Below are 226,090 nucleotides of genomic sequence, written 5' to 3'. Positions count from 1 at the left end.
CTATCTGATCGTCTACGCCGACCCCGGCATGCCCGAGGCCTATTCGCGCGCGCGCCAGCGCCTGCGCGACCTGCGCATGAAGCTGCGCCAGCCGGTCGACGTGCCGGTCACCAGCCCGTCGGTGCAGACCGAGGTCTACCGCGAATTCGACAAGGCCGACTATCTGACGGCGGTCGGCAAGGCCAAGGAATACATCGTGGCCGGCGACATGATGCAGGTGCAGATCGGCCAGCGGCTGACCAAGCCCTACCGCGACGCGCCGCTGTCGCTGTACCGCGCGCTGCGTTCGCTGAACCCGTCGCCGTACATGTACTTCTACAACTTCGGCGACTTCCAGATCGTCGGCGCGTCGCCGGAGATCCTGGTGCGGCAGGAAACGCGCCGCACCAGCGAACAGGGCGAGACGCGCTCGCGCCGCGTGGTGACGATCCGCCCGCTGGCCGGCACGCGGCCGCGCGGCAATACGCCGGAGCGCGACGCGCAGCTGGCCACCGAGCTGCTCAACGATCCGAAGGAGATTGCCGAGCACGTGATGCTGATCGACCTGGCACGCAACGACATCGGCCGCATCGCGGAAACCGGCTCGGTCAAGGTCACCGACCAGATGGTGATCGAGAAATACTCGCACGTGCAGCACATCGTCAGCTCGGTCGAGGGCACGCTGAAGGACGGCATCAGCAATCTGGACGTATTGCGCGCGACCTTCCCCGCCGGCACGCTGAGCGGCGCGCCGAAGGTGCGGGCCATGGAGATCATCGACGAACTCGAACCGCGCAAGCGCGGCATCTACGGCGGCGCGGTCGGCTACCTGTCGTTCGGCGGCGAGATGGACCTGGCGATCGCGATCCGCACCGGCATCGTCAAGGACGGCAATCTGTATGTGCAGGCGGCCGCCGGCATCGTGGCCGATTCGGATCCCGAGGCCGAATGGCGCGAGACCGAGGCGAAGGCGCGCGCGGTGATCCGCGCCGCCGAGCAGGTCCAGGACGGGCTGGACTCGGACTTCGCGTAAGCGCCGGCTGCAGCCCAGGGAGTCTGCCGCCCCCGCGCACGCGGGGGCCCAGCGTCTTCCCTCCGGGCTGAAAAAATGAAAAAAGATACTGGGTTCCCGCCTGCGCGGGAACGACCAGCGTTACTTCACCGCAGCAGTTTCCCGGGCCGGCGCTTGCACCGCGTGCGGCAGATGCACGTCAGCGATCGTGCCGTCGCCCTCATGGTCGACCACCGCGACCTTGGCTCGCTGCAGCGCGCGCAACTGCTGGCCGGACACATGGAAGCTGCGCGCCAGTTCATCGTCGCGCAGCGCCGGGATCGGCTTGCGCCGATCGAGGCCGGAGAAGCGGTACTGGTTATACAGCGCCCAGCTCAGCAGCACCACGCCGTTGAACAGCCCCACCACCACGTAGATCGACAGCGTGCCGGCGGTCGGCAGCAGCGCCGACCAGAACGGCACGTCGGGGCCGGCATTGGCGTGCCGCAGCACCGCCTGCAAACCGGTCACGCACAGGTAGCCGAAGCCGATCCAGGCCAGCGCGGTCAGCAGCGCGTCGATCAGCCAGCCCAGCCGCGTGCGCCTGGTGCGAACGATCATGTCATCGGGATTCATCACGACCTCATCGATTTGATGCCGCGATCCGGGCTGGTCCAACGGGCGCGGCGCCGGGTCTTGAGCATGACTTTGGGGAAGGCCATCAGCGTGGTCAGCATGCCGATCATCCAGAAGGCCAGCGGATACCAGATCGTCCAGTACATCGAGCGGCCCAGCTTGGGCTCGTAGCGGCGGTCGATCGCCACGCTGATCGCGAACTGCAGCACGCACACGACCGCCAGCACCATGCCGGTAAAGCCCGGCGGCACCAGCTTCTCGATGCGGACGTTGTCCGGCAGGTCGACGAAATGGCCGAGCGCCCACAGGATGATCGACATCGCGAAGATGAAGGCCCAGCCGGCCGACAGGCAGTACTCGGCCATCAGCGGCCACAGCCGGCGATGGCGCCAGATCCAGATCGAGCGCACGTTCTTCAGGAACACCTCGGCGCCGCCCTGCGCCCAGCGCAGGCGCTGCTTCCACAGGCCGCGCAGCGTCTCGGGCATCAGGATCCAGCACAGCGCGCGCGGTTCGTAGAAGATCGACCAGTGGTCGCGCTGCAGCTTCCAGCTGATGTCGATGTCCTCGGTGATCATGTCCAGGCTCCAGTAGCCGGCGCGATCGAGCGCGCGGCGGCGAAAGGCCGCGACCACGCCGGACACCGTGAACACCTGGCCGTAGACGCGCTGCGTGCGCTTGATCAGCCCGATGATCGACGAGAACTCGCCGACCTGGATGCGGCCGATCAGCGTCGAGCGGGTGCGGATGCGCGGGTTGCCGGTCACCGCGCCGACGCGCGGGTTGTCGACCATCGGCGCGACCAGGTAGGCGGCCGCATCGGGGTCGAGCACCGCGTCGCCGTCGATGCAGACCAGATACTCGCCGCGCGCGGCCAGCGCGCCCATGCGCAGCGCCATCGCCTTGCCCTGGTTCTGGGCCAGGTGGACGACGCGCAGCCGCTCGTGCCTGGCCGCCATCGCATCGAGCAGCGCGCCGGTGCCGTCGCGCGAGCCATCGTTGATGGCGATCACCTCGAAGTTCGGATAGCGCTGCGCCAGCGCGGCGCGCAGCGTTTCCTCGCCGTTCTTCTCCTCGTTGAAGCACGGTACCAGGATCGAGATGAAGGGCTCGCCGGCCACCTTGGGCGGCTGGCGGTCTTCGTCCCAGGACCACTTGCGTTCCCAGTGCCACCAGTAATAGATGCCACCGGCCATCCACAGTCCGGACATGAACAGCGGATAGAAGAACACGAAGGCAAGCAGCAGGTCGCCGGTCGCCAGCACGGCCATGCCGATCGGCAGGCCGAGCGCGATGCACAGGACGATCAGGGCAAAGAGACGTTCGATCATGGCGCGGGATACCAGGCGTTGGACAGCGCCGGCCGGATCACGTCGAGCCGAGGCTGGTTGTTATGGAAGTCGTCCGGGTAGTAGCCGAAGTTGCGCGCGCCGCGGCGCTGCAGGCGTTGCATCCAGCCCGCCAGCACGGCGCTGTCGACCGGCGGCGCATCGGCCTTGCGCCAGTCGCGGCTCTGCAGCTCGAACACCGTGCGGCGCAGCGCGCCCGGGCGCTTGGCCACGGTGTCGACCAGCGAGTCCAGCCACGCGTTTTCCTTGCCGGCCGGCACCTGCTCCATGTACGGCATGGCCATCGGCGCGGTCCAGTCGTAGGCGACGAGGAAGTCGTCCAGGTTCTGCGCGAACCACGCCTCGCTCTCCGGCTGCAGGATCGGCGCGGCGAAGATGTTGCGCGCGGTCTTGATCGCCGGGCCCCGAATGGCGCGCACCTTGGCGGTCAGCTCGTGCGTGAAGTCGACCAGCGCACGGCTCTTGAACCGCGTCCAGCGCTGCATCGTCTCCGGATTGGCGCGCAGCGCCTCGATCGAGTCGGGCAGCCCGGCCTTGCGATAGGCCGCCAGCGCCGGCGCGCTGGCATCCTCGAAGTCGCTCATCACGGCGTCGTCGTGGAACAGGATGCCGTCGAACACCGCATGGCGCGCCAGGTCTTCGTACAGCTCGCCGATGCGCTGGCGGGCGACCGGATCGAACGGCGACAGCCGGCGGTACTGCTTCGGATCGACGTCGATGCCGCCGGTCTTCGGATCCCACCGCGACACGCGGGCGATCGACTTGTCCAGGTCCAGCGCCAGCACCGGCATCCACGCATAGAGCTTGACGTCGGTGCGGTTCTGCAGCTGCCAGGCGACTCGGTTGAACAGGTCGGCGCGCACCGGCAGCACGCGGTTCGGGAAATACACCGACTTGACCAGGCCGCTGGCGTCCGGATCGGCAAAGGCCTGCAGGAAGACCGTGTCGATCTTCAGGTCGTAGATCCGCTGCACCAGCTTGTCCAGATTGCGGTCGACCTGGGCCGGATCGGCATCGTAGACATAGTCCAGATCGACGTGGGCAACGCGCATGTTCTGCTGCTGCTCCATCTCGACCACCGACTGCGCGAAGCCGCGCAGGCCGGGGTCGTCGCCGATCAGCAGGCGCGCGCCGGACATCATCTTGTCCACGGTCGCCAGGCCGTCTTCCAGCGTCAGCGCCATCTGGTAGCCGTTCTCGCCGATGATGCGCAGCGCCGTGCCGCTCTCGGCGCCATACGGCCAGATCCACACGCGGACCGGCTTGCCGGTGATGCGCCGGACCTTGTCGGTGATCCGCTGCACGTCGTTGCGCACGCGCTTTTCATAGGCGGCGTCGCTCTCGTAGGTGCCCGTCTTGCTGTCGTAGGCATGCACGGCGGCCACCGGCTGCGTGTTGCCCTGCGGATTGGCCAGCACGCCGTAGTGGTGGGCGTCGGTATGGGCGCCGATCTCGACCAGACCCGAGGCGGCGATCTCGCGCACCTGCTGCCAGGTCAGCATGCGGTCGCGCTCGGTCGGCGTGCCGCCGAAATCGACCGGCTTGTTCTCCGGCGTATCGAGCCACACGCCGACCGGCGCCAGCACGGCGGGCCAGCGATAGGCCTTCAGGATCGGCAGCACGCGCGTATAGAAGCTGCGGTAGCCGTCGTCGAACGTCAGTAGCACCGCGCGGTCGGGCAGCGCCGGGCCGCCGTTGCGTGCGGCCAGGATCTGGTCGACCGTGACCGGCCGGTAGCCGTTCTCGCGCAGCCAGGCCAGCTGCCCGATCAGATGGTCGGTGCGTACGCTCAGATAGGCCTGGTCCGGGTCGCGGTCCTCCACGTCGTGGTACGCCAGCACCGCGACATGGTTGCGCGGCCACGGCTGCTCGGCCTTCGCGACAGGCCGGTCGGCCGGCGGCGTGAACACCGGAATGTCCTTGGCGCAGGCGGCCAGCAGCAACGTGGCCACCGCCAGCAACAGCATCAGAAAAGCGCGATAGGGGCGCATCAAGGTTGCGTCCATGGCATGCATCCCGTTCAGAATCGGTAGGTCAGGTCGAACACGATGCGCAGTTCGCGCTCGCGCTGGCCGTCGTACGGACGGCTGGTGCCGGTGATCGTGGCGCCGACGTCGAACACGTCGTTGGTGCGGAAGCGCTGGCCATAGCCGATCATCATGATGGCGCCGGTGCCGTAGCCGCGCTGCGCATAGGCGCCCGCGCCGGCCAGGAACTGCTGTTCCCAGACGGTCTCGTAGCGGCGATGCAGCGTGTGGGTCAGCCGCACCGACGGCAGCAGGGTCAGGTCCGAACGCGGGTTGTAGTACGGCGTGTCCCGGCGCGTGTTGCGCGAGGCCCAGATGTCGACCAGCAGATCGCCCTTCAGGTGCGGCGCGGTATAGAAGCGCTGCACGCCGGCGACGCCGCCCTCGAGGCGATCGTTGCCGTCGCTGAAGCGCGACGGCGCCACCGTGAACATCCACTCGCTGCGCTCGCTGGCGCGGTAGCGCGCGAACGCCGCCAACGTATCGGCGTAGATGCCCTGCTTGAGCGCGCGCAGCGGCGTGCCGGTCGAGCGCAGCGCGCCCGAGGCGCCGACCTGCCAGCGATCGTCGATGTCGTATTGCGCCGACAGCCGGCCGCCGGCACGGCCGCCGTTGCCGCCGCCATAGTCGTGCGCCGAGACCTCGCCCTCCAGCGTCAGGTCGCGCACGCGGTACTGCACGCCGGTGCGCGCCCAGCGGTAGTCGACGCTGCCTTCCTGGAAGCGGCCGGTTGCATAGCCGATGCCGCCGAAGGCGCGCCAGTCGTAGTTAATCGGCGGGCTGTACAGCACCGCCTCGATGCCGAAATTGCCGTTGCCAACCACGGCGCTGTCGTTCGCCAGGCCCCGATAACCTTCGATGCGCAGTTCCGACTTGTTGTGGACCTGCCAGTCGCGATCGAGGCGCCGGACCGCCAGGTCTTCGGGATAGCGCGCCATCGTGTCGTTGCGCAGCATCTCGGCCTGGCGCCATTCCTGCAGGTCCAGCGCGGCATGGCCCTGCTGCACCTCGAGCGGCACGGCGCGCGGCGCCAGCGTTTCGGCCAGCTTCAGCTCGACCTCGGCCTGGCGCGGCCAGCCGCGGGCCCGATAGAGCTCGGCCAGCAGCACGCGCAGCCGCGAATTGCCCGGCGCACGGCTGACCAGATCCTCGAGCCGCTGTTGCGCGTCGACGGTGTCGTCGGCCTGACGGCGCGAACGCGCGCTGACCTCGGCGGCATCGAGCCACAGATCGTTCGGCTGCCGCGTCGGCTGGCCGCGCAGCCACCGCCAGCGCGGTTGCTCGGCGCTGGCCTGCTGCACCACCTCGCCGGCCGGCGGAAACTTCTCGGCCTCGGCATGCGCGTAGTACAGACCCGTCTGCGCTGCCAGCCGCGCCTCGGCGTCGCCGCCCGGCGGATAGGCCTCGCGGATTGCCTGCGCGTACAGCGTCTCGGCCTGTTCGGGATGACGCAGATAGAGATAGGCCGCGGCCACGTCGGACAACGCAAAGGCCGGGACCTCGACGCCCTCGGCCCGCAGGGCCTCGTATTCGTTGACTAGGTCCTGCATCCGCACGCGCGCGTGCAGCGCGGCGAGCCGGTCGATGCGGGCGCGGCGCAACTGCGCCTCGCCGCGCGGGCCGGTGCCGCGCAATTGCGGCAGCAGCTGGTCATAGCGGGCCAGCGCGCGGTCGGCGATCGCGAAGCGCTCGGCCTCGGTCCGGCTCGGCATGTCGGCCAGCCGCACCTGTTCGGCGGTCACGTCCAGTTCCAGCTCGAGCCGGTCGGCGCGCTCGAGCAGGCCGGGATGTTCGTCGGCGACGCGCAGCGCGGCCTCCGGCAGACCGGCATGCTCGAGCGCGCGCACATATTCGCGCACCACGTCCTTGCGCTGCGGCGCCAGGCCATGCGCACGGTCGGCCTCGAACAGCGCCTCGTAGGGATCGTTGGCGCGGGTATGCGCGTAGGCCAGCGCAATGCGGGCATCGGGACTGGACGGCTGCCGCTCGACCAGCGCCCTGCCCGCCGCGACGGCGTCGGCGGTGCGGCCGCTGTCGGCCAGCACCAGGATTTCGCCCAGGGCAAAGTCCTGGCGCGCCGGGAAACGCTGCCGGCCTTCGCGATAGTGCGCCAGCGACGCATCCCACTGGCGCTCGTCACGCTGGGCGCGTGCGACGGCGGCCAGCACGTCGGCGGGCAGCTGGCTGGCGTCGCTGCCAAGGCCGCGATACGTCTCGAGAACCTCGGCCGGGCGGCCGGCCCAGCCGGCGATGATCATGCGGTCGTAGGCGGCGCGGCGGTCGGCCGGCGCCTGCGCCAGCCGCTCGCGCAGCGCGGTCAGCGCCGGTTCGTAGTCGCCGGCGCGGGCGCGCTGGATCAGCGCATCGTATTGCCGGTCCGCCTGCGCCGGTGGCTGGTCGGCCTGCGCCGGTGCGGCATGGGCCGGCACCGCCAGGCACGACATCGCCGCCGCCAGCCCGACAGCCAGCTGCACCGGGGTACGCCGCCGCAACGCCCGCAGACGGCGGCTATCGGCCGGAACGCGGGCAGGAGAGCGCGAATGACGCGTCATCAAAGACTCCATTGGGACTCCGCAGCCTGTCTCGCTGTGATGGTCAAGCGCCCGCGGCGTGCATCGATGGCGCGCACGCGAGTCCGTTATCGGCTAGGGAAGGGCGGCACGAGGGCACGGAACCCGATCGGGTCTGTCCCGCCTGCGGAGATCGACGGGGGAGGACCTACGGGATCCGGCGGGCACCGAAGAACCGCGCCGGATGGCCATCGCAGAGGGGATGGCGTCGTGCAACCGCAACCGCTGCAGAAGCGCAAGATGCGGAGCCGCAAAACTTCGCAAAGTGTAGTGAAGAAGCTGAAAATCGATTGTGAACGATAGAAAACACGCCAAATTCCGCTTCCGCAGCCCCCTCCCTTGGTTGGGGATTGCGGGACGGGCCCGCGGCCGGGCGGCGCTCGCGCTCGACACCGGCATGCGAGGCAAGTTAAAGTAGCGACTTCGTTTCGGATGCGCGGTGTCCCACAAAGCGTCGCTTTCCGTGTAACCTCCGAACACACCCCGATCGACCTGATCACCCCGATCATCCAATCGTCTGACGCAGAACCACGATGACCTTCCGGGCTCCGACCGTTTCGTCGCATTCGTCCCGTTGGTGGCGCTTCCACTAGGAAGCGGCACGTCGTTGCGTTCTTGTTCGCACCTTGCCGCCGTTCCGGTTGGCAAACGTGCGGTCCGACAGCTCACCGGTGCGGCGGCTCCTAGATACCCAGGAGATCTGCCGATGCCGTCGAACCCCTCCCCCGCTTCAACCGTTTCGAATACCGCCGCGCGCCAGCCTGCGCCGGCCGCGCTTGCCGCTTCGCGTGCCCACCGCACGCGTGCTTCACGCGCCTTCCGTTTCCACCAACATCAAGCCGGGTGAATCATGCTGCTGATGATCGACAACTACGACTCGTTCACCTACAACCTGGTGCAGTACTTCGGCGAGCTGGGCGCCGACGTGCGGACCCACCGCAACGACGAGATCACGATCGAGGAAATCGAGGCGCTGGCGCCCGAGCGCATCTGCATCTCGCCCGGCCCGTGCAGCCCCGCCGAGGCCGGCATCTCGGTGGCCGTGCTCAAGCACTTCGCCGGCAAGCTGCCGATCCTGGGCGTATGCCTGGGCCATCAGGCGATCGGCGAGGCGTTCGGCGGCAAGGTGATCCGCGCCAAGCAGGTGATGCACGGCAAGGTCAGCCGCATCGAGACCACGCAACAGGGCGTGTTCGCCGGCCTGCCCAGGGCGTTCGACGTGACGCGCTATCATTCGCTGGCGATCGAGCGCGAGACGCTGCCCGACTGCCTGGAAGTCACCGCGTGGACGCCCGACGGCGAGATCATGGGCGTGCGGCACAAGCAGTTCGCGATCGAGGGTGTGCAGTTCCATCCCGAGTCGATCCTGTCCGAACACGGACACACGCTGCTGGAGAACTTCCTGAAGGTGGCGCGATGAAACGGCTCGATGCCCCGCTCGCCGCCGCCCTCGCTACCGCCCCCTCACGCGCCCCATCGAACGGATCGAACAAACCCCACGCCTGCGAGACCGCCATGCCCATCACGCCCCAGGAAGCGCTGACGCGCTGCATCGAACACCGCGAGATTTTCCACGACGAGATGCTGCATCTGATGCGGCAGATCATGCAGGCGCAGATCTCGCCGGTGATGGCCGCCGCGATCCTGACCGGGCTGCGCGTCAAGAAGGAGACCATCGGCGAAATCACCGCCGCCGCGCAGGTGATGCGCGAATTCGCCAACAAGGTCACGGTGTCCGAGCGCGAGCATTTCGTCGACATCGTCGGCACCGGCGGCGACGGCTCGCATACCTTCAATATCTCGACTGCATCGATGTTCGTCGCGGCCGCGGCCGGCGCGCGCATCGCCAAGCACGGCAACCGCGGCGTCAGCTCCAAGTCCGGCAGCGCCGATGTGCTGGAGGCGCTCGGCGTCAACATCATGCTGACGCCCGAGCAGGTCGGCCAGTGCATCGCGCAGACCGGCATCGGCTTCATGTTCGCGCCGACCCACCATCCCGCGATGAAGAACGTCGCGCCGATCCGCAAGGAAATGGGCGTCCGCACGATCTTCAACATCCTGGGCCCGCTGACCAACCCGGCCGACGCCCCCAATATCCTGATGGGCGTGTTCCACCCCGACCTGGTCGGCATCCAGGTGCGCGTGATGCAGCGCCTGGGCGCCCGTCACGCGCTGGTGGTCTACGGCAAGGACGGCATGGACGAGGTGTCGCTGGGCGCGGCCACGCTGGTGGGCGAACTGAAGGACGGCGAGGTGCGCGAATACGAGATCCACCCGGAGGACTTCGGCCTGTCGATGATCTCGAACCGCGGCCTGAAGGTGGCCGACGCCGCCGAATCGAAGGAGATGCTGCTCGAAGCGCTGTCCAACGTGCCGGGCACCCCGCGCGAGATCGTGTCGCTGAACGCCGGCACCGCGCTGTACGCGGCCAATGTCGCCTCGTCGATCGAGGACGGCATCGCCCGCGCGCGCGAGGCGATCGCCAGCGGCGCGGCGCGCGCCAAGCTCGACGAGTTCGTGCAGGCCACGCGGCAGTTCCAGTAATCAGAGGCAAGCAAGCATGTCCGACATCCTGCAGAAGATCCTGGCCGTCAAGGCCGACGAAGTCAGCGCCGCGCGCAAGCGCCGCGACCTGCCCAGCCTGCGCGCGGATGCCGAGAGCCTGCGCGGCGAGGCCGGCCTCGCGCCGCGCGGATTCGGCGCGGCGCTACGCACCAAGATCGATGGCGGCCAGGCCGGCGTGATCGCGGAGATCAAGAAGGCGTCGCCGTCCAAGGGCGTGCTGCGCGAGCATTTCGTGCCCGAAGCGATCGCCGAGAGCTACGCTGGCCATGGCGCGGCCTGCCTGTCGGTGCTGACCGACGAACACTTCTTCCAGGGCCACGCCGACTACCTGCGCCGGGCCCGCGGCGCCTGCCCGCTGCCGGCGCTGCGCAAGGACTTCATGGTGGACCTGTACCAGGTCTACGAGGCCCGGACCTGGGGCGCCGATGCGATCCTGCTGATCGTCGCCGCGCTCGATCCCGGCCTGATGGCCGAACTCGAGGCCTGCGCGCACGAGCTCGGCATGGACGTGCTGGTCGAGGTCCACGACGGCGCCGAGCTGGAAGCGGCGCTGCGGCTGAAGACGCCGCTGGTCGGCGTCAACAACCGCAATCTGCGCACCTTCGAGGTCTCGCTGCAGAACACGCTGGACCTGCTGCCGGCGATGCCGGCAGACCGGCTGGTGGTCACCGAGTCCGGCATCCTCGGACCGGACGACGTGGCGCGGATGCGCGAGGCCAACGTCCACGCCTTCCTGGTCGGCGAAGCGTTCATGCGCGCCAAGGATCCGGGCGCCGAACTGGCCCGGCTGTTCGCCTGACATCGGCCGCCCGCCGCCCGCCTCCGCACACCGACCGATCCGATGGCTCAGGAAATCGAACTGAAACTGGCCGTGCCCGATGCCGCCGCCGCGGCCGCGCTGGTGGCCTGGCTCGACGCCAACGCGCAGGCCGTCGGCGAATCGCATCTGCTCAACGTCTATTTCGACACGCCGGCCCATGAGCTGGCGGAGGCGCGCGCCGCGCTGCGGCTGCGCCGCGACGGCAAGCGCTGGCTGCAGACGCTGAAGACCGCGGGGCGCAGCGAGGCCGGGCTGGCCACGCGCAACGAATGGGAAACCGAGGTCGCCGGCGAAGCGCTGGAGCCGGCGAAGCTCGACGACGAGGCCCGCGCGCTGCTCGAGCCGCTGCTGGGCCGGTTGCGGCCCGTATTCCGCACCGATTTCGTGCGGCGGACGTGGCGGCTGCGCTGTCCGCTGATCGCCGCCGACCAGGCGCCAGGGCAAGCGCAGGCCGAAGCCGAGATCGAAGCGGCGCTGGACGCCGGCGTGATCGCCGCGGTGGCGCAGGATGGCAGCACGCTGACGTCGGCACGCGAGGCCATCGACGAACTCGAACTGGAATGGCTGTCGGGCGATCCGTCCTGCGCGGCGGCGACGCTGCGCGCGCTGGGCGAGCGGCTCGGCGCGGTGGCCGCGCTGGCGCCGTCGGACAAGAGCAAGGCCGCGCGCGGTTATGCGCTGGCCAGGCAGGCCGGCTCGCCGGCGGGAGCCGCCTGATGGGCCGCCGTCCGAGCCGATCCGCCGCGGCGGAAACGGGGCAAGCCGAATTGTTCGCCGACGTGGCGACGCCATCCGCCGCCGCGCCCGCTGCGCCCGCCGCACCCGCCCGCGCGCCGCAGCCCCAGTGGACGCCGCTGGCGGCCCAGGCCGACGCCCTGCCGCCCGCCTGGCGCGCGCTGCTGGCGCCATGCCTGGCCACGCCCGCATGGCAGCGGCTCGCCGACTTCGTCGACGGCGAGCGCGCCGCCGGCAAGCCGGTCTTCCCGCGCGACGTCTTTCACGCGCTGCATCTGACGCCGCCCGAGGCGGTCAAGGTCGTGATCCTCGGCCAGGACCCCTATCACGGCGTCGGCGTGGTCGATGGCATCGAGGTGCCGCAGGCGCATGGGCTGGCCTTCTCGGTGCCGGACGGCGTGCGGGTGCCGCCGAGCCTGCGCAATATCTTCAAGGAAATCGCCGCCGAATACGGCGACCCGGCGGTGGCGCGGCCCACGGCCTCGGGCAATCTGGAAGGCTGGGCGCGCCAGGGCGTGCTGCTGCTCAATACCGTGCTGACCGTCGAACAGGGACAAGCCGCGAGCCACGCCAGGCGTGGCTGGGAGGCGGTCACCGACTGCCTGATCGCGGCGCTGGCGGCCAGCCGCCCGCATCTGGTGTTCCTGCTGTGGGGCAGCCACGCGCAGGCCAAGAAAAACCTGCTGGCGGGCGAGCACTGCATCCTCGAGGCGCCGCACCCGTCGCCGCTGTCGGCCCATCGCGGCTTTCTCGGCTGCGGGCATTTCCGCCTCGCCAACGACTGGCTGGTCGAGCACCAGCGCGAGCCGATCGACTGGAGCGCGCACTAGGCGCGAACGGCCCAGGCGCGAACGTACCGTCGCCCCCGCGAACGCGGGGGCCCAGCGACTTTTGCGCGGTGGTGAAAGCCGCTGGGTTCCCGCCTGCGCGGGAACGACAATCAGGCGACTACGTGGTGCGCCACTCGAACAGCTCGAACTCGCCCTCTCCGGGCTCGACCTCGAGCCTTTCCACCTGCGCCGCCGGCGGGCCCTGCTCCATCCATTCGCGCAGTTGCGCCAGCCGCTCCGGCGGCCCGTACGCCATCACCTCGACCGTGCCATCGTCGCGGTTGCGTACCCAGCCGCCCAGGCCGAGCTGGATCGCCAGATCCTCGCAGGCCGCGCGATAGCCGACCCCCTGCACCTTGCCGTGCGCCACCATGTGCCAGGTTTCCATCGCCGTCCCTCCTTGCGAGTCCTTACGCCCTTGCATCCGTAGATCCGTACAAACCTAGACTAGTGCGATGACGGCGCCATGACCACCCCCGCGCGCAGGGGGCGGCCTTGCGGGGCACGCACGGCCGGCGTTCAGGCGCGCTGCCGGATCGCGCGGCCGATCGCGCCGGTGCGCAGCGCGATCTTGGCGGCGTCGGCGCGCAGCGCGCGCAGCCGGCGCTCGAGCACCGCGTTGGCGGCGCGGCCAGTCGAGCTGGCGGTACCGCCCGGTTCCGGGGCGCCGGCAGTCTGTACCAGCGTTTCGGTATGCCAGCGGTCGGCCGAATCGGCCAGCCTGGCGCGGCGTTCGGTGGCTTCGGCGAGCGCGGCATCGGCGGCCGAGTCGGCGGCCGCGGTGGCATCCGCGGTCTCCTTCGCTGGCGCGGCCCGGTTTTCGCCCGCCATCTCCGTCACCGGCTTCTGCTGCATCGCCTCGGCATGCGGATCCGCTGCTTCCTGTGCTTCCTGTGCTTCCGGTGCCTTCGGTGCCTTCGGTGCCTCCGCAGTTTCGGCGCGGTTGCCCGCCGCCGCGCTCTCACCGTCCACGGCCGCGGCAGGCTGCTCCACCGGCGCCGCCCGCCGGCGGATGAAGCCCGCGCCCCTGCCCTCGCCCCGGTCGCCCTCGACCAGCCGCTCGCTGGCTAGCCGCAGGCTGCGGCTCGCCGCCTCGGTCGCTTCCTCCACGGCGGCGCGCGCCGCCGGCAGGTCGAGCTCGTCGGCGTGCTGGCGCACCTGGATGCGCGCCGCCGCGACATGGGCCGCCACCAGATAGTTCTGCACGATGAAGCGGCTCAGGTTGTCGACCGCGCGGTGCCGGCTCCTGGGCTCGTCGAGCATCCGCTGGAACGAGCCGATCAGCGCCGACAGGCTGTCCATGAACTGCTTGCGCTCGACCCGATAGGCGAAGTCGTCCCCGGTCTTACCCAGCAGCAGGTCGCGCGTGGCGGCGATATAGCGCCGGTTGGCGTTCAGCACGTTCTCGACCAGCGCCGGAATCGCGCGGTATTCCCAGCTCGGCAGCACGAAGCTGAAGATCGACGCGATCACGCCGCCGATCACCGTATCGACCAGCCGCTCGCCGACCACCGTCGCGCCCGGCATCAGCAGGTTGATCTGCACCAGCACCTGCACGCAGGCCGCGATCGCGGTGTAGCGGTACTTGATCGTGACGAAGGTCGCGCTGGCCACCAGCGAGACGAACAGCACCGCCAGCAGCACCAGCGGTTCGTGCACCACGCGCAGGATCGCCAGCGCGATGATGCAGCCGATCAGCGTGCCGATCAGGCGGTCGTTGTAGCGCTGCTTGGTCATGCTGAAGTTCGGCTTCAGGATGACGATGATGGTCAGCAGGATCCAGTAGCTGTGCGAGGCGTACGGCAGATAGCCGGCCACCACCAGCCCCGCCGCCACCGCCATCGTGACCCGCAGCGAGAAGCGGAACACCGGCGCGCGCCAGTGCAGGTTGTCGCGCAGCACGCGCCATTCATAGCGCTGGCGCGTCAGGAACGGCGTCATGTCGGGGCCGGGCAGCACCTGGCGCGGCTCGACCGGCGTGCGCGAGGCCACGTGCAGCTGCTCGACCAGCGCGATCGCGCCCTTGATCATGTCGAGCGTCTCGCCCAGCGCCGTCATCGCGGCCGGGTCGATATGGTGGTGCCGCAGCATCGCGATCTCGTCGGCGACCGCGCGCAGCGCCTCGCGGTAATCGACCTCGGCATACGAGGGCCGGCCGCGCGTCACGTCGTAGGCGATCGCCTCGACGTCCTCGCACATCAGCCGGATCAGCCGCCGCAGCGCGTCGAGCACCGGCGTGCCGGCGAAGGTCTGGCGCAGCAGCGGATAGTCGGTATTGGTCGACAGAATGTATTCGTACAGGTCCAGCATGCGCAGATGGACCTGCACCAGCAGCCCATCATGCGGCGTGCGGTTGCCGCGCAGCACCAGGTCGCGCGCCGCCTGCTGCCGCTCCGCGACCACGATCTGCTGGCGCACCAGCGCGTTGAACTGCTCGTCGTAATCGTTGCCGGCATCGTAGAAGCCGGCCTTGATTTCGAGGTAGGCGGCCAGCTCGTACAGCGACTCGGCCAGGATCTGCTGCTTGGTGCGCCGCTCCATCAGCCAGCTGACCGCCATCGCGTAGGCCATGTACGCCGCCGCGCCGGCGCCGAACAGCAACGCGTGCTCGATTGCGCGCCGCACGACGAAGTCCTCGCTCAACGTCAGCGTCATCACGAACAGCGTCGAGAACTGCAACGGCATCGTCTTGTTGCCGTAGACAGTCATCATGCCGGCCAGGAAGGTGACCAGCACCAGCACGACCGGCAGCACGCGCGGGAATGGCGTGACCAGCGCGACGACCAGCGTCACCGCCGTGCACAGCAGCACGCTGGCCAGCATCTCGTTGAACTTGTGGTTCACCGGGCTGGGCAGGTCCATCAGGCTGGTGCACAGCGCGCCCATCGACACCACCATCGCGGTCGGCAGGTCCGCCAGCTGCAGCGCGATCAGCGTCGCGCCGATGACGCCGGTCGCCGAGCGCAGGCCGCGATAGACGTAGTGCGAGAAAACGAAGGTGCGGGGATCGTGGGCGTATTGCATGCGGGCGCGGTGGGCGGGCTACGGCGATGAGCTACGGCGGACGGCAGGGCCGCCAGCTTACTGGCCCAGCCAGCGCGCGCGCAATGGATGGCGGCCGCGCCGGCGCCGATCTTCGCCTTCTTCCAGCTGGAGCCGATATTCGGAGGCCGGCTCCGGCGCGAAGGTCACCGGCAGCACGTGCAGTTCGTCGCGGCGGAACAGGTGGCAAGGCACGCTGTCGCCGGCGCGATAGCGCGCCAGCAGCTTGTCGAGCTGCCCGGCCCCGTTCGGCGTGACGCGCAGCCCGTCCACCGCGGCCAGCAGATCGCCGGCCGACCAGCCGGCCGCCTGCGCCGCGCCGCCGTCGAGCACCTGCGTCACGCGCACCCAGCCGTTCTCGCTGGTGGTCTTGATGCCGAGCGCCGCCGCGCGCGTGGGCTTGCGCGGTTCGGCCCGGATGCCGAAGGACTTGAACAGCGCCGGCAATGGCAGCTCGCCGGTGCCCTCGGTCCAGGCCCGCAGCTGCGGGGACACGCGTACGCCGGCGACCTCGTCGATCAGCGCATGGACCTCGTCCTCGGTGACGCCGCGCTGCACCGCGCCGGGCGCGTAGAAATCGCGGCCATAGCGCCGCCACAGCATCCGCATCACGTCGTCCAGCGAGCGGCGGCCGTCGGTGCGGCTGCGAATCGTCAGGTCCAGCGCCAGGCCGATCAGCGAGCCCTTGGTGTAGTAGCTGACGATCGCATTGGGCGCGTTCTCGTCCTGGCGGTAATACTTGGTCCAGGCATCGAACGAACTGTCGGCCACGCTCTGCTTGGTGCGGCCGCTGCCGCGCAGCACGCCGTTCCAGGTCTTGGCCAGCAGCTCGACGTATTGCTGCTCGGTGATGCAGCCGCTGCGCACCAGCATCAGGTCGTCGTAATAGCTGGTGAAGCCCTCGAACAGCCACAGCAGCGGCGTATGCGTTTCGGCCTGCAGCCGGTACGGCACGAAGGCCGCCGGCTTGATCCGCTTGACGTTCCAGGTATGGAAATACTCGTGGCTGCACAGGCCGAGGAAGCCGCGGTAGCCCTCGCTGCTTTCCGGATTGCCGCGCACCGGCAGATCGCCGCGCGCGCACATCAGCGCGGTGCTGGCGCGATGTTCGAGGCCGCCATAGCCGTCGCCGGTGACCATCGTCATGAAGACATAGCGGCGATTGCTGTCGAGGAACGGCGCGCGCTCGCTGCGCGGCTCGAACAGCCGGATCTGCGCCTCGCAGATCCGCTTCAGGTCGCGGCAGACGCGCTCGATGTCCAGCTGCGGCACGCGGCCAGTGAACACCACGTCGTGCTGCGCGCCGCATGCCTTGAACGTGCCCATCGCGAACTCGCCCATCTCGACCGGATGGTCGATCAGCTCGTCGTAGTCGGCGGCGCGATAGCGGCCGAAGCCATAGCGCTTGGCACCGCCGCGGCCCGGCGCCTCCGGCAGCGCCGTGGCCACGCGCCAGTTGCGATAGGCCTCGCCCTGGGGCGGATGGATGTCGACGGTGCAGGGCCGGTCGGCCTTGCCGTCGACGCAGAGGAACACCGAGGTTCCGTTGAAGAAGCCGTGGGTGCGATCCAGATGCGCCGCGCGCACCGACAGGTCCCACGCGTAGACCTCGTACGACAGCGTCAGCGGACCTTGCGTGGGGTCGATCGGCTCGGCCTGCCAGCTGTGCTTGTCGAGCTTGGTCAGCGCAACGGGACGACGGTCTGCTCCATTGCCGGCATCGGCGCGAATCCTGACGATGTTCCGCGCGAACTCGCGAATCATGTAGCTGCCGGGAATCCACGCCGGCAGCGAGAAACGTTGGCCGGCGGGGTCGGGATCGTCCACCGTGACGGTGACCGCGAACAGATGCGCTTCGGGCTGAAGCGGGGCAATGGCGTAGTGGATCGGCTTCATGGCCACGATTGTAGCGTCACGGGCACGCGGGCCCGGGCGCTGCTTCCCGGATGGATGCCGCCTCGGCGTGGCTCCGGCGGCGGCACCGGCTTCGCGGTCAGCGATTGACGTCGACCACCACGCGTCCGCGCATGCCGCCGCCGATGATGCGCTGACCCGCTTCGATCGCGTCGGCCAGGCCGATCTCCTGCGTGATCGCCGCCAGCCGGTCCGGCTCGAGGTCCTGCGCGAGACGCGCCCACGCCTGCTCGCGCCGCGCCATCGGCGCCATCACGCTGTCGATGCCGTGCAGCGTCACGCCGCGCAGGATGAACGGCGCCACCGATCCCGGAAGATCCATGCCTTGCGCCAGCCCGCAGGCCGTCACCACGCCGCCGTAGCGCACCTGCGCGATGGCATTGACCAGCGTGTGCGAACCGACCGCATCGACCACCGCGGCCCAGCGCTCCTTCTGCAGCGGCTTGCCCGGCGCCGACAGTTCGGCGCGATCGATGATGTCGGCCGCACCGAGCGCCTTCAGGAAGTCCGCTTCGCCGGTCTTGCCGGTCGAGGCCACGACGCGATAGCCAAGCTTGCCGAGCAGCGCGATCGCCACGGTGCCGACGCCGCCCGAGGCGCCGGTCACCAGCACCTCGCCCTGCTCCGGCCGCACGCCCGAGGCCTCCAGCGCCAGCACCGACAGCATCGCGGTATAGCCGGCAGTGCCGATCGCCATCGCCTGCCGCGTCGTCAGCGACTCGGGCAGGCGCACCAACCATTCGCCCTTCAGGCGCGCGCGCTGCGCGAGGCAGCCCCAGTGCGTCTCGCCGACGCCGTAGCCGTTCAGCACCACCTTGTCGCCGGCGCGCCAACGCGGGGTCGACGACTCCAGCACGGTGCCGGCGCCATCGATGCCGGCCACCATCGGCCACTTGCGCACGACCGGACTGCGGCCCGTGATCGCCAGGCCGTCCTTGAAGTTGATCGTCGAATAATCGATCTCGACCAGCACGTCGCCGTCGGCGGGCAACTGGTCGTCCTGCAGCGTCGCGATCTCGGCGCGGGTCGACGGCTTGTCGCCGTCGGTCTGGGTCAGCAACAGCGCGCGGAAGGTCATGGTGGTGTCTCCTGGGGATGCGATCCGTTATGCGATCCGTTATGTGTTCTGTTGTGCGATCGGTTGTGAGTTCCGTTATGCGATCGTGCAGGCCCGGGGGCCACGCCGGGCCACGCGGGCCTGCCGCGCCGGACCTGCTTGGTTCCTTACTTCTTCAGGCTCGACAGCTTGCGTTCCAGCGTCGCGACGTCGGCCGCGCCCGGAATGCGCGTGCCGTCGGTGAAGAACACCGCCGGCGTGCCGGTGACATTGAGGCTGTGGCCCAGCGCCAGGTTCTCTTCCAGCGGCGTCTTGCAATTGCCGGCACCGCTCGGCGTGACCTTCGACAGCATCCAGTCGCGCCACGCCTTGGTCCGGTCGGACGCGCACCAGACCTGCCTGGCCTTGACGGTCGAGTCCGGCGACAGCACCGGATAGAGGAAGGTGTAGACCGTGATGTTGTCCATCTGCTGGAAGGTCTGCTCGATCTGCTTGCAATAGCCGCAGTTCGGATCCGAGAACACCGCGACCTGGCGGCTGCCGTCGCCCTTGCTCCATTTGATCGCCCGCGACAGCGGCAGGTCGGACCACTTGATCCGATTGATCTCGGCCAGCCGCTGCTCGGTCAGATTGGTGCCGCTGCGCGTATCGAGCAGCTCGCCATTGAGGATGTAGCGCCCGCTCGCATCGGCATAGACCAGCTGGCCGCCGATATTGACCTCGTAGAGGCCGGCGATCGGCGTCTTCTCGACGCTCTTGATCTCCGCGCGGCCGCCCAGCATCTTCTGCACATTGGTCTTGATGCGCTCCGCGGTCGGATCAGTGGCGGCCAGCGCCGGATGGGCGAAGGCGGCCGTGGCCGCAGCGAGCGTCAACGCGGCCATCGCGCGCGAGGCGCGCCGGGTCAGCACGTTGCGCAGTACGCTGAAGTGCGGCGGGTTCGGGCGGGCGGAGCGCCCGAGGGAATACGACATATTGACTCCGGGTTCTGGTTGGCTCGGATGTGGGTGGACCGGGCGGTTTGGCCGCGGATGGATTCAGTGCGCTCGGCGCGTTCGCTGCGTTGGCCGCGATGACGGGACCCGATCGATGGCGCCGGCGCTCAGCCGAGCGCCCGGCCGATCAGGAAGCGCTTGAGCAGCGCCTGGCCGCCCACCGCCCGCATGCCGGTATTGCGGACCATCCGCGCCAGCCCGCTCTGCAACGAAAACAGCCGATGCAGGCCGTCGGTGGCCGCCGTCAGCGACAGCAGGTCGGTGGCGCGCGCGCGCTCGTAGCGGCGCAGCAGACGCAGATCGCCTTCGTCGCGGAACGACTCTTTGGCGGCCATCACGCGGCCAAGTTCCGCGACGTCGCGCAAGCCGAGATTCATGCCCTGCCCGGCCAGCGGGTGCACGACGTGGGCGGCGTCGCCGACCAGCACGACATGCGGCTGCACCACGCACTCGGCATGCTGCAGCACCAGCGGGAAGGCCTGCGCCGGCGTCACGCAACGCAGCGCGCCGAACTGGCGGCCGACCGCGCCGCTGGCCGCGTCCATCGCCGCCTGCGCCAGCTGCTCCGGCGTCAGCGCGGTCAATTCGCGCGCATGGGCCTCGTCGGCCGACCACACCATCGACAGGTAATTGCCCGGCAGCGGCAGCATCGCCAGGATTTCGCAGTTGCACGACTCTTCGTCGGCAAGCAGCTTCGGCGGCGCGCCGAGGAACCACTGCCACGCGGTCGCGTGATGCGGCAGCTCGCAGGCGAAGTTCGCGACCACCCCCGACTGCCGGTAACGCCGCGTGCTGACACCGATATGGCACTGGGTACGGACCCACGAGCGGGCGCCATCGGCCCCGACCACGCAGTTGGCGCGGACCCGCGCGCCGTCTTCCAGCGTCAGCGTGACGCCCAGCTCGTCGCGCTCGAAGCCGGTGGCGGCCTGCTGATACCAATGGACCTGATGCTGGAAGCGCAGCGCGGTATCGAGCACGCGCTCGACATGGCTCGATTCGATGATCCACGCCAGCTCCGGCACCGCGGCCGCGTAGGCCGAGAAATGCAGATCGCCGGTCAGGCCGGCGTCGTCCCGCGCCGCGGTATCGTCGCCGAACACCCGCATGTCGCGCACCGGCTGCATCCGTGCCGGATCCAGCGCCTCCCAGATCCGCAGCCGGCTCAGCAGCGCCTGCGAGCTGGCCGAGAACGCGTAGACGCGGCTGTCCCACTGGCCTTCCCCGGGCACCGGCCCTGGGGTCGCGCCGTTTCCAGGCCGCGGCGCGATCAGCGCGACCTGCATGCCCTGCTGCGCCAGCAGCAAGGCGCAAGTCTTGCCGACGATGCCGCCGCCGACCACGGCAATCTGGAAATGGGAAAAAGAGGTCCGCGTGGACGCGCTGGCTCTGGTCATGGGGCGATTATAGCCAGCGGCCTTGATGGGTCACCCAGCGCTCGCCCGGCAGGCGAGCCGCCCCCCTGACGCGGGCCGCTTGGACCGGCGGGCGCCGGGACGGCCATCCGCTAGAATACCGGCTTTGCTATCGCTTACCGCCCGGAACACCATGAGCCTCAAATGCGGCATCGTCGGCCTGCCCAATGTCGGCAAGTCCACGCTGTTCAACGCCCTGACCAAGGCCGGCATCGCCGCCGAAAACTATCCGTTCTGCACCATCGAGCCCAATGTCGGCGTGGTGGAAGTGCCGGATCCGAGGCTTAAGGCCCTCGCCGAGATCGTCAAGCCCGAGCGCGTGGTGCCGGCGACGGTCGAGTTCGTCGACATCGCCGGCCTGGTGGCGGGCGCGTCCAAGGGCGAAGGCCTGGGCAACCAGTTCCTGGCCAATATCCGCGAGACCGACGCCATCACGCACGTGGTGCGCTGCTTCGAGGATCCGAACGTGATCCACGTCGCCGGCAAGGTCGATCCGCTGTCCGATATCGAAGTCATCAATACCGAGCTGGCGCTGGCGGACCTCGCCACCGTCGAAAAGGCGCTGGCCCGCTACGTCAAGCCGGCCCGCGCCGGCGACAAGGAAGCGCAGCGGCTGGTCGCCGTGCTCGAGAAGGCCCAGGCCGTGCTCGACCAGGCCAAGGCCGTGCGCACGCTGGATCTGGCGCCCGAGGAATGGGACGCGCTGCGCCCGTTCTGCCTGATCACCGCCAAGCCGACGATGTACGTGGCCAACGTGCGCGAGGACGGCTTCGAGAACAATCCGCATCTGGACGCGGTGCGCAAGTACGCCGAAACGACCAAGTCGCCGGTCGTCGCCGTCTGCGCCGCGATCGAGGCCGAAATTGCCGACCTCGAGGACGAGGACAAGGCCGTGTTCCTGGCCGACCTCGGCATGGAAGAACCGGGCCTGGACCGCGTGATCCGCGCCGGCTTCAAGCTGCTCGGCCTGCAGACCTACTTCACCGCGGGCGTCAAGGAAGTGCGCGCCTGGACCATCCACGTCGGCGACACCGCTCCGAAGGCGGCCGGCGTGATCCACACCGACTTCGAACGCGGCTTCATCCGCGCGCAAACCATCGCCTTCGAGGACTTCATCGCCTTCAAGGGCGAACAGGGCGCCAAGGAAGCGGGCAAGATGCGGGCGGAAGGAAAGGAGTATGTGGTGAAGGATGGGGATGTGATGAATTTTCTGTTCAATGTCTGATGATTTCTCTGAGCTCGAGCGTGAACGCTCGTTCGCCACAGTCACAGGCTTACATCGCCGAGATCAAGCCTGTGTTCGCACTAAGCTCTGCCGGATGAGCGAGTCCAGCACCAGGAACTACTTGATTCCAAGGTATGACGGAAAGGCGATGAGTAACATTGACATCAAGTTGATTCACCGGCTGATGGAACACTACAGACTCATGGCGCCTAGGCGCCCGTCCATATTAAATGGCGATCTGACTGCCATTCGCTCCGGCGGATGATTCGTTTTAAGCCAATCCGATTCTGGGCCTTCGCGAGTTGACGTGCGTATCGGACAGGTATTATGGGACACGATAATTATTAGCCATTGATATGGTCCCAAGTCAACGCGTCATCGGATTTGCGATCATGAAGCGCTGTATTGTCGGTATCCGCCAATCAGATGGCTTGGCCCCGGCAGGCAAGCCAGACTCTAAGCATTTGGTTTCCTTACCTCGCGTCGCTGGTGGCGCTCCTGTCGGACGACAACCGCCGTCTGCTGCGTCCAATCCATGACAAGCAACCCAAATCCCTCACGGGATTGGCTGGGTGAGTGGCCGCAAGGTGCACGAATCTGTCGTGCACCTTGCTCCTGATGGCGTGTCCCGCAAGGGCGGGTAATCGGGCTCAGCTTTCGAAAATGCCTTGGGGCAAAGCCCATGTCACCCATGTCAATTTGAAGCTGACTTTAACAAACGGGCCGCCACGCATGTTCTACTACTCGGCGAATCCCATTTGCGGCGAGATAGGCACCGCGTTATCCTGCTTGAGATCAAGCAGCGATTCCAGCCCGTGAACGTGACAAGATTTCATTGGATTTTTCGCCCCGTTGGCCACGGAAAGCTGGATTTCCCGAACTACGTCAAGATGATCAAGCAGTCCAACGAGACTGCCGAGGCGCGCTCGATAGATTGGGATGTCCGCAAAGACGATTCAACCCTGTAATTAGATGACTCCATGACCAGCCTTCAGGATCTCGGCCTCGCCTATCGCAAAGCTAAGGTTGATCTCTATTACTCATCCCATGCCTCTCTGGACGCAATTGCGAGCTATGAAGAGAACTTGCATTCGAACCTTTATTCGCTCCAGCAAAAGATCAACGGCGAGGACGAATCTTGGGTGACATTGCCCGACTTCATCGGCACCTGGACGTTGGCGACCAAGTCCGTAGAGATGGACCGCTGGGCGAAGCGCAAAAAGGACAATGGCGGTGGGCTGATCTTTTCCTCTCCCACTGAGGAATGGGAGCATGCGGTTGAAGCCTTGGCCGAGCAGGAAATACCTGAAAAGCCAACGGCGGAGTTCCGGGTCATGGCTCGATGCAGCTTGGACTTTCATGTGCTGTCCACCTTGTGGATGCTGGAAGTCGGGCAGTTCTTCGATGCAAAGTTGAGTGAGTGCGCCTACGGTAATCGGCTGCGCCGCACGCAAGATGGAAAAGGCATTAATAAGCTGTCGCTCGGCTCGTTCCAGCCTTACTTGAAACCCTTTCGCAACTGGCGCGACAACGGTATCACCGCCATGCGTAGCGCCCTGGATGCTGACAAGAAGATTGTCGCGCTGACAGCGGATGTCAGTTCTTTCTATCATGAGCTGAATCCGGGCTTTATGTTGAATCAGGCATTTGTCGCCGATGTGCTGGAACTGGAGTTGACGGAAGACCAGATCAAGCTCCATCGCCTGTTCATTCATGCCTTGCAAGCATGGGCAGCGGCAACACCGCTGAAGAAGGGCCTACCCGTGGGGCTGCCAGCATCAGCCATTGTCGCCAACATTGCACTGATCGAGCTAGATCGCTGTATCGAGCAACAGGTTGCACCAATTTATTACGGACGCTACGTCGATGACATTCTGCTGGTCATGGAGAACGGCGCAGACTTCGGTTCGACGGTGGACTTATGGGAATGGCTATTTGCTAGGTCAAACGAAATGCTGGACTGGGTGGATCAAGGCAAAAAGCAAATTGGCTTCAAGCCGAGTTACCTCAGCGAAGGTGATGGGAAGAGCCTGGTGCGTTTTGCCAACGGCAAGAACAAAGTGTTCATTCTGACGGGTGAGCCGGGAAAGACGTTGGTGGACGCGATCGCTCACCAGATTCATGAGCGTGCCAGCGAATGGCGGGCCATGCCGCGGTTGCCTCGCTCGGCCACGCATGTTGGAACCGACCTGTTGGCCGCCACACAGAGCGACGGCGAGGCCGCCGACAACTTGCGCAAGGCCGACGCCCTGACTATGCGGCGGGCTGGTTTCGCCATAAAACTGCGCGACTTCGAAGCCTATGAACGCGATTTGCTGCCCGAAGCGTGGACAGCACATCGCCGTGCCTTCTTCCGCGCATTTACTCAGCACGTGCTAGTGTTGCCGCAGTTTTTCGATCTGGCTGTCTATCTGCCGCGGGTCATTCGTTTGGCGACGGCCTGCGAAGACTTTGCCGATTTGCGTCGGATCATCGAAACGCTGCAAAGACTCTGCAAGCAGGTGCAGGAGCAGTGCGACATCAGCGTAAAAGCGTGGCCAGAGGGGCAGGGCAAGCCGGATGCAAGGGAGATGCTGGGCCGCTGGAAAGAACAGCTCTTCACAAGCATCCGGGACAGCATTACAGCCGCATTCCCACCCCGCTTGTCCAAAGCAGGCAAGCAGTCGTGGCAAACCTATATGGCCGACTGCCATCCCGTCATCGGCCCTGATTCCTGTCTGTCCTGGCCGTTATCCGCCAAAGGTTTTCAAATACAGCAGGCCCGTCTGTTTTGGTTTGACCTTGCCCATATGCCGTTGCGCTTCATCGGGCTGCCGAAGGAAATGGTGGCACAGCGCGGCATTCCTGCCAAAAAGACCGTCGTTGGTTGCGACAAAGCTGATGAGCTTCTGCCTGACGTTGTACTCGAGGGCGCTCAGACTCTCGCCCAATGGATCGGCTTCAAACATTTGCCGCAGGGGCTGCCATTCGCGACTCGGCCTTTCAACCTGCCTGAACTATTCATTCTGAATCGCCATGCCTATTCGGAAGCGGTACAGGACAGCATGCAAGCTGTGGTGCTATCTGTGCGTGGCTTCGAACTGGGCGAGAAAGCGCCTCTACTCGATAAAAATAACGTATTGCAGATACCGGACGGTGTCGCTCCTCGCAAATACGGTATTGCAGTCTCAAGTTGGCAAACAAACTTGGACAGCTGGACGGCCAGTGTGATGCGCATGTCAGACCCCGATGCCGAACGCTATGTACGTCTGTGCCGTTTGCTGGATAGCGTTATCGCCCAACCTAGGGACAGCCGCTACCTTATTCTGCCGGAGCTGGCACTGCCCGCGCACTGGTTCATCCGTATTGCCCGTAAACTGCAAGGTCGAGGCATTTCGCTGATTACCGGTATCGAATACTTGCACGCCAGCAAGTCGCTGGTTCGCAACCAAGTTTGGGCGGCGCTGTCTCACGATGGTCTGGGCTTTCCTTCGCTGATGATCTACCGCCAGGATAAGCAGCGGCCCGCGCTTCATGAAGAGCAGGAACTACAACGCTTGGCCGGGTTGAAAATGAAGCCGGATAAGGCATGGAAAACGCCGCCCATCATTCAACACGGCGACTTACGATTTACCATGCTAATTTGCAGCGAACTGACCAACATCCGCTATCGTGCCGATCTACGCGGCAAGGTCGATGCGCTGTTCGTGCCAGAATGGAATCCTGATACCGAAACCTTCAATGCACTGATTGAATCCGCCGCTCTGGACATTCATGCCTACATCATTCAATGCAATGATAGGCAATACGGCGATAGCCGCATCCGGGCCCCCTACAAGGACAGTTGGAGACGCGATGTGCTGCGGGTCAAAGGGGGCGTCACTGACTACTGCGTGATTGGCGAAATCGACGTGCAGGCCCTGCGTCAATTCCAAAGTAGCCACCGTTCACCCGGGAAACCTTTCAAGCCGGTGCCTGATGGGTTCAACGATGCGATGGACCACCAACGCAAAGTGTTGCCGACGGGCGAGAATGGATGATCTCGAGCACTTGCTCCGACATCCCATTGCAGGCGGCTGACAGAGCTAGTTACCGAAAGAAGTTAGGGAGCTGCAAAGAGCATCCTACTGATGTTGCCAATGTAGGCGCACGGCCCTTTCCCGGCTGAGCCACGTTTAACGTTGTGATCAAGTCTGATACTCCGGTCGTCCTCAACGGCTGAGTCTAGATGGGCTGACCACGGTTCCAACAGGCAGCCCTTTTTCGTTGACGACCAGCCGGTCCTTCAGCGCCGGGTTGTCCATAAAGGCATCGTCATGCGACACCACCATCAACGCTCCCCGATAGCTGCGCAACATGACCTCAAGCGCCTCGATCGATGGAAGGTCGGAGGTGATTGCTGGGTTCGTCGAGCAATAGCAGTTGCGGCGGCACTGGCACAGAGCAGTCTGTGCCAGTGCCGCCTTCAGCCGTTCCCCCGGCTCAGCGATCTGGTCGGCGCGGCAATCTCCTGTGCATCAAGACCAAGCTGCGCCAGCCGCATGCGCAAACCGCCTTCACTGGCGTTGCGGTTGACCGCCATCAGCTGCTCCAGTACCGACTGCTCGCGATGCACATTGGCCAACCGCTGATGAGATAGGCGGTCTCCGGAGCGGCGCTGCAAGCTCCAGCCAAAGGGGCGAGATGGCCGGCCATTACCTTGGGCAACGTCGATTTGCCGCAACCGTTCTGGCCGGCCACACCCACGCGCTGTTGTCCCGTCAAAATCAGGCTGATCCGGCACGCGGCTTTCGATACGAACGGTAGCTCCACAGCATCAAAGTGCCACCACGCGCCGCTGCGCCGGCTGCGTGACCGGCAGCGAAATGTAGGCTGATGGCCGCCTCGTTTTCGACTTCATGCGCGGCTTCCCGAATGCGCTCGGTGAGCTGCTCGAGTACGCCGGTCCGCTGTTGACGCGATCTGCTGGCAGAACTCTCGCTGCGCTCCTTCTGCCGGCCCAGCAGGATGTTCGCCTGATTCGCCTCCTTCCCGCACCAGTAGCCTCGTGCCTGCCTTCGCTGCTGACGCTCGCGTTCCTCGTGTAGCGCGAGTTCTTCTCGCTGACGGTCGAGCTCGCGCCGCTCGAGCTGTTGCACGGCGTTCAGGCGCTCCTACGCCTTCGCCTCGGCATAGAAGGAATGATTGCCGCCATAGCTGCGCATATTCAGCGCTGTCTAGGATCAGAAAGTCCGCGTTCGACAGCATGGCGCCAGACGTAATCCACACCGGCTTCAAACGTCACTTCGCCCGTGCCCCAGAGCTTCGAGGATTTGATTGTGTTCAAGGGCGAATATGGCGCCGAGATGGGAGGAAGATGCGGGCGAAGGGCGAAAGAGTAGTGTGATCAAGGGATAGGGAAAGCATTCCAAGTCGGTGTGGCGACCATTATTAACGCCCCGGCCTTGACCCGGGCGTTTTTTTACTAGGTTCACGACCATCTGCATGAATCCGGATGGATTTAGCGCGTCAGTCCCGAGACGACAGTATGACCCTCAAATCTGGGGCCGCTCCAGGAGCTGCGGCCCCGAAATGGGGGTAAGCACCGGGGCTGGCCCGGTTGCATATCTAAATCATCAGGCAAACCGGCCACTCATAACACCACTTACTAGTTCAAGATGGTGGGCGATTGACCAGCGTTTATTTCCAGCGAGGGTCGGAAGCGTGCCTCCCCTTGCAGCAGCCACGTACCGATTTACGCCTTCCGTCGGACCAAACGAATTTGCGGAGCGCGCAATCGCTCGGGGTATCTTTGCTATCGCTTCACGAAACTTCAGGTCATTGTCCCGGATAGCTGCCTCAATAGTATCCGAGACGAAATGCTCTACAAAGATCTCGTGTGATGCTCGGTCTACGAATGTCAAATGAATGGCTATTGCACCCGGCGGGCCACCGCCTTCGCTATAAACCCCTGGCAAAACAGTGTAATCGCCAAATCCTGCAAAACCAGCATCCGAAAAACTAAGATGTGCGTCCGAGAAGGGCTCCACTCCGGTGTACGCTGCATTGCGCGGCTGCGTCTCAAACCTATCCTCAATCTTCACACAGTTGCCCACTCCCAATGCCCTTAGCGTACTGGCCATTGGACTGCCGCCGGTCAAAAAGAACCTCCGGTCCCCGCCAAAGGCACTACTTACTGCAGCCAGGTCAACAGGAGAAATAGCTGAATTTCTGAGTACGATGCCAATGGATCGTCCCCGATATCGAAGCACGAACTCGCGAAACTCTTCAAGCGTCGACTTGGGCGATGCTAAAAACGTCGGTCTGACGACCGGGCTTGCAAAAAGTTGCGACACTTCGTCGAACCAATCGCGGGCGATGTTCCTGTTGCTTTCGAACTGCCCCAGAATCGGGTTCTCTATCAGGTAAGCGATCTGACCAGCCGGCTGTAGATGATCTCGAAAGGTGAGAATCAGACTGGCGGGATCCTCTCGAACCGGCTCTATCACGGGAGCCACGAGTTCTGCGGTGGCGAGGGGCCGTGCCACATCACGCAGCGCGAGCAGCTCGCTCCGACGGCCAAAAAAGTATGGGTAGTACACTGCCTCACTCCATCTGTGTTTAGAAAAACACAACTCTAGATCAAGGCATACGCGTTTTCCTCCCAACTTTGGGAGGGTTATTTCAATGCGTTCAATGGCAATTCCAAGTTCGTTAGCAACTCTGCTGCCCGAATTTTTGACAATGGTTCGGCAAAACCGAGCGTGCGTAGTGGCGCTGGGAGAGCCTTAACAAACGCTACTTTGGCCGGGTCTGTAGTACGCTTGCGGAGCTCCACGACCATCTCCGCGTGCGCGATGTTGTTCTCTAGCTTCCGGAATTCATTGAGGCACGCTTCCCATAAAAATCCCGGCGCGACGTTGGGAAAACCGCCAAATCTTCGGATCAGGATGTTCTGATATTCGGCACGCCGTAGGCATCGAAACATCATTTCAACATTGGTATTCGCAATGTTCGATGTCGCGGGCCGAATTTTACGTAAATGCCCACGCCTGCTGAGAACAGAAATTCCCACGTGACTGGGCACAATCTTCTCGACCGCTGCAATCCCCTGGTCATGAGTGACCACAGTTAATAGGTCAAATACGCGTCCATAGTCCGAAATTTGGGTGAGGAGACGAGAAAAACTATCGTACTCCGTCTTTATTTCGTAGACCGAAGAGGTACCATTGAGTACAACGGCATCCGCTTTCGATTCATTGACATTAAACTCTGTCAGGAATGCAGCGGTCGCAGGGCTGTGATGCCCGAAAATCGCCTTTTGCACAATGGTATTTTTATAAATATACTCACTTCGGTAGCTTGCTAGGAGCGCGGCATACGCTTGCTCGAATACACTGCGAGCAGTCGCTCTCTCGATGTCGATGTAAGCGCGGCAGTGCCTTAACGCCGACCGCAACGGTACGCCCAGTCGTCCCATGGCCAGGTCGCGATAGACCGGCCGGGAGAAGATTCGAGCAAGGAGGCGCAGAGTATCAACTGAGGCCATTCGATAATCGGTGTTTTCAGACAGATGCGAGCGACCTTAACAGGTGCGCCGCGTAAATACTAAGTTACTTGTGAACTATGCTCGGGGCATTGCGGCGTCATGATTGCGTCGCTGCACACCGATTGGCAAACATTCCGGAGAAATTGCCATGTCTTCACTTGATGCTCGTGTGAATGAGACCCCATAACGAATGAACAATTAATAATCCGACCGGGAAACTCTGTGCGGCCGGCAAATGGGATCGCTGTACAGCGATACACGTATAGCCGAACTGCATAACACGCTTAAGATCGTACGTCTTAGCCCTGTAGCGCTCTACCGTCAATTGAACAGGATAGGATGATACCCTCGTCTCTCCGCAAAGCCGTCTCATCGGGTCGTCATACGAGTGAGGCGTACCGTTCGTGAGAAGGCAGGCGCGAAGGACTCCTTGCATGTTTCCCTTTGCTAAATAACAAGCATCCGTTGCCAGACTACGCAATTCCGGTGCGCCCAGAAAGGCGCGCATTGCATACAGTACTCGCCCAGGCGTGCGGTCACGCCTACGTAACAACTATCAGCGTGCGCACATGCAATCCATCGCGCCGCTGATTGACCTGCCACAGGTCATACGCGGCCTGATGCGCCAACCACGATTCCGCGCTCTTGCCGAAGGCCATGTCAAGCCGGACCGCCATTTCGGGCGTGATGGAGGCACGACCGTTGACGATCCCGGACAGGGTTTTCCGCGATACGTCCAGAGCGGCGGCCGCTTCGGTGATGGTCAGCTTCAGAGGTTCCAGCCAGAGCTGACGCAGGATCTCGCCAGGATGCGGGGGATTGTGGAGACGCATAGCCGATGCTCGTTGGTGAGATAACAAAGAACTGAAGCGCAGGAGATTGCCTCAACACGCTGATCCACTCTTCCAGAAAGCCCCCTTCAAACCCTCACCACCACCTTCCCAAACTGCTCGTTCGACTCCAGAAACCGATGCGCCTCGACGATCTGGTCGAACGCAAAGGTCCGGGCGATGGTCGGCCGCAGTTGCCCCTCGTCGATTCCGCGCACGATGAACGCCTTTGCATCCGCCAGCCGCGCCGGATCGCCGATGGTCTCGTGCACCAGATACCCCCGCAGCGTCAGCGATTTGCTCAAGACCGTGAACAGCGGAAACGGCGTGGGCGACGGGCTCAGGCCGCCGTATTCGATCAGCATGCCGCCGCGTGACATCGCTGCCGTCAGCGGTTCGAAGATCGGGCCGCCCATCGCGTCGAGCACGACGCGCACGCCGTGCTCGCCCGCTATCTCCTTCAGCCGTGCCTCGAGGTCTTCCTCGCCCGAGGCCACGACATGCCGCGCACCGGCGTCGAGCAGGGCAGCCCGCTTCGCCGACGATCGCGTGATCGCGATGGGAATGGCGCCAACCACATTGGCAATCTGGATCGCGGCGAGGCCGACGCTGCTGGATGCCGCGGTAATCGCCACGACGTCGCCCTTGCCGAGTCCGGCGACATCGATCAACGCGCCATACGCGGTCAGGTATGGCATCCACAGCGCGGCGGCGCCTTCCCAGCTCAACGACGGCGGATGCTTGACGACGAGCGCGGCCGGCATGCGGATCCATTCGCCATAGGTCGGCCATTGCACCATCGACTTCGGCGGCACCACGCTGACCGCGTCGCCCGGTGCAAGACCGTCCACGCCCGGACCCACGGATTCGATCACGCCCGCCGCTTCCAGGCCGAGGCCGGACGGGAAAGTCGGCGTCTCGATATAGCGGCCGGTCCGCAGCAATGCCTCGGCGCGATTCAGACCGAGCGCCTTGACGCGAATCCGCACCTCGCCGGGGCCCGGCTCCGGTACTTCGGCGTGTTCGATGCGCAGGACTTCGGGGCCGCCGATTTGATGGAAACGGACGACGCGAGCGGTTTGCATGGCTGGATTCACTCCAAATTGATTGTGACGAATCCAGTATGATTTCCGGCAACAAACCGATAAATCGCCTCTCTGGCACGACCATCGAAACCGATACTTTCGAATCATGGACCGCCTGACCAGCATGGCCGTGTTCGTCAAAGCCGTCGATCTGGGCTCGTTTGCCGCCGCCGCGGACGCACTGGGCATCACGGGGCCGATGGTCGGCAAGCACGTCCGCTTCCTCGAAGAGCGCCTCGGCACGCGGCTGCTGAACCGCACCACGCGCCGACAGAGCCTGACCGACTTCGGCCGCGCCTATTACGAACGCTGCCGCCTGATCCTGGCCGAGGCCGAGGCTGCCGACGCCCTGGCGGCGGACCAGTTGGCCGAGCCGCGCGGCAAGCTGCGCGTCACGATGCCGGTTCACTTTGGCCGGCACTGCGCGATGCCGATCCTGTTGGCGCTCGCACGCCAATATCCGGCTCTGGAACTGGAACTGTCGTTCAGCGACCGGTTGATCGACCTGGCGGAAGACGGCTACGACCTCGCGATCCGCACCGGAAGCCTGCAGGACCGGGCCGACACCATCGCGCGCCGGATCGCTCGCCAGCGCATGATCGTCTGTGCCTCGCCGGCCTATCTCGATCGCCATGGCGAGCCGCAACAAATCGAAGACCTGCGCCAACACCATGCGATCGTCTATCGCCGCTCCGGACCGGTGGCGCCATGGTTGTTCCCGCGCGACGATGGGCCGCCGGTGGAATGGCATCCGGCAGGCCGGCTGCTGCTCGACGACCTCGACGCGATCGCCGACGCGGCGACCGCCGGCATGGGCGTCGCATGGCTTCCCTCCTGGCTCGTCAGTGAACGGATCCACGCCGGTGCACTGGTGCGGCTGTTCCCGGACGAGCCGGCTTTCCTGTACGACGCCTATGCACTTTGGCTGCGCACGCCGCATCTTGCGCGCAAGGTACGGCTCGCCGTCGATGCCCTCGCTGCCGGGCTGCCGAAGCGGATGGAATAGCGTTCAGCGCTCAGGCCTGTACGTCCTTCCCCGCCCGCGGAAACAGCGGCCAGGCCATCGCCGCACAGGCGCCCGCAACCAGCCACACACCGGTCCAGCCGCTGCGTTCGAGCAGTTGCGGGATCGCCGAAGGCGCAACGAAGTAAGCGACAAAGACCAGCGTATTGGCCAGCCCCAAGGCGGTACCGGCACGTTCTGCGCCGGCCTGCGTGGCCAGCTCGGTGTACGCGACCCCATGCCAGGCGGACACGGCGATGCCTGCCAGCACGACGGCGACCATCGTCAGCGCCGCAGGCACGCTGCTTCCCATCGCCGCGCACAGCGCAAGCGGCACGAAGGTCAAGGTCGCGACCATCGTGCAAAGACGCAGCCAGGCACGGCGGTTGCCACGCCGGTCGGTATGGCGGCCGCTCCAGATCCGCATCGCCATCGCGCCGACCTGCACCGCGCACAGCGTCGCGGCGATGCCCGACACGCCGACGTGGGCGGCATCGTGCAGGAACACCGAGGCGAAGCTGAGGATCGCAAATTGGGGCGCGCACAGAATGCCGATCGCTGCCGCGATGCGCCAGACGCGTACGCTGCGCAGCGGCCCCGCATCACCGTGTGCATGGCGCCGTACGGCCGCGCGCGCATCGGCATGCGGCGGCTCGTGCAGCCAGCGCCAGGTCAGCCAGACCGATGCCACGCAGAAGGCGGCGAGCACCGCGTACACCCAGCGAAAGCCCGCAGCCACCGCGAGCCATGGCAGCACCAGGGCCCCCAACCCGCCACCAAGCGGCACCGCGGTCTGGCGGATGCTCATCGCCAGGCCGCGCTCGCCCTCGGCGAACCATCGCATCACCGCGCGTCCGCTGGCGCCATTGACGCTGCCGCCCGCCAGCCCCAGCAGCGCCATGCAGGCCATCGCCATCCACAGCGGCGGCACGCGGTCCGCCGTCGGCGCCAGAAACAGCGCCATGATCGCCAGCGTCAGCGCCGTGGCGCCGAGGCCGTACAGCAGCACGCGACGGTCGCCCCAGCGGTCGGCCGCCGCGCCCCATGGCAACTCCGACAGCGCGGCGCCGACGCCCAACGCGCCGAGCAGCAAGCCGAGCCCCGCGTTATCGAGGTGGTAAGCGCTGCGCAGCCATACCGCGGTGGCCGGCAACCCGTTGGCGGCGGCGATGAAGCTGGCGTTGGCGGCCACGCCGACGCCCAGCACTTTCCAGCGATGTGAAGCGGCGAAGGTGGCAATCGGTTCGGCACCAGGGCCGGAAAGACGGGAAGGACGGGACAAGCAAGCGGATTCGGCCACAACGGCTCTCCGATCGGGCAGTTGACGGATCGCCAGTATTCCAACGACCATTCATCATGAAAATCGGAAAGTTTTGAACCGATTGTTTTGAATTTCCGGACGATTCTCATGGCACTGAATCTGGACATCGCCGCGCTGCGCAGCCTTGTCGCCGGCGTCGACCTAGGCAGCTTTGCCCGCGCGGCCGATCAGGTCGGCCGCTCGACCTCCGCCGTCAGCGCGCAGATCCACAAGCTCGAAGACATGGCGGGCACACCGCTGTTTCGCAAGGCGGGCAGGACGCTGGAACTGACCGAGGCCGGCAATCTGCTGCTCGGCTATGCACGCAGGATGGTCGCGTTGAACGACGAGGCCGCCGCGGCGGTGCGCGGTGTCGATCTGTCCGGCGGTGTGCGATTGGGACTGCAGGAAGAATTCGGCGAAGCGACGCTGCCCGAGGTGTTGGGCCGGTTTGCGCGCGCGCATCCGAAGGTGCGGGTCGAGGCGATGGTGGCGCGCAATCACGATCTGTTCGCCCGCATCCAGGCGCGCACGCTCGATCTGGCGCTGGTGTGGGGCGGTACGAATGGCGCCGCCGCGGCAAGAGCGCCGGGCGCCGATATCACGGTGGTTGGCGAACCGCAGATGTGCTGGGTCGGACCGGCCTCGCTGCCCTGGCGCCTCGATCCCGGGGAACCCGTCCCATTGGCGGTGTTCGATCGGCCCTGCCATTTCCACGACGCCGCCACCGCCGCGCTCGATCGCGCCGGCATTCCGTGGCGCGTATCGTTCACCAGTCCAAACCTCGGCGGCCTATGGGCGGCAGCGGCCGCCGGTCTCGGCCTGGTCGTGCGCACGCCTTACGGCTTGCCCGCCTCGCTGCGTCAACTTGGGCCTGCCGATGGGCTGCCGCCTCTGGGCAAGATGCCCCTGATGCTGCTGCGCGCGCCGGGCCCGGCCTCCGAGGTTTCGCAGCGGCTGGCGGACATCATGTTGGAGGCGTTGCGTCCTGTCTGAGCCGCAGACGCGTTGGTTCATCGAGGCAGTTCGGAACGACGATAGGCGATCGCCAGGCCCACGCCCCCGAGCACGGCGACCGACGCCACCACCAACCGCCACGTCACCGCCTCCCCCAACAGCAACACCCCACCGGCCGCCGCGATCACCGGCACGCTCAGCTGCACCAGTCCCGCCGTGGTCACCGTCAAACCCCGCAGCGCGACATACCAGATCGCATAGCCGAGCGCCGAGGCGATCGCGCCGGACAGCACCGCGTACAGCATGCCAGCGGCATCGTGGCTGGCCCAGGGCAGCGCGGCGAGATAGATCGGCAGGCAGCAGACCGAGGCGCGCAGGAAGTTGCCGGCGTTGGCGCGCACCGGATCGCGCGCGCCCTTGGCGCGGATCGAATAGATGCCCCACGCCGCGCCGGACGCGATCATTAGCAGCGCGCCGACCAGCGGTGGCGCGGACAGGCCGGGCAGCAGCATGCCGATCAGTCCCGCGACGGCGATCAGATACCCGGCCGTCTGCACGAGATGAGGCCGTTCGCCGAGCCACAGTCCGCGGCCGATCATGGTCACCTGCACCGCGCCGAACAGCAGCAGCGCGCCGGTGGCCGCCGATAGCTGAGCGTAGGCGTACGAGAAAAGGATCGCGTAGGCGAACAGCGCCAGCGCCGAGCGCCAGTTGCCGCTCGATGCCTCAGTCGTTAGCGTTGCCTCAGGCGCGCGCGAAGCGCCACCACGCAGTTGCACCAGCACCCCTAGCGTGATGGCGCCCGCCAACAGCCGCACGGTGGTAAAGCTCGCCGCATCGATGGTGGTGTCCCGCAGCGCCAGCCGGCACAGCAGCGAGTTGCCGGCGAAGGCGAGCATCGACAGCGCGGTGCAGCCGACCACCAGCGCGGCGGACGGCCGCGTGCTCACAGCGGATGCCCTGCCGCGTCGCGCAGCTCGACCAGCAGCGCCTGACCGTCGGCATCGACGCGAAAGACGCCGAATTGCGCGCCCTCGTATCGACGCGCGTGGCCTTCCTGGAAGAAGAAGGCGTCGGTCGAGATCTGGATCTGATCGGTACCCCAGCGCGACGGTTTCAATTGGAAGCGCAGCAAATGTTCGCCGGCGACCAGTGGTTCGCCGCGATGCAGCCGCACGAAGCTGCCCTCGCCGTGCGCATCGAGCCGGACCACCGCGGTGCGGATACGGTCGTCAGTCGTCTCCAGCGCGCGCAGGATCGGCGCGCCGATGGCGAAGTTCAGCGCCATATAGTCGCCCTGCATCAGCGAGCGCGGGTCGACCGGCGCCAGCCGCAGCAGCACCACATCGCCGCGCGCGAGCAGTCGTTCCTTGCCGATCACGCCGGCGCCCGCAACCGCGAGCGTCAGCACCCACGCAATCAGGATCCAGCGTTTCATCGGCTGCCCTCCTCTGCGATGTCGGCCGCACCGAGCGCGGACCGGGGCCGGGTCAACCACGCGCGTGCCGCCAGCACAACGATACCGGCCGCTAACAGCGTTGCCGACTTGATCGCCAGCGTCCAGTGCAGCGCGCTGTAGTACCAGATGAAACCGAGGCCGATCGTCGCAAGGCCCAGTCCGAGCCAGGTCAGGGACGCCCGCCGCAAGGCCAGCCCGGTCGCCAGCACGCCCGCCACCACGGCGGGAGCGCCGATCATCAGCGCGGCACAGAGCGCCAGCACACCGCCGACCCCGGCGCGCCGGCGGAGCGATCGTTGCAGCCGGGCCGTTTCGGCGATGCCAAAGCCGACCAGCAGCACCGCAAACAGCGCGCCCGCCAGCCAATGCGGCACGCCGCGTGCCGCCGGTTCGGTGAAGAGGGCCAATGGATGGCCGATGCCCGTCACGATCAGCGCGCCGAGCAGGCTGCAAAGCAGCAAGGCGTCCGCGGCCGGGGCGAGCCAGTGATGGCGCCCGAGCGCGGCAAGCCGTCCCTCGGTGGTCGCGAACAGCGTCGCCTTCAGCGCGGCGACCGGCGCCAGCCAGACCAGCGCCCACCCCATCGCCTGCCAGGGCGTGGACGGCCCCATCGCGACGGCGATGGTCAACGCCATCGCCACCGACACCATCGCCGCAAGCGCGCACAACAAGCGATGCAGCCGATTGGCGATCGCCGCATAGAGCAGCATCTCGCAGGCCGCGACCCCGCACCAGAACGCAGCGGTCTCCACGGCGCGGGCGCGGCCGAGCAGATCGGCGGCGGCATAAAACGCCAGCCCTTGCCCGGTCAGGCTGCTGGCCAACGCGAATTGCTCGAAGCCGGTATGGCCCCCGCGGCGCCGGTACAGCAGCGCGGCCAGTGCGATCAGCGCCAGTCCGCAGACGAGAATGGCCCCGCTGTTCTCGCGCGCGGCGACGAACACGGTGCCGAGCAGGAACAGCTGGAAGAACACCGCGCCGAGCCATCCGGCCATGCCGGTCAACAGCCGCACGGACCATGGTGCATCGGTCTCGGCGGGCGGGTGCCCTTCGACCGCGCCTTCCGCGGCCAGCGCGCGCCACAGCGCCTGCACCGCCGCTGACGGTTGCACCGTCCCGCTCCGCTGACGCGACGGCGGCCGTTCGGCGAACGCGGCGGTGGTGCTATCGGTGGAGCTGTCGGTGGACGCGTCGGCGAACGTGTCGATGGGCCCCTCCGCATGGTCGCGATGCAAACGCATCAACCACGTCGCCGACACGGCCGACAGGCCGAGTGTCAGCAGGCCGAGCAGCAGGAAGCCGCCGAATTCCGCGCCGGCCTCGAACAGCAGACGGCCGAGGCCCCCGACGATCAGCGCGATCAGCGACAGCGCAATCCCGCTCAGCACGAGCAGATCGACGTTGCGCCGCCGGAACCAGGCGCCCAGTCCCAGCACGGCGGCCAGCGCGACGATCAGCATCGCACCGTCGAAGCGGTCGCCGAACAGCGCACCGAGCCCGAGCCAGACCGCATGCGCGCAAGCCAGCGCCGCCAGCAGCCGCACGCCGCCCTGGCCTCGCACGCCAACACGCGGCGCGTGCGCCGACAGGACCAGCCATAGCGCGAGCTGCAGCAAGGCAGCGGCAAGCAGCCACAGGCCGACCAGCTTGCCGCCCTCGACGCCGAACAGCAGCGTGAACGGCAGGCCGGCGCCCAGTTCGACGCTGAAGAAGCGCAGCAGCGCGACATTGGCCAGCCCCACCACCAGCCACCAATGGGACGGCGCGTGCGCGGCCAGCGCCCACGGCACGGCCAGCAACGTCCACCAGGCGAACAGTTGCCAGGCGTCGGCGCCGGTCTGGTAGACCTGCCCGATCACCGCCAGCAACGCCCCGGTGATCATTTGCGCGGCGAACAGCGCCGCACGGCCGGCCGCGTCGCCGTCGGGCCGGCGCCAGGCGAACGCCGCCAGCGCGCTGATCAGCACCGCCAGCACGCCGAAGCGCGTGAACTTGTGCAGGGCCTGCCAGTTGAAGGCGAAGAAGACGATCACGCCGGCGCACAGCAGCGCCACGCCGAGCGCGAGCAGCGCCCGCTGCAGCCAGCGGTGCCAGTCGGCAGGCCCGGGCTCGGTATCGGTCCAAGCCTGGCGCGCTCGCGGCATCGCCAGCCGCCCCTGTGCGCACCAGTCCGCCAGCGCGCGCCGCTGTGCATGCCGGATGTTCAGACGGTGGGCTTGGCGATCGGTGGGCATGGATTGGGCAGCGCTCCGGAAAGGCGTTGGCTGCACTCTAGCAAAGCGCCGTGGCGACCGCACGATCAAAGGCGGTGCGACACGAACCAGCAAAGCACCGGGTGGTGCCGGTATGCTGTCGGCTTTTCCGGCTCGGGGACTTGGGGCTTACGGCTTAGGGCTCAGGGCTTAGGCCCGGGTTGCGGCTCGGGCTGCCGGCTCGGCCGCACCGTCCCCATCCCGTTTCGATACCTGCACGCCATGACCCTCGGCATCCTCGCCGCCCTGCACGACGAAATCGACGGCCTGATCGCCGCCATGCGCCACGACGATGCCCGCGCGACCGTGCATCGGATCGGCATGCGCGACTACTACGTGGGCGAGCTGTACGGGCAGCGCTGCGTGGTGGTGCTGGCCCGGGTCGGCAAGGTGGCCGCCGCGGCGACCACGGTGACGCTGATCCGCGAATTCGGGGTCGACGGCATCGTCTTCACCGGGCTGGCGGGCGGGATCGGCGCCGGCGTGCAGGTCGGCGATCTGGTGATCGCCGATCGGACCGTGCAGCACGACATGGACGCGCGTCCGCTGTTTCCGCGCCATCAGGTGCCGCTGCTGGGCCGGAACGAATTCCCGACCGATCCGGCGCTGACGGCCGCGCTGCGCGACGCCGCGCAAGCCTTCCTGGCGGAAGATCTGGCCACCGCCGTGCCGGCCGCCGTTCGTGCCCGTTTTGGCGTCACTGCGGACCTCACTGCGGGCGACACTGCGGGCGTCACCGCGCCACGCCTGCATCTGGGCATGATCGCCAGCGGCGACCAGTTCATCGGGGCGCCGACCACGGTGGCGGAGCTGCGGGCGCGGCTGCCCGGCCTGCTGGCGGTCGAAATGGAAGGGGCGGCGGTCGGTCAGGTCTGCCACGAATACGGCGTACCGCACGCGGTCATGCGGACCGTGTCGGATCGGGCGGACGACAGCGCCCATGTCGATTTCCCGGCGTTCCTGGCCGAGGTGGCCAGCCACTACTCGGAGGGCGTGATCCGGCGGCTGCTGGCGGCGCTGCGGTGAGGTTGGGCGCTCAGCGCCCGCGCCGCGCGAACAGCCCGCCCAGCCCGACCAGCAGCGCGGCGCCGAGGATCGCGGCGGTCCAGCCGCTCAGCTGGCCGTCGATGAACCAGCGCAGCGCCCGGCCCAGGTAGAAGCTGGCGAGCGCGCCGACGCCGCCCAGCAGCAGCGCCATCGCGACGGTCAGCACCGGGCCGCGCGGATGCATCGCCCGCGCCACCAGCCCGACCACCATGCCCACCAAGAACGTCCCCAGCATCGCCCGCTTCCGTTGTTCGACCATCGACCTGACCCGCCCGCCGCCCGTGGCGGCAGCGGCGTAACGATAACTCAAGTCACAGCGCCGGCCGACTCCCGATAGCCTCGGCCGGGCCGCGAACGCAAGGATCGCGCCCGGACGGTATAATGCAAGCCGTCCCGGCGGCGCTCGGCCCGGCCCCTGAATGGCCAGTGTGCGCGCCGCCATGCCCAGCGCAGGCAAAGCTGGCGCGAGGCCGGAACGGCCCGCCAGCCGGACAGCGAAAAGTCCCCAACCATGCAACTGCTCGCAATCGGAATCAATCACAACACGGCGCCCGTCTCGCTTCGCGAGCGGGTGGCGTTTCCGCTCGAGCAGATCAAACCGGCGCTGGGGGCGCTGCGCTCTCAGTTGGCCGGCAAGCGCGGCACCGAGGCGGCGATCCTGTCGACCTGCAACCGGACCGAGATCTATTGCGCCACCGACCTGGTGCTGTCCGGCTCCGAGGGCTTCGACCACACGCTGCGCTGGCTGTCGCAGCACCACAACATCCCCGCCGGCGAGCTGGCCCCGCATCTGTACGCGCTGCCGCAGTCCGAGGCGGTGCGCCACGCGTTCCGTGTCGCCAGCGGCCTCGATTCGATGGTGCTGGGCGAGACGCAGATCCTTGGCCAGATGAAGGATGCGGTGCGCACCGCCGGCGAGGCCGGCACGCTCGGCACCTATCTGAACCAGCTGTTCCAGCGCACCTTCGCGGTCGCCAAGGAAGTGCGCGGCCAGACCGAGATCGGCGCGCATTCGGTGTCGATGGCGGCGGCCGCGGTACGGCTGGGGCAGCGGATTTTCGAGAGCATTTCGGGCCAGCGCGTGCTGTTCATCGGCGCGGGCGAGATGATCGAGCTGTGCGCGACCCATTTCGCCGCGCAGAGCCCGCGCCAGATCGTCGTCGCCAACCGCACGGTCGAGCGCGGTGAAAAGCTGGCCGAGCAACTGGCCGCACAGGGCCTCAATACCGAGGCCATCCGCCTGTCCGACCTGGGATCGCGGCTGCACGAGTTCGACATCGTCGTCTCCAGCACCGCCAGCTCGCTGCCGATCATCGGTCTGGGCGCGGTCGAGCGTGCGGTCAAGCAGCGCAAGCACCGGCCGATCATGATGGTCGACCTCGCCGTGCCGCGCGATGTCGAGCCCGAAGTGGCGCGGCTCGACGACGTCTTCCTGTACACCGTCGACGACCTCGGCGCGATCGTGCGCGAAGGCAACGCGATGCGGCAGGCCGCGGTGGCGCAGGCCGAAGCGATCATCGAAACCCGCGTGCAGCACTTCATGCACTGGCTGGAAACGCGCAGCGTGGTGCCGGTGATCCGCGAGCTGCAGGCCAACGGCGAGGCGATGCGCCAGGCGGAGCTGGATCGCGCGCGCAAGATGCTGGCGCGCGGCGACGATCCCGAGGCCGTGCTCGAGGCGCTGTCCGGCGCGCTGACCCGCAAGTTCCTGCACGGTCCAACCCACGCGCTGAACCACACCCAGGGCGAGGACCGCGACGCGCTGCTGCGCCTGGTCCCCGGCCTGTTCCGCCACAGCAGCCACTCCGAGCGCTAGCCGCTCGCGGGCAGCGTCCGCGCTTTCGCGCCAAGGTCGTCGTCCGCATCACCGCGCCACGCCAGCGCGGCATCCGCCTGCACAGCCGCTCAGCACCAGCACGCCGCTCCAGGACGCCGCCCAAAGACGCCGCCCGAAGAACGCCAACCCGGATTCCGATGAAAGCCAGCATGCAAGCCAAGCTCGACCAACTGGCCGAGCGCCTCGACGAAGTCAACGCCCTGCTCGCGCGCGAAGACGCGACCGCGAACATGGAGCAGTACCGCAAGCTGACGCGCGAGCATGCCGAGCTGTCGCCCGTGGCCGAGCAATATGCGCATTACCGGCAGGCCCAGGACGATCTGGCCACCGCGCAGGCGCTGCTCGACGACCCCGAGATGAAGGCCTTTGCCAGCGACGAGATCGATGCCGCGCGCGCGAAGCTCGAAGAACTGGAGGCCAGCCTGCAGACGCTGCTGCTGCCGAAGGACCCCAACGACGACCGCAACCTGATCCTCGAAATCCGCGCCGGCACCGGCGGCGAGGAAAGCGCGCTGTTCGCCGGCGATCTGCTGCGCATGTACACGCGCTATGCCGAGCGGCAGCGCTGGCAAGTCGAGATCATGAGCGAGTCGCCGTCGGATCTGGGCGGCTACAAGGAAGTGATCGTGCGCATCGCCGGCGATGCCGCGTTCTCGAAGCTGAAGTTCGAATCGGGCGGCCATCGCGTGCAGCGCGTGCCGGCCACCGAGGCGCAGGGGCGCATTCACACCTCGGCCTGCACGGTCGCGGTGATGCCCGAGGCCGACGAACTCGGCGAGATCGAAATCAATCCCGGCGATCTGCGCGTCGACACCTTCCGCGCCTCGGGCGCCGGCGGCCAGCACATCAACAAGACCGATTCGGCGGTGCGGCTGACCCACCTGCCGACCGGCATCGTCGTCGAATGCCAGGACGACCGCAGCCAGCATCGCAACAAGGACAAGGCGATGAAGGTGCTCGCGGCGCGTCTGAAGGACATGCAGTTGCGCGCGGCGCAGGCGAAGGAAGCCACCACGCGGCGCAACCTGATCGGCTCGGGCGATCGCAGCGACCGCATCCGCACCTACAACTTTCCGCAGGGCCGCGTGACCGACCACCGGATCAATCTGACGCTGTACAAGATCGACATGATCATGGACGGCGACCTCGACGAACTGATCGGCGCGCTCGCGGCGGAGCACCAGGCCGACCAATTGGCTGCGCTCGGCGAAGACGCGTAAATGCCGGTGGGCATAATCGCTACGGTTGTTTTCCGCCGGCAAAATACTTGTATTTCTTGTAAATGCCTGAAACAGCCATGGTAACGACATGGTTGGTCGCTATAATCGGAAACGGCTAACCCGGCACAAATACCGGGCGGGTCTTTTCTCGAAAAACGGACAAAAGGACGAAATCATGAAGAAACTGCTTGCGTTGTTGATGGTCACCGCTGCAGTGGCTGCTTGCGGCAAGAAGGATGAAGCCCCCGCCCCGTCGAACGTCGATAGCGCGATGGCCAGCGCGGCCGAATCGGCGAAGTCGGCGGCCAGCGACGCTGCCGCGGCTGCCGAGTCCGCCGCCGACGCCGCCAAGGCCGCGGCCAGCAACGCAGCTTCGGACGTGTCCGCCGCCGCCGAGCGCGCCAAGGACGAAGCGGCCGCCGCCATGGCGAACGCCAAGGACGCCGCCAGCAACGCGGTCAACGAGACCGCCGACAAGGCCAAGGAAGCGACCAAGAACTAAGCCGTCGCCCGCGCCGTACCGAGCCCCGCCACGGCACAGTGCCGGCGGGGCTCTCGTCTTTTTGATGGCCTCGATTCCAATGAACGATTCCCCGTCCTCCGCACCGCTGCAGTCCGGCACCCTGCCGCCGCAGGCGACGCTGCGCGAGGCGCTGGGCGCGATGACCCAGGCCGGCCTGCCGGCGCTGGAAGCGCGCATGCTGCTGACCCATGTGACGGGGCTCACTCGCACGCAGCTGATCACCCGAGATACGCAGCCGCTCGACCCCGCTCAGCACGCCGCGCTCGGCGCGCTGTTCGCGCGGCGGCTGGCGGGCGAACCGATGGCGTATCTGATCGGCGAGCGCGAGTTCTACGGCCGTCCGTTCCGCGTCAGTCCCGCGGTGCTGATTCCGCGTCCGGACACCGAGATCGCGGTGCAGGCGGCGCTGGCCCGCCTGGCGAGCACGCATGCCCCGCAAGTGCTCGATCTCGGCACCGGCTCCGGCATTCTCGCGGTCACACTGGCCTGCGAACGGCCCGATGCGCGGGTCTGGGCGACGGACATCTCGCCGGCGGCGCTCGACGTTGCGCGCGCCAATGCGGCGGCGCTGGGCGCCGGCAACGTCGTCTTCCTCGAATCGGATTGGTATGCGGCGCTGCCTGCCGACGCGCGCTTCACGCTGATCGTCAGCAATCCGCCCTATATCGCCGCCGGCGATCCGCATCTGTCCAGCGGCGATCTGCGCTTCGAACCGGTCGATGCGCTGACCGACCACGGCGACGGACTGTCCGACCTCGCCACCATCGTCGCCGGCGCGGGCGCGCACCTGCAAGCGGGCGGATGGCTGCTGATGGAACATGGCTTCGACCAGGGCGAGGCCGCCCGGCAACTGCTGCGCGACGCGGGCTTTGGCGAGGTCTTCACCGAGCGCGACCTGGGCGGCAACGAACGCTGCAGCGGCGGCCGCTGGGCGGGCGGCGATGCCGATGCCGACACCGCCGGCACTGGGTCCAAGGCCTGAAGCGGCGGTCCGAATCCGGTAGAATCGACCCGATCCCGCGCGCCACCGTTCGGCTTTTTCATGCCATCGGCCGGCGCGCGTCTCCGACTCCATGGCGCGCGGTTCGCCTCAGCGCCCCTCTTCCGAAGCGAAAATCATGAGTGACGTGCAACAAAAGATCGACCAGATCGTCAAGGGCCATCCCGTCGTGCTGTTCATGAAGGGCACGGCGCAGTTTCCGATGTGCGGCTTCTCGGGCCGCGCGATCCAGATCCTGAAGGCCTGCGGCGTCGATGCGCCGATGACGGTCAACGTGCTGGAAGACGACGGCATCCGCCAGGGCATCAAGGAATACGCCAACTGGCCGACCATTCCGCAGCTCTACGTCAACGGCGAGTTCGTCGGCGGCTCGGACATCATGATGGAGATGTACCAGAGCGGCGAGCTGCAAACGCTGCTGAAGGGCTGACGTCCTGGAAACCGCGATGAGCGCCGGGCCTGCCGCCGCGCCACGGCGCGTGATCGTCGCGATCACCGGCGCCACCGGTGCCGTCTATGGCGTGCGCCTGCTGCAGGTTCTGCGCGCGGTCGCCGATGTCGAAACGCATCTGCTGATCTCGCCCGCGGGCGTGATGAACCTGCAGCACGAGCTCGACATCGGCAAGGCCGAGGCCGAGGCGCTGGCCGACGTGGTGCACAACGTGCGCGATATCGGCGCAACCATCGCCAGCGGTTCGTTCCGGGCGCACGCGATGGTGATCGCGCCGTGTTCGATGCGCACGCTTGCCGCGATCGCGCACGGCCTGTCCGACAACCTGATCACCCGCGCGGCCGACGTCACGCTGAAGGAGCGCCGCAAGCTGGTGCTGATGGTGCGCGAGACGCCGCTGAATCTGGCGCATCTGCGCAATATGACGGCCGTCACCGAAATGGGCGGCATCGTCTTTCCGCCGGTACCCGGCTTCTATCAGAAGCCCGATACCATCGCGCAGCTGGTCGACCATACGATCGGCCGCGTGCTCGACCTGATCGACGTGCCGCAGACGCTGGCGCCGAGCTGGGCCGGCCTGAACGGACAGATCTGAGCCGCTCGCATCGCGGCGTCCTGCCGGCCACGGCGGCCACCCTTGCGATTCCCCCCCTTCCGGTATCAGCGCCAGTGCCCGCGTCCATGGCCATGCCAGTGGCCGTGCCCGCCGCGGTAATAGCCTCGGTGATAGCCGCGATACGGATAGCCGTAGTAGTAAGGCCGCGGAGCGACCACCACCGGCGGCGGCGCGACATAGACGGGCGCCCCCACGCCAACCGTGACGCCGGCATCCACCGGCGCCGGGTAGACGGCGCAGCCGCTCAGGCCTGCCGCCGCCAATGCCCCCAGACCTGCCAACCACGCTTTCATTTTTTGCCCCTGTTATACGGAATGAATGACGCCGTTATACGGGGCGAGTTGGTAATACGGGGTCAGGGCCCTGTAACCTGCGTTACGGTTCCCTACAAGGCGGGCGGCCGGCCATCGCGAGGGAGGGCCGTGTTAACCCTTGCGGCGGTCGGTCTTTCCCCCTCACAGATCGAAGCGGATGCCCTGCGCCAGCGGCAGCGCGTCGCCGTAGTTGATCGTGTTGGTCGCGCGCCGCATATAGCCCTTCCACGCATCCGAGCCTGACTCGCGCCCGCCGCCGGTCGCCTTCTCTCCGCCGAAGGCGCCGCCAATCTCCGCGCCGCTGGTGCCGATATTGACGTTGGCGATGCCGCAGTCGCTGCCGGCCGACGACAGGAAGCGCTCGGCCTCGCGCAGCGACTCGGTGAAGATGCACGACGACAGGCCGTGCGCCGCTGCGTTGTTCAGCGCGATGGCCTCCTCCAGCGAGGTGTATGGCATCAGGTACAGGATCGGCGCGAAGGTCTCGGTCAGCATGGTGTCATGCTGCGTGTCGGTGACCACCAGCGCCGGCCGCATATAGCAGGCATGCGGATAGCGGTCGGCCAGCAGCCGTTCGCCGCCATGCACGGCGTTGCCCTGGGCGCGGCAGCTGGCCAGCGCATTGGCCATGTTGTCGCCGGCGGCGCGGTCGATCAGCGGGCCGACCAGCGTGCCCGCCTCGAGCGGATCGCCGACCGGCAGGCGCGCGAAGATCTGCGTCAGCTGCTCGCGCACCGTGCCAAACAGATCGGCATGGATGAAGGCGCGGCGCAGCGTGGTGCAGCGTTGTCCTGCGGTGCCCGCCGCGGCGAACGTCATCGCACGCAGCGTCAGCGGCAGGTCGGCCGACGGCGCGACGATGGCCGCGTTGTTGCCGCCGAGTTCGAGGATGCTGCGCTTGAACTGCCCGGCGCAGGCGATGCCGACCTCGCGCCCCATCCGCGTCGAACCGGTCGCGCTGACCAGCCGCACATCGGGATGGGCGACCAGCCGCTCGCCCAGTTGCCGGCCGCCGCACAGCACCGTGGCGATGCCCGCGTGCTCGGGCGCCGCGGCCTCGATCACGCGATCGAGCAGCGCCTGTACGGCCAGCGCGCATTGCGGCGTCTTTTCCGACGGCTTCCATACCACCGCGTTGCCGCAGACCAGCGCCAGCGCGGCGTTCCACGCCCACACCGCGACCGGGAAGTTGAACGCGGAGATCACGCCGCAGACGCCGAACGGATGCCAGGTCTCGCGCATCGCATGCTGGGGGCGCTCGCTGGCGATCGTCAGCCCATGCAGCTGGCGCGACAGGCCGACCGCGAAGTCGCAGATGTCGATCATCTCCTGCACCTCGCCCAGCCCTTCCTGCAGGATCTTGCCGGTCTCGAGCGAGACCAGTTCGCCCAGCGCGCCGCGGTGTTCGCGCAGCACCTCGCCGAAGCGCCGCACCACCTCGCCGCGCACCGGCGCCGGCACCAGCGCCCAGCCGCTCTGCGCGGCGTGGGCCTGGGCGATGCGGGCGTTCGCCTCGTCGGCACTGCAGGCGGCGATATGGCCGAATACCTCGCCGTCGATCGGCGATCGCGCCGGCAGCGCGCCGGGGCCGCCGGCACCGTCGCGCCAGGGAATGGGCTGGCCGATGGCGCGCCAGCAGCGCTCGAATGCGTCGGCTTTCATGCGAGGGCCTCCTGTAGCGGATGGCAGGTGTAGTGCCTGCCGAAACGATTGGCGAGGAAGGCCTCGAGCCGCATGTCCTCCTGGCGGACGAAGCCCCGTTGCGGCAACTGGCCGGCGATCACCATGTCGAGCGCGGCGCAGACGCCGGCGGCGGTGGTCAGCTGGATCGCGTTCAGGTGGCCGTGCTCGCCCTCGGCGCCGCCGATGCGGGCGGAGAACGAAGCCTGCGTCAGCGGGCCCAGCCGTCCGTCCTCGCCGGCCGTGCGCCCGGTGGCGCTGGCGAACACGACCACCACGTCCTGCTCGGTCAGCGGAATCGCGCTGTCGAAGATCTCGCGCAGCCAGTCGCGCCGTTCGCGCAGCCGCAGATCGTCGAGCAGGAGCTTGATCACCGCGCAATGGCCAGGATAGCGGATGGACTTGTAGTCGACGTGGCGCGCGCGCCCGGCCAGCGTCTCGGGCAGCGTGCCGAGGCCGCCCGAGGTATGGAACGCCTCGTACTCGATGCCGTCCAGCGCGAAGCTCTCCAGCCCCTCCAGCGCCGGCACCTCGACGCGGCGGCCGTCGACGATGGCCTCGCACGGGTTGCAGTACTCGTTGATCAGACCCTCGGTGCTCCAGGTCAGGTTGTACTTCAGCGCATTGTTCGGATAGCGCGGCAGCGCGCCGACGCGCATGCGCAGGTCCAGCAGCTGGCCGCCGCCGCGCAGGAAGCGCTGCGCCAGGTCATGGCCGACCACGCCGATGAAACCCGGCGCCAGTCCGCACTGCGGCATCAGCACCGCGTGCGCATCGTTGGCCAACCTGCGGATCGCCCGCGTCGCGGCGACATCCTCTGTCAGGTCGAAATAGTGCACGCCCATTTCAGCAGCGACGGTCGCCACCGGCACCGCGGCGTGGAACGGCAAGGCGTTGATCACCGCCGCGGCGCCTGCCAGCGCGTCGATGCAGGCCTGCCGCTCGGACGGATCGGCCACGCGGGTGGAGACGCCCGCGGGCAGCGCGTCGAGCGCGTCGCGATAGCGGTCGACCACGGTCACCGCATAGTCGCCGCTGTCCCGCAGCATGCCGGCGATGGTGCGGCCGATCTTGCCGGCACCGAGCACGGTGACGGGCACAGCCGCACCGGAACGAGCCGAAGGGAAGGAAAGGTTGTTGTTCATGACGGTCCTCCGACGCGGGGAAAGGAAGCGCGCTGGTCGCGCCGGGCATGGCTGCGCAGCAGTTGCAACGCCATGCCGTGATCGAAGTATGGTCCGCGGCGCCGTCGGATTGAACAGACAACATTGACGAAAACCCGCCATAATCGGTCGATATGACGGCATCGGCCGACGAAACGACGATACGCCGGCGCCGCACCGACTCGCGAAACCCAAACCCCGATACCTGTACCGCATGACCGATCTCGACCAGACCGACCGTCACCTGCTGTCGCTGCTGCAGGCCAATGCGCGCGACAGCGCCGCCAACCTGGCGCGCAAGCTCGGCATCGCGCGCACCACCGTGGTCGCGCGCATCGCGCGGCTGGAGCGGCTCGGCGTGATCGCCGGCTATGGCGTGCGGCTGGGCCAGCAGATGGAGGACAACGCGATCCTCGCCTTCTGCGGGCTGTCGGTGCAGCCCAAGACCGCGCCGACGGTATTGCGCGCGCTGCAGCGCTTTCCCGAGGTGGTCGAGCTCGATTCGGTCAGCGGGCCGGTCGACTACATGGCGGTGATCCGCTGCGACACGCACGCGCGTCTGGACAAGCTGCTCGACGAGATCGGCGCGCTCGACGGCGTGAACCACACCAGCACGTCGATCGTGCTGGCGCGCAAGATCGATCGGCGACGGCCGGTCGGGTAACGGTCAGCCTTTCCGCAGCCGCTTGCGCGCCCGTCTGCGCACTTTGCGCAAACGCGGCAAACTGGCGGGCTGTCCGCGGAACGCGCGAACGCGGGCACCGCAACATCGCAACATATGGCTTCAGGAGGAATTTGCCGATGAACACACCAATCCGTGTCGCCGTGGGCGGCGTGACCGGCTGGGCCGGCGGCGAACTCGCGCGCGGCGTCGCGCACGCGCAGGACATGACGCTGGTCGCGGGGCTCTCGCGCGGTGCGGCCGGCCAGACGCTGGCACAGCTGACCGGCTATGCCGACACGCCCGGCAAGGCGGTTGCCAGCATCGCCGAGCTGGCCGGCACGCCATACGACGTCTACGTCGAATACACCAAGCCGGACATCGCCAAGCACAACATCCTGCAGGCGCTGGCGCAGGGCGCCCATGTGGTGGTGGGCACCTCGGGGCTGTCGGACGAGGACTATGCGGAGATCGACGCCGCCGCGCGGGCGGCCGACCGCGGCGTGCTGGCCTGCGGCAATTTCGCCATCACCGTGGTGCTGTTGCAGAAGTTCGCCGAGATGGCCGCGCGCCATCTGGATCAGTGGGAGATCATCGACTACGCCAAGGCCGGCAAGGTCGATGTGCCATCAGGCAGCGTGCGGGAGCTGGCCTACCGGCTCGGGCAGGTCAAGGCCGCCACCCAGACGGTGCCGCTGGACCAGGTCAAGGGACCGGTCGAGACCCGCGGCGCGACGATGTCGGGCACGCAGGTCCATGCGGTGCGGCTGCCCGGCTATCAGCTCGGTGTCGAGGTGATCTTCGGCGCCGACGGCCAGCGGCTGCATCTGAAGCACGAGGCCGGCGACGGCTCCAAACCCTATGTGTCCGGCGCGCTGCTGGCGATCCGCAAGGTACATACCTTGCGCGGCGTCGTGCGGGGATTGGACAAGGTGATGGAGGGGCTGTAAGGCGCAACTACGTCGCCCCCGCGAACGCGGGGGCCCAGCGACTTCATCGGCTCACAGTCAAAGCCGCTGGGTTCCCGCCTGCGCGGGAACGACACAGGCTTACCAGCTGCCCGGCTTGCCGTCGCCCTCGCCCTTCTTCGGCTTCTGCGCCACGGCCTTCGGCGCGCTTGGCGCCGAGGCGGCGCCCGGGTTCAGTTGCTGCGTGATCGCCGCATCCTTCTGCGCCATCACCGTGCGGGCGCGCGGCAGCAACAGCTCGATGCTGCCGGTGTCGGGGTCGTCGGGAATCGAATAGACCTCGACCGTCAGCGGCGCCTGCATCCAACCGGCGTGGACGCTGTTGACGCTCTTGCCGTCCTTGTCCAGCAGCGCGACCTGCTCCTCGCGGAACGGCTTGCCGTAGCGCGCGGTCAGCGTGCGCAGCGTCGACTGTTCCGAGCGCACGCCGTCGGTCGGCACGATCAGGCCGACCAGCGCGTTGCGATCGACCACCGCCAGCGCATGCGGGCCGTCCATGAAGGCCGGGCGCTGCTTGCGGGGCACGCCCACCTGGCGCATCGCGCCATCGCCACGCACTTCCACGCAGAAGGCGGTCACATCGGTGCCGTCCGGCGTGCGCTTGTCTGCGCAGTCGGGCAGGTCGGGCATCGGATTGCCGATCTTCAGCGCGCCGAGCAGCGGCGCCAGCAGGTCGGCTTCGGGCGAGGTTGTAGCGGTAGAAGGGGCGGCGGGCGGGGCGGAGGCGGGCTTGGCGGCGTTCGCCGACGGGACGGCGGCCGCGCTGGCCGCATGGACTGCAGGCGCCGCGGCCAGCACACCGGCCGCGGTAAAACCGGCCACAGCCAGGCCGGCAAGTTGGAATCGCATTCAAACTCCTGGTTTTGGGGTCGGGCGTTGGAGCGACCGGGCCGCCCGATGTTCCGGATGTGACGCCGCCGCGAGCGATGGGCACGCTCGGATGCGTGGGGTGCCGCCGAGGCTTCACATTGTCGGCGCAGCGATAGGCAACGTGGCTAGTGTGGTGGCGGCAGGAGCGCCGGGCGGCGGCGCACAACTATACCCGCTTCGGGACATCGGTCCGGCGATGGACACTCCGGGAGGCGGCAGCCTGCGGGCGCCCTTGCCCTCTCCCCCGCCCCTCTCCCGCAAGCGGGAGAGGGGAGAACCAACCGTCGTTCAGCCGCGTCGCGGCCAGTGATTCCCTTTCACACGCGTGGGACAGGTTAGCGAACGAACCGTCGATCAGTCGCGTCGCGGCCAGTTGCTCCCCTCTCCCGCTTGCGGGAGAGGGGCTGGGGGAGAGGGCGAGCAGCGCCCGAAAACCCCAAGGCGCCCGCCCTCAATCCAGCGAAATATTCTTCGCCCGAATCACCTTGCCCCAGTGCTCGCGGTCCGCGGCGACGTAGCGGTCGATCTCCGCCTGGCTCATCGGCTGCAGCACCTGCAGGCCGAGCCCGTTGAAGGTCGCGCGGAATTGCGGGTCGCGCAGGGTCTGGTCCGCCGCGGCGCGCAGCTTCTCGACCGCCTCGGGCGGCGTCTGCGCCGGCACCGCCAGCCCGAACCAGGTCGCCGCCTGGAAGTTCGGATGGGTCTCGGCCACCGTCGGCACATTGGGCAGCACGTCGAGCCGGTTGCGGCTGGTCACCGCCAGCGCCTTCAGCTTGCCGGCCTTGATATGCGGCAGCGAGGTGCTGACCACATCGACCATCAATTGCACGTCGTTGGCGAGCAGCGCCGCCAGCGCCGGCGCGCTGCCGTTGTACGGCACATGGGTCAGCTCGATGCCGAGCTCGGTCTTCAGCATCTCGGTGGCCAGCTGCAGCGCGTTGCCCAGGCCCACCGAGCTGTAGTTCAGCTTGCCGCCCTGGCTCTTCGCGTAAGCAGCGAACTCGCGGATGTTGTTGGCCGGCACCTGAGTATTGGTCACCACCACCAGCGGCACCTCGGCGCCGATGCTGAAGATCTTGAAGTCCTTCGGCGGGTCGTAGGTGATCTTCTTGTACAGCATCGGGTTCAGCACCATGCTGCCGTTGGTCGCGAAGCCGACCGTATAGCCGTCGGCCGGCGCACGGGCAACCAGGTTGGTACCGATCATCGTGGCCGCGCCAGGCTTGTTGTCGACCACCACCGGCTGCTTCAGGACGCGGCTCATGCCCTCGGCCAACGCGCGGCCGAACTGGTCGGTCGATCCGCCGGGCGTGTAGGGCACCACCAGTTTGATCGGGTGGTCCGGATAGGCCGCGCCGGCCGCCGTCACGGCGCCAAGCATCGCTGCCAATATCGCCGCCAACATCAGCGCCAACCTCGCGCCCACCGCGGCGGTGCCTCGCAGGGCCCGCCCTGCCGTTTTCCAGCGTTGCATGGTGTCTCCTCCGTTATGTCCTGCTTCGTGGTGTGCCGCATTCCGGCCGGGGATACCGGCCGTGTTCAAACGCGCCGCGTCCGCCCCTGCCAGTATTGGTCGCGCAGACGGCGTTTGGCGAGCTTGCCGGTCTCGTCGCGCGGCAGCTGCTCGGCGATCACGATCGTGCGTGGCACCTTGAAGCCCGACAGCCGTTCGCGCAGCCACGCGATCATCTCGGTCTCGTCGAGCCGCTCGCCCGGCATCGGCTGCACCATCGCCAGCAGCCGCTCGCCGTATTCGTCGTCGGGCACGCCGAACACCACGCAATCGGCCACACCCGGATAGCGCACCAGCTGGTGCTCGATCTCGGCCGGATAGATGTTGACGCCGCCCGAGATCACCATGTCCGAGGCGCGGTCGCACAGGAACAGATAGCCGTCGGCGTCCAGATAGCCCATGTCGCCCAGCGTCACCAGGCCGTCGATATCGATCGCGCGGCGCGCCGCATCGTTGTTGCGGTAGGTGAAGTCGGGGTACGCGGGCTGGCGCACATAGATCAGGCCGACCTCGCCGGTCTCGCACGGCGTACCGTCCTCGCGCAGGATGCGCACGCTGGCCTGGTCGACCGGCCGCCCCGCGGTGCCGGGCCTGGCCAGCGCATCGGCGGGCGTGGCGACGGTGACCATGCCGGCCTCGCTCGACGCATACGTTTCGTGGATCACCGGGCCTAGCCATTCGAGCATCGCCCGCTTGACCTCGGGCGCGCACGGCGAGCCGGTCGAGGCGACGAAGCGAAGCGACGACAGGTCGTAGCGCCGGCGTACCGCGTCGGGCAGCTTCAGCAGCCGCACATACATGATCGGCACCAGGTAGACGACATCGATGCGATGCCGCTCGATCAGTGCCAGCACCTCCTCGGCGTCGAAGCGCGGCGTCAGCACCAGCCGCTCGGCCATCTGCAGCGCGTTCTGGATGAAGACGCCGGGCGCGCTGTGATACAGCGGCGCCGACATCAGCGCACGGCAGCCCGGCACGATGCCGATCGCCTGCGCCACCACCGAGCGCATCGCGGCCTGCTGCGCGTCGAGCCGGTCGAGCGGCACCGCCTGGCGCAGCACGCCCTTGGGCCGGCCGGTGGTGCCCGAGGTATAGGCCATATGGCCGCGCGGCGCGACACGCGGGCCATCGTAGGGCGCCTGGGCAGCGAGCCACGGCTCGTACGCCACTGCATCGAGCCCTGCCGGCGCGCCGACCGCGCCGGCCGCGCCGACCGCCAGCACCGGCATGCCGGCCGGCACCACCGCCTGCACCGCGGGCAGCAGGTCGGCATGGGCGATCAGCACCTTGGCACCGCTGTCCTCGAGCAGGTAGCGGACCTCGTCCGCCGTGAAATGCCAGTTGATCGGGCAGTAGTAGCAGCCGGCGGTGCGGCAGGCGTGGACGATGTCGGCGAACGGCGCGTCGTTGCGCAGCAGCACGGCGAACACATCGCCCTCCGCCACGCCGAGCGCGCGCAGGCCGCCGGCCAGCCGGCTGCCGCGCGACAGCAGTTCGTCGCCGCTGCGATGAAGATCCTGGAACCAGAGGTCCGCCGCCATTCGAGTGCTCCTTTACGCTGGGCGCCCCATGCGTGCCCGGGACATCGGCATCGGGCCACGGGCGCCATATTGACCGGTCACTGTAACGGCGGGCATCGTCATCGACAATTGCCGCCCCACGCAGCACAATGTTGAGCCCAGCGCGACAATCACCCAGGCAATCCCCGATGGACGCACCATGGACCTGAACCTGATCCAGGCCTTCGTCGATATCGTCGACGCCGGCAATCTGGCCGAGGCCGGCCGCCGGCGCGGCGTCACGCGTTCGCAGGTCAGCCGGCAGCTGCGCGAACTGGAGGCCCAGTCGGGCGCGCAATTGATGCGCCGGACCACACGCCGGCTGGAGCTGACCGAGCCCGGCCACGCGCTGTACCGCCATGGGCTGGCGATCTTGCGGGAGGTCGCGTCGGCGCAGGCCGAGATCGACAGCCTGGGCAAGACGCTGCGCGGCCATGTGCGCCTGAGCGTGCCGACCGGCCTGGGCGACAGCTTCGTCGCGCCGCTGCTGCTGGCGTTCGCCGAGCGGCATCCGGGCATTACCCTGCGCGTGTTCTTCAACAATCGCGTCAACGACCTGATCGCCGCCGAGATCGACGTGGCGCTGAAGGTCACCTCGCAGCCGCCGCTGGACCACGTGGCGCGCGATGTCTGCGCGATCGAATGGGGCCTCTATGCGGCGCCGTCCTATCTGGAACGGACTGGACCGATCCGGGTGCCGGCGGACCTCGCCGCGACCGACTTCCTGTGCCCGCCCTACTTCGCCCGCCCGTTCGAGCTGCATCTGACGCGCGGCGACCAACGCGACGCGGTGCAGCTGCTGCCGCGGCTGCAGTCCGAACACTTCCCCTTCCTGATCCGCGCGGTGCAGGCCGGCCACGGCGTCTGCCTGCTGCCGGTCTATGCCGGCTGGCAGGACGCGCACGCCGGCCGGCTGGTCAAGGTGCTGCCCGACTGGCGGCCGGAAGGGCTGGGCGACCGGCTTTATCTGATCACCACGCCGAACCCGCATCCGCCAATGGCGACGCGGGCGCTGATCGACTTCCTGCGCGAGCAGATCCCCGCCTTGCCGGTGTTCCGCGACGCGCCCGACGGTTCCGCCTGAACGGCGACCGGACCCGACCAAACCGCTCGCAGCCACCCGCGCCCCACACACTTTCAAATTGCAAGCTAGAATGCTTGCAAATTGAAAGTAAAAGCCATTTCGCGATCGACTGATTGCGTCATGGGCTATCCCAAACGGAGGAGACGTGGGCCACACCGACTTTGCCAGCATGCCCTGCCCGATCGCCCGCTCGATGGCGGTACTGGGCGAGCGCTGGGCGATCCTGCTGATGCGCGAGGCCTTCTACGGCAGCACGCGCTTCGACGACTTCCAGCGCAACCTCGGCATCGCGCCCAATATCCTCAGCGCCCGGCTGAAGACGCTGGTCGAGCACGGCATGTTCGAGCGCGTGCCGGCCGACGGCGGCGCACGCCACCACTACCACTTGACCGACAAGGGCCGGGATTTCTTCCCCGCCTTCGTCGCACTGAAGGCCTGGGCCGACCGCTGGATGACCGACCGCGGTCCGATGACGGTGCTGCTGGACCGGCGCACCGGCGACGAGATCGCCGCCCCGGCGCTGACCCGCGCCGACGGCAGCGCCGTCACGCTGGACGACCTGCGCGTCACCGCCGGCCCCGCGGCCGGCCACCACCTGCGCCGCCGCTTCGCGCCCGAAGCCGACACCGTCGAAGCCACGGAGGCAGGCGATGACCGAACTGCATGACGCCGTACGGGGCGCAGTACGGGGCGCCGCACCGGCCGCGGCCTTGTCGACTGCCGCTACCGCTGCCGCCCCCCTGCGTGAACCTGCCGCTGCCGACACCGCGGCACCCCGCGCGGTGCTGCGGGCCATCGTCAAGCTGGCCGCGCCGACCAGCCTGATCGCGCTGCTGCAGGCCGTCGCGCAATTGATCGAGACCTGGCTGGCGGCGCGCCAGGGCACCGCGGCGCTGGCCGGCTGGGCCGTCGTGCTGCCATTCGCGCTGCTTTTGCAGCAAATGTCGACCGGCGCGATGGGCGGCGGCGTGGTGTCGGCCATCGCCCGTGCGCTCGGTGCCGGCAAGCGCGAGGACGCGTCGGCGCTGGTGCTGCACGCGCTGATCATCGCCGTGCTGGCCGGCCTCGGCTTCGCGATCGCGCTGGCGGGCTTTCCGCATGCCGTGCTCGGCGCGGTGGCCGGTGCGACCGCCGCCGAGGCCGCCGCGAGCTATGCGATCTGGCTGTTCGGCGCGGGCGCGGTGCCGGCCTGGCTGGCCAACACGATGGCCTCGGTGCTGCGCGGCGGCGGCCGCCATGCGCTGGCGGCGCGCGTGCTGTGCCTGATGTGGATCGCCTTCCCGCTGCTGGCCTGGGCGCTGGCCGAACCCGGCGGGATGGGGCTGGCCGGTATCGGCGCGGCCTTCGCGCTGGTGTCGTGGGCCGCGGCACTCGGCATGGCGGTGGTCGTGCTGCGCGGCGGCGCCGGCTTCGTGCCGGTGCTGCGCGTGCGCCCGAACGCGGCGCTGTTCCAGCGCATCCTGTCGGTCGGGCTGGTCGCCTGCGGGCTTGCCGCGCTGGCCAATCTGGCGACGATCCTGGTGACCGCGCAGTTGCGCCCCTACGGCACCGCGGCCGTGGCGGCCTACGGCATCTCGGCGCGGCTCGAATTCCTGATGATCCCGCTGGCCTTCGGCGTGGGCTCGGCGCTGACCGCGCTGGTCGGCCGTGCGGTCGGCGCCGGCGACTGGGGCGGCGCGCGGCGCACCGCCTGGGTCGGCGCGCTGCTGGCGCTGGCGCTGGCCGGCGCCATCGGCATCGCCGTGGGGCTCGCGCCGGCGCGCTTTGCCAGCTGGTTCACCAGCGACGCGGAAGTCGCCGCCATCGCCGCGCGGGCGCTGTCGTGGATCGCGCCGGCCTTTGGCGGCTTCGGACTCGGCATGGCGCTGTACTTCGCGTCGATGGGCGCGGGCCGGATGCGCTGGCCGATCGCCGCCGGCCTCGCCCGGATCGGCCTGGCCGCGGGCGGCGGCTGGCTGCTGGCGCATGCCGGCGGCATGGGGCTGGACGGCCATTTCCTCGGCGTGGCGCTCGGCATCAGCGCCTATGGCGCGGTGACGGCGATCGGCGTGCGGCGCACGGTGTGGTCTGGCCGCTAGGCAGGGACGCGCATGCGCGCGCGCCGTAACCCCGGTATCGTGCGGCTTATCGTGCCGACGCGGCACGCCTGCCCGGAGCACCATGACCCCTCGCCGCTCGATCGTGACGGCCGCGCTGATCGTCGCCCTGCTGCATCTCTATATCGGCGCGCGCCTGCTGCCCGCGCTGCCGTGGCCGCTGGCGCTGAAAGCGCTGGCCGCGCTGTGGCTGGCGATCTCCACCGTGTCGATGCCGGCCGCGCTGCTGGCGCGCCGCTTCGAGCCCCCCTGGGGCGATCGACTGTCCTGGCTCGGCATGCTGGCGATGGGTCTGTTCTCGACGCTGCTGATCCTGACCGTGCTGCGCGAACTGGTGCTGATCGCCTGCGCGCTGGCCGGCTGGTATCCGCCCGGGCTGCCGGTCTGGAGCGCGGTCGCCACCGTCGCGCTGGCGCTGCTGGTCTCGCTGCTCGGCTACTGGAACGCACGGCGCGTGGCGCGCGTCGTCGATGTCGAGGTGCCGATCGACGGGCTGCCCGCCGCGCTTGACGGCTTCACGATCGCGCAGCTCAGCGACATCCACGTCGGCCCCACCATCAAGCGGCCATATCTGCAGCGCATCGTCGAACGCACCAATACGCTGGGCGCCGATGCGATCGCGCTTACCGGCGACCTGGTCGACGGCAAGGTGCCCGAACTGAGCGAACACACCGCGCCGCTCGGCTCGCTGCGCGCCCCGCATGGCGTCTACGTCGTCACCGGCAATCATGAGTACTACGCCGGCGCCCATGCGTGGATCGACGAGCTGCGGCGGCTGGGGCTGCAGGTCCTGCTGAACGAGCACGTGGCGATCGAGCGCGACGGCGCCACGCTGGTGCTGGCCGGCGTCACCGACTTCAGCGCCGGGCATTTCGATCCCGCGCATCGCAGCGATCCCATCGCGGCGCTGGCCGGCGCGCCCGCCGAGGCGGCGGTGCGCGTGCTGCTGGCCCACCAGCCGCGCAGCGCGGTGGCCGCGGCCCAGGCCGGCTTCGACCTGCAACTGTCCGGCCATACGCACGGCGGGCAGTTCCTGCCGTGGAACCTGTTCGTGCCGATGCAGCAGCCCTATGTCGCCGGACTGCATCGCCATCGGAACATGTGGGTCTATGTCAGCCGCGGCACCGGCTACTGGGGCCCGCCCAAACGTTTCGGCGCGCCGTCGGAGATCACGCGGATACGGCTGCGGCGCGCACAGGCCTAGCAGCGCCGGCCTTCGGTCTCGCCCATGAACACTGCCAGCTTCACCCACCACACGATCGCCATCCAGCAGGTCCAGCAGACCCTGCTCGGTGCGCGCCATCGCGGCGCCGACATCGCCGCGCTGCTGCGCCGCGCGGGCATCGCACCGGCGCTGCTGGACTCGCCGGTCGCGCGCGTGACGCAGGGCCAGTACGCGGCGCTTCTGTTCGCGTTGCGGCGCACGCTGCGCGACGAACTCTGGGGCCTGTGCAATCGGCCGCTGCCGCTGGGCAGCTTCGCGCAGTGCTGCCACATGATGGTCCACGCGCGCACGCTTGGCGAGGCGATGCACAGCGGCCTGCGCTACTACCGCCTGCTGATCGGCGACTTCGTGCCGCGGTTGCCGCGCCACGGCGAGATTGCGATGCTGTGCCTGTCGCCGCGCGTCGACTACGACGGGCGCCTCGCCTACGCGGCGCGCTCGTTCGCCTTTCTCGGTTACGGACTCGCCTGCTGGATGGCGGCGCGCCGCGTGCCGCTGATCGGCGTCGACCTGCCCGATTCCGAACTGGGCCCGAGCGCCGATGCCGCGCTGCTGTTCCAGGCGCCCGCGTCCTACGGCCACGACTACACCGGCTGGCGCTTCGAGGCGCGCTGGCTCGATCTGCCGGTGGTGCAGAACGAGGCCAGCCTGCGCGAATTCCTGCGGCAGGCGCCGGCCAGCCTGCTGATCAAGTACCGCGACCAGACCAGCATCACCGAACGGATCCGCCGCATCCTGCGCCGCAACCTGACCGGCGAACTGCCGACGCTCGAGGACGTCGGCGAGCAGCTGGCGATGACGCCGCAGACGCTGCGCCGCCGGCTGCGCGAGGAAGGCCAGGGCTTTCGCGGCATCAAGGACGACCTGCGCCGCGACGCGGCCATCGAATACCTCGCCCGCCCCGAGCTGACGCTGCCCGAGATCGCCAGCCTGCTGGGCTTCTCCGAGGCCAGCACCTTCCATCGCGCGTTCAAGCACTGGACCGGGGTCGCGCCCGGCCAATATCGCCAGTCGCACCTGCGCGAGCACTGAGCCAGTCTTCTCCGCACCGCCGCGCGGTCTGCGGGTTTCCCCGTAGCCAAGGCCCGCCTCGGCACCGCGCTGCGTTCGCGCCCGCCCGGGCTTGATCGATCATGCCAATGCGAATCAGCGCTTCGGCCATGTCTGCGTGCGCGCTGCCTTCCTAGACTGTCGTCACCGTGGCGAGCGGGACCATCGACCAGCGGACCAGAACAGGAGACAGACATGGCAGACACCTCGACGTCGCGCCGGCGCGCACTGTTGGCCCTGGCCGGCGGCGCGCTCGGCGCGTGGGCGCCCTGGCCCGCCGGCGCGCTGGCGAAGCCGGAGTCCTATCCCTCGCGTACGCTGACGATGATCATGCCGTTCCCGCCCGGCGGCGCCACCGACGTGCAGATGCGTGCGCTGGCGCACGCGCTGTCGAAGGAGATGGGCCAGCAGGTGGTGGTGGTCAATCAGCCCGGCGTCGCCGGCACCATGGGCCCTGCCGCGATGGCGCGCAGCGCGGCACCCGACGGCTACACGTTCTCGGTCGCCCCCGCGACGCTGTTCCGCCTGCCGCATCTGCAGAAGGTCAATTTCGATCCGCTCAGCGACTTCACCTATGTGATCTGCCTGACGGGCTACACCAACGGGCTGGTGGTGCGCGCCGACGCGCCGTGGAAAACGCTGCAGGACCTGTTCGCCGATGCGAAAGCGCGGCCCGGCCAGATCAGCTACGGCTCGACCGGCATCGGCAGCGGCGGCCACGTGGCGATGGAACGGCTCGCGCGCGCCGCCGGCGTCAAGTTCAACTTCATTCCCTTCAAGGGCATGGCCGAGGAAACCACCGCGCTGCTCGGCGGGCACCTCGACGTGATCTCCGACCCCGGCTGGGGCGCGCTGGTCGACGGCGGCAAGGCACGGCTGCTGGCCACGCTCGGCAACGCGCGGCTGCCGCGGCGCCCCAATGTGCCGACGCTGAAGGAGCTGGGCTACGACATCACGGTCAATTCGCCGGTCGGCATCGTCGCGCCCAAGGGCATGGAGCCCGCCGTTCTGAAGACGCTGCACGACGCGCTGCGCAAGGCGATGCGCGACCCCGACTATCAACGCATGCTGGCCGACTATGACCAGGTCGACATGTACATGAGCAGCGCCGAGTATCGCCAGTACGCGATCGACCAGTTCGCGCGCGAGAAGGTGTTCCTGAGCCAGATCGGCGTCAAGCTGCAATAAGGCAGGCGGCAGAGTGGGACCACGCAGCAGGCAAACAACGAGGACCAGACCATGACACGCAACGTCCATGTCGCCGGTGTCGGCATGATTCCCTTCAGCAAGCCGGGCAGGAGCGAGCCCTATCTGGTCATGGGCGAGCAGGCCGCGCGCCTGGCGCTCGACGATGCCGGCGTGCCGTACGACGCGGTGCAGCAGGCCTATGTCAGCTATGTGTACGGCGATTCGACCGCGGGCCAGGCGGCGATCTATCGCGTCGGCCTGACCGGCATCCCGGTCTTCAACCTGAACAACAACTGCTCGAGCGGATCCAGCGCGCTGTTCCTGGCGCGCCAGGCGGTGCAGAGCGGCGCGGTCGAGTGCGCGATCGCGCTGGGCTTCGAGCAGATGGTGCCGGGCGCGCTCAAGGGTGCCTACGACGATCGCCCGTCGCCGCTGGCGCGCTTCGCCGAGACCATGGGCGAGCTGCAGGGCTTCGACGCCGACGCGCCGCGTGCCGCGCAGTTCTTCGGCGGCGCGGGACGCGACTACATCCGCCAGCACGGCATCCGCCCCGACACCTTCGCGCGCATCTCGGTCAAGGCGCGCCAGCACGCTGCACGTAATCCGCTGGCGGTGTTCCGCGACACGGTGACGCTTGACGAGGTGATGGCCGCGCCGATGGTGTTCGAACCGCTGACGCGGCTGCAATGCTGCCCGCCGACCTGCGGCGCCGCGGCGGCGATCCTGTGCTCGGAGGACTTCGCGCGCCGCCACGGCCTCGACATGCGCGTGACCATCGCCGCGCAGGCGATGACCACCGATACGCCGAGCACCTTCGCGCAGCGGGACATGCGCCAGCTGGTCGGCTACGACATGAGCCGCGCCGCCGCCGCGCAGGTCTACGAGATGGCCGGCATCGGCCCCGAGGACATCGACGTGGTCGAACTGCACGACTGCTTCACCGCGAACGAGCTGATCACCTACGAGGCGCTGGGGCTGACGCCCGAGGGCACCGCCGAGAAGTTCATTGTCGAGGGCAACAACACCTATGGCGGCCGCGTGGTGACCAACCCCTCCGGCGGGCTGCTGTCGAAGGGCCATCCGCTGGGCGCCACCGGCCTCGCGCAGTGCGCCGAGCTGACCTGGCAGCTGCGCGGCCAGGCCGACCAGCGCCAGGTTGAAGGCGCGCGCCTCGCGCTGCAGCACAACCTCGGACTCGGCGGCGCCTGCGTGGTGACGCTGTATCAGGCGGCCTGACCGATGATCGATCGCCAATACATCGGGCACCGGATGGCGCCCTTCACCGTGCCGGTCGAAGCAGGCCGGCTGCGCCTGTTCGCCAAGGCCACCGGGCAGCAAGACCCCGTCTACTCCGACGAGGCCGCCGCGCACGATGCCGGCCATCCGGCGCTGCCGGTGCCGCCGACCTTCCTGTTCTGCCTCGAAATGGATGCGCCCAACCCGGCGGCGATCCGCGAGCTGCTGGGCCTGGACTATCGCCGGCTGCTGCATGGCGAGCAGCGCTTCACCTATCACGCGATGGCGTATGCCGGCGACCGGCTGACCTTCGAGCAATGCATCGAGGACATCTACGAAAAGAAGGGCGGCGCGCTCGAATTCGTCGTGCGATGCACGCGCGTCAGCAACCAGCATGGCGCGCATGTCGCCGATCTGCGCACGGTCACGGTGATGCGCCATGGATAAGGGAGCCGGACCGATGACAACGCTGCGCTACGACGCCCTGCAGGTCGGCGATGCCCTGCCCGCCTTCGAGACGGAACCGATCTCGCGGCTGACGCTGGCGCTCTATTGCGGCGCCTCGGGCGACCACAACCCGATCCACGTCGACACCGACTTCGCGCACGCCGCCGGGCAGCCCGATGTGTTCGCGCACGGCATGCTGTCGATGGCCTATCTCGGCCGGCTGCTGACCAACTGGGTCCCGCAGAGCGCGCTGCGCGACTTCGGCGTGCGCTTCGTCGCGATCACCCACGTGGGCGACCGGCTGACCTGCCGCGGCACCGTGGTCGAGAAGATCGAGACGCACGGCGAGAAGCGGGTGCGGATCGAACTGAGCACCGTGGACCCGAACGGCGAGGTCAAGGTGGCCGGCGACGCCGTGGTGGCGCTGCCCTGAAGCGCGCGACAGCGCGTACCGGACGACCACAGCACAACGAACAGCAAGGAGACGATCGGCATGAGCAAGCTGCAGGACAAGGTGGCACTGGTATCCGGCTCGGGACGCGGCATCGGCCGCGAGATCGCGCTGAAGCTCGCATCCGAAGGCGCGCGCGTGGTCGTCAACGATCTCGACGAGGCGCCGGCGCTGGAGGTGGTGGAGGCCATCCGTGCGAGCGGCGGCAAGGCGGCGGCCTGCGTCGGCAGCGTGACCGAGGTGGGCTTTGCCGACCGCTTCGTCAATACCGCGCTCGAGCAGTTCGGGGGCCTGGACATCATCGTCAACAACGCCGGCTATACCTGGGACAACGTGATCCAGAAGATGAGCGACGAGCAGTGGGAGGACATCCTGGCCGTACACCTGACCGCGCCGTTCCGCATCCTGCGCGCCGCGTCCGGCTTCATTCGCGAGGCGGCCAGGCAGGAAGCGGAGCGCGGCACGCCGGTGTTCCGCAAGGTCGTCAATATCTCGTCGACCTCGGGCGTCTACGGCAACGCCGGGCAGGCCAACTACGCCGCGGCCAAGGCCGGCATCAACGGCCTGACACGGGCGATGGCCAAGGAATGGGGCCGTTACAAGGTCAACGTCAACAGCATCGCGTTCGGCCTGATCAAGACGCGGCTGACCGAGGCCGATGCGCAGTCCGATGCCAGCATCGACATCGCCGGCCGCAGGATCAAGGTCGGCGTCAATCCGCAGATCCTGAAGAACGCCGAGGCGATGATTCCGCTGGGGCGCGGCGGCACGCCCGAGGAAGCGGCCGGCGCGGTCTACCTGTTCTGCATTCCCGAGTCCAACTACGTCAGCGGCCAGGTGCTGGTCTGCGGCGGCGGACGCCCGTAACGTTCACCGGAGCACGCCATGACGATCCAGCATGCGCCGCGTCCGTGGATGGACAGCGAACTGCAGCTGCTGCGCGATACCGCGCGGCGCTTCTTCGAGACCGAATGCGTGCCACGCCAGTGCGCGTGGGTCGAGCAGAAGCATTGCGACCGCGACATCTGGCGGCGCGCCGGCGAGGTCGGCCTGTTGTGCACGGGCATTCCCGAGGCCTACGGCGGAGGCGGCGGCACCTTCCTGCACGAGGCGGTGATTTGCGAGGAACAGCAGCGCGCGCTGGTCACCAGCTTCAGCATCAACGTGCACAGCGGCATCGTCGCCCACTATCTGCTGGCCTACGGCAGCGAGGCGCAGAAGCAGCGCTGGCTGCCGGCGATGGCGCGCGGCGAGATGGTGGCGGCGATCGGCATGACCGAGCCCGGCGCGGGCACCGACCTGCAACGGATCAAGACCACGGCGATCCTCGGCAGCGACGGCCGGCACTATCTGGTCAACGGCGCCAAGACCTTCATCACCAACGGCTGGCACGCGGACCTGATCTGCCTGGCGGTCAAGACCGATCCCGATGCGCGCGCCAGCGGCGTGTCGCTGCTGATGATCGAAACGCGCGACCTGCCTGGCTTCCAGCGCGGCCGGCTGCTCGACAAGATCGGCCAGCGCGGCCAGGACACCGTCGAGCTGTTCTTCGACGGCGTGATGGTGCCGGCCGAGAACCTGCTCGGCAACGAGGAAGGCCGCGGTTTTCGGCAGCTGATGCAGCAGTTGCCGCGCGAGCGGCTGCTGATCGCGATCGGCGCCGCGGCGACGATGCAGCGGGCGGTCGACGATACCGTCGCCTATGTCACGCAGCGCCAGGTGTTCGGCGAACCGCTGATGGCGATGCAGAACACGCGCTTCAAGCTCGCCGAGTGCCAGACCCATGCGACCATCGCGCGCAGCTTCGTCGACGACTGCATCGGCCGGCTGCAGCGCGGCGAGCTCGATGTGCCGACCGCCGCGATGGCCAAGTGGTGGAGCACGCAGACGCTGTGCCAGGTCATCGACGAATGCCTGCAGCTGCATGGCGGCTACGGCTACATGAACGAGTACCCGATCGCGCGAATGTACACCGATGCGCGCGTGGGCCGCATCTATGGCGGCGCCAACGAGGTGATGAAGGAAATCGTGGCGCGGGCGATGGAAGACTGAGGGATCGGCGCATCGGGCGATTGGTGCGCGTCGCCGCAGAGCGACCGCCGGATCAATGACAGGAGACCAGCAGGCATGACATCCGAAGCAGTGCCTTCTGCAGTATTCCCAACGAGCCAATCGGAGCAGGCGGCGTGGTTCGGCAGCTGGCCGCGGGGACTGCCGCATCGCATCCGCGTGCCGCGCGTCACGCTGTGCCACAACCTGTCGGTGCAGGCCGACCGCTATCCCGACAAGCCGGCGATCGTCTTCTACGGCCGTGCGCTAAGCTATGCCGAACTGCGCCGCCAGACCGAGGCGCTGGCCGGTCATCTGCACCGCCATGGCGGCGTGCGGGCCGGCGAGCGCGTGCTGCTGATGAGCCAGAACTGCCCGCAGTTCGTCGTCGCCTTCCATGCGATCGTCCGCTGCGGTGCGGTGGTGGTCCCGGTCAATCCGATGTGTACCGCCAACGAGCTCGACCACTATCTGCGCGACAGCGGGGCGCAGGTCGCGCTGGCGGCGCAGGAACTGCTGCCGGCGCTGCAGCCCGCGCTGGCGAGCGACCGGTTGCGCCATGTGGTGGTGCACAACTATGCCGACGCCATCGATGCCGATACCGATCTGGACCTGCCCGACTGGGTTCGCTCCCCGCGCACGGCGCTCGACGATGCGCGCCTGACGTACTGGGGCGATGCACTGGACGCCGCGCTGCCCGCGCCCGATGTGCAAGCCAGTCCGGACGATCTCTGCGTGTTGCCTTACACCTCGGGCACCACCGGCCATCCGAAGGGCTGCATGCATACCCATCGCACGCTGCTGGCCTCGACCTTCTCCGCGGTGCTCTGGCGCGGCCTGCATGCCGAAGCGGTGGTGATGGGCGTGGCGCCGCTGTTCCATCTGCTCGGCATGCAGAACGCGATGCTGATGCCGATCGCGATCGGCGCGACGGTGGTGATGCTGCCGCGCTGGGACGCCGCCACCGCGGCCCGCCTGATCGAGCGCTATCGCGTGACGACCTGGGGCGCGCCGCCAGCGATGCTGATCGACTTTTTCGCGCACCCGGAAGCGAGCGCGCGCGACCTGTCCAGCCTGACGCTGCTGAACGGCGGCGGTGCCGCGATGCCCGAGGCGGTGGCCGCGATGCTGAAGTCCCGCTTCGACCTCGGCTATATCGAAGGCTATGGCATGACCGAGACCGCCTCCTTCCTGCACTGCAATCCGCTGCATCGTCCCAAGCGCCAGTGCCTCGGCATCCCGGCCTTCGGCGTCGACTCGCGCATCGTCGACCCGGCTACGCTGGCGCCGCTGCCGCCGGGCGAAGTCGGAGAACTGGTGACCAGCGGCGAGCAGCTGATGCTCGGCTACTGGAACGACGAGGCCGCGAACCGCGAGTCCTTCTTCGAGCGCGACGGCAAACGCTTCTTTCGCACCGGCGATCTGGCCAGCGTCGACGACGAAGGCTACTTCTTCATGCGCGATCGCCTGAAGCGCATGATCAATGTCAGCGGCTACAAGGTCTGGCCCGCCGAGGTCGAGACCATGCTGTACCAGCATCCGGCGATCCACGAGGCCTGCATCGTCGCGGTGCCGGACCGGCGGCAAGGCGAGTCGGTCAAGGCGGTGGTTGTGCTCAAGCCCGGCGCGACGCTGGAAGCCGCCGAACTGATCGCATGGTGCCGCGAGCGGATGGCGGCGTACAAGACGCCGCGGGCCGTCGAGTTCCGCAGTGCGCTGCCGAAGTCAGGTACGGGCAAGGTGCTGTGGCGGGAGATCCAGCAGGAGCAATGCCGTGCCGCTGAGATGGATGCGGAGTCGGAGCTTCGCGAAACCGACCGTGCCCGTCTCGACAGGCCGCTTCAGCAAACCTGATCCGTTGAGCGCTTCGGAGGCCCCACGCGATGTACCTGACCCAGGGACTGCACCGCGCGATACAGCGCCATCCCGGCAAGACCGCGATCTGCCATGTCGAAGACGGCCAGCCGCGCACCACCGGCTTCGCTGCACTGGGTACGCGCGTCGCGCTTGCCGCCGCGGCGTTGAAGCGCCACGGCATTGGCAGCGGCGACCGCGTTGCGCTCCTCGCGCAGAACGGTGACGGGCTGATCGCGATGCTGCTGGCGTGCTGGTGGCGCGGCGCGGTGGCGTGTCCGCTGAATACGCGATGGAGCGCGCAGGAGCTGCGCCACGCGATCGGAGATTGCGGCGCGCGCCTGCTGCTGCCGGATCGGCAGCTGACTGCGATCGGGGAGGAACTCCGCGACCTGGCCACGGTGGTACCGATCGAGACCTTCCTTGCCGACGCCGAGGCCGCAGCGGGCGAGCTCGAACCGCTCGACGATACGCGCACCGGCGGCGACGCGCTGGCCGCGATCCTCTACACCGGCGGCACTACCGGCCGCGCCAAGGGCGGGATGCTGTCGCATGCGAATTTCTGGGCGGCTTCGATTGCACGCGCCGCGGAGCTGAATAACGCGCCGGACAGCGTATCGCTGCTGGTCGCGCCGCTGTTCCATGTCGCCGGGCTGGGCCGGCTGATCGGACAGCTGATCGCCGGCGGTAGCTGCGTGACGCTGCCGCAGTTTCGGGCCGACATCGTGCTGTCGGCCATCGAGACGCATCGGATTTCCGACATCATCGTGGTGCCGACCATGCTGCAGTCGCTGCTCGATCATCCCGGCTTCGACGCGGCGCGGCTGCAGAGCCTGAACCGCATCGCCTTCGGCGCCGCCCCGATGCCGCCAGACCTGCTGGCGCGCGCACTCGAGGCCTGGCCCAACGCCGAGTTCTTCCAGGCCTACGGCATGACCGAGACCGCCGCCGCGGTCTGCATCAATCCGCCGGCCAATCATCGTCCGGGTCCCGGCGCCGAACGGCACCGGCATTCGGTCGGCCGCGCCGGCCTTGGCGCCGAGATCCGCGTCATCGATCCGCAAGGCAACGAAGTGCCGCGCGGCACCGTCGGCGAGATCGTCGTGCGCGGGCCGATGGTGATGCGCGGCTACTGGAACCAGCCGGACGCCACCGCGCAAGCGCTGCGCGACGGCTGGCTGCACACCGGCGATGGCGGCTGGATGGACGAGGACGGCTATCTGTTCATTGCGGACCGGCTCAAGGACATGATCATTTCCGGCGGCGAGAACATCTACTCGGCCGAGGTCGAGACCGCGCTGCGCGGCCATCCGCGCGTCGCGCAGGCCGCGGTGATCGGCGTGCCCGATGCCCGCTGGGGCGAGCGCGTGCATGCGGTGGTGGTCGTGGAGGACCGTGCTTCGCTGGCGCCGCTGGACGACGCCGCGCTGTCGGACGAGCTGACGCAGTGGTGCCGCGAGCGGCTGGCGGGCTACAAGTGCCCGCGCAGTTTCGCCTATGTCGATGGGCTGCCGCTGTCGGCCGCCGGCAAGGTGCTGAAGAATGAATTGCGGAAGCGGTATCGCGAGAAGGCGGGGCGCGCGGGAAGCTGACTGGATTTACGCGCGAACGGTCTCGCCAGGATAACCGCCCTGCCCTCTCCCCCACCCCTCTCCCACCAGTGGGAGAGGGGAGCCGGACGCGAGCCGTGACGATGATCACGAGCGCTGCCGGTATTTCGGGGAAGCCGGACGCGAGGCGTGATGAAGTTGAAAGCGCTGCCGATCTTCGGGGAAGCCGGACGCGAGGCGTGATGAACTTGAGAGCGCTGCCGGTGTTCTCCCCTCTCCCGCGAGGCGGGAGAGGGGCCGGGGGAGAGGGAAAGCGCTATCGCTTCAACGAGCGATCGGCTTGTACCGAATACGCTTCGGCTTGGCCGCTTCCTCGCCCAGACGGCGCTTCTTGTCGGCCTCGTATTCCTGATAGTTGCCGGCGAAGAACTCGACGTGCGAGTCGCCTTCGAACGCCAGGATATGCGTCGCGATCCGGTCCAGGAACCAGCGATCGTGCGAGATCACCATCACGCAGCCGGCGAACTCCAGCAGCGCGTCTTCCAGCGCGCGCAGCGTTTCGACGTCGAGGTCGTTGGACGGCTCGTCGAGCAGCAGCACGTTGCCGCCGGCGATCAGCGTCTTGGCCAGATGCAGGCGGCCACGTTCGCCGCCCGACAGCGTGCCCACGTGCTTCTGCTGGTCCGAGCCCTTGAAGTTGAAGCGGCCGATATAGGCGCGCGACGGCGTTTCGTAGCGGCCCACCGTCAGCACGTCGGCGCCGCCGGAGATTTCCTCGAACACCGTCTTGCTGCCGTCGAGCGCATCGCGGCTCTGGTCGACATAGGCCAGCTTGACGGTCGGGCCGATCTTGATCGAGCCGCTGTCCGGCTGTTCCTTGCCGGTCAGCATGCGGAACAGCGTCGATTTACCGGCACCGTTCGGACCGATCACGCCGACGATCGCGCCCGGCGGCACCTTGAAGCTCAGGTTGTCGATCAGCAGCCGGTCGCCGTAGGCCTTCGACACGTTTTCGAACTCGATCACCTCATTGCCGAGCCGCTCGCCGACCGGAATGAAGATCTCCTGGGTTTCGTTGCGCTTCTGGTATTCCTGGCTGTTCAGTTCGTCGAAGCGCGCCAGACGCGCCTTCGACTTGGCCTGCCGGCCCTTCGGATTCTGGCGTACCCATTCCAGCTCCTTCTTCAGCGCCTTCTGCCGCGCCGATTCGCTGGACTCCTCCTGCTTCAGCCGGTTTTCCTTCTGGTCCAGCCACGAGCTGTAGTTGCCCTTCCACGGAATGCCGTGGCCGCGGTCCAGTTCCAGGATCCACTCGGCCGCGTTGTCGAGGAAGTAGCGATCGTGGGTCACGGCGACGACCGTGCCCGGGAAGCGGGTCAGGAACTGCTCGAGCCATTCGACCGATTCGGCGTCCAGGTGGTTGGTCGGCTCGTCGAGCAGCAGCATGTCGGGGCGCGACAGCAGCAGCCGGCACAGCGCGACGCGGCGCTTCTCGCCGCCGGACAGATGACCGACCTTGGCGTCCCACGGCGGCAGCCGCAGCGCGTCGGCGGCGACTTCCAGCTGCTGCTCGGCATTGTTGCCGTCGCTGGCGGCCAGGATCGCCTCGTACTTGGCCTGATCGGCGGCCAGCTGGTCGAAGTCGGCGTCCGGCTCGGCGTAGGCCGCGTAGATTTCCTCGAGCTTCTTGCGCGCCTCGAACACCTCGCCCAGGCCGCCCTCGACCGCTTCACGCACGGTCTGCTCGGGATCGAGCTGCGGCTCCTGCGACAGATAGCCGATATTCAGGTTCGGCATCGGGATCGCTTCGCCCTCGATGTCCTTGTCGACGCCGGCCATGATCTTGAGCAGGGTCGACTTGCCCGAACCATTCAGGCCCAGCACGCCGATCTTGGCACCGGGGAAAAACGACAGCGAAATATCCTTCAGGATCTGACGCTTGGGCGGAACGATCTTGCCCACGCGATTCATCGTATAGACGTACTGTGCCATGCGGCTTATCCAGTGAAATGACGGTGTTGGAGGGGATGGCGCAGTGTAGCAAACCGGGCGCGGCCGCCGCACCCGATTGGTGCGGGCGCGGTATCATCATGCCCCTCGCCTCCGGGCCAATTTCCGCTTGCCGAATACCACCATGAGCCCCAAACCCGCCCGCACGCTGACCTTCAAGTGCAAGAAGTGCAACAAGCCCGTGACGCTATACCTGCAAAAGGTCTCCGCCTGCTCGCATATCACGCCGTACCAGGGCTTCTGCAAGTGCGGCGAAATGATGCGCCACGCCACCGGCGACAAGGATGCGGTCGCGTCGTTCGTGGAGTCGAACGATATTCATTGGGCGCATCATCACCATCATCATTGATGGCACGCCACGTTCAGGACGCGATACGGGCGGAGACCTTCCGCGTCGTGGACTGAATGAATCGCCCGAGGCGATCCGCGAGATCGCGCGCGCCATGCGGCAACGAGGGCAACGTCTGCTCTACCGCCCGCGCCACGGCGCCGGGCATCTTCTGCGCCAGTTCGGCCGCCTGGTTCAATACGAACCGCGGCTGCATCCCGAGAGTTTCCGCCATTGCCACCACGTGCTGGCGCCCTATCTCGCCCGGCCGATTTTCCCCACCGATCGAAAAAGCGAACTCGCCTGACAGGCCGGCATACAAGCGGGTGCACATCAGATCGTAGAACGGGTCAACCTCACGCCGTGTCCGGGCAGCAGGTACAGCGACAGGTTCTTCGCGTGGCTGTCGTTGTTGCCGACGTACAGGTTGAAGAAGATCCAGTTCAGGAAGTTTCGCAGGTCCACTGCTGACTGAACGCTGCGCTGCCGTATCAGGGCGGCACAGGCCGCAATGCCCGGGCCTCCCTCCTTTTCGTACTTCCGGTCGGAAGCGGTACCGGCCAATTGGCACAGATCGTACTGCACCAACCGTTCCAACACTCCATCCGGCCGCTGGTATCTATCAAAGCGCCGCACCACGCAAGCTCGCGTCATCGGCTCATAAAAGACATCGGCGGTAGGCAAACCACATTCGGCCGCAGTTCGCATCACGATGGTCTCATTCGCGGCGGAGTGCCATACCTTGGCAAGACGCTTGATGTCCGGCTTCAGGATGTGCGTCGACGGCGCGACGCCTCGAGGAAGACGCGGCACGCCGTCATCGAAGATCGCGAGGCTGGTCTTGTCCTGGGCACCGGCAAGGGAAATGCGCGCTCTGGCGCCTTTCAGATCGACCGCTGCCGCAGACGGCTGGCTCAGCGCCTCGCCCAGCGCTTGCCATGACGTCTTCTGATACGTGGGCGGTTTCGGCGCATCGCCTTCCGGCACGATGACGAAGGCGCCAGCCGTATCCCCGGCGAACTCGAGCAACATTGAAAACAAGGTCGATGCCTTCTTCTGCTGCGCGAGATAGTCGCGCAACTCGCCTTCGGGCAGCAGGTTCTCGAAGAACGCCTGCACCACCTCGGTGTCCTGCCGGCCTGGTATCAGCGGAATGGCGGCGACCGGGAATTGAACTTGCCGGCCAAGCCACGCCGGCGAGTAGGCGAAGGCCAAAGGCGCGGTATCGTAAATGGTCCCGACCACTTCATCGCCCAACAGGACGCTAAGCCGTTCTGGCCGGGCCATCACAAGCCTCCGCTTGTCTTCGGCTTCACCACTATTTCCAGACCGAGCAAGTCAATCAGGTCGAGAACCTTCTGCAATTGGACGGTTGGCTTGCCCCTCTCGAGGTCGACGACAAAACGGTTGCCAGTGCCGCCGAGTCCAGCGAGATCGGTCTGCTTCAGTTGAAGCTGTTCGCGACGTTGGCGGATGGCGGCGCCGAGTTCGGTTGAACTGTGGATGGCGACGGCGCCGGTCTCTAAATTACCGATCGGGAAGTCGAATGCCCTTTTCGCCATGTCGCGCCCCTGAAATTACCGTTCGGTAATTTTTGTACCAAATGGGACTATCGTCAAGCGATAAATTACCGATCGGTAATCCGCCGCACGACCAACGGAGAGGTGACCTTTTCTCATCAATAGCGGGATATAGTTCGGCGTCTTGATGACACAACAGACGCGCCATGGCGCCACACGACTCCAATCGACTTCCCGCAAGCGTGCTGGTGGCATCGCCGATCTACAACGATCAATGCTACGGCTCCTATACCCATTCGCTTCTGCAACTGCAGGCGGCGTTCTATCAACGGGGTATTGGCTTCGAGTATGCATGGACCAAGAGCTCGAGCCTGATCACCATCGCGCGCAATCTGCTGGTCAACTGGTTTTTGAAGCGAACGGCTTGCAGCCACCTACTTTTCATCGATGCCGACATGGTGTTTCGCAGCACCGATGTGCTGGCGATGCTGGAGGCGGACCTCGATGTCATTGCGGCGATGTGTCCGCGCAAGGAAATCCATTGGAGTAACGTCGCGGCCGCCGCGCGGAATCATCCTGACATGGCGCCTCATCAGCTCGCCAAAGTGTCGGCGTCCTATGGCACGTTTGAACTCGTTCGGCCGGAGCTTGGTATCAAGACCCACACGCCGGTGGAGGTCAATGGAATCGGCACCGGCATCATGCTGATCAAGCGGGGCGTATTCGAGAGAATGGCCACGGCGTATCCGGACGCGACCATGAAGTCGCCCGATCGCTCAAGCGATGAGCGGATCCACGTGTTTTTCGATCTTGGACGAGACGAGCACGGCGACATGCTGTCGGAGGATCTGATGTTCTGCAAACGGTGGCGCGACCTTGGCGGCAAGGTCCATGGTGCGCCGTGGTTCGAGGTCGGGCATATCGGCAGCCATGAGTTCCGCGGGAGTCTGTTCGATATTGCGGCCGTGCCCGGTGCAGCGCTGTAGTTTCCGGGAACGAATCAGATCGACGGCGTGAGAGGCTCTCAGCCCCGCCATTCAATCAAACGCCTGCACCGCCAGCAGCAGGATCACCGCCAGATAGCCCAGATGCATGCGCGTGCGCTGCCGCTTGTAGCGCCGCACCACGTCCGGCAGGAACAGCTGGCGCGCCATCTTGAAGCTGGTAATCGGATCGCCGACTACGTCCGCATAGACGTCCGTATTGTTGCGATAGATCGTCGCCAACGACTCGCGCTCATGGCCGCCCGATAACTGCTGCGTCGTTCGCGAACGCTTGCTGATGCGGTAGTAGAACAGCGGCGCATCGATCCGATGCACCTTCGCCTCGGAATCCAGCAGCCGGATATAGAACTCCCAGTCCTCGAAGCCGTGCTTCATCGCTTCGGAATAGCCGCTGGTCCGGTCGTACAACGCGCGCGGGTAGACCGCGCAGTTGTGGATCATGTTCTCGAACCGCAGTCGCTGATAGCTGTATTCGGGCAAGCGCCATTTGCCCTTCTTCGCGCCAAATCGCTTGACCTGGCAGTAGACCAGCGCGGTATCCGGCTGGCTGCGGAAATGCCGGATCGCGCGGCGCAGGTAGTCCGGATGGATCTTGTCGTCTCCATCGAGCGGCACGATGTATTCGCCGCCAGTCAGCCGGATGCCGAGATTGCGCGCCGACGCCACGCCGCCGTTCTGCTTGCGGATATAGGTGAAGCGGCGGTCCTTCTGCACAAAGGCCTGCACGCGCTGCGCGGTATCGTCGGTGGAGCCGTCGTCGACCACGATGCAGCGCCAGTGCCGGTAGGTCTGGCGCTGCACCGATTTCAGCGTGTCGGCGATCACGGCCGCCTGGTTGTAGCAGGGGACGATGATGGAGACTTCGGGTGGCGAATCGGTCCGCGAGCGGCGGATTTTGGAAAGAGACTTCAACAGCATCAAATGGGGAAAGCGGGTTCTGCGGTTGCGGCCAATGATCGCATATCCCCCGTGACGGGCCCGGAAACCGGGCATCGGTGTTCGGCGCGCTTGGCTTGGTTACCGCCCCCGCTCCGTCAGTTCGGCTCGATGGATTACATTCCTGAACTCGACCGAGGAGACATCGATGAGCCCGATGCAAAACGACAATTTCGACCTGATCAAGTTTTCTTCCGCAGTCCGGGATCTGCTCGACAGCGAGCTTCAGGTATCGGTCGGCAATATGGAAGTCGTCCCCTTTGCCGAGAAGCTGTACAAGCTGGTGCGATCGCAGGCCTACAACGAAGGCGTGCTCGACGCGAAACGCGTGATGGAGCGCAAGCTGACGGATGTTTCGGAGCAGCTCGATATCTTGCTGCAGTATCAGTAGCGCAATACGTCGGAGCGAAAGGCGAGGGCCCCTTCGCCTTTCGCTTCCCCGGGTTACGGCCAACGATACGGCGGGCAGCTCAGAACAGCGTGGCTTCGGTTCCCGATGCCTGTTCCAACTCTGTCTGCGACAAGGTCAGCCGCAGCGTGGCGCCCCCGGCCAGCTCCAGTTCATCGCAGTTATTGCCTGGCCCGCCACGGTCCACCACGATGAACCGGGCAACGCCTTCCGTCACGATCAGTGAGTGGTGCCACACGCCCTTCCGATAGTTGACGCCCTGCCGGCCATTGGTGACGAAGGCCCGCACCGCATGCGGTTCCACCGTGTCGCCAGGCGGCGCAACGACGACCAGGAACGGCGCATCCCCCAGCGGAATAAATGCCTGGCTGCCGAGCGGGTGCCGCTCGAACGAGGTCAGTGCCAGCGGCAGCGCATAGGGCTGCGACTCGAACAGATTGATCAGCGGCCGTCCGTCGTTCGAGGACACGTCGACTTCGGCAAGGTCATGAAAGCGATGACACATGCCCTGGTTGATGACGATGGGCGCGTGGCCATCGCTTTCGATGATGTCGCCAAACGGCGCGAAGGCGTCCGCGGTCAGCGGTTGCGCGATCAGGGGCAGTGAATCGGTGAGCAGCGGCATGGCAATTCGGAGTCGGGTTCGCATACTGGTCTTACCAGTATTACGGTATGAGTGTCCATTGTCAACGCACACTGACAACGGGTAAACGCCGATATATACGCGGATCGGCAAGAAGTTATCGTTGCGCCCTGACGCGTGGATCATACTGGTAATACCAGTTGAGATTCGACCCGGTGACACAACAAACACGAGGAGACTTGCCATGACACCCTACCAAGCCGGCCAGGCAATAACGCCGGCAGCCGAGGCCGACATCCCGGCCGTCGCGCAAGAGAACGCGCTGTACCGCAAGGTGGCCTGGCGACTGCTGCCGTTCTTGATGCTGTGCTACGTCGTCGCGTACCTCGACCGCGTCAACGTCGGCTTCGCCAAGCTGCACATGCTCGCCGACCTGCAGTTCAGCGAAGCGATGTACGGCCTGGGTGCGGGCCTCTTCTTCATCGGCTACTTCTTCTTCGAGGTGCCCAGCAACATGCTGATGCACCGGATCGGCGCCAAGGCGACCATCTCGCGCATCATGATCACGTGGGCCCTGATTTCGGCTGCGATGATGTTCGTCACCACGCCGACGCAGTTCTACGTGCTGCGCCTGCTGCTGGGCGCAGCCGAGGCCGGCTTCTATCCCGGCATGATCCTGTACCTGACCTACTGGTTTCCGTCGCACCGCCGCGCCAGGATGGTGGCGCTGTTCATGTGTGCCATTCCGGTGTCGGGCATCTTCGGCGGGCCGCTGTCGGGCTGGATCATGGAATCGATGCAGGGCGTATCGGGGCTGCGCGGCTGGCAGTGGATGTTCCTAATCGAAGCCATCCCTTCGCTGCTGGTCGGTGTCGCGGTGATGTTCTACCTCGACAACAACATCCGTTCCGCGAAGTGGCTGACCGAATCCGAGAAGGCCGTGCTCGAACGCAATATCGCGAACGAACGCCAAACCAAGGACGCCCATCCGACGCTGCGCGCGTTGTTCGCCGATACGCGCATCGTCAAGATGGCCTTCATCTGCTTCTGCACGGTGATGGGCCAGTACGGGCTGACCTTCTGGCTGCCGACGCTGATCAAGCAGTCAGGCGTATCGAGCGCGCTGCATATCGGCCTGCTGACCGCGGTGCCGTTCTCGGTCGCGGTCTGCTCGATGATTCTCGTCAGCCGCAGCTCCGACCGCATGCGCGAGCGCCGCTGGCATCTGATCGTGCCGTTCTGCTGCGGCGCTGCGGGTCTGATGCTGAGCGCCGTGTTCAGCGACAACGTGGCCTGGTCCCTCGCCGCACTGGCGCTGGCGGCAGGAGGCAGCCTCGCGACCTCGCCGCTGTTCTGGAGTCTGCCGACCGCGATCCTGTCGGGCGCCGGCGCAGCCGCGGGCATTGCGATGATCAACTCCTTCGCCAACCTCGCCGGCTTCCTGAGCCCGTACATGATCGGGCTGATCAAGGACGCGACGCAGAGCACCAACCTGGCGATGTTCGTGCTGGCCGGCGTGCTGCTGATGGGCGCCCTGCTGACGTACACGGTACCCGCCAAGCTGGTCAACAAGTAGGCGCCTGGGCGCGAGGGGAGCGGCGAGCCGCTCGGGTACAATCGTCTGCCTGAGCGGCGCCCCTCCGCTTCGTTGCGCGGCCAGTTCGTCCGCTGCTGCCTCGGCGCTCTTCCTCGTTCAGACATCAGGCATGTTCAACTCGACCGCAGTCGCCGCCAATGCCGCCCGGCTGATCCAGCAGTGGATCAACGACGGCACCTACCCCGCCGGCTCGCTGCTGCCCTCCCAGCGCGAGCTTTCCGAGCGCCTCGGCATCAGCCGGACCTCGCTGCGGGAAGCGTTCTCGACCTTGCAGGGATTGGGGCTCATCGTGGCGCGCCCCGGCAAGGGCGTGTACGTCGCGGAAGGCCCCGCGCCTTCCGCCCAGCCCTGGCGCTTCGCCGACTCCCATTCGCTGACCGATATCTACCAGCTGCGCTTCGCGCTGGAGAATTTCACCGCGCGGCTCGCTGCATTGGTGGTCGAGCCCGCCGATATCGACGCGCTGCGTGCCAACGCGGAAGCGATGCAGGCCTGCATCGAAGCATCGGACTTCACCCAGGCGGCGCAGCTCGATTTCGATTTCCACATGCAGATCATCGCGATCTCCGGCAATCGGGCGATCGCGGAGATCCTGCGCAACAGCGCGGAGATCATTCAGGAAAGCCAGCGCCTGCCGTTCTACAAGCGCGGCGCTCGGCGGGCTACCTTCAATGAGCACACGGCGATTATTGACGCGCTGGCTGCGGGCGATCCTTCACTGGCGCAGCGGGCGATGGCGGACCATATCGTGCAGGCGGCGCAGCGGGCGGGGGTGCATTTTCCGACGAGTTTGGATGGCGGCGGAGGGTGACGGCGGAATTCAGACTGTGGTCTTGAGGGCCGGAAAATGAAAAAGGGTCACGTGAATATTTGCGTGACCCTTTTGTATGTTTGGTGCCGGGCGCAGGACTCGAGCCCGCCGCCTGATGATTTGAAGTTGACCAACGTCCGTGTAACTGCTGGTAGCCGCAAAATTATCGTGGTGCTCTCTGCCGGCTAGCAAAATGGTAGGCGACAGTGTGCAGATAGACCGACGGCAGCATGGTTTCTGCGGCCCGCGGCACAAAACGGTACAGTGTGTTCATTTGCAAGGCTTGCTCGTCGCTGCAGCGCGCCGGGAAGAACTCGCCGCTCCATGTTTGCCATGTCGATGTCCAGTCGCGAAGTCGCATATCGAGTCAAGACCGAAGTTGGCAGCGTAGTTTAAGGCCCGCAATCGAGCTGTCCTACACCTGAATGTGATGCGCCTCAATTGAAGCGCCACCTAGCCACCGTCGCCTGCGTACACTGGCCCACCGCGATAGAAAACCATGCCCGCAGCATCCGGCGTGCTGGGCTTCGTGGAACCGATTGACGCAGGGCGTGACCAACGAATCCGCAAGCCTCCATTAGTTAGCCATCGCCTAGAACTTTGCATGGACACCCTTACACCTGAGGCAAGATCCCACCTCATGAGCCGGATCCGCAGCAAGGATACAAATCCCGAACGCATGGTCAGATCGATGTTACACCGCATGGGGCACCGATTCCGGCTACACCGCAAGGATCTCCCCGGGCGGCCGGACATAGTTCTCCCAAGACACAAGAAAGTTGTGCTGGTACATGGTTGCTTCTGGCATGGTCATTTCTGCAGACTTGCTCCTGGGTCGAAGTCCAATACACAGTATTGGTCCCCAAAAATCGAAGCAAACAGATCACGAGACGCGCGAAATAGAGCCGCTCTCATCAATCTAGGATGGGATGTCCTTGAATTGTGGGAGTGTGAAATCCGCGACGCGAAGCAGACAGAAGAGAGGCTTCGCAGCTTCATTCACCCGAACCCGTAGAGAGTCCCCGGGACCACTTAGCGTAGTTGTCGCCCCGGCATGCTTCTGCGGCGGCTTCTTCACCATAGTGGTGTAAAATGGTGCTTTAGCTTTTCAGACGGGAGAAGGGCCATGCGGAGTCACGCAAAACACCATGGCAGTGGCGCCCACGAGCGCACAATTCGCGCTTCCATCAGCTTTCCGGAAGAGCAGTACCAAATCTTGGAAAGGATCGCGGCCGAGAACAGGGTTTCCGTCGCCTGGGTCGTACGCGACGCGATCGGCAGCTACTTGAAATCCAGGTGGCCTCTTCTTCCACAAGGCACCGATACCGAAACTGCGGAGCAGAGAAGCGAAAAATCGTGAGCACTACTTTTGAACGAAACCATGAAGAGATCAGGGTGCTATCCCTATTCTCTGGTTGTGGCGGCATGGACTTTGGTGTGGAAGCAGCCGGCGGTCACGTCATCTTCTCGAACGACATACTGGGAGACGCCTGCAAAACTTTAGCAAAGTACTTCCCTGACTCCGATATTCGCAACGCGGACATTTCTGGTATCCAAGCGTTTCCCGACGCAGACATCGTTGTGGGCGGCTACCCCTGCCAATCCTTTTCCATGGCCGGCAACCGCGCTCCGGAGAAGGACGAACGCACGAACCTATACAAGCAATTCCTGCGCGTTGTTGGCATCGTTCGCCCCAAGTATTTTGTTGCAGAGAACGTGTCTGGCCTGAAGCAGCTAAGCAGCGGCACCTTCTTGAAGGAGCAGCTCGACGCCTACGATAAGGCCGGCTACAACGTCACGCATCAGGTCTTGAATGCCAAGGACTACGGTGTGCCGCAGGCGCGCAAGCGACTCTTCATCGTCGGAGTCAGGAAAGATTTGAATCAAGCCTTTGAGTTTCCGAAACCGACTCACGGCAAAGCAACCAAAGCTTCGGGCCCGCTCAAGCCCTATGTTTCGCATGGCGATGCTATCAAGGACCTACCGCTCTGGCCAGAGGGCGAATTCTATGAGCGTCCCCATGATCCCGAAGGCCACTTCTCCTGGTACTACATGTCCAGGAACCGCAAGGCGAAGTGGGCGGATCCGTCATTCACCATCGTTGCCAATTGGAGACACATCACCCTGCATCCGGCCAGCCCGGTAATGACCCTGACATGGTCAAACCTTGCAGATGGCTGGAAGCAGCGTTGGGACTTCTCCGACCGATACGAACACACCGAGGCCGATCCCGAGCGCCCGGTGTTGGACATGCCACGGCGACTCTCCTGGCGCGAGTGTGCGCGGATCCAGACCTTCGGGACCGGCTTTACCCCGGTCGGCGACACGGAGTCTAAGTTCACCCAGATCGGGAATGCTGTGCCGCCGAGATTGGCCGAAACCATATTTGCTCATCTCTTTTCCGGTTCCGGCCTGATTACGCTGGATGTCCAAGCCGCCCGCAAAGTCGCTTAGAACAGAGATGCACACGCCCGGTGGATCTGCACAAGGATTGCTGTGAGTAGCGCAACTACCTCCTCGCTCGTCAAAGCTGTCGTCTCCGCAGCTGAACTTTGCAAGAACGAAGCGCAGCTGCGGCACGAGCTCGAAAAGGCGCTTGAGCGCGCATGCTCGGAATTATCCATTCCTTGGACGCCTTTCCAACTCGAGCGTGCACTCAAGGCAAAGGGCAGGCCGACAAAGTTCGCCGACGTGGCGCATGGCGCCGTGATTATCGAGTACGAACCGCCCAAGTCATTCAGCGGGCGCGCGGGGAGCAAGGCAAACCATGCACGCCTGCAAGCCGCAGAATATGCAGCGCTGATCTCCGCAGAGGAAGGGCGGGCGCTCCAAGGATACGTCCTGGTTGCGTGGGACGGTGCCCACATCACCTTTGGCCGCTTCGAAGGCACTACCGCCTCGTGGGAAGATGTCGTCCCGTTCGACAAGATTTCCGCAGACCGCTTGCTCGCCGCACTGCAAAGCAACGGCCGGCCTCTTGTGCACCCCCAGCTCCTAGAGGCACTGGTGGGACCTGACTCGGAGTATGGAATCGCACTGATTCCGGAACTCTACGCCAGCATCTGCAGAGCGGATGCGTCCCCAGCCACAACGAAAACCAAGATGCTTTTTTCTGAGTGGCGCAGGCTGTTCAGCCAAGTCGTGGGGTTCCAGCCGGCGCACATGAAGAAGCTACTGGTCAGGCAGGAGATTTCGCACGACCAACCGTACCAGGACAATCCTGCGGCTTATCTGTTCGCGCTGAATACGTACATCGCCATCATCGCCAAAGTCGTGGCTGCGTGCGCACTGCCCCGCGCCAGCCAAGACGTGCTGGAGCCTGGTGTTCCGGTAGCAGAGCGACTGCGTGCCGTTGAGACTGGCGAGCTTTTCGAACACGCCGGCATCCTAAACATGCTGAGCGGCGACTTCTTCTCCTGGTACTTGGACGACAACGATTGGTCCCGCTATCAGCCCCAACTCAGCGCCATGCTGGGAAGGCTGGGCGGGATCGATTTCGCCGTCTCCAAGAAGCACGCGGATACGACCCGGGACCTCTTTAAAGGCATCTACGAGCGGTTCATTCCCAGAGAGATCAGGCATGCCCTCGGCGAGTTCTACACACCGGACTGGCTGGCAGAACACGGGATGGACTTGCTGGAATGGCAGCCGGCTGATTCTTTAACCGACCCCACATGCGGGTCGGGCACGTTCCTGCTTGAAGCTGTCCGGCGCCGGCGCAAGGCAAACAGCGGCGCCACAGCCCAATCGCTGCTCGCGGGCATCCACGGCATCGACCTCAACCCACTCGCCGTCCTCGCGGCCAAGGGGTCGCTTGCTGTCTTCCTGTCGCCCCACCTGGACCCGGCACATCCCATTCGGCTGCCAGTGTACTTGGCGGATGCCGTCTATCCAGCTGCTGTCGACCTCTTCTCAAACTACAGCTACGTCCTGCAGACGGAATTGGGCCCTAGGGAGTTTTCCGTCCCGGAGCGGATGATCGGACACGCAGATTTCTTCCGGATCTTCTCGAACGTGCGGATGCTGATCGATGCGGACTACCCGGCAGCGAAGATCTGCGGTTCGATCCTTCCCGACCTACAAGCAATGGGGCTTGACCCCTCTGACATATCCATCGTCAGCAGGACGGTCGCCAACCTGGTCGAACTCCATGACCAGGGGTGGAATGGCATCTGGTGCTCGATCCTGGCCGACCGCTTTGCAGCGGGGGCGATTCCACGGTCGTCCCATATCTGCGGGAATCCTCCATGGGTCAAATGGAGCAACCTGCCAAAAGACTACGCCCAGTCAATCCAGCAGCATTGCCGCGGACTTGGCGTGTTCAGTACTGACAAGTGGGTAGGCGGCATCGAGTCCGATATCTCGACGGTGATCACCTACCAGGCCGTGAAGCACTACCTCGCCCGTGACGGGCGCTTGGGCTTCTTCCTTCCTGGGTCGGTATTTACCACCGAGTCCAGCGCCGGCTTCAGGCGCTTCTCGATCGATAACGGCAGCTTGCCGTGCCGTGTCCTGTTGGTTGAGGACTACCAGGACATCAGGCCGTTCGACGGCGTGAGCAACCATCCGACGTTCCTGATGCTGCAAAGGGATGCGTCCACGGCGTTCCCTGTTCCTTATCGTTCTTGGACCGTGGACGAGAACGGCAGCACCAACCAGCGGACCTACGCATCTGCGAATCAGTTCCGCAGCACCGCCAAACGTATCGACGGAATTGCGGTGCCAGTACCTGGCGGAGATGGCACACGGCCATGGCTCGTCGGATCCGCACAGGAGCAGGCAGTGTTCTCGAAGGTTTTCGCGGCAGATGCCATGCCCGAATACAAGGCGCGAAAAGGCATCACGACGGACCGCAATGGCATCTTCTGGGTCCATACCGCGGGTGCAGTGGGACCGGACTTGGTCACCGTGCGGAACGCGGCAGACATCGGAAGAACGAAGGGCATTCCCCAGATTACTGCAGCGGTGGAATCCGAACACCTGTTCCCGCTCCTGCGTGGGCGCGGTGTTGCACCATTCAAAGCCGTACCTGAGGCAGATCTCCGCATCCTTGTTCCGCAGCGCGGCATGCATGGCGACCCGGACCTGCCGGCCGCAAGCCCACACACGTTCAAGTTCCTCAATCGCTTCAAGAGCCACCTCCAGCAACGGTCGAGCTTGAAACGATTCCAGAAGGGGCAAGAGTTCTATTCGCTTTGGAGCACTGGCCCTTACACGTTCGCCCCCTTCAAGGTGCTCTGGCGCGAAATGGGCAACAGGTTCGCTGCGGCTTATATCGGAAGTGCTCCCATCGAACACGCGGGCGAAAAAACCGTAGTGCCAGACCACAAGCTCTATTTCATCCCGGTCGAATCAGAGCCAGAGGCAGCTTACCTGACAGGCTTCCTGAACGCACCCACCATTGCCAAGGCAGTGTCTGCGTACGCGGCCCAGCTCAGCCTTGGCGCCAGCGTTGCGGAGTACTTAAATATCCCCAAGTTCGACGAGGCAGATGGGCTGATGAACTCCATCGGCAGCATCGCGCGAGACCTCACAAACCGCGCAGGCAATGCTCAGCCGGCTGACTTGGAACAACTCGACTTGCGGGTGCGGGAACTGCTATCTATCTAATAACGAGCTGCGCGCGTACACATGCCAAGCGCTGGGCCACCGCCGTACAGACCATCGCCATCAGCGAGGGCGACCGCACCGAGGTCCCGCTGCAAGGCTAGGCTGTCCGTTGCGAGTACCAGTGCAAGGCTTCTTCCGAAGACGCCATGATGGCAAGGCGGCCGGTAGTCCTGGTGCACGCAACGTACAAATCGTCCGCGCTAAGAGCTGGGATCCTGCCCGGAACATCGGCGTGCAGAAGAACTACATTCTTCCCCTCCAGGCCTTTGAACGACCTGATGGTGGAGAAATAGACAAAACCGGGCTTCCCGATCAATGCTATGTCTTCGGTCACTTCCAGTCCGTGGGCCCGCCTCGCTGAGTTTAAGCAGGAATTCTCCAGCCGGAACGGCGACAGGAAGATCGATCCGCCTTCTGGGCTCAGTTCATGCGCAGCCGCCCAGGCAGAAGCCGCCGCCGTTGCCCCCCATCCTTTTTTCAAGAGCGGAACGGCACCCAACGGCACACCCGGCATATGCACCACCGCAAGTTCGCAGCAGCCATTCGTGGCAGCGTTCACCAGCTGGGTATTCCGGCAGTTGTGGTACAGCCGGAAGGTAACTTCCGCACCGAGCGGCTCCTGCTTGGAAGCTTGGTAGACGTTCTGCTCCCAATCGGCAAAAAAGAGCCATTGGCCGGACGGAGTTAGCAGCTCAAGCAATGCAAGTAGGCGCAGTTCTCCGAAGTCCTGGCCCTCGTCCACGACGATCGCCTCGTACTTCGACGACAGCGGTAGTTCCGATGCCACGTCCTGCACGCGCGAGGGAAGCTCTTCCGTAAAAAAGCGCTCGCCAACCTGACGTCCATCGGGTATCTCGGCAAGCTGGTAGAAAAGCCGGTCGACGGACATGATCGACGCCGACATTTCCGGGTTGGCTTGCCTCAAGTGCTCGGCGAGGGCCTTGTTGAAACAGACATACAGTGCACGCGTTCCCTCTTCAAGAAGCGCATCAAGTTTCCAGAGCGCGAGCAAGGTCTTGCCTGATCCTGCCGGACCAACGATAGCGACCCGCGGCAACTCGAAGGCTCCACGCAATGCTGCGAACTGCTGCCTGGTCAAGTCATCGATATCGACAGTATCGTCGTTGGCATCAAGGGGAACGTCACGCGGCGCAACGCGGAAAGAAGCATTCGAGAGGATCGCGGCAACCCTACCCGCAATATCGGCCGTGAACTCATTCCCCGCCCGCGGATGCATGCGAGCCTCAAGTGCGCCACTGATTCTCCGCATCAAGCGCTGCATGTCCTGGGATGGCACCACCGTGCTGGGGTCATAGAGCGTGGAAGAGCCCTCAACCTGGCCGTTGGGATAGGCGACAAGGTACGCAAACGCGCCCGGAAATCGTTGCCGGGGCAGACGGTCGCACACGGCTTTCGCGAGCGTGTGCATGTTCCTGCAAGCTTGCTCAGGCGGCGGCTCATCGATAGGCACTTCAGCCCGAACTTGCCCTGTGCGGCGGTTGACTTCTTGCCGGTACCAAATTCCGTCGTCGCCCACCCTGACGGAACGAGACCCCTTCACCTCCAAGATGACCATTCCAAGGCCGGGCACCAGCACCACGAAATCGCACTGGCCGTCCCTCACCAAGCCATGGTCATTCTGCAGTGCCCAAGCCACGTTGCAAACCACGATCCAATCTTGGGGCAACTGGTCTGTAAGCAGGCGGCGCACCTCGCGCTCCCAGCGGTCGACGCTGTTCTGTCCAAGGACCTTCGGCATGTCAGGAGCTCCTGTCGTCGGAGCGAAGCGCGATCAGTGGTAGGCTAGGGCAAGATTGGCGGTCGAGGTATGTGGACCCGATCACTTTGACCCTTAAGCCAGCTCCTGCAAAGTTGGAAATGTTTATCTTTGCGGGCTGACCATTGACGTCCGCGAGCCAGACTCCGGGCTGGGCCGCCCAACCATCGCCTCCGGCCACCTTTTTCCAACTCCACCCTTCGTGGACCAGTACGCCACCTTCTTGCATGCCTATGAGCTCCTGCATCCAAGGTTCTGTCGAAGCCGGACGCGTGCCAGCTCCTCCTGTCGCACTGGACGTACGGATGTCGACCTTCGGGAAGAACTCCAGATGGCCCCGTACCCATGCCATCCGCCGCGACAAGTTGAATGAATCGACTAGGTAGATGGCCGTCGCGCCAACGGTGCTGGCCCAAGCAACAAGCTCCGGATTGATAGGCCCGGAGTCCGTCACGGCAGCCGCCCATAGCGGATGGCTCACCAAGTAGAGGATTGTTGATTCCTGCCCTGCCACTCCGCCCAGAGCTGTCCAACCATGCACGTCTCCAGGCCCGTGCTTCCGCGCCGACGTGCCCTTTTCATACGCGGAGCAATAAACGTCAGCCAACGCCGATGCTTGTGCACCCCAGCCGGATAGTCCTACGTCCCAATCCTCAAAGAACCGGTCTCGGCCTGGCATAAAGCCGGGGTCATGCATAACACGGAGCAGCTCAAGCCCAAGTCGCCACTCGATCAGTCCGTGGAGCTGCCGGTTCCGGTAGCCCCGAAGCAGGATATCTGGTGAACGCCATACTTCTTTGCTCACAACGGCCCGCCGGCATTCCTCCCGGACCATCAAGCCAAGCCTTGCATGGTTCCCGGAGGCGCTGATGCAACCGTCCAACAGGGCCGCCCAGTTGCGGCTAGCCCATTCGACCAGCCCCGCGCCGTTCGGGTGGTCATCTGCGAGATAAAGCTCGGCGCCGGACACACTGCTCTCCTCGAAGTACCTGTGGACAGATGCGATCTCGATATCAAGCGAGTCAACGTCGAGTTCCAGCGCAATCGCGCGCTGCAAGATGGTCGCCGCCGAATACCAAGCTGCACGCTTCGCGCAAAGCTCCTTCGCCTCGTCGAAGAACGCCAATCCATGTTCATCGAGGAGCCTGATGCTAAGGACGTCTGTGGTCTTCGGCGATGTAATGCTTACGGAAATATCTGGACCATCATCTGTGGCCTTCCAGACTTCCCCGTCCAGCCATTGCCCCCCTCGTTTCTGGCGAAGTGACGCTACCCGTTGGAATCCAAACAGTTTGCCGCCTGGCCCCTTGGCGATGCGGTACACCCGCCCCTGTTGGTCCAAGCCCAGGTTGGCTCGACCGGCCTTACGTTGTTGCGTCTCTCGCAGCGATGGCGAAGCTACGAACGACCTCGGTCCACCGTTACGCGATGATTCGGTGGACCTGACGGGCTTCTCGGTGTCGAAATCGGTAACAAAGCCGTTGGGCACGACCGCTAGGCACAGGTCCGCAGCAACGCCGCATCGGGGACAGGGCTGCGACGGCGGATTTCTAATCCAGGAATCGTCCCATCCCCGAAGGGACTCCGTCGGCCGCAGCGTTGCAGGATCGGCTGGGTACACGGTGAAGTTACGGCATCCCTCGCAGAAGAGCTGCCAACTTGCGTTCCCTATTGGCCTGTCGATGGTCGCCCACTTATTGCTGCGGTCATGCGCGACGGACCCACAAAGGCCAATCGGCGAAAGGAGCCGCTTGTCCCAGACGCGTTCCGAGCCTGGCGCAAAATCGGTGATGGCATGGTCGAGGGTCCGGTCAAGAACCTTCGGCTCGCGCGATTGGCCAGCAGGCTCGGGCGGGAGGTGGAAATACAAGTTCCGCACGGAGGTCGGCATTCCATACATCGGCAACACACCCGCTTCCGCCAGCGCGGTAGCAAGCCCCCGGCTCGTATCAGATTCTGAGCGTGCCACTTTCGCAAGACGCGTAGGCAACTTCATAGCGTCATCGGCAAGACGGCCGGGATCGATGGCCGTACCTCTCGATACAACCTTCGCAATACCTAAAATCTGGGCGCCGTTGTCCAGGAACCACTGCTCCACAAGGTCTCGGCGTTGGTCGCAATAGTCGCGGACAAGCCCCATTTCGCCGTGGGTATCGACTGGCTTGCCCGAATCGTGCCAGGTACACCCTGAAGACCGGAACGCCCGGCGAAGGACCTCTTTGGCAACCAGGCGTTCTGCCAGTATCCGCTGGTCGTCAGTGGCCGAAACGGTAGGCTGGGGAGGAATGCCCCCAGTCATTTCATCGGGATGGTCGAAGTGGATCCGGTCGTGGGTTTGCCCGCGGCAGTAGGTGAGAACTACCGAGAAAGCTTGCCCTTTGCGGCCGGCACGGCCGGCGCGCTGTTGGTAGTTAAATCGCTCGGGAGGCATGTTGGCTTGGAAAACGGACTGGAGCGTACCGATATCTACGCCGACCTCCATGGTCGTGGTCACGGATAGGAAGTCGATCGTGTCGACGTGGGGGACAACTCCTCGCAGCACAACGTCCTCGACGTTTTCCTCCGCAAAGAAGACGTCGCGGAAGTGCCGTTGGCGCTGGGCTTGGTCGCTTGTCTGCCCGGTTAGCTCCTCAGCATGGATCCGGAATCCCGATCTGGTATCAGCCGCGAGGTAGGCGTAGTAGTGGTCCCGCTCGATTTCTGCTGCCGAGCGCTGACCATTCGGGGCCGCAGGCAGATGCGCCGTGCAGCGTGAGCAGACTCCTCCTGACGGCTGCCAGTGAAGCTGCCCGCAGCGGTCGCATACCCAGGGCCGAGCATCGCGTGGTGCGACCTTCACCCAAAGAGAAGACAGGGACACGATGCCCCAGGCATCGCTGCTGCCGTGACCAGCTGTAGCCAAGGCATCCCGCACGCCATCCCTGAGTCCCTCCCAATCAATCCCGAGCTTGCTAGCGCAAGCAGTTAAGTATTTCGCGATCCGCGCCTTGTCAGCGCCCTCCCGGAAAGTACCGCGCGGCTGGTCCCTCGACCAAGGCTCTGGTGACCAGTCTCTCTGGGCGGGATTTGTGCGCCTCTGTTCAGTGAGGATACGGATGACACTCTCACAAATCCCTCGGAAAACCTGTTCATCAACCCTTTGGTGCTGAAGCTTGCCGGCTGTGGGCGGTAGGCAAAGGTTGCCAACGCCTTGAGCTTCAAGGTCGTAGAGCAGCCGCCCGGAAATAGCACGCCAAGACTGCCGGCGCAGTGCATCGCCGAACTGCTCAAGCTTGTCTGCTTTCGCTTGCGGGAAATCCGTTGACGAAAGCCTGGGACTGCCGGTTGGAGAATCGAAGTCGAATAACGACGTCCAATCCTCGGTCTCCCCGACCCGCTTGGAATCGACCCCCGGTCCTGCTGGATTGACCCCCAGGCTTGCGAAGTACTCCCATAAGGGAGGAAGCGCCTCCTTAGCTGGATGCGGGCTGGAAAGAAACTCGTCGAGACGTACAAAGCCCGGTTTCCAGTGCCGCAGGCGGCCGACGTTCGCCTTCGCTTCGTCGCTGGCAAACTCTGCCTCATCCTGTACGGTTTTAGCGTCTTGCCAGAACGCTACGAGGACCTGGAATTCGGTTGGCGAAACTAATTCCTTGTTGGCGCGCAAGAGAGCTTGTCCTTTAGGTGCGTCGCCCGCAGCTAAGGCATCGAGAAGCTGACGCTTGATAGGTTCGAGGCCTCCGGCCGCTCTCTGCCGAATCTCGCGCAGAACAGCGACTCGCAATAGGTGCTCCCATTGCTCAAACTCCACACCGTTAGCTAACCTAGCTGCTGACTGGCGGCTATCAGAAAAAGCGACCAGCTTCCTGCCAGCGCCAACAGGCATGACACCCATGAGATGCTTCGTCAGCAACAGGGATGTCTGGTTCAAGCCAGTCGCAAAGGACCGTATCGGCGCTGGCCTACCGCCCTTCCGCAAGGAGTAGTCGATCTTGCAGGACGGGCAACGCTGCGGCATTGCAGGCAGCAGGTCGGCGTATGCGTCCAGGTGGAACCAAAGGCATGGAACTTCCTCGCCCGCTGCATCCTTCCCCACTTCTACGATGCCCGTCGACGGATCTAGGCAAGCGCGCTGCCAACTCCCTCGGGCCTTGTACAAAGGCTGCCGGCTGGTTTCATGGCGCTCCTCCGAACCCTGCGTCCACTGCAGTTCTGATGGATCGGATACTCCCTCCCAATCGCCAGGCAACAAGTGCACCACGCCCAACTTATCGTAACGTTGGGCGTCGGTTCTCGTCTGAGGCGTCGACTCAGGCAAGCATTCAATTGCTGGAGGCATCGGCGCAAGTTCGTACCGGTTAATGCTGCCGGGAACTGATGCCGAAGTCTTATAACCTGCGAGCAACTGCGTTCCGCAGCATTCGCAATACAGCACTTCGAGAGCCCGTTTGCCCTCGATCTCCATCCGCGGCTCCGCCAGCAAGCGGCCAACCCTCCTGCGTCGGTCTTGCCCCACATGCTCAGCGGTGGCCCATAGCCCATCGATGTTCTTGACCATCCAATGGAACCGTATCCTCGGTAGAGGCAGCAGTGGCTGAATCTTCTCCTCCGATGCAAGCTGTGCCGCCCTTCCCGCCGCCAAAAACAGCCCGCGGGCCGCGTCGCTAGCCTCTGGCAGCGCCATGTGTGGGAACAGCTTATGCAAGAGGCTTGAAAGCGATGCAGCACGGTGGCGGCCGTGCCGTGCATCCCCGCTCCAGAACGAATCTACGAGACGCCGCGCTGGACTACCGCCACTGATGTCCGAAGCAAACTGCTTTCCAAGGGCATCAATAGGCTTGGCCCGATCGGATTGCCGGCCAGCCTCCACGCAATCGTCAGCAAATGATGGCGCGATTTCGGTGGCGCCTTCAGGATGCCGATTTACGCTGACGCCAGCCTCCACATGGAACTGGGCGCGCGCCGCCTCAGCGTCCATCCCGAAAAACTCTCCCAAGAACTTGTACGTGTCCTCTGACTCCGCATTCAGCGAAGCACTGGATGCCAGGATTTGCAGCTGTTTGCTTCCAGGTTCCAGGCCGATTCGCTCGAGCAGCAACCGGAGCAAGTACCCAACCTCGGTTCCGGCTGCGCCCCGGTAAAGGTGGAGCTCGTCAAGAACTAGCTGGAAAACGTGGTTGTCCCGGTCTTCGGCAAGCCAGCTGCGCGTGCGCTCGAAAATGTCCGCATCAGCACGGTCATCAGCAACCACCGGACTAGGTTGGCGCATGAGCATGATGGAAAGCATGCTCACGTTTGTAATCAGCAAGTCAGGAGGCGCTGCCTGCATTTCCCAACGGTGGAACATCTCCCCTGAGTCAGGAGACATCCTGGGGACGAACGATGCCTGCTCCTCCAGTTTGCCAAGCTGCTGCTTGGCATCACCGACGTCGCCACCTTTCTCCGACACCGAGCGGAGATTGTCCTTTGCTGCGCGCGTCGCGGCGACCAGCTTTTGGCATTGGTCGATGGCCTGCTTTAAGGCTACCTTCAATTCGTCATGCTTAGGCTTATTCAGCTCCCGGCGGCCGTCGTCATCTAGCCTCCATGGATGACCAGCCACGGGGGTGGTGCCGTTGTATCGGCCAAACCGTACACGATTACCGCCCCAGTGCCTGTCCAGCGCATCATGCGCGGCATCGGAGTCGAGAGCGCGCCGCAGGCGAGACATTTGGTCTTCCACCAAAGCGTTCATCGGATACAGGAGCAGCGCTCTCACTGCAGGCTTACGCAGTTCACCGCGCTCAGCCGGACGTGCGAAATGCCAAGCAGGCGCGTTTTTCCAGTAACGCGGCATCTCCGAAGAAAGCGCCGCAGCGGCCCACCCTCCAGAGGATCGCAACGCTTCCCTTGCGATGGACGCGAGTACCGGCAGCAAAAACGATTCCGTCTTCCCAGAACCCGTTCCAGTGACCACCACGCAGTGCTTGCCTTGCAAGGCAGCATGGAGCATCCGCTGCTGGTGCTCGTACAAATCCGCCCCAGCTGGCATTAGCCCCGATCCAGCCAATGCGATAAATCCACGTCTCGCCGGTTCGTCCATGCCAGGTAGATCCGTACCGTCTAGCTCTCCAAGCTTCTTGGCCGTGGCGTAGGAAGGCAGGAGCTCAAGGTACGGCTCTTGGAATAGGACCCCTGGCGTATTGAGTAGCGCTTCCCGGTCGGCCTCGAAGGAAGGCGAGTCAGTTCCGAATGCAGACCGGATGTAGCGCTTCAGATGCCCCTTGAGCTGTTCCCAGGAGCCAATTGGATCTCCGCCTATAGTTTCTTCCACTTTCCGTGCCTTTATACCGTCATAGTTTCCAGGCCATTAGCCGCGCCTACCGACGCGAATGGCATTAGGATGCACCCAAGTAGTCCAGCGATTTGGCGCGCCGTATCGGCTGGAACCCAGCTGTACCGAAGCCAATGGCCCGGAACGAATTCCCCGTACACAAGGCTGGCGGTTCCCACCATCCGTCCTGAATGTTGGTCGAAAAGGGACAGCCCGTCGCCGATACGGCCCCCTGGAGAAAGGAAGTGGACCTCGGGCCCTCTTCCTGAACAAAGCGCCAAGGCCCGCTCCAACACAGCGGGCGCGCGTAGCCGCGCAGGTATCCACACGTCACGGGTCGCCGGTTCGTAGTGGAGCGGCCAAGGAAATGCGTCGTTGCGGCCATGCCTGTCCTTAAGCATTGCCGCGAAGGCTAACTGCGAGATCCAAACGCCCCAGCGGGAGTCGTGCACATGTGAATACCGCGGGGCTCCGTCTGCGCGACGCACACCGAGGACGTACAACTGCAGACCAGCGGCCTGGGGGTCATCGAAGCGGAATAACTGCGCACCGGACTCCCGATCGATGACCATGCGCGAGTCGCGCACCGGGACAAAACGCGCCGAGTCCGCCATTAAGCGGTGGAGGTGCTCCAGCTCAGCCGAGAAGGATTCCGATCCGCCCTCTGCCGCCGCATCCCTCGCTTCTATTACGGACCCAGCCCAAGAGGCGACGTCGCGTGCAGGGTCGGATGCGAACCGGAAACCCATGGCGCTACAGGCCTCCTTAACGGCGTCCGCACTGACTGCAGCCAAGCGGAAGGCCGGCAAGTGCCCTATTGCGCCGCACTCAACCGAGGGGAGGAAGTCCTTGTTGTTCTGGAGCATCGACCAGTGCGTCAGCCTCAGCGTTCCACCCACTCCAAATAGGGGCAGCCCATCTTGCTTGGCAGGCAATCCATAGATAGTGGGGGCGGTGCTGTGGATTCGGACGAAATGGCCCTTCGCGTCGGCTTGTATTTCAAGGCAGCCTCTCGCTCGAAGGTCCATCAACAAGGAGATAGGATTGGCGCAGCCCGAGAGCCTGGAGAGTTGGTCCCTAGCAACGCCATACGGCATCGATCCGAGCGATGCGAGGGCGTCGAGAAACTGCGCGGCACCCGTGCCCACGACGAGATTTTCTCCCTCTTCGATCAAAGGGCCAACTTCCAGCATTTCCTCGTCGCTCCAGCCCTCTGCGAGCGGATCTGGAAGCGCGCCTATGGCGGTTCCGCGCAGGCCCCCGAGATCCGACCGAGACAATCCAAGTGGACCGAGGGAGAACTCCCGCATTTCGCCATGGCCCTCCCCGTCGGGGTCGGCGACCCTTAGCCGGGCGGCCGCTAACTCTACGCGGTTCAATACGACTTTGACGTTGAAGCTCCTCTGGCCGCCGTCCAGCGCTTCGATCACGTAGTGCCTGATGCCGGATCGTTCCGGACTCCAGGAAAGTTCTTGCACTTCTGATATCCGCAGTCCGGCAGCCTCCAAGATCGAGCCGGGAGGACCTTCGATTTCGATGGTTGGCAGATCGTAGGCTGCAAAGAGGCGCACGCCGCCTCGAAGCAGCGGGAGCCCGCCCACCAGACGGATTCTGGCCGGAGGTACTTCCGTCACCTCGTGCCCGTTAGCCAAATGCAGGCGCTGATCGGCGGTCAGCGCTTCTGCGCGCTGAATGCATACCATACCCCAGCCTGCCGGCAGCCCCAACGGGAACATCTGCTCGAAGTCAATGCTTTCTCGCTGCAGCCAGGATTCGGTTCTAGCGCGATCAGCTGGACTACAAAGGACGTAGAAATTGCCATAGAGGGGAATTTCACGCTCGACCAGTTGTTGCCCGTAACGGGGATCGGAAGAATTCCAGACCAGTATCCGGCGATCCGCATGCTCGATCACCTCTCGACGACATTGGTCACCCCAAGTTCCGTCACCTTCGTCATCAATCCGGACGCTCACGTTCACTTGCGACGTAGCTGAGGCCGAAAGGGCTGCCGCACATTGACGGACTGTGGTCTCGGAGGGCTCGGTGAGGAAGCAGGCATTTGCCCGGTGGAGCAAGGCAGGCAGGTGCTCGCCAGAAATTTCCAGAGTGCAACGGGGCACATCGACCATTGCTGGAAATTTCCAGCGAACGTCCAAGCCGTTCACTACTTCGTCGGAAGGCGATAAAACGAGAGTAAGGCCTGCTCGAGGCGCGTACTGTTCCACCTCCGTCGGTTCGCGCTCACGTCCCTCGGCATCCAACTTCCCAACTCTTGGTTGGCTTCCGTCCCACGACGCGAAGATCCTCCTTAACAGGATTGCGAGTGGTACTGCGTATTCGCGATTGCCCATCGCCGCACGCAGCGGCCTAGTCAAGAAGTGAGCTTCGCAACCGCGCTCGAGAATACGTCCGACCGTTGCATCCGTTAGAGACTGGCCCGGTCTGAGTCTGAATTCCCAGAAGAGCTTGCAAAGGTTCCGTTCATCGTGCCGGCTGATCAGGCATTGGGAGCGGGGAATCCCAACAAAGCGGTGTGCTCCAAGAACCCGGCATTGAAACTTTCCGAATCGCCCGGCACACTCGTTGGTCGACCAAGCTTCGAGGTCCTCCCATGCCTGAAGCATCGCCTCTGTGATCCTCGGCGTGCTTCGGAACGGGCGGCCAAGAAGCTCCTCGACCTCGGCGTAAAAGCCTCCTTCGAGTTGCTTGCCAGAGGCCGCTAACACCCAAAGAGCAAGAATCGGAAGGTAGGCCGGGGCACGCGCTCCGGCGTAACAAGGATTGGTTGATCCAGGGTCTCGATAGGTAGGCGAAGGCAGCGTCTCTCTTCGCTGCTTAACCAGGATGCGGGCCGCATCGGCACAAGTGGGGAGACCGCCTGGCAGCCAGGGAGCTCCCGATATGACGGCCTTGACCAAGCCATGGGCGCCTCCGAGGTGCAGACCGAACGAGTCGAGTTCGTCGCGTGTCGCGCAAAACCACACATCCTCGTTTTCGGAGGCCGGCGAGAAGAATTCCGCCAGCAGCAAGTCGTTCCAGGCAAGGAACCGGGACATCGCTCAGGATCGGCTAGTAAGTCGCGATCGCCACGAACGCTCCCGCGCCTCAACACAGCATGCAGCCCGGTGCCTGAGATCTTTTGCAATATTAGACTTATGCCTCGCGAACATGCGCCCCCTTTCCGACATCGATGTATTTTGTGAGCAAATATTACAACATTGCGGTAGCTAGGGGAAAACACGCCAAATTGCGCTACTTTAAAAAGCGGGACATTGCGTCTTTGGTTCCAAGTTCCACCGAACAGGTTCTGCCGCTCGATGATCAGGCGGCGGAAGTCGCCTCTGCGAAGCAAACTCAGGAGGTCGACAACGGCATCGAAATGCCCCCGCTCAAGTAGGTCGTCTTCATAAGGCGCTGCTCGAATTGGAGCTTCTCATGCTAATGGAAAGTCGGGACTCTCAAGATAGCCATGCAGATTCCTGCAAAGCTTCCCACTTAAACGCAGCGTGCGTCCTCCTTGATGTACTTGAAGAGGGCGCGCGGAAAGCATCGTGATTGAGGTAAGCTCTTGGCACGAGGTGCAGGCCGCGCGAGATGCCGGAATTGTCGGTTTCGGCAGGTACCAGCATGGCGTAGGCGCCATATTGCAGCCCTTTCTTGAAAGATTGACGTAACGGCATCCAGGTCTGCCCAATATCCGCACGTGTGGCATGCCGTATTCGGTCACCGGCCCTACATGCAACCCTTCGTGCAAGACAGGCGCGTAGAGGTCAAGCTTTGCGGTAACCGTTCGTCCAGCAGTCATTCGCCTGACAACCGGGTCCTGTTGCGGTATCGGCCAACGGAAAGTTTGCGCCTGGGCTGGTCGTTTTTCCGCAGGGATTGAAGCCAGTACCCCGTCGCGCTCGGCCCCATCAGTTCTGATTCGTCCCCGCGCCCTAAGCCGTGTTCACGGGTATGTCAGGCCGTAGCTCACCGTGGGCGATGATGGAGATCGATCAGGGCGGATCGAATTCAATTACACAGCGGTTATAACGCCTTCGAAAAAACAAAAGGGCTACACGAAAAATTCGCGTAGCCCTTTGATTTACTGGTGCCGGCTGCAGGACTCGAACCCGCCACCTGATGATTACAAATCAACTGCTCTACCTGATGAGCTAAGCCGGCATGAATGCAGACCGCGATTCTACTGCATGCGGGCTGCCTTGGCGATGGTTGGCCAGTCAAGAACTGACCGGCCGAAGGGGCTTACTTGACGACCTTCAACGAAGGCTTGCGCGTACCAATCCGGGGCACCGGGGGCGGATTCGGATCGTCGCCGTCCGAAGCATCGGCGCCGTCGGCTTGCGCGGCGCCATCGCTTTCGACCGGAGCCAGTTTCGGCGGCGGATTCAGTTCGCGTTCGGTTGCAGCCTGGGTCTCTGGCACGCTGCGTTCGACCGGGAAGGCCATGCCTTGGCCGTTCTCGCGCGCGTAAATTGCGAGCACGTTATCGACCGGCACGTCCAGCTTGCGCGAGACGCCGCCGAAGCGGGCGCTGAAGCTGATCCACTCGTTGCCCATTTCCAGACCGCTGGTCGCGTCGAAGCTGACGTTCAGCACGATCTCGTTGTTCTTGACGAATTCGCGCGGCACGTTGGTGTTCGCGTCGACGAACACGGCGATATACGGAGTGAAGCCGTTGTCCGTGCACCATTCGTAAATGGCGCGGATCAGGTAGGGCTTGGTCGAGGTTTCAGGCATAAGACTTCCAGTGGCGTCGCGCCGGTGGCCCGAGCGGGCTCGGGCCGGGCCGGCTTAGCGGCGCATCACCTTTTCCGACGGGGTCAGCGCTTCGATATAGGCGGGGCGGCTGAAGATCCGTTCCGCGTACTTCAGCAGCGGCGCGGCGTTCTTCGACAGCTCGATGCCGTAGTGGTCCAGGCGCCACAGCAGCGGGGCGATGGCAACGTCCAGCATCGAGAACTCTTCGCCGAGCATGTACTTGTTCTTGACGAAGATCGGCGCCAGTTGCGTCAGGCGGTCGCGGATCGCGCCGCGGGCACGCTCGTGGCTCTTCTCGGCGGTCTTGCCCTTTTCGTTCTCCAGCACGTAGACGTGGGTGAACAGTTCCTTCTCGAAGTTGAACAGGAACAGGCGGGCGCGGGCGCGCTGTACCGGATCGGCCGGCATCAGCTGCGGGTGCGGGAAGCGCTCGTCGATGTACTCGTTAATGATGTTGGATTCGTACAGGATCAGGTCGCGCTCGACCAGGATGGGCACCTGGCCGTAGGGATTCATCACCGAGATGTCTTCCGGCTTGTTGAACAGGTCGACGTCGCGGATTTCGAAGTCCATGCCCTTTTCGAACAGGACCAGGCGGCAACGCTGAGAGAACGGGCAGGTGGTGCCCGAATACAACACCATCATGGTTGGGATTCCTTGGAGGCGGCGCTAGGCCGAAGTTGGGTCAAACATTCTGTCAGAACCCACCATCGGAAAGCAAATTCGTTACAAATAGCGTAACGGAATGCTGGATTGGTGGCTCGGCGGGCGCCGCATGGGGCGCCCAGTGGCTCGATCCAATTCATTCCGTCACAAAGGAAAAAGGGCCAGGCGGTGCCGCATACGCAACTCCGCACTAGCCCTCAGGCGGTCTACCGGGATTACTTGACGTCTTTCCAGTAGGCGGCGTTCAGGCGCCAGGCGAACACGGTGAAGATCCCCAGGAACAGCAGCACCCACACGCCCAGACGGCGGCGATGGTTCTGCGCCGGCTCGGCCATCCAGTCCAGATAGGCGACCAGGTCGGCGACGGCGGTATCGTACTGCAGCGGCGTCATGCTGCCGGGCGTCAGCTGTTCGAAACCGACGAACTTGTGCACTTTCTGACCATGCTCTTCCGCCTCGGCGAACTTGGCGGCGCGCTGGCCCTGCAGTTCCCACAGCACGTGCGGCATGCCGACGCTCGGGAAGACCAGGTTGTTCCAGCCGGTCGCACGGGTGTCGTCGCGGTAGAACGTACGCAGATACGTATACAGCCACGCGTCGCCGCGGGCGCGGGCGATCACCGACAGATCCGGCGGCGCGGCGCCGAACCACGCCTTGGCGTCCTTCGGCTGCATCGCGATGGTCATCGTTTCGCCGACCTTGTCCGCGGTGAACATCAGGTTCTCGCGGATCTGCTCTTCGGTCAGACCGATATCGCGCAACCGGTTGTAGCGCATCATCGACGCGCCGTGGCAGTTCAGGCAGTAGTTGACGAACAGCTTGGCGCCACGCTGCAGCGAGAACAGGTCGCTGGTGTTGACCGGCGCCGGCTCGAGCGGATAGCCCCCTTCGGCGGCGATGGCGGGCGCACCGGCAAAGCACGCACCGGCCAGCGCGAGAATGGAAAGCAGCTTTTTCATCGTTGTTCCTTGTCCTTGGGCCTGGCTTAGTGGTGCTTGAACGTCACGCGGTCGGGCACCGGCTGGAAGGTGCCGACGCGGCTCCACAGCGGCATCGCGAGGAAGAAGGCGAAGTACAGCAGCGTACCCAGCTGCGACACCTTCTCACCGATCGGCGACGGCGGCTGCACACCGAGGTAGCCCAGGATCAGGAAGAACACGACGAAGACCATCAGGATCGTCTTGTGGAAAGCCGGACGGTAGCGGATCGACTTGACCGGCGAATGGTCGAGCCAGGGCAGGAAGAACAGGATGATCACCGAACCGCCCATGATCACCACGCCCCAGAACTTGGCGTCGATGAAGTAAAAGCCCAGCGCCAGCAGCACGGCGATCGCGACCGCGATGCCCTTGACCTTCAGGCTCTTGCTGCGCAGGAACAGGATGCCCAGCAGCACCGCGAAGAAGATCCACAGGATCGGCAGGAAGTTGGCCGTGGTGGCACGCAGCATCGAATAGAACGGCGTGAAGTACCAGACCGGCGCGATGTGCGGCGGCGTCTTCAGCGGATCGGCCGGGAAGAAGTTGTTGTGTTCCAGGAAGTAGCCGCCCATCTCGGGGAAGAAGAAGATCACGGCCGAGAAGAGGATCAGGAACACGCCCACACCCATCAGGTCATGGACCGAGTAGTACGGGTGGAACGGGATGCCGTCGATCGGCACGCCGTTTTCGTCCTTGTTGGCCTTGATCTCGACGCCATCCGGGTTGTTCGAGCCCACTTCGTGCAGGGCGATGATGTGCGCGACCACCAGACCCAGCAGCACCAGCGGCACGGCGATCACGTGGAACGAGAAGAAGCGGTTCAGCGTTGCGTCGCTGACCACGTAGTCACCGCGGATGAACAGCGACAGGTCCTGGCCGATCACCGGGATCGCCGAGAACAGGTTGACGATCACCTGGGCGCCCCAGTACGACATCTGGCCCCACGGCAGCAGATAGCCCATGAAGGCTTCGGCCATCAGCGTCAGGAAGATCAGGCAGCCGAAGATCCAGACCAGTTCGCGCGGCTTGCGGTACGAACCGTACAGCAGCCCGCGGAACATATGAAGATAGACAACCACGAAGAACGCCGAGGCGCCGGTCGAGTGCATGTAGCGGATCAACCAGCCCCAGGGCACCTCGCGCATGATGAACTCGACGCTGGCGTAGGCCACCGGGATGCCGGCGGCGTTCAGCGTGCCGTCGGGCTTGTAGTTCATCACCAGGAAAATGCCGGTGACGATCTGGATCACCAGGACCAGCAGCGCCAGCGAGCCGAAGAAGTACCAGAAGTTGAAGTTCTTCGGTGCGTAGTACTTCGACAGATGGTCTTCCCACAGCTGCGTCGCCGGGAAGCGCGCGTCGATCCAGCCCAGCAGGCCGGTCGTCTTGACTTGCTTTTCCGCCGCCATGATCAAGCCTCTCCTTTTTCGTCTTTGCCGATCACGATCGTGGTGTCGGTGAGGAACTGGTATGGGGGAACGTCAAGGTTCTGGGGTGCCGGCTTGTTCTTGAAGACGCGGCCTGCCAGGTCGAAGGTCGAGCCGTGGCACGGGCAGAGAAAACCGGGGTCGGAACCGAGGGTGGGATTGGCGCCAGCCGCGAACGGGCCGGACGGGGAGCAACCGAGATGGGAACAGATACCGACGACGACGAGAATGTCCTTGTGCTCGGGCCGGGAACGGGTTTCGTTCCTGCAGTACTCGGGGGTCTCCATCGTGAACGGGATTTCCGAGTCCGGGTCGGCCACTTCGGCGTCGGTCTTTTTCAGCGACGCCAGCATTTCGTCGGTGCGACGCAGAATCCAGACGGGCTTGCCGCGCCATTCGACCGTCATCATTTCGCCGGGCTTGAGCCCGCTGATGTCGGCCTCGACCGGCGCGCCTGCCGCCTTGGCCTTTTCCGACGGTGCAAACGTACTGACAAACGGCACCGCAACTGCCACTCCTCCGATGCCGCCAGCCACAGACGTCGCGATCAACCAATTGCGACGCCCCTTATCCACGCTCTTCACGCTTTGCTGGTCACTCATTCCAAACCCCAGGGGAAGTCAATTTAGATTTTGCGTCAACCGTAAATTGTACCTTAGGCACATTGGCCAGTGAAAGCGCGGTTACCCGGGGGTGTTCGGTCATCGCGCCAGGGTGTAGGGGAGCGACATCAGTCTGCCGCAAAGCCGCATCAGGCTTGCGTTTGCGGCATCGTTGCGGCAGTCTTGCGCTGCGGTCCGTGGTGAAAAATGAACAACAGCAAGGAGTTAAGCCATGAGCATGATGTCGGAATTCAAGACCTTCGCGATGCGCGGCAACGTGGTCGACCTCGCGGTCGGCGTGATTATCGGCGCAGCTTTCGGAAAAATCGTGGATTCCGTGGTCAATGACCTGATCATGCCCCTGGTGGGCCGCATCATCGGCAAACTGGACTTTTCCAATCTGTTTCTGGTGTTGTCGGATCCCCCAGCGGGAACGCCAATGACGCTCGATGCCTTGAAAAAGGCCGGCGTGCCGGTATTCGCCTACGGCAACTTCCTGACCATCCTGGTCAACTTCCTGATCCTGGCCTTCATCATTTTCATGATGGTACGTGCGATCAATCGCCTGCGCGCCGCCGAACCGCCGGCACCGGCGCCCGAGGATCCGGAAGACATCAAGCTGCTGCGCGAGATCCGCGACAGCCTGAAGAGCAGCCGCGCCTAAGTGCAGTCGGTACCGGCCTCACGGCCGGCGCCCGGTGAGAAAGCCGGCCGAGAAAGCCCGCTTTATACCGGGTTCGGAATGTCGATGAAGGTATGGCGCAGGCCGAACTGCTGCGCCAGATGGGTGCCGAGCGCGCGGATGCCGTAGCGCTCGGTGGCGTGATGGCCGGCGGCGATATAGCCGACGCCGCTCTCGCGCGCCAGATGCGTGGTCTGCTCCGACACCTCGCCGCTCAGATAGACATCGACTCCCGCGGCAATCGCTCCGTCGAAATAGCCTTGCGCGCCGCCGGTACACCAGCCCACCGTGCGTACCGGCTGATCGGGATCGCCGATCGCCAGCGGCTCGCGGCCAAGCACGCCGGCGATGTGGTCGGCCAGCATGCGCAGCGTCATCGACTGCGGCAGCGTGCCGGTCCAGCCGAGCTGATCGTCGCCGAAACGTCCGGTCGGATTCAAGCCGAGCTCGCGTCCCAGTTGGGCGTTGTTGCCTAGTTCGGGATGGCCGTCGAGCGGCAGGTGGTAGGCCAGCAGATTGGTGTCGGACACCAGCAGGCGGCGCAGCCGGCCATGCTTTTGGCCGATCACGCGGGCATCCTCGCCGCGCCAGAAATAACCGTGATGGACCAGGATGGCATCGGCACCGGCTTCGATCGCGGCATCGAGCAGAGCAACACTGGCGGTCACTCCGGTCACGATATGAGTGACTTCCGGCCGACCTTGTACTTGCAGACCGTTCGGACAATAGTCCTTGTAGCGGGGGACCTCCAACAGGTCGTTCAAGTACAATTCAAGCTCTTTTGTTTTCATTTTCAGCCCAAACTCCAATATGTTGCGCCGCTTCTGGCTGTTCTTTGCCCAGGCCGTCACGGTTGTGCTGGCCATCTGGTTTGTCGTGGCGACGTTGAAACCGGATTGGCTGCAACGCGGGCGCGTCGCGGTCCAATCCGGTTCGCCGATCGTCGCGCTCAAGGAAGTGGTGCCGAATGTCACCGGACCATCGGCGGAACGCTCGTATAGCGAGGCGGCGCAGTTGGCAATGCCGGCGGTAGTCAACATCTTCACCAGCAAGAACGGCGCGCGCCGGGGCAATCCGCAGGCCGACGATCCGTGGTTCCGCTTCTTCTTCGGTGACCGGCTGCCCGAGCGGCAGGAGCCGGTATCGAGCCTGGGCTCGGGGGTGATCGTCAGCGCCGAGGGCTACATTCTAACCAACCATCATGTGGTGGACGGCGCCGACGAGATCGAGGTCGCGCTGACCGATGGCCGCAAGGCCAACGCCAAGGTCGTGGGCTCGGACCCGGAAACGGACCTGGCGGTGCTCAAGATCACGCTGACGGATCTGCCGGCGATCACGCTGGGGCGCCTCGAGAACGTCAAGGTCGGCGATGTGGTGCTGGCGATCGGCAACCCGTTCGGCGTGGGCCAGACGGTGACGATGGGCATCGTGTCGGCGCTGGGCCGCAGCCACCTCGGCATCAACACCTTCGAAAACTTCATCCAGACCGACGCCGCGATCAACCCGGGCAACTCGGGCGGCGCGCTGGTCGACGCGCAGGGCAATCTGCTGGGCATCAATACGGCAATCTACTCGCGCTCGGGTGGTTCGCTGGGGATCGGCTTCGCGATTCCGGTGTCGACCGCCAAGCAGGTAATGGAGTCGATCATTTCGACCGGTTCGGTGACGCGCGGCTGGATCGGGGTCGAGCCGCAGGACATGACGCCGGAGATCGCCGAGTCGTTCGGGCTCGAAGCGAAGGAAGGCGCGCTGATCGCCGCGATTGTCCAGGGCGGCCCCGCCGACAAGGCCGGCGTGCGTCCGGGAGACGTGCTGGTCGCCGTGCAGGATCAACCGATCACCGATACCACGGCACTGCTCAATGCGATCGCGCAGCTCAAGCCGGGCACGGAAGTCAAGATGAAGGTCGTACGCCGCGGCAAGCCGACCGAAGTCACGGTGATGATCGGCAAGCGTCCTCCGCCGCCGCGGCGTGTGTTGCCGTACGACGAGGAAGATTGAGGAGGATCCTCCCTTCCCGTCGGCGGTCGAACAAAAGCCCCTTGGTGTTTGCCAAGGGGCTTTTTTATTGGCGTCTACCGATCGTGGATGAGCCGAGCGGTATGGATTGCCATTCGGATTGCCGATCGGTAAGGCGTACGCCGCGCGATCTTTCGAGATGCGCGTGCTGATGGCGCAGAGCCGGTCTTCCCGCTCCCCTGCCCCCACACCGAACCCAGCCATGCGTTGGGGCACCGATGAAGGCGATGCGGCCGCACCGACAGGCGTTCGGCTAAACGTCGACGCCAGCGTGGAGATGCCAGGAGACGGTTGGAGCCCGACAGCATGCCGCCGCCTGTTCGTCTGCTCGTCGACTGCAATCCACAGCTAGAGCACTTCGGCGGGGCAGCGCGCCGCTTGCATAGCGCGCTTCGCAGCGCCCGATCCTGCAGATCCGGACCTGACAAAACGGACCCTACAAAACAAAACGCCGGCATCCCGAAGGATGCCGGCGTTTCGATCAAGCTAACTTGATGCGATTGCTCGCGTCAAATTAGAACTTGTGGCGCACGCCGATGATGGCACCGAACTGGTCCTTGCCCGGCTCCACGTTGAACGTGGCAGGCGCGGTGGCGGTAGCGGCGGTGTTGAAGCCCGACACGCCCAGAGCCGAACCATCCTTGTTCAGGGTGTACGACAGCGAGGTGTAGATGTCGGTGCGCTTCGACAGAGCGTAGTCGCCGGTCAGCACGAATTGCCACGGATCAGCACCGCTGCGGCGGAAGTCCTGGTAGTACGCAGCACCCGTGACCGAGAAGGCCGGGGTCATTTGGTACGCCAGGCCAGCCCAGTACAGGTTCGACGTCGTGGTGTCAGCACCAACAGCGCCCGGCAGAACAGCGCCGTCCGAAGCCTTCGCCCAACGGTAGCCAACGAACGCCTTGGCCGGACCGAAAGCGTAGGTACCAGCAACCGTAGCGCGGCGGATCACCGGAGCCTGGTTAGCTTCGGTACCGACGTGCAGGTCGTCGTAGGCAGCACCGATCGCGAACGGACCAGCTGCGTACGACAGCATGGCGCCCATTTCGCGGCCGAACACGTTGCGGCCAGCAACTTCTTGGCCGTCAGCGCGGAACGAGTACATTGCCGACGCGGTCAGGCCGCCGAACTTGCCGACGTACTTGACGGCGTTGTCAGCACGCGATTGGAACTCGACAGCTTGCGAGGTGATCGAGTAACGCGGAGCGATCGCCATCGGGTCGAACTGCAGACCGAAGTCGTAGAACGGGGTCTGTTGACGGCCCAGGGTCAGGGTGCCGAACTGGTTCTGCAGACCGACGTAGGCGCTACGACCGAACAGACGGCCACCTTGGCCCGAACGGCCGGTGTCGAGATCGAAACCGCTTTCCAGCACGAACAGACCCTTCAGGCCACCGCCCAGGTCTTCCACGCCACGCAGGCCCCAACGCGAGCCCGACTGGCCGCCGGACGTCATCTTGAACAGGTTTTCGCCCGTCTGACCAGCGTTGTTGTTGTACTCGATACCAGCGTCGACCACGCCGTACAGGGTCACGCTCGACTGGGCGTAGGCACCACCAGCGGCCAGGGCGGCGACTGCAGCTGCAAACAGTTTCATCTTCATATCGACACTTTCCTTGTCAACTGATTGGGAAATCTTGGGTTGCCCAAGTGCTTGGGCGACGCATTCACCATCACGTCTGCTGCGTATTATGTGTCAGGCTCCCGCGCGCTCAGAAGGCTTTTTCGTCGTAAACCGTTCCTGAGGGCGGCTTTTGTTGCTGAACAGCAACAGGAGAAACGGTGATTTTCCCCATTTTGGTGCAAAAAGGACGCAATGTTTGCGCCCCGTAGCACCAATCAGTCGGCTTGCGACTCCTTTGCGGCGCCGTCATTGGGCAACGGACGGCCGATGACCTTGGCCATCAGCAGGCCAAGCTCGTAGAGCAGGATCAGCGGAATCGCCAGCAGCAGCTGCGACAGCACATCGGGCGGCGTGACAATGGCCGCGATGATGAAGGCGCCAACGATCACATACGGGCGGATCTGCTTGAGTTTCTCCAGTTCCACCACGCCGAAGCGCACCAGCACGATGACGACCACCGGCACTTCGAACGTGATGCCGAAGGCGAGGAACGTTGTCATCGCGAAGCCGAGATACTTGTCGATGTCGGTCGACATCTCGGCGCCCAGCGGCGCGTTGTAGTGCGCCATGAAATGGAACACCGTGGGAAACACCAGGAAGTACGCGAACGCCACGCCGAACAGGAACAGCAGATAGCTGCTGGTGACCAGCGGCATGATCAAACGCTTCTCATGCTGATAGAGACCGGGCGCGACGAATTGCCAGACCTGGTACAGCACCCATGGCAGCGCGATCAGGAAGGCGACCAGCAACGTGACCTTCATCGGCACGAAGAACGAGCCGGTCACGTCGGTGACGATCATCTTGCCGCCCTTGGGCAGCGACTCCATCAGCGGCCGCGCAAACAGATTGAAGATATCCGGCGCCCAGTACACCAGGCTGACGAATACCACCAGCACGCCGGCGACGGCCTTGACGATGCGCTCGCGCAGCTCCACCAGATGCGAGATGAAGGTTTCCTGCTGGGATTCGTCTTGGGGTTCGGGAGAACGCGATTCGCTCATGGCGGCAGCCGCTCAGCAGCGGTGGGCGGACAACAGGGAAGAGAAAAGCGACATCGCGCGCGGCAAGGCGCGCGACAAACGTGCGGACCGGTCGGCCGCCGGCATCGGGGCGGACTGCCGCATGGTCACTCGAAGAAAGAACGCGCGGGGCGCGTTGCCGGGCGGTGCCGCTTGACGCGGGCAGCGCCGGACTGCGCCCAGCCGCGGACATTGTTCTGGCGCTTGTACCACTTCGGCACGGCGGCCTGCTTGACGCGCCAGCTCTTGCGGCCGTTGTGCATCTTGTGTGCGGTATCCCAGCTCGGCACATACGGCGCCGGCGCATCGCCCGAGCCGGCGCCGGGCGCGCCAGGCTCGGCGATCGCATCCGACAACGCCTCGTTCAGCGACTGCGTCTGCTCGTTGACCTCTTTATGGATGGTCCGCTCGACGTCGCGCGCGGCGTCCTCGAACTCGGTACGCATCCGACGCAACTCATCGAGTTCGACTTCGCGGCTGACCTCCGCCTTCACGTCGCTGATATAGCGTTGCGCGCGGCCGACCAGCGCGCCGACGGTGCGGGCGACCTTGGGCAGCCGCTCGGGCCCGATCACGATCAGCGCGACCGCGCCGATCAGCGCCAGCTTGGAAATGCCCAGATCGATCATGCGGGATTCAATGCCAGTGCCGACAGCGGGCGGGCGCAATGCCGCACGCCGCTGCCGGGAGGAAGGAGGAAATCAGTGTACCGGGGCACGGCCGGGCCGATGCGGGGCCGTGCGGGCCGGACGCCGACTGACTGCATGGTCGGATTACTGCTGCTGGCGCGACTTTTCCTTGGCGTCCACGTCGATCGTGGTCGAATCGCGCAGTTCCTTCGGCGTACCGGTGGCAGTGTCCTCGCCCGCCGGGGCGTTGGGGTCCTTCATGCCGTCCTTGAAGCCCTTGACCGCGCCGCCCAGATCCTGGCCGATGTTGCGCAGCTTCTTCGTACCGAAGACCAGCATGACGATCACCAGCACGATCAGCCAATGCCAAATGCTAAACGAACCCATTTTCCTGCTCCTGATGAAGCCCCGCGGGGCACCTTGCCACGCGGACCCGTTGTTCCGTCCGAGCTCGCACGCCGGGCGACGGTAGCCGGCGCTGTTTCGTCCGCCGCAAGCGGCCAGACGTGATTCTCTACTGAAGGCTTGCCGCGGCTACGGCAGCGCGACCTTCCATTCGGTCCGCGGCCCGCCCATCACGTGCAGATGCAGGTGATAGACCTCCTGGCCGCCATCCGGACCGGTGTTGATCACGGTGCGAAAGCCATTGCCGCAACCCAGTTCCTGGGCCAGCTGCGGCGCCTTGAGCAGCATTTTAGCAAGCACGTCGCCTTCGCCCGGGCCACAGTCGGCGAGCGAGTTCACATGCACCTTCGGAATGATCAGGAAGTGCACCGGCGCCTTCGGATGGATATCGTGGAACGCCAGCATGTCGGCGTCCTCGTACACCTTGCGCGACGGTATCTGGCCGGCGACGATCTTGCAGAAGATGCAATTCTCGTGTGCGTTCATGAAAGTTTCATTGCGAAGTCAAGGACACCGGCAAGCCGGATTCGACCCTGGCCCAGTTCGCGCCGTCTAGAAACGCTGCTCCGGGTACATCGGCTTGCTGTCGTTCAAATACAACCAGCCTTTGACAATACGGTAAAGAATCCACAGCGACAACAGGCCCCAGACGATGAAGGCCAGCGCGATGCCGACCACGGTGGCGAACAGCACGCCGCCGAGCACGGTCCACGCGACCGACCACCAGAACGATCGGATCTGCCACGCAAAGTGCGATGCATAGAGCGTGCCGCGCGCATCGTCGCGCTTGACGTAGTTGATGATGATCGCGATCAGCGCGGTGATGCCGCCGGTCAGCCAGAAAATCGCATACAGCCCGTACAGGATGTGGGTCAGCTTGCGCAGGCTGTCGAGCTGCGCGCCGCCGCTGCTCGGCACCACCTGGCCCGGATAATCGCGGCCGGGATAGTCGTTGCTCATTGCGCCTCCTTGCATGTGCGCACGGTTCGGTCCAGACGATACTGTGCCACACGATACACCGCGGCCCGCCGAGGAGCGCCGACGATCACTTCGACTCGGGCGTGCGCGCCGCCTTTTCGGCCAGTCCCGACAGCCCTTCGCGGCGCGCCAGTTCGGCGACCACGTCGGCCGGGCTCAGGCCGAAGCGGGCCAGCAGCACCATGCTGTGGAACCACAGGTCCGCGACCTCGTAGACGACCTTGTCGAGCGCAGGCGCGGCGAGACCCTCGGCGCGCGCGTCCTTGGCCGCCATCACGGTTTCGGTGGCTTCCTCGCCGATCTTCTTCAGGATCGCGTCGTCGCCCTTGTGGAACAGCCGCGCCACATAGGACTGGTCGGGATCGCCGCCGTGTTCCGGCTTGCGCGATTCGAGTACCGCGGCCACCCGTGCCAGCACGTCGGCCAGCGCGTCCGCCTGGTTTGCAGAAGCGTCGCTCATCAGTGATTGCCGCCGTAGATGGACGAGGGGTCCTTCAGCACCGGTTCGACGGTCTGCCAGTCGCCGTCCTCGACGTCGCCCTCGAATTTCTGGAAGAAGCAGGAATGGCGGCCGGTATGACACGCGATGTCGCCGGCCTGCGTGACCTTCAGCAGTACCACGTCCTCGTCGCAGTCCAGCCGGATCTCGTGCACCTTCTGCACATGGCCCGATTCCTCGCCCTTGTGCCACAGCCGCTTGCGCGAGCGCGACCAGAACACCGCCTCGCCGAGATCGACGGTGCGCTGCAGCGCCTCGCGATTCATGAAGGCGAACATCAGCACGTCGTTGGAACCGACTTCCTGCACGATCACCGGCACCAGGCCGTGATCGTCCCACTTGACCTTGTTGAGCCACTTCTTTTGCATCGTCAAACCCGCATCGGAATGCCCTCGCGGGCCATGAATGCCTTCGCCTCGGCCACCGTGTGCTGGCCGTAGTGGAAGATGCTCGCCGCCAGCACCGCGTCGGCATGGCCAATGCGGATGCCGTCGGCCAGGTCCTGCAGTCCGCCGACGCCGCCCGAGGCGATCACCGGCACGCCGACCGCGTCGCTGACCGCGCGGGTCAGCTCGAGATCGAAACCGCTCCTGGTGCCGTCACGGTCCATGCTGGTCAGCAGCAGCTCGCCGGCACCGCGGCGCGCCATTTCGCGCGCCCACTCGACCGCGTCGAGCCCGGTCGCCTTGCGCCCGCCGTGGGTGAACACCTCCCAGCGCGGCGGCTCGCCCGGTGCCGAGCTGCGCTTGGCGTCGATCGCCACCACGATGCACTGCGAACCGTAGCGTGCGGTGGCATCGGACACCAGCTGCGGATTGCTGATCGCCGACGAATTGACGCTGATCTTGTCCGCGCCGGCATTGAGCAGCCGGCGCACGTCCTCGACGGTGCGCACGCCGCCGCCGACCGTCAGCGGAATGAAGACCTGCGAGGCCACCGCCTCGATGATGTTCAGCATCAGGTCGCGGCCGTCGCTGGTCGCGGTGATGTCCAGGAACGTGATTTCGTCCGCGCCCTGTTCGTCATAACGGCGCGCGATCTCGACCGGATCGCCCGCGTCGCGCAATTCGACGAAGTTGACCCCTTTGACCACCCGCCCATTGGTCACGTCCAGGCAGGGGATGATACGTTTGGCTAGCATCGGAATCCTTGCCACGCGGCGCGCCAGTGCGGCACGACGCGGGCAGCAGCGCCCCCCGGGCGCAATGGCGACGGCTTACTTGTCCGCGCCCAGTTTGTCCGCGAGCGCCTGCGCGTCCGCGAAATTCAGGTCGCCGGAGTAGATCGCGCGGCCGCAGATCACCCCTTCGACGCCTTCGCTCTCGACCGAGCACAGCCGGTCGATATCGCTCATGTTCGACAGGCCGCCGCTGGCGATCACCGGGATCGACACCGACTGGGCCAGCTTGACCGTCGCATCGATGTTGATGCCCTGCAGCATGCCGTCGCGGCCGATGTCGGTATAGATGATCGCCTCGACGCCGTAGTCCTCGTACTTGCGCGCCAGGTCGATGACCTCGTGGCCGGTCAGCTTGCTCCAGCCGTCGGTGGCGACCTTGCCGTCGCGCGCATCGAGGCCGACGATGATGTGGCCGCCGAACGCCGAGCACGCGTCCTTCAGGAAGCCCGGGTTCTTGACCGCGGCTGTGCCGATGATGATGTACGACAGGCCGTCGTCCAGCCAGCGCTCGATGGTGTTCAGGTCGCGGATGCCTCCGCCGAGCTGGACCGGGATCTCTTCGCCGACCTCGGCAATGATGGCCTTGATGGCCGCCTCATTGCGGGGCTTGCCGACGAAGGCGCCGTTCAGGTCGACCAGGTGCAGACGGCGCGCGCCCTGTTCCACCCAATGTCGTGCCATGGCGGCGGGCTCTTCGGAGAAGACGGTGGCCTGGTCCATATCGCCTTGTTTGAGGCGTACACACTGACCGTCCTTCAGGTCGATGGCCGGAATGAGCAACATAAGCGTGACGAGCGTGTTGAAGTAAAAAGGTTGTCCTGGCGTGACCGGCGCTGCCGGCCCGGCCTTGCCTGCGTCGAACGGCTTGGTGAATCAGGGCTTCCAGTCCACGAAGTTCCGGTAGAGCTGCAAGCCAAGCGCCGCGCTCTTCTCGGGGTGGAACTGCGTGGCAAAAATATTATCCCGGGCCACCGCGCTGGTAAACACGACGCCATATTCGGTTTCCCCGGCAGTATGGGCGGAATCGCGCGGCTGCACATAGTAGCTGTGTACGAAATAGAACCAGCTCTGATCGGGAATACCCTGCCACAGCGGATGCGGCCGGGTCTGGCGAACGCGGTTCCAGCCCATCTGCGGCACCTTGTAGCGCGAGCCGTCGGGCTGCGTCATGCCGTCGAGCTCGAAGCGCACCACCTCGCCCGGCATCAGGCCCAGGCATGGCGTGCTGTCCGCACCGGCCCTACTTTCCCTGCTCGCTTCGAACAGCATCTGTTCGCCAACGCACACGCCCAGCAGCGGCTTGCTGTCCGCGGCCTCGAGCACGGCCTCGCGCAGCCCGGAGGCGTTCAGCGCCGCCATGCAGTCGGGCATCGCGCCCTGGCCGGGCAGCACCACGCGCTCGGCGGCACGGATACCCTCGGGCGCATCGACGACACGCACATCGGCGTCCGGCGCCGCACGGCGCAGCGCCTGCGCCACCGAGCGCAGGTTGCCCATGCCGTAATCCACAATTGCAATCGTAGTCATGATGTTGGAAACGGCCGTGGCATCGCGCGGCCGTCCCCTCGGAAACGGTGGGGGGTGGTGGAATCCGGTAGAGATCGATGGAGATCGGTCCGCGTGATCGTCGGCGGCAGGACTGTCCGGCCCTCGATCACGCCGGTAGCGATATCAGAGCGTGCCCTTGGTCGACGGAATCGTGTTGGCCGCGCGCGGGTCCAGCTCCACCGCCATGCGCAGCGCCCGGCCGAAGGCCTTGAATACCGTTTCGCATTGATGGTGGGCATTGATGCCGCGCAGATTGTCGATATGCAGCGTCACGCCGGCATGATTGACGAAGCCGCGGAAGAACTCGATGGTCAGGTCGACATCGAAGCTGCCCACGCGTGCCCGGGTGAACGGCACGTGGAACTCCAGCCCCGGGCGGCCCGAGAAATCGATGACCACGCGCGACAGGCATTCGTCCAGCGGCACGTAGCTATGCCCGTAGCGGGTGATGCCCTTCTTGTCGCCGATGGCCTTGGCCACCGCCTGTCCCAGCGTGATGCCGACGTCCTCGACCGTATGGTGGTCGTCGATATGGGTATCGCCCTTGGCCTCGACCTCGAGGTCGAACATGCCATGGCGGGCGATCTGGTCCAGCATGTGGTCCAGGAAGGGAACGCCGGAAGCCAGCAGCTGGCGTCCGGTGCCGTCCAGATTCAACGCGACGCGGATCTGGGTCTCGGAGGTATTGCGGGTGACCTCGGCAACACGCATGGTGCTAATCCTGCAGCGAGGCGACAAACGCCTCGAGAAACTGCGCATTTTCTTCGGGGGTGCTGACCGTCACGCGCAGACAGTTGGCCAGCAATGGGTGCATTTTACTCACGTTCTTGATCAGCACCTTGCGCGCGAGCAGCCGATCGAAGATTCGCGCGGCATCGGGCACGCGCACCAGCAGGAAATTGCCGGCACTCGGAAACACCGTCACGCCGGGGTGCGCGGCCATCGCCGCGGCCACGCTGGCGCGCTCGGCGCGCAGCTGCGCGGCCTGTTCGTCGAGCACGTCGACATGCTCGAGCACGAACAGCGCGGTCGCCTCGGTCAGCACGTTGACGTTGTATGGCGGGCGAACCTTGTCGATCTGCGCGAGCCAGGCCGGATCGCCGGCCAGGTAGCCGAGCCGGATGCCGGCCAGGCCAAGCTTGGACACGGTACGCATCACCAGCAGGTTGCCGAACTCCGGCAGCCGCGGCATCCAGCTGTGCTGCGCGAACGGCTGGTAGGCCTCGTCGACCACCACCACGCTGTGGCAGACCTCGCCCTGCGCGGCGCGCACGATCGCCTCCATATCCTGCTCGTCGAACAGCGTGCCGGTCGGATTGTTCGGATAGGCCAGATAGATCACCGCCGGCTTGTGCTCGGCCATCGCGGCCAGCATCGCCTCGCGGTCCAGCGTGAAGTCCGCGCGCAATGGCACGCCGACGAATTCGAGCCCGGTGAACTGCGCCGACATCGCATACATCACGAAGCCGGGCACCGGCGCCATCACCTTGGCGCCGGGCCGTGCGACCGCGAGCGCCAGCATGCTGATGATCTCGTCCGAACCGTTGCCGAGCAGGATCTCCATGCCGGCGGGCACGTCCATCACGCTCTTGAGCCGCGCGCGCAGCGCCTCGCTGGTCGGCACCGGATAACGGTTCAGCGCGACCTCGGCGAGCCGCTTGCCCAGCTGTTCGCGCAACTCGGCCGGCAGCCGGTACGGGTTCTCCATCGCGTCGAGCTTGATCAGACCGTGCGAATCGGCCACGTGATAGGCGCCCATGGCGCGGACGTCGTCACGGATGATTCGCTCGATCAGGGAAGGCTCGACTGCTGACATGGTTTCCTCTTCGGTGGGGGAGTGAGGGGGCGGCACACGGGGGCAGCGCACCGGCCCGGCAATTCAACTGCGCTTGAGGCGGTATTCGGCGCTGCGGGCATGCGCCTGCAGACCTTCGCCATAGGCCAGTTCCGCCGCGATCTGGCCCAGCATCTGCGCGCCCGTCTCGCTGACCTCGATCAGGCTCGAGCGCTTCTGGAAGTCATAGACGCCCAGCGGCGACGAGAAGCGCGCGGTGCGCGAGGTCGGCAACACGTGGTTCGGCCCAGCGCAGTAGTCGCCCAGCGATTCGCTGGTGAACTGGCCCAGGAAGATTGCGCCGGCGTGGCGGATCTTCTCGGCCCACTGGCGCGGATTGAGCGCGGAGATCTCCAGGTGCTCGGGCGCGATCGCATTGGCGATGTCGCAGGCCTCGTCCATGTCGCGGACCTTGATCAGCGCGCCGCGGCCGCCGATCGAGGCCGCGATCACGTCGCGGCGCGGCATGTCGTCGAGCAGGCGGCGGATGCTGTCCTCGACCTTGAGCAGATAGCCGGCATCCGGGCACAGCAGGATCGACTGCGCCATCTCGTCGTGCTCGGCCTGCGAGAACAGGTCCATCGCCACCCAGTCCGGGTCGGTGCTGCCGTCGCAGATCACCAGGATCTCGGACGGGCCGGCGATCATGTCGATGCCGACCGTGCCGAACACGCGCCGCTTGGCCGCGGCGACATAGGCGTTGCCCGGGCCGACGATCTTGTCGACCTGCGGCAGCGTCTCGGTGCCGTAGGCCAGCGCGCCGACGGCCTGCGCGCCGCCGATCGTGAACACGCGGTCGACGCCGGCGATCGCCGCGGCGGCCAGCACCAGCGGGTTGCGCACGCCGCCCGGGGTCGGCACCACCATGATCACTTCCTTGACGCCGGCGACGCGGGCCGGAATCGCGTTCATCAGCACCGACGACGGATAGGCCGCCTTGCCGCCCGGCACATAGAGGCCGACGCGATCGAGTGGCGTCACCTTCTGGCCCAGCACGGTGCCGTCGGCCTCCGCGTATTCCCAGCTATGGCTGCCGCATTCGATCTTCTGCTTCTCGTGGTAGGCGCGCACGCGCGCCGCGGCCGCCTCGAGCGCGGCGCGGCGCTTGGGCTCGAGTTCCTCGAGCGCGGCGTCCATCTCGGCCGGTGACAGTTCCAGCGCGGCCAGCGACTCCGCCTCGACGCGATCGAAGCGCAGTGTGTATTCCAGCACCGCGGCATCGCCGCGCACCTTGACGTCGGCCAGGATCTGCGCAACGGCGCGCTCGATGGCCTCGTCCTCGCCGGCCTCGAAGGCCAGCAGCTGGCGCAGCCGCACGGGGAAGTCCGCGCTGGCCGAATCCAGTCGGCGAATGTTCAGGCTTTGTTCGTTCATGATTCCCTTCCCCGGGCCGTCGGCCATGGCATCACGCCACGGCCGCGGAGGCCCGTTCAAACGCTTCGAGGATCGGCGCCAGCCGCTCGCGCTTGAGCTTGAGCGCGGCCTGGTTGATCACCAGCCGCGACGAGATCTGCACGATCTCCTCGACTTCCACCAGATTGTTGGCGCGCAGCGTGCCGCCGGTGCTGACCAGGTCGACGATCGCATCGGCCAGTCCAACCAGCGGACCGAGCTCCATCGAACCGTACAGCTTGATCAGATCGACGTGGACGCCCTTCTTGGCGAAGTGCTCGCGCGCGGTCTGCACATACTTGGTCGCCACCGCCAGCCGCGCGCCCTGGCGCACCGCGCGGGCATAGTCGAAGCCCGCCGGCACCGCCACCGACATGCGGCAGCGCGCGATATTCAGGTCGATCGGCGCATACAGGCCGGCCATGCCGTGTTCCATCAGCACGTCCTTGCCGGCCACGCCGAAGTCGGCGGCGCCGTACTGCACATAGGTCGGCACGTCGGAGGCGCGCACGATGATCACGCGCACGTCCGGGTCGGTGGTCGGCAGGATCAGCTTGCGGGAGGTTTCCGGGTCTTCGGTGACCTCGATGCCCGCGGCCGCCAGCAGCGGCATGGTTTCGGTAAAGATCCGGCCCTTGGAAAGGGCCAGGGTCAGCTGGTTCGGAGATGGGCTCATCGTCTTGTTCGTCGCTGGGTCAGCCGGCGATGCGCCGAATGCGCGCACCGACTGCCGACAGCTTGTCTTCCATGCGGTCATAGCCGCGGTCCAGATGATAGATGCGGTCGATCACCGTTTCGCCGTCGGCGATCAGGCCGGCAATCACCAGGCTGGCCGAGGCGCGCAGGTCGGTCGCCATCACGCGGGCGCCGGACAGGCGCGGCACGCCGGTCACCACCGCGGTATTGCCTTCGACCGCGATATTGGCGCCGAGCCGGTTCAGCTCCTGCACGTGCATGAAGCGGTTCTCGAAGATCGTCTCGGTGACGCGCGCGGCGCCATCGGCCACGCAATCGAGCGCCATGAACTGCGCCTGCATGTCGGTCGGAAAGGCCGGATATTCGGAGGTCCGGAAGCTGACCGCGCGCGGGCGCTGGCGCATCGACAGCCGCACCCAGTCGGCGCCGCGCTCGATCGTTGCGCCGGCTTCGACCAGCTTGTCGAGCACCGCGTCGAGGATGCCAGGCGAGACATCGCGTACCACGACCTCGCCCAGTGTCGCCGCGGCTGCACACAGGAAGGTGCCAGCCTCGATGCGGTCTGCGATCACCGCATGCTCGGCGCCGTGCAGCCGCTCGACGCCCTGGATCACCAGCCGGTCGGTGCCGATGCCTTCGATCCGTGCGCCCATGGCGACCAGAAGATTGGCCAGGTCGGTCACCTCGGGCTCGCGTGCGGCGTTCTCCAGCACGGTCTCGCCGTCGGCCAGCGTGGCGGCCATCAGCAGGTTCTCGGTGCCCGTCACCGTGATCATGTCGGTGACGATGCGCGCGCCCTTGAGCCGGCGCGCGCGGGCGTGGATGAAGCCGTGCTCGATGGCGATCTCGGCGCCCATCGCCTGCAGGCCCTTGATGTGCTGGTCCACCGGCCGCGCGCCGATGGCGCAGCCGCCGGGAAGCGACACCCGCGCCTCGCCCAGGCGCGCGACCAGCGGTCCGAGCACCAGGATCGACGCGCGCATGGTCTTGACCATTTCATACGGCGCCTCGGGCGAGGTGATCTCGCGCGCGTCCAGCGCCAGCTGCGTGCCGTCCTGTTCGATGCGCACGCCCATCTGGCGCAGCAGCGCCAGCATGGTGCGCACGTCGTGCAGACCGGGGACATTGCGCAGCGTCAGCGTGTCGGCCGTCAGCAGGCTGGCGCACAGGATCGGCAGCGCGGCATTCTTCGCGCCCGACACCCGGATCTCGCCGCGCAGCGGGCCGTTGCCGTGTATTTGCAGTTGATCCATGAGGGATACGCAGGTACGCGGCCGCTCAGCCGCGGCCCGGCTGGCCGCCCTGGTCGCCCTGCCCGCCTTGCCATTCGGCGGGCGTCAGCGTCTTCATCGACAGCGCGTGGATCTCGGCCCGCATGCGGTCGCCAAGCGCGGCATAGACGCGCTGATGGCGCTGGATCAGCCGCTTGCCCTCGAACTCTGCGCTGACGATCGTGGCGAAGAAGTGCTGGCCGTCGCCCTCCACTTCGAGGTGTTCGCAGGGCAGCCCCTGGGCGATGTAGTCCCTGACTTGTTCCGGTGTAGGCAGCATGGTGAATCTCGTTTCGTCTGTGTGCGTCCCGCTCTCGCGCGTGTCGGTCCGGCCTGGTCTCGCAAGATCAGTGCCGCAGCTTGTAGCCGCTCTGCAGCAGCCGCAGCGCGATCGTCGCGACCACCGCGAAGGCGCTCGCGACCACGGCCAGGCTGAACCACGGCGACACGTCGGAGACGCCGAAGAAGCCATGGCGGAACCCGTCGATCATGTAGAAGAACGGATTGGCGTGCGATACCTTCTGCCAGAACGCGGGCAGCGAGTGAATCGAATAGAACACGCCGGACAGGAAGGTCGCCGGCATGATCAGGAAGTTCTGGAAGGCGGCCAGCTGGTCGAACTTCTCGGCCCAGATGCCGGCGATCAGTCCCAGGGTGCCCAGCATGCCGGCGCCGAGCAGCGCGAACACGACGATCCACGCCACGTTGGCCACATGCAGGTCGGCGAACCACACCGTCACCAGCAGCACGCCGAGTCCCACCGCGAGCCCGCGCACGATGGCCGCGGTCACGTAGGCCCCGAACATCTCCCAGTGCGACAGCGGCGGCAGCAGCACGAACACCAGGTTGCCGGTGATCTTGGACTGGATCAGCGACGACGAACTGTTGGCAAACGCGTTCTGCAGGATGCTCATCATCACCAGCCCGGGCACCAGGAAGGCGGTGTAGCTGATCTGGTCGTAGACCTGGACGCGGTCCTCCAGCACATGGCCGAAGATCAGCAGATAGAGGATCGCGGTGAGCACCGGCGCGGCCACGGTCTGGAAGCTGACCTTCCAGAAGCGCAGCACTTCCTTGTACAGCAGCGTGCGAAAGCCGACCAGGCCGCCCACCGCCATCGGCGCCAGGTGCCGGCTGTCGTCGCCGCCGCCGTTGCGCGCGTCCTGTTGCGCGTGATCGAGTCCGGCAGGATGTTTCATACCGGGCTCTCCAGCGAGGAAGGGGTGGTATTGACCGGTTCGGCCGGGTCCGTGGCGCGCTTGCCGCCGTCGCCCTTGCCTTGTCCGTCCGCACCTTCGCCTGCGCCCGGGTCACCGGAAGCCGGCTTGCGCCCTTCCCTGCCCATGATCTGCACGAACACGTCCTCGAGGTCCGCCTTGTTGATTTCCATGTCTTCGATTTCGCAGCCCGCCTCGCGGCAGGCCGCGAGGATCGGTTCGACTACCTGGTAGCCGGACAGCCGCAGCCGGATCGCGCGCTCGCCCGGATTGGAGGGCATCCGCAGCGGCTCCAGCGAGGCCGGCAGGCGTCCGGCCGACAGCGTCAGCACCAGCTGCAGGCCGGCGAACTGGCTCAGCAGGCTGCTGGTGCGGTCCAGCGCCACCACCTCGCCGAACTTGAGCATCGCGATGCGATCGCACAAAGCCTCGGCCTCTTCCAGATAGTGGGTGGTCAGGATGATGGTATGACCTTCGCGGTTCAGCCGGGAGATGAATTTCCACAGCGTCTGGCGCAGTTCAACGTCGACGCCTGCGGTGGGTTCATCGAGCACGATCACCGGCGGACGATGCACCAGCGCCTGCGCGACCAGCACGCGGCGCTTCATGCCGCCCGACAACTGGCGCATGTTGGCGTCGGCCTTGTCGGTCAGGTCCAGGTTGGCCATGATCTCGTCGATCCAGTCGTCGTTGCGGGTCAGGCCGAAATAACCCGACTGCAGGCGCAGCGTCTCGCGCACCGTGAAGAACGGATCGAATACCAGCTCCTGCGGCACCACGCCCAGCATGCGGCGCGCCAGCCGGTAATCCCCGACCACGTCGTGGCCGTGCACGCGTACCTGGCCCGAGTCGGCGCGGTTCAGTCCCGCGAGGATCGAGATCAGCGTGGTCTTGCCCGCGCCGTTGGGGCCGAGCAGGCCGAAGAATTCGCCGCGCTCGACGCTGAAGCTGACGCCCTTGAGCGCCTGCAGATTGCGGTAGCGCTTGCGGACATCCTGGATTTCGATGGCTTTCATGGCCGATATCGTCTGGCGGGCGTGCGAGCGTCGCGCTGCCGCGCCGGGCTCCTGGAAATGGCGGGGACCGCCTGGGGGTGTGACAGCAGCCGGACTGGTCGCCCGCCTGGCGTGCCGGCTGCCGGCGTGGCAGGCGCATCGCGCGTTGGCGCGCGGCGGTGCTGACGAACGAATAACCCGGAATTATAGGGGATGCGGGGAAGTCCCCGCTTGGGACGCGGCGCGGGCTGGCGGCCGGCGCCGAGGCATCGCGACGGTGCCGGCCCAGGCCTCGGCCCTGCCCTCACCGCGGATGCCGGTTCAATGTCGATGCAAGGCGGCTTGCTCGAGGGGTACGGCGCCGGATGCCGAAGCCGATTCGGCGGCGGGTTCCGCCTCCGTTGCGGCAACCGCTTGCGCCGGTACCGATGCGGGGCTCTGCGGCGACAGGGCCAGCAGCGTATCGACGCCGTACAGGCTGGCCAGTGCGGCCAGTTGCTGCGGCACGCCGACGAAGGACAGCGTCCGGCCGCGCGCGCTGGCGTCGCGATGCAGCGCCAGCATCACGGCCACCGCCGAGGAGTCGACCTGCCCGAGCGCGCTGCAGTCGACCTGCGCTTCCCCCTGGGCCACGCGCGCGGCCGCGTCGCGCAGCACGGCGGCGGCGTTGCGGTTGGTCAGCGAGGTTCCGAGTGAAAGCATCGAGGCGGTCGGTAAGGAATCGGGTCGGATCGGATCGAATCCGATCGGATTTAGAGGCCGGTGCGCGAAAAGGTGCACACCGACCCGGCATTGTAACGCGGCGCAGCATCCACGTGCTGCGCCGCAACGGGTCTTAACCCTTCGCGCTGGCCAGCTGGCGGTTGCGGTCCTGCAGCGTCTTGATCACGCCTTCGATGCCCTGCTGGCTGGCGATCGTGTTGAAGCTGCCCTTGTAGGCCTCGGTCAGCCAGGCGCCCAGCACGTTGATGTCGTAGACCTTCCAGCCCTGCGCCGTCTTTTCCAGGCGGTAGTCCATCTGGATCGGCTCACCCTTGTTGATCACCTGGGTGCGCACGGTCACCTCGGTGTCCTCGGGCGCGGCGCGGAACGGACGGAACTGCACGGTCTGGTCCCGGATCTGCGAGACGGCGCCCGCGTAGGTGCGGATCAGCAGCATCTTGAACTCCTCGACGATCTGCTTCTGCTGCTCCGGCGTCGCCTTGGCCCAGTTGCGGCCCATCGCGATCTGCGTGGTCTTCTGGAAGTTGGCGTTCGGCAGGATCTTCTGCTCGACCAGCGCGGTGATCTTCGGAATGCTGCCGGCCTGCATTTCCTTGTCGGCCTTGACGGTGGCCATCACGTCGTCCACCAGGGCCTTGATCAGCCCGTCCGGCGTGGAGGTATCCGCGCTCTGGGCCATGGCCGCGCCCGCCATGGCGAAGGCGGCGATGAAGGGAAGCAACAGTCGCTTGAACATGGTTTTTCCTTGTCTATCTTGTTCCGCCGGGGGCGGCGGGGGGTGCGTACGTTGGAGAGCGCCCACCCCGGGCAAGTTCATGGTGCCGGGCGCGCGTGGCGCTGGCACCCGTTATCACAGTTTGTTGCAGCGGTGACCGGCCACTGACAAAGCCGGTCGACCGCAGTGGCGCACAAGTCTCGCGGCGCCGGCACTCACAGGCCGAGCCGGCCGGGCGTCAGCGACGGCGCCACCGGCGGCACCGGCATGGTCTGACCCGGCAGGCTTTCGCCCGAACCCGAGCTCGGCGGCTTGGGCTCGGCGTCGCTGTCGACGTCATCGTCGTCGCGGTCCGGCGGATTGCCGTCGTAGACCAGGTACTCGCGGCGCTGCAAATAGGCGTCACGCATGAACGAGTAGCGGTCCAGCGCGGCCATCTCGACCAGGCTGCTGGCGCCCAGCAGTTCGGCGCGGGCGCTGACCACGCGCACGCCGATCAGCGTATTGCGCATCCAGACCGGATGCAGGTAGGCGGTCGGGTCGGCCTGCCGGTCCACCAGCATGCCGCCGGTGTCGCGCACCGTGCTCGGGCCGAACAGCGGCAGCACCAGGTACGGCCCGGGCGGCACGCCCCACACGCCCAGCGTCTGGCCGAAGTCTTCCTTGTACTTGGGCAGGCCGGCCGGCGTGGCGATGTCGATCAGGCCGCCGATGCCCAGCACCGTGTTGATCGCCACCCGCATGGTGTCCTCGGCGAAGCGCGTCGGCTTGCCCTGCAGCAGGTTGTTCAGCGCCGAGTAGACATCGCTGACGTTGGAGAACACGTTGCTGACCGCGGTGCGGACCGGCGACGGCACGTAGTCTGCATAGACCTCCGCGATCGGGCGCATCACGCCCTTGTCGAAGTCCTCGTTGATCTTGTTGACTTCGCGGTTGAACGGCTCGAGCGGGTCGCGCGGATTGGCGTCCGGCCCCGTCGCGCAGCCCGCCAGGGCGACCGCCATCGCGCCGGCCAGCAGCCAGCGCCCGTGTACTCCCAAACCCCTCATTTCTCCGCTCCCGTGCCGCCTGCATCGGCCGCCTTGTTGTATAGGAACTGCCCGATCAAATTCTCCAGCACCACGGCCGACTGGGTCATCGTGATCCGTGCGCCGTCGGCCAGCATTGCGGTGTCGCCGCCCGCTTCGAGGCCGATGTATTGCTCGCCCAGCAGCCCCGACGTCAGGATCTTGGCCGACGTGTCCTTGGGAAACTGGTAGCGCTGCTCCAGGTGCATCGTCACCGTGGCCTGGTAGTTCTTGTCGTCGAAGCTGATTTGGGCGACGCGGCCGACCACCACGCCGGCGCTCTTGACCGGCGCGCGCGCCTTCAGCCCGCCGATATTGTCGAAGCGGGCCTGCACGGTGTAGGTGTCCTCGAAGGTGAAGGCGCTCATGTTGCCGGCCTTCAGCGCGAGGAACAGCAGGGCCACGAAGCCGGCCACCACGAACAGCCCCACCCAGAAATCGAGTGCGTTCTTTCTCATCGGAATTCTCTAGTTCAACCAGCGGGATGCGACGACGCCCATGCGGGGCTCAGGTACTGAACATCAGCGCCGTCAGCAGGAAATCGAGCCCCAGCACGGCGAGCGACGCGATCACCACGGTGCGGGTGGTGGCGCGCGACACGCCCTCGGGCGTCGGCTTGGCCTCGTAGCCCTGGTACAAGGCGATAAACGTCACGGCAATGCCGAAGATAAAGCTCTTGATGACGCCGTTCAGCACGTCGTCGCGCACATCGACGCCGCCCTGCATCTGCGACCAGAACGCGCCGGCGTCGACGCCGATCAGCTGCACGCCGACGATATAGCCGCCGAGGATGCCGACCGCGCTGAAGATCGCCGCCAGCACCGGCATCGCGATCACGCCCGCCCAGAAGCGCGGCGCGACCACGCGCTGCAGCGGGTTAACCGCCATCATTTCCATCGCGGTCAGCTGCTCGCCCGCCTTCATCAGGCCGATCTCGGCGGTCAGCGAGGTGCCGGCGCGGCCGGCGAACAGCAGCGCGGTCACCACCGGCCCGAGCTCGCGTACCAATGACAGCGCGACCAGCAGCCCCAGCGCCTGTTCGGAGCCGTAGCGGTTCAGCGTGTAGTAGCCCTGCAGGCCCAGCACGAAGCCGACGAACAGTCCCGACACCGCGATGATCACCAGCGACAGGTTGCCGACGAAAAAGATCTGGTCCGATACCAGCCGGAAGCGCCGCAGCATCGACGGCGACATCGCCAGCATCGCGAAGAACATCCGCGTGGCCATGCCCAGGCCCTCGACCGTCTGGCGCACCGCCGAGCCGATCATCGCGATGGCGTTGTAGAGCGCACCCATTACCGTCCCGCCCCGCCGACGAAGTCCTCGGCGAGCGAGGGCCCGCCGTAGTGGAACGGCACCGGGCCGTCGGCCTCGGCATGCACGAACTGGTGGACGAAGGGGTCGGTCGACGCGCGCAGCGCCTCGGGCTCCCCTTCCGCCGCGATGCGGCCTTCGGCGATGAAATACACGTAGTCGGCGATCTGGAAGGTCTCGTGCACGTCGTGCGACACGATGATCGTGGTGGCGCCGAGCGCGTCGTTCAGTGTGCGGATCAGGCGCGCGGTCAGGCCCAGCGAAATGGGATCGAGCCCGGCAAAGGGCTCGTCGTACATCAGCAGCGAGGGATCGAGGGCGATCGCGCGCGCCAGCGCCACGCGCCGCGCCATGCCTCCGGAGATCTGCGCCGGCATCAGGTCGCGCGCGCCGCGCAGGCCCACCGCGTTGAGCTTCATCAGCACCAGGTCGCGGATCATCGACTCGGGCAGGTCGGTGTGTTCGCGCAGCGGAAAGGCGACGTTGTCAAACACCGACAGGTCGGTAAACAGCGCGCCGAACTGGAACAGCATCCCCATCTGCCGCCGTGCCGCATAGAGGCCCGCGCGGTCCAGCGCCGGGATATCGGCGCCGTCAAAGCGGACGTGGCCGCGCTGCGGCCGCACCTGGCCGCCGATCAGCCGCAGCACGGTGGTCTTGCCGCAGCCGGAGCCACCCATGACCGCGACGACCTTGCCGCGCGGAATCCGCATGGACAGGCCCGACAGGATGGGCTTGCCGCCCGCCGCATAGGCGAAGTCGACCGCTTGCAGCTCGACGAGGTTGGGTGTGGTTTGGGTCACGTTGGCATCGCGCTAGAGACGGTCGGCATTATAAGTGCTAATACCTATACTCGTCCGTTCGCGTGCCGGGCAATGCGCCCGCGATGAAATGCTGCAGGGCAGCGCGAGGTGCACTATCGAGCGACGAAGGGGCGGACACCCGGGTCGAGGCCCGGCGGACGCGCCCGCGGACGCCTCGCCCGACTCAAGGTTCGACCGGCCGGCCGGCCTGGCGCAGGATCACCTGCCACTGGATCGATTCCGAGCGGATCGAGGTGGCGAAGGCCTCTGGCGAGTCGCGCAGCGGCGTCAGCCCGACCGATTCCAGCCGGCGCGCGACGTCGCCCTCGCGCACGACCTCGTCCAGCACCGTGGCCAGCCTGGCGACGATGGCTCGCGGCGTCTTGGCGGGCGCCAGCACGCCCAGCCACGGACCCGCGCCGTAGCCGTCGAGTCCACTCTCATGAAGAGTCGGCACACCCGGCGCCAGCGGCGAACGGGCCGATCCGGCCACGCCGAGCAGCCGCAGCGTACCCTCCCGCACATGCTGCTGGACCGGCGCGAAATTGCAGAAGCAGGCGCTGATCCGGCCCGCCAGCATCTCCTGCACCAGCGCCGCCTCGCCCTTGGCGGTGACCAGCGGCACGCCGTTGGGAATGCCGCGCACCGCGTATTCGGCATACAGATGCGCCGGCGTGCCGGCCTGGGCGGTGCCCACGCTGTAGGCACCGGGATTGGCGCGCACCGCGGCGATCCATTGCTGCGGTGTGCGGATCGGCAGCCGGGCATCGATCACCAGGAACAGCGGCATCGCCGCCACGCGCGCCACCGGCGTGAAATCGCGCACCACGTCGTAAGGCAGCGGCTCGACGCCGGACTGGATCAGCATCGTCGACTGGTGCAGCAGCAGCGTATGGCCGTCGGAACTGGCCTTGGCCACGACGTCGCCGGCGGTGGTGCCGTTGGCGCTGGGGCGATTGTCGACCTCGACCGGCACGCCGAGCTTGGCGGTCAGCTTCTCGGCCAGCGTGCGCGCGATGGCGTCCGGCACGCCGCCGGCCGGAAACGGCACGACCAGCCGCAGCGGACGGGCGGGGAACGACATCGAGGCGGAGCGCCCGGCGGCGCCCGATGGCGCGGCGGAAGGCGTGGTGGGCTGCGCGCTGGACTGGGCGGCCGGCGGGGCGGCCAGCGCGTCGCTGACCGGGCCGAGGAGAGCCGACAGAAGACACATCACGACCACCGCGCGCCCGGGACCGGCCGCGGCGTGCGGTCGCGCGCCAGGTGCGCCGGTCGCCGTCACGGCGGGGAAGCGCAACGTCGCCTTACCTCGCCAAAGCCGCGCAAGCATGCGTACTTCGGGCATCAAGATCCTCCGGGGCGCCGCGCTGGCGGGCGCCTGGATTGGCTGACAGGGGTGAGCGAGGCAGCGTTGTTCTTGCTTGGGACGATTGTACGAAGCCGCTTCCGGCCAGCACAAACCGCGTTAACCATAGCCGGGTCAACCCGGAAGCACATTGTGCGGCGGCGTATCGCCCGGCCGCCTCCCCGGGGCGCCCTATAATCCGCGCCATGTCCGATTTCCTGTTGCGGCCGATGGCGGCGGCCGATCTGCCCGAAGTGCTCGCGGTGCAGGCGCAGTGCTACTGCCCCGAACTGATCGAATCGGCCGACGCGCTGGCCAGCCGGCTGGCGCTGGCGCCGACGCTATGCTGGGTCGCCGCGCACGCCGATGCGCCGCAACGGCTTGCCGCCTATCTGCTGACCCATCCGTGGCCGCGCGAGACGCTGCCGCCGCTCGACGGCGTGCTGCGGCACGATGGGGCCGCAGACCATACCCTGACCTGGTTCATCCACGACATGGCGGTCGCGCCTGCGGGACAAGGGCAAGGGCTGGCCAAACGGCTCTATGCGAAGGCGCGGCAGCATGCGATGCAGGCAGGCCTGCGCTGCTCGCGGCTGATCGCGGTCCAGAGCGCGGCGCGCTGGTGGCAGCAGCTGGGCTACGCGCCGGTGGCGCTTGTGGGGGAAGCGGCGACCAGGCTGTCGCGCTATGGGGAGGGGGCGGTGGTGATGGGGAGGGAGATCGGCGGGTAGGGTTGGATGGCGGTGGCATGGCATCCGCCCGCTGCCCTCTCCCCCGGCCCCTCTGCCGCAAGCGGGAGAGGGGAGCCACGCCTATAGCGGACGATACGTAGGCGAACCTGTGGCGCTCGTCCTCTCCTTGCTGGGTTCTCCCTCTCCCGCTTGCGGGAGAGGGCCAGGGAGAGGGCAACCGGGCCCCTCCCCCGCGCCAGCGCCAATCAGCGCGGCAGTTCCGAATGCCCCATCAGGAAGGCATCGACCGAGCGTGCGGCCTGGCGGCCTTCGCGGATCGCCCAGACCACCAGCGACTGGCCGCGGCGCACGTCGCCGGCGGCGAACACCTTCGGCACATTGGTGAAGTAGGCGCGCTCGCCTTCGGTCGACGCCCTGGCGTTCTTGCGCGCATCGGTGTCGACACCGAACGCTTCCAGCATCGAGCCCACCGGGTTGGTGAAGCCCATCGCCAGCAGCACCAGGTCGGCCTTCAGCACGAACTCGCTGTCGGGCACTTCCTGCATGCGGCCGTCCTTCCATTCGACGCGGCAGGCCTTCAGCGCGGTAACCTTGCCGTTCTCGCCGATGAATTCCTTGGTCGCCACCGACCAGTCGCGCTCGCAGCCTTCCTCGTGCGACGACGAGGTGCGCAGCTTGATCGGCCAGTACGGCCACACCAGCGGCTTGTTCTCCTCTTCCGGCGGCTGCGGCAGCAGTTCGAACTGGGTCACCGAGACGGCGCCATGGCGGTTCGAGGTGCCGACGCAGTCCGAGCCGGTATCGCCGCCGCCGATCACCACCACGTGCTTGCCGTCGGCACGGATCTCGTTGGGGCCGTCGCCGGCCACTTCCTTGTTCTGCGGAATCAGGAATTCCAGCGCGAAATGCACGCCCTGCAGCTCGCGCCCCGGCACCGGCAGATCGCGCGGCACTTCGGCGCCGCCGGCCAGCACGACCGCGTCGAACTGGTCCATCAGCTCCTGCGCCGAGATGGTTTCGCGCGCGTAGTTCTTGATGCCGGCCGGCAGCTTGCCGTCGGTCACCATCACGCCGGCGCGGAAGGTCACGCCCTCGGCCTGCATCTGCGCCATGCGGCGGTCGATCAGCGCCTTCTCCAGCTTGAAGTCGGGGATGCCGTAGCGCAGCAGGCCGCCGATGCGGTCGTTCTTCTCGAACACGGTGACGTCGTGGCCGGCGCGCGCGAGTTGCTGCGCGGCCGCCAGGCCCGCGGGGCCCGAGCCGACCACGGCCACCGTCTTGCCGGTCTTGTGCGCGGGCGGCTGCGGCTTGACCCAATCCTCTTCCCACGCCTTGTCGCCGATCGCGCGCTCGATCGACTTGATGCCGACCGGGTCTTCGTTGATGCCGAGCGTGCAGGCGGCCTCGCACGGCGCCGGGCAGATGCGGCCGGTGAATTCGGGGAAGTTGTTGGTCTGGTGCAGCACGTCGATCGCCGACTTCCAGTCCTGGCGATACACCAGGTCGTTGAAGTCCGGGATGATGTTGTTGACCGGGCAGCCGTTGTTGCAGAACGGGATGCCGCAGTCCATGCAGCGCGCGCCCTGCACCTTGGCTTCGTTGTCGCTCAGCCGGAACACGAATTCCTTGTAATGCCGGACCCGCTTCGGTGCCGGTTCGTAACTCTCGCTCTGGCGCGGAAATTCGAGAAAGCCAGTCGCCTTGCCCATGTCGCTTCCTTGGGTTGTGCTCGGGGCGCAGCGCGACGCGCGCGCCCCGTTGTGAGGTCATAGTGGTGTGGTGGACCGCGCGGCGGCAGCGATTGCCACCGTTGCCGCCCGCGCCGTCCCGGCTGCGGTGCCCGCCCTCAGGCGGCGATCGCCTCGCGGTCGCTGTCGCGCGCGGCCTGTTCCTTGGCGTACATCTCGCCCAGCGCCCGCTTGTACTCGGTCGGGAAGACCTTGACGAACTTGCGGCGCGCCGTGGTCCAGTCCGACAGCAGCGCCTTGGCGCGCTCCGAGCCGGTGAAGCGGAAGTGCTGCTCGATGAGGCCGCGCAGGATCACCTCGTCCAGCTGGCGCTTGCCGCCGAACTTGTGCCAGCTGGCCGCGCTCTGGCCCTTCTCCTGGTCGGCGGCGCCCAGCACCGCTTCCAGCGCGACCATCGAGGTGTTGCAGCGCTTGTCGAACAGGCCGTCCTCGTCGTAGACGTAGGCCACGCCGCCCGACATGCCGGCCGCGAAGTTGCGGCCGGTGGCGCCCAGCACCACCACGGTGCCGCCGGTCATGTACTCGCAACCATGGTCGCCGGTGCCCTCGACCACCGCGACGGCGCCCGAGTTGCGCACCGCGAAGCGCTCGCCCGCGACGCCGTTGAAGAAGGCCTCGCCCGCGATCGCGCCGTACAGCACGGTGTTGCCGACGATGATGTTGCGGGTCGGATCGCCGCGGAACTCGTGCGGCGTGCGCACGATCACGCGGCCGCCCGACAGGCCCTTGCCGACGTAGTCGTTGGCGTCGCCCACCAGGTCCAGCGTGATGCCGTGCGCGAGGAACGCGCCGAACGACTGGCCCGCGGTGCCCTGCAGCTGGATGTGGATGGTGTCGTCCGGCAGGCCCTCATGGCCGTACTGGCGCGCCACCGTGCCCGACAGCATCGCGCCGACGGTCCGGTTGACGTTCTTGATCGGCTGGATGAACGACACCCGTTCACCCTTGTCGATGGCCGCGCGCGACTTGGCGATCAGCACGTGGTCGAGCGCCTTGCCCGATTCCGGCGCCAGGCCGTGGTCCTGCGTATCGGTGTGGAAACGCGGCTGGTCGCCCGGGAACGGCGGCTGGTAGAAGATGCGCGAGAAGTCCAGGCCGCGCGCCTTCCAGTGCTCGATGCCGGCACGGGTGTCGAGCAGGTCGGCGCGGCCGATCAGCTCGTCGAAGGTGCGGATGCCCAGCTGCGCCATGATCTCGCGCGCTTCCTCGGCGACGAAGAAGAAGAAATTGACGACGTGCTCGGGCTTGCCCTGGAATTTCGCGCGCAGCACCGGGTCCTGCGTGGCGACGCCGACCGGGCAGGTATTCAGATGGCACTTGCGCATCATGATGCAGCCCTCGGCGACCAGCGGCGCGGTGGCGAAGCCGAACTCGTCGGCGCCCAGCAGCGCGCCGATCACGACGTCGCGGCCGGTCTTCATCTGGCCGTCGGCCTGCACGCGGATGCGGTTGCGCAGGCCGTTGAGCATCAGCGTCTGCTGCGTCTCGGCCAGGCCCAGCTCCCATGGCGTGCCGGCGTGCTTGATCGACGACCACGGCGAGGCGCCGGTGCCGCCGTCATGGCCGGCGATCACCACGTGGTCGGCCTTGGCCTTGGCGACGCCGGCCGCGACCGTGCCCACGCCCACTTCGGAGACCAGCTTGACCGAGATGTCGGCCTGCGGATTGACGTTCTTCAGGTCGTGGATCAGCTGCGCCAGATCCTCGATCGAATAGATGTCGTGGTGCGGCGGCGGCGAGATCAGGCCGACGCCCGGCACCGAATAACGCAGCTTGCCGATGTAGTCCGACACCTTGTGGCCGGGCAGCTGGCCGCCCTCGCCAGGCTTGGCGCCCTGCGCCATCTTGATCTGGATCTGGTCGGCCGAGGCCAGGTATTCGGCGGTCACGCCGAACCGGCCCGAGGCGACCTGCTTGATCTTCGAGCGCAGCGAATCGCCGTCCTTCAGTTCGATGTCGCGCTCGACCACGTCGTCGCCCAGCAGGCTCTTGAGCGTGTCGCCGTTCTTGATCGGAATGCCGCGCAGCTCGTTGCGATAGCGCTTCTCGTCCTCGCCGCCCTCGCCGGTGTTCGACTTGCCGCCGATGCGGTTCATCGCGATCGCCAGCGTGGTGTGCGCCTCGGTCGAGATCGAGCCGAGCGACATCGCGCCGGTGGCAAAGCGCTTGACGATTTCCTTGGCCGGCTCGACTTCCTCCAGCGGGATCGCCTTGGCCGGATCGACCTTGAACTCGAACAGGCCGCGCAGCGTCATGTGGCGGCGGCTCTGGTCGTTGATCAGGTTCGCGTATTCCTTGTAGGTCTGGTACGCACCCTGCCCTTCGTTTGCGCGCACCGAGTGCTGCAGCTTGGCGATCGAGTCCGGGGTCCACATATGCTCTTCGCCGCGGATGCGGAACGCATATTCGCCACCGGCGTCGAGCATGTTCTCCAGCACCGGGCTGTCGCCGAAGGCGTCGCGGTGCAGGCGCAGGGCTTCCTCGGCGACCTCGAAGATGCCGATGCCCTCGACGTTCGACGCGGTACCGTGGAAGTACTTCTGCACCAGCTCGCGCGACAGGCCGATGGCCTCGAAGATCTGCGCGCCGGTGTAGGACATGTAGGTCGAGATGCCCATCTTGGACATCACCTTCTGCAGGCCCTTGCCGATCGCCTTGATGAAGTTCTTGATCGCCTTGTCGGCCGACAGGTCGCCCGACAGGCCGCCGGCCATCTCGGCCAGCGTCTCCATCGCCAGGTACGGGTGCACCGCCTCGGCGCCGTAGCCGGCCAGCAGCGCGAAGTGATGGACCTCCCGCGCCGAGCCGGTCTCGACCACCAGGCCGGTGGACGTGCGCAGGCCCTTCTCCACCAGGTGATGGTGGATCGCCGAGGTGGCCAGCAGCGCCGGGATCGCGACGTGCGACGGATCGACGCGGCGGTCCGACACGATCAGGATGTTGTAGCCCGACTTCACCGCATCGACGGCCTCGGCGCACAGCGACGCCAGGCGCGCCTCGATGCCTTCCTTGCCCCACTGGGCCGGATAGCAGATGTCGAGCTCGTACGAACGGAACTTGCCGCCGGTGTAGTGCTCGATGTTGCGGATCTTGGCGATGTCCTTGAAGTCCAGCACCGGCTGGGACACTTCCAGGCGCATCGGCGGGTTGATGTTGTTCAGCTCGAGCAGGTTCGGCTTCGGTCCGATGAAGGACACCAGCGACATCACCATGTTCTCGCGGATCGGATCGATCGGCGGGTTGGTGACCTGCGCGAACAGTTGCTTGAAGTAGTGGTACAGCGTCTTGTTCTTCGACGACAGCACCGCCAGCGGCGAGTCGTTGCCCATCGAGCCGGTCGCCTCTTCGCCGGACAGCGCCATCGGCGCCATCAGGAACTTGACGTCCTCCTGCGTGAAGCCGAACGCCTGCTGGCGGTCCAGCAGCTTGGCCGCGGGCTTGGCCTCGGAGGCGACATCCTCGGGCTTCGCGTCGATCTCGTCGAGCTTGATGCGCACGGCATCGATCCAGCTCTTGTACGGCTTGGCGTTGGCCAGATTGTCCTTCAGTTCCTTGTCGTCGATGATGCGGCCCTGCTCCATATCGATCAGGAACATCTTGCCCGGCTGCAGGCGCCACTTCTGCACCACGCGCGACTCGGGGAACGGCAGCACGCCGGCCTCGGAGGCCAGCACCACGACGTCGTCCTCGGTCACGTAGAAGCGCGCCGGACGCAGGCCGTTGCGGTCCAGCGTCGCGCCGATCTGGCGGCCGTCGGTGAAGCAGATCGCGGCGGGGCCGTCCCACGGCTCCATCATCGCGGCGTGGTACTCGTAGAACGCGCGACGGTTGTCGTCCATCAGCGTATGCTGCTCCCACGCTTCCGGAATCATCATCATCATCGCGTGGACCAGCGGGTAGCCGGCCATCGTCAGCAGCTCGAGGCAGTTGTCGAACGACGCGGTATCGGACTGGCCCGGATAGATCAGCGGCCACAGCTTGGGCAGGTCCTCGCCCAGCACCGGCGACGAGATCGCGCCGGTACGCGCGTTGATCCAGTTGACGTTGCCCTTGACGGTGTTGATTTCGCCGTTGTGGGCGACCATCCGGTACGGGTGCGCCAGTTCCCAGGCCGGGAACGTGTTGGTCGAGAAGCGTTGGTGGACCAGCGCCAGCGCCGACACGGCGCGCGCATCCTGCAGGTCGCGGTAGTACTGGCCGACCTGGTTGGCCAGCAGCAGGCCCTTGTAGACCACGGTGCGCGCCGACATCGACGGCACGAAGTATTCCTTGCCGTGCTTGAGCTTGAGCGCCTGGATCGCGTGGCTCGCGGTCTTGCGGATCACGTACAGCTTCCGCTCGAGCGCGTCCGTCGTCATGATGTCGCGGCCGCGGCCGATGAAGATCTGGCGGATCACCGGCTCGGTCTTGCGCACGGTCGGGGACATCGGCATCGCCGCGTCGACCGGCACGTCGCGCCAGCCCAGCACGACCTGGCCCTCCAGCCGAACGGTGCGCTCGAGCTCCTGTTCGCAGGCCAGCCGCGAGGCGTGCTCCTTCGGCAGGAAGATCATGCCCACGCCGTACTCGCCGGCCGGAGGCAGCGTCACGCCCTGCCTGGCCATTTCCTCGCGATAGAACTGGTCGGGAATCTGGATCAGGATGCCCGCGCCGTCGCCCATCAGGTGGTCCGCGCCCACCGCGCCCCGGTGATCCAGGTTCTCCAGGATCTTCAGGCCCTGCAGGATGATCTCGTGGCTCTTCTTGCCCTTGATATGGGCGACCATGCCGACGCCGCAGGCGTCATGCTCGTTGGCGGGGTCGTACATGCCTTGCGCCTGCGGGCGCTCGGCGCTGGCGTGGGTCTGCAGCGCCTGTTCGGCCTGCTGGGCCTGCTCGGCCGGCGGGAATTGCGATTGGTCCACGGGCTTCGATTCCGGTGAGGGCAGCGCGCCTCGTGTGGCATCGGCCGGAACGGCGTTCGCGTGCAGTCCGGGCGGACGTGGTGGGCAGCGAAGGAGACCGCAGCGGCGTACACAGGACGTGACGCGCCGCACAATGAATGTGGGTGGAGCAAATATAAAAGAATCGTCCGAGGCCCGCAAAAAAATAAAACGGGGTCAGATCATATTAACCGATGCCCTGTTTTGGTGAGGGTCATTTATTGGGGACACATTAATATTGCACCATTTCCGGGCGGCGTCCGGCGGCCATGAAGTGGCAATTTGTCAGGACGTCGCCGCCCTATCGGGTTCGGCCGGTGCGCGCTTCGGCCGGCCCTTCGGCAGCGGCTGCACGCGCCGGTCCGCGTGGCGCTCCAGGCCGCGCAGGAAGGCCTCGTTGCCGAGCGGCCAGCCGCTGTGCGCGTGCTTGCGCAGCACGGCCAGCGCCGAGGACGACAACCCTTCCGCCGCCAGCGACTGGTAGCGCGACTGGCGCTCGAACGGGGTATTGCCTAGCGCCCAGTAGGCGGAGTGATCGCTTACAAAGGGACTCGCCTCGAGGCCGACGTGATGGCGGTGGCTGCTCCAGCGGTCCTCCTCCGGCGTGTTGGCCTCGCCGGCGCGAACGGCGTTGCCTTCGACATAGAGCATGGCCGGCAGCAGCCAGGCGTCGGGCTCCAGCACCGCGGAGCGGAAGCGCCCTTCCCACAGCGTGCCGGTGCGGCCGGCGACGCGATTGAAGTAACGGGCGTAGCGGCGGCCCACCGCCTGCATCGTCAGGCTCAGCGCGTCGTCGCGCCGCGGCGTCGCTACCAGATGGATATGGTTGGGCCGCAGCCCGTAGGCGTGCACCGCCAGATCGTGCTCGCGCGCGGCCATGCGCAGGCAATCCAGGTAGAAGCGGTAATCGTCGGAGGTAAGGAAGACCGGCTGGCGGTTGTTGCCACGTTGCAACACCAGTGCCGGCAGGCCGGTCGGAGAGAAGCGGGGAAGTCGAGCCATGGCGCCATCGTGTCGAGGGGATGGCGGGATGATAGCGGATCTGTCCCTATTTTTTGCAGCGGCGATCGATTTGCCCAGAGTTTGCCGAGAGGATGGCCACTCCTTGGGTTTCTCCCCTCCCCCTCGCGGGGAGAGGGAGGTGGCGGACCACCGGGATGCTCCCCTCTCCCGCTGGCGGGAGAGGGGAGAAAACCCTGCTGGCGTTTGGCGCTTCCATTCTGCCCGCCCACCGGGCGTTTGATGCTTCAGTTCTGCTCGCCGACCGCAAACATCCGCCGATGCTCCCGAATCGCATAACGATCCGTCATGCCGGCGATGTAGTGGGCGATCAGCCGCGGCTGGTCGCCGCCGTGGGCCGCCTGGTATTGCGGCGGCAGCAGGCGCGGGTCGCCCATGAAGGCTTCGAACAGGTCGCCGATGATGCGCTGGGCCTTGGCCGACATCCGCATCACCAGATAGTGGCGGTACAGATGGCGGAACAGGAAGCGCTTGAGCGCCTGCGCCTCCTCCCTGACCGTCGGGCTGAAGGCGACCAGCGGCCCGGCGGCGCGCACCGCGTCGATATCGGCCGGGCGCGCGGCGGCGATATTGCGGCGAGTCGTCTCGATCAGGTCGACGATCAGCGTGTTGATCATCCGGCGGACCGTCTCGTTGATCAGCCGGCGGCCGTTGATGCCCGGATAGGCCGCGATGACCTCGGCGCGGTGACGGCCCCACATCGGCACCTCGTCCATCTGCTCGAGCGTCAGCAGCCCCGAGCGCAGCCCGTCGTCGATGTCGTGGTTGTTGTAGGCGATCTCGTCGGCCAGGTTGGCCAGCTGCGCCTCCAGCGACGGCTGCGTGCCCTCGAGGAAGCGCCGCCCCAGCTCGCCCAGCGCGGCGGCGTTGACGCGCGAGCAATGCTTCAGGATGCCCTCGCGCGTCTCGAACGTCAGGTTCAGGCCGTTGAAGCCGCCGTAGCGCTCCTCCAGCTCGTCCACCACCAGCAGGCTCTGCAGGTTGTGCTCGAAGCCGCCGTGGTTCTTCATGCAGGCGTTCAGCGCATCCTGGCCCGCGTGGCCGAACGGCGTATGGCCGAGGTCGTGCGCCAGCGAGATCGCCTCGACCAGGTCCTCGTTCAGCCGCAGGTTGCGGGCGATCGAGCGGGCAATCTGCGCTACCTCGAGGCTGTGCGTCAGCCGCGTGCGAAACAGGTCGCCCTCGTGATTGACGAAGACCTGCGTCTTGTATTCGAGCCGGCGGAACGCGGTGCTGTGGATCACGCGGTCGCGGTCGCGCTGGAACTCGCTGCGCGAGGACGACGCCGGTTCGACATGGACACGCCCGCGCGACTGCGCCGAGTGCGCGGCATAGGGAGCGAGATGGCTTTCGAGATCGGTCATGCGGCAATCCGGTTGGGCGATGCGGGCATCGTCTGAGGGTTGCGAGGCATGGCCGACCGCTTACGCGACCGGTGCCTCGACGGGACGTTTCAATACTGCGTGCTGCAGCGTGGCGCGCAGGTCGGCATCGGGCACGCTGGTGATCAAGGCCTCGCCGAGCTTCTTCAGCAGGATGAACTTGATCTGGCCGGCCTCGGCCTTCTTGTCGACCTTCATCAGTTCGATGTAGCGGTCCACGCCGAGATCGGGCGCGACGACCGGCAGCATCGCGGCGGCCACCAGCCGCTCGATGCGCGAGCGCGTCTCGATGTCGATGAAGCCCAGCCGCAGCGACAGGTCCGCGGCCATCACCATGCCGCAGCCGACCGCCTCGCCGTGCAGCCACTCGCCGTAGCCCATGCCGGCCTCGATTGCATGGCCGAAGGTATGGCCGAAATTGAGCGTGGCGCGGATGCCGCCCTCGCGCTCGTCGGCGGCCACCACCGCGGCCTTGATCTCGCAGGAGCGCTGCACGGCCAGCGCCATCATGTCGGCGTCGCAGGCGTTGAGCGCGCCGATATGCTGCTCGATCCAGCCGAAGTAGTCGGCGTCGGCGATCGCGCCATGCTTGATGACCTCGGCCAGGCCCGCGGCCAGTTCGCGCGGGGGCAGCGTCTTCAGCGTGCCGATATCGGCGATCACCGCCTGCGGCTGGTGGAAGGCGCCGATCATGTTCTTGCCGAGCGGATGGTTGATGCCGGTCTTGCCCCCCACCGACGAATCGACCTGGGCCAGCAGCGTGGTCGGCATCTGCACGAACGGTACACCGCGCATGTAGCAGGCCGCGGCAAACCCGGTCATGTCGCCCACCACGCCGCCGCCGAGCGCGATCAGCGTGGTCTTGCGGTCGGCGCCGGCGCCGAGCAGCGCATCGAAGATCAGGTTCAGCGTCTGCCAGTGCTTGAACGACTCGCCGTCGGGCAGCGTCACCGTGCGCACGATCTTGCCGAGTCCGGCCAGCGTGGCTTCGACGCGCGCCGCGTACAGCGGACCGACGGTCTCGTTGGTGACAATGACGGCGTGGCGGCCACGGATATGGGGGGCCAGCAGATCGGCGCGGTCCAGCAGGTCCGCGCCGATATGGATGGGATAGCTGCGCTCTCCCAGGTCGACTTCAAGCGTGATCATCGGTCTTGGTATCTTGGGCCGGCTCGATGCCGGCATCGCTGCGGGCATCGTCGGGAACATCGTTGCGGGGATCGTTGCCGCCGGCCGCCGCGGCGATCCAGCCGGACATCTCGAGTTGCATCAGCACCATATTAGCAAGCTGGGCTACCGAGGGCTTGCCGGTCTCGATGACGAAATCGGCGACCTCGCGATAGAGCGGATCGCGCTCGGCATACAGCGCCTCCAGGCGCGCCTTCGGGTCCTGCGTCTGCAGCAGCGGCCGGTTGCGGTCGTGCCGCGTGCGCAGCCACAGGTCGTGCGGGCTGGCGCGCAGGTAGACCACGGTGCCGCGCGCCTTCAGCCGGCTGCGGTTCTCGGGCCGCAGCACCGCGCCGCCGCCGGTCGCCAGCACGATGCCCTGGCGCTGCGTCAGCTCGTCGATCATCTGCGCCTCGCGGTCGCGAAAGCCGCTCTCCCCTTCGTGATCGAAGATCACTGGGATGCGAACGCCGCAGCGCGCCTCGATCTCATGGTCGGAATCGAAGAAGGAATAGCCGATGCGGCGGGCCACGGTGCGGCCGACAGTGGTCTTGCCGGCGCCCATCAGGCCGACGAAAAAAAGGTTCGGACGGGAAGCGGTCACGGATTCGCGGCGAGCCGATCGGCGCTCTGCAGGCGGCTCGCGGGTTGGAAACGGCATCATCTTCTTATGTCGGGCCCGGCGGGGCAAGACCCGTGCAGCCGCGCGGCCCGCTCCAGCGGCGAATCGCCGGCCAATATCGCCAGCTCCTGCCGCAGGCCAGCGCCGACGCTGCATTGCGGGCCTCAGTCTACTGCATCGCGCCGGGCGGGTCGCGTGAATGGCCGCGGCCCGGCGCGCCGGCATCATGCAGGATGCGCGGCGTCAGGAAGACCAGCAGCTCGGTGCGGTCGCGCCAGACCGCGCGGCTGCCGAACAACCGGCCGAGCACCGGGATATCGCCCAGCAGCGGCACCTTGGCGGCGTCGCCGCGCTCGGCGCGCGTATAGATGCCGCCGATCACCGCCGTGCCGCCGTTCTCGAGCAGCACCTGGGTCTGCACGTGCCTGGTATCGATCGCGAAGCCCTGCGTCGTCTGCACGCCGACGCTGTCCTTGCTGACGTCGACGTCGAGCAGCACCTGGCCCTCGGGCGTGATCTGCGGCGTCACCTCCAGCTTCAGATTGGCCTTGCGGAACTGCACCGAGGTCGCGCCGCTGGAGGTGGCCGCCTGGTACGGCAACTCGGTGCCCTGCTCGATCACTGCCTTGATGTTGTTGGTGGTGACCACGCGCGGGCTCGACACGATCTTGCCCTTGCCGTCGGCCTCCAGCGCCGACAGCTCCAGCGCGACGAAACGGCTGGCCGCGCTGTTGAACAGGCTGACCGCCAGGTGGCCCGGATCGGCGCCATGCAGCGCGCCGGCCGGCAGGCTGAGCAACGGGCCCGGCTGCCCCGCCGCGCCGGGCATCACGTCGGACAGGGTATCGGCGACGCGGCCGCGCCCGTATTGCGCGGCAAAGCTCAGCTTGACGCCCAGATTGCGGCTGAACTTGTCGTCGGCCTCGACGATGCGGGCCTCGATGATGACCTGGCGCACCGGCACGTCGATGCGGGCCAGGAAGGCGGCGATCTGCTGCAGCCGTTCGGGCAGGTCCGCGACGAACAGCTGGTTGGTGCGCGCGTCGGCGGTCAGGCTGCCGCGGCGGGACAGCAGCCGCAGCGGGGAGGCGCCCGCCGATGCGCCGTGCCCTTGCGAACCGCCGTATGGCCCCGCGCTCGCCGCCGGTGCCGTGGACCCGCTGCCGAGCAGCAGCCGGCGGACATCGTCCGCACGCTGATAGTTCAGCTGGAACACCTGGCTGCCGACCGGCTCCAGGTCGGCCAGTTGCTGCCGGGCCTCCAGCTCCTGCCTGTCCCGCGCCGCGAGCTCGGCGCGCGGCGCGACCCACAGCACATTGCCGTCGCGCCGCGACGCCAGTCCCTTGGCATCGAGCACGATGCGCAGCGCCTGCTCCCACGGCACGTCCTTGAGCCGCAGCGTCAGATTGCCCTGCACGCTGTCGCTGGCGACCACGTTCAGATCGGTGAAGTCGGCGAAGACCTGCAGCAGCGCGCGGACATCGACGCGCTGGAAATTCAGGGACAGGCGCTCGCGGGTGGGCGCGGGCGAAGGCGAAGGCGAAGCGGAAGGCGCGGCGTCGGCCGCCGGCGCCTCGACCGTGGGCACGGCCAGCGCGCGCAGCGGAATCGCCCATGGCATGGCCAACGCCAGCGCGACCGCCATCCGCGGCGTCAGCCCCCTCAGCAGGCGCGCGTTCACGCCGGCGCATCGAGCGCGAGGCGGGACGTCGTTTCGATCCATCGATCCTCTCCGTTCCAGACGCGCTCGCGCAGCACGATCTCGTCCCGTTCAATGCGCACCACGACGCCATCGTGGCGCCCCACACGCTGTCCGACCTGCAGCGCCGCGACCGAGCCGTCCGCGCCCACGCCATCGCCCCGCACCAGGCCGTAGGCGCGGCCCGCGCCGTGCAGGCTGCCGACCATCCGCATCTGCTCCAGCGCATACGCCTCGAGCGGCTCGCGCGCCCGCGCCTGACGCCGATCGGCGAGCCAATCGTCCGGCGGCGCGAATAGCGGCGCGAGCAGCCGCGCGTAGGCGAAGGGGTCCGCCGCCGCCGGGTCAGTGTCGCCGGCATGGTTCGCGTCGAGCAGAGGGAAGAGAGGTGGCGAGTCCGGCGGCGTGGGAGTCCATGCCACCGGCGGCACGGCCTGGGCCGCGGCTTTCCCGCGCGGTGTGCGCGCCGCCCGCTGCTGCGCCTCGCGTTCGGCCGCATCGAGCGCGCGGTAGGCCAGCGCGACCGCCTCCATCGTCAGCCCGCCGCCGTGGCTGCCGCCCTTGCCGGCCGCCAGCTGCATCGACTGCAGCGTCACCAGCCTCGGCAAGGCCGCGATATCGGCCAGCCAGGCCGTGATTTCGCGATAGCCGCCATCGACGCGCAGCTTCAGCGGAATTCGGGCGAAGTCCTCGCCCGCCGCCACGGGCTGCGGCTGGAACAGCGCGATCCGCAGGCCCCGGGCGGTGGCGAGCGTGCTCAACGTGACCAGCAGCTCGTCGACGCCGCCATGGTCCGGCAGATGGCGCTCGCGCATCGCCAGCGCCTGCGTCAGCTCGGCCAGGCGCCGCCGCGTCGGCTCGGCGCCCGCCGCCTCGGCCGCCTGTCGCGCGGCGGACTGGCGCAGCGCGGCTTGCTCGGCCCGCCGGCTGTCGAGCAAGGCCAGCTTGTCGCGCCAATGCCACTGCCAGCCCGCGACCAGCACCGCGCACGCGACCAGCATCGGCCACAGCGGCGGCCAGGCGGGAAACCCGCGCAGCGCGCCGGCATCGCCTTGCGCCGCGTGGCCGAGCCAGGACGCCGAGGCCGGCGGCAGCTCATCGTCTTCATGCGGGACCATCCACGCTCCCGTGCGGCTGCGACGACGTTGGCGCGGAAGCGCCGACCGTGCTGCCCGTGCCGGTGGTGTCGGCCGGGCGATAGACCAGCCGGACCGAGAACGCGAATCCCGCCGCCGCATCGTCCGCTGTGCCAGCCGCGCCCGCCCCGGAAGATGCCGCCCGGGACTCGATCAGTTCGGCCCGCGCCAGCCACGGCAACGGCTCGAACGCGCGCAGCAATGCCGCCACGCGCTCGTGACGGCGCGCCACGCCTTCGATCGTCACCGTGTCGTCCTGCTGGCTGACGGCGCCAAGATGGACGCCTGGCGGCACAAGGCGCGCCAGCGCATCGAGCAGTTGCGCGGGCCGGACGCGATTCCGCAGCAGCGCATCGAGCGCGCGGCCGCGCCGGCTCGCCACGTCGATCTCCTGCCGCAGCCGGGCGGCGTCGCGCGCCGGCGCTTCCCATTGGCGGGCCCGCTCGGCCAGCGCGCGGTTCTCGACCTCGACGGCCGCGATACGCCGATCCACGCCATAGCCGCCCAACAGCACGGCAGTGCCGGCAACGCCGGCAGCGGCACGCCATCCCGGCCGCAATGAACCCGCCCGCCGCGCCAGATGACGGGCAAGGCGACATGCACGACGACGTGCACGACGACATGCACGACGGCATGCCAGACCTGCAATCCGCGCCGCGCGCCCCGATCCCCGCCGCCAAACCCGCTGCCCCGGTATGCTCCTTTCCATCCGTCGAGCCCCTTCGCCGATTCCCTGGTCCGGAGCGGCGTTGAACTCGGCGGCCCGAACGCGGCTCTAACCGGCGCTTTCCCTGCTGACCGCCGATCCTGCCGCCGCCAAGTCACCGCCTACCCGCCGCCACCCTGCCGCCCCGCCGCTTGCCTGCCCCGCCCGTCGCCGACACCGCGATCCGCGCCACGATCGAGGCCGCGCCGATGGACCGATTCTCGGCAGCCGGACACGGCACCGGCAATGCGACGCCATGCCCATCGAGCCAGTTTTCGCAAGTCACGGCGCGATTGCGCTTGGGCCGCGGGCGCCCATACTGGTATCAGCGGCGACGATTTTTGGGCTTACATCTTGTAACAGCATGGATGCGCCCGCCACGGCACTACCCGCCCGGGAGCCGCGAACGCGGGCGATATAATCCGGGCACCTCCAACTAGGTATTACCCAATGGCTACTGCACAACAGAAGCCGGCTAAACCGGCTCGCCGCCCGCTGTGGATACGCGCCAGCTACTGGGCGCTGGGCCTGATGGCCGCGGGTGTCGTCACGGTGGCCCTGCTGCTCGGCTACGCGTTGCTGGTCGCGGCGCCGAACCTGCCGTCGCTCGATACGCTGACCGACTACCGTCCGAAGATTCCGCTGCGCATCTACACCGCCGACAACGTGCTGATCGGCGAATTCGGCGAGGAGCGGCGCAACTTCGTGCCGATCGCCGAAATCCCCGACGTGATGAAGAAAGCCGTGCTGGCGATCGAGGACGACCGCTTCTACGAGCATGGCGGCGTCGATTTCATCGGCGTGCTGCGCGCGGGCCTGGCGAATCTGCGCGGCGGCCTGTCGCAGGGCGCGTCGACCATCACGATGCAGGTGGCGCGCAACTTCTTCCTGTCCAGCGAGAAGACCTACACCCGCAAGATCTACGAGATGATGCTGGCGTACAAGATCGAGGCGAACCTGAGCAAGGATCAGATCCTCGAGCTGTACATGAACCAGATCTACCTGGGCCAGCGCGCCTACGGCTTCTCCAGCGCCGCGCGCGTCTACTTTGGCAAGTCGATCAAGGACGTCACGGTGGCCGAGGCGGCGATGCTGGCCGGCCTGCCGAAGGCCCCGTCGGCCTACAACCCGGTGGTCAACCGCAAGCGCGCCAAGGTGCGGCAGGAATACATCCTGCAGCGGATGCGCGACCTGGGCTATATCACGCCGCAGCAGTACGACGAGGCGGTCCACGAAGAGCTGAGGGTTCGCAACGAGGGCAACGAGTTCTCGACCCATGCCGAATACGTGGCCGAGATCGTGCGCCAGCTGATGTACGCGCAATACCGCGAGGAAACCTACACGCGCGGGCTGACGGTGTACACGACGCTGACCAAGGCCGACCAGGACGCGGCCTACGAGGCGGTGCGCGCCGGCATCATGAACTACGAGCGCAAGCACGGCTATCGCGGCCCCGAGGCCTTCATCGACCTGCCGTCCGATCCGGCCGAGCGCGAGCAGGCCATCGACGACGCGCTGGTCGAGCATCCGGCCAGCGACGACATGCGCTCGGCGGTGGTGACCGCGGCATCGAGCAAGCAGGTGCGCGCCGTGCTGCTGTCCGGCGAGGAGGTGGTGATCGAAGGCTCGGCGCTGCGCTATATCGCGCCGTCGCTGGCGGCCAACGCGCAGCCCAAGGTCAAGATCCGCCCGGGCGCGATCATCCGCGTGGTGCAGAACGACAAGGGCGCGTGGTCGGTGGCGCAGCTGCCCGAGGTGGCCGCGGCGTTCATCTCGCTGAACCCGGAGGACGGCGAGATCCGCGCGATGGTCGGCGGCTTCGACTTCAACCGCAACAAGTTCAACCACGTCACGCAGGCCTGGCGCCAGCCGGGTTCGAGCTTCAAGCCGTTCATCTATACCGCCGCGCTGGAAAAGGGCTTCTCGCCGGCGACCGTGATCAACGACGCGCCGCTGTCGATCGGCCCCGATACCGGCGGCCAGGTGTGGGAGCCGAAGAACTACGACGGCCGCTTCGAAGGTCCGATGACGATGCGCCGCGCGCTGGCCAAGTCGAAGAACCTGGTGTCGGTGCGGATCCTGCGCGCGATCGGCACGCAGTACGCGCAGGAGTACATCACGCGCTTCGGCTTCGATGCCGACAAGCACGCGGCCTACCTGCCGATGGCGCTGGGCTCGGGCAGCGTGACGCCGCTGCAGATGGCGGGCGCCTATTCCGTGTTCGCCAACGGCGGCTATCGCATCAACCCCTACCTGATCCAGCGCGTGGTCGACGCGCGCGGCAACGTGCTGTCCGAGACCAAGCCGCAGCGCGCCGGCGAGGACGCGGTACGGGTGCTGGACGCGCGCACGGCCTTCATCGCCGACAGCATGCTGCGCGACGTGGTGCGCACCGGCACCGCGTACACGGCCAAGCAGCGGCTGGGCCGCAACGACCTGGCCGGCAAGACCGGTACCACCAACGACGCGGTCGATGCCTGGTTCGCCGGCTATACGCCGAAGCTGGTGGCGGTGGCGTGGATGGGTTACGACCAGCCCAAGAGCCTGGGCGTGCGCGAGACCGGCGGCGGCCTGTCGCTGCCGATCTGGATCAGCTACATGTCCAAGATGCTCAAGGGCGTGCCCGAGAGCCCGGATCGCCAGCCGCCGGAAGGCGTGGTGATGGTGGCCGGCGACTGGACGCTGGAAGAGAATGCCGGCGGCGCGGGCGTGGCGTCGGTCGGCCTGGGCGATCCGTGGCCGGGCAAGGCGCCCGATCCGGCCGCGCCGTCGGCGGCCGACCTCGAGCAGGAAAAGCGCCGGATCCTGGAGATGTTCGGCGGCGGCTGATGCGGCCGCGCCGACGGCTCCAGCCGATCGCACAGCAAAAAAGGCCAGCCCGATGGGCTGGCCTTTTTACTGATCGCGACCGTCGTCCCCGCGAACGCGGGGACCCAGTGGCTTTGCAAGACGCCGGATTCCGGCTTTCGCGGGAATGACGTGGTGGTGTTAAGCGTTCCTTGGCGTGCGTGCGGGCCTCAGTCCAGCGTCAGCGCGGTGCCGGCCTGCTGGCTCAGGTAGCGCGACAGCGCCTGGTACAGCTCGGTGCCCTCGCGCGTGTCGACCCAGCGCTCGCCGTCGCGGCGGAAGTGAAAGCCCCCCGCGCGCGCCGCCACCCACAGCTCCTGCATCGGCGCCTGGCTGTTGATGATGATCTTCGAGCCGTCCTCGAACTCGAGCTCCATCACATTGCCGCTGCGGTTGATCTCGATATCGGCGTCGGCCGCATCGGCGGCCTGCTCGATCGCGCTTTCCAGACGATCCAGCTCGCCGGTCGCCAGCGCCAGGAACTCGCTTTCGCTCAAAAGGGACATGCTACACTCCAAGACCGCCAGCCGCGGCCAGTCCCTGCCGGGACCCGTTCCGGGCTGATGCATTGTTCTGCGGGCCAATCCAGTTGCCGACCCGAGTGCCCGCGGGCACCGTTGCCCGGCCCGGCTGCTCCGGTCCGCCTCCCGTTCGACCCCTGTTTCCAAGGACGACCCGATGTTGCGTCGTGTTGCGATTGTAGCGGCGTTTGCCGCCGGCCTAGCGATGCCCCTGCTCGGCGGATGCGGCATTCGCGGCCCGCTGGTGATGCCGCAGCGCCCGCCCGCGCCGGTGCAACCCAGCGTCCCCGACCCCGGCCTGTCGCAGCCGGACGCCGCGCCGATGCCCGCGCGCACGCCGCCGGCCCGCACGTCTTCGTCGTCTTCATCGCCATCGTCCGCCGCGCCCGCGTCCGCTCCTGCCGCTCGATAACATGACCGCATTTTTCCATCGCCGCGACGGTGCCCTTGCCGTCGAACAGGTGCCGCTCGCCCGTATCGCCGAGCAGTTCGGCACGCCGACCTATGTCTATTCGCGCGCGGCGCTGACCGCCGCCTACCAGGCCTACGCCGCCGCCTGCGCGGGCCATCGCGCGCGCGTGCAATACGCGATGAAGGCCAATTCGAACCTCGCCGTGCTGCAGGTGTTCGCGCAGCTCGGCGCTGGCTTCGACATCGTCTCCGGCGGCGAACTGCAGCGCGTGCTGGCGGTCGGCGCCGATCCGCGCAAGGTCGTGTTCTCGGGCGTCGGCAAGTCCGAGGCCGAGATGGAGCTGGCGCTGGCGCACGACGTGCTGTGCTTCAACGTCGAATCGATCCCCGAGCTCGACCGCCTGAACGCGGTCGCGGGCCGCGTCGGCAAGCGCGCGCGCGTGTCGCTGCGGATCAATCCGGACGTCGACGCGCGCACCCATCCGTATATCTCCACCGGACTCAAGGGCAACAAGTTCGGCATCGCCTTCGACGACGTGCTGCCGACCTACCGCGCCGCGGCCGCGCTGCCGCACCTGGAGATCACCGGCATCGACTGCCATATCGGCTCGCAGATCACCGAGGTGTCGCCCTATCTGGAGGCGCTGGACAAGGTGCTCGACGTGGTCGAGGCGCTCGAGCGCGAAGGCATCGTGCTGTCGCATATCGATGTCGGCGGCGGGCTGGGCATCACCTATGACGACGAGACCCCGCCCGATATCACCGGCTTCGCGGGCACGCTGCTCGAGCGCGTGGCGCAGCGCGGCCACGGCCATCGCGAGGTGCTGTTCGAGCCGGGCCGCTCGCTGGTGGGCAATGCCGGCGTGCTGCTGACGCGCGTCGAATTCCTGAAGCCGGGCGAGGCCAAGAACTTCTGCATCGTCGATGCGGCGATGAACGATCTGGCGCGTCCGGCGATGTACGAGGCCTTCCATCGGATCGAGCCGGTGGTGCCGCATGCGGGGACAAATCCGGGCGAGGCCGTGACCTACGACGTGGTTGGCCCGGTGTGCGAATCGGGCGACTGGCTCGGCCGCGATCGCGCGCTGGCGGTCGCGCCGGGCGATCTGCTGGCCGTGATGTCGGCCGGTGCCTATGGCTTCGTGATGAGCTCGAACTACAACACCCGCCCGCGCGCGGCCGAGGTGATGGTCGACGGCGAGACGGTGCATCTGGTGCGCGCCCGCGAGCGCGTCGAGGACCTGTTCCGCGACGAGAAGCTGCTGCCGCGCTAAGATCGCGACGACCCGTTCGGCGCGGGCGCGGCGCGGCCGGTCCCGCGCCACCACCACCACAGCCGCACCCCGAGCAACGCCGCGACCACCGCGGCGTAGATCGACACCTCGCCAAAATCGTTCTTGCCGGCCTTGTGCCACCAGTAGTGCAGGATCGCCAGCACCGCGATCGCATAGACGCTGCGGTGCAGGGCCTGCCAGCGCCGCCCGCCCAGGCGCCGCACCATCGCATGCGTCGAGGTCGCGGCCAGCGGCATCATCAGCACGAACGCTGCAAACCCCATCGTGATGAACGGACGCTTGAACACGTCCTTGGCCATATAGGCCAGGTCGAAGCCGCGGTCCACGCCGAGCCACAGCAGGAAATGCAGCGTGCCGTAGAAGAAGGCGAACAGGCCCAGCAACCGCCGTATCCGCAGCAGCCAGTTCCAGCCGCTCAGGCGCCGCAGCGGCGTCACCGCCAGCGTCGCGCACAGCATCACCAGCGTCCAGGTGCCGGTGGAGCGCGTGACGAATTCCAGCGGATTGGCGCCGTACTGGCCGGTCGCGCCAAGATAGACCAGGCGAGCGAACGGCAGCAGCGCCAGTACCCAGATCAGCGTCTTCAGCGCGCGCAGCCGCGCCGGCGGCAAGGTGCCGGGCGTGGCGCCGCCGCGGCGCGCGGCTGCCGGTCCGGCGGTGCGCGGGGCGGCCGGCGTCGTCTCGGTGGAAGGCATGCGATGCAAGGAAAAGCGGTCAGAAGAACTTGCGCAGATCCATGCCCTGATACAGCGAGGCGACCTGCTGCGCATAGCCATTGAACGGCAGCGTCTTGCGCTTGGGCGCGAACAGCGCCGCGAAGCCGCCGCCCTTGTCGTCGCCGATGCGGCGCTCGGTGGCCTGGCTCCAGCGCGGATGGTCGACTTCCGGATTCACGTTCGAATAGAAGCCGTACTCCTGCGGCGCGGCCAGGTTCCAGCTGGTGGCGGGCTGCTTGTCGACGAAGCGGATCGCGACGATCGACTTCGCGCTCTTGAAGCCATACTTCCACGGCACCACGATGCGCACCGGCGCGCCGTTCTGGTTCGGCAACACCTCGCCGTACAGGCCGAACGTCAGCAGCGTCAGCGGATGCATGGCCTCGTCCAGGCGCAGCCCTTCGCGATACGGCCAATCCAGCACCGGGCTGCCCAGTCCCGGCATCTGCTTCTTGTCGGCCAGCGTGACGAACTCGACGTACTTGGCGCTGCCGAGCGGTTCGGCGCGCCGGATCAGCTCGGCGAGCGGGAAGCCGATCCACGGGATTACCATCGACCAGCCCTCGACGCAGCGCAGCCGGTAGACGCGCTCCTCCATCGCCGCCATCTTCATCAGGCCGTCGATGTCATACGTCCTGGGTTGCCGAACCAGCCCTTCGACCTTGACCTGCCACGGCCGTGGCCGCAGCGTGCCGGCATTGCGGGAAGGGTCGGACTTGTCGGTGCCGAACTCGTAGAAGTTGTTGTAGGTGGTGACGTCCTCGTAGGGCGTGCGCTTGTCGGTCACCACATAGGCCGGGTTGGGCGTGGCGGCCAGTTTCTGCCCGCGGCCCGGCTGCTGCGCCAGCGCCTGGCGCGCGGCCCACGGCGCCAGCGTGCTGCCGGCCGCGCCGGCGGCGACCATCGCCAGCCAGCGGCGGCGCGCGGCGAACGCCTCGGGCGGCGTGATCTCGCTGGGCGGAATGTCGTCGCCGCGCAGCCATTTCGGAGAGGGAATCCACATCGTCGTTCCTTGCTTGGCGGAGCGCCGGCGCGCCGGGCGGCCCCGCGGGCCATGCCGGGCCGGCTCAACTTGGACCGGCTGGCCGGTGTTTGGTGCGACGGGCCACGCCGCCCGTGGCCGACGCTCACGGCGCCTCACGACGCCTGACGGTGCCTTACGGCGTGGCGATGTGCCACACGTTCATCACCTTGTCGCCGGTGCGGTCGCCCGGCTTGGTGTCCTTGGCGAAGCGGTACAGCGGCTTGCCGCGATAGGCCCACTGGCGGCTGCCGTCATCGCGCGTGATGATCGTGTACTGGCCGGTGGCCGAGGTGCCGGGCTGGGCCAGCAGCGGCGGCCAGTTGACCGCGCATTGTCCGTTGCAGACGCTCTTGCCGCTCCCCGCGGTATCGCGATCGAAGGTGTACAGCGTCAGGCCTTGCGGATCGGTCAGTACGCCGTTGCTGACCTTGACGGTCGGCGGCATGTTGCCGGTGGTGCTGGCCGTGCTGCTGGCGCTGGCGCTGCTGCTGCCCGAGCCCATGCCCATGCCGGAACAGGCGGTCAGCAGGACGGCGGCGGCAATGGTGACGGTGGCGGTGACGGGAAGCGCAAGACGACCGGAAGCGGTAAGGCGCGAGAGGGTCATGATGTCTGTCTCCAGGAAAAGTCGGCGCCGCCCACCGGCGCCGTGTTTCCCAGTAAACACCGTCAGGCGCCGTTTTATTCCCTTTCCAATAAAAAAACCTGCCCGAAAGGGCAGGTTTCCTCGCTTTGTCACCCTGAAAGGGTGCTGTCGATCACAATTCGCCGTAGCTGTGCAGCCCCGACAGGAACATGTTGACGCCCAGGAAGGCGAAGGTCGTGATCAAGAGGCCGATCAGCGCCCACCAGGCCGCCATCGCGCCGCGCAGGCCCTTGATCAGCCGCATGTGCAGCCAGGCGGCGTAGTTCAGCCAGACGATCAGCGCCCAGGTTTCCTTCGGGTCCCAGCTCCAGTAGCCGCCCCAGGCCTCGGCCGCCCACAGCGCGCCGAGGATCGTGGCGATGGTGAAGAAGGCGAAGCCGACCGCGATCGCCTTGTACATGACGTCGTCGAGCAGCTCCAGAGCGGGCAGGCGCTCGGCCAGGATGCCGCGCTGCTTCAGCAGATAGGCCACCGCGACCATCGCGGCCAGCGCGAAGGTGCCGTAGCCGATGAAATTGGCCGGCACATGGATTTTCATCCACCAGCTCTGCAGCGCCGGCACCAGCGGCTGGATCTCGTGCGCATCGCGGCTGACCGTGTACCACAGCAGGAAGCCGACGGCCGCCGACACCACCAGCATCACGAACGGGCCCAGCGCGCCGGTGCGGTAGCGGCCCTCGTAGTACAGGTGGAACAGCGTCGTGATCAGCACGAACAGCACGAACACTTCGTACAGGTTCGACACCGGGATATGGCCGATATCGGGACCGATCAGGTAGGACTCGTACCAGCGCACCAGCATGCCGGTAAAGCCGAGCACGACCGCCGCCCACGCCAGCTTGTGGCCGATGCCGTAGCCCGTTTGCGAGCGCGCCAGCAGGCCGCCCCAGTAGAACAGCGTCGACAGGAACACCAGCGCGCACATCCACAGGATCGCGGACTGGCTCGACAGCAGGTACTTCAGCAGGAAGGCCTGCTCGGCGCGCGCCAGTTCGCCCTGGTACAGCTGCACGGCCAGCAGCGCCAGCACGGCCAGGCCTGCCATCAGCGCGCGCACCGGCTTCCAGTGCCAGCCCAGCAGCGCAAAGGTCGGCACCGCGCCGATCAGCACCGCCTTGTCGTAGCCGTCCATCCACTGGCCATAGCGCGCCAGCCCGACGCCAGCGCCGACCACCAGCAGCAGCGCATAGAGCCAGTCCAGCCACGACAGCCGGCGCAGGAACGAGGGCTCCAGATACGAGGTGTCCGCTGCCGCCGGGATCTGCCCCTGGTTCGCCGTGGGGTTGGCGGGAGCGTGCAGCTTGGAAGAATTGGAAGACATGACGAAATCCCTACCGTGTCGCCGGCGCCGCTGGCGGCGCGTCCTGCGCTGCCGCCGCGGCACGCTGCACGTCCTCGCGCAGCGCGGCGAATTCCTTCTCGAAGTCCAGGGTGCGCCGCTGGGTCGACATTGCCATCAGCACATGGCTGCCGGCGGCCCGTTGCGACGCATCGCTCGGATCGGCGTCCGGCTTGGCATCCGGCTTGGCGTCCTTGACCCAGACCCACACGCGGCGCTCGCGGATATACAGCATCGCGAACACGCCCAGCACCAGCAGCAGGCAGCCAAGATACACGATGTTCTTGCCAGGCGCACGGGTCATCTGGAACACGCTGGCCTTGACCTCCTGGAAGTCGTCCAGCTGCAGGAACACCGGCGCCACGTAGAAGAAACTGTCCGACAGCGCGTTGATCGCCTGCTGCAGGAAGGCGCCGCTCTGCGCGCTGTTGGCGACCACCGGCAGTTCGGCGCGTTCGCGCGCCAGTTGCCACAGCTCCCACATCGAGCCGTTCAGGATCTTCAGCAGCACGTCGGCCGCCTTCTGCTGATCGGCCTGCGGCACCGAGCGCTCGAGGAAGGCGGCGATCGCGGCAAAGCCGCCGGGCGGCGCATCGGCATCGTGGCGCGCGGCGCCAGCGAACAGGTCCAGCGCCCGGCGCGCGCTCTCGGCCAGCTGCACGCGCACCTGGCCCTTGTCATCGCCCGGCATCGACGCCAGCGCGAAGCGGCGCGCGGCCTCGCCGCGCAGCGCGCTGTCCTGCAGCGCCGCGCGCAGCCGCATCCAGTCGGCCACGCTGCCCTGCTCGTCGGCCGGAATGCGCAGATAGCGGAACGGCTCGTTGGGCGTATCGCGCGTGCCCGCCAGGAACACCGACTGGCCGTCGAGCTGCACCGGCACCATGTAGTTGTGGAATTCGCGCGCCTGCCCGTTGCGGTCGCGCAGCTTGTACTGCACGGACGGGCCGACATTGCGCAGCTGCTTCTCGCGCTCGGGGTTGGCCGCCGCGCCCAGGCGGGCCTCGATGCGCTCGTTCAGCGAGCGCGTCGCCACGCCGCGCGCATCGGTCTTGCCCGACGCATCGGTGACGTTCTCGATGTTCATCAGCCGGAAATCGCTGAACTCGACCGCCAGCCCTTGCGCATCGACGTCGCTGCCCGTGCCCTTCAGCGGCGCGCTGTTACCCACCGTGCCGGCAAACGCGAAGGTCTTCGCCGAGCTGCCCTGCATCGGATAGCCGACGAACTTCAGCCGCGAGCCGCCGTCCTCGAAGCTGGACTGGTAGATGGCGATGCCATCGACGATCAGCGGCTCGTTGACCTTGATGGTGGCGGCCGTCTGCTTGCCGGTCGCGCGGTCGGTGACGACCACGTCGGAGGCGAACAGCTTCGGCATGCCGGTCGAGTAATGCTCGATGACGAATTTCTTCAGCGTCAGCGTAAACGGCAGGTCCTGCACCAGCGCGCCGTCGGCGATGTTCAGGATCGCGGTCGACACGGTGGCGCCCTCGGGCACGAAGGCGTTGCCCCGAAAGCCAGGATTGCTGCTGGAGAGGCGGTGCTGCGGCGGAATCTCGTTGATCACCGCGTTGCCGGTGATCGGCGTCTTGCCGCCGAACCACATCTGCGCACGGATCAGCATGTCGCCATCGAGCAGCCCGCCGATGCAGATCACCACGATCGCCGCGTGCGCGAGGATATAGCCGAGCTTGTTGGCGGCGCCGGCCTTGGCCGCCAGCAGCGTGGCGCCGTCATGCTCGACCTGGCGCACGCGATAGCCGCGGTTGGCCAGCAGCGCGCCGAGGCGCTGCACGGCGCCAGCCCGCGGCGGCGCGGCGTCGAACTCGACGCGGTGGTGGAAGGCGCGCAGGCTGCGCTCGCGCACATGGTCCTTCCACGAGCGCATGTCGCTGACCATCTTCGGCGCATTGCGCACCAGGCACAGCGACGTGGAAACCACCAGGAAGGCCAGGATCAGCAGGAACCACCACGAGCTGTAGACCTTCTGCAGCGACAGCGCATGGAACAGCTCGGCCCAGAACGGCCCGAACTGGTTGACGTAGTTGGCGTACGGCTCGTTCTGCTTGAGCACGGTGCCGATCACGCTGGCGATCGAGATCACCGACAGCAGCGCGATCGCGAAGCGCATCGACGAGACCAGTTCGACGGTATCGCGCAGCAGGCGGTGGGGGGTCTTCAGGCGCAGGCCCGAAGTGGAAGCGGTCGGCATGGCAGGAAAGGCAGGAGGCGCGGGGCGCAAAAGACAAAGAGGGAGGCTCGCTCGCGCAGGCCACCCTCTTCGATTATCGCCGGCTCGTTTGGTTGCGCCCCCGCGCCGCGCCGGCGAGGGCCGGCCGGCCCGGGGCTACCGCTGGGCTCAGCGCAGGCCGGCGACGTAGTCCGCCACCGCCTTGATCTCGGCGTCGGACATGCGCGCCGCGACCTCGGTCATCACCGCGTTGTTCTTGCGGCCGCCCTGGCGGAAGGCCACCAGCTGGGCCTCGGTGTACTCGGAGAACTGGCCGCCGATGCGCGGATACTGCGCCGGGATGCCGGCGCCGGCCGGGCCGTGGCAGGCCGCGCAGGCGGGCACGCCCTTGTTGGCGATGCCGGCGCGATAGATCTTCTGGCCCAGCTCGATGGTGTCCTTGTTCTTCGCGGAGGCCGGCTTCTGGGTCTGGCGCGCCAGATAGGCGCCGACGTCGCGCATTTCCTGATCGGTCAGCTGCGCCGCGATCGGCGTCATGATCGGGTTGTTGCGAACCTTGGCCTTGAAGTCGGCCAGCTGCTTGTGGGCGTATTCGGGGTGCTGCGCCGCCAGTTTCGGATTGACCGCGGCGCCGCTGTTGCCGTTGGCGCCGTGGCAGCTCAGACAGGCGGGGACATTGCGATCGGGTGCGCCCTGCGTGTAGAGGGTCTCGCCCTTGGCCGGGTCCGCCTTGGCGGCGGCTTGCTCGGCGGCCGAGGCCAGACCCGTGAAGGCCGTTGCCGGCAAGGCCAGTGCTACGACAGCCACAAGTTTCGCAATGCCATTCATTCGCACACCTTGTCTGAATTGTTTTGAATTCGCTATCGCGTGCCGGTCAGCCTCCGGCCTGCGGTGAGGACGCGCATTGGGGCAAAAGACGGGATAGACCCCGTTGGCAGACCACTGCCGGCCGTTCATCACCCGATGCTGTCAGGTCATGCCGGCCGCCAACAAGGCCAAAAGAACGTCGAACGCCACCCGGCCGGGAGGCCGTTAACCGCGGTATTGTACAATAAATCGCTTCCCGGATAGACGCTTGGCGCACTCCCGCGCGGGCCTCCCCGACCCTGCCTCTCCCTCATGTCTCTCCTACACCAGGCCCGCTTCTTCACCACCGTCAACCATCTGCGCGACCTGCCGGCCACCGCTGTGCCCGAGGTCGCCTTTGCCGGACGGTCCAACGCGGGCAAGTCGACCGCCATCAACGTGCTGTGCAACCAGAAGCGGCTGGCGTTCTCGTCGAAGACTCCCGGCCGCACCCAGCACATCAATTTCTTCGCGGTCGCGCCGGTCAAGGCGCCCGATCCGCTGGCCTTCCTGGTCGACCTGCCGGGCTACGGCTATGCGCAGGTGTCGGGCTCGGCCAAGTATCACTGGCAGTCGCTGCTGAGCGACTACGTGCAGGCCCGGCAGCAACTGGCCGGGCTGGTCATCATGATGGATGCGCGCCGGCCCTTCACCGATCTCGATTGCCAGATGGTCGAGTGGTTCCTGCCGACCGGCAAGCCGATCCATGTGCTGCTGACCAAGGCGGACAAGCTGACCAGCAGCGAGAATGCGCTGGCGCTGCGCGAGACGCGCCGCGTGCTGGCCGACTATGCGGCCCAGCTGGAGAACCCGCCGTTGCTGACCGCGCAGCTGTTCTCGAGCCTGAAGCGCCGCGGCATCGAGGAGGCGCAGCGCCATATCGCCGGCTGGCTGGGGCTGCCGGAGGCGCAGCCTGCCGCTGCGGCGCCGTCCGCCGATGCCGCGCCGCCGACCGGCGAAGAAGCGTCCGGCGACGAGCCCGGCAGCGGCGGAACCCCGTCGTAACCAGGCGAGCAAAACAAGGGCGCAAAAAAAACCCCGCTGCAAGCAACGGGGGGGAATATTCCCGCCGCGAGGCGGGTACCCGCTCAGGGAGGAGTAGCGGGGGACCTCGCGCCACGCACGCGGCGCAACGCAAAGGGTCCGCGAGTATGATAGCGGGCACGCACAAAAGTTTAGTTTTTTATTGGACGCGGGACGCCGCCGCCCGGCAGGCCAAGCGCCTGCCACATCCGGTCCCTTCGCCGTGACGCCGTGGTCGCCCGGGTATCGTGGGCCGCTGCGCTCCGCCGTCCCCTGACTGACGATCCCACCATGTCCACCTTCCCCGAATTCCGCCCCCGCCGCATGCGCCGCGACGACTTCTCGCGCCGGCTGATGCGCGAGCACCGGCTGTCGCCGGACAACCTGATCTACCCCGTGTTCGTGCTCGACGGACAGGGCCAGCGCCAGAGCGTCGCGTCGATGCCCGGCGTCGAGCGCGTGTCGGTCGACCTGCTGCTGCCGGTCGCCGAGCAATGCGTGCAGCTGGGCGTTCCGGTGATCGCGCTGTTCCCGGTCATCGATCCGTCGCTGAAGACGCCCGACGGCATCGAGGCGACGCGCGACGACGGGCTGATTCCGCGCGCCGTGCGCGCGCTGAAGGACCGCTTTCCCGAGCTCGGCGTGCTGACCGATGTCGCGCTCGACCCGTACACCAGCCACGGCCAGGACGGCGTGCTCGATGCCGACGGCTACGTGATGAACGAGGAGACCGTCGAGATCCTGGTGCGGCAGGCGCTGACCCAGGCCGCCGCCGGCGTCGACATCGTCGCGCCGTCGGACATGATGGACGGCCGCATCGGCGCCGTGCGCAACGGCCTCGAAGAGGCGGGACATATCCACACCCGCATCATGGCGTACTCGGCCAAGTACGCATCGGCGTTCTACGGTCCCTTCCGCGACGCGGTCGGCTCGGCCGCCAATCTGGGCAAGGGCAACAAGATGACCTACCAGATGGACCCGGCCAACACCGACGAGGCGCTGCGCGAGGTCGCGCAGGACATCATGGAAGGCGCCGACATGGTGATGGTCAAGCCCGGCATGCCGTATCTGGACATCGTTCGCCGGGTCAAGGACGAATTCCGCTTCCCGACCTACGTCTACCAGGTCAGCGGCGAGTACGCGATGCTGAAGGCGGCCGCGCAGAACGGCTGGCTCGACCACGACAAGGTCATGATGGAATCGCTGCTGGCGTTCCGCCGCGCCGGCGCAGACGGCATCCTGACCTATTTCGCGCTCGACGCCGCCCGCCTGCTGGCGCGCTGATCCCTCGCGCATGCAGCTGCTCGGCTTTTCCGCCAGCCAGGTCCATCCGCTCGACTCGCTCGAGGGCGCGCGCGCCTTCCTCGCCGAACAGGCCGCGCCTCGCTTCGTCTGGGTCGACTGCACCCTCGCTGAAGTCAGCGCGGCGCCGGCGGCCTGGCGCGACCAGCTGCAGACGCTGACCGGCGCGCCGGTGCTCGACCTGCATCTGGCCGACGCCACCAATGCCGCGCATCCGTCGTTCTTCGACACGACGCATGCCTACGACATGGTGATCTTCCGCAAGCTGACCTTCGAAACCAGCCGGCTGATTGCGGAAGCCGGCAGCGAGGGACCGGCACCGGTTGTCGCCAAGGCGAACGGCAGCGGCGCGGAGACTGCGGCGGTGGCGGGGGCGATAACGCCTGCGGCTACAGGCGCCACGGCGGCAAAGCCGCGCCGCCACCCGCCCGGTTTCCTGCCCGCGCTAGCACGCATCGATACGCAGCCGGTGACCTTCTTCGTGTTCGACCACGTGCTCGCCACGGTGCGACCGGGCCAGTCGCGCACGATCGAGCAGGTCCGCCAGCGGCTGCTCGAGCTGAGCCGCGCGCCGCGGCCGGAAGTCCGCGGCAATGGCGGCACGGCGCTGGTACACGGCATCCGTCCGCCGACGCGTCCCGAGGACCTGATGCTGCGGCTGCTCAATGCGATGGTCGACCGCTATCTCGACCTGCGCGCGCCGCTGACGCGCCAGCTCGACCGCTGGCAGCGCGCGCTGCTGAACGCGCGCAGCGGCTTCTCCAGCTGGGAGGGCCTGCTCGATGCGCGCATCCAGTTGCGCCGGCTGGAACATCTGTGCGAGGAGCAGCGCGACGCGCTGCAGGAATTCCGCGACAGCCTGCTCGACAACACCTACAGCGACCCGGCCGGCGGCATCGCCAACGACCGCGACGAGGTGCTGCTGGTGCGCATCAACGACGTGATGGAACACATCCTGCGCGTGCTGGCGCATGCGCGCCGGCTCGAGGATTCGATCGAGTCCGCGGTACAGATCCACTTCTCGGCCGTGGCGCACCGGACCAACCGCACGATGCGGATGCTGACGATGATCACCGCGCTGTTCATGCCGCTGACGCTGATCACCGGCGTCTTCGGCATGAACTTCGAGCGCATGCCCTGGCTCCAGGAGCCCAGCGGCTTCTGGTGGTCGATCGGACTGATGGGCGCGGTGGTGGCGGGAATCGCGGCGATGTGGGCGGTCGGCCGCTGGTTGTTGCGCGAGTGATTCGGGGCCGGGCGCTGGCCCCGGCTTGGCGTCAGGCCCCTGCCGGACCGAACGCGCGTTCCAGGCTCGCCAGGAACCGTCCCGCGGCCTGGTAGCCGATCACACGCACCGGCAGCTCGCGCCCGTCGTCGCCGAACAGGATGATGCCCGGCGGCCCGAACAGGCCGAAGCGCTTCAGCAGTGCCTTGTCGTCGGCGTTGTTGGCGGTCACGTCGGCCTGCAGCATCACCACGTCGGCCAGCCGTGCCTGCACGCGCGGATCGCTGAAGGTGAAGCGCTCCATCTCCTTGCAGCTGACGCACCAGTCCGCATAGAAGTCCAGCAGCACCGGCTTGCCGGCGGCACTGGCCTGTGCGATGCGGGCATCGAGTTCGGCCACCGAGCGGACCCGTTCGAAGCGCACCGCCTCGGCCGCCGGCGCTCCGTCACGGACGCCGGCCACCAGATGCGACAGCGGCTGCAGCGGATTGCGGCTGCCCGAGGCCAGGCCGACCAGCAGGATCGCACCGGCCAGCGCGGACAGCACGCCCAGCCCCTTGCCGAGCCGCGCTACCGGATGCGGCTCCGCACCCAGGCCATCGAACGCGCGCAGGAACACCGCGCCGACCAGCAGCAGCGTCGCCCAGCCCAGCATCGACAGCCACGGCGGCAGCACCGGTCCGATCATCCACAGCGCGACACCGAGCAGCAGGAAGCCGAACACACGCTTGGTCGCCTCCATCCAGCGGCCCGCGCGCGGCAGCAGATTGCCGGCTCCGACGCCGACCAGCAGCAGCGGCACGCCCATGCCGATCGCCATCGCGAACAGCGCGGTGCCGCCGGTCCAGGCGTCGCCACTCTGCGCGATATAGGCCAGCGCGCCGGCCAGCGGCGCGGTCACGCAGGGACCGACGATCAGCGCCGAGATCGCGCCCATCGCGGCCGCGCCCGCGATCTGGCCACCCGGGCGGCGATTGGCCGAGTCGGCCAGCCGCGTCTGCCAGCGCTGCGGCAGCTGCAGTTCATACAGGCCGAACATCGACAACGCCAGCGCCACCATCAGCGCGGCGAACAGCGCCAGTACCCAGGGCGTTTGCAACGTCGCCGCGAGCCCTTCGCCGATCAGCCCGGCGGCGACGCCGACCGCGGTGTAGACCACCGCCATGCCAAGCACATAGGCCAGCGACACGACGAAGGCGCGGCCGCGATGCACGTGCTCGCCGACCACGATCGACGACAGGATCGGCACCATCGGCAACACGCAGGGGGTGAAGGTCAGCAGCAGGCCGAGGCCGAAGAACAGCGCGACGATCGTCAGCAGATGGCCGCCGGCAAGCGTCGCCGCGATGCGGCCGCTGTCATCGACGGCCTTGCCGGCATCCGCTGGGACCACCGCGCCGCGATGTTCCGAACCGGCGGACAGCGGCGTGGCGGCGGCGATGGCGGGCGTCACGTTGGCTGACGTCGCGTTGGAGCGGCCGCCCAGCAGCGTGCCGATGCCGGCGCCGCCGACTTCGTAGACGCTCTCCATCGGCGGATAGCACAGGCCCTTGTCGGCGCAGCCCTGCGAGGTCACGACCAGCGTCCATTTGCCGTCGGCGGGCGCGGACTCGACCGGCACGCGGATCGTCACCGTGTCGCGGTAGGTCTCCATCTCCTTGCCGAAGGTCTCGTCGAACTTGACCTTGCCGGCCGGCAGATCGGGCGCGCCGAGCCTGACCTGCGCCGGTTGCGCGGCGAAGGCAAAGCGTTCGCGGTACATGTAGTAGCCCGGCGCGACATCGAAGCGGACCTCGACGGTGCGCGTGTCGATGGTGCGGGCGGCGAAGCGGAAGGCCTGCTCGGGCGGCAGGAAGTCGTCCTGGTCGGCGGCGCGCGCCGGGCCGGCGCCGAGGCACAGCCAGGCCGTCAGCAGCGCCAGTGCGATCGCGGCCAGCCATTGCCACCCTCGCCAGCCTCGCCAGCCTGCGCTGCGCGCTGCGCCCTGCCCCATGACCCCGTCCATCGACCCCAAGGTGCTGCCCATCGTCGGTTACCTGCTGTTTTTCGTTATGCCGCGTCGTTGCCCGCTCGAGCGTTGCCGTTGCCGCCCGGCGTCGCGGTCTGCTGGACGACCCAGTCCAGATAGGCCGGCAGCCCTGCCTGCACGGGCAGGGCGACGATCTCGGGCACGTCGTAGGGATGGTGCTGGCGGATGACCGCTTCGAGCGCGTCGTAGCAAGCCCGCGTGGTCTTGATCAGCAGCGGCAGTTCGCGCGCGGTCTCGATCGCGCCCTGCCACCAGTACTGCGACTCGCAGGCCGGCAAACGGTTCACGCACGCGGCCACCCGCGCCTCCAGCAGCGCGCGGGTCAGCGCGGTCGCGCTGTCCTCGTCCGGCAGCGTGGTGATCACGACCAGTACCTGCGGTGCGTCCATCGAAATCGCTCCTGCGTGACGCCGACTCAAAAACGGCGGCCCAAAAACAAAAGAGCCAGGCAATTGCCTGGCTCGATTGTAAGCGGTTCGCCCATCCGGAGCGCCCGTGGCGCCCGCCGCGTCGAATCGGCGGTCGGTCCGGCGGTCGGACCAGCGAAGAGGCGAAGGTCTTACTCCGCAGCTTCCTCGGCCGGGGCCTCGGTCACTTCGGGGCGATCGACCAGCTCGACCAGCGCCATCGGCGCGTTGTCGCCCTGACGGAAGCCGAACTTCAGGATGCGGGTGTAGCCGCCCGGACGGGTGGCGTAGCGCGGGCCCAGTTCGTTGAACAGCTTGGTGACCATGTCGCGGTCGCGCAGGCGGGCGAAAGCCAGACGGCGGTTGGCGACGGTGTCCTTCTTGGCCAGCGTGATCAGCGGCTCGACGACCTTGCGCAGTTCCTTGGCCTTCGGCAGCGTGGTCTTGATCAGCTCGTGCTGGAACAGCGAGTTGGACATGTTGCGCAGCATCGCGAGACGGTGCGACGAGGTGCGGTTCAGTTTCCGCAAACCATGACGGTGACGCATGATGATTCCTTTCTAGATCAGTGTTTGACCAGCTCTTCTATCGCCAGCGCCTTCCTTCGGGAGCGCGCCGGCGCGGGCCGGTAGTCGGGTTGCGCCGCCTGGCCATCCGGCCAGGCGGCAGGGACTGGCGGCGGGCGCCGGCTGGCGCCCGCCACGCAGATTACTTCTCCAGGCCAGCGGGCGGCCAGTTCTCGAGCTTCATGCCGAGCGTCAGGCCACGCGAAGCGAGGACTTCCTTGATTTCGTTGAGCGACTTGCGACCCAGGTTCGGGGTCTTCAGCAGCTCGTTCTCGGTACGCTGGATCAGGTCGCCGATGTAGTAGATGTTCTCGGCCTTCAGGCAGTTGGCCGAGCGCACCGTCAGCTCCAGGTCGTCGACCGGACGCAGCAGGATCGGATCGATCTGCGGCGCGCGGCTCGAAGCGGCTTCCGCCGACGATTCGGTGCCTTCCAGCGCGGCGAACACGGACAGCTGATCGACCAGGATGCGCGCCGATTGACGGATCGCTTCCTCGGGCGAGATCACGCCGTCGGTTTCGATGTTCATCACCAGCTTGTCCAGGTCGGTACGCTGTTCGACACGGGCCGACTCGACCGCGTACGAGACGCGGCGCACCGGCGAGAACGAGGCGTCCAGCACGATGCGGCCGATCACCTTGCTCGACTCGTCGCCGAACTTGCGAACGTTGCCCGGCACATAGCCGCGGCCCTGTTCGACCTTGATCTGCATGTCCAGCTTGCCGCCGGCTGACAGATGGGCGATCACGTGGCCGGGGTTGATGATCTCGACATCGTGCGGCAGCTCGATATCGGCGGCCGTCACCACGCCTTCGCCTTCCTTGCGCAGCGACACCGTGACTTCGTCGCGGTTGTGCAGCTTGAAGACGACGCCCTTCAGGTTCAGCAGCAGGTTGACGACGTCTTCCTGCACGCCGTCGATGGTGGAATATTCGTGGACCACCCCAGCGATCGTCACTTCGGTCGGGGCATAGCCGACCATCGACGACAGCAGCACGCGACGCAGGGCGTTACCGAGCGTATGGCCGTAGCCGCGCTCGAACGGCTCCATCACGACTTTGGCGTGATGATCGCCCAGCGGCTCGACGGCGATGATTTTTGGCTTGAGGAGTGCTGTTTGCATTAGGTTGTCCTTTTCAATACCCTCGGCTCGTTACACCGATAAGGCTGAGTTTTGGAACCCGAAAAAACCCATCGTACGATGGGCAATAAGCCCGGCGCGCCGAAGCGCGCCGGGCTGAAGATGGAGCTCGACGAGAAATCGCAAGCCGCGGCCGTTGTAGGCGAACGGGTCCGGGCGATTAACGCGAATACAATTCGACGATCAGGCTCTCATTGATGTCGCCCGAGATATCGGCGCGATCCGGCACTTGCTTGAACGTGCCTTCGAACTTCTTGGCATCGACGGCAACCCAGCTCGGGAAGCCCGACTGCTCGGCCAGCGACAGCGACTCGGCGATACGAGCCTGCTTCTTCGCCTGTTCGCGGATCGACACGACATCACCGACCTTGATCTGCGCCGACGGCACGTTCAGGGTCTGGCCGTTGACCAGGATCGCCTTGTGCGACACCAGCTGGCGCGCTTCGGCGCGGGTCGAGCCGAAGCCCATCCGGTACACGACGTTGTCCAGGCGCGTTTCCAGCAGCTGGAGCAGGTTCTCGCCGGTATTGCCCTTGCGGCGGTCGGCCTCGGCAAAGTAGCGGCGGAACTGGCGCTCGAGCACGCCGTAGATACGCTTGACCTTCTGCTTTTCACGCAGCTGGGTACCGTAGTCGGAGGTACGGGCGCCCGAGGTACGGCCGTGCTGGCCCGGCTTGCTGTCCAGCTTGCACTTGTCGGCGAGCGAGCGGCGCGCGCTCTTCAGGAACAGGTCGGTGCCTTCACGGCGGGAAAGTTTGGCCTTCGGGCCGGTATAACGTGCCACTTTATCTTCCTTACTGATTCGATCGCGGCGCCAGGATCGACGCGCCGCGAGTCCGCCTGCTGCATCCGCCCGGAGGGCGGCGACGGCGAACGGTGGGCTTATCCAACGCGCGCGGCCGGACGGCTGCGCGCCACACGATGAATTCGCACTGAATTCCGACGATCTGTCCGCGGCAACCGCAGGCGCGGGTGCCTCGCCGACAAAACGCGGCATTCTATCACAACAAGAACGACAGAACCCGCGCCCGGAAAATCCGGCGCGGGTCCGGCGATGCCTGGCGCTTAGATACGACGGCGCTTCGGCGGACGGCAGCCGTTGTGCGGCACCGGCGTGACGTCTTCGATCACGGCGATCTTGATGCCCAGCGCGTTCAGCGCGCGCACGGCCGACTCACGACCCGGGCCCGGGCCCTTGATGCGCACTTCCAGGTTCTTGATGCCCTGGTCTTGCGCCACGCGGCCGGCGTTCTCGGCAGCAACCTGGGCTGCGAACGGGGTCGACTTGCGCGAACCCTTGAAGCCCTGGCCACCCGAGGTTGCCCACGACAGGGCATTGCCCTGACGGTCGGTGATCGTGATGATCGTGTTGTTGAACGAGGCGTGGACGTGCGCGATGCCGTCGGCGACGTTCTTCTTGACCTTCTTACGCGCGCGCTGGGCGGCGTTATTCGGACCTTTTGCCATTAGTTATCTTCCTCTGCCTTGGGCGTTACTTCTTCAGAGCCACGCCGGCCTTACGCGGACCCTTGCGGGTACGGGCGTTGGTGCGGGTGCGCTGGCCACGCAGCGGCAGGCCGCGGCGGTGACGCAGGCCACGATAGCAACCAAGGTCCATCAGACGCTTGATGTTCATCGTGGTTTCACGACGCAGGTCACCCTCGACCGTGACCTTGCCCACTTCGTCACGAAGCTTTTCCAGGTCGGCGTCGGTCAGATCCTTGACCTTCTTGTCAAAAGGAACGCCAGTGGCCTCGCAAATCTTGCGAGCGCGCGAGCGGCCGATACCGTAAATCGCCGTCAGGCCGATCTCGGTATGCTTGTGATTCGGGATGTTAACCCCTGCGATACGTGCCATTCGTCAATCCTCTTTACGATTAGCCTTGGCGTTGCTTGTGGCGGGGATCCGACGAGCAGATCACGCGCACGACACCGTTGCGCTTGATAACTTTGCAGTTGCGGCAAATGCGCTTAACAGAAGCCAGCACTTTCATGATTTTCCTCTTCCTTCAATTCCTGTTTCGGCTCACTTCGTCCGGAAGACGATGCGCGCGCGTGACAGATCGTATGGCGTCAATTCGACCGTAACTTTGTCCCCCGGCAGGATGCGGATGTAGTGCATCCGCATCTTCCCGGAGATATGGCCCAGTACGACATGGCCATTTTCCAGCTTCACCCTGAAGGTCGCATTGGGCAGGTTTTCGATTACCTCACCCTGCATCTGGATGACGTCGTCTTTAGCCATACCTAGCCTGTCCTGACCCGGCTCAGCGCAAAGTCAGGTTACCTTTGAAATTGGCCTTCTTCAGCAACGACTCGTACTGCTGCGACATGACATAGGACTGAACCTGGGCCATGAAGTCCATCGTGACGACCACGATGATCAGCAGCGAAGTTCCGCCGAAATAGAACGGCACGTTCCAGCGCAGCACCAGGAATTCCGGCAACAGGCAGACCAGTGTGATGTAGATCGCACCAGCCAGCGTCAGTCGCACCAGAATCTTGTCGATATAGCGCGTCGTCTGCTCGCCAGGACGGATGCCCGGAATGAAGGCACCGCTTTTCTTCAGGTTGTCCGCCACTTCCCGGCTGTTGTAGACCAACGCCGTATAGAAGAAGCAGAAGAACACGATTGCCGCAGCATAGAGCAAGATGTACACCGGTTGGCCGGGCGACAGCGTCGCGGCCAGGTCCTTGATGAACCTGCCCACGGTGCCGGTCGAGTCCGACGTGAACCAGCCCGCGATCGTCGCCGGGAACAGGATGATCGACGATGCGAAGATCGGCGGAATCACCCCTGCCATGTTCAGCTTCAGCGGCAGGTGCGACGACTGGCCGCCGTACACCTTGTTGCCGACCTGACGCTTGGCATAGTTCACCAGGATCTTGCGCTGGCCGCGTTCGACGAACACCACCGCGAACGTCACCGCGATCACGATCGCCACGATGAAGATCGCCGCGATGATGCTCATCGAGCCGGTGCGAACCAGTTCGAACAGCCCGCCGATCGCATTGGGCAAGCCCGCCGCGATACCGCCGAAGATGATGATCGAGATGCCGTTGCCCAGTCCGCGCTCGGTGATCTGCTCACCCAGCCACATCAGGAACATCGTGCCGGTCACCAGCGTGATCACCGCGGTAGCGCGGAACATCATGCCGGGGTCGATCACCAGGCCGGGTTGCGACTCGAGCGCGACCGCGATCGAGAACGCCTGGAAGGTCGCCAGCAGCACGGTCCCGTAACGGGTGTACTGGGTGATCTTCCGCTGTCCGGCCTGCCCTTCCTTCTTCAGCGATTCCAGCTGCGGCAGCACGATCGTCAGCAGCTGCATGATGATCGACGCCGAGATGTACGGCATGATGCCGAGCGCGAACACGGTGAAGCGCGACAGCGCGCCTCCCGAGAACAGGTTGAACATCCCGAGGATGCCACCCGACTGACTCTGGAACAGCTGCGCCAGTTGCTCCGGATCGATTCCCGGCACCGGAATATGCGCACCGATGCGGTAGACGATCAGGGCCAGCACCAGGAACATCAGCCGGCGCTTGAGGTCGCCGTACTTCGCCGTGTTCCTGGCCTGTGCGCTTGCATTGGGTTTCGCCGTGGCCAAACGATGCTCCGACTTGTGACTCGCCTATGCTGCGAAATCTGCTTACTTACTCCGCGATCTGACCGCCCGCGGCTTCGATCGCTGCCTTGGCGCCAGCGGTGGCGCCCAGACCCTTGATCGTCACCTTGCGGGTCAGCTCGCCGGCCTTGATCACCTTGGCGCTCTTGACCAGGTCGCTGACCAGGCCAGCCTGCTTCAGGACCAGCAGGTCGACCTCGGCCGCTTCCAGGCGCTCCAGATCACGCAGCGTGACTTCGGCGGTGAACGCCTTGGTCAGCGACGTGAAGCCGCGCTTCGGCAGACGACGGTACAGCGGCATCTGGCCGCCTTCGAAGCCCACCTTGTGGAAGCCGCCCGAACGCGACTTCTGACCCTTGTGACCGCGACCGGCGGTCTTGCCCAGGCCGGAGCCGATACCGCGGCCGACGCGACGCTTGGCGTGCTTCGAACCGGCGGCCGGTTTCAGGTTGTTCAGTTGCATATTGCTCTCCAATTCCGGACTTGGCCCAGGCTTAGCCGATGACCTTCACCAGGTACGAGACCTTGTTGATCATGCCGCGCACGGCCGGCGTATCCTGCAGTTCCGACACCGAGTTGAGGCGGCGCAGGCCAAGACCACGGACGGTGGCGCGATGATCCTCGCGCGTGCCGATCAGGCTGCGCACGAGTTGCACTTTTACGGTTTTCTGCGACATTTCGTTCACCTGCCTTAACCGAGGATGTCTTCGACAGACTTGCCACGCTTGGCGGCGATTTCGCCCGGCGTGCTCATCTTCTGCAGACCGTCCAGCGTGGCGCGAACCATGTTGTACGGGTTGGTCGAGCCGTGCGACTTGGTGACGACGTTGGTCACGCCCATCACTTCGAAGATCGCGCGCATCGGGCCGCCGGCGATCACGCCGGTACCTTCCTTGGCCGGCATCATCAGCACCTTGGCGGCGCCGTGCTTGCCAACGACTTCGTGCTGCAGCGTGCCGTTCTTCAGCGGGACCTTGACCATCTTGCGACGGGCTTCGTCCATTGCCTTCTGCACGGCCACCGGCACTTCCTTCGCCTTGCCCTTGCCCATGCCGATGCGGCCATCGCCGTCACCGACCACGGTCAGCGCAGCGAAACCGAGAATCCGGCCGCCCTTCACCACCTTGGTGACGCGGTTGACCGAGATCATCTTCTCGCGGAGGCCGTCGTCGCGTTCGTCCTGCTGGACTTTTGCTTGCATCTTTGCCATGACGTATCTCTCTTAAGCGCTTAGAACTTGAGGCCAGCTTCGCGGGCAGCGTCAGCCAGGGCCTTCACGCGACCGTGGAAGCGGAAGCCGGCGCGATCGAACGCCACGGTTTCCACGCCGGCGGCCTTCGCCTTCTCGGCGATGCGCTTGCCGATCACGGTGGCAGCAGCGGTAGTGGCACCGCTGCCGGTCAGTTCCTTGCGCACTTCTGCTTCGAGGGTCGAAGCCGACGCCACCACCTGGGTGCCGCACGGCGAGTAGACCTGAGCGTAAATATGCGTATTCGTACGGAACACAGTCAGACGATTGACCTTCAGCTCGGCAATCTTGGCGCGGGTCTGACGTGCACGGCGCAAACGAGCGTCTTTCTTGTTCATCACTGCACCCCTTACTTCTTCTTGGTTTCCTTCAGGATGACGCGCTCGTCAGCGTAGCGAACACCCTTGCCCTTGTAGGGCTCGGGCGGACGGTACGCGCGGACTTCCGCGGCAACCTGACCGACTTTCTGCTTGTCCGCACCCTTGATGATGATCTCGGTCTGCGTCGGCGTTTCCGCCTTCACGCCTTCCGGCATCTCATGGATCACGTCGTGCGAGAAACCAAGCTGGAGCTTCAGCGCAGCGCCTTGCAGCTGGGCGCGGTAACCCACGCCAACCAGCGTCAGCTTGCGCTCGAAACCGGTGGTCACGCCCTTGACCATATTGGCCGCCAGAGCACGCATGGTGCCCTGCAGAGCGTTTGCTTCGCTCGATTCGTCAGCCGGGGAGAAGGTCAGCGTCTCGTTCTCGACGTTGGCCTTGACCAGCTTGTGAATCGGCTGGGACAGCGTACCGAGCGGGCCCTTGACGGTGAGCACGCCGGCCGCCACATTCACTTCCGCGCCTTTCGGCAGCGCGATGGGAGCCTTACCTACACGGGACATGGTTACTCCTTACGCGACGTAGCAGATGACTTCGCCGCCCACGCCGGTGGCACGTGCCGCGCGATCGGTCATCAGACCCTTGGGGGTCGAGATGATCGCGACGCCCAGGCCGTTCATCACTTGCGGGATTTCGCTGCGGCCCTTGTACACGCGCAGACCGGGCTTCGACACGCGTTCGATGCGCTCGATCACCGGACGGCCGGCGTAGTACTTCAGACCGATGGTCAGTTGTGCCTTGCCGCCTTCCTCGGCGACAGCGTAGTCGTCGATATAGCCTTCGTCCTTCAGGACCTTGGCGATCGCCACTTTCAGCTTCGACGACGGCATGACAACCGACGCCTTCTGCACGCCCTGGGCGTTGCGGATGCGCGTCAGCATATCGGCGATAGGATCGCTCATGCTCATACTGTTTCTCCTGTAGCCTGTGCGTAATTACCAGCTGGCTTTCGTCAGACCCGGAATTTCGCCCTTGAAGGCGATTTCACGGATCTTGTTACGCGCCAGGCCAAACTTGCGGAAGGTACCGCGGGGACGACCGGTGATCGCGCAGCGATTGCGCTGGCGGGTCGGATTGGCGTTGCGCGGCAGCTGTTGCAGCTCCAGGCGCGCTTCGTAACGCTCTTCTTCCGACTTCGCTTGGTCGTCGATGATGGCCTTGAGGGCAGCGCGCTTCTCGGCGTACTTCGCCGCGAGCTTCGCGCGCTTCTTCTCACGTTCAATCAGAGCCAATTTAGCCACGGTTACCCCTTAATTGCGGAACGGGAACTTGAATGCCGCGAGGAGCTCCTTGGCTTCCTCGTCATTCTTCGCCGTCGTCGTGATGCTGATGTTCAGACCGCGCAGCGCGTCGATCTTGTCGTACTCGATTTCGGGGAAGATGATCTGCTCTTTCACACCGATGTTGTAGTTGCCACGGCCGTCGAACGACTTGCCGGACACACCACGGAAATCGCGCACGCGCGGCAGGGCCACGGTGACGAAACGGTCCAGGAATTCCCACATCCGTTCGCCACGCAGGGTCACCATCGCACCGATGGGATAGCCCTGGCGAATCTTGAAGCCGGCGATGGCCTTGCGGGCCTTCGTCACGACCGGCTTCTGACCAGCGATCTTGGTCAGGTCGCCCACTGCCAGCTCGATGACCTTCTTGTCATTGATGGCTTCGCCCAGACCCATGTTCAGCGTGATCTTGGTGATGCGGGGCACCTCCATGACCGACTTGTAGCCGAACTTCTTCATCAGGGCCGGAACGACCTGTTCTTTGTACTGCTCTTGCAGACGTGCTGCCATGCTCAACTCCTATCCGTGCCCAGAATCAAGCGGCGACGACGGCGCCGGTGGTCTTGAGCACGCGCACGCGCTTGCCTTCCACCAGCTTGATGCCGACGCGCGACGGCTTGCCATTGGCATCCACGAGCGCAACGTTGGAAATATGCAGGGGCATGACCTTGTCGATCACGCCGCCGGTCGTGCCCAGCATCGGGTTCGGACGTGCGTGCTTCTTCGCGACGTTCACGCCCTCGACGGCGACCTTGTCGCCCAGCACGGCCTGGACCTTGCCGCGCTTGCCCTTGTCCTTGCCGGTCAGGACGATGACCTCGTCGCCTTTGCGAATCTTGTTCATGGCGGCTCCTTACAGCACTTCCGGCGCGAGCGACACGATCTTCATGAAACGCTCGGTACGGAGTTCACGAGTCACCGGCCCGAAGATACGGGTGCCGATCGGCTCGAGCTTGTTGTTCAGCAGGACAGCGGCATTGCCGTCGAACTTGACGAGCGAACCGTCCGCGCGGCGCACGCCCTTGGCGGTGCGGACCACGACGGCGTTGTAGATGTCGCCCTTCTTCACACGACCGCGCGGCGCTGCGTCCTTGACGGTCACCTTGATGATGTCGCCTACGCTCGCATAGCGGCGCTTGGACCCACCCAGCACTTTGATGCACAGCACTTCGCGCGCACCCGTGTTATCGGCCACTTCGAGCCGGCTTTCTGTCTGAATCATGGTGTTTGTCTTCCCAACTTAATCCACCGGGCCCACGAAAAAGGTACGCCCGCCGGTCAGTCTTGGTCCCGTCGGCCACCGGCATTGCGCCAGTCACCGTTTGGGTTGATCAACTTGAAGTCGGTGTGCCAGGCGGTCTGAACGGTGTGACTGTCAGGAGCCGCTAGGCCTGGGGTTCGCTTTAACGGACCGCCCGGGTGGTGTTACAAGAGACGGCCGCAATAAAGCGGAAGTCCAGGATTATAGCACATAACCCTGGACCTGCAAGTCAACCGAGAACCTGTTGGTTCTTAGATGACGCGCGCTGCTTCGACCAGCCGGGAAACGACCCAGGACTTGGTCCGCGAGATCGGACGGCCTTCCTGGATCTCGACCTTGTCGCCTTCCTTGTACTGGTTGGCTTCGTCATGCGCCTTGTACTTCTTCGAGCGCAGCACGTACTTGCCATACAGCGGGTGCTTGACACGGTTTTCGACCAGGACCGTCACGGTCTTGTCCATCTTGTCGCTTACCACACGGCCGACCAGCGTACGGCGAAGCGACGATTCCGTTTTTGCAGTTTCAGTCATTTCGAGTTCGCCTTTTCGTTCAGCACGGTATGCACCCGCGCGATGTCCTTGCGCACCTTCTTCAGCTGGCTGGTGTTCTGCAGCTGTTGGGTGGCCTTTTGCATGCGCAGGCTAAATTGGGCCTTCAGGAGCTCGGAGAGCTCCTGGTTCAGGCCTGCGGCGTCCTTGCCGCGAAGTTCGGATGCTTTCATCCCTGCTCTCCTTACGTCCCGACCTGGCGCACCACGAAATTGGTCGCGATCGGCAGCTTGGCCGCCGCGAGGCGGAACGCCTCACGCGCCAGCTCTTCGCTCACGCCATCCATTTCGTACAGCATCTTGCCCGGCTGGATCTCAGCCACGTAGTACTCCGGATTGCCCTTGCCGTTACCCATACGGACTTCGGCAGGCTTCTTCGAGATCGGCTTGTCCGGGAAGATCCGGATCCAGATGCGGCCGCCACGCTTGATGTGGCGGGTCATCGCACGACGTGCCGACTCGATCTGACGAGCCGTCAGACGGCCGCGGCCCATTGCCTTCAGGCCGAATTCGCCGAAAGACACGGCGTTGCCACGGGTAGCCTTACCCGTGTTGCGGCCTTTCTGCTCCTTGCGATATTTTCTGCGCTTCGGTTGCAGCATCGTTATTCTCCACTCTTCGCGTCTGCGCCAGGCGCAGCGCGGCGACCGGCACCAGCGCCACCGCGGCGGTTGCCACCCGGACGGCCTTCACCGTCACGACGGCGACCGTCCGGACGACCCGGGCGACGACGACGTTCGTCTTGCGGCTCTTCCACCACCGGCGCGTCGTTGCGGCCGAGGTGATCACCCTTGTAGACCCACACCTTGACACCGATGATGCCGTAGGTGGTTTCTGCTTCGGAGAAGCCGTAGTCGATGTCGGCACGCAGGGTGTGCAGGGGCACGCGGCCCTCGCGATACCACTCGGTACGTGCGATTTCGATACCGTTCAGACGGCCCGAGCTCATGATCTTGATACCCTGGGCGCCCAGGCGCATCGCGTTCTGCATCGCGCGCTTCATCGCGCGGCGGAACATGATGCGGCGCTCGAGCTGCTGGGTGATCGAGTCGGCGATCAGCTGCGCATCGGTTTCCGGCTTGCGGATTTCCTCGATGTTCACGTGCACGGGCACGCCCATGCGACGCTGCAGCTCGGCCTTCAGCAGTTCGATGTCCTCACCCTTCTTGCCGATCACCACGCCCGGACGCGAGCTGTAGATGGTGAGACGGGCATTGCGGGCAGGGCGCTCGATGACGACGCGGCCCACCGAAGCGTTCTTGAGCTTCTTCTTCAGAAAGTCGCGAACTTCGATGTCTTCCTTCAGCATGCCGGCGAACTTCGTGTTGTTGGCGTACCAACGCGAAGCCCAGTTACGGCTGACGGCCAGACGGAAGCCAGTCGGATGAATCTTCTGTCCCATCGTGACTCCTTAGTTGCCGAGCGTCACAGTGATGTGACAGGTTTGTTTCTCGATGCGGTTGCCGCGGCCCTTTGCCCGTGCGGTGAAGCGCTTGAGCGAGGTTGCCTTGTCGACGTAGATCGATTTGACCTTCAGCTCGTCGATGTCGGCACCTTCATTGTGCTCGGCGTTGGCGATGGCCGATTCGACCACCTTCTTCACGATCCCGGCAGCCTTTTTCGGGCTGAACGTCAGGATGTTGAGCGCGCGCTCGATCGGCAGACCACGGATCTGGTCGGCGACCAGGCGCGTCTTCTGGGCGGAGATGCGGGCACCGCGATGAATCGCTTTCACTTCCATGATGGCACCTTACCTCTTCGCTTTCTTGTCAGCCGCGTGGCCCTTGAACGTGCGCGTCAGCGCAAATTCACCGAGCTTGTGGCCAACCATGTTTTCCGTGACGTACACCGGCACGTGTTGACGGCCGTTGTGGACGGCGATCGTCAGGCCGATGAACTCCGGCAGAATGGTCGAGCGGCGCGACCACGTCTTGATGGGTTTCTTGTCCTTGCCGCTGACAGCCGTTTCCACCTTCTTCAGCAGGTGGGCGTCACAGAAAGGACCCTTTTTTGCAGAACGAGTCATGTGTTTAGCTCCTACCTACCGATTAACGCTTGTGGCGGCGCTGCACGATCATGCTGGCAGTGCGCTTGTTGCTGCGGGTGCGGTAACCCTTGGTCGGGGTGCCCCACGGCGACACAGGATCGCGACCAGCAGCGGTACGGCCTTCACCACCACCGTGCGGGTGGTCGATCGGGTTCATCACCACGCCGCGGACGGTCGGGCGAATACCGCGCCAGCGGGTCGCGCCGGCCTTGCCGATCACGCGCAGGCTGTGCTCTTCGTTGCCCACTTCACCGATGGTGGCGCGGCATTCGATATGCACGCGGCGCACTTCACCGGAGCGCAGACGCACCTGGGCGTAGACGCCTTCGCGAGCCAGCAGCACGGCGGAACCGCCGGCGGCACGCGCGATCTGAGCACCCTTGCCCGGCAGCATTTCCACGTTGTTGATCGTGGTACCGACCGGGATGTTGCGGATCGGCAGGTTGTTGCCGGCCTTGATCGGGGCTTCCGAGCCGTTCATCAGCTGCTGGCCGGCAACCATGCCCTTGGTGGCGATGATGTAGCGGCGCTCGCCGTCGGCGAACAGCACCAGCGCGATGTTGGCGCTGCGGTTCGGATCGTATTCCAGGCGCTCGACCTTGGCGGGGATGCCGTCCTTGTCGTTGCGCTTGAAGTCGATCACACGGTAGTGATGCTTGTGGCCACCGCCCTTGTGACGGGTGGTGATGTGGCCATTGTTGTTACGGCCCGACTTCTGGAATTGCTTTTCCAGCAGCGGCGCGTACGGATCGCCCTTGTGCAGGTTGCGGTTGACAACCTTCACCATCGAGCGACGACCCGGGGAAGTCGGCTTGGTCTTGACGAGTGCCATGATTACTTGGCCTCCGCTTCAAAATTGATTTCCTGACCCGGCTTCAGCGACACGTAGGCCTTCTTCACATGGTTGCGACGACCCATGAAGCGACCGAAACGCTTTTGCTTGCCCTTCTGGTTCAGGATCTGAACGGACTGCACCTCGACCTTGAACAGCAGTTCGACCGCCGCCTTCACTTCCGCCTTGTTGGCGTCGCGAGCGACTTCGAACACCACTTGTTCGTTCTTGTCGGCGACCAGGGTTGCCTTTTCGGAAACCACCGGCGCGAGCAGCACCTGCATCAAACGATGATCGTTCTTGGCTACTTGCGTCATTTGAGCAACTCCTCGATCTGCGCGACGGCCGCCTTGGTCACCAGCACCTTCTTGTAGTGCACGAGCGACAGCGGATCGGCGTGGCGCGGCTCGACAACCGCCACGTGCGGCAGGTTGCGCGATGCCAGGTAGAGGTTTTCGTCGAGGTTGTCGGTGATGATCAGCACCGAGTCCAGACCCATGGCCTTGAACTTGTCGGCCAGCAGCTTGGTCTTGGGCGCGTCGACGGAGAAACCCTCCACCACGTTGATACGACCTTCCCGGGCCAGCTGCGAATAGATCGAGCGCATGCCGGCACGGAACATCTTCTTGTTGACCTTCTGGCTGAAGTTCTCTTCCGGCGAGTTCGGGAAGATACGGCCGCCCCCGCGCCACAGCGGCGACGAGGACATACCGGCACGAGCACGGCCCGTACCCTTCTGACGCCACGGCTTCTTCGTGGTGTGCTTGACCTCTTCGCGGTCCTTCTGCTTCCGGTTGCCGCTACGCGCGTTGGCCTGGTAAGCGACGACGATCTGGTGAACCAGAGCTTCGTTGTAATCGCGGCCGAAGACTTCGGGCGAGGCAGCGACGCCCGCACCGATCTGACCGTTGTCCTGGAGGAGCTTAAGTTCCATGTGTCCGCTCCTTAAGCCGCAGCTTTGGCCTTGACGGCCGGGGTAACGATGACTTTGCCGCCCTTCGAACCCGGGATAGCGCCCTTGACCAGCAGCAGCTTGCGCTCTGCGTCGATCTTGGCGATGACCAGGTTTTGGACGGTACGCGTGACGTCACCGAGGTGGCCGGTCATGCGCTTGCCCGGGAACACACGGCCCGGATCCTGCGCCATACCGATCGAACCCGGCACGTTGTGCGAACGCGAGTTACCGTGGGTGGCACGGCCCGACGCGAAGTGGTAGCGCTTGATGGTACCGGCGTAGCCCTTACCGATCGTCACGCCCTGCACGTCGATCTTCTGACCGACCGCGAACAGGTCGACCGACAGCGTGCCGCCGGCTTGCAGCTCGGCAGCCTTGGCTGCGTCCACGCGGAATTCTTTGATGACTTCGCCCGCTTCCACGCCGGCTTTGGCGAGATGACCCGCCAGCGGCTTGGTGACGCGGCTTGCGCGCCGGGCGCCGAAGGTGACTTGCACCGCGGTATAACCGTCGGTCTCGTCCGTCTTGATTTGCGTCACGCGGTTGTCGCCGACCTCGATCACGGTCACGGGAATCGCTTCACCGTCGTCCGTGAAAATACGGGTCATGCCAACCTTGCGACCTACAAGGCCAAGGCTCATGGTTTGCTCCATTCCCGGCTGCGATTGGCCGGGGCTGATTGATACACGAAACGTGTTGAGTGTTTCTGGTGTCGGGGGCTTGCGCAAAAGAGACGGCGCACGGCCAAAACGGCCAGCCCAATACCCATAGATAGATGGGTAGCCTTACACTATATCGCACCCTTCTGGAAAGGGCAACTGCAATCTGGCAAGGCGTTCAGCAAACAGGGGATTTGCTGTTGCAACGTGGTTGATACGTCGCTATTTCGGCGTTTCGGCACCGAAAAAGGAAAACGGCGAACTCGCGTTCGCCGTTCCACTGCAGAGCGGCCGCGGGCGCGGCCGGTCTCGTCGGATCGATTACACCTTGATCTCGACGTCCACGCCAGCCGGCAGGTCCAGCTTCATCAGCGCGTCGACGGTCTTTTCCGACGGATCGACGATGTCCAGCAGACGCTGATGGGTGCGGATCTCGAATTGATCGCGGCTGGTCTTGTTCACGTGCGGCGAACGCAGGATGTCGAAGCGCTCGATGCGGGTCGGCAGGGGAACCGGGCCCTTGACGATCGCGCCGGTGCGCTTGGCGGTATCCACGATTTCGGCGGCCGACTGGTCGATCAGGCGATAGTCGAAAGCCTTCAGGCGGATACGGATCTTCTGGTTCTGCATGATTTTTCCTTAAAAGAGCGATGGGCCGTCATCGGCCCGGTGGTAGCAGGGACGGACGGTAGCCGCCCGTCCCGACAGCCTGGCTTAGTCCAGGATCTTGGCGACGACGCCGGCGCCGACGGTGCGGCCGCCTTCACGGATGGCGAAGCGCAGGCCTTCTTCCATCGCGATCGGGGCGATCAGCTTGACGGTGATCGACACGTTGTCGCCCGGCATGACCATTTCCTTGTCCTTCGGCAGCTCGATCGAGCCGGTCACGTCGGTCGTACGGAAATAGAACTGCGGACGGTAGTTGTTGAAGAACGGGGTGTGACGGCCGCCTTCGTCCTTCGACAGGATGTACACCTCGCCGGTGAAGTGCGTGTGCGGCTTGATCGAACCCGGCTTGCACAGCACCTGGCCGCGCTCGACGTCTTCACGCTTGGTGCCGCGCAGCAGCAGACCGACGTTGTCGCCAGCCTGGCCCTGGTCCAGCAGCTTGCGGAACATTTCCACGCCGGTGCAGGTGGTCTTGACCGTCGGGCGGATACCGACGATTTCGATTTCCTCGCCGACCTTGATCACGCCACGCTCGATACGGCCGGTCACCACGGTACCGCGGCCCGAGATCGAGAACACGTCTTCGACCGGCATCAGGAACGTACCGTCCACGGCGCGCTCCGGCGTCGGGATGTAGGTGTCCAGCGCCTCGGCCAGGCGCATGATCGCCTCTTCGCCCAGGTCGCCCTTGTCGCCTTCGAGCGCCAGCTTGGCCGAACCCTTGATGATCGGGGTGTCGTCGCCGGGGAACTCGTACTTCGACAGCAGCTCGCGCACTTCCATTTCCACCAGCTCGAGCAGCTCGGCGTCGTCCACCATGTCGCACTTGTTCAGGAACACGATGATGTACGGCACGCCGACCTGACGGGCCAGCAGGATGTGCTCGCGCGTCTGCGGCATCGGGCCGTCAGCGGCCGAGCACACCAGGATCGCGCCGTCCATCTGCGCGGCGCCCGTGATCATGTTCTTGACGTAGTCCGCGTGGCCCGGGCAGTCAACGTGCGCGTAGTGGCGGTTGGCCGTCTCGTACTCGACGTGCGCGGTGTTGATGGTAATACCGCGTGCCTTCTCTTCCGGCGCCGCATCGATTTCGTCGTACTTCTTGGCCGCACCACCGAACTTCGCTGCCAGCACCGTGGCGATCGCTGCGGTCAGCGTGGTCTTGCCGTGGTCAACGTGACCAATCGTACCAACGTTCACGTGCGGCTTAGTCCGCTCGAACTTTTCCTTTGCCATTTTTTTCAGCTCCTAATGGAATGCAGTCTTGTCGATTCATCACGCCGCCGCGCCCTCGCGGGCGCGGCGGCATACAGCCTGTTTACTTGCCCTTGGCCGCCATCACTGCTTCGGCGATGTTCTTCGGTGCCTCGGCGTAGTGCTTGAATTCCATGGTGTAGGTGGCGCGGCCTTGCGTGGCCGAGCGCAGCGCGGTCGAATAACCGAACATTTCCGACAGCGGGACTTCGGCCTTGATGATCTTGCCGCCGCCCACCATGTCGTCCATGCCCTGCACGATGCCGCGGCGGGACGACAGGTCGCCCATCACGGTACCGGTGTAGTCTTCCGGCGTTTCCACTTCCACGGCCATCATCGGCTCGAGCAGAACCGGGCTGGCCTTGCGCATGGCTTCCTTGAACGCCATCGAACCGGCCATGCGGAACGCGTTTTCGTTCGAGTCCACGTCGTGGTACGAACCGAACGTCAGCGTGACCTTCACGTCCACCACCGGGAAGCCCGCCAGAATACCGGCCTGCAGCGTGTCGACGATGCCCTTCTCGACCGCCGGGATGTATTCGCGAGGAATCACACCGCCCTTGATGGCGTCGATGAACTCGAAGCCCTTGCCCGGCTCCTGCGGTTCCAGCGTGATCACGGCGTGGCCGTACTGGCCGCGGCCGCCCGATTGCTTGACGAACTTGCCTTCGACGTCCTCGGCCTTCTTGCGGATGGTTTCGCGGTAGGCCACCTGCGGCGCGCCGATATTGGCTTCCACGCCGAATTCGCGCTTCATGCGGTCGACCAGAATTTCGAGGTGCAGCTCGCCCATGCCCGAAATGATGGTCTGGCCCGATTCTTCATCGGTACGCACGCGGAACGACGGATCTTCGGCGGCCAGGCGGTTCAGGGCGATGCCCATCTTTTCCTGGTCGGCCTTGGTCTTCGGCTCGACGGCCTGCGAGATCACCGGCTCGGGGAACACCATGCGCTCGAGCACGATCGGTGCCGACGGATCGCACAGCGTGTCGCCCGTGGTGGCATCCTTCAAGCCCACCGCGGCGGCGATGTCGCCGGCCAGCACTTCCTTGATTTCTTCGCGCTGGTTGGCGTGCATCTGCAGAATACGGCCCAGACGCTCCTTCTTCTGCTTCACCGGGTTGTACACGGTGTCGCCCGAATTGATCTTGCCCGAGTAGACGCGGAAGAAGATCAGCTGGCCGACGAACGGGTCGGTCATGATCTTGAACGCCAGCGCCGAGAACTTCTCGTTGTCGTCGGCCTTGCGCTCGAGCTTCTTCTCGTCGTCGCTTTCGTCCACGCCCTTGACCGGCGGAATATCGACCGGCGACGGCAGGAAGTCGATCACGGCGTCGAGCATGCGCTGCACGCCCTTGTTCTTGAACGCGGTGCCGCACAGCATCGGCTGGATTTCGCAGGCGATGGTACGGTCACGCAGCGCCTTGACGATCTCTTCGCGGGTCAGCTCTTCGCCGCCCAGGTACTTTTCCATCAGCTCTTCGCTGGCTTCGGCGGCGGACTCGACCATCTTCTCGCGCCATTCGTCAGCGGTCGCCTGCAGCTCGGCCGGGATGTCCTTGTATTCGAACTTCACGCCCTGGCTGGCTTCGTCCCAGATGATCGCCTTCATTTCCAGCAGGTCGATCACGCCCTGGAAGCCGTCTTCAGCGCCGATCGGCACCACCACGGGCACCGGATTGGCCTTCAGGCGGGTCTTCAGCTGCTCGTAGACCTTGAAGAAGTTGGCGCCGGTACGGTCCATCTTGTTGACGAACGCCAGACGCGGCACGCCGTACTTGTTGGCCTGACGCCAGACGGTTTCGGACTGCGGCTGCACGCCGCCCACGGCGCAGTACACCATGCAGGCACCGTCCAGCACGCGCATGGAACGCTCCACCTCGATGGTGAAGTCCACGTGGCCCGGGGTGTCGATGATGTTGAAGCGGTGCTCGGGGTAGTTGCCGGCCATGCCCTTCCAGAAGGCGGTGGTCGCAGCCGAGGTGATCGTGATGCCACGCTCCTGTTCCTGCTCCATCCAGTCCATCGTGGCGGCGCCGTCGTGCACTTCACCGATCTTGTGGTTCACACCGGTGTAGAACAGGATGCGCTCGGTGGTGGTGGTTTTACCCGCGTCAATGTGAGCCGAGATACCGATGTTGCGGTAACGCTCGATGGGAGTCTTACGAGCCACTTTAATCCTCTAATTCGTCAGTGAGGCGCCGGCATCTCTTGGCCTACGCCCCTAACACAAACGGGCGAGATGTGTAAAAACACAGCCCGCCCGGCAACCAACTGCGAATCCCGCGCGCTTTAGAAGCGGAAGTGCGAGAACGCCTTGTTGGCTTCGGCCATGCGGTGCACTTCGTCGCGCTTCTTCATCGCGCCACCACGGCCTTCCGCGGCTTCGAGCAGCTCACCTGCCAGGCGCAGCGCCATCGACTTCTCGCTGCGTTTCTTCGCGGCCTCGCGCAGCCAACGCATCGCCAATGCCAAACGACGCGACGGACGGACTTCGACCGGAACCTGATAGTTGGCGCCACCGACGCGGCGGCTCTTCACTTCCACCACCGGCTTCACGTTGTTGATTGCAACGGAGAACACTTCGATGGGGGCCTTGCCTGCCTTCTTTTCGATCTGGTCGAACGCGCCATATACGATGCGCTCGGCAACCGACTTCTTGCCGTCCAGCATCAGCACGTTCATGAACTTGGCAACTTCGACGTTACCGAACTTCGGATCAGGCAGGATTTCCCGCTTGGGGACTTCACGACGACGTGGCATCTTCTTTCCTTTGGATTCAGTTGAGTGCGGGGTCTTCCGCGCTCCGGCCACCAACTAGCTTGCCTTCCGCTCTGGGCGCGGCAAATTCGCCGGGTGGACCACTTACTCGACGGCACGGCGCAGCAAATGGGCCGTTGTACCGCCGCTTGTTGACAGCAACATGACGCTGCGCGCCAGCCACCATCGCTTGTGTTGCAGGCTTAGGCAGCCTTCGGACGCTTCGCGCCGTACTTCGAACGCGCTTGCTTGCGGTCCTTGACGCCTTGCAGGTCGAGCGAACCGCGCACGATGTGGTAACGCACACCCGGCAAGTCCTTGACACGACCACCGCGGATCAGCACGACCGAGTGTTCCTGCAGGTTGTGGCCTTCACCGCCGATATACGAGATGACCTCGAAACCGTTGGTCAGACGCACCTTGGCGACCTTACGCAGTGCCGAGTTCGGCTTCTTCGGCGTGGTGGTGTACACACGGGTGCACACGCCACGGCGTTGGGGGCAGTTCTCAAGCGCCGGGCTCTTGCTCTTGATGACTTCAGAGACGCGCGGCTTGCGAACCAGTTGGTTGATAGTTGGCATTGTTCAATCCAGCTTGGTTTTACAAAAAAACACCGCTTCGGCGACGAACCGGCGGCACGCCCGCAAGCGCGACGACGATCGACGAAACGGTAGGACGGGTTTTGGGCGGGAGCAGATGAGCAGAACGCTCTGGGACGGGACTGTGTGAACAACCAGACTTGCCAAAGAGCGCGAGCTCGCCTGGGATCCCGCTGGGCCGGCCAGGCCAGGGATGACCTGTCTGCCGGGGCGATCGCCGGACACTGGGTGCCACCAAACGACGCGCGAGCGAAATCCGAAGCCAAAAACTCGAATCCGGCATGCTAGCAGCACACCGATCAACGGTCAAGCGGTTTACCTGGGGCAGATCGCTTGATGAGACGGCCGCGCCCGGCAGTTTCGTTCAGGCCCTCCGGGGGGCCGGCAACCTGCCTGCGGCGAGGTCGCAGCTCATGCTTTCTGCAGCACTTCCAGCAGCTCGTCGCCATAGCGCTCCAGCTTGGCCGCGCCGATGCCCGGCACCTCGGCCAGCTCCGCCATGCTGTCGGGCGCGCTGCGCGCCAGTTCGGCCAGCGTTGCGTCGTGGAAGATCACGTAGGCCGGCACGCCGTGCTCGCGCGCCGTCTCGGTGCGCCAGCGGCGCAGCGCCTCCCAGTTGGCCAGCTGCTGCTCGTCCATCTGGGCGGTATGGTCGACCCGGTTGCCACGCCCCGCCCCTCCCCTCTCGCCGCGTTCGCCGCGCGCCGGCTTGCTGACCTGGCGGCGCAGCGTGATGCTGGTCTCGCCCTTGAGCACCGCCCGCGCCGATTCGCCCAGCAGCAGCGCGCCGTGGCCGCCATGGTCGATCACCAGCAGGCCGTGCGCGATCAGCTGCCGGAAGATCGCATGCCATTCGGACACCGACCGGTCGGCGCCGATGCCGAAGGTCGACACCTTGTCGTGGCCCCATTGCCGGATCTTCTCGGTCGCGTTGCCGCGCAGCACGTCGATCAGATGGGTAGCGCCGAAGTGCACGCGACTCGCCTGCGCGGTGCGGTAGACGCAGGACAGCGCCATCTGCGCCTCGCGCGTGCCGTCCCAGGTCGCCGGCGGCTCCAGGCAGGTATCGCAGTTGCCGCAGGGCTCGCTGGTCTCGCCGAAATACGCGAGGATGCGCACGCGGCGGCAGCCGGCGGTCTCGCACAGGCCCAGCAGCGCGTCGAGCTTGGCCGACGACACGCGCTTGTGCGTTTCGTCGGCCTCCGACTCGTCGATCATCCGCTTCTGCTGCACCACGTCGCCCAGGCCATAGGCCATCCAGGCGTTCGCCGGCAGGCCGTCGCGGCCGGCCCGGCCTGTCTCCTGGTAATAGCCTTCCATGCTCTTGGGCAGGTCGAGGTGGGCGACGAAGCGGACGTCCGGCTTGTCGATGCCCATGCCGAAGGCAATCGTCGCGACCATCACCAGCCCTTCCTCGTCGCGAAAGCGCGCCTGGTGCTGCTGCCGCACGGCGGCCTCCATGCCGGCGTGGTACGGCAGCGCGTTGATGCCGTGGCCGCGCAGCCAGTCGGCGGTCTCCTCGACCTTGCGGCGCGACAGGCAGTAGACGATGCCGCTGTCATGGGTGCCGTCCGCGGCCATGTGCTCGGCCTTGATGAAGGCCAGCAGCTGCTGGCGCGCGTTGTCCTTCTCGACGATGCGATAGCGGATATTGGGACGATCGAAGCTCGACAGGAAGACACGCGCGTCGTCCAGCGCCAGGCGCTCGACGATTTCCTGCCGCGTCACGTCGTCCGCGGTCGCGGTCAGCGCGATGCGCGGGACTTGCGGGAAGCGTTCGTGCAGCACCGACAGCTGGATGTATTCCGGCCGGAAGTCGTGGCCCCACTGCGAGACGCAGTGCGCCTCGTCGATCGCGAACAGGCCCACGCGCGTGCGGTCCAGCAGGTCCTGGAAGCGCGGCGTCATCAGCCGTTCCGGCGCGACGTACAGGATCTCGAGGCGGCCGGCCAGCAGGTCGCGCTCGACCGCCGACGCCTGCGCGCCGGTCAGCGTGGAGTTCAGCACCGCGGCGCGCACGCCGGCTTCGGTCAGCGCCGCGACCTGGTCCTGCATCAGCGCGATCAGCGGCGATACCACGATGCCGACGCCATGGCCGGCGCGTTGGCGCAGCAGCGCCGGAATCTGATAACACAGCGACTTGCCGCCGCCGGTTGGCATCAGCACCAGGCAGTCGCCGCCTTCGGCCACGTGCTCGATGATTTCCGCCTGGCGGCCACGGAAGGCGTGATAGCCGAAAACATCCTTCAGAATCGCCAGGGCAGCAGACATAGGAACAGCGGGGAACGGGCAACGTATCGGAAAGGCGTAACCATACCACCGCACTGGCTCCCGATCCCTTCGAATCGTGACGAAGCCCGCCATCGCGCCCACGGCATCACGGCCGGCGCGCGTGCAAGCCCGAACGCCGCTGCCATGTCGATGCGGCGAGTGGAATCAGGTCCTGGCCGTATCACACGGGAAGGCCGTCGATTTGCGGTTTTCGTCGAGTCCTTGTGTGTCGCACGACGACTGGTTCGAGAACCCCAAACCGGCTCCGGAAACCGCAAGACAACGCGCCGTTTCGGCAACGAAGATCTGCCTCGTCCCATCGTTGTGCACGCAACGAAGACGACGATCAGAACCATCGCAGTCTTTTGAAGTTTCCTGGAGCTTTACCATGCTTGTATCCCCCGTCTCCCATCCCCAACCCGCGGTCCAGCCGCTCGCCGCGCCGGCGCAGGCATCGGACGTCGTCGGCGCCGCCGAGGCCAAGTCGGTCAACGCCAGCGGCGACCTGGACCTGTTCGCCGCCGCGACGTTCTATCGCGAACAGGCCAATGAACTGGCCAGGCTGTCGCAGCAAAGCGGCAACTACGAAACCCTGACGCTCAGCGATTCGGAGATCAAGTCGCTGCGCAACGCCGGCGTCCCGATCGACGCCTTCCTGAAGCAATATGGCCAGAAGCTGGGCTCGCGCGAGTTCGGCATGCTGTCCGACCTGATCATGAAGACGCTGGAGAAGCCGGGCGGCTTCGCCTCCAGCGACACCGTGTCGCCAACCGCGGCCACCGCCGCGGTCACCATCGCCGCGCGTGCCTACGTCTGAAGCGGCTCACGCCGTGTTGTGTACAGACTGTCGCCGCCTCTGACGATGGGCGAAAAAAAGCCCGGTGCGATCTCTCGCACCGGGCTTTTTCGCTACTGCGCTACAGCGGCGCTACAGCGGCGTTACAGCGTTACCGCATCGGCCTCAGACCGCCGGGTTGTCCCCGCCGTTCTCGGTGGTGGCATGCACCTCCGACGGCTCCATGAACAGCGACTGCTCTTCGTCGGAGATCGCCTGGGCGCGTTCGCGCTCGGCCGCCTCGCGCGCCTTGCGGGCGCGGTGGTAGGCCAGGCCCGTACCGGCCGGGATCAGGCGGCCCACGATCACGTTTTCCTTCAGACCACGCAGGTCGTCGGTCTTGCCCATGATCGCGGCCTCGGTCAGCACGCGCGTCGTTTCCTGGAACGATGCCGCCGAGATGAAGCTGTCGGTCGACAGCGACGCCTTGGTGATACCGAGCAGCAGGTTCTCGTAGGTCGCCGGACGCTTGCCTTCCGCGATCACGCGGTCGTTTTCGTCCAGCAGCTCCGAGCGCTCCACCTGTTCACCCGGGATGAACTTGGTGTCGCCGACATCGACGATCTGCACGCGGCGCAGCATCTGACGCACGATCACTTCGATGTGCTTGTCGTTGATCTTCACGCCCTGCAGACGGTAGACGTCCTGCACTTCGTCGACGATGTAGTGCGCCAGTTCCTCGATGCCCTTCAGGCGCAGGATGTCGTGCGGATCCGCCGGACCCTCGACGATCATCTCGCCCTTGTTCACCACCTGGCCGTCGTGGACCAGCACCTGCTTTTCCTTGGCGATCAGGAACTCGTGCGCATTGCCGTCGAGGTCGGTGATGACCAGACGCTGCTTGCCCTTGGTGTCCTTGCCGAACGACACGGTACCGGTGACTTCCGCCAGCACGGCGGCGTCCTTCGGCGAACGCGCTTCGAACAGCTCGGCCACGCGCGGCAGACCACCGGTAATGTCGCGGGTCTTCTGCGACTCGGTCGGGATACGCGCCAGCACTTCACCGACGTGCACCTGCTGACCGTCCTTGACGGTGATCAGCGCGCCGACCTGGAAGCCGATGGTCACGGAGTGGTCCGTGCCCGGAATCTTGACTTCCTGGCCGTTGGCGTCGAGCAGCTTCACCTGCGGGCGCAGGCCCTTGGTAGCAGCCGTACGGCGCTTGGCGTCGATCACGACCAGCGTCGACAGACCGGTGACCTCGTCCATCTGCTTGGCGACGGTCACGCCTTCCTCGACGTTCTCGAACTTGATCGTGCCCGAGTACTCCGACACGATCGGGCGCGTCAGCGCGTCCCAGGTCGCCAGTTGCGTGCCCGCCTTGATCGCCTGGCCGTCCTGCACCAGCAGCGTGGCGCCGTACGGAATCTTGTGGCGCTCGCGCTCGCGGCCGTGGTCGTCGGTGATCAGCGCCTCGCCCGAACGCGAGATCACGATCAGTTCGCCCTTGGCGTTGGTCACATAGCGCATCGTCGCGGTGAAGCGCACCGTACCGGTGGCCTTCGCTTCGACGCTCGAGGCGACCGCCGCACGCGATGCCGCACCACCGATGTGGAACGTCCGCATCGTCAGCTGCGTACCCGGCTCGCCGATCGACTGCGCGGCGATCACGCCGACCGCCTCGCCGGTGTTGACCAGCGTGCCGCGGCCCAGATCGCGGCCATAGCACTTGGCGCACAGGCCGTAGCGCGTGTCGCACGACAGCGGGGTACGGACCTTGACCTCGTCGACGCCGATCTGGTCGATCAGGTCGACCAGGTCTTCGTCGAGCAGCGTGCCAGCCTCGATCGCCGTTTCCTGCGTCTCGGGGTTGACGACGTCCGACACCGTCACGCGGCCCAGGATACGGTCGCGCAGCGCTTCGATGACTTCACCGCCCTCGACCAGCGCCTTCATGGCGACGCCGTTGGTGGTGCCGCAATCCTCCTCGACCACCACCAGATCCTGCGTCACGTCGACCAGACGACGGGTCAGGTAACCCGAGTTCGCGGTCTTCAGCGCGGTATCGGCCAGGCCCTTACGCGCACCGTGGGTCGAGATGAAGTACTGCAGAACGTTCAGGCCTTCGCGGAAGTTCGCGGTAATCGGCGTCTCGATGATCGAGCCGTCCGGCTTGGCCATCAGGCCACGCATACCGGCCAGCTGACGGATCTGCGCCGCGGAACCCCGTGCGCCCGAGTCGGCCATCATGTAGATGGAGTTGAACGACTCCTGCTTGACGGTGTTGCCGTTGCGGTCGACCACGTCCTCGTGCTGCAGCTGCTCCATCATCGCCTTGCCGACCTGGTCGCCGGCGGCGCCCCAGATGTCCACGACGTTGTTGTAGCGCTCCTGGTCCGTCACCAGACCCGACATGTACTGCTTGTCGTATTCCTTCACCTTGGCCGCGGCGTCGGCGATGATCCTTTCCTTCTGCGGCGGCACCAGCATGTCGTCGATCGCGATCGAGATACCGGCGCGCGTAGCCAGGCGGAAGCCCGACTGCAGCAGCTTGTCGGCGAAGATCACCGTCTCGCGCAGGCCGCACTTGCGGAATGCGGTGTTGATCAGGCGCGAGATTTCCTTCTTCTTCAGCGGCTTGTTCAGCACCGAGAACGGCAGGCCCTTCGGCAGGATCTCGGACAGGATCGCGCGGCCGACCGTGGTGGCCTGCAGCGTGATCTTCGGCGCGAAGCGCGCGTCGCCCTCGGCGTCCTTGTCGACCAGCTCATACTCGGTGATGCGCACGTTCACGCGCGAAGCCAGTTCGACTTCCTTGTTCTCGTAGGCGCGGATCACCTCGCTGACGTCGGCGAAGGTCATGCCCTCGCCCTTGCCGTTGATCTTGTCGCGGGTGGTGTAGTACAGGCCCAGCACCACGTCCTGCGACGGCACGATCGACGGGTCGCCGTTGGCCGGGAACAGCACGTTGTTCGACGCCAGCATCAGCGTGCGGGCTTCCATCTGCGCTTCCAGCGACAGCGGCACGTGGACGGCCATCTGGTCGCCGTCGAAGTCGGCGTTGAACGCCGCGCAGACGAGCGGATGCAGCTGGATCGCCTTGCCTTCGATCAGCACCGGCTCGAAGGCCTGGATGCCCAGGCGGTGCAGCGTCGGCGCGCGGTTCAGCATCACCGGGTGCTCGCGGATGACCTCTTCGAGGATGTCCCACACGACCGGCGTCTGGCTTTCGACTTCCTTCTTGGCCGCCTTGATGGTGGTGGCGATGCCCATCGTTTCCAGCTTGTGGAAGATGAAGGGCTTGAACAGCTCCAGCGCCATCAGCTTGGGCAGGCCGCACTGGTGCAGCTTCAGCGTCGGGCCGACCACGATGACCGAACGGCCCGAGTAGTCGACGCGCTTGCCCAGCAGGTTCTGACGGAAACGACCGCCCTTGCCCTTGATCATCTCTGCCAGCGACTTCAGCGGACGCTTGTTGGCGCCGGTCATCGCCTTGCCGCGACGGCCGTTGTCCAGCAGCGAGTCGACCGCTTCCTGCAGCATGCGCTTTTCGTTGCGCACGATGATTTCAGGGGCCTTCAGCTCGAGCAGGCGCTTCAACCGGTTGTTGCGGTTGATCACGCGGCGATACAGGTCGTTCAGGTCCGAGGTCGCGAAGCGGCCGCCGTCCAGCGGCACCAGCGGACGCAGTTCGGGCGGCAGCACCGGCAGCACTTCGAGGATCATCCACTCGGGCTTGATGCCCGAACGCTGGAAGGCCTCGAGCACCTTCAGGCGCTTGGCGTACTTCTTGATCTTGGCTTCGGAACCGGTGGCCTGCAGCTCGGCGCGGATCTGTTCGATCTGCTTCTCGATGTCGATGCCGCGCAGCAGTTCACGGATGCCCTCGGCACCCATCATCGCGACGAATTCGCCCTCGCCGTACTCCTCGCACTTCGCGATGTAGTCGTCCTCGGACATGATCTGGCTCTTTTTGAGCGGGGTCATGCCGGGCTCGAGCACCACGAACGCTTCGAAATACAGCACGCGCTCGATGTCGCGCAGCGTCATGTCGAGCACCATGCCCAGACGCGACGGCAGCGACTTCAGGAACCAGATGTGCGCGGTCGGCGCGGCCAGTTCGATATGGCCCATGCGCTCGCGGCGCACCTTCGCCAGCGTCACTTCGACGCCGCACTTCTCGCAGATCACGCCGCGGTGCTTCAGGCGCTTGTACTTGCCGCACAGGCACTCGTAGTCCTTGATCGGACCGAAGATCTTGGCGCAGAACAGACCGTCGCGCTCGGGCTTGAACGTGCGGTAGTTGATGGTTTCCGGCTTCTTGACTTCGCCGTACGACCACGAGCGGATCTTCTCGGGCGAGGCCAGACCGATCTTGATCGCGTCGAACTGCTCTTCCTGCTGAACCTGCTTAAAGAGATCGAGCAATGCTTTCATTGCAACTCCTTGTTTCGCCGCCGGCCCGAGGTAACGGGCCGCCGGCATTCATCCTGTGGGAAATCCGCCGGAGACGGCTTCACTGCCGTCTCCGTTTCGATCTGTCGATCAATAGCGATCCAGATCGATATCGATACCCAGCGAGCGGATTTCCTTCACCAGCACGTTGAACGACTCCGGCATGCCGGCATCGATCGAGTGCTCGCCCTTGACGATGTTCTCGTACACCTTGGTACGGCCGTTCACGTCGTCGGACTTGACCGTCAGCATTTCCTGCAGCACGTAGGAGGCGCCATACGCTTCCAGCGCCCACACTTCCATTTCGCCGAAACGCTGGCCGCCGAACTGCGCCTTGCCGCCCAGCGGCTGCTGGGTGACCAGCGAGTACGGGCCGGTCGAGCGGGCGTGCATCTTGTCGTCGACCAGGTGGTGCAGCTTGAGCATGTGCATCACACCCAGCGTGACCGGACGCTCGAACGCTTCGCCGGTGCGGCCGTCGTACAGCGTGACCTGCTGCTTGGACGCCGTCAGGCCCTTCTCCTTGGCCACCTCGTCCGGATACGCCAGATCCAGCATGCGGCGGATTTCGGCCTCGTGCGCGCCGTCGAACACCGGGGTCGCGAAGGGCACGCCCTTCTTCAGGTTGTTCGCCAGCTCCAGCACTTCGGCGTCCGACAGGCTGTCGAGGTCTTCGGCCTTGCCGCTCTCGTTGTAGATCTGAGCGAGCAGGGCGCGCAGTTCCTGCGCCTTGGCCTGTGCCTTGAGCATGTCGCCGATGCGCTGGCCCAGACCGCGCGCGGCCCAGCCCAGGTGGGTCTCGAGAATCTGACCCACGTTCATCCGCGACGGCACGCCGAGCGGGTTCAGCACGATGTCGGCAGGCGTGCCGTCGGCCATGTAGGGCATGTCTTCGATCGGCACGATCTTCGACACCACGCCCTTGTTGCCGTGACGGCCGGCCATCTTGTCGCCAGGCTGCAGGCGGCGCTTGACGGCCAGGTACACCTTGACCATCTTGATCACGCCCGGGGGCAGCTCGTCGCCCTGGGTCAGCTTCTTGCGCTTTTCCTCGAAGGCCAGGTCGAACTCGTGGCGCTTCTGCTCGATCGCTTCCTTGACCGCCTCGAGCTGGGCCGCGACTTCCTCGTCGGCCGGACGGATGTCGAACCAGTGGTACTTGTCCAGATCGTCCAGGTACTCCTTGGTCAGCTTCGCGCCCTTGGCCAGCTTCTTCGGACCGCCGTTGACGGTCTTGTCGATCAGCAGACGTTCCAGACGCTGGAAGGCGTCGCCCTCGACGATACGCAGCTGGTCGTTCAGGTCCAGGCGATAGCGCTTCAGTTCGTCGTCGATGATCGACTGCGCGCGCTTGTCGCGGGTCACGCCCTCACGGGTGAAGACCTGCACGTCGATCACGATGCCGCTCATGCCCGAGGGCACGCGCAGCGAGGTGTCCTTCACGTCGGACGCCTTCTCGCCGAAGATCGCGCGCAGCAGCTTCTCTTCCGGCGTCAGCTGGGTCTCGCCCTTGGGCGTGACCTTGCCGACCAGCACGTCGCCGGCTTCGACCTCGGCACCGATGTAGGTGATGCCGGACTCGTCCAGACGGGCCAGTTGCGCTTCGGCCAGGTTCGAGATGTCGCGCGTGATTTCCTCGGGTCCGAGCTTGGTGTCGCGGGCGACGACCGACAGCTCCTCGATGTGGATCGAGGTGTAGCGGTCTTCGGCAACGACGCGTTCCGAGATCAGGATCGAGTCTTCGAAGTTGTAGCCGTTCCAGGGCATGAACGCGACCAGCATGTTCTGGCCGAGCGCGAGCTCGCCCAGGTCGGTCGAGGCGCCATCGGCAATCACGTCGCCGCGGGCCACGTGGTCGCCCACCTTGACCATCGGACGCTGGTTGATGTTCGTGTTCTGGTTCGAACGCGTGTACTTGATCAGGTTGTAGATGTCCACGCCGACTTCGCCGGCCACGGCTTCATCGTCGTTGACGCGGATCACGATACGGTTCGCGTCGACATAGTCAACCACGCCGCCACGGGTCGCCTGCACGGCGGTGCCCGAGTCGACCGCGACGGTGCGCTCGATGCCGGTGCCGACCAGCGGCTTGTCCGGACGCAGGCAGGGCACGGCCTGACGCTGCATGTTCGCGCCCATCAGCGCACGGTTCGCGTCATCGTGCTCGAGGAACGGCACCAGCGAGGCTGCCGCCGACACGATCTGCGACGGCGCGACGTCGATGTACTGCACGCGGTCCGGCGTGACCATGCGAGTCTCGCGCTCGCTGCCTTCACGGGCCGACACCAGTTCGTCGATCAGGTTGCCGTCGGCATCGACCGTCGCGTTGGCCTGCGCCACCACGTACTTGCCTTCCTCGATCGCCGACAGGTAGTCGACCTGGTCGGTCAGCTTGCCGTTCTCGACCTTGCGGTACGGCGTTTCGAGGAAGCCGTACTCGTTCAGGCGGGCGTACAGCGCCAGCGAGTTGATCAGACCGATGTTCGGACCTTCCGGCGTTTCGATCGGGCACACGCGGCCATAGTGGGTCGGGTGCACGTCGCGGACTTCGAAGCCCGCGCGTTCGCGCGTCAGACCGCCCGGGCCCAGCGCGGACACTCGGCGCTTGTGCGTGATCTCGGACAGCGGGTTGGTCTGGTCCATGAACTGCGACAGCTGCGACGAACCGAAGAACTCGCGGATCGCCGACGAGATCGGCTTCGAGTTGATCAGGTCGTGCGGCATCAGGTTCTCGGTCTCGGCCTGGCCCAGACGTTCCTTGACGGCGCGCTCCACGCGCGACAGGCCGGCGCGGAACTGGTTCTCGGCCAGTTCGCCGACGCAACGCACGCGGCGGTTGCCCAGGTGGTCGATGTCGTCGACTTCACCCTTGCCGTTGCGCAGGTTGACCAGGATCTTGATGGTCTCGAGGATGTCCTCGTCCTGCAGCACCATGCTGCCCTCGCCGCTCGGGCGGCCCAGGCGGCTGTTGACCTTCATGCGGCCGACGCGCGACAGGTCGTACGACTCTTCGCTGTAGAACAGGCGCTGGAACAGCGCTTCGACGGCGTCCTCGGTGGGCGGCTCGCCCGGGCGCATCATCCGGTAGATCGCGATACGGGCCGCGGTCTGGTCGGCGGTGTCGTCGGTGCGCAGGGTCTGCGAGATGTACGGACCCTGATCCAGATCGTTGGTGTACAGCGTCTGGATCTGCTTGACGCCGGCTTCGCGCAGCGACTCGAGCAGCGTTTCGGTCAGCTCGTCGTTGGCATTGGCGATCACCTCGCCGGTATCCGGGTCGATGATGTTCTTGGCCAGCACGCGGCCCAGCAGATAGTCTTCCGGCACGCTGATCAGCTTGGTGCCGGCGGACTCCAGGTCACGGATGTGCTTGGCGTTGATCCGCTTGTCCTTCTCGACCACGACACGGCCGTTCTTGTCGGCGATGTCGAAGCGCGCGACTTCACCGCGCAGGCGCTCGGGCACGAACTCGAGCTGCGCGCCTTCGGCCTGCAGCGTGAAGTTGTCGAACACGAAGAAGTGCGCGAGGATCTGTTCCGGCGTCAGGCCGATCGACTTGAGCAGGATCGTCACCGGCATCTTGCGGCGGCGGTCGACCCGGAAGTACAGGATGTCCTTCGGGTCGAACTCGAAGTCCAGCCACGAGCCGCGGTACGGAATGATCCGTGCCGAGAACAGCAGCTTGCCCGAGCTGTGCGTCTTGCCCTTGTCGTGCTCGAAGAACACGCCCGGCGAACGGTGCAGCTGCGAGACGATCACGCGCTCGGTGCCGTTGATCACGAACGAGCCGGTCGAGGTCATGAGCGGAATCTCGCCCATGTAGACTTCCTGCTCCTTGACCTCCTTGACCTTGCCCGGATTCTCGCGATCGTTGATGATCAGGCGAACCTTGGCGCGCAGGGCCGAGTGGAAGGTCAGGCCACGCTGCTGACATTCCTTGACGTCGAACGGCGGGTTGGACAGGTGGTACGAAACGAACTCCATACGGGCGAGCCCGTTATGGGAGACGATGGGGAAAATTGCGTTGAAGGCCGCTTGCAGGCCTTCGCTCTTGCGACGCGCGGGTGGCGTATCCGCTTGCAAGAACTGGGTGTACGATTCGATCTGGGTGGCTAGCAGGAATGGAACCTGGTGAACCGTCGCGCGCTTCGCAAAGCTTTTGCGAATGCGCTTCTTTTCGGTGAAGCTGTACGCCATGGGATCTCCGAATCATCGCAGGGCTGGCTGGACCTGACCGGCGCCTGAGGTGTTCAGCGACTGGGAGGGGATTTGGCGGTTGGCCGCTACCAACCTCTGGCTGACGGTGTCCGCACGCTGCGAACCGGCGCCATCATCCACACGCGCCGGTCCGGGGAACACCCGACCAAACTTGTCTTCTGCAGTCGGTTCAGAAGACAAACATCAGCAGCAACCGCTTAGTGTGCCACTGATGTTTGGCCTCTGCTGCGGCCCCGAGGTTCACCCCGACGCCGAGTAGGCACTACATCACTTTACGCTCGGATGGGTGGCCAATAAAACACACATCACAGAAGCGCAAAAAGGCTGGCGCCGGGATTTCCCCTTTGCCAGCCCCATTCGCGTGCCGGAGGGCACGCGAGTACCACTTACTTGACTTCGACCTTCGCGCCGGCTTCTTCCAGCTTCTTCTTAGCTTCGTCGGCGGTAGCCTTGTCCACGCCTTCCTTGACGGGCTTCGGTGCGCCATCGACCAGGTCCTTGGCTTCCTTCAGGCCCAGGCCGGTGATTTCGCGAACTGCCTTGATGACGCCGACCTTGTTCGCGCCGACTTCGGCCAGCACGACGTTGAATTCGGTCTTCTCTTCAGCAGCAGCGCCAGCGCCACCAGCGCCCGGAGCGGCGGCCACGGCCATCGCTGCGGCGGACACGCCAAACTTCTCTTCGAACGCCTTGACCAGGTCGTTCAGTTCCATCACGGACATCGCGCCAACGGCTTCGAGGATGTCGTCTTTGGTGATTGCCATTTGGAAATACTCCTAGATTTGATTCGGTATCGGTATTGCGATCGGGACGAGCCTGGCCTTAGGCCGCGGCGCCTTCCTCGGCGGGGGCACCTTCGCTCTTCTTCTCGGCCAGCGCGGCCAGCAGGCGGGCAAAGCCCGACACCGGCGCTTGCATGACGCCAAGCAGCTGAGCAATCAGTTGGTCGCGGCTCGGGATCGAAGCCAGCGCCTTGACGGCGTTGACATCGAGCACCTTGCCGTCGAACGAACCGGCGCGCAGGACCAGCTTGTCGTTGGTCTTGGCGAAGTCGTTCAGAACCTTGGCCGAGGCCACTGCATCTTCGGAAATCCCGTAGATCAGCGGACCGGTCAGTTGCTCCGCGAGCGCGGCAAACGGCGTACCTTCCACGGCGCGGCGAGCCAGCGTGTTCTTCAGAACGCGCAGGTAGACGCCTTGCTCGCGGGCGGTGGCACGCAGCTTGGTCAGATCGCCAACCGTGATGCCGCGATATTCGGCCACGACGATGGTCTGGGCTTTGGCGACTTGCGCCGACACCTCAGCAACGACGGCCTTCTTATCTTCAATATTGAGTGGCACGGTTAAGCTCCAAAACGATGCGCGGCACTCCGGCGACGGAGCACGTTGCATCAGTCCAAACGAACGGCGTCCGATTGGCCCGAATCACCCGGGGATCTCGCCCCGGACCATTCCAACCTTCGGGTTCGCCATCTACGCTGGCGGGCAGGCTGCCGTCACCTTGCTGCCGTGTACGGTCCCACCGATTAAGGCCATGCGCAGCTTGCGCGCGAACATGACCGCCAGCGGTCTTTGATAACCAGCGGGACCGGCGGCTGGCGCCGGCACCACTGCCCAAAGCCTTTCTGTGGCCCGCCGTGGCGGGCCGGTCCCGGCGCGGGGCCGGAACCTCGAATGCTTTGCCGACCGGTGTTATCGGGTCCGGTCGGCAGACTGGCCAGCATGTGGCCAGCGTATTTCCAATCGCTTAGGCGGCCAGCGAAGTCTGGTCGACGCGAACGCCCACGCCCATGGTCGACGAGACCGCGATCTTGCGCAGGTAGACGCCCTTGCTGGTGGCCGGCTTGGCCTTGACCAGCGCGTCGATCAGCGCGGACAGGTTGCTCTTGAGCGCGGCGTCCTCGAACGACCGGCGGCCGATGGTCGCGTGGATGATACCGGCCTTGTCGACACGGAACTGGACCTGACCGGCCTTGGCGTTCTTGACGGCCTGGGCCACGTCGGGGGTCACGGTACCGACCTTCGGGTTCGGCATCAGGCCGCGCGGACCGAGGATCTGGCCCAGCGTACCGACGATGCGCATCGTGTCCGGCGAAGCGATCACGACGTCGAAGTTCAGGTTGCCCGCCTTGACTTGCTCGGCCAGGTCTTCCATGCCAACCACGTCGGCGCCGGCGGCCTTGGCCGCTTCGGCCTTGTCGCCCTGGGCGAAGACCGCCACGCGAACCGACTTGCCGGTACCGGCGGGCAGCACCACCGAGCCACGAACCACCTGGTCCGACTTCTTGGCGTCGATGCCCAGTTGCACGGCGACGTCGATCGACTCGTCGAACTTGGCCGACGCGCATTCCTTGACCAGGCCCAGCGCCTCGTCGATCGGGTAGAACTTGGTGCGTTCGATCTTGGCCTTGTTGGCCGCTACGCGCTTCGAAACCTTAGCCATTTACAGACCCTCCACGGTGATACCCATCGAGCGGGCCGAGCCGGCGATGGTGCGCACTGCCGCGTCCAGATCGGCGGCGGTCAGGTCGGCGTTCTTGGCCTTGGCGATGTCTTCAGCCTGGGCGCGGGTGATCTTGCCAACCTTGTCGGTGTGCGGCTTGGCCGAACCCTTGGTGATGCCGGCAGCCTTCTTGATCAGCACGGTGGCCGGCGGCGACTTCATCACGAAGGTGAAGCTCTTGTCGGCGAAGGCGGTGATCACCACCGGCACCGGCAGGCCGGGTTCCATACCCTGGGTCTGCGCGTTGAACGCCTTGCAGAACTCCATGATGTTCAGGCCGCGCTGACCCAGTGCCGGGCCCACGGGCGGGGAGGGGTTCGCTTTACCAGCCGGGATCTGCAGCTTGATAAAGCCAATAATCTTCTTGGCCATCTTTACTCCAATCCGGACCGCTGTACGTTGGGCAGTCGGTCCTGTTGAGTCGTAACGCGCTGTCGCCGTCCGCCTGTGGCGGGATCGGCCTCACGCTCCTCTTGTGCCCCTTGCGGAGCGTCGCCGGTCGCACTGCCGAAGGCGGCGCGGCCCTGCGAATCCTGTAGCAAGCAGATCGATCAGACCTTCTCGACCTGGCCGAACTCGAGCTCGACCGGGGTCGCGCGGCCGAAGATGGTCACCGAGACGCGCAGGCGCGACTTCTCGTAATTGACCTCTTCCACGTTGCCGTTGAAGTCGGTGAACGGGCCGTCCTTGACGCGCACCATTTCGCCCACCTCGAACAGCGTCTTGGGCCGCGGCTTCTCGACGCCTTCCTGCATCTGCGTCATGATCTTGTCGACTTCCTTCTGGGAAATCGGACTCGGACGGTTGCGCGCGCCGCCGACGAAGCCGGTGACCTTGCTGGTGTTCTTGACCAGGTGCCACGTCTCGTCGGTCATCTCCATTTCCACGAGCACGTAGCCCGGGAAGAAGCGCCGCTCGGTCACCGAACGCTGACCGCCCTTCATTTCGATCACCTCTTCGGACGGCACCAGAATGCGTCCGAACTTGTCCTGCATCTCCGCGCGCTCGATGCGTTCCTGCAGTGCGCGCTGCACGCTCTTCTCCATGCCGGAGTAAGCGTGGACCACGTACCAGCGCTTCTTCGAAGGCGGCTGCGTAGGAGTGGATTCCTGCTTTGCGTCGTCCGTCATGTCCTTTCCCTTATTTCCAGCCCAGCACGAGGGAGAAGATCACCCACTCGATCAGTTTGTCGGCCGACCACAAGAACAGCGCCATCACGACCACGAAGACGAACACCAGGCCCGTCATCTGTCCGGCTTCCTTGCGGGTCGGCCACACCACCTTGCGGACTTCCCGGTACGATTCCCTGGCGAATCCCACGAATTCCTTGCCCGGCGCGGACACCAGCGCGACGATCACGCCGAGCGCGATGCCGGCGAACAGCGCGGCGCCGCGCACGTAGCCAGGCTGCTGCGCCAGCGCGTAGAAACCGATCACGCCGGCCACCACGAGCAGCACGGCCACGCCCAGCAGCCACTTGCCACTGGAGGTGTTGACGGTTTCGACGTTGGGATTGGCCATGTTTCGCAAACGAGACTAAGCCGCGTCACGATGGATCCTTCGTGGATCCGCCCGACGCGGCTGATTGAATTGGCAGGGGCAGAGGGAATCGAACCCCCAACCTTCGGTTTTGGAGACCGACGCTCTGCCAGTTGAGCTATACCCCTAAAACAACTTTGGGGTCGGCTGGAGCCAACCCCACTGGCGGCAAACGCGGCCGGTTGGTGCCGCGCTTGCTGTCGTGACTGCTTAGTCCAGGATCTTGGCGACGACGCCGGCGCCGACGGTGCGGCCGCCTTCACGGATGGCGAAGCGCAGGCCTTCTTCCATCGCGATCGGGGCGATCAGCTTGACGGTGATCGACACGTTGTCGCCCGGCATGACCATTTCCTTGTCCTTCGGCAGCTCGATCGAGCCGGTCACGTCGGTCGTACGGAAATAGAACTGCGGACGGTAGTTGTTGAAGAACGGGGTGTGACGGCCGCCTTCGTCCTTCGACAGGATGTACACCTCGCCGGTGAAGTGCGTGTGCGGCTTGATCGAACCCGGCTTGCACAGCACCTGGCCGCGCTCGACGTCTTCACGCTTGGTGCCGCGCAGCAGCAGACCGACGTTGTCGCCAGCCTGGCCCTGGTCCAGCAGCTTGCGGAACATTTCCACGCCGGTGCAGGTGGTCTTGACCGTCGGGCGGATACCGACGATTTCGATTTCCTCGCCGACCTTGATCACGCCACGCTCGATACGGCCGGTCACCACGGTACCGCGGCCCGAGATCGAGAACACGTCTTCGACCGGCATCAGGAACGTACCGTCCACGGCGCGCTCCGGCGTCGGGATGTAGGTGTCCAGCGCCTCGGCCAGGCGCATGATCGCCTCTTCGCCCAGGTCGCCCTTGTCGCCTTCGAGCGCCAGCTTGGCCGAACCCTTGATGATCGGGGTGTCGTCGCCGGGGAACTCGTACTTCGACAGCAGCTCGCGCACTTCCATTTCCACCAGCTCGAGCAGCTCGGCGTCGTCCACCATGTCGCACTTGTTCAGGAACACGATGATGTACGGCACGCCGACCTGACGGGCCAGCAGGATGTGCTCGCGCGTCTGCGGCATCGGGCCGTCAGCGGCCGAGCACACCAGGATCGCGCCGTCCATCTGCGCGGCGCCCGTGATCATGTTCTTGACGTAGTCCGCGTGGCCCGGGCAGTCAACGTGCGCGTAGTGGCGGTTGGCCGTCTCGTACTCGACGTGCGCGGTGTTGATGGTAATACCGCGTGCCTTCTCTTCCGGCGCCGCATCGATTTCGTCGTACTTCTTGGCGGCACCGCCGAACTTCGAAGCCAGCACCGTCGCAATCGCCGCCGTCAGCGTCGTCTTGCCGTGGTCAACGTGACCAATCGTACCAACGTTCACGTGCGGCTTAGTCCGCTCGAACTTTTCCTTTGCCATTTCGCGACTCCTGTCTCGGTAGCGATATTGCCAGTGCGGTATTTGGTGCCCATGGGCAGGATCGAACTGCCGACCTCTCCCTTACCAAGGGAGTGCTCTACCACTGAGCCACATGGGCGAAACTTGATGACTGCGTTGCAGCAATCCTGCTGGAGCGGGTGAAGGGAATCGAACCCTCGTCGTAAGCTTGGAAGGCTTCTGCTCTACCATTGAGCTACACCCGCCCGGGTTACTTCACTTCACCGACATTGCCGGAACTGCTGCTGCATTGCATTCTGGTGGAGAGGGTTGGATTCGAACCAACGTAGGCGTAAGCCAACAGATTTACAGTCTGCCCCCTTTAGCCACTCGGGCACCTCTCCGCAGAGAACTTGCGATTATGGTGTAATCGCCCCCGCCTGTCAAGCGCTTTCCGGCTACTTTGCAAGGAAAACGGCTTGTTCGATCGTCGGCGGGATCGGGCTGCGGCGGCCCGTGGCGAACCATCTTCGCGGACATCGGAAACGATGTCCTCTCACCCTATAGGGGCCCGCGAAACCGTCCTGGATCGCCCCGGAGGCCGCCGGGATATGCCTGTTCAGCAACCTGAGCGGCGACCGCGGGACGCGCTTCCGGCCCTGCCGCAAAGCAAAACGCCCCAGACCTGTTGGGATCTGGGGCGTTTTTGAATGGAGAGCCTGGCGATGACCTACTTTCACACGGGTAGTCCGCACTATCATCGGCGCGAAGTCGTTTCACGGTCCTGTTCGGGATGGGAAGGGGTGGTTCCGACTTGCTATGGTCACCAGGCATAAAGGGTTGCCGGACTGGCTTGGGGCCAATCGGGCGTATTGGGATGTAGCGTAGGTTGTGCTGTATGGCACGTATGCGGAGACCAGCGGCGCGTATCGAACGCGCTAAACGCACTGGTTATAGGATCAAGCCTTACGGGCAATTAGTACTGGTTAGCTTAACGCATTACTGCGCTTCCACACCCAGCCTATCAACGTCCTGGTCTTGAACGACCCTTCAAGGAGCTCGAGGCTCCAGGGAATCCTCATCTTCAGGCGAGTTTCCCGCTTAGATGCTTTCAGCGGTTATCTCTTCCGTACATAGCTACCCTGCGATGCCTCTGGCGAGACAACAGGTACACCAGCGGTACGTCCACTCCGGTCCTCTCGTACTAGGAGCAGCCCCCGTCAAGATTCCAACGCCCACGGCAGATAGGGACCAAACTGTCTCACGACGTTTTAAACCCAGCTCACGTACCTCTTTAAATGGCGAACAGCCATACCCTTGGGACCGGCTACAGCCCCAGGATGAGATGAGCCGACATCGAGGTGCCAAACACCGCCGTCGATATGAACTCTTGGGCGGTATCAGCCTGTTATCCCCAGAGTACCTTTTATCCGTTGAGCGATGGCCCTTCCATTCAGAACCACCGGATCACTATGTCCTGCTTTCGCACCTGCTCGACTTGTCGGTCTCGCAGTTAAGCACGCTTTTGCCATTGCACTTTAGGTACGATGTCCGACCGTACCAAGCGTACCTTCGAACTCCTCCGTTACACTTTGGGAGGAGACCGCCCCAGTCAAACTGCCTACCATGCACTGTCCCCGACCCGGATTCACGGGCCTAGGTTAGAACCTCAAACAAACCAGGGTGGTATTTCAAGGACGGCTCCACGAGAACTGGCGTCCTCGCTTCAAAGCCTCCCACCTATCCTACACAGATCGGTTCAAAGTCCAATGCAAAGCTGCAGTAAAGGTTCATGGGGTCTTTCCGTCTAGCCGCGGGGAGATTGCATCATCACAAACACTTCAACTTCGCTGAGTCTCGGGAGGAGACAGTGTGGCCATCGTTACGCCATTCGTGCAGGTCGGAACTTACCCGACAAGGAATTTCGCTACCTTAGGACCGTTATAGTTACGGCCGCCGTTTACCGGGACTTCAATCAAGAGCTTGCACCCCATCATTTAATCTTCCGGCACCGGGCAGGCGTCACACCCTATACGTCCACTTTCGTGTTTGCAGAGTGCTGTGTTTTTATTAAACAGTCGCAGCCACCATTTTATTGCAACCCCTTCACCCTTCTGGCGCAGGCCAGTCAAGCTACCAGGGCGTACCTTATCCCGAAGTTACGGTACCAATTTGCCGAGTTCCTTCTCCCGAGTTCTCTCAAGCGCCTTAGAATACTCATCTCGCCCACCTGTGTCGGTTTGCGGTACGGTCTCGTATGACTGAAGCTTAGAGGCTTTTCTTGGGACCCCTTCCGATTGCTTCGCAGCACTAGGCCGCTCGCCCCACATCCTTGAATCCTGCGCCCGGATTTGCCAAAGCGCCTTCTCCAATGCAGGGACCGGGACTTCCAACACCCGGACAACCTTCCGCGATCCGTCCCCCCATCGCATCATACGACGGTGCAGGAATATTAACCTGCTTCCCATCAGCTACGCATCTCTGCCTCGCCTTAGGGGCCGACTCACCCTACGCCGATGAACGTTGCGTAGGAAACCTTGGGCTTACGGCGAGGGGGCCTTTCACCCCCTTTATCGCTACTCATGTCAGCATTCGCACTTCCGATACCTCCAGCATCCTTTACAAGACACCTTCACAGGCTTACGGAACGCTCTCCTACCACGCGCACAAGGCGCGTCCGCAGCTTCGGTGACTGGCTTAGCCCCGTTACATCTTCCGCGCAGGACGACTCGATCAGTGAGCTATTACGCTTTCTTTAAAGGGTGGCTGCTTCTAAGCCAACCTCCTGACTGTTTTAGCCTTCCCACTTCGTTTCCCACTTAGCCAATCTTGGGGACCTTAGCTGGCGGTCTGGGTTGTTTCCCTCTTGACACCGGACGTTAGCACCCGATGTCTGTCTCCCGTGATTGCACTCTTCGGTATTCGGAGTTTGCTATGGCGGGGTAATCAGCAATAGACCCCCCAACCATGACAGTGCTCTACCCCCGAAGGTGAGACACGAGGCACTACCTAAATAGTTTTCGGAGAGAACCAGCTATTTCCAGACTTGTTTAGCCTTTCACCCCTATCCACAGCTCATCCCCTAACTTTTCAACGTTAGTGGGTTCGGTCCTCCAGTACGTGTTACCGCACCTTCAACCTGGCCATGGATAGATCGTCTGGTTTCGGGTCTACACCCAGCGACTCAATCGCCCTATTCGGACTCGCTTTCGCTACGCCTTCCCTAACCGGTTAAGCTTGCCACTGAATGTAAGTCGCTGACCCATTATACAAAAGGTACGCCGTCACCCGTTGCCAGGCTCCGACTGTTTGTATGCATGCGGTTTCAGGATCTATTTCACTCCCCTCCCGGGGTTCTTTTCGCCTTTCCCTCACGGTACTGGTTCACTATCGGTCGATCACGAGTATTTAGCCTTGGAGGATGGTCCCCCCATCTTCAGACAGGATTTCACGTGTCCCGCCCTACTTGTCGTACCCCTAGTTCCACAACGCGGTTTTCGCATACAGGGCTATCACCTGCTATGGCCGGGCTTTCCATCCCGTTTTGCTAACCACACTGCTAAAAGGTACAAGGCTGATCCCATTTCGTTCGCCACTACTTTGGGAATCTCGGTTGATTTCTGTTCCTGCAGCTACTTAGATGTTTCAGTTCGCCGCGTTCGCTTCCCACACCTATGGATTCAGTGTGGGATGACCCATACGGGCCGGGTTTCCCCATTCGGACATCTCCGGATCAAAGCTCGTTTGCCAGCTCCCCGAAGCTTTTCGCAGGCTACCGCGTCCTTCATCGCCTGTGATCGCCAAGGCATCCACCACATGCACTTGTTCGCTTGACCCTATAACGAGTGCGTCTACAACGCCCCGCTACAGGTTGAGTTCTCGCATTTGTGCCGTATTCCAAGTCATCTTTCGATCACTTAAATACTTTGGTTGATACAATCACAACCCGGTATCGCGCGATCAGATTCGATCGTCCACGCGCCTCATCAACGCGTCGCGACACCTTTACTACATCCCATTTTGTTAAAGAACAGCCAACGCACTTACCGTGCATCGTCTTGGCCAACGCCAAAGGCAAACGCTTGGCTTGAAGCGCTTGCCTTTGACGACTGCCTGGTCTTGCTCTCACACAACCTCTGTCATGTGAATGGTGGAGGATGACGGGATCGAACCGACGACCCCCTGCTTGCAAAGCAGGTGCTCTCCCAGCTGAGCTAATCCCCCCTGAAGACTGGTGGGTCTGGTAGGACTTGAACCTACGACCCCCGCCTTATCAAGACGGTGCTCTAACCACCTGAGCTACAGACCCTTGGCTGTAACACTCGAACCAACCGATAAGTGTGAACGCTCGACTTAGAACAGTCGCGCTCGGAAAGGAGGTGATCCAGCCGCACCTTCCGATACGGCTACCTTGTTACGACTTCACCCCAGTCATGAACCCTGCCGTGGTAAGCGCCCTCCTTGCGGTTAGGCTACCTACTTCTGGCAAAACCCACTCCCATGGTGTGACGGGCGGTGTGTACAAGACCCGGGAACGTATTCACCGCGGCATGCTGATCCGCGATTACTAGCGATTCCAGCTTCACGTAGTCGAGTTGCAGACTACGATCCGGACTACGATGCGTTTTCTGGGATTAGCTCCCCCTCGCGGGTTGGCAACCCTCTGTACGCACCATTGTATGACGTGTGAAGCCCTACCCATAAGGGCCATGAGGACTTGACGTCATCCCCACCTTCCTCCGGTTTGTCACCGGCAGTCTCTCTAGAGTGCCCTTGCGTAGCAACTAGAGACAAGGGTTGCGCTCGTTGCGGGACTTAACCCAACATCTCACGACACGAGCTGACGACAGCCATGCAGCACCTGTGTCCACTTTCCCTTTCGGGCACCTAATGCATCTCTGCTTCGTTAGTGGCATGTCAAGGGTAGGTAAGGTTTTTCGCGTTGCATCGAATTAATCCACATCATCCACCGCTTGTGCGGGTCCCCGTCAATTCCTTTGAGTTTTAATCTTGCGACCGTACTCCCCAGGCGGTCAACTTCACGCGTTAGCTACGTTACTGAGGAAATGAATCCCCAACAACTAGTTGACATCGTTTAGGGCGTGGACTACCAGGGTATCTAATCCTGTTTGCTCCCCACGCTTTCGTGCATGAGCGTCAGTCTCGTCCCAGGGGGCTGCCTTCGCCATCGGTATTCCTCCACATCTCTACGCATTTCACTGCTACACGTGGAATTCTACCCCCCTCTGACGCACTCTAGCCTTGCAGTCACAAGCGCAATTCCCAGGTTGAGCCCGGGGATTTCACGCCTGTCTTACAAAACCGCCTGCGCACGCTTTACGCCCAGTAATTCCGATTAACGCTCGCACCCTACGTATTACCGCGGCTGCTGGCACGTAGTTAGCCGGTGCTTATTCTTCCGGTACCGTCATCCACGCCAGGTATTAGCCAGCGCGATTTCTTTCCGGACAAAAGTGCTTTACAACCCGAAGGCCTTCTTCACACACGCGGCATTGCTGGATCAGGGTTGCCCCCATTGTCCAAAATTCCCCACTGCTGCCTCCCGTAGGAGTCTGGGCCGTGTCTCAGTCCCAGTGTGGCTGATCGTCCTCTCAGACCAGCTACTGATCGTCGCCTTGGTAGGCCTTTACCCCACCAACTAGCTAATCAGACATCGGCCGCTCCTATTGCGCGAGGCCGTTACCGGTCCCCCGCTTTCACCCTCAGGTCGTATGCGGTATTAGCTAATCTTTCGACTAGTTATCCCCCACAACAGGGCACGTTCCGATGTATTACTCACCCGTTCGCCACTCGCCGCCAGGCCGAAGCCCGCGCTGCCGTTCGACTTGCATGTGTAAGGCATGCCGCCAGCGTTCAATCTGAGCCAGGATCAAACTCTTCAGTTCAAATCCCTTGTGGTGCCGCGAATCTCTCCACGGACACCTCGCTCTTTCGAGCGGTCGCTCACTCTCAGAAAACTGACTGGCTCCATCGTCTTGACGCCGACGAAGCCACGTTTTGCTGTGCGAGCACTTGATAACTTTTGAGCCACGGATCCGAAGATCCGCTGTGACTGCCGCTATCGAGCGCCCACACTTATCGGTTGTTCGTTTGTTAAAGAACTCACGCGCCGGCTTTGCCGTTCGCGTCGCTGCGTTGTCAGCAGCAGAGAAACGAGATTATGCAGAACATTTCGCTTCTCGTCAACAGGTTGTCAGCACTTTTTTGCTGCGACTCCAGCACCGCAGTGCCTTCGCCTTCCCCGTCAACCTCGCCGCCGTTCGGCTGCGAGGGGGCGAATATTAAGGGAGGGCGCCGCCGAAGGCAAGCAAATTAAGTAAAAACCCGAATTCGACCTTGAAGTGCTTCAAAGACAACAAATGTCGCACCGGTGACAGCATCGGCGGAACGCTTCGCCTAAGCTGGCGCCCCATACCTATAGGAGAAGCACCCCTGACTACGATTCAGTCAATCAGTCGAAGGAGACAACCATGACGCTGATCCCGAACGCCGGCCTGTCGCTGGTCGCTGGCGCCACCGACGTGCCGCTGTCGGACCAGACCATCGCCGAATTGCTGGCCGCCACGGCGGCGGCCCACCCGGATGCGGAAGCCGTCGTCTTCCGCGAGCAGGGAATCCGCTGGACCTGGCGCCAGTTCAGCGAGCAGATCGACCGCCTGGCCACCGGCCTGCTGGCGCGCGGCATCGCGCGCGGCGACCGCGTCGGCATCTGGTCGCCGAACCGGCAGGAGTGGCTGGTGACCCAATTCGCCACCGCCCGCATCGGCGCGATCCTGGTCAATATCAATCCGGCCTACCGGCTGGCCGAGCTCGAGTACGCGCTGAACAAGGCCGGCGTCCGGATGCTGATCACCGCCGCGCGCTTCAAGACGAGCAACTATATCGAGATGCTGCAGAAGCTGGCGCCGGAACTGGCCGACAGCCAGCCGGGCACACTGCGCGCGGCACGGCTGCCCGCACTGCAATGGGTGGTGCGCATGGGCGAAGAAGACACCGCCGGCATGGTTCGCTATGCCGAAGTGCTGTCCGCGCCGGATACCGCCCGGCTGGACGCCATCAGTTCGGCGCTCGCCCCGCACGACCCGATCAATATCCAGTTCACCAGCGGGACCACCGGCAACCCCAAGGGCGCCACGCTGACGCACCACAACGTGGTCAACAACGGCCGCTTCGTGGCGATGGCGATGCGGCTGACCGAGCGCGATTCGCTGTGCATCCCGGTGCCGCTGTACCACTGCTTCGGCATGGTCCTGTCGGTGCTGGCCTGCGTCAGCGTCGGCGCGCGCATGATCTTCCCCGGCGAAGCCTTCGACCCGCTGGCGACCATGCAGGCCGTGCACGAGGAACGCTGCACCGCGCTGCACGGCGTGCCGACGATGTTCATCGCCCAGCTGGACCACCCCGACTTCACGAAATTCGACTTCACCTCGCTGCGCACCGGCATCATGGCCGGCGCGCCGTGCCCGATCGAGGTGATGAAGCGCGTGGTCAAGGACATGCATATGGCCGAAGTCACCATTGCCTACGGCATGACGGAGACCAGCCCGGTCTCCTTCCAGAGCGCGACCGACGATCCGCTGGAAAAGCGCGTGGCGACGGTCGGCCGGGTCCAGCCGCATCTGCAGTGCAAGATCGTCGACGAAACCGGACAGGTCGTGCCGGTCGGGGCCACCGGCGAGCTGTGCACTCGCGGCTATTCGGTGATGCTGGGCTATTGGGAAGACGACGCGCGCACGCGCGAGGCGATTCGCGACGGCTGGATGCATACCGGCGACCTGGCGACGATCGACGAACAGGGCTATTGCAATATCGTCGGCCGGGTCAAGGACATGGTGATCCGCGGCGGCGAGAACCTGTATCCGCGCGAGATCGAGGAATTCCTGTTCCGCCATCCGAAGGTGCAGGCGGTGCAGGTGTTCGGCGTGCCCGATCCGAAGTATGGCGAGGAGCTGTGCGCGTGGATCGTGCTCAAACCCGGGCAGAGCGCGACCGAGGACGAGATCCGGGAGTTCTGCCGGGACCAGATTGCGCACTACAAGATCCCGCGTTATGTTCGTTTCGTCGACGACATGCCGATGACGGTCACCGGCAAGGTGCAGAAGTTCGTGATGCGGGAAACGATGATTCGCGAACTGGGGCTGGAGCCGGCGGCAACCGCCTGACGCTTCGTCGATGCCTTGGCGGCGGGCGGGTCTTCATTGCGCGCCGCCGCGCCGGCCGTTTGCCTACACCGCACGCATCGCCAAGACAGGAGCGTCCGCCATGGCCGTCCACATCGTCAGGCTCGGAACCCCACGCAGCGCCGGTGAAGGGCTGCGGATCGGCACGGTACGCCGGCCGCCCCGCGGCGTGCCGCGCAGCGAATACGCGAGCCGGGACTTCTACGATGTCTGGTTCCCGCTGCTGTCACCGTCCCCCGAACTGGTTGCCGAGGCCAAGCACGCCCAGCATGAGCAGGACGACAAGGCCTGGCGCCATTTTGAGCGCCGCTTCCAGGCCGAGATGGCGGAGCCGGAAGCCAGCCGCACGCTCGACCTGCTGGCCGCGCTGTCACACCAGACCGATTTTGCGATCGGCTGCTATTGCGAGGACGAACAGCGCTGCCATCGCTCGATCCTGCGCAAGCTGCTGGCCAAGCGGGGCGCGGCTCTGGCCCAGGGTGCCCAACCAGCAACCGACTGACGAGGCCGCCACGCCACAGGCCGCAGCAAGCGGCGCGCTATGATAGGCGCCTTGCGCGACACGCGCCCGTCCTTGCGGCTCGTCCTGCGGGCCGCGCCCCCGCTCTGCCCCGTGCGCCGTTATTTGCCACCACGCCCATGGCATTGAACCTGGTCTGGCTGTCCTTTTTCCTGTCCGCCTTCGCCATCGGCTGCGTGCGGCTGGCGCATGGCGATACCGCCATCTTTCCGGCCATGCTGGCGAGCCTGTTCGACAGCGCCCGCACCGCCTTCGAAATCTCGCTGAGCCTGGGCGGCATCATGGCGCTGTGGCTGGGCATCATGCGGATCGGCGAGCGTGGCGGCGTGGTGCAGGGCTTTGCGCGCGTCGTCAATCCGGTGCTGCGCCACCTGTTCCCCGGGGTTCCGCAAGGCCATCCCGCGCAGGGCGCGATGATGATGAACGTTTCGGCCAATATGCTGGGGCTCGACAACGCCGCGACGCCGCTGGGCCTGAACGCGATGCGCGAGCTGCAGACGCTGAACGACAAGCCCGACACCGCGACCAATGCGCAGATCATGTTCATCGTGCTCAATACCGCGGGGCTGACGCTGATTCCGACCTCGGTGATCGCGATGCGGCAGGCGGTCGCGCTGAAGCAAGGGCTGGTCGGCTTCAATGCCGCCGACATCTTCCTGCCGACGCTGCTGGCAACAGGCGTGTCGTGCCTGGCCGGCCTGGTCGCCGTGGCCTGGACGCAGCGGCTCAATCTGCTCAAACCCGCGATCCTGGGCACGTTGCTGACCATCGTGGCCGCGCTCGGCGGTCTGGCGGTGTGGCTGCGCCATGCGCCGGCGCCGCAGGTCGACACCGTCACCGCGCTGGCCGGCAGCCTCTTCATCCTGGGACTGATCGTGCTGTTCCTGTTGTGCGGGGCCGTGCGGCGGGTCAACGTCTACGAGTCCTTCGTCGACGGCGCCAAGGAAGGCTTCGGCGTGGCGGTGCAGATCATTCCTTATCTGGTCGCGATCCTGGTCGCGATCGGGCTGTTCCGCGCCAGCGGCGGCATGGACTGGCTGATGCAGGCCCTGGCGGCGGGCATCGCGAGCCTCGGACTGAACACCGACTTCGTGCCGGCGCTGCCGGTCGGCCTGATGAAGATATTGTCCGGCGCCGGCGCCCGCGGCCTGATGGTCGACGTGATGACGACCTACGGCGTCGACTCCTTCCAGGGCAAGCTGGCGGCGATCATCCAGGGATCGACCGAAACCACCTTCTATGTGCTGGCCGTCTATTTCGGCAGCGTCAATGTGCGCCGTACCCGGCATGCGCTGGGCTGCGCGTTGTTCGCCGACGCGGTCGGCCTGGTCGCCGCCATTGGCATCGCCTATCTCTTCTTCCATTGACGGCAGTGGGCTGAAGGTGCATGGGGACAGATGACTGTTGCACCGACACAACAAAATCGTGCCGATTGGGGCCACCTTCGGGTTTTTTGGTATGCGGACCTTGGTGCGTCGCAGCAAGCCGCGTATAGTGAAGTCTGTCTCCTCCACCACCTCGGTGGATTCCAGCCCGCGCACAACCTGCGCGGGTTTTTTTTCGTCCACATCCTGCGGTCAAGGACGAAAGCTGTCCGCCTGCGTTGGCGAGCGGTTGCTGCAACGCAGCAGACGCCATACCGCGAAGTAAGCGGGTACTCGCTCCCGGAGGCGCGGCGCAAACCCGGGCACGGAACCGTCGGCGGCCGAGGCGCCGGGCTGGCGTGTGCCGCCCGATATCCTAGAATGGTCGTGACCCCCGTCTCTTTCGGCCGAGGCACGCCATGTCTGAGATCCTGTTTCCCAGCAGCGTCCCCACCTACTGCGCAGCCAGCCTGACGCTGTCGTGTCCCGCCACCGTCAACGGTCAACCGTCCCGTTATTCGATTACCGCCGAAGCGCTCGAGTCGCACTTCGGCGCACGCTCGCCTCGCGAGGAAGATCTCGTACGCGCCTTCACCGACCACCGGCCGCGCATCGAAAGCATCGCCCAGTCTCTGTTCGAGCTGACCCGTTCGCGCAACATCGTGCTGCGCAGCGGACACGTGCGCTTCGTTCCCGAATCCTGATCGCAAGCCGTATCGGAGCGGCCTTGCGGCGCCCGCCAATTAATTGACCGAACGGTCGGTTTATATATAATGCTTCCTACCGCTCGGCCCTTGCATGGCCGAGACCCGCCAGAGGAGGCGTCATGTACACCCAAAGCCTGGATCTGCCCCAACCGCCGCTGCCGGCCGACACGCCGCGCGCGGCCAGCGAAGGCGCCAGCCCCATCGACGATGCCGAGGCCCAGGCCGCGTTCGACGCGCGCCTGGCGGCGGACGGCAAGATCGAGCCGCAGGACTGGATGCCGGCCGCCTACCGCAAGACGCTGGTCCGCCAGATTTCGCAGCATGCGCATTCCGAGATCATCGGCATGCTGCCCGAGGGCAACTGGATCACGCGCGCGCCGTCGCTCAAGCGCAAGGCGATCCTGCTGGCCAAGGTGCAGGACGAAGGCGGCCACGGTCTCTATCTGTATTCGGCGGCCGAGACGCTGGGCACCTCGCGCGACGAGATGGTCGATGCCCTGCATCGCGGCAAGGCGAAGTACTCGTCGATCTTCAACTACCCGACGCTGACCTGGGCCGACGTCGGCGTGATCGGCTGGCTGGTCGACGGCGCGGCGATCATGAACCAGATCCCGCTGTGCCGCTGCTCCTACGGTCCGTACGCCCGGGCGATGATCCGCATCTGCAAGGAAGAGTCGTTCCACCAGCGCCAGGGCTTCGACGCGCTGCTGGCGATGATGCGCGGCACCGATGCGCAGCGCGAGATGGTGCAGGACGCGGTCAACCGCTGGTGGTTTCCGGTGCTGATGATGTTCGGTCCGCCCGATGCGGCGTCGACCAACAGCGCGCAGACGATGGCCTGGGGCATCAAGCGGATCTCCAACGACGATCTGCGCCAGAAATTCGTCGATGCGACCGTCGAGCAGGCCAAGGTCCTCGGCGTCACGCTGCCGGACCCCGGCCTGCGCTGGAACGAGGAACGCGGCCACTATGACTACAGCCCGCTGGACTGGGACGAGTTCTGGCGGGTCATCAACGGCGACGGCCCGTGCAACCGCGAACGGCTGGCGACGCGCGTCAAGGCGCACGAGGACGGCGCCTGGGTACGCGAGGCCGCGCTGGCCCACGCCGCCAAGGTGGCGCGGCGCGAGGCGGCCCAAGCCCGCGCAGCGGCCTGAGCCGAGCGCTCCAGCAAGCCGGCCGACAGGAGACCAGCAAGATGACGCAAAAGGAATGGCCGCTGTGGGAAGTATTCGTCCGCAGCAAGCAGGGCCTCGAACACAAGCATTGCGGCAGCCTGCATGCCGCCGACGCGCACCAGGCGCTGCGCATGGCGCGCGACGTCTATACGCGGCGGCAGGAAGGCGTGTCGATCTGGGTGGTGCCGTCCTCGGCGATCACCGCCAGCGTGCCCGACGAGAAGGCGGAGCTGTTCGACCCGATGGCCGACAAGATCTACCGGCATCCGACCTTCTATCAGCTGCCCGATGAAGTCAACCATATGTAACAAGGGCCGCGCATGACCGCCACGCTCAGTTCCCCCACGTCGCCGCTGCTGGCGAGCCTGCCGCTCTCGCGCACCGCCGGATGGCAGTACGTGCTGCGGCTCGCCGACAACGCGCTGATCCTCGGCCAGCGCAACGCCGAATGGTGCGGCCACGGCCCGGTGCTGGAAGAGGACATCGCGCTGGCCAATATCAGCCTGGACCTGATCGGCCAGGCGCGCCTGCTCTATGCGCGCGCCGGCGAACTGGAGGCCGAACTGACCGGCCGGTCCCGCCACGAGGACGACTACGCCTACTGGCGGGGCGAGCGCGAATTCCGCAACTGGACGCTGCTGGAGTTGCCGCACAGCGGGCCGCTGGCAGGGACTGCCTCGTCGGACCGGGATTACGCCATCACCATCGTGCGCAACTTCCTGTACAGCGCGCTGATGGTCGAGCTATGGGGCGCGCTCGAAGGCAGCCGCGATGCCGGCCTGGCGGCGATCGCGTCGAAGTCGATCAAGGAAGCGCGCTACCACCTGCACCACGGCGCCGACTGGCTGGTGCGGCTGGGCGACGGCACGGAGGAATCGCACGCGCGCACCCAGCGCGCGCTGGACCATCTGCTGCCCTATATGAACGAATGCTTCGCGGCGGATCCGGTCGAGCAGCAAGCGGCAGCGCAGGGCATCGCGGTGCCGACGGCGGAGTTGCAGCCCGCCTGGCAGGCCACCGTCGAGCAGACCGTCGCGGAGGCCACGCTGACGCTGCCCGCCGCCACCGCCTTCGTGTCGACCGGCAAGCAGGGCCTGCACTCCGAGCATATGAGCTATCTGCTGGCGCAGATGCAGAGCCTGGCCCGCGCCCATCCCGGCGCGCACTGGTAACGCCGGACGCCGCGCGCATCGAGACCAAACCCCATGCCAGCCACGCTGACCCACTCCGATACCCGCGTGCATGCGCCGTACGCCGATGCCGACGCGCCGGCGCACGCCGCCCGCGTGGCCCGCGCGTGGACGGTGCTCGAAGCCGTGCCCGATCCCGAGATCCCCGTGGTGTCGATCCGCGACCTGGGCATCCTGCGCGAGGTGGCGGTGGCCGATGACGGCGCGCTGGAAATCGTGATCACGCCGACCTATTCAGGCTGCCCCGCGATGGCGGAGATCGCCGAGGACATCGGCCGCGCGCTCGACCGGGCGGAGCTGGGCCCGTGGAAGATCCGCACCGTGCTGGCGCCGGCGTGGACCACCGACTGGATCACCGCCGAGGGCCGCGACAAGCTGCGCGCCTACGGCATCGCGCCGCCGGCGCGCTGCGCCGACCACGGCGTGCAGGCCCGGCCGCTGCGCTTCGTGCCGCGCCACCGCGCGACGGGCGGCCGGGCTGCCGATCACGTGCCCTGCCCGCACTGCGGCAGCGCCGATACCGAGCCGCTGTCGCAGTTCGGCTCGACCGCCTGCAAGGCGCTGTACCGCTGCCGCGCCTGCCGCGAACCGTTCGACTACTTCAAACCGTACTAGCCACTGGACCCAGGCGGGCCGTCCCGCTTGCGCCGCGGCCCACTGTCCCTCGCCGCCATGACCCCTCAGTTCCATCCGCTGCGCGTGGCGCAGGTCCGCCCCGAAACCGCCGACACCGTGTCGGTCGCCTTCGAGGTCCCGCCCGAACTGCGCGACGCCTACCGCTTCAAGCAGGGCCAGTTCCTGACACTGCGCACGTCGATCGACGGCGAGCAGGTGCGGCGCTCGTATTCGATCTGCTGCGGCGTACAGGACTACGACGAACGCGGCGAGCTACGCGTCGCGGTCAAGCGGGTCGACGACGGGCTGTTCTCGAACTTCCTGCACGACGCGGTGGTGCCGGGCCACACGATCGACGTGATGACGCCGGACGGCCGCTTCCATGTCCCGCTCGACCCCGAGGCGGCGCGCCACTACGTCGCCTTCGCCGCCGGCAGCGGCATCACGCCGGTGATGTCGCTGATCCGCACGACACTGGCGGTCGAGCCGAACAGCCGCTTCACGCTGGTGTACGGCAACCGCAATGTCGACAGCATCATCTTTGCCGAGGCGCTGGACGACCTGAAGAACCAGTACCTGTCGCGCCTGACGCTGTACCACGTGCTGTCGCGCCAGCCGCAGGAAGTCGACCTGCTGCACGGCCGGCTGGACCGCGCGCGAGTGCAGGCCTTCCTCGAGACGCTGATCCCGGTCGAAGACATCGACGCGGCCTTCGTCTGCGGACCGGCCTCGATGATCGACGACGTCGAGGCCGCGCTGAAGGAAGGCGGCCTGGACCCGCACAAGATCCACGCCGAGCGCTTCGGCGTGCCGCTGGCCCAGCCGCGCCGCCAGCCCGTCAAGGTGACCACCGACGAGGCCGGCACCGCGCAGCTGGTGGTGGTGCTCGACGGCAAGCAGCACGCGATGCGCATCCCGCTGCAGGACGCCAACGTGCTGGACACCGCGCTGGCGGCCGGTCTGGACTTGCCCTATGCCTGCAAGGGCGGGGTCTGTTGCACCTGCCGCGCCAAGGTGCTGGAGGGCAAGGTCGAGATGGAGAAGAACTACACGCTCGAGCCGTGGGAGATGGACAAGGGCTTCGTGCTGACCTGCCAGGCACGGCCGCTGACCGAGCGCGTGGTGGTCAGCTACGACGAGCGATAGGCCGATCGCGATGGCGTCCGGTTGGCGCCGCGCTGCGCGCGAGCGCACGCACCGCCGCCGTCCCCCAGCGATGCATGGTTAAAATGGCCGCTGCCTGAAATCGGACATTCGATCGGACACCCGACCGGACGGCCGCGCGCCGCTGGCCCGGATACCGCGCCAGTCCTGGCCGCCGGGCGGGCGCGGTGCTGTTGAGCCGTCTTCTCCATATACAATCACGGCCATGCAATACATCCACGTCGTCAACGGTGACATGGCGGGCAACACGCTGCGCCAGGCGCTGGCGCAAGCCGCCCGTCCGGACCCCGTCGTCGTGCTGCGCGACGACCTGGCCGTCGGCCCGATCGCCGACGTGGACAGCAGCGGCCTGATCCGCTCCGGCTTCTGGCAGCGCGTGGCCCCGCACAGCGAGATCGACTTCGCCGCCGAGATGCGCCAGGCGCTGGACCAGCTGCAGGGCCTGCGCCAGAGCGAGCCCGAGGTCGCGATCTGGCACGGCCAGAGCGCCTCCGACCAGCTGATGCTGCGCCGGGTCGTGTTCCACCTGTACCAGAGCCCGCAGCGGATCAACGAGGTCGCGATGGACAGCCGCGAGCTCGACGGCACCACCCAGGGCAATCTGACCGCGATCGGCATGTATCCGGCCGCCCGGCTGGCGCGCCGCTTCTCCACCATCGCGCCAGTCTCGGTGCTGCGCCTGGGCCGGCTCGGCTACGAGTGGCAGCAGAACGTCAAGGAAAACGCCGACGTGCGGCTGTGGAAGGGCAATACGCTGGTGCCCGCGGCCTACCACACGGTCGACGAGGTGATCCTGGAGCGCGCGCCGCTCGAATGGACGCCCGCGGCCCAGGTGGTCGGCAGCGTGATGGGCGCGATCGAAGGGCTGCTGGCCAGCGACTGGTTCGTGTTCTGGCGCTGCCGCGAACTGATCGGCGCCGGCCAGATGGTGCTGCGGGGCAATGCCGATTCGCTGCAAAGCTGCGAGCTGCGGCGCAATCTGACGGCCGATTCCTGATGGCCCGTACCAAGGCGCCCGACTTCGAGGCCCAACGCGAACAGATCCTCGAGCTGGCCGCGGCGGCGTTTGCCGCCAGCAGCTATCCGAGCACGTCGATGGCCGACCTCGCCGCGGCCTGCGGCACCTCGAAGGCGCGGCTGTACCACTACTACGAGAGCAAGGAAGCGATCCTGTTCGACCTGCTCGACCGCTACACGCGCCGGCTGATGCTGATCGTCACCGAGGTCGAGGCCGAGGCCGAGCGCCAGGGCCACAGCGAACGCGACAGCTTCGCCAACCTGATCCGCGCCTTCCTGGCCGAGTACGAGACCTCGCAGACGCGGCATATCGCGCTGATCAACGACGTCAAGTTCCTCGCGCCCGAGCAGCGCGACATCATCCTGAAGCGCGAGCGCGATGTGGTCGCGGCGTTCTCGCGCCAGTTGCGGCGCGCCTATCCGGAGCGGGTCACGCGCGAGAACCAGACCGCGCTGACGATGACGGTGTTCGGCATGATCAACTGGACCTTCACCTGGCTCAAGCCGGGCGGCAAGCTGTCCTATGCGGACTTCGCCGAGATGGTGATCGAGCTGCTGGCGGGCGGGCTGCCCGGACACGGGCGCGCCTGACATCGCGGCATTGCCGCGATAGAATGCCGCCTGCGCCGGGGACGACCCCGCGCCGCCGCGGAAAGCCTTCGAAACACATTCGAACACCTTCGAATCCCTTCCATCCAGCGGCGCCCGACCAACCGGGGACGGCCCCGATGCCTCGACACCATCGCAGCCCATCATGCCCTGGATCTACGTTCTGCTCGCCGGCCTCACCGAAATCGCCTGGGCCACCGGCCTCAAATACTCCGAAGGTTTCTCCCGCCTGTGGCCATCGGCCTTCACCATCGTGACGATGGTGGTCAGTTTCTGGCTGCTGTCGCTCGCCATGCGCGCACTGCCGCTCGGCACCGCCTATGCGGTCTGGACCGGCATCGGCGCGGTCGGCTCGTTCGCGGTCGGCATCCTGCTGTTCGGCGAATCGGCCAGCTTCTGGCGGCTGTTCAGTGCCGGCCTGGTGCTGGCCGGCATCGTCGGCCTCAAGCTGTCGTCGTAACCAGGGCCGCAACCGGGGCGGCGGCGCGCGGCGCCCCGGTGCCGGATCACCACCGGATCACGACCACTCGGCCTCCTCCCGCCGGCGCCGCTGCTCGCGGTCCTGCCTGAACATCTCCTCGAGCTCGTCGCGCGCCTGCCGCGCCAGCGACACCATCGTCTTCTGATCGGTGTAGTGCGGGTAGAAGCGGTCGATCGCGGCGATGTTGTGGCGGCGGAATTTCATCGCCGCCGCGCGGGCCTCGGCCGGGTCCAGCCCCAGGCCTTCGAGCACGCGCCGGCCCAGCATCAGCGAGCCCTCGAACATCTCGCGCTCGAACAGTTCGACGCCGCGGTCCTTCAGCAGGTAGACGTGCGACACATGGCGGGCGCGCGCGTAGATCCGCAGATGCGGAAAGCGCTGGCGCACGCGGTCGATCAGCGCCAGGCTCTCGTCCATGCCGTCGACGGCGACCACCAGGATCTTCGCCTTCGCCGCGCCCGCAGCTTCGAGCAGGTCCATCCGCGTGGCATCGCCATAGAAGACCTTGAAGCCGAACTGGCGCAGGAAATCGATCTGATCGGGGTCGTGGTCGAGCACCGTCACGCCGATGCCCTGCGCATACAGCAGGCGGCCGACAATCTGGCCGAAGCGGCCGAAGCCGGCGATCAGCACCGGGTTGTCCTGCGGCTCGATGGTGTCGTCCGCCCGCTGGCGCAGCTTGCCGGCCCGTGGCGCGACGATCTGGTCGTAGGCCAGCAGCAGCAACGGCGTGGTCACCATCGATAGCGCCACCACCAGCACCAGCAGCGCGGCGATGTCCGCCGGCAGCAGCCCGGCCGCGCGCGCCACGCCGAACACGACGAAGGCGAACTCGCCGGCCTGCGAGATCAGCAGCGCGAACAGCAGCCGCTGGCCGCGCGCGATCTCGAAGCGCGGCGCCAGCAGCCGCAGCACCAGCACCTTGGCGCCGACCACGGCGGCGACCAGCCCCAGCACCTGCCACGGCTGCTGCGCCATCACGCCGAAGTCGATCGACATGCCGACCGCCATGAAGAACAGGCCCAGCAGCAGGCCCTTGAACGGCTCGATGTCGGCCTCGAGCGCGTGGCGGTATTCCGAATCGGCCAGCAGCACGCCGGCGAGAAAGGTGCCGAGCGCCATCGACATGCCGACCGCTTCCATCATCGCGGCGATGCCGACCACCAGCAGCAGCGCGAACGCGGTGAACATCTCGCGCATGCCGGTGCGGGCGATGAAGCGCAGCGCCGGACGGACCAGATAGCGGCCGCCCACCACCACCGCGGCGATCACGGCCACCGCCTTGACGGCACCGATCCAGGCCTGGCCGTCGGCGGGCTGGGGGCCGTCCAGCGTCAGCATCGGCAGCAGCGCGATCATCGGGATCGCGGCGATGTCCTGGAACAGCAGGATGCCGAAGCTTGCCTTGCCGGCCGGCGTGGCGAACAGATTGCGCTCGCCGAGCGTCGCCAGCGCGATCGCGGTCGACGACAGCGCCAGCCCGAGGCCGGCTACCAGCGCGACCTGCCAGCTGGCGCCGAAGGCCGCGGCCAGCGCGCCGATCAGCAGCGCGCAGCCGGCCATCTGCAGCGCGCCATAGCCGAAGATGGTCTGGCGCAGCGCCCACAGCTTGCTGGGCGCCAGCTCCAGGCCGATGACGAACAGCATCAGCACGACGCCGAATTCGGAAAAGCTCAGGATCGATTCGACGTCGGTGACCACCCGCAGCGCCCACGGGCCGATCGCCGCGCCCGCGAGCAGATAGCCAAGCACCGCGCCCAGCCCGAAACGGCGCGCCAGCGGCACGGCCACCACCGCGGCGACCAGGAACACCAGCACCACGCGCAACGCATCATGCGGATTCATGCGAGCTCCAGCCTGGCGGCAGTGCTCGCCGCGTTTGCCGGATCGCCGGCGCCGCCATGGCCGAGCGCGGCCATGACCTCGGCGATCACGCGCTGCACGCCGGACTCGTCCAGCCGGTAGGCGTCGTGAATCGCGATCGGGGCGCGCCACGTCATGCCGCATTCCAGCGCCATCTGCTCCAGCGGCAACAGGAACGAGGCCAGTGGATGCCGATGCACGCCTTCCGGTGAGTAGCCCTCGTCGGTCCCACGCGTGCTGACCACCACCAGGCAGGACTTGCCGCGCAGCGCGGTGCCGCCCGGGCCGTGGGCCCAGCCGCGTTCGAGCACCTCGTCCATCCACAGCTTCAGCAGCGGCGGGACGCTGAACCAGAACATCGGAAATTGCAGCACCACGGTGTCGGCGCACGACAGCGCGCGCTGCTCGGCGACCACATCGATGTCGTAATCGGGATAGCGCGCGTAGAGATCCCGTACGTCGACATCGGGTAGCGCGGCGAGCGCGTCGGCCAGCGGCCGGTTCACATGCGAGCGGCGGGCGCGCGCATTGGCATAGATCACAACGATGGGTCGGGCGGGCATGATGTGAACCAGACCTTACTTATACCGAGGCGGCCGCGTCGCGTGGAACGCTGCAGCACGCTGCGGCGTTGCAACATTTCCACACCACGCGGCGGCTGGATCGGCAAGCAAGTGATTGATTTTTAATGGATTGCGAGAATACAAGCGGGGCAAGGGCGCGCTCTGCGACGCACCATGCTTACGCCAAACTGACAAATGCACTACAATACTTTTCGCGTTGCAGCAAGATAGGATTTGCCCCATCCATTAGGAAATCGCATTCGGATGGTCTACTTTGACAAGTCTGCTTGCCGCGATGTGACGTTTATACCCTGAATCGCCCAAGGAACAGAAAGTGAATCCGCTCGAACTGAGCAAGGCCGTCGGTGCCCTGACCGACGAAGATCTTCGCAAAGCAGCCGCTGCCTCGCAGGCCGCCCAGCGTCCGACCATTCTGGTGCGCGAACTGGCAGCCCAGCATCGCTCGCGCCTGCTGAAGCATTTTCTCGCGCTCGGCGAGGAGGATCGCCTGCTCCGCTTCGGCCAGTCGGTGGGCGACCATGTGATCGAGGCCTATGTCGACAGCATCGACTTCGACCACGACACGGTGTTCGGCGTCTACGACGAACATATCGAGCTGGTCGGCGTCGGCCACTTCGCCAATCTGCGCGACAACGCCCAGGGCCGCGTAGCCGAGTTCGGCGTGTCGGTGTCGCAGAGCGCGCGCGGGCGCGGCATCGGCAGCGCGCTGTTCGAGCGCGCCGCGATCCACGGCCGCAACACGAATGTGCGCACGCTGTACATGCACTGCCTGTCGCGCAACGCCGCAATGATGCATATCGCCAAGAAGGCCGGCATGAAGGTCCAGTACGCGTACGGCGAGGCCGATGCCTATCTGGAACTGCCGCCGGCGGACACGGTCAGCCGCCTGACCGAGGCGATCGACGAACAGGTCGCGGACCTGGACTATGTGGTGCGCCGCAATCTGCGCGACGCACGGCGCTTCGGCCAGCGCTTCTGGCGCTCGATCATGCCGCAGAAGAGCACGGCCTGATTGGCATCGACATCGGTCCACAGCAAAACGGCGCGCCGACTGGCGCGCCGTTTTTCGTTGGGCCCCTGCTCCGGGCCCAAGGCTCAGCCGCCGATCACCGGCAGCGCCGTGGTGTCCTTGATCGATTCGAGCGCGAAGCTCGAACGCACGTCGATCACCGCCGGATGGGCCAGCAGCTGGTCCTTCATGAAGCGGGCAAAGTGGTCCATGTCCTCGACGTAGACCTTCAGCAGCAGGTCCATCTCGCCGGTCATCGCATGGCAAGCGGCGACCTCCGGCCAGATCGCGATGGCGGCGCGGAACAGGTCCAGCGGGGCCTTGCCCTTGGGCGCCCCACCGTGCTTCTCCAGGCGGACGTTGATATAGGCCAGCAGGCCCAGCCCGATCTTGCCCGGCTCCAGCAGCGCCGCGTACTGCCGGATCACGCCGATTTCCTCGAGCCGGCGGATGCGCCGCAGGCACGGGCTCGGCGACAGGCTGACGCGCTCCGCGACTTCGAGATTGGTCAACCGCCCGTTGGTCTGCAGCACCTCGAGTATCTTGCGGTCGATCTTGTCCAGCTCCACCTTGCTCACGATATTGTTGCTCCGCAATAAGACAGTCAGCAATTTTTTTGCGCAAATTTAGCAAGACAGGCACAAGGTTGCAATTTATTGTGCGTTGACGTGTCGTATCGCGGCGCCAACGGCAAAGACAAAGCGCGCGGCCCTTCCGGACCGCGCGCTTTTCCATTGCCTATTGCCGCTGTATCGGCCTCACCGCGTTGCCGCGGGACGCCGGGCAGTCACCGCTCAACCGCCCTCGGTCGACGGCACCGCCGGGTTGTTCGGCTGCGTCGGCGGCGTGCCGGTGTTGCCCGGGGCGCCCGGGGTGCCCGGCTGACCCTTGATGCCGTGGTGGTGGCGCTGCATCCGCTCCATCCGCTGCATATGGACCTGGCGCATGCCGGCGCCGATTTCGTCGCGCGTCAGCTTGCCGTCCTTGTTGGCATCGAGACGGTCGTAATGGCCCGCCATGCGCGGCATGCCGGCCTCGGCTTCCTGCTTGCTCAGTGCGCCGTCGCCGTCCTTGTCGGCGGCCTTGAAGCGCGCGTCGAAGCGCTCGCGCATCTGCTGGCGGTGCTGCGCGTGCTGGGCCTTGTGGTAGGCGCGCATTTCATCCTTGTCGATCTTGCCGTCCTTGTTGGCATCGACGCGGGCGAACATCGCGTCGGCCTCGGCCTTCGAGATGGCGCCGTCGCGGTCGGTATCGGCCGCGCGCAGCGACATGCCGCCGTGATGGCCGTGGTGGCCGTGGTGGCGATGCTGACGGTGGTGATGGCCGTCGGCACGGTGACCCTTGTGTGCCGGCCCGGCTTCGGCCGCGGAGGCCGCGGCTTGCGGCACGCCCTGGGTGGCGGGGGCCTGCGCCTGGGTCTGCGCGATCGCGCTGCCGCCGATCGCCAGGAACACCGCCGAAGCGGCCAGCAACTGGTGAACAGGGCGCGGCTTGATGGTGTTTCGTGACATGTCTGTTTTCCTTGTTTCGGTCGACTGGTCGGATTGACCATGTACCGATTAGAACGCAGACGATGGCGGGAAGTTGGCCGGATTAATAGGATGTTACGCGGCTCACAGAATCGGCCCGGGGCTGTAAACGGCCGCAATACCGGAGCAATACAGCGCGGTACGAACGCGATACGGAAGCACGGGATACCGCTTCTTCGCGTCGTTCTTCGCTCGTTCAGCCCTTGGACATCATCGCCGCGTCGTCGCCCTGGTTCATACCGGGATTCATACCGGGATTCACCGCGGGGTTCATGCCCGGATTGATACCGGGATTGACGGCGGGATTGACAGCCGGACTGGCCCCGGGATTGAAGCCAGGATTGGGCAGCTGCGGCGGCGGAACCTGCCCCGCCATGCCGGAGTTCGGCGCCATCGCCGGCGGCGGCTGATTCGCCGCGGGAGCCGCGGCGGAAGGTGCGGCGGGCACGGGCTGCGTGGCCGGCGTCGACAGCGGCGCCGCCGCGCCCGATGGCGGGGTGGCCAACGGCGCCGGCGTGGCGCGCGGCGGCGTGCCACGCGCCGCCAGCGGCCGGGCCGGCAACGCGATGGTCTGGCGCGCGCCATTGCGTTCGATCACGACCGCGCGGTCACGGATCTCGACCAGCCGGATCTGCGGCGACAGCGCGGCCCCGGCGCGCAGCGCCTTCGGCGGACCGTTGTCGATCGACACCACCGCCGCTCCGCCGCCGGCCGGGTCCGCGATCACGCCGAGCAGCTGCACATCGCGTACGCCGGCCTGCGGACTGCCGCCGAACAGCGTGGCGATGGCGCCGGTCTCGACCGCCTCGGTCTGCGCGACGCGGGCGGTCTTCGGCACGGGGATCGTATCCATCGCGCTGAACGTCAGCGCCCACCGCGTCGCCAGCGCGCACAGCGCGACGAACAGCAGCAGCGTGGCGACGCGGGGCAGCCAGGCGGCGCCGGCATCGAAACGGAAAGCGGATGGCAGGGACAGTGGCACGAGATCGCGTCGGGCGGTCCGTCACGGGCCGCCGCAGGTTGTCGATGGCGGCAAGCGTAACAGAGCGCCATGGCGATTGTCTTGCGGCCGGCATGACGGCGGTCCCCTCGCCAGGACAGCGGCGATGTCGGTGCCTGTCCGGTACCGAGGCGTCACAAGCCGCGGGTATACTGGGCGACCATCCCACCGGTGCGCGACGCGGTCGCGGCGCCGGCTTCGACTCCGTCGACAACCTAGGCCTGAAAACCCGATGCGCAGAAACACTCCGTCCCGCTCCGCCCTCGTCCGAACCAGCCAATCCGGCGCCGCCCGCCTGCGCCGCCGCCGTGCCGGCTTCACGCTGATCGAGATCATGGTGGTGATCGTGATTCTTGGCGTGCTGGCGGCACTGGTCGTGCCCAAGATCATGAGCCGCCCGGACGAAGCGCGTATCGTCGCGGCCCGCCAGGACATCTCGTCGATCATGCAGGCGCTGAAGCTGTACCGCCTGGACAACAGCCGCTATCCGACCACCGAGCAGGGACTGGCGGCGCTGGTCACCCGACCGACCACCGAGCCGATCCCCAACAACTGGAAGGGCGGCGGCTATCTGGAAAAGCTGCCGCGCGATCCCTGGGGCCAGCCGTACCAGTACCTGAACCCCGGCGTGCGCGGCGAGATCGACGTGTTCAGCTTCGGTGCCGACGGCCAGGCCGGCGGCAACGGCAACGACGCCGATATCGGCAACTGGGACTAAGCGTCCCGCCGCAGGCCGACGCCCGTCTTCATCATGGCCACCGGCCCGCACCGCCCACAACACCCTCGGCGCCCTCACTGCGCCCATTGCACGCGGCCGCCGCACAGGCGGCCGCGCGGCTTCACGCTGATCGAACTGCTGGTCGTGATGGTGCTGGCCGGCATCGTGGTGGCGATGGTGGCGATCAACGCCACGCCCAACGAGCGCGGCCGCGTTCTCGACGACGGCCAGAAGGTGGCTCGCCTGTTCGAGCTCGCCCAGGAAGAGGCGCAGCTGCGCGCCCGGCCGCTGGCCTGGGAGGCCGACCCGCAGGGCTGGCGCTTTCTGGAGGCCACGCCTTCGGGCTGGATGCCGCTGCTCGACGACGTGTTCGCGCCGGGCCAGTGGCGGCTGCCGCTGGACCAGGTCGCGGTGACCGCCGGCGCCGCCGGCCAGGCCGGCGCGCGGCTGGTGTTCGGCCGCGAATGGATCGATGCGCCGCGGCAGCTGGTGCTGGTACGCGGCAACATCCGCGTCGAGGTGACCGGCGACGGCACCGGCCGCTATTTCGCCAGCGCGCAATGACTCCGCCCCGCTCCACCCGCCGCGCCCGCGCTGCTCGCGCAGCAACGCCGAGCCGCCGGCGCGGCTTCACGCTGATCGAGGTACTGGTCGCGCTGACGATCCTGGCGGTCGCGCTGACCGCCGCGATGCGGGCAATGGGCTCGATGATCGAGGCCGGCGGCTCGCTGCAGCAACGCATGCTGGCCGGCTGGAGCGCCGACAACCAGTTGGTCGCGCTGCGCCTGACCAAGACCTGGCCCGAACCCGGCACGCGGGGGGCGCCATGCCCGCAGGGCGGTATCGCGCTCTATTGCGAGCAGACCGTCGCGCCGACCCCGAATCCCGCCTTCCGCCGCGTCGAGATCGCGGTCTATCCGTCCGCCGAGGACCGCTCGGTCAGGCTCGCCTGGCTGGTCACCATCGTTCCCAATGAAACGCGCAACCTGCTCTGAGGCGCGTGGCTTCACGCTGATCGAGATGCTGGTCGCCATCACGCTGCTGGCGGTGATGGCGGTGATGGGCTGGCGCGGCCTGGACGCGATGACGCGCGGCCGCGAACGCCTGGTCGACCATGACCAGCGGCTCGACGCCTTGAAGCTGCTGTACGGGCAGTTCCAGACCGATTGCGAGAACCTGGCGCGCCCCGAGGCGCTGCAGCAAAGCCCCGTCGAACTCGAGGACGGCCGGCTGCTGCTGGTGCGCGATCGCCGCGAGCCGGGACTGCCCGGCGCGTGGCAGGTGGTGGCCTACCGCGTCGAGAACGGCGCCGTGGTGCGCGCCGCCTCGCCGCCGCTGGACAACCGCCAGGGGGTGCAGGCGGCGCTGATCGCGCTGCGGCAGCCGGGCGGCGGCGGCGAGCTGGTGCGCCCGCTGGTGCCGAACGCGGAGGGGCTGGCCGCGCGCGCCTGGGTCGAGCCGGGCGGCTGGCGCGATACCAGCGGCGAGCTGCGCGCCGCGCTGCGGATCGGCGCGGCCAGCGCGGTGCCGGCCAGCAATGCGCAGATCGGCGTGCCGGCGGGCGCGCTGCGCGGGCTGGAACTGGTGGTGCTGGCGCGGATGGGCGACGGCGACACGCCACGCCGCTTCGACAAGCTGTGCATGACCGGCCAATGAGCGCGCGATGAACGGGACTGCTCGCTTCCCTGCCCTCCGACGGCAAGCCGGCCGCCACCGCGGCGCGGCCGTGGTCACCGCGCTGCTGATCGTCACGCTGGCGGTCGTCGTCGTGTCCGGCCTGCTGTGGCGCCAGCAGGTACAGATCCGCTCGGTCGAGAACCAGCGGCTGGTGGCCCAGGCCGCCTGGATCGAACGCGCCGCGGTCGACTGGGCGCGGCTGATCCTGCGCGACGACCTGCGCCGCTCCAACGTCGACCATCTCGGCGAGCCGTGGGCGGTGCCGATCGCCGAGACGCGGCTGTCGGACTTCCTCGGCGCCACGCTGCGCACCGACCGCGCCGGCGAGACCTCGTTCCTGTCCGGCCGCATCCTGGACGCGCAGGCCCGCTTCAATCTGCGCAACCTGATCACCACCAGCGCGGGCGCCAACGGCGGCATCTCGGTCACCATCGACCCGGCCGGGCTCGCGGCCTATCGGCGCCTGCTGCGCGTGCTGGGGCTGAACCAGGGGCTGGCCGAGGCGACCGCGCGCTATCTGCTCGAGGCGGAGCGGGCCGGCGCCGGTCGCGCCGCGCCGCGGCCGCCCGACAGCCTGGCGGACCTGATGGCCATCTCCGGCTATGAGCCGGACATGCTGCCGGTGCTCGAGCCCTTCGTCGACCTGCTGCCGGATCGCACGCCGGTCAACGCCAACACCGCCGACCCAGAGGTGCTGGCCGCGGTCATCGACAAGCTGCCGCTCGATCGCGCCCGCGAACTGGTGCGCCAGCGCGATCGCGCCTATTTCAACAACGTCGGCGACCTGCAGACCCAGCTGCGCGCGATCGCGCCGCAGGCCGATGCCGGCGTCGGCACCGCGCTGGAGACGCGTTCGCACTACTTCCTGATCTACGGGCTGATCCGCCACGAGCGGGCGGTCCGGATGCAGGTCTCGCTGGTCCGGCGCGCCGCGATCCTGGGCAGTGCCCAGGCGACGCAGGTGGTCTGGACCCGCGACCTCGAGCGGATGCCGGAGCTGCGCTGATGGGCAGGATGCCGATCGCCGCCGCCCTTTGCCGCGAACGCGCGAACCGCCGGCACGGCGGCCTGCCGCACGCTCCCGAAACGGTTGACGCGAATCCGCCACAAAGGCAAGGTATGCTGATGCCTTGGCGGAAAGGCATTTACCGGCACCCGGCTAGGCAAGCGGCGATCGCCGCCGGCACAGCCGACACCGGGCCGGACCGTGCCCCGGCACGGAACCGGGCCAGATTGCAGACGCGCCGCCACGCCGTCGACGATTCCGCCATCCATCTTCGCTGCCGCGCAGTTCCAAGGAAACCTTGAGCACCACCCTGTTCGTCCGCCTGCCGCATCGCCCCCACGATCAACCGCAGCCCTGGCGCTTCGGGGCGATGCCGTTCGCGCTGGTGCGCGATGCCGTGGCCGCCCAGGGCCGGCGCGAGCGCGCTCCCGCCACGGGCCATCTGCTGCGCGAGGGCCACGCGCCGATCGCCGAGCTGCCGCCGGCCGACCGGCTGGTGCTGATCGTCGCCGCCGCCGACGTGCTGGTGACCACCGCCGCGGTACCGCCGCTGGCGCCGAACCGGCTCAAGCTGGCGCTGCCGAACCTGGTCGAGGATTCGCTGGCAGCCGATGCCCAGGCGTGCCATATCGCGGTCGGGCCGGAGGCACCGCAAGCCGCTGCCGATGCCAGCAGTGCGGCCGCCGCCGCGCGCGGCCCGCGCCGCCGCCTGCTGATGGTGACCGAGCGCGCCTGGCTGCGCGCGGTGCTCGACGCCTTCGCCGAACATCGCCATCGCCGCCGCCATCTGCTGGCCGCACAGTTCTGCCTGCCGCTGGCGGCGGCCGAGGATGAAGACGCGGCCGCGCCCAATGCATCCGCCCCAGCCGGTCCCTCTGCCACGTCCGAACCCGCCGCCCCGTCCGAGCCGCCCGCCACGCTGGCGCTCGAGGCCGCCTCCAGCGCGCTGGCCGCCGCGGCGCCGCTGCTCGAAGGCGAGACGGACACCGGCCACGCCGCGCCGGTCTGGCAGCTGACCGTGCGCACCGACCGCTATCAGGGCTACGGCCTGCTGCTCGGCGACGACGCGCTGGCCGCCTGGCAGGCGCTGGCGCCGGCCGGCGTCTGGTACGGGGACCGCAAGGCGGCCGCGCTGCCGACGCTGAACTCGGTACGCCCGCTCGGCTGGCCGGTCTGGATCGAAGGGGCGCAGGCCAGCCTGCGCGAGAGCGCGCTCGATCTGGCGCAGTTCGACTTCGCGCAGGGCCGCGCCGACCGCTGGAATCTGCGCGCCTGGCGCGCGCCGCTGGCGCTGGCCGCCGCGCTGCTGCTGGTCCATCTGGCCGCGCTGAACATCCACTGGCTGATGCTGCGCGGCGAACAGGCGCGGCTGCAGCAGGCCCAGACCCAGCTGCTGCGCAGCGCCTTCCCGCGCATGCCGGTGGTGGTCGACCCGCCGCTGCAGATGCGCCGCCAGGTCGAGCAACTGCGCCTGGCCAGCGGCCGCAGCACGCCCGACGATTTCCTGCCGCTGGCCGACCGCTTCGCCCAGGCCGGCCGGCAGCTGGCCCCAGACGCGCTGCTGGCGCTCGAATACCGCGGCAAGACCCTGCACGCGACGCTCAAGCCCGGCACCGACACCAATGCGCTGCGCCAGGCCGCGCGCCAGGCCGGCCTGTCGATGGAAGAGGACCGCGCGCCCGCCGAGCCCGCCCGCTCGGGCGGCGGTCCCGCGCCCGCCGGCTCGCGCTGGATCATCAAGCCGGGAGCGCTGTCATGATGCGCACCACCTCTTCCGCCGGCCTGGCCGCGAAGCTCGGCAAGCTGCGCCCCCGCGTGCCGGCGCGCTGGCGCGAACAGGCCGAGGCCTTCTGGACCGCGCGCAATCCGCGCGAACAGGCGCTGCTGGGGATCGGCGGCGCGCTGCTGGCGCTGACGATCGGCTACAGCGTGCTGTGGGAGCCCGCCGCCGAAGGCCGCGAGCGGCTGCAGAAAAGCCTGCCGCAGCTGCGCGCCCAGCTGGCCGAGATGGAAACGCTGGCGCAGGAGGCGCGCGGGCTGTCGGCCAGCCCTGCGCCGGCGCTGCGTGGCGAGGCGCTGGTGCAGGCGCTGCGCGACGGCCTCGCCCAGCACGGCCTGAGCGCCAGCCGCGTCGCGCCGACCGGCGACAACACGATCCAGGTGCAGCTCGACAAGGTGCCGTTTGGCGCGGTGGCGGCCTGGCTGTCGGACGTGCGGCAGCAGCAGCGCCTGAAGGTGACCGACGCCCGCATCGTCTACGTCGGCGCCACCGCCATCGTCAACGTCACCGCGACCTTGCAGGGACCCGGGGCCGGCCCCGAGCGTCCGGGCGGACGCAGTTGATGGCGCGGCTGGAAGCGCTGCGCCTGCGGCGACGCGAGCCGCGGCCGGCCCGCCGCCGCGGCCTGCTGCGCTGGACGCTGCTGGGCCTGGCCACGGTCGTGGTCACGGTGATCGCCGCGCTGCCGGCCGCCTGGATCGCCGACGCGGTCGCCAGCCGCACGGAGGGCCGCGTGCTGCTGGCCGATGCCGCCGGCTCGCTGTGGCGCGGCAGCGCCACGCTGGCGTTGTCCGCCGGCAGCGGCAGCCGCACCGCCACGGTGCTGCCCGGCCGCCTGCAGTGGCAGGTCGCGTTCTGGCCGCTGTTGACCGGCTCGCTGCGGCTGGTCGCCCAGCACACCGAGGCAATGCCGGCGCCGGTCGCGGTCACGGTGACGCCGTCCGGCTGGCGCGCCCAGTCCGGTTCGCTGCGGCTGCCGGCCTCGCTGCTCGAAGGCATCGGCGCGCCGTTCAACACGCTGCGCCCGGACGGCGCGATGCGGCTGGACTGGAGCGCGCTGGAGGGCCGCTTTCGCGCGGACGCGGGCAGCGGCGGCCGGCCGGCCGGACTGTACGGCCATCTGACGCTTCGCATCGACCAAGTATCATCGGCCGTCAGCCGGCTGCGGCCGCTCGGCAGCTACCGCGCCGAGATCGACTGGACCGGCCCCACCGGCATGCTGCGGCTCTCCACGGTGGCGGGGCCGCTGCACCTGGAGGGCAGCGGACCGCTGGGCCGCCAGGCGCGCTTCGAGGGCACCGCTCACGCGGATCCCGACGCCGCGAATCAGTTGGCCTCCCTATTGAGCCTGCTGGGAAGACGTGAGAACAATGTGACCAGGCTGCGCTTCTGATCCGGCGCAAGGCAGCACGCCAAGCACCGGGCCGCGCAACCAACCGACGCTTATGACGACAACAGACCGACGCCCCATCCTGCCCACCGCCTGCGCGCGCGCCGTCACGGCGCTGTGCGCCCTGTCGCTGATGGCGCCGGCCCCGCTCTGGGCGCAGGCACCCGGACAGGCGAGCCCCGCCGTGCCGGCCCCGCCCGACGTCACGCCGCGCAACCGCGACGAGGTCGTGCTCAATTTCGTCAACGCCGACCTGGAAGCGGTCGTGCGCGCGGTGGGCCAGGCCACCGGCAAGAACTTCGTGATCGACCCGCGCGTCAAGGGCACCGTCAATCTGGTCACCGAGGCGCCGGTGTCGCGGGCGCAGGCGCTGGAAACGCTGGGCTCGGTGCTGCGGATGCAGGGCTATGCGATGGTCGAGGCCAACGGCTTCACCAAGGTCGTGCCCGAGGCCGACGCCAAGCTGCAGGGCTCGCCGACCGTGGTCGGCGCCGGCGCCAGCCGCGGCGGCCAGGTCGTGACGCAGGTGTTCCGGCTGAACTACGAGTCGGCCAACGCGCTGGTGCCGGTGCTGCGCCCGATGATCGCGCCGAACAACACGATCACGGCCTATCCGGCCAACAACACGCTGGTGATCACCGACTACGCGGACAATCTGCGGCGCATCGGCCGGATCATCGCGGCAATCGACGCGCCCGCGTCGGGCGAAGTCGAGCTGATCCCGCTGAAATACGCGATCGCCAGCGACGCCGCCGTGGTGCTGCAGCGCCTGCTCGATCCGGGCGCGGCCGGCGGCGCGCCGGGCGGCGCCGCGGGTCCTGCGGTCGATGCCAGCCTGCGCACCTCGGTCGTCGCCGAGCCGCGCAGCAACGCGCTGCTGGTGCGCGCGACCAGCCGCGCGCGCCTGCAGCAGGCGCGCCAGCTGATTGAGAAGCTGGACCAGCCGCACGCGCGCCCGGGCAACATCTGGGTGGTGCCGCTGAAGAACGCCGACGCGGTCAAGCTGGCGCCGACGCTGCGCGCGATCGTCGCCGCCGATGCCAGCTTCAACGTCGCCCAGCAGGGCCAAGGCGGCATTGGCGGGATCGCCGGCGCCGCCGGTGGCGCGGCGGGCATGGCCGGCGCGCAGAACATCGCCGCGCCGACCGGCCAGTTCACCGGCGGCACGACCGGCATGGGCGGCTACGGCCGCACCGGCAGCACCGGCGGCGGCTTCGGCGGCGGCACGGGCGGAACCGGCTCGGCCTTCTCCGCCTCGTTCGCGCCGAACCAGATTCCGACCACCGGCGGCATCATCCAGGCCGATCCGTCGACCAACTCGCTGATCATCACCGCCAGCGAAGCGGTCTACCGCAGCCTGCGCGCGGTGATCGACGACCTCGACGCGCGCCGCGCGCAGGTCTACATCGAGTCGATGATCGTCGAGGTGACCTCGACGCAGGCGGCCGAGCTCGGCATCCAGTGGCAAGGCATCCTCAGTTCGGCGGGCGGCAACAACAACTTCTTCGCCGGCACCAACTTCGGCACCGGCGGCAGCAACATCATCAACCTGAGCGGCGCGGTCTACGACATCTCGCAGAACGGCGCCGCGGGGATCGAGCGGGCGGCCGGGCTGGTGCCCGACATCGGCGGCCTGAACCTGGGCGTGGTCAACCGCGCGCTGGGCCTCGGTGCGCTGCTGCGCGCGCTGGGCAGCCAGGGCAGCGTCAACCTGCTGTCGACGCCGAACCTGATCACGCTGGAGAACGAGGAAGCCAAGATCCTGATCGGCCAGAACATTCCGATCACCACCGGCTCTTACGCGCAGAACAACGCGGTCGGCGGCGGCACGCCGTTCAATACGTTCGACCGCAAGGATGTCGGCATCACGCTGCGGGTCAAGCCGCAGATCACCGATGGCGGCCTGGTCAAGCTGCAGATCTACCAGGAGTCGTCGTCGGTGGTGCCGGGCACCACCAACCTGATCCAGGGCCCGACCACCAATGTCCGCTCGATCGAGACCAATGTGCTGGTCAACGACGGCCAGATCATCGTGCTGGGCGGCCTGATCGAGGACAACTACGGCGACGGCGTGCAGAAGGTGCCGGGGCTGGGCGACCTGCCGTGGATCGGCGGGCTGTTCCGCTACGAGAACAAGTCGCGCGCGAAGACCAATCTGCTGGTGTTCCTGCGCCCCTACGTGATGCGCACCTCCGGCGCGACCGACCGCATCACGCAGGACCGTTACGGCTATATCCGCGGCGAGCAGCAGGGCTTCGTTTCGCCGAACATGATGATGCGCGACACGCAGACACCGGTGCTGCCGCCCGCAGACGCGCCGGCCGCGCCGTTCGTCGATCCGCGCAACAATGGGCCGGTGCCGGGTCCGCTGCCGCTCGAGCAGACGCTGCCGCCGCCGGGCCCGACCTCGCGCGCGCCGAACCAGGGCGAAGGCGCCTGAACGCGGGCCGACCAGAGACAGGCGATCACCATGGCGACAGTCCCCTCTTCCCTTCCCGGCCCGGCAGCCGATCCTGCGCTTGGCGCGGCCAACGCCAACGCCGCCGCGGGCGCAGTGGGCGCCATAGACACGCCGCTGTCCTCGCCGATCGCGGCGCGCCTGGTGCCCTACGGCTTCGCGCGCGAGGCGAGGCTGCTGGTCGCGCACCAGCGCGCCGACGGGCTCGAGGTCTGGGTCAGCCGCGCGACCTCGCCGGCGGCGCTGGCCGAGCTGGCGCGCGTGCACGGCCCGCTGCATCTGCGCGTACTCGAGCCGGAAGCGCTCGAACGGGCGATGTCCGACGCCTACAACCGCCAGGACGGCACCGCCGCGCAAGTGGTCGGCGAAGTCGAGGGCGAGGTCGACCTGTCGCGGCTGATGCAGGACATTCCCGCGGTCGAGGACCTGCTCGAATCGGAGGACGACGCACCGATCATCCGCATGATCAACGCGCTGCTAACGCAGGCCGCGCGCGAAGGCGCCTCGGACATCCATATCGAGCCGTTCGAATCGGCCTCGGTGGTGCGCTTTCGCGTCGACGGTACGCTGCGCGACGTGGTGCGGCCGAAGAAGGCGCTGCACGGCGCGCTGATCTCGCGGATCAAGATCATGGCCCAGCTCGACATCGCCGAGAAGCGGCTGCCGCAGGATGGCCGCATCACGCTGCGGGTCGGCG

The 226,090-nt window shown here is 65.9% G+C and carries 207 protein-coding genes, 7 tRNA genes, 3 rRNA genes and 2 pseudogenes (2 of these 219 running past the window's edge); 75 read left to right on the top strand and 144 right to left on the bottom strand.

Translation table 11 applies throughout. The features are described 5' to 3' along the window. A protein-coding gene (gene trpE / locus M1D55_RS11405; protein WP_006579371.1) for an anthranilate synthase component I crosses the window boundary here: on the top strand, positions 1-1,012 show its 3' portion. The gene continues 509 nt to the left of window position 1, outside the view; 1,012 of the gene's 1,521 nt are visible here — the last part of the coding sequence; its start codon lies beyond the left edge, outside the window; its stop codon occupies positions 1,010-1,012. A gap of 120 nt (positions 1,013-1,132) precedes the next feature. Here the strand turns inward: trpE and pgaD are convergent, their stop codons facing one another. From pgaD to pgaA, 4 genes are read right to left on the bottom strand one after another with little or no spacing between them, the layout of a single operon-like run. After that, positions 1,133-1,606 (bottom strand): poly-beta-1,6-N-acetyl-D-glucosamine biosynthesis protein PgaD, encoded by a 474-nt coding sequence (pgaD, locus tag M1D55_RS11400; protein ID WP_006579370.1) that lies wholly within the window; start codon positions 1,604-1,606, stop codon positions 1,133-1,135. Next, on the bottom strand, positions 1,606-2,937 hold the full coding sequence (pgaC, locus tag M1D55_RS11395) for a poly-beta-1,6-N-acetyl-D-glucosamine synthase (protein ID WP_023265234.1): 1,332 nt from the start codon (positions 2,935-2,937) through the stop codon (positions 1,606-1,608). The genes pgaD and pgaC overlap by 1 nt, the downstream gene beginning before the upstream one ends. After that, complete coding sequence (gene pgaB / locus M1D55_RS11390) at positions 2,934-4,961, bottom strand: poly-beta-1,6-N-acetyl-D-glucosamine N-deacetylase PgaB (protein WP_456282215.1); 2,028 nt, start codon at positions 4,959-4,961, stop codon at positions 2,934-2,936. Before pgaB ends, pgaC begins: the two co-directional genes overlap by 4 nt. Positions 4,962-4,975: 14 nt before the next feature. Further along, positions 4,976-7,534 (bottom strand): poly-beta-1,6 N-acetyl-D-glucosamine export porin PgaA, encoded by a 2,559-nt coding sequence (gene pgaA / locus M1D55_RS11385; protein ID WP_232206366.1) that lies wholly within the window; start codon positions 7,532-7,534, stop codon positions 4,976-4,978. Positions 7,535-8,402: 868 nt separating this feature from the next. Between pgaA and M1D55_RS11380 the strand changes: the two genes are divergently transcribed. The 5 genes from M1D55_RS11380 (at position 8,403) to M1D55_RS11360 (ending at position 12,502) form a co-directional block, all read left to right on the top strand. Further along, a complete protein-coding gene (locus M1D55_RS11380; RefSeq protein ID WP_006577780.1) occupies positions 8,403-8,972 on the top strand; it encodes an aminodeoxychorismate/anthranilate synthase component II in 570 nt (189 codons plus the stop codon). 95 nt (positions 8,973-9,067) lie between these two features. Beyond that, positions 9,068-10,096: an anthranilate phosphoribosyltransferase gene (trpD, locus tag M1D55_RS11375; protein ID WP_064576979.1), complete on the top strand. Its 1,029-nt coding sequence runs from the start codon at positions 9,068-9,070 to the stop codon at positions 10,094-10,096. Between the two features lie 16 nt (positions 10,097-10,112). Continuing rightward, the gene (gene trpC, locus M1D55_RS11370) at positions 10,113-10,916 is read left to right on the top strand and encodes an indole-3-glycerol phosphate synthase TrpC (protein ID WP_456282214.1); all 804 of its coding nucleotides are present in this window, start codon (positions 10,113-10,115) and stop codon (positions 10,914-10,916) included. A gap of 42 nt (positions 10,917-10,958) precedes the next feature. Then, positions 10,959-11,654 (top strand): CYTH domain-containing protein, encoded by a 696-nt coding sequence (locus M1D55_RS11365; protein ID WP_456282213.1) that lies wholly within the window; start codon positions 10,959-10,961, stop codon positions 11,652-11,654. Then, on the top strand, positions 11,654-12,502 hold the full coding sequence (locus M1D55_RS11360) for a uracil-DNA glycosylase (protein ID WP_456282212.1): 849 nt from the start codon (positions 11,654-11,656) through the stop codon (positions 12,500-12,502). The genes M1D55_RS11365 and M1D55_RS11360 overlap by 1 nt, the downstream gene beginning before the upstream one ends. Positions 12,503-12,620: 118 nt before the next feature. Here the strand turns inward: M1D55_RS11360 and M1D55_RS11355 are convergent, their stop codons facing one another. From M1D55_RS11355 to M1D55_RS11330, 6 genes are all read right to left on the bottom strand, one after another. Next, on the bottom strand, positions 12,621-12,890 hold the full coding sequence (locus M1D55_RS11355; RefSeq protein WP_456282211.1) for an acylphosphatase: 270 nt from the start codon (positions 12,888-12,890) through the stop codon (positions 12,621-12,623). Between the two features lie 131 nt (positions 12,891-13,021). Beyond that, on the bottom strand, positions 13,022-15,526 hold the full coding sequence (locus M1D55_RS11350; RefSeq protein ID WP_456282210.1) for an FUSC family protein: 2,505 nt from the start codon (positions 15,524-15,526) through the stop codon (positions 13,022-13,024). Between the two features lie 57 nt (positions 15,527-15,583). Next, the gene (locus tag M1D55_RS11345; RefSeq protein ID WP_456282209.1) at positions 15,584-17,440 is read right to left on the bottom strand and encodes a M61 family metallopeptidase; all 1,857 of its coding nucleotides are present in this window, start codon (positions 17,438-17,440) and stop codon (positions 15,584-15,586) included. A 97-nt stretch (positions 17,441-17,537) separates the two neighbouring features. Further along, on the bottom strand, positions 17,538-18,536 hold the full coding sequence (acuI, locus tag M1D55_RS11340; protein ID WP_456282208.1) for an acrylyl-CoA reductase (NADPH): 999 nt from the start codon (positions 18,534-18,536) through the stop codon (positions 17,538-17,540). Positions 18,537-18,682: 146 nt separating this feature from the next. Continuing rightward, positions 18,683-19,399 (bottom strand): DsbC family protein, encoded by a 717-nt coding sequence (locus M1D55_RS11335; protein ID WP_064577047.1) that lies wholly within the window; start codon positions 19,397-19,399, stop codon positions 18,683-18,685. Between the two features lie 218 nt (positions 19,400-19,617). Continuing rightward, positions 19,618-20,907 carry a UbiH/UbiF family hydroxylase gene (locus tag M1D55_RS11330; RefSeq protein WP_456282207.1) on the bottom strand — a complete coding sequence of 430 codons (1,290 nt, stop codon included), beginning with the start codon at positions 20,905-20,907 and terminating at the stop codon, positions 19,618-19,620. 151 nt (positions 20,908-21,058) lie between these two features. Here M1D55_RS11330 and ychF point away from each other — a divergent pair, with 151 nt between their 5' ends. Then, positions 21,059-22,150 carry a redox-regulated ATPase YchF gene (gene ychF / locus M1D55_RS11325; RefSeq protein WP_006577986.1) on the top strand — a complete coding sequence of 364 codons (1,092 nt, stop codon included), beginning with the start codon at positions 21,059-21,061 and terminating at the stop codon, positions 22,148-22,150. Positions 22,151-23,130: 980 nt separating this feature from the next. Then, the gene (locus M1D55_RS11320; protein WP_456282206.1) at positions 23,131-26,169 is read left to right on the top strand and encodes an RNA-directed DNA polymerase; all 3,039 of its coding nucleotides are present in this window, start codon (positions 23,131-23,133) and stop codon (positions 26,167-26,169) included. A 171-nt stretch (positions 26,170-26,340) separates the two neighbouring features. Here the strand turns inward: M1D55_RS11320 and M1D55_RS11315 are convergent, their stop codons facing one another. From M1D55_RS11315 to M1D55_RS11285, 7 genes are all read right to left on the bottom strand, one after another. Beyond that, on the bottom strand, positions 26,341-26,487 hold the full coding sequence (locus M1D55_RS11315; protein ID WP_456282769.1) for a hypothetical protein: 147 nt from the start codon (positions 26,485-26,487) through the stop codon (positions 26,341-26,343). Between the two features lie 223 nt (positions 26,488-26,710). Further along, positions 26,711-26,869, bottom strand: coding sequence for a hypothetical protein (locus tag M1D55_RS11310; RefSeq protein WP_456282694.1), 159 nt, complete (start codon positions 26,867-26,869; stop codon positions 26,711-26,713). A 26-nt stretch (positions 26,870-26,895) separates the two neighbouring features. Further along, complete coding sequence (locus tag M1D55_RS11305) at positions 26,896-27,267, bottom strand: hypothetical protein (RefSeq protein ID WP_456282205.1); 372 nt, start codon at positions 27,265-27,267, stop codon at positions 26,896-26,898. A gap of 477 nt (positions 27,268-27,744) precedes the next feature. Next, the gene (locus M1D55_RS11300; RefSeq protein ID WP_456282204.1) at positions 27,745-28,710 is read right to left on the bottom strand and encodes a sce7725 family protein; all 966 of its coding nucleotides are present in this window, start codon (positions 28,708-28,710) and stop codon (positions 27,745-27,747) included. Between the two features lie 77 nt (positions 28,711-28,787). Continuing rightward, positions 28,788-29,657 carry a sce7726 family protein gene (locus M1D55_RS11295; RefSeq protein WP_456282203.1) on the bottom strand — a complete coding sequence of 290 codons (870 nt, stop codon included), beginning with the start codon at positions 29,655-29,657 and terminating at the stop codon, positions 28,788-28,790. 542 nt (positions 29,658-30,199) lie between these two features. Beyond that, on the bottom strand, positions 30,200-30,490 hold the full coding sequence (locus tag M1D55_RS11290; RefSeq protein WP_456282202.1) for a HigA family addiction module antitoxin: 291 nt from the start codon (positions 30,488-30,490) through the stop codon (positions 30,200-30,202). Between the two features lie 86 nt (positions 30,491-30,576). Beyond that, on the bottom strand, positions 30,577-31,572 hold the full coding sequence (locus M1D55_RS11285) for a zinc-dependent alcohol dehydrogenase family protein (RefSeq protein ID WP_456282693.1): 996 nt from the start codon (positions 31,570-31,572) through the stop codon (positions 30,577-30,579). Positions 31,573-31,678: 106 nt separating this feature from the next. Between M1D55_RS11285 and M1D55_RS11280 the strand changes: the two genes are divergently transcribed. Next, complete coding sequence (locus M1D55_RS11280) at positions 31,679-32,578, top strand: LysR family transcriptional regulator (protein ID WP_456282201.1); 900 nt, start codon at positions 31,679-31,681, stop codon at positions 32,576-32,578. 10 nt (positions 32,579-32,588) lie between these two features. On the opposite strand, the gene M1D55_RS11275 is transcribed toward M1D55_RS11280, so the two are convergent. Then, complete coding sequence (locus tag M1D55_RS11275) at positions 32,589-33,926, bottom strand: MFS transporter (RefSeq protein WP_456282200.1); 1,338 nt, start codon at positions 33,924-33,926, stop codon at positions 32,589-32,591. Positions 33,927-33,983: 57 nt separating this feature from the next. Here M1D55_RS11275 and M1D55_RS11270 point away from each other — a divergent pair, with 57 nt between their 5' ends. After that, positions 33,984-34,871 carry a LysR substrate-binding domain-containing protein gene (locus M1D55_RS11270; RefSeq protein WP_456282199.1) on the top strand — a complete coding sequence of 296 codons (888 nt, stop codon included), beginning with the start codon at positions 33,984-33,986 and terminating at the stop codon, positions 34,869-34,871. A 17-nt stretch (positions 34,872-34,888) separates the two neighbouring features. On the opposite strand, the gene M1D55_RS11265 is transcribed toward M1D55_RS11270, so the two are convergent. The 3 genes from M1D55_RS11265 to M1D55_RS11255 are packed head-to-tail and all read right to left on the bottom strand — an operon-like array spanning position 34,889 to position 38,525. Then, positions 34,889-35,782 carry a DMT family transporter gene (locus tag M1D55_RS11265; protein ID WP_456282198.1) on the bottom strand — a complete coding sequence of 298 codons (894 nt, stop codon included), beginning with the start codon at positions 35,780-35,782 and terminating at the stop codon, positions 34,889-34,891. After that, positions 35,779-36,270 carry a GDYXXLXY domain-containing protein gene (locus M1D55_RS11260; RefSeq protein ID WP_456282197.1) on the bottom strand — a complete coding sequence of 164 codons (492 nt, stop codon included), beginning with the start codon at positions 36,268-36,270 and terminating at the stop codon, positions 35,779-35,781. Before M1D55_RS11260 ends, M1D55_RS11265 begins: the two co-directional genes overlap by 4 nt. Continuing rightward, positions 36,267-38,525 (bottom strand): DUF4401 domain-containing protein, encoded by a 2,259-nt coding sequence (locus M1D55_RS11255; protein WP_456282196.1) that lies wholly within the window; start codon positions 38,523-38,525, stop codon positions 36,267-36,269. Before M1D55_RS11255 ends, M1D55_RS11260 begins: the two co-directional genes overlap by 4 nt. 240 nt (positions 38,526-38,765) lie before the next feature. Between M1D55_RS11255 and M1D55_RS11250 the strand changes: the two genes are divergently transcribed. Then, positions 38,766-39,569, top strand: coding sequence for a 5'-methylthioadenosine/adenosylhomocysteine nucleosidase (locus M1D55_RS11250; RefSeq protein WP_456282195.1), 804 nt, complete (start codon positions 38,766-38,768; stop codon positions 39,567-39,569). A gap of 10 nt (positions 39,570-39,579) precedes the next feature. On the opposite strand, the gene M1D55_RS11245 is transcribed toward M1D55_RS11250, so the two are convergent. Then, complete coding sequence (locus M1D55_RS11245; RefSeq protein WP_023264535.1) at positions 39,580-39,825, bottom strand: hypothetical protein; 246 nt, start codon at positions 39,823-39,825, stop codon at positions 39,580-39,582. Positions 39,826-40,101: 276 nt separating this feature from the next. Between M1D55_RS11245 and hemA the strand changes: the two genes are divergently transcribed. The 6 genes from hemA to M1D55_RS11215 all read left to right on the top strand — a co-directional run bounded on the left by hemA (position 40,102) and on the right by M1D55_RS11215 (position 45,216). Then, positions 40,102-41,406, top strand: a complete 1,305-nt coding sequence (gene hemA / locus M1D55_RS11240; protein WP_006577778.1) for a glutamyl-tRNA reductase — start codon at positions 40,102-40,104, stop codon at positions 41,404-41,406. A gap of 158 nt (positions 41,407-41,564) precedes the next feature. Further along, entirely contained in the window at positions 41,565-42,647 is a 1,083-nt protein-coding gene (gene prfA / locus M1D55_RS11235; RefSeq protein ID WP_006577777.1) for a peptide chain release factor 1, read from the top strand. Positions 42,648-42,822: 175 nt separating this feature from the next. Next, on the top strand, positions 42,823-43,149 hold the full coding sequence (locus M1D55_RS11230) for a hypothetical protein (protein ID WP_456282692.1): 327 nt from the start codon (positions 42,823-42,825) through the stop codon (positions 43,147-43,149). 79 nt (positions 43,150-43,228) lie between these two features. Further along, complete coding sequence (gene prmC, locus M1D55_RS11225) at positions 43,229-44,152, top strand: peptide chain release factor N(5)-glutamine methyltransferase (RefSeq protein WP_456282194.1); 924 nt, start codon at positions 43,229-43,231, stop codon at positions 44,150-44,152. 136 nt (positions 44,153-44,288) lie between these two features. Next, on the top strand, positions 44,289-44,600 hold the full coding sequence (grxD, locus tag M1D55_RS11220; RefSeq protein ID WP_006577774.1) for a Grx4 family monothiol glutaredoxin: 312 nt from the start codon (positions 44,289-44,291) through the stop codon (positions 44,598-44,600). 16 nt (positions 44,601-44,616) lie between these two features. Beyond that, a complete protein-coding gene (locus M1D55_RS11215) occupies positions 44,617-45,216 on the top strand; it encodes a UbiX family flavin prenyltransferase (protein ID WP_006577773.1) in 600 nt (199 codons plus the stop codon). 65 nt (positions 45,217-45,281) lie between these two features. Here M1D55_RS11215 and M1D55_RS11210 read toward each other — a convergent pair whose 3' ends face one another. The 3 genes from M1D55_RS11210 to M1D55_RS11200 all read right to left on the bottom strand — a co-directional run bounded on the left by M1D55_RS11210 (position 45,282) and on the right by M1D55_RS11200 (position 48,376). Further along, the gene (locus M1D55_RS11210; protein ID WP_023264537.1) at positions 45,282-45,530 is read right to left on the bottom strand and encodes a hypothetical protein; all 249 of its coding nucleotides are present in this window, start codon (positions 45,528-45,530) and stop codon (positions 45,282-45,284) included. Between the two features lie 162 nt (positions 45,531-45,692). After that, positions 45,693-47,213: an L-piperidine-6-carboxylate dehydrogenase gene (amaB, locus tag M1D55_RS11205; protein ID WP_456282193.1), complete on the bottom strand. Its 1,521-nt coding sequence runs from the start codon at positions 47,211-47,213 to the stop codon at positions 45,693-45,695. Beyond that, positions 47,210-48,376 (bottom strand): saccharopine dehydrogenase family protein, encoded by a 1,167-nt coding sequence (locus M1D55_RS11200; protein WP_456282192.1) that lies wholly within the window; start codon positions 48,374-48,376, stop codon positions 47,210-47,212. The genes amaB and M1D55_RS11200 overlap by 4 nt, the downstream gene beginning before the upstream one ends. A 232-nt stretch (positions 48,377-48,608) precedes the next feature. On the opposite strand from M1D55_RS11200, the gene M1D55_RS11195 reads away from it, so the two are divergent. Together M1D55_RS11195 and dapB are read left to right on the top strand one after the other, a co-directional pair. Next, complete coding sequence (locus M1D55_RS11195) at positions 48,609-49,058, top strand: Lrp/AsnC family transcriptional regulator (protein WP_006579561.1); 450 nt, start codon at positions 48,609-48,611, stop codon at positions 49,056-49,058. Between the two features lie 137 nt (positions 49,059-49,195). Next, complete coding sequence (dapB, locus tag M1D55_RS11190; protein ID WP_456282191.1) at positions 49,196-50,005, top strand: 4-hydroxy-tetrahydrodipicolinate reductase; 810 nt, start codon at positions 49,196-49,198, stop codon at positions 50,003-50,005. Positions 50,006-50,104: 99 nt separating this feature from the next. Here dapB and M1D55_RS11185 read toward each other — a convergent pair whose 3' ends face one another. The 3 genes from M1D55_RS11185 to M1D55_RS11175 all read right to left on the bottom strand — a co-directional run bounded on the left by M1D55_RS11185 (position 50,105) and on the right by M1D55_RS11175 (position 53,947). Beyond that, entirely contained in the window at positions 50,105-50,872 is a 768-nt protein-coding gene (locus M1D55_RS11185) for a hypothetical protein (protein WP_456282190.1), read from the bottom strand. 472 nt (positions 50,873-51,344) lie between these two features. Then, on the bottom strand, positions 51,345-52,367 hold the full coding sequence (locus tag M1D55_RS11180) for a Bug family tripartite tricarboxylate transporter substrate binding protein (protein ID WP_456282189.1): 1,023 nt from the start codon (positions 52,365-52,367) through the stop codon (positions 51,345-51,347). A gap of 65 nt (positions 52,368-52,432) precedes the next feature. Beyond that, positions 52,433-53,947 carry an acyl-CoA synthetase gene (locus M1D55_RS11175; protein WP_456282188.1) on the bottom strand — a complete coding sequence of 505 codons (1,515 nt, stop codon included), beginning with the start codon at positions 53,945-53,947 and terminating at the stop codon, positions 52,433-52,435. A gap of 178 nt (positions 53,948-54,125) precedes the next feature. Between M1D55_RS11175 and M1D55_RS11170 the strand changes: the two genes are divergently transcribed. The 13 genes from M1D55_RS11170 to M1D55_RS11110 all read left to right on the top strand — a co-directional run bounded on the left by M1D55_RS11170 (position 54,126) and on the right by M1D55_RS11110 (position 68,237). Next, on the top strand, positions 54,126-55,049 hold the full coding sequence (locus M1D55_RS11170; RefSeq protein WP_006579833.1) for a LysR family transcriptional regulator: 924 nt from the start codon (positions 54,126-54,128) through the stop codon (positions 55,047-55,049). Between the two features lie 145 nt (positions 55,050-55,194). Further along, complete coding sequence (locus M1D55_RS11165) at positions 55,195-55,716, top strand: winged helix-turn-helix transcriptional regulator (protein WP_023264494.1); 522 nt, start codon at positions 55,195-55,197, stop codon at positions 55,714-55,716. After that, on the top strand, positions 55,700-57,127 hold the full coding sequence (locus M1D55_RS11160; protein WP_456282187.1) for an MATE family efflux transporter: 1,428 nt from the start codon (positions 55,700-55,702) through the stop codon (positions 57,125-57,127). The genes M1D55_RS11165 and M1D55_RS11160 overlap by 17 nt, the downstream gene beginning before the upstream one ends. Positions 57,128-57,209: 82 nt before the next feature. Beyond that, positions 57,210-58,349, top strand: coding sequence for a metallophosphoesterase (locus tag M1D55_RS11155; protein WP_456282186.1), 1,140 nt, complete (start codon positions 57,210-57,212; stop codon positions 58,347-58,349). A 24-nt stretch (positions 58,350-58,373) separates the two neighbouring features. Continuing rightward, positions 58,374-59,402 (top strand): AraC family transcriptional regulator, encoded by a 1,029-nt coding sequence (locus M1D55_RS11150; RefSeq protein WP_456282185.1) that lies wholly within the window; start codon positions 58,374-58,376, stop codon positions 59,400-59,402. Between the two features lie 213 nt (positions 59,403-59,615). Then, positions 59,616-60,608, top strand: a complete 993-nt coding sequence (locus M1D55_RS11145; protein WP_456282184.1) for a tripartite tricarboxylate transporter substrate binding protein — start codon at positions 59,616-59,618, stop codon at positions 60,606-60,608. A gap of 51 nt (positions 60,609-60,659) precedes the next feature. Then, positions 60,660-61,844 carry a lipid-transfer protein gene (locus tag M1D55_RS11140; RefSeq protein WP_456282183.1) on the top strand — a complete coding sequence of 395 codons (1,185 nt, stop codon included), beginning with the start codon at positions 60,660-60,662 and terminating at the stop codon, positions 61,842-61,844. 3 nt (positions 61,845-61,847) lie between these two features. Continuing rightward, positions 61,848-62,291: a MaoC family dehydratase N-terminal domain-containing protein gene (locus M1D55_RS11135; protein ID WP_456282182.1), complete on the top strand. Its 444-nt coding sequence runs from the start codon at positions 61,848-61,850 to the stop codon at positions 62,289-62,291. A gap of 13 nt (positions 62,292-62,304) precedes the next feature. After that, positions 62,305-62,724: a MaoC family dehydratase gene (locus M1D55_RS11130; protein ID WP_456282691.1), complete on the top strand. Its 420-nt coding sequence runs from the start codon at positions 62,305-62,307 to the stop codon at positions 62,722-62,724. Positions 62,725-62,784: 60 nt separating this feature from the next. Continuing rightward, positions 62,785-63,609: an SDR family NAD(P)-dependent oxidoreductase gene (locus M1D55_RS11125; protein WP_456282181.1), complete on the top strand. Its 825-nt coding sequence runs from the start codon at positions 62,785-62,787 to the stop codon at positions 63,607-63,609. 18 nt (positions 63,610-63,627) lie between these two features. Further along, positions 63,628-64,794 (top strand): acyl-CoA dehydrogenase family protein, encoded by a 1,167-nt coding sequence (locus M1D55_RS11120; protein WP_456282180.1) that lies wholly within the window; start codon positions 63,628-63,630, stop codon positions 64,792-64,794. 75 nt (positions 64,795-64,869) lie between these two features. Next, positions 64,870-66,645 (top strand): long-chain-fatty-acid--CoA ligase, encoded by a 1,776-nt coding sequence (locus tag M1D55_RS11115; protein ID WP_456282179.1) that lies wholly within the window; start codon positions 64,870-64,872, stop codon positions 66,643-66,645. Between the two features lie 29 nt (positions 66,646-66,674). Then, a complete protein-coding gene (locus M1D55_RS11110; RefSeq protein WP_456282178.1) occupies positions 66,675-68,237 on the top strand; it encodes a class I adenylate-forming enzyme family protein in 1,563 nt (520 codons plus the stop codon). Positions 68,238-68,519: 282 nt separating this feature from the next. On the opposite strand, the gene ettA is transcribed toward M1D55_RS11110, so the two are convergent. Next, complete coding sequence (gene ettA, locus M1D55_RS11105) at positions 68,520-70,187, bottom strand: energy-dependent translational throttle protein EttA (RefSeq protein ID WP_006575804.1); 1,668 nt, start codon at positions 70,185-70,187, stop codon at positions 68,520-68,522. Between the two features lie 142 nt (positions 70,188-70,329). Between ettA and M1D55_RS11100 the strand changes: the two genes are divergently transcribed. Both M1D55_RS11100 and M1D55_RS11095 read left to right on the top strand, forming a co-directional pair. Beyond that, complete coding sequence (locus M1D55_RS11100; RefSeq protein WP_053822632.1) at positions 70,330-70,554, top strand: hypothetical protein; 225 nt, start codon at positions 70,330-70,332, stop codon at positions 70,552-70,554. Next, positions 70,490-70,840, top strand: a complete 351-nt coding sequence (locus M1D55_RS11095) for a hypothetical protein (protein WP_456282177.1) — start codon at positions 70,490-70,492, stop codon at positions 70,838-70,840. Before M1D55_RS11100 ends, M1D55_RS11095 begins: the two co-directional genes overlap by 65 nt. A gap of 26 nt (positions 70,841-70,866) precedes the next feature. Here M1D55_RS11095 and M1D55_RS11090 read toward each other — a convergent pair whose 3' ends face one another. Together M1D55_RS11090 and M1D55_RS11085 are read right to left on the bottom strand one after the other, a co-directional pair. Next, positions 70,867-71,820, bottom strand: a complete 954-nt coding sequence (locus M1D55_RS11090) for a HipA domain-containing protein (RefSeq protein ID WP_456282176.1) — start codon at positions 71,818-71,820, stop codon at positions 70,867-70,869. Beyond that, the gene (locus M1D55_RS11085) at positions 71,820-72,095 is read right to left on the bottom strand and encodes a helix-turn-helix transcriptional regulator (protein ID WP_456282175.1); all 276 of its coding nucleotides are present in this window, start codon (positions 72,093-72,095) and stop codon (positions 71,820-71,822) included. The genes M1D55_RS11090 and M1D55_RS11085 overlap by 1 nt, the downstream gene beginning before the upstream one ends. A 164-nt stretch (positions 72,096-72,259) precedes the next feature. Between M1D55_RS11085 and M1D55_RS11080 the strand changes: the two genes are divergently transcribed. Then, complete coding sequence (locus M1D55_RS11080; RefSeq protein WP_456282174.1) at positions 72,260-73,039, top strand: hypothetical protein; 780 nt, start codon at positions 72,260-72,262, stop codon at positions 73,037-73,039. 51 nt (positions 73,040-73,090) lie between these two features. Here the strand turns inward: M1D55_RS11080 and M1D55_RS11075 are convergent, their stop codons facing one another. Continuing rightward, the gene (locus M1D55_RS11075) at positions 73,091-73,969 is read right to left on the bottom strand and encodes a glycosyltransferase family 2 protein (protein ID WP_456282173.1); all 879 of its coding nucleotides are present in this window, start codon (positions 73,967-73,969) and stop codon (positions 73,091-73,093) included. A gap of 172 nt (positions 73,970-74,141) precedes the next feature. Here M1D55_RS11075 and M1D55_RS11070 point away from each other — a divergent pair, with 172 nt between their 5' ends. Continuing rightward, complete coding sequence (locus tag M1D55_RS11070; protein WP_006575799.1) at positions 74,142-74,384, top strand: DUF2164 family protein; 243 nt, start codon at positions 74,142-74,144, stop codon at positions 74,382-74,384. Positions 74,385-74,463: 79 nt separating this feature from the next. Here the strand turns inward: M1D55_RS11070 and M1D55_RS11065 are convergent, their stop codons facing one another. Continuing rightward, complete coding sequence (locus M1D55_RS11065; RefSeq protein ID WP_006575798.1) at positions 74,464-75,027, bottom strand: ureidoglycolate lyase; 564 nt, start codon at positions 75,025-75,027, stop codon at positions 74,464-74,466. Positions 75,028-75,229: 202 nt separating this feature from the next. Here M1D55_RS11065 and M1D55_RS11060 point away from each other — a divergent pair, with 202 nt between their 5' ends. The 6 genes from M1D55_RS11060 to M1D55_RS11035 all read left to right on the top strand — a co-directional run bounded on the left by M1D55_RS11060 (position 75,230) and on the right by M1D55_RS11035 (position 83,003). Next, a complete protein-coding gene (locus M1D55_RS11060) occupies positions 75,230-76,561 on the top strand; it encodes an MFS transporter (RefSeq protein WP_456282172.1) in 1,332 nt (443 codons plus the stop codon). A 130-nt stretch (positions 76,562-76,691) separates the two neighbouring features. Further along, the gene (locus M1D55_RS11055) at positions 76,692-77,393 is read left to right on the top strand and encodes a FadR/GntR family transcriptional regulator (protein WP_456282171.1); all 702 of its coding nucleotides are present in this window, start codon (positions 76,692-76,694) and stop codon (positions 77,391-77,393) included. A gap of 499 nt (positions 77,394-77,892) precedes the next feature. Continuing rightward, positions 77,893-78,408 (top strand): very short patch repair endonuclease, encoded by a 516-nt coding sequence (locus tag M1D55_RS11050; protein ID WP_456282170.1) that lies wholly within the window; start codon positions 77,893-77,895, stop codon positions 78,406-78,408. Between the two features lie 39 nt (positions 78,409-78,447). Then, positions 78,448-78,753 (top strand): ribbon-helix-helix protein, CopG family, encoded by a 306-nt coding sequence (locus M1D55_RS11045; RefSeq protein ID WP_456282169.1) that lies wholly within the window; start codon positions 78,448-78,450, stop codon positions 78,751-78,753. Then, entirely contained in the window at positions 78,750-79,847 is a 1,098-nt protein-coding gene (locus tag M1D55_RS11040) for a DNA cytosine methyltransferase (RefSeq protein WP_456282168.1), read from the top strand. The genes M1D55_RS11045 and M1D55_RS11040 overlap by 4 nt, the downstream gene beginning before the upstream one ends. A gap of 42 nt (positions 79,848-79,889) precedes the next feature. Further along, positions 79,890-83,003: an N-6 DNA methylase gene (locus M1D55_RS11035; protein WP_456282167.1), complete on the top strand. Its 3,114-nt coding sequence runs from the start codon at positions 79,890-79,892 to the stop codon at positions 83,001-83,003. A gap of 97 nt (positions 83,004-83,100) precedes the next feature. On the opposite strand, the gene M1D55_RS11030 is transcribed toward M1D55_RS11035, so the two are convergent. The 3 genes from M1D55_RS11030 to M1D55_RS11020 all read right to left on the bottom strand — a co-directional run bounded on the left by M1D55_RS11030 (position 83,101) and on the right by M1D55_RS11020 (position 94,128). Beyond that, the gene (locus M1D55_RS11030; RefSeq protein ID WP_456282166.1) at positions 83,101-84,762 is read right to left on the bottom strand and encodes an NERD domain-containing protein; all 1,662 of its coding nucleotides are present in this window, start codon (positions 84,760-84,762) and stop codon (positions 83,101-83,103) included. 1 nt (position 84,763) lies between these two features. Next, positions 84,764-90,841, bottom strand: a complete 6,078-nt coding sequence (locus tag M1D55_RS11025) for a DEAD/DEAH box helicase (protein WP_456282165.1) — start codon at positions 90,839-90,841, stop codon at positions 84,764-84,766. A gap of 242 nt (positions 90,842-91,083) precedes the next feature. After that, positions 91,084-94,128, bottom strand: a complete 3,045-nt coding sequence (locus M1D55_RS11020) for a hypothetical protein (protein WP_456282164.1) — start codon at positions 94,126-94,128, stop codon at positions 91,084-91,086. A gap of 143 nt (positions 94,129-94,271) precedes the next feature. Between M1D55_RS11020 and M1D55_RS11015 the strand changes: the two genes are divergently transcribed. Further along, a complete protein-coding gene (locus tag M1D55_RS11015) occupies positions 94,272-94,469 on the top strand; it encodes a hypothetical protein (RefSeq protein WP_456282163.1) in 198 nt (65 codons plus the stop codon). Positions 94,470-95,163: 694 nt separating this feature from the next. On the opposite strand, the gene M1D55_RS11010 is transcribed toward M1D55_RS11015, so the two are convergent. The 6 genes from M1D55_RS11010 to petA form a co-directional block, all read right to left on the bottom strand. Next, positions 95,164-95,239: transfer RNA gene (locus M1D55_RS11010), tRNA-Thr, on the bottom strand. A gap of 81 nt (positions 95,240-95,320) precedes the next feature. Beyond that, positions 95,321-95,815, bottom strand: a complete 495-nt coding sequence (locus tag M1D55_RS11005; protein ID WP_456282162.1) for a ClpXP protease specificity-enhancing factor — start codon at positions 95,813-95,815, stop codon at positions 95,321-95,323. Positions 95,816-95,869: 54 nt separating this feature from the next. Then, a complete protein-coding gene (locus tag M1D55_RS11000; RefSeq protein ID WP_006575790.1) occupies positions 95,870-96,481 on the bottom strand; it encodes a glutathione S-transferase N-terminal domain-containing protein in 612 nt (203 codons plus the stop codon). Positions 96,482-96,717: 236 nt separating this feature from the next. After that, positions 96,718-97,461 carry a cytochrome c1 gene (locus M1D55_RS10995; protein WP_006575789.1) on the bottom strand — a complete coding sequence of 248 codons (744 nt, stop codon included), beginning with the start codon at positions 97,459-97,461 and terminating at the stop codon, positions 96,718-96,720. A gap of 26 nt (positions 97,462-97,487) precedes the next feature. Further along, a complete protein-coding gene (locus tag M1D55_RS10990) occupies positions 97,488-98,891 on the bottom strand; it encodes a cytochrome b (protein ID WP_006575788.1) in 1,404 nt (467 codons plus the stop codon). A 2-nt stretch (positions 98,892-98,893) separates the two neighbouring features. Next, on the bottom strand, positions 98,894-99,511 hold the full coding sequence (gene petA / locus M1D55_RS10985; RefSeq protein WP_023263298.1) for a ubiquinol-cytochrome c reductase iron-sulfur subunit: 618 nt from the start codon (positions 99,509-99,511) through the stop codon (positions 98,894-98,896). A gap of 232 nt (positions 99,512-99,743) precedes the next feature. Here petA and mscL point away from each other — a divergent pair, with 232 nt between their 5' ends. After that, entirely contained in the window at positions 99,744-100,175 is a 432-nt protein-coding gene (gene mscL / locus M1D55_RS10980; RefSeq protein WP_064577018.1) for a large conductance mechanosensitive channel protein MscL, read from the top strand. 62 nt (positions 100,176-100,237) lie between these two features. On the opposite strand, the gene M1D55_RS10975 is transcribed toward mscL, so the two are convergent. Continuing rightward, complete coding sequence (locus M1D55_RS10975; protein WP_053822642.1) at positions 100,238-100,984, bottom strand: Nif3-like dinuclear metal center hexameric protein; 747 nt, start codon at positions 100,982-100,984, stop codon at positions 100,238-100,240. Positions 100,985-101,003: 19 nt separating this feature from the next. Between M1D55_RS10975 and M1D55_RS10970 the strand changes: the two genes are divergently transcribed. Further along, positions 101,004-102,194 (top strand): Do family serine endopeptidase, encoded by a 1,191-nt coding sequence (locus tag M1D55_RS10970; RefSeq protein ID WP_006575784.1) that lies wholly within the window; start codon positions 101,004-101,006, stop codon positions 102,192-102,194. Positions 102,195-102,726: 532 nt separating this feature from the next. Here the strand turns inward: M1D55_RS10970 and M1D55_RS10965 are convergent. The 26 genes and pseudogenes from M1D55_RS10965 to M1D55_RS10840 form a co-directional block, all read right to left on the bottom strand. Further along, positions 102,727-103,815, bottom strand: a complete 1,089-nt coding sequence (locus tag M1D55_RS10965) for a porin (protein WP_006575783.1) — start codon at positions 103,813-103,815, stop codon at positions 102,727-102,729. A 236-nt stretch (positions 103,816-104,051) separates the two neighbouring features. Next, a complete protein-coding gene (gene tatC, locus M1D55_RS10960) occupies positions 104,052-104,840 on the bottom strand; it encodes a twin-arginine translocase subunit TatC (protein WP_006575782.1) in 789 nt (262 codons plus the stop codon). A gap of 125 nt (positions 104,841-104,965) precedes the next feature. Beyond that, the gene (tatB, locus tag M1D55_RS10955) at positions 104,966-105,487 is read right to left on the bottom strand and encodes a Sec-independent protein translocase protein TatB (protein ID WP_006575781.1); all 522 of its coding nucleotides are present in this window, start codon (positions 105,485-105,487) and stop codon (positions 104,966-104,968) included. Between the two features lie 144 nt (positions 105,488-105,631). After that, positions 105,632-105,874, bottom strand: coding sequence for a Sec-independent protein translocase subunit TatA (gene tatA / locus M1D55_RS10950; RefSeq protein ID WP_006575780.1), 243 nt, complete (start codon positions 105,872-105,874; stop codon positions 105,632-105,634). A gap of 147 nt (positions 105,875-106,021) precedes the next feature. Beyond that, positions 106,022-106,378: a histidine triad nucleotide-binding protein gene (locus tag M1D55_RS10945; protein ID WP_006575779.1), complete on the bottom strand. Its 357-nt coding sequence runs from the start codon at positions 106,376-106,378 to the stop codon at positions 106,022-106,024. A gap of 66 nt (positions 106,379-106,444) precedes the next feature. Further along, positions 106,445-106,852: a DUF4870 family protein gene (locus M1D55_RS10940; RefSeq protein ID WP_232206324.1), complete on the bottom strand. Its 408-nt coding sequence runs from the start codon at positions 106,850-106,852 to the stop codon at positions 106,445-106,447. A gap of 85 nt (positions 106,853-106,937) precedes the next feature. Then, positions 106,938-107,330 carry a phosphoribosyl-ATP diphosphatase gene (locus tag M1D55_RS10935; protein ID WP_232206323.1) on the bottom strand — a complete coding sequence of 131 codons (393 nt, stop codon included), beginning with the start codon at positions 107,328-107,330 and terminating at the stop codon, positions 106,938-106,940. Next, positions 107,330-107,737, bottom strand: coding sequence for a phosphoribosyl-AMP cyclohydrolase (hisI, locus tag M1D55_RS10930; RefSeq protein ID WP_456282161.1), 408 nt, complete (start codon positions 107,735-107,737; stop codon positions 107,330-107,332). Before hisI ends, M1D55_RS10935 begins: the two co-directional genes overlap by 1 nt. 2 nt (positions 107,738-107,739) lie before the next feature. Then, positions 107,740-108,510 carry an imidazole glycerol phosphate synthase subunit HisF gene (gene hisF / locus M1D55_RS10925; RefSeq protein WP_006575775.1) on the bottom strand — a complete coding sequence of 257 codons (771 nt, stop codon included), beginning with the start codon at positions 108,508-108,510 and terminating at the stop codon, positions 107,740-107,742. Positions 108,511-108,585: 75 nt separating this feature from the next. Further along, positions 108,586-109,332, bottom strand: coding sequence for a 1-(5-phosphoribosyl)-5-[(5-phosphoribosylamino)methylideneamino]imidazole-4-carboxamide isomerase (gene hisA / locus M1D55_RS10920; RefSeq protein ID WP_006575774.1), 747 nt, complete (start codon positions 109,330-109,332; stop codon positions 108,586-108,588). Between the two features lie 90 nt (positions 109,333-109,422). Beyond that, positions 109,423-110,076, bottom strand: coding sequence for an imidazole glycerol phosphate synthase subunit HisH (gene hisH, locus M1D55_RS10915; protein WP_023263297.1), 654 nt, complete (start codon positions 110,074-110,076; stop codon positions 109,423-109,425). A gap of 144 nt (positions 110,077-110,220) precedes the next feature. After that, entirely contained in the window at positions 110,221-110,808 is a 588-nt protein-coding gene (gene hisB / locus M1D55_RS10910) for an imidazoleglycerol-phosphate dehydratase HisB (protein WP_006575772.1), read from the bottom strand. A gap of 4 nt (positions 110,809-110,812) precedes the next feature. Further along, positions 110,813-111,913, bottom strand: a complete 1,101-nt coding sequence (hisC, locus tag M1D55_RS10905) for a histidinol-phosphate transaminase (RefSeq protein WP_456282160.1) — start codon at positions 111,911-111,913, stop codon at positions 110,813-110,815. Between the two features lie 63 nt (positions 111,914-111,976). Continuing rightward, positions 111,977-113,305, bottom strand: a complete 1,329-nt coding sequence (hisD, locus tag M1D55_RS10900; protein WP_456282159.1) for a histidinol dehydrogenase — start codon at positions 113,303-113,305, stop codon at positions 111,977-111,979. A 31-nt stretch (positions 113,306-113,336) separates the two neighbouring features. Next, entirely contained in the window at positions 113,337-113,999 is a 663-nt protein-coding gene (gene hisG / locus M1D55_RS10895) for an ATP phosphoribosyltransferase (protein WP_006575769.1), read from the bottom strand. 19 nt (positions 114,000-114,018) lie between these two features. Then, positions 114,019-115,272, bottom strand: a complete 1,254-nt coding sequence (gene murA, locus M1D55_RS10890) for a UDP-N-acetylglucosamine 1-carboxyvinyltransferase (protein ID WP_456282158.1) — start codon at positions 115,270-115,272, stop codon at positions 114,019-114,021. 25 nt (positions 115,273-115,297) lie between these two features. Next, positions 115,298-115,570: a BolA family protein gene (locus tag M1D55_RS10885; protein WP_006575767.1), complete on the bottom strand. Its 273-nt coding sequence runs from the start codon at positions 115,568-115,570 to the stop codon at positions 115,298-115,300. 67 nt (positions 115,571-115,637) lie between these two features. Further along, complete coding sequence (locus tag M1D55_RS10880) at positions 115,638-116,408, bottom strand: ABC transporter permease (RefSeq protein ID WP_043436578.1); 771 nt, start codon at positions 116,406-116,408, stop codon at positions 115,638-115,640. 77 nt (positions 116,409-116,485) lie between these two features. Next, a complete protein-coding gene (locus M1D55_RS10875) occupies positions 116,486-117,523 on the bottom strand; it encodes an ABC transporter ATP-binding protein (RefSeq protein WP_456282157.1) in 1,038 nt (345 codons plus the stop codon). A 405-nt stretch (positions 117,524-117,928) separates the two neighbouring features. Next, a pseudogene (locus tag M1D55_RS10870) lies at positions 117,929-118,204 on the bottom strand (STAS domain-containing protein); the annotation flags it as partial. A 133-nt stretch (positions 118,205-118,337) separates the two neighbouring features. Then, positions 118,338-118,961: an MlaC/ttg2D family ABC transporter substrate-binding protein gene (locus M1D55_RS10865; RefSeq protein WP_006575763.1), complete on the bottom strand. Its 624-nt coding sequence runs from the start codon at positions 118,959-118,961 to the stop codon at positions 118,338-118,340. Between the two features lie 194 nt (positions 118,962-119,155). Beyond that, positions 119,156-119,989, bottom strand: coding sequence for an MlaA family lipoprotein (locus M1D55_RS10860; RefSeq protein WP_043436571.1), 834 nt, complete (start codon positions 119,987-119,989; stop codon positions 119,156-119,158). Then, entirely contained in the window at positions 119,986-120,465 is a 480-nt protein-coding gene (gene mlaD, locus M1D55_RS10855) for an outer membrane lipid asymmetry maintenance protein MlaD (RefSeq protein WP_006575761.1), read from the bottom strand. Before mlaD ends, M1D55_RS10860 begins: the two co-directional genes overlap by 4 nt. Before the next feature lie 49 nt (positions 120,466-120,514). After that, positions 120,515-121,303, bottom strand: a complete 789-nt coding sequence (gene mlaE / locus M1D55_RS10850) for a lipid asymmetry maintenance ABC transporter permease subunit MlaE (protein WP_023263295.1) — start codon at positions 121,301-121,303, stop codon at positions 120,515-120,517. After that, complete coding sequence (locus M1D55_RS10845) at positions 121,303-122,124, bottom strand: ABC transporter ATP-binding protein (protein ID WP_006575759.1); 822 nt, start codon at positions 122,122-122,124, stop codon at positions 121,303-121,305. Before M1D55_RS10845 ends, mlaE begins: the two co-directional genes overlap by 1 nt. 184 nt (positions 122,125-122,308) lie before the next feature. Next, positions 122,309-123,469, bottom strand: coding sequence for a Bug family tripartite tricarboxylate transporter substrate binding protein (locus M1D55_RS10840; RefSeq protein ID WP_456282156.1), 1,161 nt, complete (start codon positions 123,467-123,469; stop codon positions 122,309-122,311). 206 nt (positions 123,470-123,675) lie between these two features. Here M1D55_RS10840 and M1D55_RS10835 point away from each other — a divergent pair, with 206 nt between their 5' ends. Then, positions 123,676-124,200 carry a GNAT family N-acetyltransferase gene (locus tag M1D55_RS10835; protein ID WP_456282155.1) on the top strand — a complete coding sequence of 175 codons (525 nt, stop codon included), beginning with the start codon at positions 123,676-123,678 and terminating at the stop codon, positions 124,198-124,200. Between the two features lie 206 nt (positions 124,201-124,406). On the opposite strand, the gene M1D55_RS10830 is transcribed toward M1D55_RS10835, so the two are convergent. From M1D55_RS10830 to M1D55_RS10790, 9 genes and pseudogenes are all read right to left on the bottom strand, one after another. Then, positions 124,407-125,870, bottom strand: coding sequence for a glutamate synthase subunit beta (locus tag M1D55_RS10830; protein ID WP_064577030.1), 1,464 nt, complete (start codon positions 125,868-125,870; stop codon positions 124,407-124,409). A 137-nt stretch (positions 125,871-126,007) separates the two neighbouring features. After that, positions 126,008-130,813, bottom strand: coding sequence for a glutamate synthase-related protein (locus M1D55_RS10825; RefSeq protein WP_456282154.1), 4,806 nt, complete (start codon positions 130,811-130,813; stop codon positions 126,008-126,010). A gap of 303 nt (positions 130,814-131,116) precedes the next feature. Next, the gene (locus tag M1D55_RS10820) at positions 131,117-131,833 is read right to left on the bottom strand and encodes a transposase (RefSeq protein WP_456282153.1); all 717 of its coding nucleotides are present in this window, start codon (positions 131,831-131,833) and stop codon (positions 131,117-131,119) included. Between the two features lie 245 nt (positions 131,834-132,078). Continuing rightward, positions 132,079-133,215: a deoxyguanosinetriphosphate triphosphohydrolase gene (locus M1D55_RS10815; protein ID WP_006578484.1), complete on the bottom strand. Its 1,137-nt coding sequence runs from the start codon at positions 133,213-133,215 to the stop codon at positions 132,079-132,081. Positions 133,216-133,275: 60 nt separating this feature from the next. Beyond that, a complete protein-coding gene (gene aroB / locus M1D55_RS10810) occupies positions 133,276-134,382 on the bottom strand; it encodes a 3-dehydroquinate synthase (RefSeq protein ID WP_064577032.1) in 1,107 nt (368 codons plus the stop codon). After that, complete coding sequence (gene aroK / locus M1D55_RS10805) at positions 134,369-135,004, bottom strand: shikimate kinase AroK (protein WP_023263292.1); 636 nt, start codon at positions 135,002-135,004, stop codon at positions 134,369-134,371. Before aroK ends, aroB begins: the two co-directional genes overlap by 14 nt. A 187-nt stretch (positions 135,005-135,191) precedes the next feature. After that, positions 135,192-136,550 (bottom strand): annotated as a pseudogene (locus M1D55_RS10800) (type IV pilus secretin PilQ); the annotation flags it as partial. 149 nt (positions 136,551-136,699) lie between these two features. Beyond that, positions 136,700-137,839, bottom strand: a complete 1,140-nt coding sequence (locus M1D55_RS10795; RefSeq protein ID WP_456282152.1) for a pilus assembly protein PilP — start codon at positions 137,837-137,839, stop codon at positions 136,700-136,702. Continuing rightward, positions 137,826-138,350: a PilN domain-containing protein gene (locus M1D55_RS10790; protein WP_456282151.1), complete on the bottom strand. Its 525-nt coding sequence runs from the start codon at positions 138,348-138,350 to the stop codon at positions 137,826-137,828. The genes M1D55_RS10795 and M1D55_RS10790 overlap by 14 nt, the downstream gene beginning before the upstream one ends. A 663-nt stretch (positions 138,351-139,013) precedes the next feature. Here M1D55_RS10790 and M1D55_RS10785 point away from each other — a divergent pair. Then, positions 139,014-141,392, top strand: coding sequence for a penicillin-binding protein 1A (locus tag M1D55_RS10785; protein WP_064577035.1), 2,379 nt, complete (start codon positions 139,014-139,016; stop codon positions 141,390-141,392). A gap of 188 nt (positions 141,393-141,580) precedes the next feature. Here M1D55_RS10785 and cyaY read toward each other — a convergent pair whose 3' ends face one another. Further along, positions 141,581-141,916 carry an iron donor protein CyaY gene (cyaY, locus tag M1D55_RS10780; RefSeq protein WP_232206313.1) on the bottom strand — a complete coding sequence of 112 codons (336 nt, stop codon included), beginning with the start codon at positions 141,914-141,916 and terminating at the stop codon, positions 141,581-141,583. A gap of 428 nt (positions 141,917-142,344) precedes the next feature. Here cyaY and lysA point away from each other — a divergent pair, with 428 nt between their 5' ends. Continuing rightward, positions 142,345-143,616, top strand: coding sequence for a diaminopimelate decarboxylase (gene lysA / locus M1D55_RS10775; RefSeq protein WP_456282150.1), 1,272 nt, complete (start codon positions 142,345-142,347; stop codon positions 143,614-143,616). On the opposite strand, the gene msrQ is transcribed toward lysA, so the two are convergent. From msrQ to M1D55_RS10745, 6 genes are all read right to left on the bottom strand, one after another. Continuing rightward, on the bottom strand, positions 143,613-144,332 hold the full coding sequence (gene msrQ / locus M1D55_RS10770) for a protein-methionine-sulfoxide reductase heme-binding subunit MsrQ (protein WP_456282149.1): 720 nt from the start codon (positions 144,330-144,332) through the stop codon (positions 143,613-143,615). The two genes, lysA and msrQ, sit on opposite strands and share 4 nt — an antisense overlap. 19 nt (positions 144,333-144,351) lie before the next feature. Continuing rightward, positions 144,352-145,356 carry a protein-methionine-sulfoxide reductase catalytic subunit MsrP gene (gene msrP / locus M1D55_RS10765; RefSeq protein WP_053822667.1) on the bottom strand — a complete coding sequence of 335 codons (1,005 nt, stop codon included), beginning with the start codon at positions 145,354-145,356 and terminating at the stop codon, positions 144,352-144,354. A gap of 154 nt (positions 145,357-145,510) precedes the next feature. Beyond that, positions 145,511-145,984, bottom strand: coding sequence for a COG4315 family predicted lipoprotein (locus tag M1D55_RS10760; protein WP_043440268.1), 474 nt, complete (start codon positions 145,982-145,984; stop codon positions 145,511-145,513). Positions 145,985-146,135: 151 nt separating this feature from the next. Next, positions 146,136-147,344 (bottom strand): c-type cytochrome biogenesis protein CcsB, encoded by a 1,209-nt coding sequence (ccsB, locus tag M1D55_RS10755; RefSeq protein WP_006580171.1) that lies wholly within the window; start codon positions 147,342-147,344, stop codon positions 146,136-146,138. A 10-nt stretch (positions 147,345-147,354) separates the two neighbouring features. Next, a complete protein-coding gene (locus M1D55_RS10750; RefSeq protein WP_456282148.1) occupies positions 147,355-149,571 on the bottom strand; it encodes a cytochrome c biogenesis protein ResB in 2,217 nt (738 codons plus the stop codon). 147 nt (positions 149,572-149,718) lie between these two features. Then, positions 149,719-150,378: a c-type cytochrome gene (locus M1D55_RS10745; protein ID WP_006577451.1), complete on the bottom strand. Its 660-nt coding sequence runs from the start codon at positions 150,376-150,378 to the stop codon at positions 149,719-149,721. 291 nt (positions 150,379-150,669) lie between these two features. On the opposite strand from M1D55_RS10745, the gene yihA reads away from it, so the two are divergent. The 3 genes from yihA (at position 150,670) to M1D55_RS10730 (ending at position 153,967) form a co-directional block, all read left to right on the top strand. Further along, positions 150,670-151,401, top strand: coding sequence for a ribosome biogenesis GTP-binding protein YihA/YsxC (yihA, locus tag M1D55_RS10740; protein ID WP_064577040.1), 732 nt, complete (start codon positions 150,670-150,672; stop codon positions 151,399-151,401). 309 nt (positions 151,402-151,710) lie between these two features. Further along, complete coding sequence (hemB, locus tag M1D55_RS10735; RefSeq protein ID WP_006577449.1) at positions 151,711-152,703, top strand: porphobilinogen synthase; 993 nt, start codon at positions 151,711-151,713, stop codon at positions 152,701-152,703. Between the two features lie 10 nt (positions 152,704-152,713). Beyond that, complete coding sequence (locus tag M1D55_RS10730; RefSeq protein ID WP_456282147.1) at positions 152,714-153,967, top strand: magnesium transporter CorA family protein; 1,254 nt, start codon at positions 152,714-152,716, stop codon at positions 153,965-153,967. 31 nt (positions 153,968-153,998) lie between these two features. Here the strand turns inward: M1D55_RS10730 and dsbD are convergent, their stop codons facing one another. The 36 genes from dsbD to recQ all read right to left on the bottom strand — a co-directional run bounded on the left by dsbD (position 153,999) and on the right by recQ (position 178,484). After that, positions 153,999-155,939: a protein-disulfide reductase DsbD gene (gene dsbD / locus M1D55_RS10725; protein ID WP_456282690.1), complete on the bottom strand. Its 1,941-nt coding sequence runs from the start codon at positions 155,937-155,939 to the stop codon at positions 153,999-154,001. Positions 155,940-155,995: 56 nt separating this feature from the next. After that, positions 155,996-156,364: a divalent-cation tolerance protein CutA gene (gene cutA, locus M1D55_RS10720; RefSeq protein WP_006577447.1), complete on the bottom strand. Its 369-nt coding sequence runs from the start codon at positions 156,362-156,364 to the stop codon at positions 155,996-155,998. Between the two features lie 170 nt (positions 156,365-156,534). Further along, positions 156,535-156,930 carry a 50S ribosomal protein L17 gene (rplQ, locus tag M1D55_RS10715; RefSeq protein ID WP_006577446.1) on the bottom strand — a complete coding sequence of 132 codons (396 nt, stop codon included), beginning with the start codon at positions 156,928-156,930 and terminating at the stop codon, positions 156,535-156,537. 160 nt (positions 156,931-157,090) lie between these two features. Beyond that, a complete protein-coding gene (locus M1D55_RS10710; RefSeq protein ID WP_006577445.1) occupies positions 157,091-158,071 on the bottom strand; it encodes a DNA-directed RNA polymerase subunit alpha in 981 nt (326 codons plus the stop codon). A 178-nt stretch (positions 158,072-158,249) separates the two neighbouring features. Next, positions 158,250-158,873 (bottom strand): 30S ribosomal protein S4, encoded by a 624-nt coding sequence (rpsD, locus tag M1D55_RS10705; RefSeq protein ID WP_006577444.1) that lies wholly within the window; start codon positions 158,871-158,873, stop codon positions 158,250-158,252. A gap of 281 nt (positions 158,874-159,154) precedes the next feature. Continuing rightward, on the bottom strand, positions 159,155-159,556 hold the full coding sequence (rpsK, locus tag M1D55_RS10700) for a 30S ribosomal protein S11 (protein WP_023264857.1): 402 nt from the start codon (positions 159,554-159,556) through the stop codon (positions 159,155-159,157). A gap of 25 nt (positions 159,557-159,581) precedes the next feature. Then, positions 159,582-159,947 (bottom strand): 30S ribosomal protein S13, encoded by a 366-nt coding sequence (gene rpsM, locus M1D55_RS10695; protein ID WP_006577443.1) that lies wholly within the window; start codon positions 159,945-159,947, stop codon positions 159,582-159,584. A gap of 19 nt (positions 159,948-159,966) precedes the next feature. Continuing rightward, on the bottom strand, positions 159,967-160,083 hold the full coding sequence (rpmJ, locus tag M1D55_RS10690; RefSeq protein ID WP_006160433.1) for a 50S ribosomal protein L36: 117 nt from the start codon (positions 160,081-160,083) through the stop codon (positions 159,967-159,969). 32 nt (positions 160,084-160,115) lie between these two features. Further along, a complete protein-coding gene (gene infA / locus M1D55_RS10685) occupies positions 160,116-160,334 on the bottom strand; it encodes a translation initiation factor IF-1 (RefSeq protein WP_006577442.1) in 219 nt (72 codons plus the stop codon). Between the two features lie 22 nt (positions 160,335-160,356). Next, positions 160,357-161,700 (bottom strand): preprotein translocase subunit SecY, encoded by a 1,344-nt coding sequence (secY, locus tag M1D55_RS10680; protein ID WP_023264856.1) that lies wholly within the window; start codon positions 161,698-161,700, stop codon positions 160,357-160,359. Between the two features lie 46 nt (positions 161,701-161,746). Beyond that, entirely contained in the window at positions 161,747-162,181 is a 435-nt protein-coding gene (gene rplO / locus M1D55_RS10675) for a 50S ribosomal protein L15 (protein ID WP_006576228.1), read from the bottom strand. A gap of 31 nt (positions 162,182-162,212) precedes the next feature. Beyond that, positions 162,213-162,395 carry a 50S ribosomal protein L30 gene (gene rpmD / locus M1D55_RS10670; RefSeq protein ID WP_006576229.1) on the bottom strand — a complete coding sequence of 61 codons (183 nt, stop codon included), beginning with the start codon at positions 162,393-162,395 and terminating at the stop codon, positions 162,213-162,215. 14 nt (positions 162,396-162,409) lie between these two features. Beyond that, the gene (gene rpsE, locus M1D55_RS10665; protein WP_006576230.1) at positions 162,410-162,928 is read right to left on the bottom strand and encodes a 30S ribosomal protein S5; all 519 of its coding nucleotides are present in this window, start codon (positions 162,926-162,928) and stop codon (positions 162,410-162,412) included. A 20-nt stretch (positions 162,929-162,948) separates the two neighbouring features. Further along, the gene (rplR, locus tag M1D55_RS10660; RefSeq protein ID WP_006576231.1) at positions 162,949-163,305 is read right to left on the bottom strand and encodes a 50S ribosomal protein L18; all 357 of its coding nucleotides are present in this window, start codon (positions 163,303-163,305) and stop codon (positions 162,949-162,951) included. A gap of 11 nt (positions 163,306-163,316) precedes the next feature. Beyond that, positions 163,317-163,850: a 50S ribosomal protein L6 gene (gene rplF / locus M1D55_RS10655; RefSeq protein ID WP_006576232.1), complete on the bottom strand. Its 534-nt coding sequence runs from the start codon at positions 163,848-163,850 to the stop codon at positions 163,317-163,319. Positions 163,851-163,859: 9 nt separating this feature from the next. Then, entirely contained in the window at positions 163,860-164,255 is a 396-nt protein-coding gene (rpsH, locus tag M1D55_RS10650; protein WP_006576233.1) for a 30S ribosomal protein S8, read from the bottom strand. A gap of 27 nt (positions 164,256-164,282) precedes the next feature. Next, positions 164,283-164,588 carry a 30S ribosomal protein S14 gene (rpsN, locus tag M1D55_RS10645; RefSeq protein ID WP_006576234.1) on the bottom strand — a complete coding sequence of 102 codons (306 nt, stop codon included), beginning with the start codon at positions 164,586-164,588 and terminating at the stop codon, positions 164,283-164,285. Positions 164,589-164,597: 9 nt separating this feature from the next. Continuing rightward, positions 164,598-165,140: a 50S ribosomal protein L5 gene (gene rplE, locus M1D55_RS10640; RefSeq protein WP_006576235.1), complete on the bottom strand. Its 543-nt coding sequence runs from the start codon at positions 165,138-165,140 to the stop codon at positions 164,598-164,600. 25 nt (positions 165,141-165,165) lie between these two features. Continuing rightward, entirely contained in the window at positions 165,166-165,474 is a 309-nt protein-coding gene (rplX, locus tag M1D55_RS10635; protein WP_006576236.1) for a 50S ribosomal protein L24, read from the bottom strand. A gap of 9 nt (positions 165,475-165,483) precedes the next feature. Then, entirely contained in the window at positions 165,484-165,852 is a 369-nt protein-coding gene (gene rplN, locus M1D55_RS10630) for a 50S ribosomal protein L14 (RefSeq protein WP_006576237.1), read from the bottom strand. Between the two features lie 290 nt (positions 165,853-166,142). Continuing rightward, the gene (rpsQ, locus tag M1D55_RS10625; RefSeq protein WP_006576238.1) at positions 166,143-166,421 is read right to left on the bottom strand and encodes a 30S ribosomal protein S17; all 279 of its coding nucleotides are present in this window, start codon (positions 166,419-166,421) and stop codon (positions 166,143-166,145) included. Next, positions 166,418-166,612 carry a 50S ribosomal protein L29 gene (gene rpmC, locus M1D55_RS10620; RefSeq protein WP_006576239.1) on the bottom strand — a complete coding sequence of 65 codons (195 nt, stop codon included), beginning with the start codon at positions 166,610-166,612 and terminating at the stop codon, positions 166,418-166,420. The genes rpsQ and rpmC overlap by 4 nt, the downstream gene beginning before the upstream one ends. Positions 166,613-166,623: 11 nt before the next feature. Beyond that, the gene (rplP, locus tag M1D55_RS10615) at positions 166,624-167,040 is read right to left on the bottom strand and encodes a 50S ribosomal protein L16 (protein ID WP_006576240.1); all 417 of its coding nucleotides are present in this window, start codon (positions 167,038-167,040) and stop codon (positions 166,624-166,626) included. Between the two features lie 2 nt (positions 167,041-167,042). After that, on the bottom strand, positions 167,043-167,840 hold the full coding sequence (gene rpsC, locus M1D55_RS10610) for a 30S ribosomal protein S3 (RefSeq protein ID WP_023264853.1): 798 nt from the start codon (positions 167,838-167,840) through the stop codon (positions 167,043-167,045). A 9-nt stretch (positions 167,841-167,849) separates the two neighbouring features. Then, complete coding sequence (gene rplV, locus M1D55_RS10605; RefSeq protein WP_006576243.1) at positions 167,850-168,179, bottom strand: 50S ribosomal protein L22; 330 nt, start codon at positions 168,177-168,179, stop codon at positions 167,850-167,852. A 9-nt stretch (positions 168,180-168,188) separates the two neighbouring features. Further along, complete coding sequence (gene rpsS / locus M1D55_RS10600) at positions 168,189-168,464, bottom strand: 30S ribosomal protein S19 (RefSeq protein WP_006576244.1); 276 nt, start codon at positions 168,462-168,464, stop codon at positions 168,189-168,191. Between the two features lie 22 nt (positions 168,465-168,486). After that, positions 168,487-169,317: a 50S ribosomal protein L2 gene (gene rplB / locus M1D55_RS10595; protein ID WP_023264852.1), complete on the bottom strand. Its 831-nt coding sequence runs from the start codon at positions 169,315-169,317 to the stop codon at positions 168,487-168,489. 2 nt (positions 169,318-169,319) lie between these two features. Then, entirely contained in the window at positions 169,320-169,634 is a 315-nt protein-coding gene (gene rplW, locus M1D55_RS10590) for a 50S ribosomal protein L23 (RefSeq protein WP_006576245.1), read from the bottom strand. Then, positions 169,631-170,251 carry a 50S ribosomal protein L4 gene (gene rplD, locus M1D55_RS10585; RefSeq protein ID WP_053822679.1) on the bottom strand — a complete coding sequence of 207 codons (621 nt, stop codon included), beginning with the start codon at positions 170,249-170,251 and terminating at the stop codon, positions 169,631-169,633. Before rplD ends, rplW begins: the two co-directional genes overlap by 4 nt. A gap of 11 nt (positions 170,252-170,262) precedes the next feature. Then, positions 170,263-170,913: a 50S ribosomal protein L3 gene (gene rplC, locus M1D55_RS10580; RefSeq protein ID WP_006576247.1), complete on the bottom strand. Its 651-nt coding sequence runs from the start codon at positions 170,911-170,913 to the stop codon at positions 170,263-170,265. 339 nt (positions 170,914-171,252) lie between these two features. Further along, positions 171,253-171,561: a 30S ribosomal protein S10 gene (gene rpsJ, locus M1D55_RS10575; RefSeq protein ID WP_006576248.1), complete on the bottom strand. Its 309-nt coding sequence runs from the start codon at positions 171,559-171,561 to the stop codon at positions 171,253-171,255. Between the two features lie 84 nt (positions 171,562-171,645). After that, positions 171,646-172,836: an elongation factor Tu gene (gene tuf / locus M1D55_RS10570; protein ID WP_238512233.1), complete on the bottom strand. Its 1,191-nt coding sequence runs from the start codon at positions 172,834-172,836 to the stop codon at positions 171,646-171,648. An 82-nt stretch (positions 172,837-172,918) separates the two neighbouring features. Beyond that, the gene (gene fusA, locus M1D55_RS10565; RefSeq protein ID WP_006576503.1) at positions 172,919-175,027 is read right to left on the bottom strand and encodes an elongation factor G; all 2,109 of its coding nucleotides are present in this window, start codon (positions 175,025-175,027) and stop codon (positions 172,919-172,921) included. 119 nt (positions 175,028-175,146) lie between these two features. After that, complete coding sequence (gene rpsG, locus M1D55_RS10560) at positions 175,147-175,617, bottom strand: 30S ribosomal protein S7 (RefSeq protein WP_006576502.1); 471 nt, start codon at positions 175,615-175,617, stop codon at positions 175,147-175,149. Positions 175,618-175,817: 200 nt separating this feature from the next. Then, complete coding sequence (rpsL, locus tag M1D55_RS10555) at positions 175,818-176,195, bottom strand: 30S ribosomal protein S12 (RefSeq protein ID WP_006576501.1); 378 nt, start codon at positions 176,193-176,195, stop codon at positions 175,818-175,820. Between the two features lie 429 nt (positions 176,196-176,624). Then, on the bottom strand, positions 176,625-178,484 hold the full coding sequence (gene recQ / locus M1D55_RS10550) for a DNA helicase RecQ (protein ID WP_006576500.1): 1,860 nt from the start codon (positions 178,482-178,484) through the stop codon (positions 176,625-176,627). A 388-nt stretch (positions 178,485-178,872) separates the two neighbouring features. On the opposite strand from recQ, the gene M1D55_RS10545 reads away from it, so the two are divergent. Beyond that, positions 178,873-179,301, top strand: a complete 429-nt coding sequence (locus M1D55_RS10545) for a hypothetical protein (RefSeq protein ID WP_456282146.1) — start codon at positions 178,873-178,875, stop codon at positions 179,299-179,301. Positions 179,302-179,445: 144 nt separating this feature from the next. Here M1D55_RS10545 and rpoC read toward each other — a convergent pair whose 3' ends face one another. From rpoC to M1D55_RS10455, 18 genes are all read right to left on the bottom strand, one after another. Beyond that, the gene (rpoC, locus tag M1D55_RS10540) at positions 179,446-183,696 is read right to left on the bottom strand and encodes a DNA-directed RNA polymerase subunit beta' (protein ID WP_006576498.1); all 4,251 of its coding nucleotides are present in this window, start codon (positions 183,694-183,696) and stop codon (positions 179,446-179,448) included. 108 nt (positions 183,697-183,804) lie between these two features. Beyond that, positions 183,805-187,911 carry a DNA-directed RNA polymerase subunit beta gene (rpoB, locus tag M1D55_RS10535; RefSeq protein ID WP_023264957.1) on the bottom strand — a complete coding sequence of 1,369 codons (4,107 nt, stop codon included), beginning with the start codon at positions 187,909-187,911 and terminating at the stop codon, positions 183,805-183,807. Between the two features lie 407 nt (positions 187,912-188,318). Beyond that, a complete protein-coding gene (rplL, locus tag M1D55_RS10530; RefSeq protein ID WP_006576497.1) occupies positions 188,319-188,696 on the bottom strand; it encodes a 50S ribosomal protein L7/L12 in 378 nt (125 codons plus the stop codon). 58 nt (positions 188,697-188,754) lie between these two features. Then, positions 188,755-189,273, bottom strand: coding sequence for a 50S ribosomal protein L10 (gene rplJ / locus M1D55_RS10525; RefSeq protein ID WP_023264956.1), 519 nt, complete (start codon positions 189,271-189,273; stop codon positions 188,755-188,757). A gap of 406 nt (positions 189,274-189,679) precedes the next feature. Continuing rightward, positions 189,680-190,375: a 50S ribosomal protein L1 gene (gene rplA, locus M1D55_RS10520; protein ID WP_023264955.1), complete on the bottom strand. Its 696-nt coding sequence runs from the start codon at positions 190,373-190,375 to the stop codon at positions 189,680-189,682. Beyond that, the gene (rplK, locus tag M1D55_RS10515; protein WP_006576495.1) at positions 190,376-190,807 is read right to left on the bottom strand and encodes a 50S ribosomal protein L11; all 432 of its coding nucleotides are present in this window, start codon (positions 190,805-190,807) and stop codon (positions 190,376-190,378) included. Between the two features lie 179 nt (positions 190,808-190,986). Continuing rightward, the gene (nusG, locus tag M1D55_RS10510) at positions 190,987-191,565 is read right to left on the bottom strand and encodes a transcription termination/antitermination protein NusG (RefSeq protein ID WP_006576494.1); all 579 of its coding nucleotides are present in this window, start codon (positions 191,563-191,565) and stop codon (positions 190,987-190,989) included. 10 nt (positions 191,566-191,575) lie between these two features. Next, entirely contained in the window at positions 191,576-191,956 is a 381-nt protein-coding gene (secE, locus tag M1D55_RS10505; RefSeq protein ID WP_006576493.1) for a preprotein translocase subunit SecE, read from the bottom strand. A gap of 70 nt (positions 191,957-192,026) precedes the next feature. Next, positions 192,027-192,102: transfer RNA gene (locus tag M1D55_RS10500), tRNA-Trp, on the bottom strand. A gap of 82 nt (positions 192,103-192,184) precedes the next feature. Further along, entirely contained in the window at positions 192,185-193,375 is a 1,191-nt protein-coding gene (tuf, locus tag M1D55_RS10495; protein ID WP_053822680.1) for an elongation factor Tu, read from the bottom strand. 43 nt (positions 193,376-193,418) lie between these two features. After that, positions 193,419-193,493 (bottom strand) — tRNA-Thr (locus M1D55_RS10490). A 32-nt stretch (positions 193,494-193,525) separates the two neighbouring features. Next, positions 193,526-193,599, bottom strand: a tRNA-Gly gene (locus M1D55_RS10485). 52 nt (positions 193,600-193,651) lie between these two features. Next, positions 193,652-193,737, bottom strand: a tRNA-Tyr gene (locus M1D55_RS10480). A gap of 313 nt (positions 193,738-194,050) precedes the next feature. Further along, a 5S ribosomal RNA gene (gene rrf, locus M1D55_RS10475) occupies positions 194,051-194,164 on the bottom strand. Between the two features lie 124 nt (positions 194,165-194,288). Beyond that, positions 194,289-197,169, bottom strand: a 23S ribosomal RNA gene (locus M1D55_RS10470). A gap of 312 nt (positions 197,170-197,481) precedes the next feature. Next, positions 197,482-197,557, bottom strand: a tRNA-Ala gene (locus M1D55_RS10465). Positions 197,558-197,565: 8 nt separating this feature from the next. Continuing rightward, positions 197,566-197,642: transfer RNA gene (locus M1D55_RS10460), tRNA-Ile, on the bottom strand. 63 nt (positions 197,643-197,705) lie between these two features. Next, positions 197,706-199,239: ribosomal RNA gene (locus M1D55_RS10455) — 16S ribosomal RNA — on the bottom strand. Together the 16S, 23S and 5S rRNA genes with 5 tRNA genes alongside form the textbook arrangement of a ribosomal RNA operon. 585 nt (positions 199,240-199,824) lie before the next feature. Between M1D55_RS10455 and M1D55_RS10450 the strand changes: the two genes are divergently transcribed. From M1D55_RS10450 to sugE, 12 genes are all read left to right on the top strand, one after another. Beyond that, positions 199,825-201,516 carry an AMP-binding protein gene (locus M1D55_RS10450; protein WP_456282145.1) on the top strand — a complete coding sequence of 564 codons (1,692 nt, stop codon included), beginning with the start codon at positions 199,825-199,827 and terminating at the stop codon, positions 201,514-201,516. Between the two features lie 100 nt (positions 201,517-201,616). After that, the gene (locus M1D55_RS10445) at positions 201,617-202,036 is read left to right on the top strand and encodes a DUF488 domain-containing protein (RefSeq protein WP_064574607.1); all 420 of its coding nucleotides are present in this window, start codon (positions 201,617-201,619) and stop codon (positions 202,034-202,036) included. 137 nt (positions 202,037-202,173) lie between these two features. After that, positions 202,174-203,421, top strand: coding sequence for a nucleoside recognition domain-containing protein (locus M1D55_RS10440; RefSeq protein ID WP_064574609.1), 1,248 nt, complete (start codon positions 202,174-202,176; stop codon positions 203,419-203,421). A gap of 416 nt (positions 203,422-203,837) precedes the next feature. Then, positions 203,838-204,122 carry a DUF1488 family protein gene (locus tag M1D55_RS10435; protein ID WP_006579226.1) on the top strand — a complete coding sequence of 95 codons (285 nt, stop codon included), beginning with the start codon at positions 203,838-203,840 and terminating at the stop codon, positions 204,120-204,122. A gap of 122 nt (positions 204,123-204,244) precedes the next feature. Continuing rightward, on the top strand, positions 204,245-205,282 hold the full coding sequence (paaA, locus tag M1D55_RS10430; protein ID WP_064574612.1) for a 1,2-phenylacetyl-CoA epoxidase subunit PaaA: 1,038 nt from the start codon (positions 204,245-204,247) through the stop codon (positions 205,280-205,282). 41 nt (positions 205,283-205,323) lie between these two features. Then, positions 205,324-205,611: a 1,2-phenylacetyl-CoA epoxidase subunit PaaB gene (gene paaB, locus M1D55_RS10425; RefSeq protein ID WP_006579224.1), complete on the top strand. Its 288-nt coding sequence runs from the start codon at positions 205,324-205,326 to the stop codon at positions 205,609-205,611. A 12-nt stretch (positions 205,612-205,623) separates the two neighbouring features. Continuing rightward, on the top strand, positions 205,624-206,475 hold the full coding sequence (gene paaC, locus M1D55_RS10420; protein ID WP_064574615.1) for a 1,2-phenylacetyl-CoA epoxidase subunit PaaC: 852 nt from the start codon (positions 205,624-205,626) through the stop codon (positions 206,473-206,475). A 33-nt stretch (positions 206,476-206,508) separates the two neighbouring features. Then, positions 206,509-207,108, top strand: coding sequence for a 1,2-phenylacetyl-CoA epoxidase subunit PaaD (gene paaD / locus M1D55_RS10415; RefSeq protein ID WP_082928384.1), 600 nt, complete (start codon positions 206,509-206,511; stop codon positions 207,106-207,108). Positions 207,109-207,165: 57 nt separating this feature from the next. Next, complete coding sequence (paaE, locus tag M1D55_RS10410) at positions 207,166-208,254, top strand: 1,2-phenylacetyl-CoA epoxidase subunit PaaE (protein WP_064574617.1); 1,089 nt, start codon at positions 207,166-207,168, stop codon at positions 208,252-208,254. Between the two features lie 223 nt (positions 208,255-208,477). Continuing rightward, complete coding sequence (locus M1D55_RS10405) at positions 208,478-209,269, top strand: DUF1835 domain-containing protein (RefSeq protein WP_006578906.1); 792 nt, start codon at positions 208,478-208,480, stop codon at positions 209,267-209,269. Further along, positions 209,269-209,880, top strand: coding sequence for a TetR/AcrR family transcriptional regulator (locus M1D55_RS10400; protein ID WP_006578905.1), 612 nt, complete (start codon positions 209,269-209,271; stop codon positions 209,878-209,880). The genes M1D55_RS10405 and M1D55_RS10400 overlap by 1 nt, the downstream gene beginning before the upstream one ends. 163 nt (positions 209,881-210,043) lie before the next feature. Further along, positions 210,044-210,358 carry a quaternary ammonium compound efflux SMR transporter SugE gene (gene sugE / locus M1D55_RS10395; protein WP_006578904.1) on the top strand — a complete coding sequence of 105 codons (315 nt, stop codon included), beginning with the start codon at positions 210,044-210,046 and terminating at the stop codon, positions 210,356-210,358. 57 nt (positions 210,359-210,415) lie between these two features. Here the strand turns inward: sugE and kefC are convergent, their stop codons facing one another. Further along, positions 210,416-212,224 (bottom strand): glutathione-regulated potassium-efflux system protein KefC, encoded by a 1,809-nt coding sequence (gene kefC / locus M1D55_RS10390; protein ID WP_006578903.1) that lies wholly within the window; start codon positions 212,222-212,224, stop codon positions 210,416-210,418. Then, positions 212,221-212,805 (bottom strand): glutathione-regulated potassium-efflux system oxidoreductase KefF, encoded by a 585-nt coding sequence (gene kefF / locus M1D55_RS10385; RefSeq protein WP_456282144.1) that lies wholly within the window; start codon positions 212,803-212,805, stop codon positions 212,221-212,223. Before kefF ends, kefC begins: the two co-directional genes overlap by 4 nt. 334 nt (positions 212,806-213,139) lie before the next feature. Between kefF and M1D55_RS10380 the strand changes: the two genes are divergently transcribed. Beyond that, positions 213,140-213,838, top strand: coding sequence for a GNAT family N-acetyltransferase (locus M1D55_RS10380; protein ID WP_006578901.1), 699 nt, complete (start codon positions 213,140-213,142; stop codon positions 213,836-213,838). An 83-nt stretch (positions 213,839-213,921) separates the two neighbouring features. Here the strand turns inward: M1D55_RS10380 and M1D55_RS10375 are convergent, their stop codons facing one another. The 3 genes from M1D55_RS10375 to M1D55_RS10365 form a co-directional block, all read right to left on the bottom strand. Then, the gene (locus M1D55_RS10375; RefSeq protein WP_006578900.1) at positions 213,922-214,413 is read right to left on the bottom strand and encodes an Lrp/AsnC family transcriptional regulator; all 492 of its coding nucleotides are present in this window, start codon (positions 214,411-214,413) and stop codon (positions 213,922-213,924) included. Between the two features lie 216 nt (positions 214,414-214,629). Then, a complete protein-coding gene (locus tag M1D55_RS10370) occupies positions 214,630-215,346 on the bottom strand; it encodes an EF-hand domain-containing protein (protein ID WP_023263843.1) in 717 nt (238 codons plus the stop codon). Between the two features lie 214 nt (positions 215,347-215,560). Beyond that, positions 215,561-216,346 (bottom strand): type II secretion system protein N, encoded by a 786-nt coding sequence (locus tag M1D55_RS10365; protein ID WP_456282143.1) that lies wholly within the window; start codon positions 216,344-216,346, stop codon positions 215,561-215,563. Between the two features lie 250 nt (positions 216,347-216,596). On the opposite strand from M1D55_RS10365, the gene gspG reads away from it, so the two are divergent. The 10 genes from gspG to gspE form a co-directional block, all read left to right on the top strand. Then, on the top strand, positions 216,597-217,082 hold the full coding sequence (gene gspG, locus M1D55_RS10360) for a type II secretion system major pseudopilin GspG (protein WP_006580210.1): 486 nt from the start codon (positions 216,597-216,599) through the stop codon (positions 217,080-217,082). 33 nt (positions 217,083-217,115) lie between these two features. After that, positions 217,116-217,646, top strand: a complete 531-nt coding sequence (locus M1D55_RS10355; RefSeq protein ID WP_456282142.1) for a prepilin-type N-terminal cleavage/methylation domain-containing protein — start codon at positions 217,116-217,118, stop codon at positions 217,644-217,646. After that, positions 217,643-218,077 (top strand): type II secretion system minor pseudopilin GspI, encoded by a 435-nt coding sequence (gene gspI, locus M1D55_RS10350; protein ID WP_006580259.1) that lies wholly within the window; start codon positions 217,643-217,645, stop codon positions 218,075-218,077. Before M1D55_RS10355 ends, gspI begins: the two co-directional genes overlap by 4 nt. Next, entirely contained in the window at positions 218,055-218,738 is a 684-nt protein-coding gene (locus M1D55_RS10345; protein WP_064574628.1) for a PulJ/GspJ family protein, read from the top strand. Before gspI ends, M1D55_RS10345 begins: the two co-directional genes overlap by 23 nt. Positions 218,739-218,745: 7 nt before the next feature. After that, a complete protein-coding gene (gene gspK / locus M1D55_RS10340) occupies positions 218,746-219,765 on the top strand; it encodes a type II secretion system minor pseudopilin GspK (RefSeq protein ID WP_456282141.1) in 1,020 nt (339 codons plus the stop codon). 298 nt (positions 219,766-220,063) lie between these two features. Next, positions 220,064-221,524, top strand: a complete 1,461-nt coding sequence (gene gspL / locus M1D55_RS10335; protein WP_456282140.1) for a type II secretion system protein GspL — start codon at positions 220,064-220,066, stop codon at positions 221,522-221,524. Beyond that, on the top strand, positions 221,524-222,108 hold the full coding sequence (locus M1D55_RS10330; RefSeq protein WP_064575076.1) for a type II secretion system protein M: 585 nt from the start codon (positions 221,524-221,526) through the stop codon (positions 222,106-222,108). The genes gspL and M1D55_RS10330 overlap by 1 nt, the downstream gene beginning before the upstream one ends. Beyond that, entirely contained in the window at positions 222,108-222,938 is an 831-nt protein-coding gene (gspN, locus tag M1D55_RS10325) for a type II secretion system protein N (protein WP_064574633.1), read from the top strand. The genes M1D55_RS10330 and gspN overlap by 1 nt, the downstream gene beginning before the upstream one ends. A 52-nt stretch (positions 222,939-222,990) precedes the next feature. Further along, positions 222,991-225,375 carry a type II secretion system secretin GspD gene (gspD, locus tag M1D55_RS10320; protein WP_064574635.1) on the top strand — a complete coding sequence of 795 codons (2,385 nt, stop codon included), beginning with the start codon at positions 222,991-222,993 and terminating at the stop codon, positions 225,373-225,375. Positions 225,376-225,405: 30 nt separating this feature from the next. Then, positions 225,406-226,090 carry the start of a type II secretion system ATPase GspE gene (gene gspE, locus M1D55_RS10315; RefSeq protein ID WP_456282139.1) on the top strand. Its footprint extends 908 nt past the window's final position, so 685 of the gene's 1,593 nt are visible here — the first part of the coding sequence; the start codon lies at positions 225,406-225,408; its stop codon lies beyond the right edge, outside the window.

It is taken from the genome of Cupriavidus sp. JZ107 (genome assembly GCF_053903255.1).
The sequence above is the reverse complement of the archived record's forward strand: the minus strand, read 5'-3'. Positions and strand labels throughout refer to the sequence as shown.

What these genes read in the sequence shown, in the direction of transcription:
- pgaD (WP_006579370.1), bottom strand. Translation starts at nt 1,606, where the DNA reads ATGAATCCCGATGACATGATCGTTCGCACCAGGCGCACGCGGCTGGGC.
- pgaC (WP_023265234.1), bottom strand. Translation starts at nt 2,937, where the DNA reads ATGATCGAACGTCTCTTTGCCCTGATCGTCCTGTGCATCGCGCTCGGC.
- pgaB (WP_456282215.1), bottom strand. Translation starts at nt 4,961, where the DNA reads ATGGACGCAACCTTGATGCGCCCCTATCGCGCTTTTCTGATGCTGTTG.
- pgaA (WP_232206366.1), bottom strand. Translation starts at nt 7,534, where the DNA reads ATGACGCGTCATTCGCGCTCTCCTGCCCGCGTTCCGGCCGATAGCCGC.
- M1D55_RS11380 (WP_006577780.1), top strand. Translation starts at nt 8,403, where the DNA reads ATGCTGCTGATGATCGACAACTACGACTCGTTCACCTACAACCTGGTG.
- trpD (WP_064576979.1), top strand. Translation starts at nt 9,068, where the DNA reads ATGCCCATCACGCCCCAGGAAGCGCTGACGCGCTGCATCGAACACCGC.
- trpC (WP_456282214.1), top strand. Translation starts at nt 10,113, where the DNA reads ATGTCCGACATCCTGCAGAAGATCCTGGCCGTCAAGGCCGACGAAGTC.
- M1D55_RS11365 (WP_456282213.1), top strand. Translation starts at nt 10,959, where the DNA reads ATGGCTCAGGAAATCGAACTGAAACTGGCCGTGCCCGATGCCGCCGCC.
- M1D55_RS11360 (WP_456282212.1), top strand. Translation starts at nt 11,654, where the DNA reads ATGGGCCGCCGTCCGAGCCGATCCGCCGCGGCGGAAACGGGGCAAGCC.
- M1D55_RS11355 (WP_456282211.1), bottom strand. Translation starts at nt 12,890, where the DNA reads ATGGAAACCTGGCACATGGTGGCGCACGGCAAGGTGCAGGGGGTCGGC.
- M1D55_RS11350 (WP_456282210.1), bottom strand. Translation starts at nt 15,526, where the DNA reads ATGCAATACGCCCACGATCCCCGCACCTTCGTTTTCTCGCACTACGTC.
- M1D55_RS11345 (WP_456282209.1), bottom strand. Translation starts at nt 17,440, where the DNA reads ATGAAGCCGATCCACTACGCCATTGCCCCGCTTCAGCCCGAAGCGCAT.
- acuI (WP_456282208.1), bottom strand. Translation starts at nt 18,536, where the DNA reads ATGACCTTCCGCGCGCTGTTGCTGACCCAGACCGACGGCGACAAGCCG.
- M1D55_RS11335 (WP_064577047.1), bottom strand. Translation starts at nt 19,399, where the DNA reads ATGGCCGCGTTGACGCTCGCTGCGGCCACGGCCGCCTTCGCCCATCCG.
- M1D55_RS11330 (WP_456282207.1), bottom strand. Translation starts at nt 20,907, where the DNA reads ATGACCAGAGCCAGCGCGTCCACGCGGACCTCTTTTTCCCATTTCCAG.
- ychF (WP_006577986.1), top strand. Translation starts at nt 21,059, where the DNA reads ATGAGCCTCAAATGCGGCATCGTCGGCCTGCCCAATGTCGGCAAGTCC.
- M1D55_RS11320 (WP_456282206.1), top strand. Translation starts at nt 23,131, where the DNA reads ATGACCAGCCTTCAGGATCTCGGCCTCGCCTATCGCAAAGCTAAGGTT.
- M1D55_RS11315 (WP_456282769.1), bottom strand. Translation starts at nt 26,487, where the DNA reads ATGTTGCGCAGCTATCGGGGAGCGTTGATGGTGGTGTCGCATGACGAT.
- M1D55_RS11295 (WP_456282203.1), bottom strand. Translation starts at nt 29,657, where the DNA reads ATGGCCTCAGTTGATACTCTGCGCCTCCTTGCTCGAATCTTCTCCCGG.
- M1D55_RS11290 (WP_456282202.1), bottom strand. Translation starts at nt 30,490, where the DNA reads ATGCGTCTCCACAATCCCCCGCATCCTGGCGAGATCCTGCGTCAGCTC.
- M1D55_RS11285 (WP_456282693.1), bottom strand. Translation starts at nt 31,572, where the DNA reads ATGCAAACCGCTCGCGTCGTCCGTTTCCATCAAATCGGCGGCCCCGAA.
- M1D55_RS11280 (WP_456282201.1), top strand. Translation starts at nt 31,679, where the DNA reads ATGGACCGCCTGACCAGCATGGCCGTGTTCGTCAAAGCCGTCGATCTG.
- M1D55_RS11275 (WP_456282200.1), bottom strand. Translation starts at nt 33,926, where the DNA reads ATGGTCGTTGGAATACTGGCGATCCGTCAACTGCCCGATCGGAGAGCC.
- M1D55_RS11270 (WP_456282199.1), top strand. Translation starts at nt 33,984, where the DNA reads ATGGCACTGAATCTGGACATCGCCGCGCTGCGCAGCCTTGTCGCCGGC.
- M1D55_RS11260 (WP_456282197.1), bottom strand. Translation starts at nt 36,270, where the DNA reads ATGAAACGCTGGATCCTGATTGCGTGGGTGCTGACGCTCGCGGTTGCG.
- M1D55_RS11255 (WP_456282196.1), bottom strand. Translation starts at nt 38,525, where the DNA reads ATGCCCACCGATCGCCAAGCCCACCGTCTGAACATCCGGCATGCACAG.
- M1D55_RS11250 (WP_456282195.1), top strand. Translation starts at nt 38,766, where the DNA reads ATGACCCTCGGCATCCTCGCCGCCCTGCACGACGAAATCGACGGCCTG.
- M1D55_RS11245 (WP_023264535.1), bottom strand. Translation starts at nt 39,825, where the DNA reads ATGCTGGGGACGTTCTTGGTGGGCATGGTGGTCGGGCTGGTGGCGCGG.
- hemA (WP_006577778.1), top strand. Translation starts at nt 40,102, where the DNA reads ATGCAACTGCTCGCAATCGGAATCAATCACAACACGGCGCCCGTCTCG.
- prfA (WP_006577777.1), top strand. Translation starts at nt 41,565, where the DNA reads ATGAAAGCCAGCATGCAAGCCAAGCTCGACCAACTGGCCGAGCGCCTC.
- M1D55_RS11230 (WP_456282692.1), top strand. Translation starts at nt 42,823, where the DNA reads ATGAAGAAACTGCTTGCGTTGTTGATGGTCACCGCTGCAGTGGCTGCT.
- prmC (WP_456282194.1), top strand. Translation starts at nt 43,229, where the DNA reads ATGAACGATTCCCCGTCCTCCGCACCGCTGCAGTCCGGCACCCTGCCG.
- grxD (WP_006577774.1), top strand. Translation starts at nt 44,289, where the DNA reads ATGAGTGACGTGCAACAAAAGATCGACCAGATCGTCAAGGGCCATCCC.
- M1D55_RS11215 (WP_006577773.1), top strand. Translation starts at nt 44,617, where the DNA reads ATGAGCGCCGGGCCTGCCGCCGCGCCACGGCGCGTGATCGTCGCGATC.
- M1D55_RS11210 (WP_023264537.1), bottom strand. Translation starts at nt 45,530, where the DNA reads ATGAAAGCGTGGTTGGCAGGTCTGGGGGCATTGGCGGCGGCAGGCCTG.
- amaB (WP_456282193.1), bottom strand. Translation starts at nt 47,213, where the DNA reads ATGAAAGCCGACGCATTCGAGCGCTGCTGGCGCGCCATCGGCCAGCCC.
- M1D55_RS11200 (WP_456282192.1), bottom strand. Translation starts at nt 48,376, where the DNA reads ATGAACAACAACCTTTCCTTCCCTTCGGCTCGTTCCGGTGCGGCTGTG.
- M1D55_RS11195 (WP_006579561.1), top strand. Translation starts at nt 48,609, where the DNA reads ATGACCGATCTCGACCAGACCGACCGTCACCTGCTGTCGCTGCTGCAG.
- dapB (WP_456282191.1), top strand. Translation starts at nt 49,196, where the DNA reads ATGAACACACCAATCCGTGTCGCCGTGGGCGGCGTGACCGGCTGGGCC.
- M1D55_RS11185 (WP_456282190.1), bottom strand. Translation starts at nt 50,872, where the DNA reads ATGCGATTCCAACTTGCCGGCCTGGCTGTGGCCGGTTTTACCGCGGCC.
- M1D55_RS11180 (WP_456282189.1), bottom strand. Translation starts at nt 52,367, where the DNA reads ATGCAACGCTGGAAAACGGCAGGGCGGGCCCTGCGAGGCACCGCCGCG.
- M1D55_RS11175 (WP_456282188.1), bottom strand. Translation starts at nt 53,947, where the DNA reads ATGGCGGCGGACCTCTGGTTCCAGGATCTTCATCGCAGCGGCGACGAA.
- M1D55_RS11170 (WP_006579833.1), top strand. Translation starts at nt 54,126, where the DNA reads ATGGACCTGAACCTGATCCAGGCCTTCGTCGATATCGTCGACGCCGGC.
- M1D55_RS11160 (WP_456282187.1), top strand. Translation starts at nt 55,700, where the DNA reads ATGACCGAACTGCATGACGCCGTACGGGGCGCAGTACGGGGCGCCGCA.
- M1D55_RS11155 (WP_456282186.1), top strand. Translation starts at nt 57,210, where the DNA reads ATGACCCCTCGCCGCTCGATCGTGACGGCCGCGCTGATCGTCGCCCTG.
- M1D55_RS11150 (WP_456282185.1), top strand. Translation starts at nt 58,374, where the DNA reads ATGAACACTGCCAGCTTCACCCACCACACGATCGCCATCCAGCAGGTC.
- M1D55_RS11145 (WP_456282184.1), top strand. Translation starts at nt 59,616, where the DNA reads ATGGCAGACACCTCGACGTCGCGCCGGCGCGCACTGTTGGCCCTGGCC.
- M1D55_RS11140 (WP_456282183.1), top strand. Translation starts at nt 60,660, where the DNA reads ATGACACGCAACGTCCATGTCGCCGGTGTCGGCATGATTCCCTTCAGC.
- M1D55_RS11135 (WP_456282182.1), top strand. Translation starts at nt 61,848, where the DNA reads ATGATCGATCGCCAATACATCGGGCACCGGATGGCGCCCTTCACCGTG.
- M1D55_RS11130 (WP_456282691.1), top strand. Translation starts at nt 62,305, where the DNA reads ATGACAACGCTGCGCTACGACGCCCTGCAGGTCGGCGATGCCCTGCCC.
- M1D55_RS11125 (WP_456282181.1), top strand. Translation starts at nt 62,785, where the DNA reads ATGAGCAAGCTGCAGGACAAGGTGGCACTGGTATCCGGCTCGGGACGC.
- M1D55_RS11120 (WP_456282180.1), top strand. Translation starts at nt 63,628, where the DNA reads ATGACGATCCAGCATGCGCCGCGTCCGTGGATGGACAGCGAACTGCAG.
- M1D55_RS11115 (WP_456282179.1), top strand. Translation starts at nt 64,870, where the DNA reads ATGACATCCGAAGCAGTGCCTTCTGCAGTATTCCCAACGAGCCAATCG.
- M1D55_RS11110 (WP_456282178.1), top strand. Translation starts at nt 66,675, where the DNA reads ATGTACCTGACCCAGGGACTGCACCGCGCGATACAGCGCCATCCCGGC.
- ettA (WP_006575804.1), bottom strand. Translation starts at nt 70,187, where the DNA reads ATGGCACAGTACGTCTATACGATGAATCGCGTGGGCAAGATCGTTCCG.
- M1D55_RS11100 (WP_053822632.1), top strand. Translation starts at nt 70,330, where the DNA reads ATGAGCCCCAAACCCGCCCGCACGCTGACCTTCAAGTGCAAGAAGTGC.
- M1D55_RS11095 (WP_456282177.1), top strand. Translation starts at nt 70,490, where the DNA reads ATGCGGTCGCGTCGTTCGTGGAGTCGAACGATATTCATTGGGCGCATC.
- M1D55_RS11090 (WP_456282176.1), bottom strand. Translation starts at nt 71,820, where the DNA reads ATGGCCCGGCCAGAACGGCTTAGCGTCCTGTTGGGCGATGAAGTGGTC.
- M1D55_RS11085 (WP_456282175.1), bottom strand. Translation starts at nt 72,095, where the DNA reads ATGGCGAAAAGGGCATTCGACTTCCCGATCGGTAATTTAGAGACCGGC.
- M1D55_RS11080 (WP_456282174.1), top strand. Translation starts at nt 72,260, where the DNA reads ATGGCGCCACACGACTCCAATCGACTTCCCGCAAGCGTGCTGGTGGCA.
- M1D55_RS11070 (WP_006575799.1), top strand. Translation starts at nt 74,142, where the DNA reads ATGAGCCCGATGCAAAACGACAATTTCGACCTGATCAAGTTTTCTTCC.
- M1D55_RS11065 (WP_006575798.1), bottom strand. Translation starts at nt 75,027, where the DNA reads ATGCCGCTGCTCACCGATTCACTGCCCCTGATCGCGCAACCGCTGACC.
- M1D55_RS11060 (WP_456282172.1), top strand. Translation starts at nt 75,230, where the DNA reads ATGACACCCTACCAAGCCGGCCAGGCAATAACGCCGGCAGCCGAGGCC.
- M1D55_RS11055 (WP_456282171.1), top strand. Translation starts at nt 76,692, where the DNA reads ATGTTCAACTCGACCGCAGTCGCCGCCAATGCCGCCCGGCTGATCCAG.
- M1D55_RS11050 (WP_456282170.1), top strand. Translation starts at nt 77,893, where the DNA reads ATGCCCGCAGCATCCGGCGTGCTGGGCTTCGTGGAACCGATTGACGCA.
- M1D55_RS11045 (WP_456282169.1), top strand. Translation starts at nt 78,448, where the DNA reads ATGCTTCTGCGGCGGCTTCTTCACCATAGTGGTGTAAAATGGTGCTTT.
- M1D55_RS11030 (WP_456282166.1), bottom strand. Translation starts at nt 84,762, where the DNA reads ATGCCGAAGGTCCTTGGACAGAACAGCGTCGACCGCTGGGAGCGCGAG.
- M1D55_RS11025 (WP_456282165.1), bottom strand. Translation starts at nt 90,841, where the DNA reads ATGGACGAACCGGCGAGACGTGGATTTATCGCATTGGCTGGATCGGGG.
- M1D55_RS11020 (WP_456282164.1), bottom strand. Translation starts at nt 94,128, where the DNA reads ATGTCCCGGTTCCTTGCCTGGAACGACTTGCTGCTGGCGGAATTCTTC.
- M1D55_RS11005 (WP_456282162.1), bottom strand. Translation starts at nt 95,815, where the DNA reads ATGCCTGAAACCTCGACCAAGCCCTACCTGATCCGCGCCATTTACGAA.
- M1D55_RS11000 (WP_006575790.1), bottom strand. Translation starts at nt 96,481, where the DNA reads ATGATGGTGTTGTATTCGGGCACCACCTGCCCGTTCTCTCAGCGTTGC.
- M1D55_RS10995 (WP_006575789.1), bottom strand. Translation starts at nt 97,461, where the DNA reads ATGAAAAAGCTGCTTTCCATTCTCGCGCTGGCCGGTGCGTGCTTTGCC.
- M1D55_RS10990 (WP_006575788.1), bottom strand. Translation starts at nt 98,891, where the DNA reads ATGGCGGCGGAAAAGCAAGTCAAGACGACCGGCCTGCTGGGCTGGATC.
- petA (WP_023263298.1), bottom strand. Translation starts at nt 99,511, where the DNA reads ATGAGTGACCAGCAAAGCGTGAAGAGCGTGGATAAGGGGCGTCGCAAT.
- mscL (WP_064577018.1), top strand. Translation starts at nt 99,744, where the DNA reads ATGAGCATGATGTCGGAATTCAAGACCTTCGCGATGCGCGGCAACGTG.
- M1D55_RS10975 (WP_053822642.1), bottom strand. Translation starts at nt 100,984, where the DNA reads ATGAAAACAAAAGAGCTTGAATTGTACTTGAACGACCTGTTGGAGGTC.
- M1D55_RS10970 (WP_006575784.1), top strand. Translation starts at nt 101,004, where the DNA reads ATGTTGCGCCGCTTCTGGCTGTTCTTTGCCCAGGCCGTCACGGTTGTG.
- M1D55_RS10965 (WP_006575783.1), bottom strand. Translation starts at nt 103,815, where the DNA reads ATGAAGATGAAACTGTTTGCAGCTGCAGTCGCCGCCCTGGCCGCTGGT.
- tatC (WP_006575782.1), bottom strand. Translation starts at nt 104,840, where the DNA reads ATGAGCGAATCGCGTTCTCCCGAACCCCAAGACGAATCCCAGCAGGAA.
- tatB (WP_006575781.1), bottom strand. Translation starts at nt 105,487, where the DNA reads ATGATCGATCTGGGCATTTCCAAGCTGGCGCTGATCGGCGCGGTCGCG.
- tatA (WP_006575780.1), bottom strand. Translation starts at nt 105,874, where the DNA reads ATGGGTTCGTTTAGCATTTGGCATTGGCTGATCGTGCTGGTGATCGTC.
- M1D55_RS10945 (WP_006575779.1), bottom strand. Translation starts at nt 106,378, where the DNA reads ATGAACGCACACGAGAATTGCATCTTCTGCAAGATCGTCGCCGGCCAG.
- M1D55_RS10940 (WP_232206324.1), bottom strand. Translation starts at nt 106,852, where the DNA reads ATGAGCAACGACTATCCCGGCCGCGATTATCCGGGCCAGGTGGTGCCG.
- M1D55_RS10935 (WP_232206323.1), bottom strand. Translation starts at nt 107,330, where the DNA reads ATGAGCGACGCTTCTGCAAACCAGGCGGACGCGCTGGCCGACGTGCTG.
- hisI (WP_456282161.1), bottom strand. Translation starts at nt 107,737, where the DNA reads ATGCAAAAGAAGTGGCTCAACAAGGTCAAGTGGGACGATCACGGCCTG.
- hisF (WP_006575775.1), bottom strand. Translation starts at nt 108,510, where the DNA reads ATGCTAGCCAAACGTATCATCCCCTGCCTGGACGTGACCAATGGGCGG.
- hisA (WP_006575774.1), bottom strand. Translation starts at nt 109,332, where the DNA reads ATGTTGCTCATTCCGGCCATCGACCTGAAGGACGGTCAGTGTGTACGC.
- hisH (WP_023263297.1), bottom strand. Translation starts at nt 110,076, where the DNA reads ATGACTACGATTGCAATTGTGGATTACGGCATGGGCAACCTGCGCTCG.
- hisB (WP_006575772.1), bottom strand. Translation starts at nt 110,808, where the DNA reads ATGCGTGTTGCCGAGGTCACCCGCAATACCTCCGAGACCCAGATCCGC.
- hisC (WP_456282160.1), bottom strand. Translation starts at nt 111,913, where the DNA reads ATGTCAGCAGTCGAGCCTTCCCTGATCGAGCGAATCATCCGTGACGAC.
- hisD (WP_456282159.1), bottom strand. Translation starts at nt 113,305, where the DNA reads ATGAACGAACAAAGCCTGAACATTCGCCGACTGGATTCGGCCAGCGCG.
- hisG (WP_006575769.1), bottom strand. Translation starts at nt 113,999, where the DNA reads ATGAGCCCATCTCCGAACCAGCTGACCCTGGCCCTTTCCAAGGGCCGG.
- murA (WP_456282158.1), bottom strand. Translation starts at nt 115,272, where the DNA reads ATGGATCAACTGCAAATACACGGCAACGGCCCGCTGCGCGGCGAGATC.
- M1D55_RS10885 (WP_006575767.1), bottom strand. Translation starts at nt 115,570, where the DNA reads ATGCTGCCTACACCGGAACAAGTCAGGGACTACATCGCCCAGGGGCTG.
- M1D55_RS10880 (WP_043436578.1), bottom strand. Translation starts at nt 116,408, where the DNA reads ATGGCGGTGGGCGGCCTGGTCGGCTTTCGCACGCTGCTGTACAAGGAA.
- M1D55_RS10875 (WP_456282157.1), bottom strand. Translation starts at nt 117,523, where the DNA reads ATGAAAGCCATCGAAATCCAGGATGTCCGCAAGCGCTACCGCAATCTG.
- M1D55_RS10865 (WP_006575763.1), bottom strand. Translation starts at nt 118,961, where the DNA reads ATGTTCAAGCGACTGTTGCTTCCCTTCATCGCCGCCTTCGCCATGGCG.
- M1D55_RS10860 (WP_043436571.1), bottom strand. Translation starts at nt 119,989, where the DNA reads ATGAGGGGTTTGGGAGTACACGGGCGCTGGCTGCTGGCCGGCGCGATG.
- mlaD (WP_006575761.1), bottom strand. Translation starts at nt 120,465, where the DNA reads ATGAGAAAGAACGCACTCGATTTCTGGGTGGGGCTGTTCGTGGTGGCC.
- mlaE (WP_023263295.1), bottom strand. Translation starts at nt 121,303, where the DNA reads ATGGGTGCGCTCTACAACGCCATCGCGATGATCGGCTCGGCGGTGCGC.
- M1D55_RS10840 (WP_456282156.1), bottom strand. Translation starts at nt 123,469, where the DNA reads ATGCCCGAAGTACGCATGCTTGCGCGGCTTTGGCGAGGTAAGGCGACG.
- M1D55_RS10835 (WP_456282155.1), top strand. Translation starts at nt 123,676, where the DNA reads ATGTCCGATTTCCTGTTGCGGCCGATGGCGGCGGCCGATCTGCCCGAA.
- M1D55_RS10830 (WP_064577030.1), bottom strand. Translation starts at nt 125,870, where the DNA reads ATGGGCAAGGCGACTGGCTTTCTCGAATTTCCGCGCCAGAGCGAGAGT.
- M1D55_RS10820 (WP_456282153.1), bottom strand. Translation starts at nt 131,833, where the DNA reads ATGGCTCGACTTCCCCGCTTCTCTCCGACCGGCCTGCCGGCACTGGTG.
- M1D55_RS10815 (WP_006578484.1), bottom strand. Translation starts at nt 133,215, where the DNA reads ATGACCGATCTCGAAAGCCATCTCGCTCCCTATGCCGCGCACTCGGCG.
- aroB (WP_064577032.1), bottom strand. Translation starts at nt 134,382, where the DNA reads ATGATCACGCTTGAAGTCGACCTGGGAGAGCGCAGCTATCCCATCCAT.
- M1D55_RS10795 (WP_456282152.1), bottom strand. Translation starts at nt 137,839, where the DNA reads ATGGTCCCGCATGAAGACGATGAGCTGCCGCCGGCCTCGGCGTCCTGG.
- M1D55_RS10785 (WP_064577035.1), top strand. Translation starts at nt 139,014, where the DNA reads ATGGCTACTGCACAACAGAAGCCGGCTAAACCGGCTCGCCGCCCGCTG.
- cyaY (WP_232206313.1), bottom strand. Translation starts at nt 141,916, where the DNA reads ATGTCCCTTTTGAGCGAAAGCGAGTTCCTGGCGCTGGCGACCGGCGAG.
- lysA (WP_456282150.1), top strand. Translation starts at nt 142,345, where the DNA reads ATGACCGCATTTTTCCATCGCCGCGACGGTGCCCTTGCCGTCGAACAG.
- msrQ (WP_456282149.1), bottom strand. Translation starts at nt 144,332, where the DNA reads ATGCCTTCCACCGAGACGACGCCGGCCGCCCCGCGCACCGCCGGACCG.
- msrP (WP_053822667.1), bottom strand. Translation starts at nt 145,356, where the DNA reads ATGTGGATTCCCTCTCCGAAATGGCTGCGCGGCGACGACATTCCGCCC.
- M1D55_RS10760 (WP_043440268.1), bottom strand. Translation starts at nt 145,984, where the DNA reads ATGACCCTCTCGCGCCTTACCGCTTCCGGTCGTCTTGCGCTTCCCGTC.
- ccsB (WP_006580171.1), bottom strand. Translation starts at nt 147,344, where the DNA reads ATGTCTTCCAATTCTTCCAAGCTGCACGCTCCCGCCAACCCCACGGCG.
- M1D55_RS10750 (WP_456282148.1), bottom strand. Translation starts at nt 149,571, where the DNA reads ATGCCGACCGCTTCCACTTCGGGCCTGCGCCTGAAGACCCCCCACCGC.
- M1D55_RS10745 (WP_006577451.1), bottom strand. Translation starts at nt 150,378, where the DNA reads ATGAATGGCATTGCGAAACTTGTGGCTGTCGTAGCACTGGCCTTGCCG.
- yihA (WP_064577040.1), top strand. Translation starts at nt 150,670, where the DNA reads ATGTCTCTCCTACACCAGGCCCGCTTCTTCACCACCGTCAACCATCTG.
- hemB (WP_006577449.1), top strand. Translation starts at nt 151,711, where the DNA reads ATGTCCACCTTCCCCGAATTCCGCCCCCGCCGCATGCGCCGCGACGAC.
- M1D55_RS10730 (WP_456282147.1), top strand. Translation starts at nt 152,714, where the DNA reads ATGCAGCTGCTCGGCTTTTCCGCCAGCCAGGTCCATCCGCTCGACTCG.
- dsbD (WP_456282690.1), bottom strand. Translation starts at nt 155,939, where the DNA reads ATGGGGCAGGGCGCAGCGCGCAGCGCAGGCTGGCGAGGCTGGCGAGGG.
- cutA (WP_006577447.1), bottom strand. Translation starts at nt 156,364, where the DNA reads ATGGACGCACCGCAGGTACTGGTCGTGATCACCACGCTGCCGGACGAG.
- rplQ (WP_006577446.1), bottom strand. Translation starts at nt 156,930, where the DNA reads ATGCGTCACCGTCATGGTTTGCGGAAACTGAACCGCACCTCGTCGCAC.
- M1D55_RS10710 (WP_006577445.1), bottom strand. Translation starts at nt 158,071, where the DNA reads ATGCAAACAGCACTCCTCAAGCCAAAAATCATCGCCGTCGAGCCGCTG.
- rpsK (WP_023264857.1), bottom strand. Translation starts at nt 159,556, where the DNA reads ATGGCAAAAGGTCCGAATAACGCCGCCCAGCGCGCGCGTAAGAAGGTC.
- rpsM (WP_006577443.1), bottom strand. Translation starts at nt 159,947, where the DNA reads ATGGCACGTATCGCAGGGGTTAACATCCCGAATCACAAGCATACCGAG.
- rpmJ (WP_006160433.1), bottom strand. Translation starts at nt 160,083, where the DNA reads ATGAAAGTGCTGGCTTCTGTTAAGCGCATTTGCCGCAACTGCAAAGTT.
- infA (WP_006577442.1), bottom strand. Translation starts at nt 160,334, where the DNA reads ATGGCTAAAGACGACGTCATCCAGATGCAGGGTGAGGTAATCGAAAAC.
- rplO (WP_006576228.1), bottom strand. Translation starts at nt 162,181, where the DNA reads ATGCAACTGAACAACCTGAAACCGGCCGCCGGTTCGAAGCACGCCAAG.
- rpmD (WP_006576229.1), bottom strand. Translation starts at nt 162,395, where the DNA reads ATGTCGCAGAAAACCGTAAAAGTGCAACTCGTGCGCAGCCTGATCGGC.
- rpsE (WP_006576230.1), bottom strand. Translation starts at nt 162,928, where the DNA reads ATGGCAAAGATGCAAGCAAAAGTCCAGCAGGACGAACGCGACGACGGC.
- rplR (WP_006576231.1), bottom strand. Translation starts at nt 163,305, where the DNA reads ATGAACAAGAAAGACGCTCGTTTGCGCCGTGCACGTCAGACCCGCGCC.
- rplF (WP_006576232.1), bottom strand. Translation starts at nt 163,850, where the DNA reads ATGTCCCGTGTAGGTAAGGCTCCCATCGCGCTGCCGAAAGGCGCGGAA.
- rpsH (WP_006576233.1), bottom strand. Translation starts at nt 164,255, where the DNA reads ATGAGCATGAGCGATCCTATCGCCGATATGCTGACGCGCATCCGCAAC.
- rplE (WP_006576235.1), bottom strand. Translation starts at nt 165,140, where the DNA reads ATGGCAGCACGTCTGCAAGAGCAGTACAAAGAACAGGTCGTTCCGGCC.
- rplX (WP_006576236.1), bottom strand. Translation starts at nt 165,474, where the DNA reads ATGAACAAGATTCGCAAAGGCGACGAGGTCATCGTCCTGACCGGCAAG.
- rplN (WP_006576237.1), bottom strand. Translation starts at nt 165,852, where the DNA reads ATGATTCAGACAGAAAGCCGGCTCGAAGTGGCCGATAACACGGGTGCG.
- rpsQ (WP_006576238.1), bottom strand. Translation starts at nt 166,421, where the DNA reads ATGACTGAAACTGCAAAAACGGAATCGTCGCTTCGCCGTACGCTGGTC.
- rpmC (WP_006576239.1), bottom strand. Translation starts at nt 166,612, where the DNA reads ATGAAAGCATCCGAACTTCGCGGCAAGGACGCCGCAGGCCTGAACCAG.
- rplP (WP_006576240.1), bottom strand. Translation starts at nt 167,040, where the DNA reads ATGCTGCAACCGAAGCGCAGAAAATATCGCAAGGAGCAGAAAGGCCGC.
- rpsC (WP_023264853.1), bottom strand. Translation starts at nt 167,840, where the DNA reads ATGGGACAGAAGATTCATCCGACTGGCTTCCGTCTGGCCGTCAGCCGT.
- rplV (WP_006576243.1), bottom strand. Translation starts at nt 168,179, where the DNA reads ATGGAAGTGAAAGCGATTCATCGCGGTGCCCGCATCTCCGCCCAGAAG.
- rpsS (WP_006576244.1), bottom strand. Translation starts at nt 168,464, where the DNA reads ATGACTCGTTCTGCAAAAAAGGGTCCTTTCTGTGACGCCCACCTGCTG.
- rplB (WP_023264852.1), bottom strand. Translation starts at nt 169,317, where the DNA reads ATGGCACTCGTCAAGACCAAGCCGACTTCCCCGGGTCGTCGCTCGATG.
- rplW (WP_006576245.1), bottom strand. Translation starts at nt 169,634, where the DNA reads ATGACGCAAGTAGCCAAGAACGATCATCGTTTGATGCAGGTGCTGCTC.
- rplD (WP_053822679.1), bottom strand. Translation starts at nt 170,251, where the DNA reads ATGGAACTTAAGCTCCTCCAGGACAACGGTCAGATCGGTGCGGGCGTC.
- rplC (WP_006576247.1), bottom strand. Translation starts at nt 170,913, where the DNA reads ATGAGCCTTGGCCTTGTAGGTCGCAAGGTTGGCATGACCCGTATTTTC.
- rpsJ (WP_006576248.1), bottom strand. Translation starts at nt 171,561, where the DNA reads ATGCAGAACCAGAAGATCCGTATCCGCCTGAAGGCTTTCGACTATCGC.
- tuf (WP_238512233.1), bottom strand. Translation starts at nt 172,836, where the DNA reads ATGGCAAAGGAAAAGTTCGAGCGGACTAAGCCGCACGTGAACGTTGGT.
- rpsG (WP_006576502.1), bottom strand. Translation starts at nt 175,617, where the DNA reads ATGCCACGTCGTCGTGAAGTCCCCAAGCGGGAAATCCTGCCTGATCCG.
- rpsL (WP_006576501.1), bottom strand. Translation starts at nt 176,195, where the DNA reads ATGCCAACTATCAACCAACTGGTTCGCAAGCCGCGCGTCTCTGAAGTC.
- recQ (WP_006576500.1), bottom strand. Translation starts at nt 178,484, where the DNA reads ATGTCTGCTGCCCTGGCGATTCTGAAGGATGTTTTCGGCTATCACGCC.
- M1D55_RS10545 (WP_456282146.1), top strand. Translation starts at nt 178,873, where the DNA reads ATGCTTGTATCCCCCGTCTCCCATCCCCAACCCGCGGTCCAGCCGCTC.
- rpoC (WP_006576498.1), bottom strand. Translation starts at nt 183,696, where the DNA reads ATGAAAGCATTGCTCGATCTCTTTAAGCAGGTTCAGCAGGAAGAGCAG.
- rpoB (WP_023264957.1), bottom strand. Translation starts at nt 187,911, where the DNA reads ATGGCGTACAGCTTCACCGAAAAGAAGCGCATTCGCAAAAGCTTTGCG.
- rplL (WP_006576497.1), bottom strand. Translation starts at nt 188,696, where the DNA reads ATGGCAATCACCAAAGACGACATCCTCGAAGCCGTTGGCGCGATGTCC.
- rplA (WP_023264955.1), bottom strand. Translation starts at nt 190,375, where the DNA reads ATGGCTAAGGTTTCGAAGCGCGTAGCGGCCAACAAGGCCAAGATCGAA.
- rplK (WP_006576495.1), bottom strand. Translation starts at nt 190,807, where the DNA reads ATGGCCAAGAAGATTATTGGCTTTATCAAGCTGCAGATCCCGGCTGGT.
- nusG (WP_006576494.1), bottom strand. Translation starts at nt 191,565, where the DNA reads ATGACGGACGACGCAAAGCAGGAATCCACTCCTACGCAGCCGCCTTCG.
- secE (WP_006576493.1), bottom strand. Translation starts at nt 191,956, where the DNA reads ATGGCCAATCCCAACGTCGAAACCGTCAACACCTCCAGTGGCAAGTGG.
- tuf (WP_053822680.1), bottom strand. Translation starts at nt 193,375, where the DNA reads ATGGCAAAGGAAAAGTTCGAGCGGACTAAGCCGCACGTGAACGTTGGT.
- M1D55_RS10450 (WP_456282145.1), top strand. Translation starts at nt 199,825, where the DNA reads ATGACGCTGATCCCGAACGCCGGCCTGTCGCTGGTCGCTGGCGCCACC.
- M1D55_RS10445 (WP_064574607.1), top strand. Translation starts at nt 201,617, where the DNA reads ATGGCCGTCCACATCGTCAGGCTCGGAACCCCACGCAGCGCCGGTGAA.
- M1D55_RS10440 (WP_064574609.1), top strand. Translation starts at nt 202,174, where the DNA reads ATGGCATTGAACCTGGTCTGGCTGTCCTTTTTCCTGTCCGCCTTCGCC.
- M1D55_RS10435 (WP_006579226.1), top strand. Translation starts at nt 203,838, where the DNA reads ATGTCTGAGATCCTGTTTCCCAGCAGCGTCCCCACCTACTGCGCAGCC.
- paaA (WP_064574612.1), top strand. Translation starts at nt 204,245, where the DNA reads ATGTACACCCAAAGCCTGGATCTGCCCCAACCGCCGCTGCCGGCCGAC.
- paaB (WP_006579224.1), top strand. Translation starts at nt 205,324, where the DNA reads ATGACGCAAAAGGAATGGCCGCTGTGGGAAGTATTCGTCCGCAGCAAG.
- paaC (WP_064574615.1), top strand. Translation starts at nt 205,624, where the DNA reads ATGACCGCCACGCTCAGTTCCCCCACGTCGCCGCTGCTGGCGAGCCTG.
- paaD (WP_082928384.1), top strand. Translation starts at nt 206,509, where the DNA reads ATGCCAGCCACGCTGACCCACTCCGATACCCGCGTGCATGCGCCGTAC.
- paaE (WP_064574617.1), top strand. Translation starts at nt 207,166, where the DNA reads ATGACCCCTCAGTTCCATCCGCTGCGCGTGGCGCAGGTCCGCCCCGAA.
- M1D55_RS10405 (WP_006578906.1), top strand. Translation starts at nt 208,478, where the DNA reads ATGCAATACATCCACGTCGTCAACGGTGACATGGCGGGCAACACGCTG.
- M1D55_RS10400 (WP_006578905.1), top strand. Translation starts at nt 209,269, where the DNA reads ATGGCCCGTACCAAGGCGCCCGACTTCGAGGCCCAACGCGAACAGATC.
- sugE (WP_006578904.1), top strand. Translation starts at nt 210,044, where the DNA reads ATGCCCTGGATCTACGTTCTGCTCGCCGGCCTCACCGAAATCGCCTGG.
- kefC (WP_006578903.1), bottom strand. Translation starts at nt 212,224, where the DNA reads ATGAATCCGCATGATGCGTTGCGCGTGGTGCTGGTGTTCCTGGTCGCC.
- kefF (WP_456282144.1), bottom strand. Translation starts at nt 212,805, where the DNA reads ATGCCCGCCCGACCCATCGTTGTGATCTATGCCAATGCGCGCGCCCGC.
- M1D55_RS10370 (WP_023263843.1), bottom strand. Translation starts at nt 215,346, where the DNA reads ATGTCACGAAACACCATCAAGCCGCGCCCTGTTCACCAGTTGCTGGCC.
- gspG (WP_006580210.1), top strand. Translation starts at nt 216,597, where the DNA reads ATGCGCAGAAACACTCCGTCCCGCTCCGCCCTCGTCCGAACCAGCCAA.
- M1D55_RS10355 (WP_456282142.1), top strand. Translation starts at nt 217,116, where the DNA reads ATGGCCACCGGCCCGCACCGCCCACAACACCCTCGGCGCCCTCACTGC.
- gspI (WP_006580259.1), top strand. Translation starts at nt 217,643, where the DNA reads ATGACTCCGCCCCGCTCCACCCGCCGCGCCCGCGCTGCTCGCGCAGCA.
- M1D55_RS10345 (WP_064574628.1), top strand. Translation starts at nt 218,055, where the DNA reads ATGAAACGCGCAACCTGCTCTGAGGCGCGTGGCTTCACGCTGATCGAG.
- gspK (WP_456282141.1), top strand. Translation starts at nt 218,746, where the DNA reads ATGAACGGGACTGCTCGCTTCCCTGCCCTCCGACGGCAAGCCGGCCGC.
- M1D55_RS10330 (WP_064575076.1), top strand. Translation starts at nt 221,524, where the DNA reads ATGCGCACCACCTCTTCCGCCGGCCTGGCCGCGAAGCTCGGCAAGCTG.
- gspN (WP_064574633.1), top strand. Translation starts at nt 222,108, where the DNA reads ATGGCGCGGCTGGAAGCGCTGCGCCTGCGGCGACGCGAGCCGCGGCCG.
- gspD (WP_064574635.1), top strand. Translation starts at nt 222,991, where the DNA reads ATGACGACAACAGACCGACGCCCCATCCTGCCCACCGCCTGCGCGCGC.